Consider the following 206,498-nt stretch of genomic DNA (forward strand, 5'->3'; position numbering starts at 1 on the left):
AGGGCGGCGTCAGTTTCTACGAAGGACCTTGGCAACGGTCGCGACGTTATGGGCGAGGTGCAGCGGATTGATGGTGCCGACAATAGCACTGGCGACACCGGGATGCTCAAACAACAGTTCGAAGCTGGCCCGGACCGGGTCCACACCAGGGTTCAGGCAGACGTGACCGCTGGCCAAGGCTTTCTTCACCAGAATCGCCTTGCCATGCAAGGCTGCGTAGTCAATGACCGTCTTCTCGTTTCGTTCGTTCAGATTGTAGGTGACCATCGCGCAATCGCCTTGCTCCAGCGCTTGCAAACCGCCCTCGACGGTTTTGCCGGAAAAACCGAAGCCGCCGATCTTGCCCTCGCGCTTGAGCGCCGCCAGGGTCGGGTAGACCTCGCTGTCGTTGAGAATCGCCAGGTCATTGCCGTCGGAGTGCACCAGCACCATGTCGATGTAGTCCGTTTCCAGACGCTTGAGGCTGCGTTCCACCGAAAATCGAGTGTGGGCGGCACTGAAATCGTGGTGCGACTGGCCGTCACTGAATTCTTCGCCGACCTTGCTGACAATCACCCAATCCTGACGCTGGCCGCGCAACAACGGGCCCAGGCGTTCTTCACTGCGGCCATAGGCGGGCGCGGTGTCGATCAGGTTGATGCCCAGATCACGCGCCAGTTTGAGCAGCATCCGCGCTTCGTCGTCATCGGGAATCTGGAAACCGTTGGGGTATTTGACCCCCTGGTCGCGGCCGAGCTTGACGGTGCCCAGGCCCAGGGGTGAAACCCGCGGGCCGTTATTGCCCAGCGGGCGATGCAAGTCGTGCAGGGTCGGTTGGCTCATGGCAGCAGTTGCTCCCAGGCAGGGACGCCCATGGGCGGTTTCGGCAGGTCCGGCAATGGCGCCGGATGGCTGGGGGCGAGGCCATCACGTTGCAGTGTGGCGATCACCCGATCGGCAAAGTCCGGGGCCAGGGCCAGTTTGGTCGGCCAGCCCACCAGCAGGCGATCCTGCTCGGCGAGAAAGGCGTTGTCCGGGCGGGTCAGGCCCGATTGCAGCGGTTCGGCACGATCGACCCGCAGCGTGGCCCATTGTGCGGTGCTGAGGTCGACCCAGGGCAGCAATTGGCCAAGTTCTTTCTGGGCGGTAGCAATCTGTGCGGCGGGTTCGCGGGCCACGCCGTCGGCTTCGGCAATGTCGCCGCCCAGGTACCAGACCCATTGGCCATCGGCGGCCGGGTGGGTGGTCACGGTGATGCGCGGCTTCGGTCCGCCGCCCAGGCAGTGGGCGTACAGCGGCTTGAGGCTCGGTCCCTTGACCAGCACCATATGCAGCGGCCGACGCTGCATGGCCGGTTGATCCAGGCCTAGGGCCTTGAGCAGGTCGGCGGTGCCGGCCCCGGCGCTGAGGACGATACGTTGGGCGCGGATCTCGCGGCCATCAACCTTGAGGCCGATCAGTTCGTCGCCGTCGCGCAATGGCTCGATATCTTTGCCGGCCAGCAAACCATCGCCGGCCAGATCCGCCAGCCGTGCAAGCAGGCTGGGGACGTCCACCACCAGCTCGGCCAGACGATAGACCTTGCCCTTGAAGCGCTTGTCTTGCAGGGCTGGCGGCAGTTGCTCGCCCTTGACCTGATCGACCCGCCCACGCACGGCCTTGCTGGCGAAGAAGCTGGTGAGGTTGCCGGCCAGAGTGCCGGGAGACCAGAGGTAGTGAGCTTCGGACAGCAGGCGCACGCCGGACAGATCCAGTTCGCCCTCGCCGGCCAGGGCTTCGCGCCAGCGGCGCGGCATGTCGGCGATGGCTTCCGAGGCGCCGGTGAGAGCGCCGTGCAAGGCGTACTTGGCACCACCATGGATGATGCCCTGGGATTTGATGCTCTGCCCGCCGCCGAGGCTGGCGCTTTCCACCAACACAGTCGAAAAGCCCTGGCGGCGCAGGCGCGCATTCAGCCAGAGGCCGGCGACTCCGGCGCCGACAATCAGAACGTCGGTGGAAATAACGGATGGCATGCAGCGACCTCAGTGTTCAAGACGAGGGCGCAGTATACAGACTCGATGGGGATGGGATTTGTTGACGATCAACATCGGCAACCTGCAGGGAAAGCTTTTGTGGCGAGGGAGCTTGCTCCCGCTTGGGTGCGAAGCGCCCATAAAAATGGGGTTGCTGCGCAACCCAGCGGGAGCAAGCTCCCTCGCCACAAAGGTATTCCAATGAATGATCAGTGTGTTTTCAGTGCCCGGCAGTCTTGGAAAACAGCTGAATCACCACCACCCCCAGCACAATCAACGCCATCCCCAGCATCGCCGGCACGTCCAGCTTCTGCCCGTAGATGAACAGCGCCGCCACACTGACCATGACGATCCCCATCCCGGCCCAGACCGCATATGCCACGCCCACCGGGACGGTGCGCACCACCAGGGTCAGCATCCAGAATGCGATGCCGTAGCCGGCGATGACCAGCAACAGGGGCAAGGGTGTGCTCAAGCCTTTGATCGCTTTCATCGACACGGTGGCGATCACTTCGGCGCAGATGGCGATGGCCAGGTAGTAGTAAGCGTTCATAGGTGAAGATCCTCTTGAATGGTGCGTCACTCGATGTCGACATTTTAGAGGTGTGTCAGATGCGGTAAAGTCATTACCTATCGGTATGGGAGATAGGTTGCGTCATGAGTGTTCAGTGGAATCTGGATCAACTGCGGCTGTTTGTCGGGGTTGCCGAGAAACGTTCGTTTTCCGCCGTGGCGCGGGACCAGCGCAAGGCTCAATCGGCCATTAGCAGCGCGATTGCGTTGTTGGAAGCCGACCTGGGCGTGACGCTGTTCGAGCGCAGCAGTGGCCGTCAGCCCAAGCTCACTGAAGCCGGCGAGGCCTTGTTGGAAGAGGCGCGGGAAGTGCTGCGCCAGTGTGAGCGTCTCAATGGCCGGGCCCTGGCCCTGATGCGCGGTCAAGAGGCGTTGTTGCGCTTGGCTCAGGATGAGGCGATGCCTTATCAGCCGGTCATCGACAGCCTGGCGGCCCTGGCCGAGCGGTTCCCGACTCTCGAAGTGCAACTGGCCAGCGCCGCGCAAGGTGATGTGGCGCGCAAACTGGTGGAACGTCGCGCTGACCTTGGGTTGCTGTTTTATCACGACCAGATCCCCGAGGCGCTGGAGCGCCGGGTGCTGGGCAGCGTCGAGATGGTCACGGTCTGCGGCAGAGGCCATCCACTGGCGAACCATGGTTACGTGACCTGCCTGGAAATGGCCCGGCATCGGCAATTGCTCATGGCGACCCAGTCCAGTGTCTACCCTGGAAGTGAGCAGGCCAGCCCGCAGGTCTGGCGCGCCGACAGTTTCTACGTCTTGGCCGAATGGCTGAGGAGCGGCCTGGGCTGGGCGTGGCTGCCACGGCATGTGGTGCAGTACCCGGCGTACCTGGGGGATATGGTTGAGCTCAACAGCGAGTGGACCCCGCCGGCCCTGGTGGTGGAGCTGGTCTGGCGCCGCGACGAGCCTTTGGGCCCGGCCGCGCGCTGGCTGGCGGAACGTTTTGCCGTGCAGTTGCAGGCGATCGGCTGAAAAACCGATAAACTCCGCCGCCATGAACAGAACTCTCTATAGCGCATTGTTTTATCTGGGGCTGCCACTGGTAGCGATTCGGCTCTGGTTGCGGGCCCGCAAGGCGCCGGCCTACGCGCGGCGCATCGGCGAGCGTTTTTCCTGGGGCTTGCCGGTGATGGTGCCGGGAGGCATCTGGGTCCACGCGGTATCGGTGGGCGAGAGCATTGCCGCCGCGCCGATGATCCGTGCCTTGCTGCAACGTTATCCACAGTTGCCGATCACGATCACCTGCATGACGCCCACCGGTTCCGAGCGGATCCAGGCGTTGTTCGCCAACGAGCCACGCATCCGGCATTGCTATTTACCCTACGACTTGCCCTGCGCGGCCAACCGTTTCCTTGATCGAGTTCGCCCGGTGCTGGCGGTGATCATGGAAACCGAGTTGTGGCCCAACCACATTCATCAATGTGCCAAGCGCGGTATTCCTGTTGCCTTGGCCAATGCGCGACTGTCGCAGCGTTCTGCACGCGGTTATGCACGTTTGCCCAAACTCACCCGGCCGATGCTCGCCGAGATGAGCCTGTTCGCTGTGCAGACCGAAGCCGAGGCTGAGCGTTTTCTCCAGTTGGGTGCCCGGGCGCAAACCGTCGAGGTCACCGGTTCGATCAAGTTCGACCTGACCATCGATCCGCAATTGCTGGAAAACGCCAGCGCCTTGCGCCATGAGTGGCAAGCCACGGAACGCCCGGTGTGGATCGCTGCCAGTACCCATGAAGGTGAGGATGAGGTGGTGCTGGCCGCCCACCGTCGGTTGCTCGCCAGTTATCCCGATGCGTTGCTGATCCTGGTGCCGCGTCATCCCGAGCGTTTCGATTCAGTGCATCAATTGTGTGAAAGCGAAGGTTTCGCCACGGTCCGGCGTTCCAGCGCAAAGCCCGTCACTGCCCAGACGTCGGTGCTGCTGGGCGATACCATGGGCGAACTGTTGTTTCTCTATGCGCTGGCCGACAGCGCTTTTGTCGGCGGCAGTCTGGTACCCAACGGCGGCCATAACCTGCTGGAGCCGGCGGCACTGGCCAAGCCGGTGCTCAGCGGGCCGCATCTGTTCAATTTCCTTGAAATCGCCGCGCAACTGCGGGCTGCCGGGGCGCTGGCGGAAGTCGAAGACGCCGAAAGCCTGGCCCTGGCGGTACAACGCCTGTTCGAACTGCCCCGCGATGCCCAGCGCATGGCCGAGGCGGGCTTGAAGGTGATGCGCACCAATCAGGGCGCGTTGCAGCGGTTGCTGGAGGGGTTGGGGCGGTTGCTCGCTGGGCGGTGATCGCTGGCCTGGCCCGTAGGAGCTGCCGAAGGCTGCGATCTTTTGATCTTTCGCTTGAGATTCAAGTGTCTGGGAAAAGATCGCAGCCTCGTTGCACTCGACAGCTCCTACTGCGCCGGCCGCGAGCGCAGTTGCTCCGCCGCTGCCTGCGCCAAGTCCGGCGGCAGGAAGTCCTTGTCCGGGTTGTAGTCGGGTTTGAGATAGCGTGACAGGTCCTGCAGATCCGACGGGCTCAAAGTACCCGCTGCCTGCTTGAGCCGCAGGTTGTCGAGGATGTAGTCGTAGCGGGCGTTGTTGTAGTTGCGCACCGAGGTGTACAGCTGACGCTGGGCATCGAGTACATCGACGATGTTGCGCGTGCCCACCTGGTAGCCGATCTCCGTGGCTTCCACTGCGCTCTGGTTGGAGATGATGGACTGGCGGCGGGCCTGGACCTGTTCTACATCGGTATTCACCGCCCGGTGCAGGTTGCGGGTGTTCTCCACCACCTGCCGGCGCAGGGCCTCGCGCTGCTGTTCGGTCTGGGTCAGTTGCGAATAGGATTCGCGCACCTGAGAGCTGGTCAGCCCGCCACTGTAGATCGGGATACTCAATTGCAAACCGATGGTGCGTTGCTCGGCATCGCCGCCGTAACGCTGACCGGTCGGGCTGGGGTTGGTAAAGCCGAGGCCGTCGTTGTCGCCTTTTTTGTACTGGGCGATGGCATCGAGGGTGGGCGCGTGGCCGGCCTTGCGTTGACGCAGGGTGTCTTCGGCGGCATCGACGGCGTAGTTGCTGGCCAACAGGTTGAGATTCTGTTTGGCCGCGGTGTCGACCCAGGCTTTGGCATCGTTCGGCGTCGGTGGCAGGATCGGCAACGTATGGACGATGCCCTGGAGCGAGTTGTACTGACGGTTGGTCAGGGTGATCAGAGCTTCGAAGGCGTCGTCGACCTGGCGCTGGGCGAGGATCCGGTTGGCCCGCGCGGTGTCGTAACTGGCCTGGGATTGCAGCACGTCGGTCTTGTCCGACAGGCCCACGTCGAAGCGCTCGTTGGACTGGTCGAGCTGACGCTTGAACGCCGCTTCCTCGGCCTTGGTCGAGGCCAGGTTGTCCTGGCTGCGCAGCACGTTGAAATAGCTCTCGGCGCTTTGCAGGATCATGTTCTGTTCAGTGGCCGAGAGTTGCAGCGACGCTTGTTCGTTGACCGACTTGGCCGCCTGGAACTGAAACCAGCGATCGGCACGGAAAATCGGCTGGGACAGCGTGGCCTGGTAGACCGTGCCACTACGGGTGGCGGTCATGGCGGGCTCGTCGAGCTCGGTGCGGGTGTTGTTCAGGTCGGCACCGGCCGACAGGTTGGGCAGCAACCCGGCACGCGCCTGGGGCACCACTTCTTTCTGGGCACCATACTGGGCACGGGCGGCGGCCAGGTCGGCGTTGTTGTCCACCGCCTCCTGATACACGCTCACCAGATCGGTTTTGGTGGTCACGGGGGCTTCGGCAGCCCAGGCCATTCCATTGGACGCACAAGACACGGCAAGGGCCAGTGAGAGTTTGCGCAACATGAGGCGATCCCTATTTCACGGATGAGTGCGCACAAGAGGCGCGGCGTAGCGAGTGTAGTTGCGCAGGCCCATGGCAACAATCCTGTATATGCGCCATTCATCACGCCTTTTGCCGTCGCGATGGCGTTCTGTCGTGGTTGTGTCTAGACTGGCCGGGTTCTTGTCGGGGTGCCTTGCTATGAGGCTGAGATCGAATAATTTCGGATCCCGTTGAACCTGATCAGGTTAGCGCCTGCGTAGGGAACAAGATTTCTCGTCACCCGGCGAGTCCTCTTGTGCTTCGTCCGGGATGTTGTTCGACAATCGACTTTCGATCTCGAGCATCATCAAGCATCGAGCACAGCATCCGCACAGTCGTGCAAGGGTGCGTCCATTCGTTACAGGTTCGCTCCGACAAAAATCCACTGCCTGGATGTGTGTCTGGAGAGCCCGTGATGACGACAAAATCAAAAAACGCGACCAACCTCAGTGATTCGGCCAAGGTCGATGAGCAATCGGTTCAGCCCTTTACCCGCTCGCAAAAAATCTATGTCCAGGGCAGCCGCCCGGATATTCGCGTGCCCATGCGCGAAATCAGCCTCGACGTGACCCCCACCGATTTTGGCGGTGAAATCAACGCGCCGGTGGTGGTGTACGACACCTCGGGTCCTTACACCGACCCGAACGTGATCATCGACGTGCGTAAAGGCCTGGCCGATGTGCGTTCTTCGTGGATCGAGAGCCGTGGCGACACCGAGCGCCTGGCGGGCCTGAGCTCCAACTTCGGCCAGGAACGCCTGGCCGATCCCGAACTGACCAAACTGCGCTTCGCCCACGTGAACAACCCGCGTCGTGCCAAGCCGGGCGCCAACGTCAGCCAGATGCACTACGCGCGCAAAGGCATCATTACCGCCGAGATGGAATACGTCGCCATCCGCGAAAACATGAAGCTGGAAGTGGCCCGCGCCGCCGGCTTGCTCGACCAGCAACACGCCGGCCACAGCTTCGGCGCCAGCGTGCCGAAAGTCATCACGCCAGAGTTCGTGCGTGATGAAATCGCCCGGGGTCGCGCGATCATTCCGGCCAACATCAACCACACCGAACTGGAACCGATGATCATCGGCCGTAACTTCCTGGTGAAGATCAACGGCAACATTGGTAACAGTGCGCTGGGTTCTTCCATCGAAGAAGAAGTGGCGAAGCTGACCTGGGGCATCCGCTGGGGTTCGGACACGGTCATGGACCTGTCCACCGGCAAGCACATCCACGAAACCCGCGAGTGGATCATCCGCAACTCGCCGGTGCCGATTGGCACCGTGCCGATCTACCAGGCCCTGGAAAAAGTCGGCGGCGCGGCCGAGGACCTGACCTGGGAGCTGTTCCGCGACACGCTGATCGAACAGGCCGAGCAGGGCGTCGACTACTTCACCATCCATGCCGGCGTGCTGCTGCGCTACGTGCCGCTGACCGCCAAGCGCGTCACCGGCATCGTCAGCCGTGGCGGTTCGATCATGGCCAAGTGGTGCCTGGCGCACCACAAAGAAAACTTCCTCTACACCCACTTCGAAGACATCTGCGAAATCATGAAGGCCTACGACGTCAGCTTCTCGCTGGGCGATGGCCTGCGTCCGGGCTCGATTGCCGACGCCAACGACGAAGCGCAGTTCGGTGAGCTGGAAACCCTCGGCGAGCTGACCAAGATCGCCTGGAAGCATGACGTGCAGTGCATGATCGAAGGCCCGGGCCATGTGCCGATGCAGCTGATCAAAGAGAACATGGACAAGCAGCTGGAGTGCTGCGACGAGGCGCCGTTCTACACCCTCGGCCCGCTGACCACCGACATCGCCCCGGGCTACGACCACATCACCTCCGGCATCGGTGCGGCGATGATCGGTTGGTTCGGTTGCGCCATGCTCTGCTACGTAACCCCGAAGGAACACTTGGGGCTGCCGAACAAGGATGACGTCAAGACCGGGATCATCACCTACAAGATCGCCGCCCACGCGGCCGACCTTGCCAAGGGTCACCCAGGCGCGCAAATTCGCGACAACGCCTTGAGCAAGGCGCGTTTCGAGTTCCGCTGGGAAGACCAGTTCAACCTCGGCCTGGACCCGGACACCGCCCGCTCGTACCACGACGAAACCCTGCCGAAAGACTCGGCCAAGGTCGCGCATTTCTGTTCGATGTGCGGGCCGAAGTTCTGCTCGATGAAAATCACCCAGGAAGTGCGCGAGTACGCGGCCAACCAGCGCATTGAAGCGGTGGATGTCGATGTCGCCCAGGGTTTGGCGGAACAGGCCGAGCGGTTCAAGCAGGAAGGTAGTCAGCTTTACAAGAAAGTGTGATCTGAGCTGAGGGCGGTGGTGTTTTCACCGCCGTCATCGCGAGCAGGCTCGCTCCCACAATGGATCTCGGTCGTTCACAAATCTTGTGTTCACCGCAAGTCCCTTGTGGGAGCGAGCCTGCTCGCGAAAGCGGTCTATAGAACGACAAATATCCCTCTGAGATAACAACCCTTGAACATCCAACCCAGCACCTACTCCCCCGACACCGCCGTGCCCCTGGACAAGCGTGTCTTCGGCGCCCGCGATCTGTTTTCCCTGTGGTTCTCCCTCGGCATCGGTTTGATGGTCTTGCAGGTCGGCGCCTTGCTAGCGCCGGGTCTGGGCCTGAGTGGTTCGTTGCTGGCGATTTTTCTCGGCACGCTGGTGGGCGTCCTGCTACTGGCAGCCGTCGGCGTAATCGGCAGCGACACCGGCCTGTCGGCCATGGCCGCCCTCAAGCTCAGCCTCGGCGGCAAGGGCGCGAGCGTGCCGGCGGTGTTGAACCTGCTGCAATTGATCGGCTGGGGCTCGTTCGAAATCATCGTCATGCGTGACGCCGCCAGCCTGCTCGGCGCGCGGGCCTTCAGCGAGGGGAGCCTGGGGTCGAACCCGCTGCTGTGGACGTTGTTTTTCGGCGCCCTGGCAACCCTGCTGGCGGTGAGTGGGCCGCTGACGTTCGTGCGTAAGGTCCTGCGCAAGTGGGGCATCTGGCTGTTGCTGGCAGCATGCATCTGGCTGACCTGGAACCTGTTCGCCAAGGCTGATCTGGGTGCGTTGTGGGCGCGGGCGGGCGATGGTTCGATGCCGTTTGCCGTTGGGTTCGACATTGCGATCGCCATGCCTCTGTCGTGGTTGCCGCTGATTGCCGACTACTCGCGCTTCGGCAAGCGCGCAAAAAACGTCTTCGGCGGCACCGCGCTGGGGTTCTTCATCGGTAATTTCTGGCTGATGAGCCTGGGTGTGGCCTACACCCTGGCGTTCGCGCCGAGCGGTGAAGTGAACGCGCTGCTTCTGGCCCTGGCGGGCGCCGGGCTGGGGATCCCACTGCTGCTGATTTTGCTGGACGAGTCGGAAAATGCCTTTGCCGATATTCACTCGGCGGCGGTGTCCAGCGGCATGCTGACGGGGTTGAAAGTCGAGCACCTGGCCTTGGCGATTGGTGTGATCTGCACCTTGATCGCCTGCTTCGCACCGTTGGCGCAGTACCAGAACTTCCTGTTGCTGATCGGCTCGGTGTTCGCGCCGCTGTTCGGTGTGGTGCTGGTGGACCACTTCATCCTGCGCAAACGCAGCAGTCATGTGTTGTCGTCTGCGTTGCGCTGGCCGGCACTGTTGGCCTGGCTGGGCGGGGTGAGCACTTATCACCTGCTGGCCAACGTGTATCCGGACATCGGCGCGACCCTGCCGTCGCTGGTCCTGGCAGGGTTGCTGCAACTGATACTGGGTCGGGCGTTCAGCTACGGCCGGGGAACAGCTCGGGCTTGAGGATGCCATTGAGGCGTGGGTAAGCGATCTTCAGTTCGATGTGGCCCAAGGCGTAGGGCGCGATGGTGCTCACTTGGTACTTGAGGATCACCCCGCCGTAGGTCAGCGCCACGTTTGGGGTTTTCTGGAACGGCCACTGCTTCACGAACTCCGGTTCCTGATCCAGTTTGGTGCTGATCAGCCAGCTGTTGTGGGCGACCTGCGCGGCTTTCCAGAATGCCTCTTCCTGGCCCGGCAGCAGCATGTCCGACAGGGTCAATACCTTGTGCTGCTGGCGCGAATAGTTGATGAAACCGCGCCCCGGCGTGCCGTGGGCACCGCCGGTGTCCAGGTAGCTGGACAATTCGATGATCACCAGGCCGTCATGTTGCTCGCGTACTTTGGCCTGCAAATAGCTGCTGTTGCGCGGCGCGGCGCTGCGCAAAAACTGCTCGCGGTAGGCGGCCAGCGTTGGCGCCACTGGGGCGTCCGGCGTGGTGCGGGTCATTTGCAGCAGGCGTTTCTCGATAATGCCGTCCAGGGCTGGCTCGGCGGGAAAACGCAGGGTGTCAATGTTGACCAGAGGACAGTCAGCGCTGGCGCAGCCGGGTTGCAATTGTTCCGAGGCATCACGGGTGGTTTCCAGCGGAGCGCGGTAGTTGGGTTGGAACAGGCTTTGGCAAGCGCCCAGGGTCAGGGCAATAGCGGCCACGCAAAGGGTTTTGAAAAGCGACATGGGCGTCCTTCATGAAACAGGGAAAGGCGAAAAGTTACCCGCTTCGACTGTCGGCAGGGCAATCAGTTCGCCACTAAGCTCATTAGAGTGGCTTTGAGGGCAGCCGTCTATCCCGATGACTGCAAAGGGGCTGCATCAAACGGTACGGGCGCGTTAGGATGGCGCGAAGCCGAGGCAGGAGCCTCGCATCGATCCGCTGCAAACGAGGACAGTCATGACCGATTTCGCTAACGCCACACCGAGCGCCGTGGACATCGTCAAGCGTGAAAACTGCTTTCAGGGTTTCTACAAACTCGATCGCGTGCACCTGCGCCACGAGTTGTTTGCCGGTGGCATGAGCCGTGAAATCAGCCGTGAACTGTTCGTGCGTCATGACGCGGTGTGCGTGCTGCCCTACGATCCGCAACGCGATGAGGTGGTACTGATCGAGCAGTTTCGCGTCGGCGCCATTGGCAAGACCACCAATCCCTGGCTGGTGGAACTGGTCGCCGGACTGACCGACAAGGACGAGCAACCGGAAGAAGTTGCTCATCGCGAAGCGCAGGAGGAAGCTGGGCTTGTCTTCGCTGCGCTCTGGCCGATGACCAAGTATTTTCCATCGCCGGGCGGCAGCAATGAATTCGTGCATCTTTACCTGGGGCGTTGCGACAGTGCTGGGGCCGGTGGCCTGCATGGGCTTGTGGAAGAAGCCGAAGACATTCGTGTGAAGGTCTGGGCTTTTGAAGATGCCTTGCAAGCAGTGCGCGACGGGCAGATCTGCAACGCGGCCAGCATCATTGCCTTGCAATGGCTGGCCTTGAATCGCGATGAAGTGAGGGGGCTATGGTCTTAAGCAAGCTGCGCGACCGTTATCGCGTCGATCTGGTCGGGTTGCAGGCCGCCTGCGAGGCCAACTACGCCCGCTTGATGCGCTTGTTGCCGGACATGCGCAACGACCCCGCGCCCCGGCGCATCGCTGTGACCCATGGCGACCAGATGCTCGGCGTGCTGGCCCTCGAAGTGCTGCAAACCTGTCCCTACACCACCACACTCCAGGTGCGCCAGGAGCACAGCTTGCCCTGGCTGCCGGTGCCGCAGTTGGAAGTGCAGGTCTATCACGATGCGCGCATGGCCGAAGTCGTCAGCGCCGAACATGCGCGACGCTTTCGTGGCATCTATCCTTACCCCAATGCGTCAATGCACCAGCCGGATGAGAAGGCCCAGTTGAATCTGTTCCTGGGTGAATGGCTGAGTCATTGCCTGGCGCTGGGTCATGAGTTCGAAGTCGTTCGGTAGTGCGTGGTCTGTGAACCGATTCCGGTTCGTGGGTTTCCCCTTTCGATCTTCCCCAGCATAATTGCCGCTTCATCCAATGGCGTGGTCGCGCCTGGGAGAGAGCGATTTGCCGAGCGTATCCACCTTGACCACCGCCGATGCGGCGCTGCTGGTCCAACTGTCCGACAGTCACCTGTTTGCCGAGGCCGACGGCTCGCTGCTGGGCATGAACACTCGCGACAGCTTGCGGGCGGTGATTGACCTGGTCCTCAAGCAACAGCCGAAGATCGACCTGATGCTTGCCACGGGGGATTTGTCCCAGGACGGGACGCTGCAGTCCTATGAGGCGTTTCGGCAACTGAGTGCGCGTATCGACGCGCCGGCGCGGTGGATTCCCGGTAACCATGATGAGCCGCAGGTGATGCTTGAGGCGGCGGTCAAGAGTACGTTGCTCGATCCGGTGGTGGACATTGGCAATTGGCGGGTGACGATGCTCGATTCTGCCGTGCCGGGTTCGGTGCCGGGGTTTTTGGCTGAGGAGCAGTTGATTCTGTTGGCGAATGCCTTGAGCGAGGCGCCGGAGCGGCATCACCTTGTTTGTCTGCATCATCATCCGGTGTCGATTGGGTGTGCGTGGATGGAGCCTATTGGGTTGCGTAATCCGGAGGCGCTGTTTGCGGTGCTGGATCGGTTTCCTCAGGTGCGTGCTGTTCTGTGGGGGCATGTGCATCAGGAGGTTGACCGGGTGCGTGAGGGGGTTCGTTTGTTGGCTTCGCCTTCGACTTGTATTCAGTTTGAGCCGGGGAGTGAGGATTTTGCGGTCGGGGGGCAGGCGCCGGGGTATCGGTGGTTGCGGCTTTGGCCGGATGGGCGGTTGGAGACGGGGGTTGAGCGGTTGGTTGGGTTTGCTTTTACCCCCGACTATGGCTCCAACGGATATTGAGTTTTGATTGAGTACATATCCATTGCTGCGGTAACGGCGGCTTATGGTTCCGCCCTTACGGCGGGTCACTTTTGGAAGAGCGCCAAAAGTAACCAAAAGCGCTTTGCCCCACCACTCGGTGCCTCGCTAGGGCTCGGCATGCCCTCACTCCGGCATTGCTCCGTGGGCCGCCGCGAAGGGCCATCCATGGCCCAGCGCGGCTAACCCGGCATCCATGCCGGGTTGCCCACTGCGCAATGCCTGCGTTCGGCCAGCGTGGTTAACGGGGCGCCAAGATCAACGTCCGCCGCGAGGCGGCCTGATAGCCGGCCTGGCTCTTGCTGGTGTACACCCATCAGACTTGTTTGAGCAGGATCTGTGGGAGCAAAGCTTGCTCGCGAAGGCGGCGGTACATTCAGCATGGATGCAGGCAGACCCATCGCTATCGCGAGCAAGCTTCGCTCCCACAAGATTGGCGGTGGGCATGATCTTGTAAACGACCGAAACCCGTGTGGGAGCGAGCCTGCTCGCGATGGCGGCCTGACAGCCGGCCTGGTTCTTGCGGGGGGTGTACACCCATCAGACTTGTTTGAGTTGGACCTGTGGGAGCAAAGCTTGCTCGCGAGGCGGCCTGGTAGCCGGCCTGGCTCTCCCAGTTGTACTCCGGTCCAATTGTGGGAGCGGGCTTGCTCGCGAAGGCGGCGGTACATTCAGCATTGATGCAAGCAGACCCATCGCTATCGCGAGCAAGCTTCGCTCCCACAAGATTGGCGGTGGACATTGATCTTGTAAACGACCGAAACCCGTGTGGGAGCGAGCCTGCTCGCGATGGCGGCCTGACAGCCGACCAGGGTTGTGGGAATGGTCGGACACCCGTCCTGACGCAGCAGATTTTTCCGACGAGCTCTGGCGGTTGCCGGGTGGGAAGGGCTGTCGCTAACCTTTTTCCGTCGCTGCCAATTCAGCGGCCGGGCCTGGAAACCCGATGAGTAGAAGGCATATCAGCGAGTCGCGTGAGATACTGCGGCGCTTTGAGCGTTCAGTTCTGCGTTATGGCGGCTGTGCGCGGGAGACTTTCGAGTCTGCCGGGTATTCCTTCTACCTTGGTTTCCAGCCCGCGCACAGCTGCCACCCTCTCGCCTGGAAACGGGAGATGGCGGTTCCACTACGCAAAGAAGGATATGCATCATGTTCAAAGCCACACCCAATCCCCCCGAAACCGATTCCCAAAAGCACGATGAAGCCGCCAAGCGCGCCCTCGATTATTATCTCGACCCCAAGTCTCAAGCCAAAAAGAAACCACCCTCAAGCCAATTGTTCTCTGTCGCGGAGAGCGCAGACACCGAAACCCTCCTAGCCAACCTCAGCGAAACCCTAGCCTCCGCCAACGCCATGCTCGGCGACCTGACCTTCGATCTGGAAGGCTCGCGTCGGCATTTCGCCCTGGGAGTCCAGCAGATGATCGAACTCAGTGAATTGTTGGCGAACCGGGCGTTGGACATCGTCGATCCGCGCTAACGTCAAGCGTAAGCATTGTGTGGGAGGGAGCACCTGAGTGTGTCATTCAACATTGATGTCGGCTGACCCGACGCATTCGCGAGCAAGCCCGCTCCCACAGTTTGATAGAAGTACAACCGGGAGAGCCAGGTCCGCTATCAGGCCGCCTCGCGAGCAAGCTTTGCTCCCACAAGTCCTGCTCAAACAGGTCTGACGGGTGTACACCCCCCGCAAGAACCAGGCCGGCTGTCAGGCCGCCTCGCGGAGGACGTTGATCTCGGCGCCCCGTTAACCACGCTGGCCGAACGCAGGCATTGTGGAGTGGGCATCCCGGCATGGATGCCGGGATAGCCGCGCTGGGCCATGGATGGCCCTTCGCGGCGGGCCCACGGAGCAATGCCTTCGTTCGGGCACACCGAGCCTAGGCGAGGTGCCGAGTGGTGGGGCAGAAGCGCTTTGGTTACTTTCGCGCTTTTCGAAAGTGACCCGCCGTAAGGGCGGAACCATAAGTAGCCGTTACCGCAGCAACGGATATGTACCCGGTCAAAAAAAATCCTGGCCAGCTGTCAGACCGCCATCGCGAGCAGGCTCGCTCCCACAGATACCGTGATCGACTGATCACCGAAGGCGCCAAGAAGGTCAAATCCCCCAAACCCCCACAATCTCCCTGTAAACTCCGCCCTTTGCCCAACACCCAGGGAGTCGGCAATGTCGGGTTCGATCCTTTATATCCACGGCTTCAACAGCGCCCCAGCGTCGACCAAGGCCAGTCAGTTGATCGACGTAATGGCCCGCCTGGGCCTAAGCGACCGCCTCCAAGTCCCCGCCTTGCACCACCACCCGCGCCAGGCCATCGGTCAGCTGGAGCAGGCGATTGCACAACTAGGCCGCCCACTGCTGGTCGGCAGCTCGCTCGGCGGCTACTATGCGACTCACTTGGCCGAGCGCCACGGGCTCAAGGCCCTGCTGGTCAACCCTGCCGTCAGCCCGCATCGGATGTTCGACGGTTACCTGGGCACGCAGAAGAATTTGTACACCGACGAAACCTGGGAGTTGACCCACGACCACGTCACGGCCCTGGCCGAGCTGGAAGTGCCGGCACCCCAGGATCCGCAGCGGTATCAGGTATGGTTGCAAACCGGGGACGAAACGCTGGATTATCGCCACGCCCAGCAGTATTACCGCGCCTGTGCCTTGCGCATCCAGGCCGGCGGCGACCACAGTTTTCAAGGGTTTGCCCGACAGTTGCCGGCGCTGTTGAGTTTTGCCGGCATTGGCGCCGATTTGTACCAGGCGATCGACTTCACGTCGCTGTGAGCCATCGCCTCTTTTTCATTGAACACTGACGACGAGACCCCATGGCCACTCCCAGCGCTAGCTCTTATAACGCAGACGCCATCGAAGTCCTCTCGGGCCTCGACCCGGTGCGCAAGCGCCCCGGCATGTACACCGACACCAGTCGGCCGAACCACCTTGCCCAGGAAGTCATCGACAACAGCGTCGACGAAGCCTTGGCCGGGCACGCCCGTTCGGTGCAGGTCATCCTGCACGCCGACCATTCGCTGGAAGTCAGCGACGACGGCCGCGGTATGCCGGTGGATATTCACCCTGAAGAAGGCGTGTCGGGCGTCGAGTTGATCCTCACCAAGCTCCACGCGGGCGGCAAGTTTTCCAACAAGAACTACCAGTTCTCCGGCGGTTTGCACGGGGTGGGTATTTCCGTGGTCAACGCCCTGTCGACCCTGGTCCGCGTGCGGGTCAAGCGTGACGGCAACGAATACCAGATGACCTTCGCCGACGGCTACAAGGCCACCGAACTGGAAGTGGTCGGCACCGTCGGCAAGCGCAATACCGGGACCAGCGTGTATTTTGCCCCGGACCCCAAGTATTTCGATTCGCCGAAATTCTCCGTCACCCGCCTCAAGCATGTGCTCAAGGCCAAGGCCGTGTTGTGCCCTGGGCTGCTGGTCAGTTTCGAGGACAAGGCCACCGGCGAGAAAGTCGAGTGGCATTACGAAGACGGCCTGCGTTCTTACCTGGTGGACGCGGTCAACGGTTTCGAACGCCTGCCTGACGAGCCGTTCTGCGGCAGCCTGGCCGGTAACAAGGAAGCGGTGGACTGGGCGCTGTTGTGGCTGCCCGAAGGGGGCGAAAGCGTCCAGGAGAGCTACGTCAACCTGATCCCCACGGCCCAGGGCGGCACCCACGTCAACGGTTTGCGCCAGGGTTTGCTCGACGCCATGCGCGAGTTCTGCGAGTTCCGCAACCTGTTGCCTCGTGGCGTGAAGCTGGCGCCGGAAGACGTCTGGGAGCGCATCGCCTTCGTATTGTCGATGAAGATGCAGGAGCCGCAATTCTCCGGCCAGACCAAGGAGCGCCTGTCGTCCCGCGAAGCGGCGGCGTTTGTTTCCGGGGTGGTCAAGGACGCGTTCAGCCTGTGGCTCAATGCCAACCCGGAAACCGGCCTGGCCCTGGCGGAGTTGGCGATCAACAACGCCGGTCGTCGTCTCAAGGCCAGCAAGAAGGTCGAGCGCAAACGCATCACCCAGGGGCCGGCCTTGCCGGGCAAGCTCGCCGATTGCGCCGGGCAGGATCCGATGCGCTCCGAGCTGTTCCTGGTGGAAGGTGACTCCGCCGGCGGTTCGGCCAAGCAGGCGCGGGACAAAGAATTCCAGGCGATCCTGCCGTTGCGCGGCAAGATCCTCAACACCTGGGAAGTGGATGGCAGCGAAGTCCTGGCCAGCCAAGAAGTGCATAACATTGCCGTGGCCATCGGTGTCGATCCGGGCGCCGCGGACATGAGCCAACTGCGTTACGGCAAGATCTGCATCCTCGCCGACGCCGACTCCGACGGTCTGCACATCGCCACCTTGTTGTGCGCCTTGTTCGTCCAGCATTTCCGCCCGCTGGTGGACGCCGGTCACGTCTACGTGGCGATGCCGCCGCTGTACCGCATCGACCTGGGCAAAGAGATTTACTACGCCCTGGACGAGGCCGAACGCGATGGCATTCTTGATCGTTTGGTGGCCGAAAAGAAACGCGGCAAACCGCAAGTCACCCGATTCAAGGGTCTTGGCGAGATGAACCCGCCGCAACTGCGCGAAACCACCATGGATCCGAACACGCGCCGCCTGGTGCAGTTGACCCTGGATGATTTCGAAGCGACCTCGGAAATGATGGACATGTTGCTGGCGAAGAAGCGCGCTGGCGATCGCAAGTCCTGGCTCGAATCCAAAGGGGACCTGGCCGAGGTGCTGGCCTGATGCGCAACGGTTTCGCCCTGGCGTTGTTGCTGTGGGCGGGGGTGGTGGTCGCAGGTCCTGCACCGCAATTGAAGTTGCTGTCCGAGCATGCCGTCGAGGATTTGCGCGGCGGTAACTTGTCCGGGCTGGCCGTGTGCGGCGGCGAAATATGGACAGTGTCTGATCGCGATGATGATCGGATCTACCGCCTCAAGTCCTCTGATGCGCCGGTCTGGCAGGCAGAAGCCGTTGAAATCCAGGTGCCGCCGGTGCCCGACAGCGGTTTACCGTGGGGTTTGAGATCGCGGACCTGGGCGGCGTCGTACCTGCGCGGTGGCGAACTGGATTTCGAAGGCATCAGCTGTGACAGCGCTGGCAATCGCTATGTGGTCAGTGAATCCCATGCCGCGGTGTTGCAGGTGTCGCCGACGGGCACCGCGTCCTGGTTGAAAATCGCACCGGTGATGATCCGTCAGGCGCGGGCCAGTGGCATGTTGCTGCATTTCAATGCGTTGTTTGAAGGCCTGGCGGTAAATCCTGCCGGCGATCAGTTGTGGTTGGCGGCGGAGCGTGAACGCCGCGGCCTATTGCTGATCAAGCGCCAGCAAGCCGTGTGGGATTGTGATGGCAATTGCGTGCTGCTGAGCGAAGCGGGGAAAGAGATGCAGCCGGTGCAGTTCCCCAATGCCACGGCGGTATCGCGGGATTTCGCCGATCTGTCACTGTTCGACGGCAAGCTGTTTACCCTGGAGCGCAACGCTTATCAGATCTGCCGGCGTGACGCGCAAACCGCTCAAGTGGAGCGTTGCTGGTCGTTCGCCGCCGAAGCGCTGCAGGAAAACCGTCGTTATTCACAGGACTACGGCTTGGCCGAAGCGCTGGTGGTGGACGCCGAAGGCGCCTGGGTTGGCCTGGATAACAATGACGGCCCACGGGCCGACGGCGAACGGCGGCCGATCATCTGGCGCTTTGCCGCGCCGGCAGGTGGCTGGGGCGCCACGCCATGAGCCAGCAACCGCCGGGCAAGCGCGCCGGTCGGGTGTTGATGATACTGGCCTGGTGCGCGGCGCTGTTTCTGGCGACGCGGTTTTTTGCCCAGTGGGAGCAGCGTGCGCAGAATCCCAATACCGAGGTGTATTCGCAAAAGGGTGAAGGTTTTATCGAGGTGAAGCTGGTCAGCAATAAACAGGGGCATTTTGTCGCCAGCGGCCAGATCAACGGCCAACCGGTGGACTTCATGCTCGACACCGGCGCCACGGACGTGGCGATTCCGGAGGAGCTGGCCGCGCGCCTCAAGCTGGAAAAAGGTTTCGGTGTGACGTTGAGCACCGCCAACGGTTTGAGCGAGGGTTATCGCACCCGCATCGACCGTTTGCAATTGGGTGACATCGTGTTGCGCGATGTCCGTGCCCTGGTGGCGCCAGGCCTGGGCGGCACGCAAGTGCTGCTGGGCATGAGCGCCCTGAACAAACTTGAATTTACCCAGCGCGGCGGCACCATGCTGCTGCGCCAGACAACGAACTGATGAGGCCCGCATGAGCGACATTCTTGCAGACAGCTTAGACGGCGTAGAGCGCCGGTCGCTGGCTGACTTCACCGAAAATGCCTACCTCAATTACTCCATGTACGTGATCATGGACCGCGCCTTGCCGCACATCGGCGACGGCCTCAAGCCGGTTCAGCGGCGGATCATCTACGCCATGAGTGAGCTGGGGCTGGATGCTGATTCCAAACACAAGAAGTCGGCGCGTACCGTCGGTGACGTGCTCGGCAAGTTCCATCCCCATGGCGACTCGGCCTGCTATGAAGCCATGGTGCTGATGGCCCAGCCGTTCAGCTACCGCTACACCCTGGTGGACGGCCAGGGGAACTGGGGTGCGCCAGACGATCCCAAGTCTTTCGCCGCCATGCGTTACACCGAGGCGCGGCTGTCGCGTTATTCCGAAGTGCTGCTCAGCGAGTTGGGCCAGGGCACTGCAGACTGGGGGCCGAACTTCGACGGCACCCTCGATGAACCCTTGGTGTTGCCGGCACGTTTGCCGAACATCCTCCTCAATGGCACCACCGGTATCGCCGTGGGCATGGCCACTGACGTGCCGCCGCACAACCTGCGGGAAGTGGCAACCGCCTGCGTGCGCCTGCTGGACGAGCCGAAAGCGACGGTGGAGCAGCTCTGCGAGCATATCCAGGGCCCGGACTACCCGACCGAAGCGGAAATCATCACCCCGCGTGCCGACCTGCTGAAGATCTACGAAACCGGTCGCGGTTCGGTGCGCATGCGCGCGGTGTACCACATCGAAGATGGCGACATCATCGTCACCGCTCTACCTCACCAGGTTTCCGGGGCCAAGGTTCTGGAACAAATTGCTGCGATGATGCAGGCAAAACCGTCGAAAGCACCGCAAGTCGCCGACCTTCGCGACGAATCCGACCACGAGAACCCGTGCCGGATCGTGATCATCCCGGTCAACAACCGGGTCGATCACGACGCGCTGATGCAGCATCTGTTTGCCAGTACCGATCTTGAGTCCAGCTACCGGGTCAACATCAACATCATCGGTCTGGACGGCAAGCCACAGCTGAAAAACCTGCGGGCGCTGCTGGTGGAATGGCTGGAGTTTCGCGTCAAGACCGTGCGGCGGCGCCTGCAATTTCGCCTGGACAAGGTCGAGCGTCGCCTGCACCTGTTGGACGGTTTGCTGATTGCCTACCTCAACCTGGATGAAGTGATTCATATCATCCGCACCGAGGAGCACCCCAAGGCCAGCCTGATCGCGCGTTTTGAACTGACCGAAACCCAGGCCGACTACATTCTCGATACTCGCTTGCGGCAACTGGCGCGGTTGGAAGAGATGAAGCTGCGGGCCGAGCAGGATGAATTGCTCAAGGAGCAGGCCAAGCTGCAAGCGTTGCTGGGCAGCGAAGCCAGGCTCAAGAAGCTGGTGCGCACCGAACTGCTCAAGGATGCTGAAACCTACGGCGACGATCGTCGTTCGCCCATCGTCGAGCGCGCCGAAGCCAAGGCGCTGAGCGAACATGATCTGTTGCCGAACGAGAAAGTGACCGTCGTGCTGTCGGAAAAAGGCTGGGTACGCTCCGCCAAGGGTCATGATATTGACGCCGCAGGGCTTTCCTACAAGGCGGGAGACGGTTTCAAGGCACTGGCCGCCGGGCGTTCCAACCAGTTTGCGGTGTTCGTCGATTCCACCGGGCGCAGTTATTCGGTGCCGGCGCATACCCTGCCATCGGCTCGCGGCCAGGGCGAGCCGCTGACCGGTCGATTAACTCCACCACCGGGTGCAACTTTTGAATGCGTGCTGATGCCTGATGATGACGGGCTGTACGTTATTGCGTCGGACGCCGGCTACGGGTTTGTCGTCAAGGGTGAGGACCTGCAGGCCAAGAACAAGGCGGGCAAGGCGTTGTTGAGCCTGCCGAACAACGCCAAGGTCATCGCGCCGCGACCGGTAGCCGATCGCGAGAACAACTGGCTGGCTTCGGTGACGACTGAGGGTCGGTTGCTGGTCTTCAAAATCAGTGACTTGCCACAGCTGGGTAAAGGTAAGGGCAACAAGATCATCGGCATTTCCGGCGAACGGGTGGCCAGTCGTGAGGAATATGTCACGGATATTGCAGTGTTGCCGGAAGGCGCCACGCTTGTGCTACAGGCTGGAAAGCGTACGCTTTCGTTGAAGGCAGACGATCTTGAACACTACAAAGGTGAACGCGGTCGGCGGGGCAATAAGCTTCCGAGAGGGTTTCAGCGGGTCGATGCACTGCTCGTCGAAAACCTCAATTAAGCGTGCTAGAGCGCTCGGTCTGCGATTAAAAGCCGCAGATCGGCACTTTCGCGCTGGAGTCGGAGCGCATATTCACGGATGATAGGCCCTTTCAAGCGCCGGCGTGGCCGAGCGTTCTTCATATTGACCGAGTTTTTTTTCACTGTGGTAAGCCTTGTGGCTGCCACCTGGACGGGACGATGACTGCTCTGCGCCTTCCTATTTTGTGGCTCGCCGGCCTGCTTGGCCTGGCGGGCTGTAGCGTCAATCAGCCAGTGTCGCTGTATCAACTCGACAGCGGAAACCCGGCCCAGCCTGCACAAAGCGCAGGCATGGCGGTATTACTGGGCCCGGTATTGATTGCCGATTACCTGCAACGTGAAACCCTATTGCAACGCCAACCGGACGGCAGCCTGCAAGCCGCCACCGACGGTCGTTGGGCCGGCAGCCTGTCTTCGGACATTGATCAGCTGTTGCTGCGTCAGGTCGCCGGGCATCTGGACAGCCAGCGCGTGGTACTTGCGCCAGCCACCCAGGGCTTTACCCCGGATGTACAGGTGTTGTTGTCGATTACTCGGCTGGACTCGGGCGAATCGCAACCGGCGGTACTGGATGCCCAGTGGCGCCTGATCGATCGTCGCGGCAAGGTTCGCGAGAACCGTATCATTCATCTGCAGGAGCAACATGCCGGCGGTACCGCTGCGCAGGTTCAGGCTCAGGGTGTGTTGCTGCAACGTCTTGCCGAGCAACTGTCCGTGGCGCTCAAGCCTTTGGCCAACCAGCCTCCTATCGCAGATGTGCCTCGCAAATCGGCGCCTGCTGCCACCAAAAAGGTCGAGAAGGAAAAGGACAAGATTCCAATGGCCTTGCCGATCCGTACGGACATGGAAGTGTTCAGGTTCTGATGGTTGAACTGGATGCAAAACAAAGCCCGCATTGATGCGGGCTTTGTTGTTTCTGTGGACCCGTAGGAGCTGCCGAAGGCTGCGATCTTTTGATCTTGATCTGCCGGAGCACTAAATAAGATCAAGCGATCGCAACCTTCGGCAGCGCCTACAGGTCAAGCCTGACGCTCATGCATCCGCGCCAGTTGTCGCTCCAGCATTGAGGGATAAGGCTCCATCAGTCGCTCGACGCAGCATGCGCCTTCCGGGCTGGCGATAGGGCGGATACGGGCGCGCTGACGGATCAGGGCATCGTCGTTGATCTTGCGCTCCACCAGCAGCAGGTTGCGGCTGTGCTGCGACAGGGCCAGGGCGTCCTGAGCGGTTTCGGTCAGCAGCAGGTCGATCTGGCTCAGGCCGAACAGCCCGTCACCCAAGGTCAGGCCCAACTGCAATTGCAGGGTGATACCGCTGTCGGCGACTTCGATCTGCAACTGGTGTCCCAGGGCTCGGAGCAACTCACCGCAGCAAATGGCATTGGTGAGGTAGTCATCACCGCTGTCCTCGGTGTGGAACAGCATCAGCGTGCTGCCATCGTTCAGGGTGTGCAGTTGGCCCTGATACAGCGATGCGGCCTGGTCGAGGCAGTCGCGGTAACGCTCAAGCAGTTCCTTCAGGCGCGCCTGTGGCAGCCGGCGCAGTTGGTCCTGGGCGCCCAGTTGCACGGCCAGCACGGCACTGTGTTGGGGCAGGTCCGAGGCGACGGGTCTGGCGACCGATTGCGCCTCATCGGCGATTGAGTCGTCACGCAGGTCGGCGAAAGCATCGTCGTCTTCATCGTCCTCCACCGTGCGGACCACGCGGCGTGGTCCGGGCCTGGAGGCGGGGAGAGGTTGGCTTTCGTCGAAGTCCGGGTCCCGCAGGTTACGCACTTCGAAACCTGGTTCGGCTTCGTCGTCACTGTAGTCGATGTCTTCAGGCTCCGGCACGGGGGCCGGTTCCGGGGCGAAGCTGGCGTGCAGTTGCCGAGCCAGATCGCCAATTTCGTCCTGGCGCTGGGTCGCTGGGGTGTGCTCGTCGATATCCCGCAGCCAGACCCGCAGTTGCAGCAGTGGCGTAGAGATGTGGCGTCCCAGGCGCAGGCTCAAGGCCAGCGCCAGCGCCAGCAATATTGCGCTGAGGATGCCCATGCTTTGCAGGCTGATGGTCATCGGCTGCTGGAACTGGTCCATGTCCAGGCTGATGCGCAGTTGCCCGGCGGTCACGTCCTGGAAGGTGATCCTGCTCTGGTACATACCGCCGGATTCGCCCAGCAGACCCGGTTTGGGACGCTGGCCGGCTTCGGCGAGGATGCGGTTGTCCACGCTATAAATGGCGGCGTGGGCCACCAGTTTGTTTTTGGTGAGGTTGTTGAGCAGCACGTTGAGGCTAAGGATGTCGTTGGACACCAGTAGCTCGGTGGCGGACGTGGCGGTCTGCGTGGTCAGGCTCTCTCCCAGGGCGTCGGCCTGCTCGTGCATGGCCTGCTTGAACTGCAGGCCCATCACGCAGGCATAGATCACCAGGGCCAGGGCGACCAGGATCACGTTATGGCTGGCAATGCGCAATGCAATCGGCACGCGACGGTGGCGCAGTGCACGGAAGATCAGCAGAAAGAAATTGTCGGTTTTGACTGGCGTGGGCCGGTTCACTGAGCTCGGCTCTTTGTCCGTGAAATTGACGCGCAGTATAGCGACAGGCCCATGACCGGCAAAGCACCGACGGTGCCCGATGGTCACTGAAAGTGGGTAGAATGCGGTTTTTTTCCACCTGCGGGGGTGCGCCTTGCGCGAAATCGTCCTGATAAACATCACTGGCAGTGACCGTCCGGGTCTGACTGCGGCCATTACCGGCGTTCTGGCCCAGGGTGGTGTGAACATTCTCGACATTGGTCAGGCGGTGATCCACGACACACTGTCGTTCGGCATCCTGGTTGAAATCCCGGACGCCGAACAAAGCAAGTCGGTGCTCAAGGACATCCTGTTCACCGCCTACAAGCTCGACCAACAGGTGCGTTTCACCCCGGTGTCCGAAGCCGATTACCAGCATTGGGTCAATGGCCAGGGCAAGACGCGTCACATCGTGACCCTGTTGACCCGCAAGGTGACTGCCGAGCAATTGCAGCGCGTCAGTTCGATCACTGCCCAATACGGCCTGAACATCGACCACATCGACCGGTTGTCCGGGCGCATGCCGCTGGATACGCCGGATGACAAGGGCAAGGGCTGCATCGAATTCTCCGTGCGCGGCGAGCCGGCCGATCCCCAGGCGCTGCGTGCCGAGTTCCTCAGCGTGGCCCAGGAGTTGAACGTCGACATCGCGTTCCAGGAGGACTCGCTGTTCCGTCGCAACCGCCGCCTGGCGGTGTTTGACATGGATTCGACGCTGATTGAAGCCGAAGTCATCGACGAACTGGCCAAGGCCGCCGGTGTGGGCGACAAGGTGTCCGCCATCACTGAGCGAGCCATGGCCGGCGAGTTGGACTTTCGCGCCAGCTTCAAGGAACGCCTGGCCCTACTCAAGGGGCTGGACGTCAGCGTGCTTGACTCCATCGGCGCTTCCTTGCGCCTGACCGAAGGCGCCGAAACCCTGTTCGCCGAACTCAAGCGTCTGGGCTACAAGACCGCGATCCTGTCCGGCGGCTTCACTTACTTCGCCAAGCAACTGCAGGCCAAGCTCGGCATCGACTACGTGTTCGCCAATGAACTGGAAGTCGTGGATGGCAAGGTCACGGGCGTGGCCGTCGAACCGATCGTCGATGCCCAGCGCAAGGCGGATCTGTTGCGCGAACTGGCCGAGAAGGAAGGCCTGCGCCTGGAACAGACCATTGCTGTGGGCGACGGCGCCAACGACCTGCCCATGCTGGCGATCGCCGGTCTGGGCGTGGCGTTCCGGGCCAAGCCGCTGGTCAAACAGTCGGCCAGGCAGGCGATTTCCACCCTGGGGCTGGATGGCGTGTTGTACCTGCTGGGCTTCAGGGATCGCGACGGACAGCTTTAAGGCCGACGCTTACCTGTGTAGGAGCTGCCGAAGGCTGCGATCTCTTGATCTTGATCTTGATCTTGATCTTGATCTTGATCTTTCGCTGGAGGCTCAATGGGTCTTGGAAAGATCGCAGCCTCGCTTCGCTCGGCAGCTCCTACAGCGACTTCCACAACGAATCAAAATCCCCTTCATTGTCGTGGCCATCTGTGCTGGTCCCTGAATCCTCCTGTCGATAAGCAAACTGGTTGAAGCTGTGCGTGCTGGTCACCCGTCGGTCCAGGCTGGCGCGGCGTTCCTGGCCGTTGGTGTTGATCAGCACTTGCTGGCCTTCCTGGAAAGGTAGGCGGGGCGCGATCATGGTGGGTGGCAGCTCAATGGCGCTGATCTCAGGCAGCAACAGCCCTCGCAGGTAGTGACCATGCTCACCCTTTTCCCGTACCAGTTGCAGCCCGCAAGGCTGTGCATGGGGGGCGACCAGCTCGATGCCCATTTGCATGGCGCCATTGCGCACCTGCCTGATCCAGCGCACCACGGCGATGCTCCAGGCTTGATCGTTAGTGTCGCGAATGCCGACCATTTCCCCGGCCTGCAGTTGCTCAGGCACCTCCTTCGGCCAGCCGAGGCAATAACCGCCAGGGCTGTGGTTGATGATGGGCAGGTCGTAGGTCGCGAAGTGGTGCTGGTTGTCGGAGCTGGCGCCGTCGTCATCGGCCGGATTGACCGGATACTCGATTTCTTCATAAGGCAACAGATCACTGTCACCGGCCGCAGCTGCGTCGAAAGCCTGGCTCCAGGTGTCGTTGGTCTTGGTCGGTGTGGCCTCGAACCGGGCCTTGCGCGTTGCAGAATCCTTCAGGATTTCGCTGAAAGAGCGCTCGCCGCCGAGGTAATAGTGCAAAGCGCTCATGCCCACGCAGAGCGTCAGCGTGCCGTTGCCCTCTGTGCGCTGGAAGCTACGTTCGACCGCTTCGCCCCAGGCCGCTTGCAGGTGATGCAAGGTGTCGGCGTTCATTGCGCCAGGCACGGGCAAGGTGTGATCGTTGGGTTGTTCCAGATGAGTGGCAATGGCACGCACCAGCGGCTGCGGATCGAAACCCAGCAGGCTGGGCTGTTGCTCGGCCCTGAACTTGGAGCGATAGCGCGGCCCGATATCCAGTTGCGGTGCAACGGCGAACAGGCTCGTGGCGGTGACGGCCGGGTCCAGCGTGACCTTCTGACTCCAGGATTCGAGCACCTCGACGAGTCGCGCAATCTGGCCCTGGCGCAGTTGATTGCTGCGTGAGGTGCCCAGCAGCAGGGCGACCACGTAGGTTTGCTCGACATTCAACTGATGCACCTGGCTGGCCAGTTCATCGCTGACGCTGAGGTGTTGCAGCCGATGGTGGCAGGCGATTCGGTACAACTGATGCAAATCGAGCCACAGCCCTTCAGGTACGGGGCTATACAACTGGCTGATACGCAGCAGCGTGCCGTCCAGAGCATGCATCGCGCGTTGCAGTGCGGTGCTCAGCAGCCGGGCGCGGTCCTTGGAGTATTTCGGCGAGATGCGTGCGACGATCTGTTTGTAACCCATGGCCAACTGGGTTTGCAGGGCCTGGCAGAGGTTGACGATCTTGCGCGAGCGCTCATCCAGAACGATGGCCTGTTGCAAAAAATGCCGCTCCAGGTGTTTGCAGACGTAATACACCTCGGGCCGCAACAATTCGAGCAGCTGCAGGCGATTATCGCTGGGGGTGAGCAGTTGGTTGAGTTCGCCGATGGCCTGGTACAACAGGCGTGCGGTTTCGCCGATATTGGCCTTGGGGAGGTTGGCGATCCAGCGTTTGAGGTCGCGCGGCGTGGCGTCGCAGAACGACAGGCGCGACTGTGTCGGTGTCAAAACGCGCGAAAGCTGGAGAGGGCTGGTCTCATTCATGCCGTGGATGGGCTCCGGCGGGAAATGAAAGGGATGTTCCCAACTCTAGCAGTTGTTGCCGAAAGAAGTGTCCGATCAATGTTAGATAGCATGTGGGAGCGAGCCTGCTCGCGATACGTCAGGTCAGTCGATATCAAAGTGACTGAAAAAACGCCATCGCGAGCAGGCTCGCTCCCACAGTGAACAATGACTCAGGCTTTTGGCAGCGCCAACCCCTGGCCCATCTGCACTGGCGAGCCGGCCACCAGCTCTTGGGCCCATTTCACCTGGTCCGGACCGAACAGCACGATGGCGGTCGATCCCAGTTTGAAGCGGCCCAGCTCGGCGCCTTTCTCCAAGTGGATCGGCGCCCGGGCGGCTTCGTCGTAACGGAAGGTTTTCAGCTCACGCTTAGGTGGCGTCACCAGGCCGGCCCAGACGGTTTCGATGGACGCAACGATCATCGCGCCCACCAGTACCACGGCCATCGGCCCGCGCTCGGTGTCGAAAATGCACGCCACGCGCTCGTTACGGGCGAACAGCTCCGGAACGTTTTCGGCAGTGGTCTGGTTCACCGAGAAAATCCGTCCCGGGATGTAGACCATTTCCCGCAGGGTGCCGGCCAGTGGCATGTGCACGCGGTGATAGTCCTTGGGCGACAGGTAGATGGTGGCGAAATCGCCGCCCATGAACGGCGCTGCGTTGGCCGCATCGCCGCCCAGCAGTTCCAGCACGCTGAAGCTGTGGCCCTTGGCCTGGAATACCCGACCGTGCTCGATGGGGCCGAGTTGGCTGACGGCACCGTCGGCGGGGCTGAGGATCGCCCCCGGTGTTGGGTCCAGCGGGCGGGCGCCTTCTTTCAGCGCTCGGGTGAAGAACGCATTGAAGTGCTCGTAGGCCGTGAGGTCTTCCACCAGCGCCTGGGACATGTCCACCTGATAACGTTTGGCGAACCATTGGGTAAAGGCATTCTTGAACCAGCGCACGCGGCATTCGGCAATGCAGCCGGCCAGCCGAGACAGCAAGTGGTGGGGTAGCAGGTATTGGCTGAGGATGAACAAGCGGTTTTTCATTAACTGTCCTTAAGAACCTTCAGAGCTCGATGGGCGTATCAGGGTGGTTGCCCCATTCGCCCCAGGAGCCGGCATAGCCTTTGACACGCGGATAACCGAGCGCCTTGGCCACCAGATAGGTGAAGCCAGAGCGGTGGTGGGTCTGGCAATGGGTGATGATTTCTTTATCAGGCGTGATGCCCAACTGTTCGAGGATTTGCGGCATGTCGCTGCGGATGCGCAGGTTGCGTGCCTGATCCATGCCGGCGGTCCATTCGAAGTTGATCGCGCCGGGAATATGTCCGCCCCTGGCTGCGACGACTTTCTCGCCGGAATACTCCAGTGGGCCGCGTGCGTCCCAGATCGCCAGGTCAGCGGCACCGAGGCGGCTTTGCAGGTATTCGCGGGTGGCGGTGGGTTCTTCGTGCAGGGTCAGGCTCACCGGGCCTGTGGCGGGCGGTGGCACTTCAGTGGACACCGGCAGGCCTTCGTCCAGCCACGCCAGCAAGCCGCCGTCGAGGTAGTGGTAGTTCGAATGGCCGATCACATCCAGCAGCCAGATGAAGCGCCCGGCCCAGCCACCGCCTTCATCGTCATAGACGACGTAGACCGCATTCGGGTTGTGCCCCAGTTCGCCGAACAGCGCCTCGAGGTCGGCTTTTGCTGGCAGCAGACCCGGCGCCGGGGGCTGGCCGAGTTGGGTGCGCTTGGGGTCGACGAAGCATGCGCCAGGGATATGCCCGGTGCTGTAGCGGGCGGCACTGGTCAGGTCCACCAGAATCAGTTCGCGGGCGTCGAGGCGCGACAGCAAGTCGCTCGGCTCGATTACCAGCGGCAAGCCAGAGAAGTCAGGCATGTGATGTCTCCAGGGGCGCAAAGGGAAAAGATTGTATCAAGATCAGCGACCGCGGTTGGTAAAGCTGTGCAAGGCGCGTTCGATACACTGCACGGTTTTACCGAAGGCCTGCACCGTCACGTCCGAGAAGGGCCCGCCGCCCTGATCCACCGCCACCAGCATGATCACTCGGCCGTTGCAGGTCAGTGAGCGCAACAGCAGGTGTTCGCCGCGAAACAGGCTGTGCAGGCCCGGCGGCAGCAACGCCGAAAACTGAGCGTTGTTGTCCGGGTTCAGGCGAACCTGGGCTTGTTGGGCCTGCAATCGTTGCAACACTTTGCTTTGACTGATGGAAAAACTCATGGCCGCCGCTTCTTTGGGCAGGCCGGCGATCTGATGCACGCGCAGGCTGGTCTGGCTGCGGTCGGCCATCAGAATCATCACCCGCTGCATGCCGCATGCCACCAAGGCGTCCCGTGCCGAGGTGGTCAGGTGCATGGCGTTGCTGAACGGGCTCGGTTCCATCAGCAGTTCGGCACATTGTTTGCGCCACTGGGTCAGGTCTTCGGCGCTGGGCGGGGCGGCCGGCAGCAGCCCCGGGTGGACGCGTCGACTGCCCCAAGGCCAGATCAGTGCCACGGCCGGATGCCAGAGGTCCGGCATGGTGTTGTGGCGGGCGCTGTTGACGGCTTGCTGGTGCAATTGCTGCTGGACGTCATCCATGGACATCTGCAGATACAAACTAGTGAGATATTGCCAGCGGGTACTATGAGGTCCGTCCCACGCCTGTTGCGCTGAAAGGGCCAGGCCATTGGCCAGTAGCACCGTGTTGGCTGGCTGATTGAGCCAGCGCCGCAGGGTCGGGTCATCGTCCAGGCGATTTTGCTGGCGCAGCGGGTGTTCGCTATCCCGGGCGATGCGTAGCACTTTCACCAGCTCGCGGCGTTCGTTGAGCAGCAGGCGGTAGCCCTGCGCCACCCAGACCGGCAGGCGCCAGGTCTCCACCAGCGCCAGGCAGATTTTCAGCAGGCCGACGCCGAACAGCTCGCGCTCCACCTTGTTCGCTGACTGGCCTTTATGCACAACCCGCAGTTCCCACTCTTTCAGCAATCCTGGATGAGTCAGGGCCAGCGGCCAGAGTGGTGACAGAAACAACAGGCTGCCCCAGTGGATGTCTTGCCACAACCGCGCCAGGCGGCTGGCAAAAAAACCGTTGGCTTGTTGCGTGGCGTGCTGGCTGATCAATTGCAGTTGACGCAGGGCGATGGGTATTTGCTGCTCCGGCAAGGACGGCAGGCGGGCGAGCAATTCTTCGGTGCGCTTGAGGCCGAGGCGGTTGATGGCCACTTCGAGATTTTCTGCCGGTTCGGCAAAGTTGCCATGGGTGTGATGGTTGGCTTCACGGATGACGCTCAGCGCCAGGGCGGGGCTGTCCTGGATCAGCTCGGCAATGTCACGCAGTGAACGGCGGCTGTCGCCAATGGCTTTGCAGACCAGGTCATGACTGGCCTGGGGCACTGGCAGATGGACGCCCTCGAGCAGCTTTACCCAGCCTTCGAGCGTGGTCGGTCGTGGAGTTGGAACCTTCGTTTCGTTAGCCATGGCTGGACGCGATCATCATAGGGAGTATCTACGCCCGGAACGGGGCAAATTGGCTTTTCGCCTGAACTGGCTATAGTCTGGCGCAGTTTTGCCGATAAGTAGAAGAAGAGATTTTTCAGCTTCCGAATATGACCTTGAACCCGACTTAAATAAGTACTTTCTATCTATGGCTAAAATTATCGGCATCATTGTCGTGTTCGCGAGCGTTCTGGGCGGATACGTGCTCTCCCATGGCAAGATTGCCGCCCTGGTCCAGCCCTTTGAGGTCCTGATCATCGGCGGCGCGGCCCTTGGCGCATTCCTGCAGGCCAACCCTGGCTACATGACGATGCACGTGCTCAAGAAGTCCTTGAGCATGTTCGGCTCGCGTTTCAGCCACACTTTCTACCTTGAGGTGCTGGGGCTGATCTACGAGATCCTCAACAAGAGCCGCCGCGAAGGCATGATGGCGATCGAAGGGGATATCGAAGACGCAGCGTCCAGCCCGATCTTCGCCAAGTACCCCACGGTGCTCAAGGATGAGCGCATGACGGCGTTCGTCTGTGATTACCTGCGCATCATGTCGTCCGGCAACATGGCTCCCCATGAGCTCGAAGGCCTGTTCGACATGGAGCTGTACAGCCTCAAGGAAGACCTGGAGCACCCGTCTCACGCGGTCAACGGCATCGCCGACGGCATGCCGGGTTTCGGTATCGTCGCGGCGGTATTGGGCATCGTGGTGACCATGGCCTCCCTGGGCGAAGGCGACCAGGCATCTATCGGCCTGCACGTAGGTGCGGCACTGGTAGGTACCTTCTTCGGTATTCTCGCCGCGTATGGCTTCTTTGGCCCGTTGGCCCATTCCCTGGCCCACGACGCCAAGGAAGAACTCAATGTCTACGAAGCCATCAAGGCTTCGCTCGTGGCCTCGGCCTCGGGCATGCCGCCATCGCTGGCTGTGGAGTTCGGTCGCAAGGTCCTGTACCCGGCGCACCGTCCAAGCTTCGCCGAGTTAGAACAAGCGGTTCGCGGTCGCTAAGATGGAAAACAACCAGCCGATCATTATCAAGCGCGTCAAGCGCATAGCCGGCGGGCATCACGGGGGCGCCTGGAAAATCGCCTTCGCCGACTTCGCGACGGCGATGATGGCGTTCTTTCTGGTGCTGTGGCTGCTGTCCACCGCGACTCCAGAGCAGAAAATCGCCATCGCCGGTTACTTCAAGGACCCGGTGGGCTTTTCCGAAAGCGGCACGCCTTACATCATCGACCTGGGCGGCTCGCCGGTCCTGGCGCCGGAAAACACCCTCAACCCTGAAGTCGAATCCCAGCCTCAGCCCGACAAGGCGACGGTAGACGCCAATGACGCCGAAGGCATGGCCGAAGAGGTCGAGCGCGAGCGTCTGGAGTTGCTGCTGCAAGAGTTGCAGAACAAGGTCGAAGAGAACCCTGAACTGCAGAAGTTCAAGGACCAGATCCTGTTCGAAATCACGCCGAACGGCTTGCGCATCCAGATCATGGACGCCGAGAACCGTCCGATGTTCGACTCTGGCAGCGCGCGCCTGAAACCTTATTTCGAAGATATTCTGCTGGCCATGGCCGACACCATCAAAGCGGTGCCGAACAAGATCAGCATCAGTGGTCATACCGATGCCAAGCCCTTCATTGGCAAAGGCGATTTCGGTAACTGGGAGCTCTCCGCCAATCGCGCCAACGCGGCCCGTCGGGCCCTGGTGGCTGGCAGTTATCCGGATGAGCAGGTGGCGCGGGTGGTCGGTTATGCCTCCTCGGCGCTGTTCGACCGCAAAGACCCGTTCAACCCGGTCAACCGGCGGATCGATATCGTGGTGTTGACCAAGAAGGCCCAGAAAGCCATCGAAGGTTCGCAAACCGATGATCCTGCGCCAGACCCGGCTCAGGGCGCCGGTGCGCCGGGTGAAGTGCCGACCACGCCTGGCGCGGCGGCGGATCCGAACGCACTGCCGGCGGACCAGCAGCCTGTTCCCGCCCATGAGGTGCGCGAACGTCTGAATCTGTTCGATGATCTCGCGCCGAAACCGGCCGAGCCGCCTGCGCAGTGAGGCCTGCTTGCTTTTGTGGCGAGGGAGCTTGCTCCCGCTCGGCTGCGAAGCAGTCGTAAACCGGCGGGTGCGGTGTGTCTGATGCTCCGCATCTGACAGCTTTTGGGGCTGCTTCGCAGCCCAGCGGGAGCAAGCTCCCTCGCCACAATTGTGTCCGGCTTACCTTTCTTTCAGGTCAGTAACTGCTTTCCGGCAAGCTGGCGATGATCGAGCGATAGCTGTTCATCCGTTGCTGTTGCACACGACCGTCTTCCAGCGCCTTGAGCAGGGCGCAACCGGGTTCGCGGTCGTGCTTGCAGTCGCGGAAACGGCAGGTGCCGATCAGGTCGTTGAACTCGATGAACCCCGCTTCCACATCGGCTCGGCTGACGTGGCCCAGGCCAAACTCGCGGATGCCCGGCGAGTCGATCAACTCACCGCCGCCGGGGAAGTGGAACAACCGCGCAGTAGTGGTGGTGTGAGTGCCCTGGCCGGACAGCTCGGACAACGGGCCGACGCGCGTTTCGACTTCCGGCAGCAGGCTGTTGACCAGCGACGACTTGCCGACACCGGACTGGCCGACAAACACGCTGATGCGTCCGTCCAGTTGTTCCTGCAATTTCTCCATGCCATCGCCGTGGTGAGCCGAAACTTCCAGCACCGGGTAGCCCAATTGCCGATAGACCGAGAGCAATGCGTTCAGCGCCGGGGCGTTGTGTTCATCGATCAGGTCGAACTTGTTGAGCAGCAACAATGGGCGGATGCCGGCGTGTTCAGCCGCTACCAAATAGCGGTCGATCAGGTTGGCGTGGGGCTCAGGCAGCGGGGCGAAGACGATGACGATCATGTCGACGTTGGCCGCCACCGGCTTGAGCTGGCCTCGGCTGTCCGGACGACACAGTTCGGTGTGGCGGGGCAGTTGAGCCACGATCACACCGATGCCTTGGTTGCCGGCACGCCAGACCACCTGGTCGCCGGTCACCAGAGCGGGCAGGTTGGCGCGCAAGTGGCAGCGGAATACCTGGCCGGCCAATTCGCCTTCACGGGCCTCGACCTCGACCTGTACGCCGAAGTGCGCGATCACCAGACCGGTCTGTTCAGGGCCCAGATCGCCGCCCTCCAGCGCTTGTACCGCGCTGGATTCGCGTTTGGCGGCGCGGGCGGCGCGCTCGCCCTGGATTTTTTCGATGCGCCAGTTTTGACGACGATTGAGTTGGCGTTTGGCCATGGGTGTTCCGTATGAAGAATGCAGCGATTAGGTAAAACGGCCGCGAGTTTAGCACGCTCAAGGCCCTGCCTCGGGTTTGAACGAAAAGTCGCCGAGCGGCGATCAGGCAAGGCGAAAACAGGCGAGGAAGCGGAGTTGACCGGTTGTCAATGAGCATTCCGAGCCGGTTTTCAACGCAGCATGATCGTCGCGCAGGCACTTTTCGTTCAAAGCCTAAGCTAAACTGCGCAGCTACGCCGAGGAGCTCCCCCATGCAGAACCCGCAGAACCTGATCTGGATCGACCTGGAAATGACCGGTCTGAACCCGGACACCGACGTGATCATCGAAATGGCCACCATCGTCACCGACAGTGATCTCAACACCCTGGCCGAAGGCCCTGTGATCGCGATCCATCACAGTGACGAGATCTTGGCCGGTATGGACGAATGGAACACTCGCCAGCATGGCGGCTCAGGCCTGACCCAACGGGTGCGCGAGAGCAAAATCAGCATGGCTGAAGCCGAAGCCCAAACCATCGCCTTTCTCGAGCAGTGGGTGCCCAAGGGCAAGTCACCGATCTGTGGCAACAGCATCTGCCAGGATCGTCGCTTTCTCTATACCCACATGAAATCCCTGGAAAGCTACTTTCACTACCGCAACCTGGACGTCTCCACCCTCAAGGAACTGGCCGCCCGCTGGGCACCTGAGGTGCGTGACAGCTTCCAGAAGGGCGGCAGCCACCTGGCCCTGGACGACATCCGCGAGTCCATCGCCGAGCTGCAGCATTACCGCGAGCATTTCATCAAGTTCTAACAGGCACCCAGCGACTGGCGAGATTGCTTTTGTGGCGAGGGAGCTTGCTCCCGCTCGGCTGCGCAGCAGTCGCAGCCGGACAATTCGGTCTGCCTGAAGGACTGTTGGGGCCTGCTTCGCAGGCCAGCGGGAGCAAGCTCCCTCGCCACGGTGGTTTTGTTTAGAGCGGCGACAGGGTGTTTAGGTAGGGGGTGTTGCCTTGCCCTCTTTTGGTGCCTGCCCAAACTGGCTAGACTGCGCGCCTTCCTGTATGGACCGCCATCATGTTGCTGATGCTTTACCTGATCGCCATCACCGCCGAAGCCATGACCGGCGCCTTGTCTGCCGGGCGTCGTGGCATGGACTGGTTCGGCGTGGTGCTGATCGCCTGTGTCACCGCGTTGGGTGGCGGCTCGGTGCGCGATGTGCTGCTCGGTCATTACCCGCTCACTTGGGTCAAGCACCCGGAATACCTGGTGTTGACCACTGCTGCGGCGATGCTGACGGTGTTCCTGGCGCGCTGGATGCGTCATTTGCGCTCGCTGTTCCTGGTGCTCGACGCCGTAGGCCTGGTGGCGTTCACCCTGATCGGCTGCATGACCGCCCTGGAAATGGGCCATGGCATGTTGGTGGCTTCGGTCAGTGGCGTGATTACCGGCGTTTTCGGTGGCATCCTCCGGGACATTTTTTGCAACGATATCCCGCTGATCTTCCGTCGCGAGCTGTATGCCAGCGTCTCGTTTGCCGCAGCGTGGTGCTACATGCTCTGCGTCTATCTGCAGTTGCCGAGTGAACAGGCGATCCTCATCACCTTGTTCGGCGGTTTCCTGCTGCGGCTCCTGGCGATCCGCTTTCACTGGGAAATGCCGAAGTTCGTCTACAACGACGAGGTCTGACGCTCGGCGTGTTGGCGCAACGCCCACTCCACATGCTCGCGCACCAGTTCCGATGGGTAATCGCGCCGCGCTTCAAGCGCCTGCATGACCGGGATGGTTGAAGGCGCATTGCCCAGCCCCACTGCCAGGTTGCGCAACCAGCGTTCGTACCCGGCGCGGCGCAGGGGTGAGCCCTCGGTACTGCTGAGGAATTTTTCCTCGTCCCACATGAACAGTTCGGCCAACCCGGCGTTGTCCAGGTTGTGTCGCGGTTTGAAGTCGCTTTCTCCAGATGGTCGGGCGAAGCGGTTCCACGGGCAGACGATCTGACAGTCATCACACCCGAACACCCGATTACCAATCAACGGTCGCAGCTCTTCGGGGATGGCGCTTTTGAGTTCGATGGTGAGGTAGGAAATGCAGCGTCGGGCATCCAGGACGTAGGGGCCGACGAAGGCATTCGTAGGACAGATGTCCAGGCATGCGGTGCATTTCCCGCAGTGTTCGCTGGCGTGGGGCGGGTCAACCGGCAGCGGCAGGTCGACGAACAGCTCGCTCAGGAAGAAATAGCTGCCGGCCTTGCGGTTCAGTACCAGGGTATTTTTACCGATCCAGCCCAGCCCAGCCTGCTCGGCGATGGCTTTTTCCAGCACCGGTGCGCTGTCAACGAAGGCGCGATAACCGAAGGGACCAATGACCGCCTGAATTTTTTCTGCCAGTTGCTGCACGCGTTTACGGATCAATTTGTGGTAATCGCGGCCCAATGCATAGCGCGAGACGTAGGCCTTTTCCGGTTGGCCGAGCATCTGCGCCATTTGTGTGTCGCCCGCCAGGTAGTCCATGCGTAGGGAAACCACGCGCAATGTACCTGGCACCAGCTCCTCGGGGTGCGAGCGTTTGCTGCCGTGGGCCGCCATGTAATCCATCTCGCCGTGATAGCCCGCGTCGAGCCAGCGCTGTAGATGTTGCTCGTGCTTGGCCAGGTCCAGGCCGCTGATGCCGACCTGCTGGAAACCCAGCTCGCGACCCCAGTCCTTGATGGATTGGGCGAGGGCGGGGAGGTCTGTGGGGATGACGGGCATGAGGCGAGAGAAACCGGAGCTGAGATGCGTATAATTCTGCCAGACATCGGAGCCCGAAGACGCATGCCGCACACTAAAGATGATTTTCCCGACGCGCTGTACAGTGCCGCGCAGGTCCGCGACCTCGACGCACAACTGATCGCGGCAGGCACCACTGGCTTCGAATTGATGCAGCGTGCCGCCCGCGCCACCTGGCGCGCCATTGTCCGGCACTGGCCAGACGCCGGCGAGCTGACGGTGCTGGCCGGTCATGGCAACAACGCCGGCGACGGCTATCTAGTGGCGACCCTGGCCCGACGCGCCGGGTGGTCTGTGCGGGTGCTGACGGTGGGTGAGCCTCGGCGTTTGCTGGGGGATGCCGCCAATGCCCACGCCGAGGCGGTGGCGGTGGGTGTGCCGGTTGAGCCATGGTCGGACGAATCCGACTTGCGCGGTGTGCTGCTCGACGCCTTGCTCGGCACGGGATTGAGTGGCGAAGTCCGCGAGCCCTACGTCCGGGCAATCGACACCATCAATGTCAGTGGCCTGCCAGTGGCCGCGGTGGATATCCCTTCGGGGCTGTGTGCCGACACGGGGCGGGTGCTGGGAACGGCAGTGGTGGCCGACCTGACCGTAACCTTCATTGGTCTGAAGCTGGGCCTGTTTACTGGCGATGCGGCGGATCGGATCGGTGAACTGATATTCAATGATTTGCACGCCGATCCCGACATTGTCGAGGCGGCGCCGGCCACGGCGCGGCTTCTGCTGCCCGATAATCTGCCTGGCCTGGCGCCGCGCGCGCGCGCATCCCACAAAGGCAAGTTCGGTCATGTTCTGTTGATCGGCGGCGATCGAGGTTTTGGCGGGGCCATCCAGATGAGCGCCGAGAGTGCCCTGCGTTGTGGCGCGGGGATGGTATCCATGGCCACTCGCAACGAGCATGTGTCTGCGGCGCTGACACGTTTACCCGAAGTCATGGTGCAGGGCACCCACTCAGCCAACCAATTGATGGGGTTGCTTGAGCAGGCCAGTGTGTTGGTGGTGGGGCCGGGTCTCGGTCAGGCCGCGTGGGGACGTAGCTTGTTGTCGGCAGCGGCCAACGCATCGCTGCCCCAAGTGTGGGATGCCGATGCGCTGAACCTGCTGAGCAGTGGCGCGGTCAGTTTGCCCGAGCACTGTGTGATCACCCCTCATCCGGGCGAGGCGGCGCGGCTTCTGGGTATCTCCACGGCTCAGGTGCAGGCCGATCGTCCGGCGGCGGCCCACGCATTAAGCAAAAAATACGCGGCCACAGTGATTCTCAAAGGCGCTGGCAGCCTGATTGCCAGTGCGGACGGTCGCCTGTCGGTTTGCAGTCAGGGCCATCCGGCCATGGCCACGGCGGGCCTCGGCGATGTGCTGGCAGGGGTGGTTGGCGCATTGCTCGCCCAGGGCATGGATGGCTTCGACGCCGCCTGCCTGGCGGTGTGGTTGCATGCCAATGCCGGTGCGCAAGCCGGTCAGTCGGGCCGGGGGGTGGCGGCGACCGATCTAATCCCGGCCATTCGTCAGTTGTTGGAGGAGCATTCACCGTGTCTGAAGTAACCCTGTACGTGGCGGACGAACAAGCCATGACGCAATTGGGCGCGCGCATTGCGCGTACCACGGCAGGCCATGGTCTGATTTTTCTGGAGGGCGACCTCGGCGCGGGAAAAACCACCTTGTCCCGCGGCATTATTCGTGGCCTGGGACACGTCGGCGCAGTGAAAAGCCCTACGTTCACGTTGGTTGAACCCTACGAAATCGGCGACATTCGTGCCTTCCATTTTGACCTGTACCGACTGGTGGACCCTGAAGAGTTGGAGTTCCTCGGTATCCGCGATTATTTCGAAGATGACGCCTTGTGTCTGATCGAATGGCCCCAGAAGGGTGCAGGCTTTTTGCCAAAGCCTGACCTGACCATTACCATTGGCGCGCAGAACGGTGGGCGTTCGTTGATACTGACGCCGCAAGGCTCGCGTGGCGAGTCGTGGTGTGCCGCTTTGGCACTGGAAACTAATTGATGATGGGGTTTGGTATGCGCTTTCGCGCGGTGGTTACTGTCGTAGGACTGTTGCTTACGGCATTGGCCGTCGATGCTATGGCTGAGACAAAGGTCAGCAGCGTTCGTCTGTGGCGAGCGCCGGACAACACACGGCTGGTGTTCGACCTGACGGGACCGGTGCAGCACAGCGTATTCACCCTGACCGCTCCTGATCGCCTGGTGATTGACATCAATGGCGCATCCCTGGGGGCGCCGCTGACTGCCGCCACCGCCAACACGCCGATCACGGCCATTCGCTCGGCCCAGCGCACCCCGACTGATCTGCGGGTCGTCGTCGATCTGAAAAAGGCGGTGACCCCGAAAAGTTTCACCCTGGCGCCCAACGCCCAATACGGCAACCGACTGGTGGTGGACTTGTTCGACAACCCGGGCGATGCAGCGCCGCCGCCTGCGCCGCCGACCAAAGTCGCCACAGTGCCGGCGGTGCCGGTCACGCCCACTGAGCCTGCTCTCAAGCTTCCGCCGGCGCCATCCGGCAAGCGCGATATCATCGTTGTGATCGATGCCGGTCACGGTGGTGAGGACCCTGGTGCCTCTGGCTCGCGAGGACAGCGTGAAAAGGACGTGGTGTTGTCCATCGCCCGTGAGTTGCAGCGTCAGGTCAATGGTATGAAGGGCTTTCGCGCGGAACTGACCCGTACCGGAGACTATTTCATCCCCTTGCGTGGCCGTACCGAAATTGCCCGCAAGAAGGGCGCGGACCTGTTCGTCTCGATCCATGCCGACGCCGCCCCTTCAAAAGCCGCGTTCGGGGCCTCGGTGTTTGCCCTGTCCGACCGGGGGGCTACCTCCGAGACCGCCCGTTGGCTGGCTGACAGCGAAAACCGTTCCGACCTGATTGGCGGTGCCGGCAACGTCAGTCTCGATGACAAGGACCGCATGCTCGCCGGCGTACTGCTCGATTTGTCGATGACAGCCTCGCTGACGTCCAGCCTGAACGTCGGTCAAAAAGTCTTGAGCAACATTGGGCGTGTCACGCCGTTGCACAAGCGACGTGTCGAACAGGCGGGGTTCATGGTGCTCAAGTCGCCGGACATCCCGTCGATCCTGGTGGAAACCGGCTTCATCTCCAACGCCAACGAAGCTTCGAAGCTGACCTCCTCCAGTCACCAGCAGGCCCTGGCCCGTTCCATCAGCAGCGGCGTGAGGCAGTTCTTCCAGCAGAACCCGCCGCCGGGCACCTACATCGCCTGGCTGCGAGACTCCGGCAAGATCGCCCAGGGGCCGCGAGACCATCGGGTCAATCCTGGCGAAACCCTGGCAATGATCGCGGTGCGCTATCAGGTGTCGCCCGCTTCCTTGCGCAGCGCCAACAACCTTAAGAGCGACGAGCTCAAGATCGGCCAGACCCTGACCATTCCCGGCAATGAAGTGGTGGTCAAGCAATGAGCGATGAACTGGCCGGCAGCAATGCCCGCATCGAACTGCTCAGCCCCCGGCTGGCGAACCAGATCGCCGCCGGTGAGGTGGTCGAGCGTCCGGCGTCGGTCATCAAGGAGTTGCTGGAGAACAGCCTCGACTCCGGGGCCAAACGCATCGACGTGGATGTCGAGCAGGGTGGTGTCAAGCTATTGCGAGTGCGCGATGACGGGGGAGGCATTCCGGCCGACGACCTGCCGCTGGCCCTGGCGCGCCACGCCACCAGCAAGATCCGCGACCTGGAAGACCTCGAGCGGGTCATGAGCCTGGGGTTCCGTGGCGAGGCACTGGCCTCCATCAGTTCGGTGTCGCGCCTGACGCTCACCTCGCGTACCCGTGAAGCCGACCAGGCCTGGCAAGTCGAGACCGAGGGCCGGGACATGGCGTCCCGCGTCCAGCCCGCGGCCCATCCGGTGGGCACCTCGGTGGAAGTGCGCGACCTGTTCTTCAATACCCCGGCCCGGCGCAAGTTTCTCAAGGCCGAGAAGACCGAATTCGATCATTTGCAGGAAGTCATCAAGCGCCTGGCCCTGGCGCGTTTTGACGTGGCGTTCCATTTGCGCCACAACGGCAAGACCATCCTCAGCCTGCACGAGGCCCATGATGATGCGGCCCGGGCTCGACGCGTCGGCGCGGTGTGCGGTGCGGGTTTCCTGGAACAGGCGTTGCCCATCGAAGTGGAGCGCAATGGTCTGCACCTGTGGGGTTGGGTCGGGCTGCCGACTTTTTCTCGCAGCCAGGCGGACTTGCAGTACTTTTACGTGAACGGGCGGGCGGTGCGCGACAAACTGGTGGCCCACGCGGTGCGCCAGGCCTATCGCGACGTGTTGTTCAACGGTCGGCATCCGACTTTCGTGCTGTTTTTCGAAGTCGATCCCGCGGTGGTGGACGTCAACGTGCATCCCACCAAGCATGAAGTACGCTTCCGTGACGGGCGTATGGTGCACGATTTCCTTTACGGCACCTTGCACCGCGCCCTGGGTGATGTGCGTCCGGAGGATCAACTGGCGGCCCCGGCAGCGGTGGCTGGCATGGTTCGGCCGACGGGGTTGGAGGCCGGCGAGTTCGGTCCCCAGGGCGAAATGCGTCTGGCTGCCAATGCACTGTTGGAACAACCCCAGTCCCAGCCGAGCTACAACGCGGCGGGGACTGGCTCCGGCAGCGGCTATCAGTATCAATATACGCCACGCCCGCAATCGAACGTGCCGGCAGCCGAGGCCCAGGCGGCTTATCGCGAGTTTTTCAAACCCCTGCCTGAGACCGGTGCGGCGGCGTTGCCGGACGGCCAGGGTGATATTCCGCCACTGGGGTATGCCCTGGCGCAGCTCAAAGGCATCTATATCCTCGCGGAAAATGCCCAGGGCCTGGTCCTGGTGGACATGCATGCCGCCCATGAGCGGATCATGTACGAACGGCTGAAGATCGCCATGGCCAGCGAAGGCCTTAGCGGGCAACCGCTATTGGTGCCTGAATCCCTGGCGGTCAGTCAGCGTGAGGCTGACTGCGCCGAGGAGCATGTGAGCTGGTTCCAGCGCCTGGGCTTTGAGCTGCAGCGCCTGGGCCCGGAAACCCTGGCGATCCGGCAGATCCCGGCGTTGTTGAAACAGGCCGAAGCCAACCGACTGGTCAGCGACGTGCTGGCGGACCTGATGGAGTACGGCACCAGCGACCGGATCCAGGCGCACCTGAACGAACTGCTCGGCACCATGGCCTGCCACGGCGCAATCCGAGCCAACCGGCGTCTGGCCTTGCCGGAAATGAATGGCCTGCTGCGGGATATGGAAAACACCGAGCGCAGCGGCCAATGCAACCATGGCCGGCCGACCTGGACCCAACTGGGCCTGGACGACCTGGACAAACTGTTCCTGCGCGGTCGCTGATGAGCCAGTTGCCACCTGCGATCTTTCTGATGGGGCCGACCGCTGCCGGCAAGACCGACCTGGCCATTGAGTTGACCAAAGCGCTGCCTTGCGAGCTGATCAGCGTCGATTCGGCCTTGGTCTACCGCGGGATGGACATCGGCACGGCCAAGCCGTCAAAAGAGCTGCTGGCCGAGTTCCCGCACCGACTGATCGACATCCTGGATCCGGCCGAAGCTTACTCGGCAGCGGATTTTCGTCGCGATGCCCTTCAGGCCATGGCCGAAATCACCGCCAGAGGCAAGATTCCGCTGCTGGTGGGCGGCACGATGCTGTACTACAAGGCTCTGGTCGAGGGGCTGGCGGACATGCCGGCCGCCGATCCCAACGTGCGCGCGCAGATCGAAGAAGAGGCTGCACGCCTTGGCTGGCAAGCCCTGCATGAGCAACTGGCGGTCATCGACCCGGAGTCGGCGGCCCGCATTCACCCCAACGACCCGCAACGGCTCAGCCGGGCGCTGGAGGTCTATCGGGTCAGCGGGCAGAGCATGACGGCCCTGCGACAGCGACAATCTGCGCAAAGTACTGAAGCAGCCGCTTCGGGAATGCAACAATTGCCCTATACTGTCGCCAATCTGGCCATCGCTCCGGCGAACCGGCAAGTGCTGCATCGGCGAATTGAACAAAGATTCACATTAATGTTGGAACAGGGATTCATAGACGAGGTCGTAGCCCTGCGTGAGCGAAGTGACCTGCATGCCGGGTTGCCGTCTATACGTGCGGTGGGTTATCGACAGGTCTGGGACTATCTGGACGGCAAGCTGACGTCAGCCGAGATGCAGGAGCGTGGAATCATTGCCACGCGCCAATTGGCGAAACGCCAGTTCACCTGGCTGCGGAGCTGGACTGACTTGCATTGGCTTGACAGTCTTGATTGCGACAATCTGCCGCGCGCCTTGAAATACCTTGGGACCATCTCCATATTGAGCTGAGTCCTTGCAATTGCCGTCTATCCTTGGGGGTGTGACGGCCCAAGCCATCTGATTCCGATTTTAATTATTGATCCTTAAAGGAGTGCGGCACATGTCAAAAGGGCATTCGCTACAAGACCCTTACTTGAACACTTTACGTAAAGAGAAAGTTGGGGTGTCCATCTATCTGGTCAACGGGATCAAACTGCAAGGCCATATCGAGTCTTTCGACCAGTTCGTCATCCTTTTGAAAAACACCGTCAGCCAGATGGTCTACAAGCACGCGATCTCGACAGTCGTGCCTGTGCGTGCGATTCGTCTGCCTAGCGCAACCGAATCCGAAGCCGGTGACGCTGAACCGGGTAACGCTTGATAGGAGTCTCCTTTGTTCTTTGAGCGCCACGGTGGGGGTGAGCGGGCCATTCTCGTTCACTTGGATGGACAAGACCCTGAGGCGCGCGAAGATCCGCAGGAGTTTCAGGAATTGGCACTTTCGGCCGGCGCCGAGACCGTCGCGTTTTTTAACGTGCCGCGTCATCGGCCAACCGCCAAATACCTGATAGGTAGCGGCAAGGTCGAGGAATTGCGCGACCTGGTCAAAACCGAGCAGGTCGACCTGGTGATTTTCAATCACATCCTCACGCCCAGTCAGGAGCGTAACCTCGAGCGTGTGTTCGAGTGCCGCGTGATCGACCGGACGGGGTTGATTCTCGATATCTTCGCCCAGCGCGCCCGTACCCATGAAGGCAAGCTCCAGGTCGAACTGGCCCAGCTTGAGCACATGAGTACGCGACTGGTTCGTGGCTGGACCCACCTTGAGCGGCAGAAGGGTGGTATCGGTCTGCGCGGTCCGGGTGAGACCCAGCTGGAAACCGACCGGCGCCTGCTGCGGGTTCGCCTGCGCCAGATCAAGGGGCGTCTGGAAAAGGTCCGCAGCCAGCGCGAGCAATCCCGGCGTGGCCGCAAGCGTGCTGATATCCCGACGGTTTCATTGGTGGGTTATACCAACGCCGGCAAATCGACGCTGTTCAATAACGTGACCCAGTCCGATGTCTACGCCGCCGACCAGCTGTTCGCCACGCTCGATCCGACCCTGCGCCGGCTCGACTTGGACGACCTCGGGCCGATCGTACTGGCCGATACCGTGGGCTTCATTCGGCACCTGCCGCATAAGCTGGTCGAGGCTTTCCGGGCTACGCTCGAAGAGTCGAGCAACTCCGACCTGCTGCTGCACGTGATCGATGCCGCCGAGCCGGACCGGATGCTGCAGATCGAGCAGGTCATGGTGGTGCTGGGCGAGATCGGAGCCCAGGACTTGCCGATCCTCGAGGTATACAACAAACTCGATTTGCTCGAAGGCGTGGAGCCGCAGATCCAGCGCGATGCCGATGGCAAGCCGCAGCGGGTCTGGTTATCGGCCCGCGACGGCTCCGGCCTCGACCTGCTCAAGCAGGCCGTGGCGGAGCTGCTGGGCAACGACCTGTTTGTTGGCACGCTGAAGTTGCCGCAACGTTTCGCCCGGCTGCGGGCCCAGTTCTTTGAGCTCGGAGCGGTGCAGAAAGAAGAACACGACGAAGAAGGCATCTGCCTGCTGGCGGTTCGCCTGCCTCGGACGGAGCTCAATCGACTGGTCAGTCGCGAAGGGCTGCAGCCGATGGAATTCATCGAGCAACACACTTTGCAATAAAAGCCTGAGAAAGCTGTGTCAGGCATTCTGTAGCATTGGTCGGCGCGCCGTGGGTGCGTCTTTGCTTTATCAGATGGAGAGCGCTATGGCTTGGAATGAGCCGGGTGGCAACTCGAATAATCAGGATCCCTGGGGTGGAAAACGTCGTAACAACGGCGACCGCAAGGGGCCGCCGGATCTCGACGAGGCCTTCCGAAAGCTGCAGGAAAGCCTGAACGGTTTGTTCGGTGGTGGTAAGAAACGCGGTGACGATGGTGGTGGCCGTTCGGGCAAGGGTGGCGGTTATGGCCTGCTCGGCATTGGTCTCGTCGTGCTCGCGGCTGTCTGGCTGTACAGCGCGGTTTATGTCGTGGACGAGCAGGAGCAGGCCGTGGTGCTGCGCTTCGGCAAGTACTACGAGACTGTCGGTCCGGGTCTGAACATCTATTTCCCGCCAATCGACAAGAAGTTCATGGAGAACGTCACGCGTGAGCGTGCCTACACCAAGCAGGGCCAGATGCTGACCGAAGACGAGAACATCGTCGAAGTGCCGCTGACCGTGCAATACAAGATCTCCAATCTGCAAGACTTCGTACTGAACGTCGACCAGCCGGAAATCAGCCTGCAGCACGCCACTGAAAGTGCCTTGCGTCATGTGGTGGGCTCTACCGCCATGGACCAGGTGCTGACTGAAGGTCGTGAGTTGATGGCCAGCGAAATCAAGGAGCGCCTGCAAAGGTTCCTCGATACCTATCGCACCGGTATCACCGTTACCCAGGTCAACGTTCAGAGCGCAGCGGCACCGCGTGAAGTCCAGGAAGCCTTCGATGACGTGATCCGTGCCCGTGAAGACGAGCAGCGTTCGCGCAACCAGGCCGAGACCTATGCCAACGGTGTCGTGCCGGAAGCCCGTGGTCAGGCCCAGCGCATCATTGAAGACGCCAACGGCTACCGCGACGAAGTGGTCTCCCGCGCCAAGGGTGAGGCGGACCGCTTCACCAAACTGGTGGCCGAGTATCGCAAGGCGCCTGAAGTCACCCGCGAGCGTCTGTATCTGGACACCATGCAGGAAGTCTTCAGCAACACCAGCAAGGTCCTCGTGACCGGCAACAAGAACGGCCAGAGCAATCTGCTGTACTTGCCGCTGGACAAGATGGTCGAGAGCGGTCGCAGCACCAGTACGCCGTCGACCGGCGCGGCAGCCGTCAGCAATGAAGGCAATGCCCGCGCGGTGGAACTGCAGCAACAGCAAGCACGTACCAGGGAGAGTCGCTGATGAGCAATAAATCGCTGATCGCCCTTATTGTCGGTGTCGTCGTGGCGATCGCTGCCTGGAACTGCTTCTACATCGTGGCTCAGACCGAGCGCGCGGTGTTGCTGCAATTCGGTCGCGTGGTCCAGGCTGATGTCCAGCCAGGGCTGCATGTGAAAGTGCCGTACGTCAACAAGGTGCGCAAGTTCGATGGCCGCCTGATGACGCTGGATGCACCGACGCAGCGTTTCCTGACGCTGGAAAAGAAAGCCGTGATGGTGGACGCCTATGCCAAGTGGCGCGTGAAAGATGCCGAGCGCTTCTACACCGCGACATCAGGCCTCAAGCAGATCGCCGACGAGCGTCTGTCTCGTCGCCTGGAATCGGGTCTGCGTGACCAGTTCGGTAAGCGTACGCTGCATGAAGTCGTGTCCGGTGAGCGTGATGCGCTCATGGCTGACATCACCCGTTCGCTGAATACGATGGCAGAAAAAGAGCTGGGTATCGAAGTCGTCGATGTCCGGGTCAAGGCCATCGACCTGCCGAAGGAAGTCAATCGCAGTGTGTTCGAGCGGATGAGCACCGAGCGCGAGCGTGAAGCCCGCGAGCACCGCGCCAAAGGTAACGAGCTGGCCGAAGGCATCCGTGCTGACGCTGATCGCCAGCGTCGCGTACTGCTGGCTGAAGCCTATCGTGAGTCGGAAGAGGTCCGTGGTGATGGTGATGCCCAGGCCGCTGCGATCTACTCCAAGGCCTACGGTCAGGATCAGGAGTTCTACGGGTTCTACCGTAGCCTGCGCGCTTATCGTGAAAGCTTTGCGAACAAATCCGACGTCATGGTCCTGGACCCAAGCAGTGACTTTTTCCGCTACCTGGAAAAATCCAAGCCTTGATGCGACGTTGACCTGAAGCACTCCGCCCGGCGGCTAAAGCGTCGGGCGGGGTGATCCTTTGGGAAAACGTGTGTATGATGCGGCAGCCGGGAAATTCCCGGCTTTTTTGCGTCTGCACGTTCGATTGCGGTTTTTGGTGCAGGCGTCGGGTTGAACGACTCGACAGGTTTTTCGAGGAAAGTGCTTGGCGAGGCCGATTAAAGGCCATTCGTCACGTTGCTCATGCGCGGGGTTTGCGCATGGGGCGGGCATTTTCTGCTTCACTCAAGGCTTGCCCGAGGGCTGGCCGCCCGGACCATAGGGGAATGGCGTAATGGCAACGGTAGACCGCTGGCTGCTGCCAGATGGCATCGAAGAAGTACTGCCACCGGAAGCTGCGCGTATTGAAGTAGCGCGTCGGCAGGTGTTGGATCTGTTCCAGAGCTGGGGTTACGAATTCGTCGTTACCCCGCATATCGAGTACCTGGAATCCCTGCTGACCGGCGCGGGCCAGGACCTGGATCTGCGCACCTTCAAGGTTATCGACCCGCAGTCGGGTCGGCAGATGGGCTTTCGTGCCGACATCACGCCGCAAGTGGCTCGTATCGACGCCCACACCCTGCGTCGTGAAGGTCCGAGCCGTCTGTGCTATGCCGGCAGTGTGCTGCACGCCCAGCCGCGCGCCTTGTCATCTTCGCGCAGCCCTATCCAGCTGGGTGCCGAGTTGTATGGCGACGCCAGCCCCAGCAGCGACGTGGAAGTCATCAGCTTGATGTTGGCCATGTTGCAACTGGCCGACGTACCGGATGTCCACATGGACCTGGGCCACGTTGGCATCTATCGTGGCCTGGCGCGTGCGGCCGGTTTGTCCGGCGAAGTGGAGCAGCAGTTGTTCGATGCCTTGCAGCGCAAGGCCATCGATGAAGTGATCAGTCTGACCGAAGGCCTGCCGGCCGATTTGTCCGGCATGTTGCGGGCGCTGGTAGACCTCTGCGGAGGTCGCGAAGTGCTGGCCGCTGCCCGCGAGCGGCTGGCCCATGCGCCGGCACCTGTGCTCGCGGCACTGGACGATTTGCTGGCGATTGCCGAGCGGCTGTCGGTGCGTTTCCCCGAGCTGCCGCTGTATTTCGACCTGGGTGAACTGCGCGGTTATCACTACCACACCGGTGTGGTGTTCGCGGTGTTCGTGCCGGGAGTTGGCCAGTCCATCGCTCAGGGCGGTCGATACGATGATATTGGCGCCGACTTCGGTCGTGCCCGTCCGGCGACCGGCTTCTCTACCGATTTGAAAACCCTGGTGACCCTGGGGCGTGCTGAAGTCGAGCTACCGTCTGGCGGTATCTGGATGCCTGACAGTACGGATGCAGCACTCTGGCAGATGGTCTGCCAGTTGCGCAGTGAGGGTCAGCGTGTCGTCCAGGCCTTGCCTGGGCAGCCTTTGGCCGCCGCCCGTGAAGCGGACTGCGACCGGCAATTGATTCAGCAGAACGGGCTTTGGCAAGTATTGCCGCTGGCTTCTTGAGTTTTCCTGCCGGCCGCGGCCGGCACCAAGTTTGCGCGAATGAGGACAAGTGTTATGGGTAAGAATGTCGTAGTCCTGGGCACCCAGTGGGGTGATGAGGGCAAAGGCAAGATCGTTGATCTGCTGACCGAACATGCTGCCGCCGTAGTGCGCTACCAGGGTGGCCACAACGCAGGTCACACCTTGGTGATCGACGGTGAGAAAACCGTACTGCACCTGATTCCGTCGGGCGTGCTGCGCGAAGGCGTGCAGTGCCTGATCGGCAACGGGGTGGTGGTTGCCCCCGACGCCTTGTTGCGGGAAATCATCAAGCTGGAAGAGAAGGGCGTACCGGTGCGCGAGCGCCTGCGTATCAGCCCGTCTTGCCCGCTGATCCTGTCCTATCACGTTGCGCTGGACCAGGCCCGCGAAAAGGCCCGTGGCGAGCTGAAGATCGGCACCACCGGTCGCGGCATCGGTCCGGCCTACGAAGACAAGGTGGCCCGTCGCGGCCTGCGCATCGGTGACCTGTTTCACCGTGAGCGCTTCGCCGCCAAGCTGGGCGAGTTGCTGGACTACCACAACTTCGTTCTGGTCAATTACTACAAAGAGCCGGCCATCGACTTCCAGAAAACCCTGGATGAGTGCATGGAGTACGCTGAGCTGCTCAAGCCGATGATGCTCGACGTCACTGCCGAGCTGCACGAGCTGCGTCGCGCGGGCAAGGACATCATGTTCGAAGGCGCCCAAGGCTCGCTGCTGGACATCGACCACGGTACCTATCCGTACGTCACCAGTTCCAACACCACTGCCGGCGGTATCGCCACCGGTTCGGGTTTTGGACCGATGTACCTGGACTACATCCTGGGTATCACCAAGGCCTACACCACTCGCGTTGGTTCGGGTCCGTTCCCGACCGAGCTGTTCGATGACGTCGGTGCGTTCCTGGCCAAGCGCGGCCATGAGTTCGGCGCCACCACTGGCCGTGCCCGTCGTTGTGGCTGGTTCGATGCCGTCATCCTGCGTCGCGCCATCGACGTCAACAGTATCTCGGGCCTGTGCCTGACCAAGCTGGACGTACTGGACGGCCTGGAAACCATCAACATCTGCGTGGGCTACAAGAATCAGGACGGCGCGGTCATCGACGCACCGACTGACGCTGACAGCTACATCGGCCTGGAGCCGGTATACGAGCAGATGCCAGGCTGGACCGAGTCGACCGTGGGCGCCAAGACCCTGGAAGAGCTGCCAGTGGCGGCTCGCAACTACATCAAGCGCGTCGAAGAGTTGGTCGGTGCGCCGATCGACATTATTTCGACGGGGCCGGATCGCAACGAAACCATCGTTCTGCGTCACCCGTTTGCCTGATAAGTCGTTGATGTAAAAAGCAAAGGACCCTCATCGGGTCCTTTGTCGTTTCTGACTGCCAGACGGCACGACACTTGCTACACACCATGAATAATAAGCGCTTCTTGTGAAGTGCCATCAAATTAATGGCGTTAGTAGAGGGATTCCCTGTGTCGGCCGTTCTCTCATTGTTACAAAGCCGCCTGTTGCGGCCGGTGTTCGTTACCCTCGGTGTCGCCCTTTTGGTGCAGGTGCTGGTCGCTGTCGCGCTGACGCGAAGCACGGTCACGGCGCTGGAGGCTGATCTGGAGGCTCGGCTCGGCGGCGACAGTCAGAAGTTGTCTGGTGAGCTGGAGCAGGCCGGGCGTGAAGTGACGTCGAGCCTGGACAGCTTGTCGACCAGCACTCGTCAGCGCCTCACCGCCGGTTTGTCTGCGCGGCTGAAGGATGAACAGGCACAGTTGCGGGCGACGCTGGAAAAATCGCTCAAGGATTCTGCCAATGATATGGCGCAACTCCTGGCTTCGGTCGCGCCCCGCGCCATGTGGGACAGCGACGTGCCGGCCCTCTCCGAGTTTGCCCGTCGGGCCCAGCGCAATCCCAACGTACTCTTCGTCATTTATGACGACGCCACCGGCCAGCACCTGACTCGTTACCTGAATCGGGAGAACCCGATCAACAAGGCTTTGCTAGAGAAAGGCCAGGGCGATCGGGCGCTGGACAAGGTGTTGGACGCGGCCAAGAACGACCCTTCGGTGTATTACCTTGAGGCCTCGATCAACCCCAACGGCGTAGAGATCGGCAAGGTGTTGATGGGCGTTTCCACGGCCTCCGTTGAGGCTGACTTGAAGGCGTTGGACCAGCGCTTCTCGGCCTTGATTGCCAGTGGTGACCAGTTGGTGGGCGATAGCCTCAAGGGGGCCGCAGCTGACAGTGCCACGGCAATGCGTGGGCGTCTGGAGTCGGCCCAGTCCACCGCGACGCAAATGCAGGCCAACACCGCCACCACCGTACAGGACGCTGCGGGCACTTTGCGCTGGCGGATCGGCCTGGGGCTGGCGCTGGTGGGGTTTGGCGTGCTGGTGCTGCTGGCTGTGGTGTTGGGGCGGCGAGTGGTCAATCGTTTGAAGTTGTTGATTGCCGCGATGAACGATCTGGCGGCGGGTGAGGGCGACCTGACCAAGCGCGTGCAAATCAGCAGCAAGGACGAAATCGGCGAGATGGCCTCGGCGGTCAATCGTTTTGTGGATAAGTTGCAGCCCATCGTGCGGGAGGCGGGTGATGTGGCCCAGCGCACCGGTGTGGAGATCGGCGCAATGACCTTGCGTAATTCCGGCGCCGATGCGGCGGCCGGAATGCAGCGTGATGAAGTGGCCGAGAGCTTGCGAGCGTTGTCGCAAATGGCTGACGAAGCGCAATCGGAAAGCCAGGCGATGCAGGCTGCCTTGCAGCAGGTGGTGGAGATTCGCAAGGCCACCGACGAAAACACCCGTACATCGGCCAAGGTCGGTGGTTTGATTGAGGCGCTGGCCGGGCAGGTCGACACCGGGGCGAAAGTCATCGAGCGGCTGGCTCAACAGAGCGAGCAGATCGAAGTGGTGCTCACGGTCATTCACGGCATTGCCGAGCAAACCAACCTGCTGGCCTTGAACGCGGCCATCGAAGCGGCGCGGGCCGGGGAAACCGGGCGCGGGTTCGCAGTGGTTGCCGACGAGGTGCGGGCGCTAGCAAGCAAGACGCAGAGTTCGACCGGCGACATCCAGGCTCATATCGTCGCGCTGCAGCAGGGCGCTCGCGAGGCGGTGGCCGCCATCGGCCAGGCTGGGCGTCAGGCCAGCGAGGGGTTGTTAGTGTTGCGTGACAGCGCGCGCTTACAGCAGTCGGTACAGGCCTCTGTAGAGCAGGTGCATGCGGCCATCGGTCTGGCCACGCAGGCAGCGGCTCACCAGGCGCAAGGTGCGCAGGCGGTGCGTGGGCGGGTGGAAACCATTCATGCCCAGGCCGAGAAAGCGGCTCAGGCTGTGGTCGAGACCACGGCCAGTGGCAAAGTGCTCGACAGTCTGGCGGCGCAATTGAAGGCGAGCCTGGGGCAGTTCAGGGCTTGATAGGGTAACTGGTCTGCCTTATCGCGAGCAGGCTCGCTCCCACAGTGGGTTTCGAGGTGTTCACAGCATTTGTGTTCATTGCGATCCATTGTGGGAGCGAGCCTGCTCGCGATAGCGGTTCCAAGGCTCCAGCCATAAATCCAAGTGCCCAGAAACGCAAAAACCCGCTTTCGCGGGTTTAAGTGAGTTCAAGGCCGTAACCTTGAAGCTTGAATTGGTGCCCAGAAGAAGACTCGAACTTCCACGACCTTGCGGTCACCAGCACCTGAAGCTGGCGTGTCTACCAATTTCACCATCTGGGCAGCATCTTCAGCGTTGCCGCTGTCGATGTGGCGCACTATACGGAGCGAGTTTTGATCTGTAAACCCCTGTTTTTGTTTTAGTAATTACCAGTCAGATTCCCGGGGCCGAAAATGCAAAAACCCGCTTTCGCGGGTTTTTGGGGAGCTGGCAGATCGTTGATCTGTCGCTCGAAATTGGTGCCCAGAAGAAGACTCGAACTTCCACGACCTTGCGGTCACCAGCACCTGAAGCTGGCGTGTCTACCAATTTCACCATCTGGGCAGTATCGGCAGCGCGTGTGCGTCGTCGATGGCGCGCACTATACGGAGCGTGTTTTTAACTGTAAACCCCTCCCGAGAAAAAAACCGGTAAATTTCACGAGCGGTGCATTTCCGGGCTTCAAAAGGGGTCAAAAGACTTCAGAAAAAGGCATCAGGCGCTTGAAATTTCCCGTTTCATTACGCCTATGCCAAACTAACCCGCATATAGACAAGGTGAAAACTCTCTAATGGCCGATTGGCAGTCCCTCGATCCCGAGGCCGCTCGTGAAGCGGAAAAATACGAAAACCCTATTCCTAGCCGCGAACTGATCCTGGCGCATCTCGCCGATCGGGGTTCGCCTGCTAGCCGCGAGCAACTGGTCGAAGAGTTCGGTCTGACCACCGAAGACCAGCTCGAAGCCCTGCGCCGCCGTCTGCGCGCCATGGAGCGCGATGCGCAGTTGATCTATACCCGGCGTGGCACCTATGCGCCCGTGGACAAGCTGGACCTGATCCTGGGCCGCATCGCCGGTCACCGTGACGGTTTCGGCTTCCTGATCCCGGACGACGGCAGCGACGATCTGTTCATGAGCCCGGCGCAGATGCGTCTGGTGTTCGACGGTGACCGGGCCCTGGCCCGGGTTTCCGGCCTGGACCGCCGCGGCCGCCGTGAAGGCGTGATCGTTGAAGTGGTGTCCCGTGCCCACGAAAGCATTGTCGGCCGTTACTTTGAAGAAGGCGGCATCGGTTTTGTCGTCGCCGATAACCCGAAGATCCAGCAGGAAGTGCTGGTCACCCCGGGCCGCAATGCCAACGCCAAGGTCGGTCAGTTCGTCGAGGTGAAAATCACCCACTGGCCAACCCCGCGCTTCCAGCCCCAGGGCGATGTGGTGGAAGTGGTCGGTAACTACATGGCGCCGGGCATGGAAATCGATGTTGCCTTGCGCACCTACGACATTCCCCATGTCTGGCCCGAAGCGGTCCTCAAAGAAGCCGCCAAGCTCAAGCCTGAAGTCGAAGAGAAAGACAAAGAGAAACGCATCGACCTGCGCCACTTGCCGTTTGTCACCATCGACGGCGAAGACGCACGGGATTTCGACGATGCGGTCTTCTGCGAAGCCCGGCCGGGCAAGTTGCGCCTGTTCTCCGGCGGCTGGAAGTTGTACGTGGCAATTGCCGACGTTTCCAGCTACGTGAAACTCGGCTCGGCGCTGGACGCCGAAGCCCAGGTGCGCGGCAACTCGGTGTACTTCCCCGAGCGCGTCGTACCGATGCTGCCAGAGCAACTGTCCAACGGCTTGTGCTCGCTCAATCCTCACGTTGACCGCCTGGCCATGGTTTGCGAGATGACCATCTCCAAATCCGGCGAGATGACCGATTATTGCTTTTACGAGGCGGTGATCCATTCTCACGCCCGCCTGACCTACAACAAGGTCAGCGCGATGCTGGAAACCCCGAAACTTGCCGAGTCGCGCAAGCTTCGTGGCGAATACACCGATGTCGTGCCGCATCTCAAAGAGCTGTACTCGCTCTACAAAGTGCTGCTGGCCGCCCGTCACGTGCGTGGCGCGATCGATTTCGAAACCCAGGAAACCCGGATCATCTTCGGCTCCGAGCGCAAGATCGCCGAGATTCGTCCGACGGTGCGCAACGATGCCCACAAGCTGATCGAGGAATGCATGCTGGCCGCCAACGTGGCCACTGCTGAATTCCTGAAGAAGCACGAGATTCCTGCGCTGTACCGGGTCCACGATGGCCCGCCGCCGGAACGCCTGGAAAAACTGCGCGCCTTCCTCGGTGAGCTCGGCCTGTCCTTGCACAAAGGCAAGGATGGTCCGTCGCCCAAGGATTACCAGGCCCTGCTGGCCGGTATCAAGGATCGCCCGGATTTCCATCTGATCCAGACCGTGATGCTGCGTTCGTTGAGCCAGGCGGTATACAGCGCCGATAACCAAGGTCACTTCGGCCTGAATTACGAAGCCTACACCCACTTCACGTCGCCGATCCGTCGCTACCCTGACTTGCTCACGCATCGGGCGATCCGCAGCGTGATCCACTCGAAGATGAACACCCCGCACGTCAAGCGTGCCGGTGCGATGACCATTCCCAAGGCGCGCATCTATCCGTACGACGAGGCGGCCCTGGAGCAACTCGGCGAGCAATGCTCGATGAGCGAGCGCCGTGCCGATGAAGCGACTCGCGACGTAGTGAACTGGCTCAAGTGCGAGTTCATGAAAGATCGCGTGGGTGAGTCGTTCCCGGGCGTGATCACAGCCGTGACCGGTTTTGGCCTGTTCGTCGAGCTGACCGACATCTACGTCGAAGGCCTGGTGCACGTCACCGCGCTGCCGGGTGATTACTACCACTTCGACCCGGTGCATCACCGCTTGGCGGGTGAGCGTACCGGTCGCAGCTTCCGTCTTGGCGATACGGTCGAAGTGCGGGTCATGCGCGTTGATCTCGACGAGCGCAAGATCGACTTCGAGATGGCGGAAAAAACCATCAGCGCGCCGATTGGTCGCAAGAAGCGCGGCACTGAAACTTCTGCGCCTGCGGCCAAGACCGCCGCCGAGCCTGCTGCGGCCAAATCCGGGCGTCGTGGCCCGGCCAAGGAAAAGGCCGTTGAAGCCTATCGCCCGAGCGATGCGGCGGCGAAAAACGCCGAGCTGCGCAAAAGTCGTGAGATGAAACAGGCGTTGCTGGCCGAAGCCAAGAGCGGCGGTAAAGCGCCGTCTGGGGGAAAGACCGGACGGTCGGCGCCGGACAAGGCGACCGGCAAGCCGAGCAAACACCGTAAAGGCCCGCCGAAAGCGGGCTCGGCCCCAGCCAAGAGCGGCGGGGCGCGTAAACCCAAGGCCAAGTCATGAGTCAGTTGGAAAAAATCTACGGCGTGCATGCCGTGGAAGCATTGCTGCGTCACCATCCCAAGCGAGTCAAGCAGATCTGGTTGGCGGAAGGCCGCAGTGATCCGCGGGTCCAGACCCTGATCGAGCTGGCTGGCGAGAATCGCGTAGCGGTCGGCCAGGCCGAACGGCGGGAAATGGACGCCTGGGTTGAAGGTGTGCACCAGGGGGTGGTGGCCGAGGTCAGCCCGAGCCAGGTCTGGGGCGAGGCGATGCTCGACGAGTTGCTCGATCGCACCGAAGGCGCACCTCTGCTGCTGGTGCTGGACGGCGTGACCGATCCTCACAACCTTGGCGCTTGCCTGCGTTCGGCCGATGCGGCCGGTGCATTGGCGGTGATCGTGCCTAAAGACAAGTCGGCGACGTTGACGCCGGTGGTGCGTAAAGTCGCCTGCGGCGCGGCGGAAGTGATCCCGCTGGTAGCCGTGACCAACCTGGCGCGTACCCTGGAAAAACTCCAGCAGCGCGGTCTGTGGGTGGTCGGCACGGCGGGCGAGGCCGAGGTCAGCATTTATGACCAGGACCTGACGGGCCCGACCATTCTGATCATGGGTGCTGAAGGCAAGGGCATGCGCCGCCTGACCCGCGAGCACTGCGACTACCTGGTCAAGCTGCCGATGGCCGGCAGTGTCAGCAGCCTCAACGTTTCGGTCGCGACCGGCGTGTGCCTGTTCGAGGCCCAGCGCCAGCGTGGCGTGAAAGCAGCCGCCAAAAAGCCCTGACATACCCTTGTAGGAGCTGACGAGTGCAACGAGGCTGCGATCTTTCCAAGCTATTTGAGTCTTGAGCGAAAGAAAGAGCAAAAGATCGCAGCCTTCGGCAGCTCCTACGCTGTTCAGCTTCGTAAGAGCGGTGGTTGTTCAAATAATCACCAATCACCTTGCGCCGCCCTCGGCCCTTCTCTACAATTGCGCCCCTTGCTGTGATGGCAGGCACTTATGTGTCTAGCGTCCACAAGTCCATAAGTGTCATTCACTCCTTGTCTGACCGTTTTTGAGCGGCAGGCTACAACCCGTAAGGAGCATTCATGCGTCATTACGAAATCATCTTTTTGGTCCACCCGGATCAAAGCGAGCAAGTCGGCGGCATGGTTGAGCGTTACACCAAGCTGATCGAAGAAGACGGCGGCAAAATCCACCGTCTGGAAGATTGGGGCCGTCGTCAACTGGCCTATGCAATCAACAATGTTCACAAGGCTCACTACGTGATGCTGAACGTTGAATGCACCGGCAAGGCCCTGGCCGAGCTGGAAGACAACTTCCGCTACAACGATGCAGTGATCCGTAACCTGGTCATCCGTCGCGAAGAAGCCGTCACCGGCCAATCCGAGATGCTCAAGGCTGAAGAAAACCGCAGTGAGCGCCGTGAGCGTCGCGACCGTCCTGAGCACTCTGACAGCGCCGATGGCGATGACAGCGATAGCGACAGCGACAACAGCGATAACGCTGACGAGTAATCCACGGACCTTTTAAGGAGCCAATCACATGGCACGTTTCTTCCGTCGTCGTAAATTCTGCCGCTTCACCGCTGAAGACGTGAAAGAGATCGATTACAAAGATCTCAACACTCTGAAAGCCTACGTATCCGAGACCGGCAAAATCGTTCCAAGCCGTATCACCGGTACCAAAGCTCGTTATCAGCGTCAGCTGGCCACCGCTATCAAGCGCGCCCGCTTCCTGGCCCTGCTGGCCTACACCGACAGCCACGGCCGCTGAGACCGGGCAGTCGACACGTAGCAAAGGATTGAATGCATGCGCGCCTTAGCTGAGTTCATCATGCGCGGTCGTATGCAGGCCACTCTGGTAGTGGCTGGATGCGCGGCATTGCCGTTGTTGTATTGGTTGGGTGCTGCCGCGGTGAGTCTTGTACTCCTGCGGCGCGGATTGAAGGACGCCCTTGGCGTACTTGCTCTGGGACTGCTGCCGGCTTTGCTCTGGTGGCTGTATTCCGCTGACCCGCGGGCACTGATGGTGCTGCTGGGGTCTTCGGCGCTGGCGTTGGTGTTGCGCGCTAGCGAATCCTGGAACCGCGTGCTGCTGGTCAGCATAGCGATGGGAGTGGTGTTTTCAGTGGTGCTCGGGGTGGCTTTCGCGCCCCAGATCGAGATGCTGTCGCAGGCTTTGATAAAAATCCTGCCCGAGGCCCTCGGTGATCTCTACCAGCAGATGTCGGTAGAGGAGCAAGCGCGTTTTGCGTCCCTGATCGCACCGGTCCTGACCGGCCTGATTGCGGCCTTGTTACAAATCGTCAGTGTGCTGAGCCTGATTATCGGGCGCTACTGGCAGGCGTTGTTGTACAACCCGGGTGGTTTTGGTCGCGAATTTCGCGCCATCCGTTTCCCGCTTGGGCTGGCGATGTTGCTGCTGGCGGGCATGCTTCTGGGACCGAACTTCGGTCCGCAGATGGCCATGCTCACGCCGTTGTGCAGTGTACCGCTGGTATTTGCTGCTCTGGCCCTGATTCACGGGCTGGTGGCGCAAAAGCGACTGGCCAGGTTCTGGCTGGTGGGGTTGTACGTCACGTTGTTGCTGTTCATGCAGCTGATCTATCCGTTGCTGGTGGTCCTGGCCATCGTCGACAGCCTGATTGATTTTCGCGGTCGTATGGCGCCGAAAGACGCCGACAACGCGAACGGTGAAGGTTAAAAGTTAGAGGATTTTCACATGCAACTGATCCTTCTGGAAAAAGTCACCAACCTGGGCAACCTGGGTGACAAAGTAAACGTTAAGGCCGGTTACGGTCGTAACTACCTGCTGCCTTACGGCAAAGCCACCGCTGCGACCGCTGCCAACCTGGCCGCGTTCGAAGAGCGTCGCGCTGAGCTGGAAAAAGCCGCAGCAGACCGTAAGACCTCGGCTGAAAGCCGTGCTGCCCAACTGGCCGAGCTGGAAGTGACCATCACTGCCACCGCTGGCGACGAAGGCAAGCTGTTCGGTTCGATCGGTACTCACGACATCGCTGACGCACTGACCGCCTCTGGTGTTGAAGTGTCGAAGAGCGAAGTTCGTCTGCCGAACGGCACCATCCGCAACGTAGGCGAATTCGACGTAGCCGTGCACCTGCACGCCGAAGTTGAAGCCACCGTACGCGTTGTCGTGGTAGCAGCTTAAGCAATACCTGTCGGCTGGCACCCTCGGGTACTAGTCGGTAACATCGGGCACGATCCTGTTTACAGGTCGTGCCCTTTGTCTTTCTGCAATTGCTGATTTTCAAAACCCCCTGCGTTTCCAAAAGAATCAAGTGGCCATGAACGAAATCACCGCTCCCGAGCAATACGATCTGCAAACCGCTGCCCTGAAGGTGCCTCCGCACTCCATCGAGGCCGAACAGGCGGTGCTCGGTGGTCTGATGCTGGACAACAACGCCTGGGAACGCGTGCTCGATCAAGTATCCGACGGCGATTTCTACCGACATGACCACCGCCTGATTTTCCGTGCCATTGCACGATTGGCCGATCAGAACATGCCGATCGACGTGGTGACCCTCGCCGAGCAATTGGACAAGGAAGGTCAGACTTCTCAGGTAGGCGGTCTCGGTTACCTGGGTGAGCTGGCAAAAAACACGCCGTCTGTCGCCAACATCAAGGCCTATGCCCAGATCGTGCGTGAACGGGCGACTTTGCGCCAATTGATCGGTATCAGCACCGAAATCGCTGACAGCGCCTTCAACCCGGAAGGCCGAACCGCTGCCGAGATCCTCGACGAAGCGGAACGGCAAATCTTCCAGATCGCCGAGGCTCGGCCAAAAACCGGCGGCCCGGTCAGCGTCAACGACTTGCTGACCAAGGCCATCGACCGCATCGACACCTTGTTCAACACCGATAACGCCATCACCGGTCTGTCCACCGGCTACACCGACCTTGATGAGAAGACCAGCGGCCTGCAGCCATCGGACCTGATCATCGTCGCCGGCCGTCCGTCCATGGGTAAGACCACCTTTGCGATGAACCTGGTGGAAAACGCCGTATTGCGCAGTGACAAGGCCGTTCTGGTGTACTCCCTGGAGATGCCAGGTGAATCGCTGATCATGCGTATGCTCTCCTCTCTGGGGCGTATCGACCAGACCAAGGTCCGTTCCGGCCAACTGGAAGATGATGACTGGCCGCGCCTGACTTCGGCGGTCAACCTGCTCAACGACCGCAAGCTGTTCATCGACGATACTGCCGGTATCAGCCCCTCGGAAATGCGCGCCCGAACCCGCCGTCTGGTGCGTGAGCACGGTGATATCGCGCTGATCATGATCGACTACCTGCAACTGATGCAGATCCCGGGATCCAGCGGCGACAACCGGACCAACGAGATTTCCGAAATCTCCCGTTCCCTCAAGGCCCTGGCCAAGGAATTCAACTGCCCGGTGGTGGCGCTCTCCCAGTTGAACCGTTCCCTGGAACAGCGCCCCAACAAACGCCCGGTGAACTCCGACTTGCGTGAATCCGGAGCGATCGAGCAGGACGCCGACGTGATCATGTTCGTCTACCGTGACGAGGTGTATCACCCAGAGACGGAACACAAGGGCATCGCCGAAATCATCATTGGTAAGCAGCGGAACGGCCCGATCGGCTTTATCCGCCTGGCCTTTATCGGCAAGTACACACGCTTCGAAAATCTGGCGCCGGGTAGCTACAATTTTGATGACGATGAATAGCCCGTTCGACTATGTCCTGTAGGAGCTGGCGAGTGCAGCGAGACTGCGATCTTTCCACTGCCAGTTGAGTCGAAAGCGAAAGATCAAAAGATCGCAGGCTTCGCCAGCTCCTACAGAACTCGCTTTCTCTGCACGGGCTGTAATGACCAATTTCCGACTATAACCGTCGGAATTGGTCAAATTTTGTGCTATATTTCGCGCCCGCGATTTTTCATCTTCTATACCGGTCATCGACATGCAAGCAGCCAAGCCGTTATTTGACTATCCCAAGTACTGGGCCGAATGTTTCGGCCCGGCGCCGTTCCTGCCCATGAGCAGGGAGGAGATGGATCAGCTCGGCTGGGATTCGTGCGACATCATCATCGTGACCGGTGATGCCTACGTCGATCACCCTTCGTTCGGCATGGCGATCATCGGTCGGCTGCTGGAAGCCCAAGGCTTTCGTGTCGGGATCATTGCCCAGCCGAACTGGCAGTCCAAAGACGACTTCATGAAGCTCGGCGAGCCGAACCTGTTTTTTGGCGTCGCGGCCGGCAACATGGACTCGATGATCAACCGCTACACCGCCGACAAGAAAATCCGTTCCGATGACGCTTACACCCCGGGTGGCATGGCGGGCAAGCGGCCGGACCGCGCGAGCCTGGTCTACAGCCAGCGCTGCAAGGAAGCCTACAAGCATGTGCCGATCGTGCTCGGCGGTATCGAAGCGTCCCTGCGCCGCATCGCCCATTACGATTACTGGCAGGACCGGGTGCGCAACTCGATCCTGATCGATGCCTGCGCCGACATCCTGCTCTACGGCAACGCCGAGCGGGCGATTGTCGAGGTCGCCCAGCGTCTGTCTTACGGCCATAAGATCGAAGACATTACCGACGTGCGCGGCACGGCCTTCATCCGCCGCGACACCCCGCAAGGCTGGTACGAAGTCGATTCCACGCGCATTGACCGTCCGGGCAAGATCGACAAGATCATCAACCCGTACGTGAACACCCAGGACACCCAGGCCTGCGCCATCGAGCAAGAGAAGGGGCCGGTTGAGGACCCGAGCGAAGCCAAGGTCGTACAGATCCTGGCAAGCCCGCGCATGACCCGCGACAAGACAGTGATTCGTCTGCCGTCGGTGGAAAAGGTTCGTGGCGACGCGGTGCTCTATGCTCACGCCAACCGCGTGCTGCACTTGGAAACCAACCCGGGCAACGCCCGTGCGCTGGTGCAGAAGCATGGTGAAGTCGATGTCTGGTTCAATCCGCCGCCCATTCCGATGACCACCGAGGAAATGGACTACGTGTTTGGCATGCCTTACGCCCGTGTACCACACCCGGCGTATGGCAAGGAAAAGATCCCGGCCTACGAGATGATCCGTTTCTCGGTGAACATCATGCGTGGCTGCTTTGGCGGCTGCACCTTCTGCTCGATCACCGAGCACGAAGGCCGGATCATTCAGAACCGCTCTGAAGAATCGATCATTCGCGAGATTGAAGAGATCCGCGACAAGGTCCCGGGCTTCACCGGCGTCATTTCCGACCTCGGTGGCCCGACCGCGAACATGTACCGCATTGCCTGCAAGAGCCCGGAAATCGAATCCGCGTGCCGCAAGCCGTCCTGTGTGTTCCCTGGCATCTGCCCGAACCTGAATACCGACCATTCTTCGCTGATCCAGTTGTACCGCAGCGCCCGGGCCTTGCCTGGGGTGAAGAAGATCCTGATTGCCTCCGGCCTGCGTTACGACCTGGCGGTCGAGTCGCCGGAATACGTCAAGGAACTGGTAACCCACCACGTGGGTGGTTACCTGAAGATCGCCCCGGAACATACCGAGGAAGGTCCGCTCAACCAGATGATGAAACCGGGCATCGGCAGCTATGACAAATTCAAGCGGATGTTCGAGAAGTACACCAAGGAAGCCGGCAAAGAGCAGTACCTGATTCCGTACTTCATCGCCGCCCACCCGGGCACCACCGACGAAGACATGATGAACCTGGCGCTGTGGCTCAAGGGCAACGGTTTCCGGGCCGACCAGGTGCAGGCGTTCTATCCGTCGCCGATGGCCACCGCCACGGCCATGTACCATTCGGGCAAGAACCCGCTGCGCAAGGTCACCTACAAGAGCGATGCGGTGACCATCGTCAAGAGCGAGGAGCAGCGCCGCCTGCACAAGGCCTTCCTGCGTTATCACGACCCCAAGGGCTGGCCGATGCTGCGCGAAGCGCTGACCCGCATGGGCCGCGCCGACCTGATCGGGCCGGGAAAGAACCAGTTGATCCCGTTGCACCAGCCGGCCACCGACAGCTACCAGAGCGCCCGGCGCAAAAACTCGACGCCGGCTGGCAGCCACAAGGTGGGCAAGGAAACGACCAAGATCCTGACTCAGCACACCGGCCTGCCACCGCGCGCCAGCGACGGCGGCAACCCATGGGACAAGCGCGAGCAAGCCAAGGCTGCGGCATTCGCCCGCAACCAGCAGGCCGCCAAGGAACGCAAGGACGCCGCCAAGGGCAAAGGGCCCAAGCCTGCACGCAAGCCTGTCGTGCCGCGCTAATCGTCGTGCAACATCGCAAAACGCCAGCTTAGATGCTGGCGTTTTGCTTTCTAGCGGCGGTGCTACTCGTTTGCTATCGTGGCGCCCGCCAATGCCCGTCAGTTTCGTGCAATAAAGCCAAACACCGCTCTTGTGGCGAGGGAGCAAGCTCCCGCTCGGCGGCGTCTGTAGGAGCTGCCGAAGGCTGCGATCTGTTGATCTTCACTGGATGAAGCTCAATTGCCAGGGGAGAGATCGCAGCCTCGTTGCACTCTACAGCTCCTACAGGCGTCGTCCAGCGGGAGCAAGCTCCCTCGCCACAGGTGTCAGTATTGGCCCTGGGAGAGCCCGGCTTGCCCGCACTCACGGCCACACAGGCAATAAAGTTCTCACCCTCGGATTTTCAAGGACGATTCATATGAGCACCCCGTTACCGGGTATCGGCATGGACTACAGCCCCTCCCAGTTCATGGCCCGCCAACGCATCGAAAGCCAGATCAACCTGCCGCGCCTGTTTGCGGCCATCGACGCCGATCCCAGTATCGTCGGCGCGGGCGTGGTGTACATCGATGCCGAATTCAACGTGGTGACCCTGCGCGAGTTCAAGCCGATTTGCAGTATCAAGCCCAAGCGGATCATCTTGCGCGAGGCGCAGAAGTACATTGCGCCGGTTCAGTTTGCCCAGCAGGTGCAGGACAACCCTCGTGAATCGCGATTGGTAGCTGAGGCGGTGAATACCGGATTGGCCTGCGCTGCTGCATTTATCAGCTGGACCGTTGTTCTAAGCGGTACCGTGCTGATTCCGTTCAGTGCCGGAGCCAGTACAGTGGTGTCTGCAATTGCTTACACCGCAGCGGCAGCAAGTACCGTCCAGTGTGTTGGTAGTGGTTACCGGGCTCGCAATGAAATAGTCGACCCAGCCATGAATGACTACCTTGATGGCGAAGCTTGGTATCAGAGCGTAATGATTGGATTGGACGCAGCCTCACTGCTGGGTGTAGGGGCTAGTGCACTCACAACCGTCAGATTGGTCACTGTAGCAAAAGCAACTACAGGAAAAAGCTTGCGTGATGTTTTGAAAGGCTTAAATCGCCAGGAGCGAGCAAAACTGACCCAAGAACTGCTAAGTATCAAACACCCGGAAATGTCTCGCAGGATGATTAAGCTGAAGCAATTAGCCGGGGGGCTTCCCAAACGTTACACGCCGACTCAGCTTCGGCATGGCACCGTTACTCAGATACAGGACTCCTTAGGCGCTGCATTGGGCTTCACCGGCAGTGCCTTATCCGGCAATGTAAAAACTATTGCAGTTGGTCTTTATGAGGAGATGGAGCGGTGAAGCAGAACCAGACTATTCGTAGTTTTCTGGCGCGTTACCTCATTGTTTTCATGGGGGTGATTTTTGCAGGCTGCTTCGCTGCCTCGGCAACGGTATCGTTAGCGATGAGCACTTATTTCAGATCTATCCCAGTGGATCTCAGGGCGACTACCGGGTGGGCGACGACCGTTGTCATCGCCATGGTCATCGTGCACAGCAACTATTTGATCGTTCGAGGACGACCTTGGTGCGCATGGGTCATGGTCGCCGTATTTGCTGCTTGCTTGCTAACCGTTTTGCCGACTTTCCAATATGAGCCGCACAAGTTTATTTACGCCGAGGGGCTGTTCTGGCCCTTGTTTGGTGTGTTGCTGCTCAATAGCAAGCGTCACCGCGAAATGCGTGCTCGACTTCTGGAAATTCGCCACGAACGTCAGCGGATCAAGCGTGAGACCAAGCGGCAAAGCCGATCAAATTGATGCGCGGGGTTTCAGTGATGGATCGAAGACATTCATTGAAGGCGTTCCTTACTCATTATTTCCCGACCTTCATCTGCGCCTTTTTTCTAGCCTGTTTCGCGGTTTCCGCTTCAATTTCATTAGTCTCCAGTACTTACTTTCGAGGCGATCCTGAACGGGCCAAATATTCTTTTCTGGTTGCGCTGATCCTCTCTCTGCTCTTGGCGTTGAGTCATTTCGTCATGATCAGGGGGCGGTCATGGGGTGTTCGTGCCATCGTTGTGTTCTATCTGGCGTGTCTCTTCACTGTCCTCCCCACCTACGGCTACAAGCCGCATCCCGTCGCCTATGTGACTGGGTTGTTGTTTCCATTGCTCGGGCTGCTACTGCTCAACAGCAAACGTCACCGCGAAATGCGCAGCAAGCTGGTAGAAGTCCGCCGCCAACGCGAACGCTTCATCCAGGCCGCCAAGGCCTCCCGCTCACGGCGTTGAGTCGATTCGCTACCACCGCTGCTACATTTATGTGCTTACCTTTGCACCCGAATGCGAGCATCGCGCGCTTTTAGTGCTCTACTGCCGTGAGTAGACGAAGAAAGTGTCGGGCCTGCCTGCATGGCATAAGTCTTGCGCCGCTTTCGATAACGCCCAGGCTTGCAGGAGGTACGTCGTGTCGATTCACGTCGCATTGCACCATGTCACGCATTACCGGTACGACCGCGCTGTCGAGCTCGGTCCGCAGATCGTTCGCCTGCGCCCGGCGGCCCACAGCCGCACGCGGATTCTTTCTTATGCGCTGAAGGTCGCGCCCGATCAGCATTTCATCAACTGGCAGCAGGATCCCCAGGGCAATTACCTGGCGCGGTTGGTGTTTCCCGAGAAAACCCAGGAGCTGCGCATTGAAGTCGATCTGCTGGCGGAAATGGCGGTGTTCAATCCGTTCGACTTTTTCCTGGAACCCTACGCGGAAAAAATCCCGTTCACCTATGCCGCCGACGAGCGCAAGGAGTTGGCGCCTTACCTTGAAACCCTGCCGTTGACGCCGAGATTCCAGGCCTATCTGGACGGCATCGACCGCACGCCGTTGCCGGCGGTGGATTTCCTGGTGGCGCTCAACCAGCGCCTGAGCGAAGACATCAACTACCTGATCCGTATGGAGCCGGGCGTCCAGACCCCGGAGCACACCCTGGAGCATGCGTCCGGTTCCTGCCGCGACTCGGCCTGGTTGCTGGTGCAGTTGTTGCGCAACCTCGGCCTGGCCGCGCGGTTCGTTTCCGGCTACCTGATCCAGTTGACCGCCGATGTGAAAAGCCTCGACGGTCCGTCCGGCACCGAGGTGGATTTCACCGACTTGCATGCCTGGTGCGAGGTCTACCTGCCCGGTGCCGGCTGGATCGGCCTGGATGCGACGTCCGGGTTGTTCGCTGGTGAAGGGCATATCCCGTTGGCCTGTAGTCCCGATCCGTCCTCGGCGGCGCCCATCAGTGGCTTGGTGGAACCGTGCGAGTGCGAATTCAGCCACGAAATGTCCGTCGAGCGGATCTGGGAAGCGCCACGGGTCACAAAGCCCTACACCGAAGAGCAGTGGCTGGCGATTCAGGCGTTGGGCCGGAAAATTGATGCCGACCTGCTGGAAGGCGATGTTCGCCTGACCATGGGGGGCGAACCGACCTTTGTCTCGATCGATGACCCGGACGGCGCCGAATGGAACACCGCGGCGCTGGGGCCGGACAAACGTCGCCTCTCCGCCGAGCTGTTCCAGCGCATGCGCAAGCATTATGCGCCCCAGGGGCTTGTGCATTTTGGCCAGGGCAAGTGGTACCCCGGTGAGCAGTTGCCGCGCTGGTCGCTCAACTGCTATTGGCGGCGTGACGGGGTGCCGATCTGGCACAACAGCGCGTTGATCGCCGACGAGCAGCAGGACTACGGCGCTGACGGCGAAATGGCCGGGCGCTTTCTGACCAGCGTTGCCGAGCGTTTGAAAATTCCTGCGCGATTCGTGTTCCCAGCCTACGAGGACAATTTCTATTACCTCTGGCGCGAAGGTGCATTGCCATCGAACGTCACGGCCCAGGACCCACGCCTGGAAGATGCTTTGGAGCGGGAACGGTTGCGCAAGGTCTTCAGTCAGGGCCTGGACAAAGTGATCGGGCAGGTCCTGCCGCTGGCGCGTACCGCCAAGGGCGATCAATGGCAAAGCGGTCGATGGTACCTGCGCGATAGTCACTGCCGGTTGGTACCGGGGGATTCGCCCCTGGGTTATCGCCTGCCATTGGCTTCCCAGCCATGGGTGACGGCGGCCGAATACCCTTTCATTCATCCCACCGACCCGAACCAGGACCTGGCGGCGCTGCCCGACGCCGAACACCTGGCCCGTCACGGTGAGCCTGCAACCGAGCAGGATCGTGCCCCACAGATTGACGAATCCGCCGACTGGCTGACCCGCACGGCGTTTTGTGCCGAGGCTCGCGAGGGGCGCTTGTACCTGTTCATGCCGCCCCTGGAGCGGGTCGAGGATTATCTGGAGCTGGTCAGCGCCATCGAGGCGACAGCCGAGGAGCTGCATTGCCCGGTACTGTTGGAAGGCTATGAGCCACCGAGCGACCCGCGCCTGAGTAACTTTCGCATCACCCCCGATCCGGGCGTTATCGAGGTGAACGTGCAGCCGTCCGCGACCTGGGATGAACTGGTGGAGCGCACCGAGTTTCTTTACGAAGAGGCGCGACAGACCCGGCTGACCACCGAGAAATTCATGATCGACGGTCGGCACACCGGCACCGGTGGTGGTAACCATTTCGTACTGGGGGGCGCGACTCCGGCGGACTCCCCCTTTCTACGGCGTCCTGACCTGCTGCGCAGTCTCATTAGCTACTGGCATAACCACCCGTCGTTGTCCTACCTGTTTTCCGGCTTGTTCATCGGGCCGACGTCCCAGGCCCCGCGGGTGGACGAAGCGCGCAACGATGCGTTGTATGAGCTGGAAATTGCTTTCGCACAAATGCCGCAGGCTGGCGAAGAGTGTCCGCCCTGGCTGGTTGATCGATTGTTGCGCAACCTGTTGATCGACGTGACCGGCAACACCCATCGTGCCGAATTTTGCATCGACAAACTCTATTCGCCGGACGGCGCCACCGGGCGTCTTGGTCTGTTGGAGCTGCGGGCTTTTGAAATGCCGCCCCACGCCCGTATGAGCCTGGCCCAGCAGCTATTGCTGCGGGCGCTGGTGGCGCGGTTCTGGCGTGAGCCCTATGCGCCCGCGAAACTGGCGCGCTGGGGGACTGAGTTGCATGACCGCTTCCTGTTGCCGCATTTTATCGAACAGGATTTTGCCGACGTCATCAATGAATTGAACGCCGCCGGTTACCCGCTGCGGGCCGAGTGGTTCGCAGCGCACCTGGAGTTTCGTTTTCCCAAGGTGGGCGATTACGCGGTCAGCGGCATCGAACTGCAATTGCGCCAGGCCCTTGAACCCTGGCATGTGCTGGGGGAGGAGGGCGCGGTGGGTGGCACCGTGCGGTATGTGGACTCTTCTCTTGAACGTTTGCAGGTCAAGCTCAGCGGCCTGGCGCCGCAACGCTATCTGCTGACCTGCAACGGTATACCGGTGCCGCTTCAAGCCACCGGGCGGGTCGGCGAATTTGTCGCCGGGGTGCGTTTTCGCGCCTGGCAACCGGCCAACTGCCTGCAACCGACCATCCCGGTCCACGCGCCGCTGGTCTTCGATCTGCTCGACACCTGGACGCAACGTTCAGTGGGTGGCTGCCAGTACCATGTGGCCCATCCAGGCGGACGCAACTACGACAGCCTGCCGGTGAATGCCAACGAGGCTGAAAGTCGGCGAATGGCGCGTTTTTTCCGTCTCGGGCACACACCTGGGAAACTTCCGATACCCAACCTGGCAGTGGATGACGAGTTTCCCCTCACGCTCGATCTGCGACGTTTTCCAGGGGCTTTAATGTAGGCGCTGTCGAGTTCAACGAGGCTGCGATCTTTCCCCCAGACACTTGAGTCCCAAGCGAAAGATCAAAAGATCGCAACCTCCGGCAGCTCCTACAGGGCACCCCCAGCGCCTTGTCACAATCTTCCACCTATCCGGGCGTCATGCGCTTGCGCTAGTCTCACGTTTCATTGCTGTCTGCCGAGCTTTCCATGCCTGACCTGCTTGACCGTTACCCGCTGACGACGGGCACCTATCACGAACTGTTGGACGACAGCGGCGCGGTGCGCGAGCACTGGCGCCGCCTGCTCGACCATTTGCAGCGCAGTACGCCGGCCCAACTGCTCCAGCGTCAGGCACTGTTGGCCCGGCAGATCCAGGAAAACGGTGTCACTTACAACGTCTATGCGGACCCGAAGGGCGCCGACCGGCCGTGGGAGCTGGACCTGCTGCCCCATGTGATCGATGCGCAGGAGTGGAAGCAACTGTCGGCGGGCATCGCCCAGCGTGCACGTCTGCTCAATGCGGTGCTGGCCGACCTGTACGGGCCGCAGCGGCTGATCAGTGAGGGGCTGCTGCCGGCGGAACTGGTGTTCGGGCACAACAATTTTCTCTGGCCGTGTCAGGGCATCACGCCGCCGGACGGCATTTTCCTGCACCTGTATGCCGTAGACCTGGCCCGTGCGCCCGACGGTCGCTGGTGGGTCACGGCGGATCGGACCCAGGCGCCGTCGGGGGCCGGGTATGCGCTGGAAAATCGCATGATCGTCTCCCGGGCCTTTCCCGACTTGTATCGTGACCTGAAGGTCAAGCACCTGGCCGGTTTCTTCCGCACCTTGCAGCAGACCCTTGCGCGTCAGGCCCCCAGTGATGGCGAGTCGCCGCTGGTGGTGCTGTTGACGCCCGGGCGGTTCAACGAAAGCTATTTCGAACACCTTTACCTGGCGCGCCAGCTGGGCTATCCGCTGGTGGAAGGCAGCGACCTGACCGTGCGCGACGCCACGGTTTACCTCAAGACCCTGAGCGGGCTACGACGGGTCCACGCCATCATGCGCCGGCTCGACGATGATTTCTGCGACCCGCTGGAGCTGCGCACCGATTCGGCCCTGGGTGTACCGGGATTGTTGGAGGCGGTGCGCCAGGGCCGGGTGCTGGTGGCCAATGCCTTGGGCAGCGGCGTGCTGGAATCACCGGGCCTGTTGGGCTTTTTGCCCAAGATCAGCCAGTTTCTGTTCGGTGAGGAACTGATACTGCCGTCCATCGCCACCTGGTGGTGCGGTGAGCCGCCGGTCCTGGCCCAGGCCTTGGAAAAACTGCCGCATTTGCTGATCAAACCGGCGTTTCCTTCCCAAAGCTTCAGCCCGGTATTGGGGCGCGACCTGAACGAACAACAGCGTGCACTTCTGGCCGCGCGCATGCAGGCGCGTCCCTACGCCTATGTCGCCCAGGAACTGGCGCAGCTGTCCCAGGCACCGGTCTGGCAGGCCGAAGACGGTCAGCTTCAGCCGCGGGCCATCGGCATGCGCGTGTATGCCGTTTCCGGAGAGGATGACTATCGGGTGCTGCCGGGCGGCCTGACCCGCGTGGCGGCCGAGGCCGACGCCGAAGTGGTATCGATGCAGCGAGGCGGCGCCAGCAAGGACACTTGGGTCCTGGGAGAACAGGCGCCCAGTGGCGAACAATGGAAGGCCCAGCGAACCGTGGGCGTCCACGATCTGGTTCGACGTGATCCCTACCTGCCGTCCCGCGTCGTGGAAAATCTGTTCTGGTTCGGTCGCTACTGCGAGCGCTGTGACGACAGCGCGCGGCTGCTGCGGATCATGCTGGCGCGCTATGTCGATGGCGACGACCCGCAAGCGCTGCAGTCGGCGGTGTCCCTGGGGGAAAGCCTGATGCTGTTGCCAGAGGAGGGTGAGCTGCCCGAGCGACTGCTGGCGGCGTTGTTGGGGGACGATTGGTCGTTCAGCCTGCGTTCCAACCTGCAGCGATTGCAGTGGGCGGCCTCTCAGGTTCGCGGCAAGCTGTCCCGGGAGAACTGGCAGGCACTGGTGGAGTTGCAGCGCGAAGCCATGGAACTGGAAACCGCGGAGCCGGATTTCGGTGAGTTGCTGGATTTTCTCAACCGTTTGGTGATGTCCCTGGCGGCGTTGTCCGGGTTCGCTTTGGACGACATGACCCGCGACGAGGGCTGGCGTTTCCTGATGATCGGTCGTCGCCTGGAGCGCCTGCAATTTCTCAGCAGCAGCCTGGCGGCGTTCCTGCGCGGTGATGCGGTGTTCGACCAGGCCGGACTGGACTGGCTGCTGGAGCTGGGCAACAGCAGCATCACCTATCGTTCGCGTTACCTGGCGGTGGCTCAGTTGATCCCGGTGCTTGACCTGCTGTTGCTGGACGAACAAAACCCTCACGCGGTGCTCTTCCAGTTGAAACTGGTGGCCCGTACCCTCAAGCGCTTGAACGATGACTTTGGCGCGCCGAGGGAAACCGCCTTGCCAGAGCTGGTCGCTCGCCTGTCATGCTTTGACCTGCGTTGCCTGGAGAGTCCGCTGTTCGGCGAAGCCAGCCTGCGCGCAGCCCTCGATGGCTTGGCCGATCTGTTGCAGGAAGTGGCCGATGTCAGCGGCCAGGTGTCCGATCGCCTGGCCTTGCGTCATTTCGCTCACGTCGATGACGTCAGCCAGCGCACGGTGTCCGTCTGATGAGCGCTCGTTACCAGATTTTCCACGACACCCACTACCATTACGACAGCCCGGTTTCCCTGGCCCAGCAGCTTGCTCATCTGTGGCCGCGCCCCTGTGAGTGGCAGCGTTGCACCGAGCAGCAGTTGTTGATCAGCCCGGAGCCGACGACCCGCCGCGATGAGCTGGATGTGTTCGGCAACCCACTGACCCGCCTGGCGTTCGAACGGCCCCATGACGAGTTGCTGGTCAACGCGCGTCTGAGCGTGGAAGTGTTGGCGCGTCCTGTGCTGGACTTCAGTTTGTCCCCCGCCTGGGAGTCAACCTGTCATGCGTTGACCTACAGCGGCCGGCCACTGGCTGCTCCCTTACTGGATGCCTGCCGCTATCGTTTCGAGTCACCCTATGTGCACCTCAAGCGCAGCTTCGTCGAGTTTTCCGAAAGCTGTTTCGCGCCGGGGCGCCCATTGATGCTCGGCGTGCGGGCGCTGATGGAAAAGATATTCGAAGAGTTCACCTTCGATGCCGAAGCCACCCAGGTGGCAACGCCGCTGGTGGAGGTGCTGGAGCGGCGGCGGGGTGTTTGCCAGGACTTTGCCCACCTGATGCTGGCCTGCGTGCGCTCCCGCGGGTTGGCGGCGCGTTATGTCAGCGGCTACCTGTTGACTCAACCACCGCCGGGTCAGCCACGGTTGATCGGTGCCGATGCCTCGCACGCCTGGATCTCGGTGTTTTGCCCAGTGCTGGGCTGGGTGGACTTCGACCCGACCAACAATGTGCAGCCGGCGCTGGAACACATCACGCTGGCCTGGGGCCGGGATTTTTCCGATGTGTCGCCGTTGCGAGGAGTGATTCTGGGCGGCGGGGATCATGACCCCGAAGTGCGGGTGACGGTGATGCCGCTTGAATCGTAAACAGATCCCGGTGTGCGAACGGACTGGGCTGTGAGGGCCGGCAGCGAGGCTGCCGACCCTGGACACAGAACCGGGGGGCCGGATCAGATCATCGGGCCCTGAGGGTATCAGGCGTCGGGCGTCTGATCTTTCGGTGCATCAACATCAACGTCTGCTGACACGTCGCCTTCGGTATCCGGGGTCAGTGCTGCTGCTTCTTCTTCAGCGGTAGCTTTCTTGCGCTGAAGCTTTTCCTCTTTCTTCTGCTCCTTGGCCAAGTCTCTCTGACGTTTGGCGAAGGAATAATTGGGTTTGGCCATGGGCGATCCTCTGGGGTCGAAGGTGAGGTTGAGCGGCGCGTATTCTGCCCTGTATCGGGGTCGAGCCGTTAGCTGGGTTTTTGTTCGGCCCACTTTGGCTGCACCGACGGTTGCCATTCATCCAGCGCATCGAGCAGGTGGTGGGGTGATTCGCTCACTTGCAGCATGTCACGGTGGGGCTCACGGACGAAGCCTTCGCCGACGATATGATCAAGAAAACCGGTGAGTTTGCTGTAGAAACCGTTCACTTCCAGCAGCCCCAGCGGTTTGCCGTGATAGCCGAGCTGGCCCCAGGTCCAGACTTCGAACAACTCCTCCAGCGTGCCAAGGCCGCCAGGCAGGGCGATGAAAGCATCGCTGAGCTGAGCCATGCGCGCCTTGCGCGCGTGCATGCCGTCCACGATTTCCAGGCGGGTGAGGCCGCTGTGGCCGATTTCCTTGTCTTTGAGGCTCTGCGGGATGATGCCGATCACTTCGCCGCCGGCCGCCAGGGCTGCATCGGCGACGATGCCCATCAGGCCGACCGCGCCGCCGCCATAGACCAGGGTCAGCTTTCGTTCCGCCAACGCGCGCCCCAAGGCCTGCGCCGCTTCACGATAGGCGGGGTGGCTACCGGTGCTGGCGCCGCAAAATACACAAACAGACGCTAAAGACATGCCTTACTCCGTGGTCAGTAACGGGACCAGAGTAAAGCCTGGCTTTGGTTGCGCAAAGCAAATTAAACCTCGCGCTGGGGTTTTTCGTAGGTGCCACTGGCACCGCAGGCGTAGGCGGCAAGCAGGCTGCACAGCAGGCTGTTGAGGTTCATGATGCGGTACTCCAGAGAGGTGATGGAGCCGATCATAGGGGCGCCTCATACCTTTGGCTGGTTGATTATGCTCATCAGGCTGATAGCCTTAAGTTGTATACAATCTTTGACTCAGGTCATAGGAACTTGTCTGAAATTCAGGCAGTCTTCCCCATTGACGGAATTTTTCTAACCATGCCTTGGAGATTCACCATGTTTGCCAAACTTGCTGCAGTATCCCTGTTGACGCTGGCCAGCAGCCAGCTGATGGCAGCCGAGTGCAAGACTACCATCGACTCGACCGACCAGATGTCCTTCAGCACCAAGGCCATCGAGATCGACAAGAGCTGCAAGACTTTCACTGTTGAACTGACCCACTCGGGCAACTTGCCGAAGAACGTCATGGGCCATAACTGGGTCCTGAGCAAAGAGGTTGACATGCCGGCCATTGCTTCCGATGGCCTGAAAGCGGGCATCGACAAGGATTACCTGAAAGAAGGTGATACCCGCATCATCGCCCACACCAAACTCATTGGGGCCAAGGAAACTGACTCGGTGACGTTCGATGTGTCGAAACTGAGCGGCGATGAGAAATACGGTTTCTTCTGCTCGTTCCCGGGCCACATCTCGATGATGAAAGGCACCGTTACCCTGAAGTAAACCTTCAAGCATAAAAAAGCGCCCCATCGCAGGGCGCTTTTTTTATGCCAAATAACCCCTGTGGGAGCGGGCTTGCTCGCGAAGGCGGTGGTTCAGGCAACCTCAATGTTGACCGTGCCGACGTCTTCGCGAGCAAGCCCGCTCCCACAAAGGAATGGCGACCATAGCGGCGATCAAGGGGCGTACGGCATCACCCGCTTGTGCTCGGTCTTGCGATAGGTCTCGCAAATGATTCGAGCCGCTTCTTCGCGCACCGGCAGCCCATGCAGGAATGCATCGATCTCGCCATAGGTCACGCCGTGGGCGGCTTCGTCGGGCTTGCCGGGCGACAGGTCTTCGAGGTCGGCAGTGGGGACTTTTTCCACCAGCGATTCTGGCGCGCCGAAGTCTCGGGCGATGGCCCGAACCTGGTTTTTCACCAGGCCGCTCAACGGGGCCAGGTCACAGGCGCCGTCACCGAACTTGGTGAAAAAACCCATCACGGCTTCGGCCGCATGGTCGGTGCCGATCACCAGGCCTTGCTCGGCACCGGCGATGGTGTACTGCGCCACCATGCGCATCCGCGCCTTGGTATTGCCCAGCACGAAATCCCGGGAGCCCGGCCCTTTGCCTTCGAACGCCAGCACTTCCTTGGCCAGTGCCTTGACTGCCGGACCGATGTTGACGGTATGGCGCTCGTCCGGCTCGATGAAGTCCACGCAGGCCTGGGCTTCATGTTCGTCGAACTGGGTTTCGTACGGCAGGCGCACGGCAATGAACTTGTAGGCGGCGTTGCCGGTTTTCTCCCGCAGTTCGCGCGCTGCACGTTGGGCCAGCAGGCCGGCGGTCAGCGAATCGACCCCGCCGCTGATGCCCAGTACGAGGGTCTTGAGTCCGGAGTTGACCAGACAATCCTGGATAAAGCCCACCCGACGAGCGACTTCGGCCTTGAGGGCGGCGTCATCGGCGAACGGTGGCTGAACCTTGAGCTGTTCAGCAATCTCACGCTGTACGGCTTGCATGAATTCACTCCTTGCTTGGTGTGTCAAAGGGCGGCAGGTACTTGGAAAACGTGTCGCATGTACGCGACGAAATTCGGGTCTTTGCAGTGGGTCTTGCCGGGCTCGTCTGAAATCTTGGCCACGGGTTGCCCGTCACAGCTGATCATTTTAAGCACGATGCTCATCGGCTCCACACCCGGGATGTCACATGTCAGGTTGGTGCCGATACCGAAGCTGACATTAATGCGACCACGCAATGCCCGAAAAATCTCCAGGCATTTGGGCAGCGTCAGGCTATCGGAGAACACCAGTGTCTTGCTCATCGGGTCGATACCGAGCTTGTGGTAGTGAGCAATGGCTTTTTCAGCCCAGATGACCGGGTCCCCGGAGTCATGGCGCAAGCCGTCGAACAGCTTGGCGAAGAACAGATCGAAGTCCTTGAGGAAAGCGTCCATGGTGATGCAATCGGTCAGTGCGATTCCCAGCAGGCCCCGGTACTCACGCACCCAGCAATCGAGGGCAGCGATCTGACTGTCGATCAGCCGCGGGCCCAGTTGCTGATGGGCCATGATCCATTCGTGGGCCATGGTGCCCAGGGGTTTCATGTCCAGCTCCCGGGACAGGTGCACATTGCTGGTGCCGACGAAACGCCCGGGGAAATCGTGCTTGAGCACGTTGACCACTTCTTCCTGAACGCGGTAGGAGAACCGCCGACGGGTGCCGAAGTCCGCGACTTGCAGTTCGGATAATTCGTCGGCGCTGGCGTTGGCGGTCAGCCAGTCGAACTTGCGATACAGCTGTTCGCGCGCCTGTTCCAGAACGATCTCGCGGTAGCGATAGCGATTGCGCACTTCGCTGACAATGGCCAGCAGCGGCACTTCGAACAGAATCACATGCAACCATGGCCCACGCAGGCGGATAAACAGCTCGCCGTTCTCGATGCCGGTGTGTACATAGCGCAGATTGAAACGGAACAGGCCTAGAAAGCGCAGGAAATCGGGTTTGAGGAAGCTGATGCGCTCCAGGAAGCCCAACTGGTCGACGCTCAGGCTCAGCTCGGCCAAGCGTTCGATCTGAAAGCGGATCTCCGCCAGATACGGGCGCAGGTCTTCGCTGTTGCGGCAGCGAAATTCCCATTCGACTTCGACGTTGGGGTAGTTGTGCAGCACCGCCTGCATCATCGTCAGCTTGTAGAAGTCGGTGTCGAGCAGGTTCTGCACGATGCGATCGGCAAACACACTCTCGCTCATGGCGGGAATCTCCAGACAGGCCGCTGCGGCGGGCAGCGGGGTGCAGCGGTTGGTGGTGAAGGGGCTAGTGGCGCATAACCCTGGGGAGTATTGCCAGCGATTTTTCGTCACTGTTTCTTTGTGGCAAAAGATTTATCTGTGGCGAGGGGATTTATCCCCGCTGGACTGCGCAGCAGGCCCCAGAATAATGGGGCGCGACGCGCCCAGCGGGGATAAATCCCCTCGCCACAGGGTTCGCGCAGGTCGCAGTCTCTACGCTGTATCAGGGGTCTGGGTCTGCTCCAGCATCCACTCCACAAATAGCCGCACCTTGGGCACTTCCGCCGAATGCTCAGGATAGGCCAGGTAATAGGCATCGGTACTGGGCATCGCATAGTGCCAGGGGATCACCAGCTTGCCGTCAGCCAGTTCTTCTTCCACCAGAAAGCGCGGCAGCAGGGCGACGCCGCAGCCAACCTGGGCGGCCCGGATGCACATGTAGAAAGTTTCGAAGCGCGGCCCGTGGTAGCTGTGTTCGGTGTGATAACCCTGGCTGGCGAACCAATCGTGCCAAGCCTGGGGGCGTGAGGCGTTTTGCAGCAGCACCAGATCGGCCAGTTGCGTTGGGTCGCTGAAGGGCTGGGCCGGCAGATTGCCAGGCGCGCAGACCGGCACCAGTTCTTCGCCGAACAGTTTCAGGGATTCGGCGCCGGGCCGTGAGCCCTGGCCGAAATAGAACGCCAGGTCGCTGCGCCCCTGGAGCAAGTCGTCGGACTCCTGCTCGCTGCACAGGTCCAGATGAATTTTCGGGTGCCGCAGGCGCCAGCCTTTGAGCCGTGGGACCAGCCAGCGAGCTCCGAAGGTTGGCGGCGTGGAAACCCGTAGGACTTCGGTATCGCCGCCGTAGGAGCGCAAGTAGTGGGTCGACATCTCCACCTGCGTAAGGATTTTTCGTACCTCCCCCAGGTACAAATCCCCGGCCGGTGTCAGCTGCAAGCGTCGACGTACGCGGCGAAACAGCAAATGCTGTAGCAGTTCTTCCAACTGTGCGACCTGTTTGCTGACCGCGCTCTGCGTCAGGTTCAGCTCTTCGGCGGCGCGAGTGAAGCTCAGGTGGCGGGTCACCGCTTCGAAGCACTGTAGCGCCGTGATCGACGGCAGATAGCGTTTATTGATCATGATGAGGCCTTATTTCTTGTGGCTCTGCTTATCCGGTCATGGCCAGCATGAATAAACGGAATGATATCTCGCTTAAAGGTCGTTTGTTGGCAAGTCTCGGGCCAGCTACAACTACAGGTCTGATCAGCCGTGATCGTCCGGCTGCCAATTCTTTGTCTTTTGTTTGAGGAATTAACCATGGTTGCTGCATTGCTTGATCGCCTGGGTGTTGAACCGGCCTTGTACCAGAGCGGCACACAACCGGTGCATTCGCCCATCGACGGCAGTCGCATCGGCGCCGTGAACTGGGAAGGCGCCGCAGAGGTCGAGCAGCAAGTCAGTCGCGCCGAGCATGCGTTCGACGTGTGGCGCCAGGTGCCGGCCCCCCGTCGTGGTGAGCTGGTGCGTCAGTTCGGTGACTTGCTGCGCGAATACAAAGCCGACCTCGGCGAGCTGGTGTCGTGGGAAGCCGGCAAGATCACCCAGGAAGGTTTGGGTGAAGTGCAAGAGATGATCGACATCTGCGACTTCGCGGTCGGTCTGTCCCGTCAGCTGTACGGCCTGACCATCGCCTCAGAGCGTCCGGGCCACCACATGCGTGAATCCTGGCACCCGCTGGGCGTGGTCGGCGTGATCAGCGCTTTCAACTTCCCGGTGGCGGTCTGGGCCTGGAACACCACGCTGGCCCTGGTGTGCGGTAACGCGGTGATCTGGAAACCCTCGGAAAAGACCCCGCTCACCGCTCTGGCCTGCCAGGCGTTGTTCGAGCGTGTCTTGAAGAACTTCAGCGATGCGCCACCGTACCTCAGTCAAGTGATCATTGGCGGTCGCGATGCCGGTGAAGCGCTGGTGGACGATCCGCGCGTGGCGTTGATCAGCGCCACCGGCAGCACCCGCATGGGCCGTGAAGTGGCGCCGAAAGTTGCCGCGCGCTTTGCCCGCAGCATCCTCGAACTGGGTGGTAACAATGCGATGATCCTGGCCCCCAGCGCCGATCTGGACATGGCCGTGCGCGCCATCCTGTTCAGCGCTGTCGGCACCGCCGGCCAACGTTGCACGACGCTGCGCCGCCTGATTGCCCATGAGTCGGTGAAAGAAGAGATTGTCACCCGGCTCAAGGCCGCGTATTCGAAAGTGCGCATCGGCCATCCGCTGGAAGGCAACCTGGTCGGGCCGCTGATCGACAAGCAGAGCTTTGAAGGCATGCAGGATGCGTTGGAGCAGGCGTTGAGCGAAGGCGGTAAGGTGTTTGGTGGTAAGCGCCAATTGGAAGACCAGTTCCCGAATGCCTATTACGTATCGCCGGCCATCGTCGAGATGCCGGAGCAGAGCGATGTGGTGCGCCACGAAACCTTCGCGCCGATCCTTTATGTGGTCGGCTACAAGGATTTTGCCCAGGCCCTGGAACTCAATAACGCCGTGCCTCAAGGCCTGTCGTCCTGCATCTTCACTACGGACGTGCGTGAAGCCGAACAATTCATGTCGGCGGTGGGCAGCGACTGCGGCATCGCCAACGTCAACATCGGCCCGAGCGGCGCGGAAATCGGCGGTGCGTTCGGCGGCGAGAAAGAGACCGGCGGCGGACGTGAGTCAGGCTCCGATGCATGGCGCGGCTACATGCGTCGCCAGACCAACACCGTGAACTACTCGCTGGAGTTGCCGTTGGCGCAGGGGATTACTTTCGACTGAGAAACCGGATCTTCGACCTATGAAGATCCCCTGTGGGAGCGGGCTTGCTCGCGAAAGCGGACGGTCATTCAACATCAATGTCGACTGGTCTGCCGTCTTCGCGAGCAAGCCCGCTCCCACCATTGAACTGTGCAGTGGTTGGGTTTCATTTCCGGAGTCTGGCAATGCCGTTACGCGAAGAATGTCTGTGGGAAAAACTCACGCCACAAAGACCTGAGAATGCTGCGCTAACCGGCGAAATCACGGTGGATGTCTGCGTGATTGGCGCAGGTTTTACCGGTTTGTCGGCGGCAGTGCATTTACTCGAACAAGGCAAGCGCGTCGCCGTGCTGGAGGCTCATCGGGCCGGGCATGGTGGCTCGGGGCGCAATGTCGGGTTGGTCAACGCCGGCTTGTGGATCCCGCCGGACGAGATAGAAGCCGGCTTCGGCGAAGCAGTGGGCAGTCAGCTCAATCGCATGCTCGGGGCGGCACCGGCGCTGGTGTTCAGCCTCGTCGACAAATACAACATCGATTGCCAGCTGCGGCGCGAAGGCACCCTGCACATGGCCCACAACGCCAGGGGCGAAGCGGACCTGCGCAGCCGTGAGGAACAATGGAAGCGTCGTGGTGCCCCGGTGGAGTTGCTCACCGGCCAGGCGTGTGCCCAGGCCACGGGCACCTCGAAAATCGCGGCGGCATTGCTCGACCGGCGGGCCGGCACGCTCAATCCGATGGCCTACACCAGTGGGCTGGCCAAGGCCGCCTCTGATCTTGGCGGCCAGTTGTTTGATCATTCCCCCGTGACCCGCCTGGAACGCCAGGGCCAGCGCTGGTCGGTGCAGACTGCCCAGGGTTCGGTACTGGCCGAGCAAGTGGTGATCGCGTCCAATGCCTACACCGAGGGTGACTGGACCGAGCTGCGGCGCAGTTTCTTTCCCGGTTATTACTATCAGGTTGCCTCCGCTCCGCTGACCGACGAAGCGGCGCAGCGCATTCTGCCGGGCGGCCAGGGCTCGTGGGACACCCGCCAGGTATTGAGCAGCATTCGTCGGGACAAGGACGGGCGTCTCTTGCTGGGCAGCCTGGGTAATGGCAATCGCAAGCCCACCTGGTTCCTCAAGGCGTGGGCCGACCGAGTGCAACAGCACTACTTCCCTTATCTCAAACCGGTGGAATGGGAATGCACCTGGACCGGGTGTATCGCCTTCACCCCCGATCACCTGATGCGCCTGTTCGAGCCGGCCCCCGGTCTGGTGGCCGTGACGGGTTACAACGGCCGCGGCGTGACGACTGGCACAGTAGTGGGCAAAGCCTTTGCCGACTATCTGTGTCATGGCAACGCCAGCGCGTTGCCGATTCCCTTCGCCGCCATGCGGCCCCTGGCCGGGACAGGCTTGCGCAGTTGCTTGTATGAAGCGGGTTTTTCGCTGTATCACGCCGGCCAGTGCCTGCGGATTGTGATCTGAATGTTGAAAAATGTTGCCGCAGCGCTCGTTTTCCACCACAACGTCTAGCCTGTTATGGTGCGGGTTGTAGCAGTTGTGCACCGCCAGTGTGCAGTTCGGTGACGCGGGTTGTTACAGCTGGGTTGCACGTCGTTTCGTGTGATGGTTGCAATGATGGCTCAGGGAGGGTTGTACCCATTTGTTTCTATGGTTGTACCTTGTGCGATTTAGACGGTTGCACGCCCAATAAAAAAGGGCTCGAAACAGTCGAAATAACAATAAAGCAGCGACTTTTTTCAGAATAAAAAACCGATGGCACGGCGCTTGCTCTGAGCTTTTCAGTGAAGTCGCAGTGCCAACTAAAAAAAACCTTGGAGCACCACCTCATGTCCCAGACGTTTTACAAGAAAGGCTTTCTGGCCCTCGCAGTGGCAGCTGCGCTGGGTGTTTCTGCGTTTGCTCAGGCCGACGTCAAGATCGGCGTAGCGGGTCCGATGACCGGTGCCAACGCGGCATTTGGCGAGCAGTACATGAAAGGCGCACAAGCGGCGGCAGACGAGATCAATGCCAAGGGTGGCATAAACGGCGAGAAAATCGTTCTGGTACAGGGCGATGACGCCTGCGAACCGAAGCAGGCCGTGGCCGTGGCCAACCGCTTTGTCGACCAGGACAAGGTTCTCGGCGTGGTCGGTCACTTCTGCTCCTCGTCCACCATCCCGGCGTCCGAGGTTTATGGTGATGCCGGTATCATCGCCATCACCCCAGGCTCCACCAACCCCGCTGTTACCGAGCGCGGCCTGAGCGCGATGTTCCGTATGTGCGGTCGTGACGACCAGCAGGGCATCGTCGCCGGCGACTACATCGTTGACGTGCTCAAGGGCAAGAAAGTGGTGGTCCTGCACGACAAGGACACCTACGGCCAGGGCCTGGCGGATGCGACCAAGGCGCAGTTGGTCAAGCGTGGCGTAGAGCCGGTACTGTACGAAGGCCTGACCCGTGGCGAGAAAGACTTCGCTGCCGTGGTCACCAAGATCCGTGCGGCCGGTGCCGACGTGGTCTATTTCGGCGGTCTGCACCCGGAAGCTGGCCCACTGGTTCGCCAGTTGCGTGAGCAAGGCCTCAAGGACGTGAAATTCATGTCCGACGACGGCATCGTCACCGACGAACTGGTCACCACCGCCGGCGGCGCGCAATTTGTCGACGGCGTATACATGACCTTCGGCGCCGACCCACGTCTGCTGCCGGACAGCAAGGCCGTGGTAGACGCGTTCCGTGCCAAGGGTACCGAACCGGAAGGCTACACCCTGTACGCCTACGCCTCGGTCCAGGCCCTGGCTGCCGGTTTCAACGGTGCCAAGAAAAATGACGGCGAAGCCGCGGCCGAATGGCTCAAGGCCAATCCGGTCCAGACCGTGATGGGTAAGAAAGAGTGGGATTCCAAGGGTGACCTGAAAGTCTCCGACTACGTGGTCTATCAGTGGGACGATAAAGGTAAATACCATCAGTTGGAAAAACAGAAGTGACATGAACGGTTGAATCACCCGGCGCCCTCAGGTGCCGGGCGATTTACCCGTGTTCATGCAGTACCTGTCTTTTCTCCCGAGAGCTGCGCGCACATCGTGCAGCGTCGGCGGCTGAACCCCGGTCCGTCGCAGCGGTGTGCGTGCAGCCTCTCAAATGCGTGAGATTGCGTTATGGATGGTATTTTCCTGCAGCAACTGATCAATGGCCTGACCCTCGGGTCGGTCTATGGTCTGATCGCCATCGGCTACACAATGGTCTACGGCATCATCGGCATGATCAACTTCGCCCACGGCGAGGTTTACATGATCTCTGCGTACCTCGCGGCGATCAGTCTGGCTCTGCTGGCCTGGTTCGGTATCGAATCCTTCCCTCTCATGATTCTCGGTACGCTGGTGTTCACCGTGGTGGTGACCGGCGTCTACGGTTGGGTGATCGAGCGGGTCGCCTATAAGCCCCTGCGCAACTCCACTCGCCTGGCGCCGCTGATCAGCGCCATCGGTATCTCGCTGATCCTGCAGAACTATGCCCAGATCAGCCAGGGCGCTCGCCAACAGGGCGTGCCCACGTTGCTCGAAGGCGCCATGCGCGTGGACATCGGCAGCGGTTTCGTCCAGCTCACCTACACCAAGATTTTCATCTTGATCGCCGCATTCACCGGGATGGCCTTGCTGGCCTACATCATCAAGTACACCAAGCTCGGCCGCATGTGCCGCGCCACCCAGCAAGACCGCAAGATGGCCTCCATCCTCGGGATCAATACTGACCGGGTGATTTCCTATGTGTTCGTCATCGGTGCGGCCATGGCGGCCCTGGCCGGTGTGCTGATCACCATGAATTACGGCACCTTTGACTTCTATGCCGGCTTCATCATCGGCATCAAGGCGTTCACCGCGGCGGTACTCGGCGGCATTGGCTCCCTGCCTGGAGCGATGCTGGGCGGGATCATACTCGGGATCTCCGAGTCGCTGTTCGCCGGTCTGATCAACTCTGACTACAAAGACGTGTTCAGTTTCTCCCTGCTGGTGCTGATTCTGATTTTCCGTCCCCAAGGCCTGTTGGGTCGCCCACACGTGGCGAAGGTATAAGTATGTCTGCTGCCAATAAACCGATTGAAATCAAAAAAAGCGTCATCGACGCGATCCTGGCCGGCCTGATCTCGCTGATCGTGTTCGGGCCGATTGTCGGCGTGGTGCTCGACGGCTACAGCTTCAACCTGCAGCCGGCCCGGGTGGGCTGGCTGGTGGCGATCGTAATGGCCGGGCGCTTTGCCTTGAGCCTGTTTCTGCAAACCCCCAAGGGTCTGAAGATTCTCCAGGGGTTCGAAAGTACGAGCTCCGGCGTGCATGTGCTGCCCCCGGACTACAAGTCGCGCCTGCGCTGGATCATCCCGTTGCTGATCGTGATTGCCATCGTGTTCCCGTTTTTCGCCAACAAATATGTGCTCACGGTGGTCATCCTCGGGCTGATTTATGTATTGCTGGGCCTGGGCCTGAACATCGTGGTCGGCCTGGCCGGGCTGCTCGACCTGGGCTACGTGGCGTTCTATGCCATCGGCGCTTATGGCCTGGCGCTGGGTTACCAATACCTGGGGCTGGGGTTCTGGACGGTACTGCCGCTGGCGGCGATCGCGGCGGCGATGGCCGGGTGCATATTAGGATTCCCCGTGTTGCGAATGCACGGTGACTACCTGGCCATCGTGACCTTGGGTTTTGGCGAGATCATCCGGTTGGTACTCAACAATTGGCTGTCGTTTACCGGCGGGCCGAACGGCATGCCGGTGCCGTCACCGACTTTCTTTGGCCTGGAGTTCGGCCGGCGAGCGAAGGAGGGCGGGGTGCCGTTCCACGAGTTCTTCGGCCTGGCCTACAACCCCAACGTCAAATTCCTGTTCATCTACATCGTGCTGTTCATCACCGTGCTGCTGGTGCTTTACGTCAAGCATCGCCTGACTCGCATGCCGGTCGGTCGCGCCTGGGAAGCCCTGCGCGAGGATGAAATCGCCTGTCGCTCCATGGGTTTGAACCACGTGCTGGTCAAGCTCTCGGCGTTCACCATTGGTGCTTCCACAGCGGGCCTGGCAGGTGTGTTCTTCGCCAGTTACCAAGGTTTCGTGAACCCCTCGTCGTTCACGTTCTTCGAGTCGGCGCTGATTTTGGCGATCGTGGTGCTCGGCGGTATGGGCTCGACGGTGGGCGTGGTCATCGCCGCGTTTGTCCTCACCGTGGCACCGGAGTTGCTGCGCAGCTTCTCGGAATACCGGGTGCTGCTGTTCGGCGTGCTGATGGTGTTGATGATGATCTGGCGCCCTCGCGGCCTGATTCGCATCAGTCGTACCGGGGTGACGCCGCGTAAGGGAGTAGCACCATGAGCGAAGTCGTATTGTCCGTCGAAAACCTGATGATGCAATTCGGTGGGATCAAGGCCCTCAGCGACGTCAGCCTGCAAGTCAAACGCAACTCGATCTTCGCCCTGATCGGCCCCAACGGTGCGGGCAAGACCACGGTGTTCAACTGCCTGACCGGGTTCTACAAGGCCACGGGGGGCAAAATCGAGCTCAACGTGCGCGGCGAACGGACCGATGTCATCAAGCTGTTGGGCGAGCCGTTTCGTCCCACCGACTTCGTGTCCCCCAAATCCTTCGCCAGCCGGGTGTTCTACAAGATGTTCGGCGGCACCCACCTGGTGAACCGCGCAGGCCTGGCGCGGACTTTCCAGAACATTCGTTTGTTCAAGGAAATGTCCGTGCTGGAGAACCTGTTGGTGGCCCAGCACATGTGGGTCAATCGCAGTCTGGTGGCAGGCGTGCTCAACACCAAGGGCTACCGCCAGGCAGAAAGCGATGCCCTGGACCACGCTTTCTACTGGCTGGAAGTGGTGGACCTGGTGGATTGCGCCAACCGGCTGGCGGGCGAACTTTCCTACGGCCAGCAACGGCGCCTGGAAATTGCCCGCGCCATGTGCACCCGCCCGCAGATCATCTGCCTCGACGAACCGGCCGCCGGCCTCAACCCTCAGGAAACCGAAGCGCTGAGCGCGATGATCCGGCTGCTGCGCGACGAGCACGATCTGACCGTGGTGCTGATCGAACACGACATGGGCATGGTAATGAGCATTTCCGACCACATCGTGGTGCTGGACCACGGCAACGTGATCGCCGAGGGCGGTCCCGAGGCAATTCGCAACGATCCGAAGGTGATCGCGGCCTACCTGGGTGCCGATGAAGAGGAGCTGGTATGAGTGGACCTATCCTCGAACTCAAGGAGCTGGACGTATTCTACGGGCCGATCCAGGCCCTGAAAAAAGTCTCGATACACATTGGGGAAGGTGAAACCGTCAGCCTGATTGGCTCCAACGGTGCCGGCAAGTCCACGTTGCTGATGTCGATTTTTGGCCAGCCGCGAGCGGCAAGTGGGCAGATTATCTATCAGGGCGTGGACATCACGCACAAGTCGTCCCACTACATTGCCTCCAACGGCATCGCCCAATCGCCGGAAGGACGGCGGGTATTCCCTGACATGACCGTTGAGGAAAACCTGTTGATGGGCACCATTCCCATCGGTGACAAGTACGCCAGCGAAGACATGCAGCGCATGTTCGAGCTGTTCCCGCGGCTCAAGGAGCGGCGCAACCAGCGGGCCATGACCATGTCCGGCGGCGAGCAGCAGATGCTCGCCATCGCTCGGGCGCTGATGAGCCGGCCCAAGTTGTTGCTGCTCGATGAACCCAGCCTGGGGCTGGCGCCGATCGTGGTGAAACAGATCTTCGCCACCTTGCGGGAACTGGCGTCCACCGGCATGACGATCTTTCTGGTGGAGCAGAACGCCAACCACGCCCTCAGGCTGTCGGACCGGGCCTATGTGATGGTCAACGGTGAAATCCGCCTGACCGGCACCGGCAAGGAACTGCTGGTCAACGAAGAGGTGCGCAACGCGTATCTGGGCGGACATTGACACCGGCCAGCACTAAAAAAACCGGCGAGTGATCGCCGGTTTTTTTATCCCTTGAATCCACCGCGGATCCCTTGTGGGAGCGAGCCTGCTCGCGATGGCGGTCTGTCAGTGCCATGGATACTGACTGGCTCACCGCTATCGCGAGCAGGCTCGCTCCCACAGGGTTTTGCGCTGGCCTGAAGAATTGTGGACAACAATCCTGAGCCCCTGCGAAACCGCGACATAAAGTCGCCGCAAACAGTTGTTTTGTCACGGTTTTGACTTGTCCCCGTTTGCTGTGGAACCGGCTGTGGGTAACGTGGGAGTAGCTGGCTGAAAGCCTCTGAATACGGGGCTTTCAGGCTGATGGTTGTTTTTTGATCAGGCGTTTTTGCCCAAGCACAAGCGTGGGTTGTCAACACTTTTATGAGTCACGCAAAAGGCTTGAAAATCTGTGCGAAAGCCTGTGGATAAGTCTGTGATTAAACTCTGGAAAGACCGCGCTGAGGGCCGAGTTTACTGGCTTGAAGCCATCGTTGTTTTTACCGTCGGCTTATAGCAGATAAGTCGATCTGCACAACCTGCATTCCAGGGTCAAGGGAAAAAATTTTCCAAACCCCTCGCAAAGCCTTATGCACAGCGGCTTGTAGGATTTGTACTTGCCCCCGATTGCTGTGGACCCGCCTGTGGATAAGGTGCGCGCAACCGCCTGTGGCCCTTGTTTCATAAGGCCTGGCGCCGGTTGGTTGTTTTATGAGCAATGCTCGAATGAAACCTCGCTTCCAGAAGTCTTGCCCATGCTGTGCCAGGCCGGGCATGCTGGGGGCCGATTTCCATTCATTGGCTGTTTTGAGCCCCAAGGAGAACACGATGTCCAACACCCTGTTTATTACCGGCGCAACGTCCGGTTTCGGTGAAGCCTGTGCCCGTCGCTTTGCCGAAGCAGGCTGGAAACTGGTGCTGACCGGTCGTCGTGAAGAACGCCTCACCGCCCTGTGCACCGAGTTGTCGAAGCAGACTGAAGTCCATGGTCTGGTGCTTGACGTGCGGGACCGCACAGCCATGGAGGAGGCGATTGCCAACCTGCCGCCGTCCTTCGCCAAGTTGCGGGGCTTGATCAACAATGCCGGCCTGGCGCTGGGCGTTGATCCTGCGCCCAAGTGCGACCTCGATGACTGGGACACGATGGTCGATACCAACGTGAAAGGTTTGATCTACAGCACTCGCCTGCTGTTGCCGCGGCTGATCGCTCATGGCCGTGGTGCCGGGATCGTCAACCTGGGGTCCATCGCCGGTAACTATCCGTACCCTGGCAGCCACGTGTACGGGGCGAGCAAGGCGTTCGTCAAACAGTTCTCCCTGAATCTGCGTTGCGATCTGCAAGGTACAGGCGTGCGGGTGAGCAACATCGAGCCGGGTCTGTGCGAGAGCGAGTTTTCTCTGGTGCGCTTTGCCGGTGATCAGGAACGCTACAACGCGACCTATGCCGGGGCCGAGCCGATCCAGCCGCAGGACATCGCCGACACCATTTTCTGGGTGCTCAACACGCCGGCCCACATCAACATCAACAGCCTGGAGTTGATGCCGGTGAGCCAGACGTGGGCCGGGTTTGCCATTGAGCGCAACATGGCTTAACGGTTGACGTTATTTGAATTGGAAATGTGGTCATCTGTGGCGAGGATGCTTGCACCCGTTGGGTCTGTAGGAGCTGTCGAGCGAAGCGAGGCTGCGATTTTGCCAAGATCAAAAGATCGCAGCCTTCGGCAGCTCCTACAGCGCAGTCGAGCGGGGGGCGAGCATTTTCGCCACAGGTGCGTCAGGCCAGATAATCGGCCAGCCCGCGATAGCAGGTCAGCAGGTGATACGGCGTGGTCGATGGCATGTCCTGGCGGCTGACAGTGCCGTCGGCGTCCAGGCATTCGTTCCAGCCTTTGGCATGCAGGAAGTGCTGCTGCAACGCCTGTAGTTGATGCAGCAATGCGCCCTGATTGCCGGGGCGTAATGTCAGTGCCCGCAAATATTCCGCCTGAGCCCAGATGCGCTGGGTGGCGTCCCGCGGTACCTGTGGTCCCAGGCTCAGCATGGCGCACACCGCACCGGACTGCGGGCTCACGCCTTGCTGTTCGGTACGGCTGAAGCTGCTCTCAAGGGCTGTGTGCAACTTGCCGCCGCGCAACAGGGACGATGAGGCCAGCAAGTAATACCACTCGAACTGATGGCCTGGCTCAAACCAGTTATCCACAGCCTTGACCGGCTTTTCCATCATGACGCGCTGCTGCGGGTCGATGAAGTGCTTGAACATGGCATCGCACAGGGCCAGCAATGCCTGGCGCACGTTGACGTCGTCGCGAACCGAGAGGGTGGCGAGGAAGGCTTCGGCCAGATGCATCAGCGGGTTTTGCAGCGGGCCGGATTCGCGGGTCGACCAATCGCGTCCCAGGCTGGCCTCGTAAAGGCCGTCTCCGGTCGCAAAGCGCCGGGCGATGACTTCCAGGGCCGCGTTGAGCACCGACTCCACCAGCGGCTCGCGAACCTTGCTCCAGTAATGGGCGCAGGCAAACAGGATGAAAGCGTGGGTGTAGAGGTCTTTGCCGGTGTCCAGCGGTGCGCCTTGGGGGTCAATGCTGTAGAACCAGCCGCCATGTTCGCCATCATGGAAGTGCCGCTGCAGCGAGCGGAACAGTGCGCCGGCCCGTTCTTCGGCCTGCGGCACTTCGCCGATCAGGCTGGCAAACACATACAACTGCCGAGCACAGGCCATGGCCCGGTAGCGCTGGGGCGCGAGAGGCTTGTGCCGGGTATTGAGGGATTCATAGGGCAGCGCCAGCTCGGCATTCCATCCCGGGCCTTGCCACATCGGCACGATCACCTCGTGAAAGTGCTGACGTACCGTGGCGAACAGGGCGGTCAGTTCAGGCGCAGGAGCAGGGCGGGAAGCATCGGGCATTGGTGGGCGTCGTCACGGCTGGAGGGTGATTGCGCGACATGGTAGCAGAGTGGCAAGTTCGAGAGATGGGGAGCTGCCAAGCCGACTTCGCGAGCAAGCCCGCTCCCACAGTTGATCGGTGTACACCGAACTTGTGTGGGAGCGGGCTTGCTCGCGAAGGGACCCTTGAAGGCGCCGATAAAATCAACCCGCCAACAACCACACCCCAGCCGCCGCCGAACCCGCTCCGGCCAGACGCACCAGGGGCGCGGCCGCTCGTGGCAAAACGCGCACCAGCGCAAAACCTGCGCCATGCAACACCGCCGTGGCCGCGACAAAACCGGCCGCATAAGCCCAAGGACTTGTCATGTCCGGCAGTTCCAGACCATGGGCCACGCCATGGAACAGCGCGAACACCGCCGTCGCGCCCATCGCCAGGCTCAGCGGCGGGCGTACCGCCAGTGCCACCGCCAGGCCCAGGGCCAGCACTGAGGCGGCGATTCCGCTTTCCAGTGCAGGCAGGCCCAGGCCTTCAAAGCCCAGCAAACCGCCGATCAGCATGCTGGCGACGAAGGTGCACGGCAGCGCCCAGCGCGCTGCGCCTTGTTGTTGGGCGGCCCACAAGCCGACCGCCAACATCGCCAGTAGATGATCGAGCCCGCCGATGGGGTGACCGAGGCCGGCCATCAGGCCGTTATCGCCGTGGCCGGGGTGGGCAAAGGCCAAGGCCGGAGTCAGCAACAGGGCGAGGGCGCCAAGCAGGCGTTTGTATGTCATGGATAAGCTTCCTTGTTGAGCGTGTGAACCGTTGAAGTTGAAAAGTCAGGCGGCGGTCAGCAGGCCCTGGCGTTCGATGAAGGCGATGATCTGCTCCAGGCCCTGGCCGGTTTTCTGGTTGCTGAACACGAACGGCTTGCCGTTGCGCATCCGTCGGGTATCGCTGTCCATCATTTCCAGGGACGCACCCACCAGCGGCGCCAGGTCGATCTTGTTGATCACCAACAAGTCGGATTTACAGATGCCCGGCCCGCCTTTGCGTGGCAGCTTGTCGCCGGCCGAGACATCGATCACATAAATGGTCAGGTCCGACAGCTCCGGGCTGAAGGTCGCCGAAAGGTTGTCGCCACCCGATTCCACCAAAATCAGATCCAGCCCCGGAAACCGTCGGTTCAATTGATCCACGGCCTCAAGGTTGATCGAGGCGTCTTCGCGAATCGCCGTGTGCGGGCAACCGCCGGTTTCCACGCCGATGATCCGCTCCGGCGCCAGGGCTTGGTTGCGCACCAGGAAGTCGGCATCTTCGCGGGTATAGATGTCGTTGGTGACCACCGCCAGGTTGTAGCGCTCCCGCAAGGCCAGGCACAGGGCCAGGGTCAGGGCGGTTTTGCCGGAGCCTACCGGGCCGCCGATACCGACGCGCAGAGGTTGTGTATTCATGAGGGTCTCCTAGGAACGGAACAGGCGGCTGTACTGGCGCTCATGGGCCATGCACGCCAGGGACAGGCCAAACGTGGCGCTGCCGTAATGGTCGGGATCAATGTTCGAGGCGTTGTGTTGGGCCTCTTGCAGCAGCGGCAGCAGTTCGCTGGTCAGGCGCTGGGCGGCTTGCTGGCCCAGGGGCAGGGTCTTCATCAGGACGGCCAACTGGTTTTCCAGCCAGCTCCATAACCAGGCGGCAAGAGCGTCCCGGGGGCTTATGTTCCAGGCGCGGGCCGCCAGGGCCCAGCCCAGGGCCAGGTGCGGTTCGGTACGTTGTTCAAGGAAACTCCGTGCCGCGGCATCGAGTTCCGGCAAGCCGACCAGCAACTGCTGCAACGAGTAACCCATCTGCCGACTTTCCTGATGCAGCTCGCGGGTTTCCCGACTGGCGCGGTGTTCCTCGCAGTGTTGCAGCAAGGCGTGCCAGTCGTCGGCTGCGGCGGCGGTGCAATGGGCCAGCAGCAAAGGAGCCTCGAAGCGCGCCAGGTTCAACAGCAACTGATCACTGATCCAGCGACGGGCGTCGTCGCAGGTTTTGACCTGGCCGTTATCCACCGCCATCTCCAACCCTTGGGAATAGCTGTAGCCGCCGATCGGCAATTGCGGGCTGGCCAGACGCAGCAGCGCCCATGCCGGATTCATGTGCGTACGCCGAACTGATGCAGGCGTGGTGCGTAGTTGAAATCTTCGTCGCCATGTCGGGAATGATGATGACCACCGCCATACGCGCCGTGTTCCGGCTGGAACGCGGCCTCGATGGTTTCGGCGCGTGCACCCAATTGTTCGAGCATCGCCTTGAGCACGTAATCGTCCAGCAGACGCAGCCAGCCATCGCCCACTTGCAGGGCGACATGGCGATTGCCCAGGTGATAGGCCGCGCGGGTCAGCTCGAATGCATTGGCGCAGGTGACATGCAGCAATTGTTCGGGGCGGGCGCAGACGCGCACGATGCGTCCGTCTTCAGCTTGCAGGCATTCGCCATCGTAGAGCGGCGGCTGGCCTCGCTCCAAAAACAAACCCACGTCTTCACCCTCGGCACTGAAACAGCGCAGGCGGCTTTTGCTGCGGGCATCGAAGGTCAGGTGCAGCTCGGCGTCCCAGCGGGGTTGAGTGTCGATTCTGCGATGAATCACCAGCATCGGAAGGCTTCCAGCAATGAACGGTGCTGTGTTTAGAGCAAGGGGCTTGCCAATCGAAGGGGATGTAGGAAATAGCTGGGATGGCGTTTCAGGATGGGGCGGATTGCGTGCCGTTATGGTGCGCTTTTCGATGTTGCGCACCATTTTGCAGCTTGCACGAAACACTGTGGGAGCGAGCCTGCTCGCGATATCAGTGCATCAGTAAAACCAACGCTGACTGACCCACCGCTATCGCGAGCAGGCTCGCTCCCACAAAGGAAACATCTCGGCGGCTACTCGGTACTGCCCAGCCCTTGCCAATGCTTGAGCCCGATGAAGATAAAGCGCAATTGCTGGGTGATTTTCACTTGCGGGGTGAGGTGCTCGGGCAAGGCTTCGGCGGGCGGGTCGATGATGTCCGGCAGGGTGGCGAACACGCTTTTGACGATCAGGTCGGCCATTACACTCAAGGCAGGCAGGTCCAAGTGCTGCAATTTGGGCATCAGTGCCAGGTCGGCGGCCAAGTCCGAGCTGATGCCTTCACGCAGACAGGCGATGGCCTTGCGCACGGGCAGGGAGCCGCCGTACTGCTCACGGGCCAAAAACAGGAATTGCGAGCGGTTGGCTTGCACCACGTCGAGAAAAATACGCACCGAGGCATCAATGATGCCGCCCATGACGAATTCGTTGTGACGTACCAGCCGGATCGTTTCGCGGAAGGTCTGGCCGACTTCGCTGACCAGTGCCAGGCCCAGGTGGTCCATGTCGTCGAAATGCCGGTAGAACCCGGTGGGGACGATGCCGGCGGTCCTGGCGACTTCGCGCAGGCTCAGGCTGCCGAACCCTCGGCCGCACTCCATCAAATGACGGGCGGCATCCATCAAGGCATTTCGGGTCTGTTGTTTCTGTTCGGCGCGGGGCAGCATCGCAGGGCTGACTTCTGATTCACGGAAGCGACGCACTCTAGCAAATCGGCTTTGCCGACGTCGAACGGTAGAGGGGGATCAAGCGGGGAAACGAGGGTCTCGGAAAATCAAAAGCCCGATTGCAGGAATCGGGCTTTTTCGCAGGCCACCATGGGCTCAGCTCAATGCGCTGTTGCGTTCGTTCACGCGGTCACCACCGCCTTCGGCAACGGCTTCGCCTTGTGGAGTGCGCTCGTAACCGCCTTCAACCAGACCTTTTTCTTCAAGGCGACGACGGCCATTTTCAGCGACTTCCTGGCCTTGACGGGTGCGTTCGTAGCCACCTTCGGCGACTTCCTGGCCCTGACGGGTGCGTTCGTAGCCACCTTCGGCAACTTCCTGACCCTGACGGGTACGTTCGTAGCCACCTTCGGCAACTTCCTGACCCTGACGGGTACGTTCGTAGCCGCCTTCAGCCAGTTCCTGACCTTGACGGGTCTGATCGAAGCCATCTTCAGCAACGGTCTGGCTATAGACCGAACGGCTGTCCTTGACCTGTGGCGTGGCTTGTTCGGAGGCTGGCAGTGCGAAAGCGGTGGAAGCCAGCATTGAAAGGGTAAGGCTCATCAGCAATTGGCGTTTCATGATCAGTGCTCCTTGGAAGGGCGATAAAGTGGGTACGGAGCCAATGCTACTCTCGATAAGTCGATATAAAAGTTCATAAAGACAATGGTAATAATCAACGGAATTGATTGTTCTGTGGAAAGGCTCTAGAACGGGCCTTTGCGCGGTGTGGTTTTGCACTGCAGTGGGTATTTTATACCCATTCATGCCACGCAAAAGTGCGGGGGCGGTAACAGGTAGTTGGCGGTTTGGTCAGGATTTTTTCAATTTTTTGTACCGCCCGTCGCCCAAAGTGTTAAACCAGTTGGCCGTATTGCCAGTCCTACTCTTCATAACGAGCCGATTACAGGTTCGTGTTTCCAAGGCGTCGCCGTCCGGACGCAGATTTGTCATCAGGAGCCTTGTGCATGACGCGCACCTCAAAAATCTTCGCCTGGACCCTCGCCAGTCTTGTTGTCCTGCTGGCCGTATTGGTGCTGGTCATCGCGTTCTTCGATTGGAACCGGATAAAGCCGCCGCTCAACGCGAAGGTTTCCGAAGAGTTGCATCGCCCGTTCGCCATCAATGGCAACCTGGCGGTGGTTTGGCAACGTGAGCCGCGGGAGGGCGGCTGGCGGGCCTGGGTGCCGTGGCCTCATGTGGTGGCTGAAGACTTGAGCCTGGGCAACCCGGACTGGTCGAAAACTGCGCAAATGGTCACGCTCAAGCGCGTCGAATTACGCATTTCGCCCCTGGCCTTGCTGGCCCGGCGAGTGGCAATCCCCCGCATCGACCTGACGGAGCCCGATGCCAACCTGCAACGCCTGGCTGATGGCCGTGCCAACTGGACGTTCGAGTTCGATCCGAAAGACCCGGATGCCGAGCCGTCCAGCTGGACCGTGGACATTGGCACCATCGGCTTTGACAAAGGCCATGTGACCCTTGATGACCAGACGCTGAAAACCCGCCTGGACCTGTTGATCGACCCGTTGGGCAAACCCATCCCGTTCAGCGATATCGTCGGTGACAATGCCGCGAAAAAAGCCCGTGACGCAGGCGCGGCTCCCCAGGATTATGCGTTTGCCTTCAAGGTCAACGGCCAGTATCACGGACAGAGCCTCGCAGGCTCCGGCAAGGTCGGCGGCCTATTGGCCCTACAGGATGCGTCGCAACCTTTTCCGTTGCAGGCCCAGGCGAAGGTCGGCGATACCCGTGTCGAACTGGCCGGTACGCTGACTGACCCGATGAATCTGGGCGCGCTGGACCTGCGCTTGAAACTGGCCGGTAACAGCCTGGCCAATCTTTACCCGCTGACCGGCGTGACCCTGCCGGATTCGCCGCCCTATTCCACCGATGGCCGCCTGATCGCCAAGCTCCACGAACCGGGCGGGGCACTGTTTCGTTATGAGGCCTTCAACGGCAAGATTGGCGATAGCGATATCCACGGTGACCTGGCTTACGTGGCCAGTCAGCCGCGGCCCAAACTCAGTGGTGCGCTGGTGTCCAATCAGCTGTTGTTCAGCGACCTGGCGCCGCTGATCGGTGCTGACTCCAACGCGCAACAAAAGGCCCGCGGCGGGGCGAGCAAACAGCCGTCCGACAAAGTCCTGCCCGTGGAAGAGTTTCGTACCGAGCGCTGGGGCGTGATGGATGCCGACGTGGAGTTCACCGGCAAACGGATCGTCCACAGCGAACAGTTACCCTTCACCGACCTGTACACGCACCTGGTGCTCAACGATGGCCAACTCAGCCTCGAGCCCCTGCGCTTCGGTGTGGCCGGTGGCCGGCTTGATGCGCAGATCCGCCTCAACGGCCGCACCCGGCCCCTTGAAGGAAAGGCCAGGCTGACGGCGCGGGGTTTCAAGCTCAAAGAGTTGTTCCCCGGTTTCGCGCCGATGAAAACCAGCTTCGGTGAACTGAACGGCGATGCCGATATCTCCGGCCGTGGCAATTCGGTGGCGGCGTTGCTGGGCACCGCCAATGGCACGCTGAAAATGCTCATCAACGACGGCGCCATCAGTCGGGAGTTGATGGAGCTGGCGGGGCTGAACGTCGGCAACTATGTGGTGGGAAAAATCTTTGGCGACGAGGAAGTGAAGATCAACTGCGCGGCGGCGGACTTCGACATCAAGACCGGCCTGGCGACGACTCGCCTGTTCGTGTTCGACACTGCAAACGCGATCATTTACGTCGATGGCACGGCGAACATGGCCAGCGAACAACTGGACCTGACCATTACGCCGGAGTCCAAGGGCTGGCGCTTGATTTCCCTGCGCTCGCCCTTGTATGTGCGTGGCACCTTCGCCAAGCCCGCGGCGGGCGTCAAGGCTGTGCCATTGATGCTGCGTGGCGCCGGGATGGTGGCGCTGGGCGTCATTGCCGCGCCGGCGGCCGGGTTGTTGGCCCTGGTTGCGCCCAGCGGTGGCGAGCCGAACCAGTGCGCGCCGTTGCTGGAACAGATGAAAGCCGGCAAGGCGCCAGCGACGGTCAAGCCCACCCGGTAGCCAGATTAGCCTGCTCGCGCTAAGTCTGGACGAGGCGATCCTCGAATAGTTTTACTGAATTTTTCAGTGCGTGACCGGACAACCGAGCCTCTTCTTCCAGCCACTGGAAGAATGCCCGTACCGGTGGATGGCGTTCACGGCCTGGAACACACAAGGCACTGTAGCCAGCGCCGTTGACCTGAATCTGCGGTCGATAAGCCACCAACAGGCCACTGGCGACGCTTTCGGAAGCGAGGATGTTGCTCGCCAGTACCAGTCCTTGCCCGGCTATCGCCGCTTGCAGGGCGTAATGCTCCTCGTCGTACTCGCGCACGCACGGTTGCCGGGCCAGCCAGGTTTCGCCGGCCTGAGCGCACCAGGCTTCCCAGCCATGGGCGTACAGTTTGGCGTTATGCCAGCGCACGCTGATCAGCGTGGGCGGCCTCTGCGCGGCCAGGGCCACTTGTTCCGGCGAGCCGTACACGCCGAAGTGTTCATCGAAAAGGCACAGGCCGTACAGGTTCGGGTAGCTGTCCAGGCTGTAGCGCACCACCAGGTCGACGCTGGCGTCCTGATGCAGATCGACCACTTCGCAGTGGGTGTCCAGGCGCACGTTGATATTCGGATGACGCGCATAAAACCGGCCCAGGCGCGGCACCAGCCACAGGCTGGCAAACGCTGCGGTGGTGGAAAGGGTCAGGTGGGTATTGGTGCGTTGTGGGCGCAGGGTGTCGACGCTTTGCGCCACTTCCAGCAGGGCCCCGTGCAGGCTGTTGAACAAGCGTTGGCCGCCGTCGGTGAGCCGCACCTGGCGCGGCTGACGTTCGAACAGCTGCACACCCAGCCAAGTTTCCAAGGCGCGAATCTGATGGGAAACTGCTGTGGGTGTCACCGACAGCTCCGCCGCCGCAGCCTTGAAGCTGAGCAGCCGTGCGGCAGACTCAAAGGCGCGCAATGCGTTGAGGGGCAGCGTGGCAAACATCACAGATCTCCTGAATGGCCATGGATGAAATTATCTCATCTAGCTTGATAAGCGCTCATTTGTCCGCCCGTAGCGTTGGACGTCAAGCTGGAAGCGAAAAGAGTCGATTGATTCTAGTCGCAAACCCAGGAGATTCAGATGAGCAAAATTCTTGTTGTGCATGGCAGCCCTCGGGGCGAGCGCTCTCACTCCCGACGTCTGGCCGAAAGCTTTGTCTCGGCCTGGCAGGCGGTTCATCCGCATTCCCAGCCGACCCGTCGCGAAGTGGGGCGCACCGTGATTCCTCCGGTCAATGAAGCATTCATCGCGGCGGCGTTCTACCCCGAACCGCAAGCCCGCCCGTTGACCATGCAGGCGGACCTGGCACTCAGTGATGCATTGGTGACGGAGTTGCAGGCCCATGATCGGTTGGTCATCTCCGCACCCATGCACAACTTCAGCGTGCCTAGCGGAGTAAAAGCCTGGATCGACCAGATCGTGCGGATCGGGCTGACGTTCAACCACAGCCTGGATAACGGCGTGTCGCAGTACGAGCCGCTGGTACTGGGCAAGAAAGCGCTGATCGTGACCAGTCGTGGCGACTTCGGTTTCGGGCCCGGCGGTCAGCTTGAAGGGATGAACCACGCCGACACGCTGTTGCGCACCGTGCTGGGCTTTATCGGTATCACCGATGTGACGGTGGTTGCCGCCGAAGGCGAGGAGTCGGCTGAGCGCAGTTTCGCCCAGTCTTGCGCCGAGGCCGAGCAACGCTTGCTGGGGTTGGCGCAGACGTTCTGATGGCGCGGGTGTCATAGACGGGTCATCATCGATACCGATGCTGACCACCTATTGATCAAGGATGTCGCCATGTCACAACAGTGCGCCACTCGTTACCCGCTGGTGCTGGTCCCCGGAATGCTCGGGTTCATTCGTCTGGTGCTGTATCCGTATTGGTACGGGATCGTCTCGGCGTTGCGCCGGGGTGGGGCAGTGGTGATTGCTGTGCAGGTGTCACCGCTGCACTCATCCGAGGTGCGCGGCGAGCAGTTGCTCGCGCGGATCGAGGAGATCCTGAAGCAAACCGGTGCGCAGAAGGTCAACCTGATCGGCCACAGCCAGGGCGCCTTGACGGCACGTTACGCGGCGGCCAAGCGCCCGGACCTGGTGGCATCGGTCACCTCGGTGGCCGGCACCAACCATGGTTCCGAGCTGGCTGATTACCTGCAGACTCACTACCCGGCTGACAGCGTCAAGGGGCGCTTGCTCAGTGCCTTGCTGCGGTTGATCGGCGCCCTGATGAGCCTGCTGGAAACCGGTTATCGCGGGCCCAGGTTGCCGGTGGATATCCAGGCGTCCCACGGTTCTCTCACTACCGCGGGCGTGGCCCTGTTCAACCAGCACTATCCGCAGGGCCTGCCAGAAACGTGGGGTGGGAGTGGACCCGAAGAGGTCAATGGTGTGCGTTATTACTCCTGGTCCGGGACCTTGCAACCAGGCAAGACCGACAAGGGACTTAACCTCTTGGACGGTACCAACCGTACCTGCCGGCTCTTCGCTCGCACCTTCGTGCGCGAGGCCGGGCAATGCGACGGCATGGTCGGGCGCTACAGCTCGCACCTGGGCACGGTGATCGGCGATGACTATCCGCTGGATCACTTCGACATCGTCAATCAGTCGCTGGGGCTGGTGGGCAAGGGCGCCGAGCCGGTTCGTTTGTTCGTCGAGCATGCGCAGCGATTGAAGGCGGCGGGGGTGTAGAACGTCAGGATGACCGCGTTATCGTTCTTCGCGAGCAAGCCCGCTCCCACATTTGAACCGCATTCTTTCTGAAGGAACTCGGTCATCCGTGGGAGCGGGCTTGCTCGCGAAGACGGTCAATCCGGCACAAAAAATCACGCAGATGAAGGTGTGACAGGCTTTGTCTACACTGCATTTCATCGCCGTACCCCTCGTGCGGCAGTCAGGAGAAAACATCATGAAGATGCTGCGTGTTCCTTTGTTGCTGCTCGGGTTGCTGCTGTCTTCCCAGGGCTTTGCCGCCACGGCCCAACAGAACAAGATGACCACCTGCAATGCCGACGCCAGCGCCAAGGCCCTCAAGGGTGACGAGCGCAAAGCCTTCATGAGCAACTGCCTCAAGGCCACCCCGGCGACGCCGCAGGAGCGTATGAAAACCTGTAACGCCGACGCCACCACTCAGGCCCTGAAAGGCGATGCCCGCAAGGCATTCATGAGCGATTGCCTGAAGAAGAAATAAGGACTAAAAGATCGCAGCCTCGTTGCACTTGGCAGCTCCTACAGGGGGAACACGGTCTCTGTAGGAGCTGCCGGAGGCTGCGATCTTCTCGCTTCGCCAGCAGAACGCTGGCAGACTGCCGATCCTTTACGCCGTTTTGTTCTGAGGCTGTATGCCAACGTTTTCTCAGCGTCATGTCTTGTTGGTGATCAGTTGGGTGATCATTTTTGGTGGGTTGTTGCTGGTGCTGCCACTGCGCCTGTTGCCGAGCCTTTTGGCCGGTTTACTGGTGTTCGAGCTGGTCAACATGCTCACCCCGCAACTGCAACGGCTGATCGAGGGCCGGCGGGCCCGCTGGTTGGCGGTGGCGCTGCTGGGCACGCTGGTGGTCAGTGTGCTGACGCTGATTTTCGCCGGGGCCTTCAGTTTCCTGCTCCATGAGGCGGAAAACCCGGGGTCGTCCCTGGACATGTTCATGGCGGTGGTCGACCGCGCCCGGGGGCAGTTGCCGCCGTTCATCGACGCCTACCTGCCGGCCAGCGCGGCCGAGTTCCGGGTGGCCATTGGCGACTGGATGACCAAGCACCTGAGCGACTTGCAGCTGGTGGGCAAGGATGCGGCCCACATGTTCGTGACGTTGTTGATCGGCATGGTCCTGGGGGCCATCGTCGCCCTGCAGCGCATCCCCGACCTGACCAAGCGCAAGCCCCTGGCTGCGGCGCTGTTCGACCGTCTGAACCTGTTGGTCAAGGCGTTCCGCAACATTGTGTTCGCCCAGATCAAGATTTCCCTGCTCAACACCTTCTTTACCGGGATCTTCCTGGCGGTGGTGCTGCCGCTGTTCGGCATCCACCTGCCGCTGACCAAGACCCTGATCGTCATGACGTTCCTGTTGGGGCTGCTGCCGGTCATTGGCAACCTGATGTCCAACACCCTGATCACCATCGTCGCCTTGTCGCTGTCGATCTGGGTGGCAATGGCCGCGCTGGGCTACCTGATCGTCATCCACAAGCTCGAATACTTCCTCAATGCCCGCATCGTCGGTGGGCAGATCAGCGCCAAGTCCTGGGAATTGCTCATGGCGATGCTGGTGTTCGAAGCCGCGTTCGGCCTGCCGGGCGTGGTGGCGGGGCCGATCTACTATGCGTATCTCAAGAGTGAGTTGAAGCAGGTGGGGATGGTTTGATCCAGGAAATGTGTTGGCTGATCTGACGCCTTCGCGAGCAAGCCCGCTCCCACATTTGAACCGCATTCTTTCTGAAGGAACTCGGTCAACTGTGGGAGCGGGCTTGCTCGCGAAGGCCGCGCCTCGGTCTTGAATCAGACCTGAGTGCCGTAGCGCTTCATCGCCTCGATCGCCAATCCGCTGCCGATGCTGCCGAAGATGTTGCCTTCCACATGCCGGGCCAGGGGGAGCATGGCCGAGACGCTGTTGCGCAGCGCCGGGATGCCGCTGGAGCCGCCGGTAAAGAACACCGTGTCCACCTGATCGACGCGTACGTTGGCATCGCCCAGCAATTGCGTGACGCTGCCGCGCACCCGCTCCAGCAGGCCGTCGATGGCCGATTCAAACAACTCCCGGCTCAGGTCCACGCTCAGGCCCGCCTCGATCCGGTCCAGGGCCACATGGCGCTGGTCGGTGTGGGTCAGCTGGATCTTGGTTTCTTCCACTTCCATCGCCAGCCAGTGCCCGGCGCGCTGGTCGATCAGCTTGAACAACCGGTCGATGCCCCCGGTGTCTTCGATGTCGTAACGCATGCTGGCCAGGGCCAGGGTGGATTTTTGTGAGTACACGCCGTTGATGGTGTGCCAGGTTGCCAGGTTCATGTGGTGGCTGGTGGGCATGTAGGCGCCGCTTTTCATGCGGCTGCCGTAGCCGAACAGCGGCATCAGGCCGGCCAGCGAGAGCTGCTTGTCGAAATCGGTCCCGCCGATGTGCACGCCGCCGGTGGCGAGGATATCCGCGTGGCGGTTGTCGTGGGTGCGGCGTTCGGGCGACAGGCGCACCAGCGAGAAGTCCGACGTACCACCGCCGATGTCGACGATCAGCACCAGCTCCTCTTTCTCGATGGTCGATTCATAATCGAAGGCCGCCGCGATGGGCTCATACTGGAACGAGACTTCCTTGAAACCGATGGCGCGGGCCACGTCCACCAGGGTGTTTTCCGCTTCCTGATCGGCCATTTCATCGTCGTCGACGAAAAACACCGGGCGACCCAGTACCACTTCTTCGAATTCCCGACCGGCGGTGGCCTCGGCGCGCTTCTTCAACTGGCCGATGAATAGCCCCAGCAGGTCTTTGAAGGGCATGGCCGTGCCCAGCACGCTGGTGTCGTGCTTGATCAGCTTGGAGCCCAGCAGGCTCTTGAGCGAGCGCATCAGCCGACCTTCGTAGCCTTCCAGGTACTCGTGCAGGGCCAGGCGGCCATACACCGGGCGGCGTTCCTCGAGATTGAAAAAGACCACCGAGGGCAGGGTGATCTTGTCGTCCTCCAGCGCAATCAGCGTTTCCATGCCGGGGCGCAGCCAGCCGACAGTGGAGTTGGACGTGCCGAAGTCGATGCCGCAGGCACGGGCCGGAGATGCGTTTTTCATGTCTTTCGGGTTCCAGTTGAAAAAACGGCCGCGCAGTGTATGTCAGTGCGGCCCGGATTCGAAGGCCGGTTATCTGCTAATTCGCAATCACTGGCCTTGAAAGACGCTCTTATACCCCCAAACTTGCTGGCATGAGCCTGGTAGCCACAGGGCGGGTACAAGAACCGCCACCGGCTGCCGATAAACTTCTGAAGCGCCGCCCGGTCACAAACCTTGAGATCGGTCAAACCCCAGGACTTGTATCACGAGCATGCTGCGGGTGGCGGCGCGATATCGATAACGGATGGTGATCCTTCGATGGACTTCAAAGACTATTACAAGATTCTGGGTGTGGAGCCGACGGCCGATGACGCCACGATCAAGGCTGCTTATCGCAAACTGGCCCGCAAATATCACCCGGATGTGAGTAAGGAAAAGGATGCCGAGACCAAGTTCAAGGACGTCTCCGAAGCCTATGAAGCGCTGAAAAGCGCCGACAAACGCGCCGAGTACGATGACCTGCGTCGCTATGGCCAGCACGGCCAGCCTTTCCAGGGGCCGCCGGGCTGGCAGAGCCGTGGTGGGTTTGGCGGCCAGGACACAGGGGATTTCTCGGACTTCTTCAGTTCGATTTTCGGTAATCGCGGGCCGGGTTTCGGTGGCGGACAGTCAGGCCGCAGCACTGGTCGTCGAGGGCAAGACGTGGAAATGGAATTACCGATTTTCCTGGAAGAAACGCTGTCGAACGAGTCGAAAAAAGTCAGCTTCCAGGTGCCGCAGTACAACGCCGCCGGCCAGCATGTGAGCAACACCAGCAAAAGCCTGAACGTGAAGATTCCGCTGGGGGTGACCGACGGCGAACGCATCCGCCTCAAGGGCCAGGGGGCGCCGGGTGTCGGCGGTGGTGCCAATGGTGATTTGTACCTGACCATTCGCTTCGCGCCGCACCCCAAGTTCGACGTCGAAGGCCAGGATCTGATCATCACCTTGCCCCTGGCACCGTGGGAATTGGCGCTGGGCACTGAAGTGGCGGTGCCGACCCTCACCGGCAAGATCAACCTCAAGGTTCCGGCCGGCAGCCAGAACGGCCAGCGCATGCGCGCCAAAGGCCACGGTTTGCGTAACAAAGCGGGCGAGCGCGGCTACCTGTTCGTGCAGCTCAAGGCGGTGATGCCCAAGAGCAGCGACGAGGCGGTCAAGGCGTTGTGGGCGGAGCTGGCGAAGAAGGCCGCGTTCGATCCGCGGGAGAATTTCTGACAGCGGCCGGTCCCTGTTGGTAGGAGCTGACGAGTGGAACGAGGCTGCGATCTTTTGATCTTCCGCTCTAGACTCAATGGGGAATGGAAAGATCGCAGCCTCGTTTCACTCGTCAGCTCCTACACAGTTAAAGCATTGGGAGAAGCAGACTATGAACAACCCGATCATTGAACTGAACCTGCTGGAATTCTGTGAGGCCGCTGCATTGGCGGACGTCCATGTGATTGAAATCGTCGAGCACGGCATTCTCGAACCCCATGGCGCAGCACCGGCAGATTGGCGTTTCACCGATTACGAACTGGTCCTGGCCCGCCGTGCGGCCAAGCTTCGACGCGAGCTGGAGCTGGAATGGGAAGGCGTCGCCCTGGCACTGGACCTGCTGGAAGAAGTACAGCAACTGCGCAACGAAAACCGCATGCTCAAGCAGCGGTTGGGGCGGTTGGTGGAGTGATGCGAGGCAACAGCCTACGCCATAGGTGAGGCGGGCACCCGTGGCGAGGGAGCTTGCTCCCGCTCGGTTGCGCAGCGACCGCCAAAAAGCGAGGGCCGCTACGCAGCCCAGCGGGAGCAAGCTCCCTCGCCACGGGGCCTGCGTTCGGTCAGTATCAACCAACCATCAAAACAGAAAATACCGCTGCGCCATCGGCAGCACATCAGCCGGCTCACACCACAACAACACCCCATCGGCCTTGACCTGGTAGGTCTGCGGATCGACATCGATGCTCGGTAGGTAATCGTTGTGGATCAAGTCGGTTTTCTGCACCTCTCGGCAACCTTTGACCACGGCAATTCTCTTCTTTAATCCAAGCTGTTCGGGCAGCCCCGCCTCGGCGGCGGCCTGACTGATAAAGGTCAGGCTGGTGGCGTGCCGCGAGCCGCCGTAGCTGGCGAACATCGGTCGGTAGTGCACCGGTTGCGGTGTCGGGATCGAGGCGTTGGCGTCGCCCATCAGGCTTGCCGCAATCGCCCCGCCCTTGAGGATCAGGGTCGGCTTGACGCCGAAAAATGCCGGGCGCCACAGCACCAGGTCAGCCCACTTGCCCACTTCGATGGAGCCCACTTCATGGCTGATGCCATGGGTAATCGCCGGGTTGATGGTGTACTTGGCGATGTAGCGCTTGATGCGGAAATTGTCGTTGCCTTCGCCGTCGCCGGGCAGGGCGCCGCGTTGTTTTTTCATCTTGTCGGCGGTCTGCCAGGTGCGCGTGATGACTTCGCCGACGCGGCCCATGGCCTGGCTGTCGGAACTGATCATCGAGAACGCGCCCAGGTCGTGGAGGATGTCTTCGGCGGCGATGGTTTCACGACGGATACGGCTTTCAGCGAAGGCCACGTCTTCGGCGATGCTCGGGTCCAGGTGATGGCAGACCATCAGCATGTCCAGGTGTTCGTCGATGGTATTGCGGGTGAACGGCCGGGTCGGGTTGGTGGAGCTGGGCAACACATTGGCAAAGCCGCAGGCCTTGATGATGTCCGGCGCATGCCCGCCACCGGCGCCTTCGGTGTGATAGGTGTGGATGGTACGGCCCTTGAACGCGGCCAGGGTGGTTTCCACGAAACCGGATTCGTTGAGGGTGTCGGTGTGGATCGCCACCTGCACGTCGTACGCGTCGGCCACGCTCAGGCAATTGTCGATGGCCGCCGGGGTGGTGCCCCAGTCTTCGTGCAGCTTCAGGCCGATGGCCCCGGCCTTGACTTGCTCGATCAACGGCTCCGGCAAGCTGGCGTTGCCCTTGCCGGTGAAGCCGATGTTCATCGGGAACGCGTCGGCGGCCTGGAGCATGCGCGCCAGGTGCCACGGGCCGGAGGTGCAGGTGGTGGCATTGGTCCCGGTGGCTGGGCCCGTACCGCCGCCGATCATGGTGGTCACACCGCTCATCAAGGCTTCTTCGATCTGCTGCGGGCAGATGAAGTGAATGTGAGTATCGATACCTCCGGCCGTGAGGATCATGCCTTCACCGGCGATCACTTCGGTGCTGGCGCCGATGGCGATGGTGACATCGGGCTGGATGTCCGGGTTACCGGCTTTGCCGATGGCCGCGATGCGCCCGTCCTTGAGACCGACATCGGCCTTGACGATGCCCCAGTGATCGATGATCAGCGCATTGGTGATCAAGGTGTCCACGACCTCGGCGGCCAGCAGCTGGCTCTGGCCCATGCCGTCGCGAATCACCTTGCCGCCGCCGAATTTCACTTCTTCGCCATAGGTGGTGAAGTCTTTTTCCACTTCGATCCACAGTTCGGTGTCGGCCAGGCGGACCTTGTCGCCGACGGTGGGGCCGAACATGTCGGCGTAGGCTTGGCGGGAGATTTTCATGTGTTCGCCTTGGGATTCAATTGGATGTTGGACCGTTCGCATTACTCGCTATCGCAGCCTTCGGCAGCTCCTACAGGCGTACGCATTCCCCTGTAGGAGCCGCCGAAGGCTGCGATCTTTTAATCTTTAATCCAGTTCGCCCATCACCCGCCCGGCAAACCCGAACACCCGCCGATGGCCGGCCAGGTCAACCAGCTCGACTTCCCGACTCTGGCCCGGCTCGAAACGAACGGCGGTGCCGGCCGGGATGTTCAGGCGCATGCCACGGCTGGCGGCACGGTCGAAGGCCAGGGCGTCGTTGGTTTCGAAAAAGTGATAGTGCGAGCCGACCTGGATCGGCCGGTCGCCGCTGTTGGCGACGTTCAGGGTGAGGGTGCGGCGACCGACGTTGAGTTCGATGTCGCCGGGCTGGACCTGGTATTGGCCTGGAATCATTGCGGTTGCCCCAAAGTCTTGTAGTAAATGGCGGTCGGGGTGTAGGTCCCGTCCGGGCTCTGGCAGTAGTCGGGCAGTTCTCCGACGCGGGTGTAGCCCATGGCGCGATAGAATGCCTCGGCCTCGGAACCGGCCTGCGTGTCGAGGTACAACAGGCCGCGCTTGTGCTGGCGGGCGCCCAGTTCCAGGGCGCTCATCAATTGCTGGCCGAGACCCCGACGGCGGGCCTCGCCGCGCACCAGCAGCTTTTGCACTTCGGCACGGTTGAGGCCGTTGGGTTTCTGGCACAGGGCAAGTTGGACGCTGGCCTGCACCTGTTCATCCTTGACCACCACCCACAGCAGTAAGTGGCCCTGGTTGAGACTGGCCTGGACCTCGTCGAAATAGGCGCGGGCCTGGACCGCGTCGAGGTCGGCCATGAAGCCTACGCTGGCGCCATAGCCCACGGCATCGAGCAGCAGATCGATCAGGCCCTGGCGATAGTGCGCAAAGCTTTCAGCGGGGACTCGACGCAACTGGGCGGGGTTCATCGGTTATCACTCCTTGTCGACGGCAGGCGGTAGCGCCCCTGGGTTGAGGATCAACTGCATGAAAGTCAAATCCAGCCAGCGGCCGAATTTGGTGCCCACCTGAGGCATCTGCCCGGTGGTGATGAAACCGGCCCGCTCATGCAGGCGAATCGAGGCCGCGTTGGCGCTTTCAATGGCCGCGACCATGACGTGTTTGCCGCATGCCCTGGCGCGCTCGATCAGGGCCGTCATCAACAGTGAGCCCAGGCCGTTGCCGCATTGGTCGTTACGTACGTACACCGAATGCTCCACGGTGTGCCGGAAACCGTCGAAGGGTCGCCAGTCGCCGAACGAGGCATAGCCGAGCACGTTATCTTCGTCATCGACCACCACCAACACCGGATAGCCTTGCGATTGTCGGGCGCTGAACCAAGCCTGGCGATTGCCCAGGTCCACGGTCTGTTCGTTCCAGATCGCCGTGGTGCGTAGCACCGCGTCGTTGTAGATGTCACGGATCGCGGGCAAGTCGGCGTGCCGGGCGTCACGAATGTCATAGGTCATGGCGCAACCTCACGCGATCGGCTGGTGGACGGTGACCAGTTTGGTGCCGTCGGGAAACGTCGCCTCGACCTGGATCTCCGGAATCATTTCCGGGATGCCCTCCATCACCTGTTCACGGGTCAGCAGCGTGGTGCCGTAATGCATCAGCTCGGCCACGGTCTGGCCGTCGCGGGCGCCTTCGAGCAGGGCGGCGGAGATATAGGCCATCGCCTCCGGGTAGTTGAGCTTCAAACCGCGAGCCAACCGCCGCTCGGCGACGAGACCGGCGGTGAAAATCAGCAGCTTGTCTTTTTCGCGTGGGGTCAGGTCCATGTGCAATCCATAAGGGCGGATAAATAATTCGGGCTAGACACCGTTCCCCTGTGGGAGCGAGCCTGCTCGCGATAGCGCTGGGTCAGTCAACATCTATATTGGTTGTTCGATTGCTATCGCGAGCAGGCTCGCTCCCACAGGAAAGCCAATTCAGGTGCTCCAGATTCTGGGTGGTACGGCCTCTCTTCCAAGCAATGCAGGCCTGAGCAAACGCCACAATTCAATCAACCAACCCCGCGCCAGCAGCGCCTCGCTCGCCAGGCACCGGGCCACGACCAGGCCGGGCAACTGGGTCAGATCACCGCGTACGTCATGGTCCAGGGATCGACACCGTTCCAGCAACTCGCTGTCAATCTCGCCAGTCACCAGCAGCGAGGCAAACACCGGATCGCCGCCCAGTCCAATGGGCGAGTCGAGCAATCCGTCACCGCCCACAATGCGCTGGCGTTCATGCCAGAGCAACTGCCCGTCGCGGCGAATGTCCAGCCGTGACTGGAAGTGTCCCAGGTCAAATCGCTCACCGCTGGCCGGTCGACCGAGGGCCACCATGTCCCAGTAGAACAAGCGCCCGTCACCCTGCAGGTCGATGCGGGTGCTGAGTTCGGCCTGGGCGGCGCTGAAGACGATGGTTTCCTGGGGCAACCATTCCAGGGTCGCCCCTGCGGCCACGCTCAGGTTCAGTTGCTGATATGCCGGGCTGGCGGCGCGATACCATTTGGCCGCGCCGGGACTGGTCAACTGCGCCCACGCAGCGGGGCCGACGTGGGCGGCGATGTCCAGCCGATCACCGCCGGCAATTCCGCCGGGCGGGTGGACGATGATGTGCTGGCACACTTCGGGGCCTTCGGCGTACAGGTGTTTTTGCACCCGCAGCGGACCTTTGTGGCGGCGCTGTACCGGGCGCGTGCAGTCACCGAACCGGGCGTAACCCAGTTCCAGCTCGGCATGCCAGCTGGGGGTGAACAGGGCCGAAGGGGCCAGTGAGGAGACAGGTAGGTTCATGATTTCTGATTATCGTTAGAGCGCTACAGACTAGATCGTAACCAGCCCGCGTACACCCTCGGCTTCCATATTTTCTCCGCGCCCCTGCTGCACGATCTCGCCCCGGGACATCACCAGGTATTGATCGGCCAACTCGGCGGCGAAGTCGTAGAACTGCTCCACCAGCAAAATCGCCATGTCGCCCCGGGCCGCCAGTTTCTTGATGACCACGCCGATCTCCTTGATCACCGATGGTTGAATGCCTTCGGTGGGCTCGTCGAGAATCAGCAGGCGCGGACGGCTGGCCAGGGCCCGGCCAATGGCAAGTTGCTGTTGCTGGCCACCGGACAGGTCACCGCCACGGCGTTGTTTCATTTGCAGCAGCACCGGGAACAATTCGTAAATGAACGCCGGCACTTCCTTGGCCTCGGCAGCGGAAAAGCGCGACAGGCCCATCAGCAGGTTCTCTTCCACCGTCAGCCGCCCGAAAACTTCCCGGCCCTGGGGCACGTAGGCAATGCCGGCGTGCACCCGTTGGTGCGGCTTGAAGGTGGTGATGGGCTTGCCTTCCCAATTCACCGCGCCTTCCTTGGCTGGCAACAGGCCCATCAGGCATTTGAGCAGGGTGGTCTTGCCCACGCCGTTGCGGCCCAGCAGGCACGTCACCTCGCCAACCTTCACGTCGAACGACAGGCCGCGCAGGATGTGGCTACCGCCGTAGTATTGGTGCAGCTTATCGACTTGCAGCATGTCTTAAGTCCCTCTCAAGTCCCCTGTGGGCGCAATAGCTTTCTGTGGGAGCAAAGCTTGCTCGCGACAGCAGCACCTCGGTCCATCAGAAGGACCGGGTTATCGGTCATCGCGAGCAAGCTTTGCTCCCACGGGCCCGCTCCCACAGGGGGAATGTATTTGCAGGCTACCGACCGAGATACACCTCGATCACCCGCTCATTGTCCTGCACCTGCGCCAGCGACCCTTCGGCCAGCACGCTGCCCTGGTGCAACACCGTGACGTGGTCGGCAATCGCGCCGACGAAGCCCATGTCGTGCTCCACCACCATCAGCGAGTGCTTGCCTGCCAGGGATTTGAACAGCTCGGCGGTGAACTCGGTTTCGGCGTCGGTCATGCCCGCCACCGGTTCGTCGAGTAGCAAGAGCTGCGGGTCCTGCACCAGCAACATGCCGATCTCCAGAAACTGTTTCTGCCCGTGGGACAGCAGGCCGGCGGCGCGATTGACCGACGTCGTCAGGCGAATGGTCTCCAGCACTTCGCTGATGCGGTCGTTCTGCTCGCCGGTCAGTTTCGCCCGCAGGCTGGCCCATACCGACTTGTCGGTTTTGAGCGCCAATTCGAGGTTCTCGAATACGCTCAGAGCTTCGAACACCGTGGGTTTCTGGAACTTGCGGCCGATGCCGGCCTGGGCGATCTGCACTTCGCTCATGCTCGTCAGGTCCAGGGTTTCACCGAACCAGGCCTTGCCATGGCTGGGCCGGGTCTTGCCGGTGATCACGTCCATCAAGGTGGTCTTGCCCGCGCCGTTGGGACCGATGATACAGCGCAGTTCACCGACGCCGATGTACAGGTTCAGAGCGTTCAGGGCCTTGAAACCGTCGAAGCTGACGCTGATGTCTTCCAGGGTCAGGATGGTGCCGTGGCGGGTGTTCAGGCCAGTGCCTGCGGCGTGGCCGAGGCCGATGGCATCGCGGCTGCTGCCTTGGTCCCGATTGGCATCGATAGGAGGGTCGAGGATGGGTTCGAGCATGAAATCGGCCGTCGGTGTGATTCTCATTGTTCGCCTCTCTTCTTCAGCAAGCCGATCACGCCTTTAGGCAGATACAGCGTCACGATGATGAACAGCGCGCCAAGGAAGAACAGCCAATACTCGGGAAACGCCACGGTGAACCAGCTCTTCATGCCGTTGACCACGCCGGCGCCCAGCAGCGGCCCGATCAGCGTGCCGCGTCCACCGAGGGCGACCCACACGGCGGCTTCGATGGAGTTGGTCGGCGACATCTCGCTGGGGTTGATGATGCCTACCTGTGGCACATACAGCGCCCCAGCCAGGCCGCACAGCACTGCGCTCAACACCCAGACGAACAGCTTGAAGCCACGGGGGTCGTAGCCGCAGAACATCAGGCGGTTTTCCGCGTCGCGCAGGGCGGTCAGCACTCGGCCGAACTTGCTGCGGGCCAGGCGCCAGCCAATGAACAGGCTCGCCACCAAGAGCAGTACCGTGGCCAGGAACAGCACCGCCCGGGTGCCCGGTTCGGTGATGCCAAAGCCCAGGATCGAGCGGAAATTGGTGAAGCCATTGTTGCCGCCGAACCCGGTTTCATTGCGGAAAAACAGCAGCATCCCGGCAAACGTCAGGGCCTGGGTCATGATCGAGAAATACACGCCCTTGATCCGCGAGCGGAAGGCGAAGAAGCCGAACACCAGCGCCAGCAAACCTGGCGCCAGCACCACCAGGCACATGGCCCAGAGGAAGCTGTCGGTGCCGCTCCAGTACCAAGGCAGTTCGGTCCACGACAAAAAGGTCATGAACGCCGGCAAGCCGTCACCGGCGGCCTGGCGCATCAGGTACATGCCCATGGCATAGCCGCCCAGCGCGAAGAACAGGCCATGGCCGAGGGACAACAGGCCGGCGTAACCCCAGACCAAGTCCAGCGCCAGGGCAACGATGGCGTAGCAGAGAATCTTGCCCACCAGGGTCAGGGTGTAAGCCGAAACGTGCAGCGGGTTATCCACCGCCAACAGCGACAGCAGCGGCAGGCTCAGCAGCACTGCCAGGATCAGCGCGCCGACGGCGACGGTGACTTTGGGGCCGGCCTTTTGCGCGGCGGTGAGCATCAGGGGCTGGTTCATCAGTCGATTACCCGTCCTTTGAGCGCGAAGAGGCCTTGCGGACGCTTCTGGATGAACAGAATGATCAGCGCGAGGATCAGGATCTTGCCGAGCACGGCGCCGATCTGCGGTTCAAGAATCTTGTTGGCGATGCCCAGCCCGAACGCGGCGAACACACTGCCGGCCAACTGACCGACGCCACCTAGCACCACCACCAGGAACGAGTCGATGATGTAGCTCTGGCCCAGGTCCGGGCCGACGTTACCGATCTGGCTCAGGGCCACGCCACCGAGCCCGGCGATGCCCGAGCCGAGGCCGAACGCGAGCATGTCCACGCGGCCGGTGGGCACGCCGCAGCAGGCGGCCATGTTGCGGTTCTGGGTCACGGCACGCACGTTCAGGCCCAGGCGGGTCTTGTTCAGCAGCAACCAGGTCAGCACCACCACGAACAGCGCGAAAGCGATGATCACGATGCGGTTGTAGGGCAGCACGAGATTCGGCAGTACCTGGATGCCGCCGGACAGCCAGGCCGGGTTGGCGACTTCGACGTTCTGCGCGCCGAACATCAGGCGCACCAGTTGGATCAGCATCAGGCTGATGCCCCAAGTGGCGAGCAGGGTCTCCAGGGGGCGCCCATAGAGGTGACGGATCACCGTGCGCTCCAGGGCCATGCCGATGGCGGCGGTGATGAAAAACGCCACCGGCAGTGCGATCAGGGGGTAGAACTCGATGGCGTTTGGAGCGAAGCGCTGGAACAGCATCTGCACCACGTACGTGGAGTAGGCGCCGAGCATCAGCATCTCACCGTGGGCCATGTTGATCACCCCCAGCAAACCGAACGTGATCGCCAGGCCGAGCGCAGCCAGCAGCAGGATCGAGCCCAGGGACATGCCGCTGAAGGCCTGGCCCAGCAGTTCGCCGACCAACAGCTTGCGCTTGACCTGGCCGAGGCTGGTTTCGGCGGCGGTGCGCACCGTGGCGTCAGTTTCAACGCCGGGTTCGAGCAGGCCTTCGAGGCGGGTGCGGGCCAACGGATCGCCGGTTTCCCCCAGCAGCCGCACGGCAGCCAGACGAACCGACGGGTTGGGGTCCACCAGTTGCAGGTTCGCCAACGCCAGGCTCAGGGCAGCATGCACGTCTTCGTCCTGCTCGCCGGCCAACTGCCTGTCGAGAAATGCCAGTTGGGCCGGGCGGGCGCTTTTTTGCAGTTGCTGGGCGGCGCTCAAGCGCACGCTGGCGTCAGCGGCCAATAGTTGATGGCTGGCCAGGGCGGTTTCAATCAACCCTCGCAAGCGGTTGTTCAGACGCAGAGTCTTGGGCTGGCCGTCGACGGTCAACTGGCCTCGTTGCAAGGCGTTGATCAGTTCGACACGCTCAGGTTCCGGTTGCGCGGCCCAGGCTTCCAGCAGCTTGGCTTGCTGGGGAGGCTTGGCGGCGACGAAATCTTCGGCATCACCGGCGTGGGCCTCCAGTGGCAATAGCAGCACCAGGGCGAGGATGAGGCGATAGAGGGCGGTGGGCATATGCTTGGCCTTGCGCGAACTTCTTTCTATGTGGGAGCGAGCCTGCTCGCGATAACGGAGAGTCAGTCACATCATTTCTAGCTGAACCACCGCTATCGCGAGCAGGCTCGCTCCCACAAGGTTGTGTATCGGTCCTGGGATCAAGGACCGACACCCATGGGCTCAGTTGCTCTTCACCGCATAGTCAGGCTTCTTGTCGTTGCCTTCGATGAACGGGCTCCACGGCTGGGCGCGGATCGGGCCTTCGGTCTGCCAGACCACGTTGAACTGGCCGTCGTCCTGGATCTCGCCGATCATCACCGGCTTGTGCAGGTGGTGGTTGGTCTTGTCCATGGTCAGGGTGTAGCCCGACGGTGCGTCGAACGTCTGGCCGGCCAGGGCTTCGCGGACTTTGTCGACGTCGGTGGACTTGGCTTTTTCAACCGCTTGGGCCCACATATGGATGCCGACGTAGGTGGCTTCCATCGGGTCGTTGGTCACGGCTTTATCGGCGCCTGGCAGATTCTTGGCTTTGGCGTAGGCCTTCCAGGAGTCGACGAATTTCTTGTTCGCCGGGTTATCCACGGACTCGAAGTAGTTCCACGCCGCCAGGTTGCCCACCAGCGGTTTGGTGTCGATACCGCGCAGTTCCTCTTCGCCCACCGAGAACGCCACCACCGGTACGTCGGTGGCTTTCAGGCCCTGGTTCGCCAGTTCTTTGTAGAACGGCACATTGGAGTCGCCGTTGACCGTGGAGATGACCGCGGTCTTGCCACCGGCCGAGAATTTTTTGATGTTGGCCACGATGGTCTGGTAGTCGCTGTGGCCGAACGGGGTGTAGACCTCTTCGATGTCCTTGTCTGCCACACCTTTGGAATGCAGGAACGAACGCAGGATCTTGTTGGTGGTGCGCGGGTAGACGTAGTCGGTGCCCAGCAGGAAGTAGCGCTTGGCACTGCCGCCTTCTTCGCTCATCAGGTATTCCACCGCCGGAATCGCCTGCTGGTTCGGCGCCGCGCCGGTGTAGAACACGTTCGGCGACATCTCTTCGCCTTCGTATTGCACCGGGTAGAACAGCAGGCCGTTGAGCTCTTCGAACACCGGCAACACGGATTTGCGCGACACCGATGTCCAGCAGCCGAACACCACCGCGACCTTGTCCTGGGTCAGCAACTGGCGGCCTTTTTCCGCGAACAGCGGCCAGTTCGATGCCGGGTCCACGACCACCGCTTCGAGCTGCTTGCCGTTGACCCCACCCTTGGCGTTGATCTCGTCGATGGTCATCAGCGCCATGTCCTTGAGGGACGTCTCGGAGATCGCCATGGTGCCGGACAATGAATGCAGGATGCCGACCTTGATGGTTTCGGCGGCCTGGACGGTCCAGGCCATGCCCATCGCGGCAATGCTTGCCGAGAGTGTGAAAGCCTTGATCAAGCTACGACGCTTCATTGTGCGATCTCCGTGCAATTATGAGTTTTTTTCGATGGCAGATGCGGACGCTGAAGGGGCTTTTGCAAGGGGTGTGCCCGGTTGGAGAAAGGCTTGGGAATGCGGGGTTGGGGCGGCGGAGTAAAAGTGCAGACGCACCATCAATGAACGCAGCAAGGGTGCTGGTGCGATCAGATGCGCCACATTGGGGCGAAGGGATTGCAGTCCCCCTGTGGGAGCGAGCCTGCTCGCGATGGCGGCATGTCAGTCACATCTCTACTGGCTGATCCACTGCCATCGCGAGCAGGCTCGCTCCCACAGGGTATTTTGTAGGTCAGGGACACGGGGAAGGGCTTAGCGACGGCGCATCAACCCGATGAAAAACAGGCCGCCAATGGCCGCCGTGGCGACGCCAATGGGCAAGTCTTCCGGGGCGATCAGGGTTCGGGCCGCCACATCCACCCACACCAGGAACAGGCTGCCCAGCAGCACGCAGGCCGGCAGCAGCCGACGGTGCTCGGCGCCCACCAGGCGCCTGGCGATGTGCGGCACCATCAGCCCGACAAAACCGATCGAGCCGCTGATGGACACCAGCACGCCGGTCATCAGCGAGGCGATCAGGAAAATCCACAACCTCACCTTCGCCGCGTTCAGGCCCAGGGTCACGGCGGTCTGTTCGCCCGCCATCAGTGCATTGAGCGGTCGAGCCATGCCCAGCAGCAATCCCAGCCCCAGCAACACACTGGCCGCCGGCACCGCCAGCAATTCCCAGCGCGCCAGGCCCAGGCCGCCGAGCATCCAGAACATCACTGCGGAACTGGCGCGATGGTCACCCAAAAACAGCAAGAGGTTGGCCGCCGCCATCATCACGAATGACACCGCCACGCCGCACAGCAACAGGCGATCGCTTTCCAGACGGCCTTGGCGGCTGGCGATGGCCAGTACCAGCAGCATGCTCAACAACGCGCCGATAAATGCGGCCAGCGGCAGGGTCAGCAGGCCGATGATCTCACCGACATGCAGCACCACAATGACTGCACCCAGGGTCGCGCCGGACGTGACGCCCAGCAGGTGCGGGTCGGCCAGGGGGTTGCGCGTCACCGCTTGCAGGACCGCACCGATCAGCGCCAGCCCCGCGCCCACCAGGGCACCGAGCAGCAGGCGCGGTACGCGGATCAGCCAAACGATATGTTCCTGGCCGGGCGACCAGTACACGTCACCCACACCGAAAGCCTTGTTCAGCAGGATGTCCCAGACCACAGCCACCGGCACCCGCGCCGGCCCGAACCCCAGGGACACCACGCACGACACCAGCATCAGTGCACCGAGGCACACCAGCAGCGCGCCATAGCGACGATTGCTCATGGGCGGTGAAAACCCTTTGCCAGGGTTTGTACCGCCAATACGTTATCGATGCCCGGCGTGGCCTGGACGTAGGGGATCACGATGAAGCGCCGGTGCTTGATCGCATCCACCGATTGCAGGGCCGGGTTGTTCAGCAAAAACTGCTGCTTCTGCTCGGCGCTGACTTCGCCGTAATCGACAATCACGATCACTTCGGGATTGCGCTCGACCACGTTCTCCCAGCTCACCCGGGTCCAACTGGTCTCAACGTCATCGAGAATGTTGCGTCCACCCGCGGCATCGATCAGCGCTTGAGGCATGCCGAGACGTCCGGAGGTCATGGCGCGGTCTTCGCCGCTGTCATACAGGAACACCCGGGGCTGGTCGGGCGGTAAATGCTCGCGCACTTCGGCCACTTGGGCCTGCATTGAGGCGATCAAGGCATTGGCGCGGTCCTGTACGTCGAAAATCTTCCCCAGGTTGCGCAGGTCGTTGTAGGTGTCTTCCAGGGTGGCCGGCGGGCGTTTCATCACGAACGCGCAGGATTCGGTCAGCTCGTACACGTTGATGCCCAGCGGTTGCAGGGTTTGCGGCGTCAAGTCGCCGCCCACCCGCATGCCGTAGTCCCAGCCGGCGAAGAAGAAGTCCACGTTGGCATTGAGCAGGGTTTCCACCGACGGGTATTTGGCGGCCAGCTCCGGCAAGCCATCGAGGATTTTCTCCATGTCGGGCGTCACTGACTTCCAGCCACTGATGCCGCTGTAGCCCACCATGCGCGGCTTGAGCCCGAGGGCGAGCATCATCTGGGTCATGTTGATGTCATGGCTGACGGCGTGTTTCGGGGCCTGGTTGAAGGTGACCTCGCGGTTGCAACTGTGGATCGTCAGCGGGTAGCGGCTGGCCTCGGCCAAAGCATGTGCACTGCCGAGCAGCAGCGGCAGAAGCAGCAGGGAACGCAAGATCATGGTTGGGTTATCCAGGTGATTCGGGGGTGGGCGGCCAAGGGATGTTCGTCAATCAGCGCCTGCACGCCAAATACGTCGCGCAATAGCGTGACCGTCAGCACTTCCTTGGGTGTGCCGCTGGCGACGATGTGTCCGTGGTCGATGACGTAGAGCCGATCGCAGAACGCGGCGGCCAGGTTCAGGTCGTGGATGCTGGCGAGGGTGCCGATTCCCAGGCGTTTGATCAGTTGCAGCAGTTGGAGTTGATAACGCGGATCGAGGTGATTGGTCGGCTCATCGAGGATCAGCAGCTGCGGCTGCTGCGCCAGGGCGCGGGCCAGGATCACCCGCTGCTTTTCCCCGCCCGAGAGTGTGGCGAAAGCATGGTCGCCGAAGCCTTGCAGCCCTACCGATTCGAGTGACTGGCTGACCAGGCGCAGGTCCTGCTGATTGTCGCCATCGAACAGGCCTTTGTGCGGCGTGCGGCCCATCGCGACCACTTCCTGGACCGTCAGGCCGAAGGCGTCGGGAAACTCTTGCAGTACCACGGCGATGCGTTGGGCGCACCAACGCGAGGACTGTTTCCAAACGTTGTGATGGTCGAGTTTCACCTCGCCCGCCTCCGGCTGACTGAACCGATAGGCGCAGCGCAACAGACTGGTCTTGCCGCTGCCATTGGGCCCGATCAACCCGACAAACTCCCCGGCACCCACCTGCAACGTGGCGTCACGCAGCTGGAACTGGTGATGGCAGTGGCCATGGCCCAGGGGTGTCCAGGCGAGGTGGGAGAGGGTTAGTGCGGTCATGCAGCTACTCAAATGATTGGATCGAAACACAGTTCCCTTGTGGGAGCGAGCCTGCTCGCGATAGCGGTGGATCAGCCTGCAGAGAGGTGGCTGACAGACCGCAATCGCGAGCAGGCTCGCTCCCACAGGGAACTGCTACACCTTGGAAGCGGGCGCGATTGTAGAGGTTTCGCGCCGCCTGTCGTTAACGCGCTGTCTTCAGCTTGAAGATGAAAGCCCCTCAGGCTGGCGATTGAAACGGGTGACGAGCCGATCCAGCAACCACACCACCAGCAGCGAAGCCCCCACCAGCGGAAAAACCGCTGCCAGGGCCAGCATGATGAATACCCCGGTCTTCCAGGTCGGCAAGTCGTGACGCAGCGCGGGTACGCCGAACCTGCCCTGGGGCCGACGCTTCCACCAGATCACCACGCCGCTGACGGCGCTGAGCAGGATCATCAGGCAAATCAGCAGCACGATGATCTGGTTCAACGGGCCGAACATCTTGCCTTCGTGTAGCATCACGCCGGTTTCGGTGGCGCGGGCGACGATGCCGTAATGTTCCCAACGCACATCCGCCAGGACCTTGCCGCTGTATTGGTCCACGTGCAGGGTCGCGTCGTTGCGCGGGTCATCGGCGAATACCGCGATGGTGAATACGCCCGTGGCGGTGGTCGGCAGGGTGATGCTGTAACCAGGTTCCACTTTGCGACCGGTGGCGATGTCCTGCACCGCTTGCAGGCTGACGTTCGGCGCGGCGGGGCCTTCATGGGCGCCGCCGTGGGCCATGTGTTCGGCATGGTCGCCGGACATCGGCATCGGGGTATTTTCCACGGCCCAGGGTACGGTCTGGCGGTGCGCATTGTTGAGGCTGCCGGCCGCGACGTCGGACTTGGGCATGTCGTTCCACATCGCCGCCGGGAAACGGTTCCACAGGTCGGCGTATTGCTTGCCCCAGAAGCCGGTCCAGGTCATGCCGCTGAGCAGCATCACCAGCAGAAAGGCCGCGCCCCAGAAGCCGACGACCCCATGCAGGTCGCGCCAGAACACGCGACCGCGAGCGCCCCAGCGTGGCCACAGCACCCCGGCCGACGATTGCCCGCGAGGCCACCACAGGTACAGGCCCGACACCACCAGGACCACGCCCCAGCCAGCGGCCATTTCCACCAGTCGGTCACCCACGGTGCCGATCATCAACTCACCGTGGATGGCCCGGGCGATGGCTTGCAGGTTGTCCTTGGCGTCCTGCTCACCGAGGACATCGCCATGGTACGGGTCGATGAACACGTTCAGTTCGCGGCCCTTGTCGATCACCACGAACTGCGCGCTGCGCTCGGCATTGATCGGTGGCAGGTACTGTTTGACCTGGCCTTCAGGGTAGGCGTGGCGGACCTGTTTGAGCAGGTCGTCCGCCGCCAGGGTGTGATGCCCGGCGGGTACGTTCAGCAGGCTGCCGTACATCAGTGGGTCGAGTTGCGGCTTGAACAGGTAAATGATGCCGGTCAGGGCCAGCATCACCATGAATGGCGCCACGAACAGCCCGGCATAAAAATGCCAGCGCCAGGCCAGGTTGTAGAAGTTGGGTTTCGGTTGGCTCATCAGAAAGCGCTCCGCAGGGCAAATGTGATCGTTATGTTTTTGCGGTTGCTGCGCAACCGATTGCGGGCAAGCCTGGCTCCCAGAGCCATGCAATCCTGTGGGAGCAAGGCTTGCCCGCGATGCTTTTAGAAACTCATATCCACCTTGGTCCAGAGCGTGCGCCCCGGTTCGTTGATGGCTTGCGGGTCACTCGCCGGGTAGCCGAACCCGGCGTTGCCGGCCAGGTTCAGGTGTTCGGCGTAGGCTTTGCCAAACAGGTTGTCGACGCCGCTGCTGACCTTCCAGTGTTTATTGATGCGGTAGGCGCCGTTGAGGGAGAACACCCCGAACCCGGAGCTCTTGCCGTAGTCCTTGCCCACCACGTTGCCCTTGTTCTCGTCGACACGGTTTTGCGCGGCCACCACGCGCCACAGGGCACCAGCGCTCCAGCGGTCTTCGCTGTAGGTCAGGCCCAGGCGGGCATCGAGCGGCGGCATCTGCGCCAGGGCGCTGCCATCGCTGCTGTTTTTGCCCCAGGCGTAGGCCAGGCTGGCATCGGCTTTCCAGCGCTCGGTCAGCTTGTAGGCCGCGCCCAGCTCGCCGCCCATGATCCGTGCATCAATGTTCTCGGCCCGGGAGGTGGTGCCCATCATGCCGGGGGTGTAATCGAACAGGATGTAGTCGCGCACCTGCCCGACGTACCCCGATGCCCAGGCTTCGAGGGTGTCGGTCTTGTACTGCAGGCCGAAGTCGAGTTGGGTGGTTTTCTCCGGCTTGATCGAGTCGAAGGCGTTCACGGACCCGGCAGGGCCGGTTTTCGGTGAAAACAGCTCCCAGTAATCCGGGAAGCGTTGCGTGTGACCAACACCTGCATACAGGGTGGTCGGGCTATCCGCCAAGTCATGCTCGTAACGTACAAAGCCGCTGGGTAAGGTGTCGGCGCGGGTTTCGTCCGCTGTGGGATTGGGTTGTGCCGACATGCCGGAGCCGATGCTTTGCCGGTAATCCTTGGCCGAGGCACGGTCGAGACGGGCGCCGCTGACCAGCCTGTCGCGGTCGGCGGCGTACCAGGTCAATTCACCGAACACGCCGTAATTGTGAAAGTCGGCGTCCTTGGTGCGCGGCCGTTCCTTGTAGGTGTCGATGCCCATGCTACTGCGTTGGCGATGCTCGTTGGTCTGGGCATCCAGGCCGCTGATCAATTGCACATCGGCCCAGCGCCAGGTGGCCTTGATGCGTGCGCCGAGGGTGCGGCGGTCGACGTTGGACGCCATGGGGCCGGCCATCATCCCGGTGCCGGACGGCGTGCGCAGCGTGTAGTTGTCCATCACATGGTCGGCGTAGTTGTAGTAGACCTGCGCCTCGATCGTATCCAGCACATCGCCAATGTTCGATCGCTCGAAACGCAAGCCCAGGCTTTCACGCTTGAACTGCGAGCCATCCATGCCACGCCCGGCGTAGCGTGCTTCACCGTCGCCCTTGCCGGCGGTCAGTTCCAGCAGGGTATCGGCATCCGGCGTCCAGCCCAGCGCCACGTCGCCGTTCCACTTGTCATAGCGCGACGGCACCGTGTCATTGTTGCCGTCACGGTAATCGTCCGAATGAGCGGTGTTGCCGATCACTCGCACGTAACCCAACGGCCCGCCGGCCGCCGCATCCACGACCTTGTCGAAGCGCCCGTTGGAACCGGCCAATACGCTGGCGTTAACCCGGGTGCCCAGTTCACCGAACTGCTCCGGCTCGCGCTCGAACAGGACGGTCCCGGCCGATGCGCCCGGGCCCCAGAGCACGGTTTGCGGGCCCTTGATCACGGTGAGTTTGTCGTAGGTTTCCGGCGAAATATAGGACGTCGGCGCGTCCATCCGACCTGGGCAGGCGCCCAGCAGCATGCTGCCGTTGGTGAGGATGTTCAGCCGCGAGCCGAACATGCCCCGCAGTACCGGGTCGCCATTGGTGCCGCCGTTGCGCACCAGGGCGAAACCGGGAATGGTCTTCAGATAATCGCCGCCGTCGCTGGCCGGTACCGGTTGGCGCGGATCCTTGGGGTTGGTGACCACGGTCAGGGGCGAGCTGGGGGCGATGGCGGTAATGACCGTCGGGCTCAGCTCTTCGATCTTAGCTTCGTGCTTAGCTTCGTGGTGAGCATGCTCGTCGGCCAGCGCACAGGGCGCGAGTAGCAGGCCGCACAGTGCGGTGGCGGTGTAGCGAAAACGAACCCGTGGCTCGTTCGGGGGGCAGCGAACCTGGGCTGCGCCCAATGCGATGCCGGCAGAAAACCTGGACATGATGATTCCATCGAACAGACGTAAACGACACGGTCGGGCAACCTGAGGGCTGTCTTTGCGACCGAGTGAGATTAAGTGTCGGGTCTATGCGAGGAGGGGCGGTGCGCGGGTGCGGGCACCGGGGAAGAATGACGTCCGGGCATGGCCCAGGCGTGGCGAGGGGCTGGTGTAGGTGTGGGGTGGCGGTGTATCGAAGGCGGCGAAGCCATGCCCCCCCGTCAGCGCAGGGCAATTGAACAGCAGGCTGCAATAACCACACTTTTCCCACAGTACGTGATGCTCGCTCTGGGGCGGGCAATGTTCGGCTGTGGGTGCTTCATGCTCGGCGTGAACGCCCGCCGACATGTCCATTTCCATTTCCATGTTCATGGTCATGGACGAAGACATGCGCTGATCCATCGGCATCGACTGAGAAATCAGTGGACCGATAAAGATCATCAGCATGGCGAACAGGCTGATCCAGCTGCCGCGTGTCAGGCTCATCAGCTGACGGCGGGGCATGACCGACCTGGCGCGGGGAGTTCGCATCGGCAGAAGTTATCAGTGGGCGTGCATTTGGGTTTTGCTGCTGTCGGGGGCTTTTTTCTGCACCGCGACATCGACCGTCACATCCCCGGCTTTTTCGAAATGCAGGGTCAGAGGGAAGCGTTTGCCGTCGCTGAGCAGGCTGCGATCTTCCAGCTCCAGCAGCATCACGTGATAGGCCATGGGTGCGAAGGTGACGCTCGCGCCAGGAGCGATCTCCACGGCAGCTACTTGTTGCATTTTCATCAGGTCGTCTTGCTTTACATGCTCATGGAGCTCGGCTTTGCCGGCAATCGGCGTGTCGACACTGAGCAGTCGGTCGGCGGTGGTGCCGTTGTTGTGAATCACGAAATACGCGGCCACGGTCGGCGCATTGGGCGGCAATTCCTGGGACCACGGATGGGCGATTTCAAGCTCGCCCGCTTTGTACTGGTGAGCTTGGGCGAAGCCTGCGGGAAGCAGCAGGGCGGCCAGCAGGATAAGTCTGTTCAGCATGGGTCATTCTCCGGAACGATTCAGGGCGCAGGGTCATGCGGGAAGAATCAGGCCAGAGGTGAGGCGCGGGGATTGAGGCTCGGCCATTGCTGGCGCGGTGTGGGGCTGTCGAGCAGTGGATGGGCAGGGCCGCGATGGGCCGGCTGAGCATCCAGATACAATTGCGGAGCGTGGGCGGCGAGCGCCACCAGGGGCGGCGACCCCGCACAGCACCAGCAATGCTGCATCGTCGAGTGATCGTCGTTCTGCGGGGTGCTCTGCTCGAACTTGCCCAGGGAAATCGCCACCAGTTTCGTGCCGCTGGAAGAGCAGAAACTGCCCCACAGCAATTGCTCGGCTGGCGACTGGGCCTGTGCCATCGCGCCACCGCTGCCGGAAAGCGGCATGGCAAGCATGTTGAACAGCACTGCAAAGCAGGCGATCCAGGCAAATGCAAGCCGTTGTCGGGACATGGGGCAATCCGCTCGGTTGGACGATCAGGTGGCGGTATTTAGCCTGATCGGGGTTGATAAGTAAAAAGAGTGCGTGCGGTGTAGGGTCGCAGGGCTGGTATTAACAGTAGCAACAGTTTTGTAAGTGGATGCTTTTGTGTCGAGGGCGCTTGCTCCCGCTCGGTTGTAGGAGCTGCCGAAGGCTCGGGCGTTCGGACGATCTTTTGATCTTTTGATCTTTCGCTTGAGACTCAAGCGTTTGGGGAAAGATCGCAGCCTCGTTGCACTCGACAGCTCCTACGGCCCAGCGGGAGCAAGCGCCCTCACCACGGAGATCGTTCCCAATCTACGTTATATCTTTTGCGCGAGCGATATCGTTAAGGGCTGCTCGAGTCAGAACGCCATCACCCGTGTCTTCTTCGAGGCAAGCATCCAAGTAAGCCATCATTTCTGCATGCGTTTTGAGATAGCTAGCAGCGTCGAAACGCGTAAAAGCTTCATCTCGTAGAATCCGGGCGAACTCAGGATCACGATTGGCACGCTTCGCAATTGTATGTTTATAGCTTCGTGTAAGGGCCATTTCGTTACCTAAAATCTAAGGGTATTGCGTAATTTTTTTGTGGCGAGGGGATAAAACCCCTCGCCACAGGAGTGGGCTTGGCCTATTGATTTTGCCAAACCCCAAACCCTGTCGCTTATCTCGGGTCGACCACATCCAACGCCCGATTTGCCAGCAATTGGCCCAGCTCAATCATCTGCTGGACCCCTTGCGCGATATGTCGTCGCGAGCCCTCCAGATCGAATGCCAGGTCGCTGACCATGGCATTGGCCGAGGCCAGGGTTTCGCTGAGGTTGGCGAGCAGGCATTCGGCGTTGATGTTAGGTGCGATGACGAAAATGGTATCTAGCCTGTCGGATGGTTCTTTTTCGGCTGACGGCTTGAGGTAATAGTCCAAGGCGCGGGTAGCAGCGTCGTCGAGTTTTTTGGCGTTGGTCAACTGACAACGGGATGTGTGGTCGTCTGGGGTTGGGGGATTCGGTGTGTTCTTGAACATTGCTGGAAACTCCATGTTATGGAGCCGCAACCGTTTCGCGACTAAACGAAGGGCGGCGGCTGTGCGCAGGTTAGTCGACCGGGGAGTCCAGCATTACCGGCGCGCCCGAAGGCGCCCTGCGCACAACCACCATCAAGTGCAGGATGGATACCTGACTGGACGGAGCTCATGAACCTGCTGAAAACCAAGGGCGACTAAACCCGATCACTGATGGGCAGTGACGGGAATCAAGTTACCGATGGCCTCCAAGGCGCACAAGCCGGCGGATTCTGGCCCAGTTGTAGGCAGCGGCGCAAGGTGACGTAGCTTGCTGGCGTAGTTCCGACAGGACAGGCTTGTAGGACGGTGCAGGTTTCTGTCAGACCAAATGCCGAAGCCCCTGCAACACCTCATCCACCGTCCCAAACTCCCGATCCACCCCCGCCAACACCGGTCGCCGCAAAACCAACACCGGCACCCCCCGCTCCCGCGCCACTTCCAGCTTCGGCTCGGTGGCCGTGCTGCCGCTGTTCTTGCTGACCAGCACATCGATCTGCCGTCGCTCGAACAGTTCGCGCTCAGCGTCAATATGAAACGGCCCACGGGCACCAATGACTTCGCAGCGCTCATTACCGGGGTAAACATCCAGGACGCGCAGGGTCCAGAATTGCTCGGGCGGGATTTCGTGCAGGTGTTGCAGCGGCTCGCGGCCCAGGGTGAAGAGGGGGCGGTGGAACGGTTGCAGGGCCTGGATCAGTTCGGCCCAGTTGGCCACTTCGCGCCAGTCATCCCCGACCTGGGGTTGCCATGCCGGACGGCGCAGGGCCCAGCAGGGGATGCCGCAAGCGCGGGCGGCGTGGGCGGCGTTGTGGCTGATTTGCGCGGCGTAGGGGTGAGTCGCATCCAGCAGCAGGTCGATGCCTTGATCATGAATGAATTGCGTCAGCCCTTCGGCGCCGCCGTAGCCGCCGACGCGCACCTGACAGGTCAGGTCGGTGGGAACGCGGCCGATACCCGCCAGGCTGTAGATGTGTGTTGGGCCCAGGGTGCGGGCGATGGCCAGGGCTTCGGTGACGCCGCCCAGCAGCAGGATGCGTTTCATTTGAGAGCTCCGGCGTGACCGACCACTGCACCCTGGCGGTCGATGGCGAAGACTTCGACCTGGACCTGAGCCGGTACGATGCTACGGGCGAAGGCCAGGGCGTGTGCGCAAACTGTGTCGCCGAGCGCGATGCCGACGGCGCTGGCCATCGCCAGGGCTTGCTGGCTGGTGTTGGCCTCGCGAATGCCTTGCTGCAAGGTTTCATCGGCGCCGATGGCCGCAGCCCATTCGGCCAATTGTGGCAGGTCGATGCTCGAGTGACGGCTGTGCAGGTCCATGTGGCCCGCAGCGAGTTTGCTGATCTTGCCAAAGCCACCGCAAAGGCTGAGCTTCTCCACGGGCACCTTTCGCACATGCTTGAGCACCGCGCCGACGAAATCGCCCATTTCGATCAGGGCGATTTCCGGCAGGTTGTAGACCCGGCGCATGGTGTCTTCGCTGGCGTTGCCGGTGCAGGCCGCGATGTGCAGGTAACCGTTGGTTTTTGCCACGTCGATGCCTTGGTGGATCGAGGCAATGTAGGCCGCGCAAGAGAACGGTCGGACGATGCCGCTGGTGCCTAGAATCGATAGCCCGCCGAGAATCCCTAGCCGTGGATTCATGGTCTTCAGCGCCAGCGCCTCGCCTCCCTCCACGTTGACTGTGACCTCGAAGCCGCCGGCATAACCGACTTCCTCGGCCAGCCGTCCCAAGTGGTCGCTGATCATTTTGCGCGGCACCGGGTTGATCGCCGGCTCACCGACGGCCAGCACCAGTCCCGGCCGTGTCACCGTGCCCACGCCGCGTCCGGCAACGAAACGAACGCCTGGCCCGTCCGTCAGCCGCACCTGGGAGAACAGCAACGCGCCGTGGGTCACATCCGGGTCATCGCCGGCATCCTTGATCGTCCCGGCTTCGGCGCCCTGCTCGGTCAGCCGGCAGAACTCCAGGCGCATCTGCACCTGCTTGCCTTTGGGCAGCACGATATCGACGGCATCGGCCTGGATGCCACAAAGCAGCAACCGCGCCGCCGCCAGACTGGTGGCGGTGGCGCAGCTTCCGGTGGTCAGGCCACTGCGCAGGGGCGCGGGTTGTTCGGCGGTTTCGTCACGCATCGAAAGGTTTCGTCAGGTCCAGCAAGGTGATCGGCAATGCCTGGCGCCAGGTGTCGAAATCGCCCAATGGCTGGGCCTGGGCAATGTGGATACGGGTCAGTTCGCCGCCATGCAGCTCGCGCCAGTTCATCAGCGTCATCTCGCTCTGCAGCGTCACCGCATTGGCCACCAGCCGTCCGCCAGGCTTGAGCTGGGCCCAGCAAGCGTCGAGCACGCCCTCGCGGGTTACGCCGCCGCCGATAAATACCGCGTCCGGCGGCTCCAGTCCTTCCAGAGCCTGCGGTGCCCGCCCGCGGATCAGTTGCAGGCCGGGCACGCCAAGGGCGTCACGGTTACGTTCGATCAACCCTTGGCGGCCTTCGTCGGCCTCGATGGCCAGGGCTCGGCAACTGGGGTGGGCGCGCATCCATTCGATACCGATGGAGCCGCTGCCCGCCCCCACATCCCAGAGCAGTTCTCCGGGCATCGGGGCCAGGCGGGCGAGGGTAATGGCGCGCACGTCGCGTTTGGTTAGCTGGCCATCATGCTCAAACGCGGCGTCCGGCAAACCGGCCAAGCGCGACAGGCGCAACGCCGAGGGTTCGGCCCGGCATTCGACGGCGATCAGGTTCAGGTCCGCGACGCAGGGATCGGACCACTGTGCCGCACAGCTTTCGATCCGCCGTTCGGCCGCGCCGCCCAGGTGTTCGAGCACGGTCATGGGGCTGGGGCCGAAGCCGCGCTCGCGAAGCAGCGCCGCCACGGCAGCAGGACTGTGACGGTCGTTGCTCAGCAGCAACAGCCGGACGCCTGTGGATAAATGCGCGGTGAGTGCCGCCAGGGGCCGCGCCACCAGCGACAGGGTGACCACCTCCTGTAAGGGCCAACCCATGCGGGCCGCCGCCAGCGAACAGGACGAGGGTGCCGGGACGACCAGCATTTCATCGCCCCGCACCTGTTTGGCGAGGCTGGCGCCCACGCCATAGAACATCGGATCGCCGCTGGCCAGCACGCACACCGGCTCGCCGCGCCGTGCCAGCAGCGGTTCGAGGGAAAATGGACGGGGCCACAGCTCCCGTTCACCGCGGATGCACAGCGGCAAGAGCGCCAGTTGGCGTTCGCTGCCCAGAATGCGCGACGCCCGCAGCAAAGCGTGGCGGGCCGTTCGGCCCAGGCCCTTGAAGCCGTCTTCACCGATGCCCACTACGGTCAGCCAGGGGGTCATCTCTGTTCCTCGAATGGATAGGGTTGATCGGCGGGCTTGTTGCGCGCGCGAACCGGGCCGCCATCATACCGTGCGTCTTCGGTTATGGCGTGGGCCGTTGCGAGCCTGCCGGCGTGCGGCGCCGATTCAGACAGACCGCTATCGCGAGCAGGCTCGCTCCCACAGTTTTGGGGGAGGCACTAGGTCTGTGTTTGCCACAGGTCCCGCAGAGTCTGTGGCCGTCACAAATCCCCTGTGGGAGCGAGCCTGCTCGCGATGCGCCGGCACATTCAACCCCACCTTCTCACGCAGGCAGCCGATTCATCGGTAGACGTATTTGAGGATATAGGCATACAGGTCGTTGTAGACCGACTCGGGTACGTGTTCAGCATGGGCCTGGGTCTTGAGCAGTGTCAGGTGGCACTCCTTCACCATTTCTTCGCGATCGCCAATGAGGTGGAGGCGGTTGTTGGTGATGATCTCGAAGGCATTTGCATAAACCACCTTCGGTCCCGCGATAAGCAAAGTCCCGTCCGGATCGAGGGTATAGGTGTTTTGAATGCGCAGGATCCGTTCCTTCAAGGGGCCGAACCCGCGCTCGTACAAGAATATCTGCGAGCCGCTGACTGCTTTGGCGGCCGTCTCGATAGCCAGCAGGGTCGGCTGGGCATTGCCCAGGCTGGCATTGAGCGCCGATAGCGTGACGAACCTTTCCAGCTCCTGTTTCTCCAGGCTTCTGAGGGCTCTTTTGATACTCGATAGATGAGTGAACTCTTTCTTGCAGGCGATGATGTGGGTTTCGAGCTGATAGCCCGCTGCCGTGGCCATCGGCGGGAAGGCCGCAAAATCGCTGCCGTCGAATGCGCATTCCATGATGATGTTGTATTTGTTCCTGAACGCCTCTGCGAAGATTTTCGAGCAAACCTCTCGAACAAAGGCCTCGGTATGCTCATAAGCATGCAGCACACCGCGTTGGATCATCTGGGCGTAGTGAGGGTGTTTTTCCCGGTATTCGGGCAAGTACAGGCGAACATAGTTGTCGTAGCGCCCGGAGGGCAGGAGGCTTTTTTCCAGCAGATAGGTTTTTCCCGATCCCTGCGATCCGGCGACGATCAGCATTTTGGGGACGGACTCGGCCGTGATGCCATTGAACAGCGTGTCGGTGATTTCGGTGAACGCGGTCGTGACCTGTTCCGGGGTGTAGGCGTAGTTCGATGCGTGTGGCATATCCTGATGTCCTTATCAAAGATTCCCATGAAGTGAAGTGAGTGGTTGCCCTTTTCAATAAAGCGGGGTTTTGCGGCGTGTTCAAATGAGCGTGTGTTCCAAGATATGTATCTGTTTTTTAAGGTAAAAATACCTACAGGGAAGGCGCCGGCAACTTACGTCAGCGTGCCCGGCACAGAACCCCATTGGCGGGCTTGTTCGCGAAGGCCTTGGCACATTCAACATCACCCTTTCAGGTGGACCGCTATCGCGAACAAGTTCGATCCCTCCGTTTTTGTGGCCGTGATCGCCTCCCTGGCACAGCACGATGCCCGTAATCCGACCAGCAAGCTTTTCATGCCCCCCGGCAAAGCAGGCATAATGGCGGGCCTTCGCCGTTGCGGCGTGCCTTATCTACCGGTTTGCCCTTGAACGAACGTCCATCATCCAGCGTCATACGCCCCTCGGGTTGTCCGGGGTTGCTGCGTGTCGTCCAGGCGCTGGACGGTGGGATCTGCCGGATCAAGCTCGACGGTGGTTCCATTCAGGCCGATCAGGCCGACGCCGTGGCGTGGGCGGCCGAGCGGTTCGCCGGTGGCGTGATCGAGGCGACCAACCGCGCCAACTTGCAAATCCGTGGGATTGGGCCCCGGCACGATGCGTTGATCGAGCCCTTGCTGAACGCCGGACTGGGCCCCCGCAAACTGGCCGGCGATGACGTGCGCAACCTGATGCTCAGCCCCACGGCCGGGATCGACCGGCAGATGCTGCTCGATACCCGTCCGTTGGCCGCGCGGATTCTTTTCACCCTGCAAACCCATGAACGCTTCCATGAGCTGTCGGCCAAGTTCGCCGTGCAATTGGACGGCGGGGAAGGGTTGGCGATGCTTGAACATCACCATGACCTGTGGCTCTCGGCGCTGGTTTGCAACGGCGAGCCGTGGCTGGCCTTCGGGCTGGCCGGCACCCCGCTGGATAAGCCGGACGGCGCTGTGCGCCTGGCCCAGGCACATGATTTGGTGGTGGCGGTGCTGGAGTTATTTCTCGACCTGGCCCGCTCCGACCAGACGCGCATGCGTCACTTGCTGGCCGAAATCCCGAGGGATGAGTGCCTCGTCCCGTTGGCCCGCCGCGTGGCGTTGCAGCCCTGCGCGGATTGGCGGCGGGACCAGTCCATCGACGGATTGCACATCGGCATCCATTCCCAGCACGACGACCGGGTCTACGTTGGCGCGGCGGCACCTCTGGGCCGGCTTGACGCCGTCATGCTGCGCGCAGTGGCGCAACTGGCGCGGGACAAGGGCGACGCCAGTTTGCGTTTCACCCCCTGGCAAAGCCTGTTGCTGCCCAACGTGCGCCGCGAGGAAGCGGACGACGTGCTGGCGCGGCTCGAAGGGTTGGGGTTGTTGTGTGCAGTCGATCAACCCTTGGCGCAACTCATCGCTTGCACCGGCTCCAGTGGCTGCGGCAAAGCCTTGGCCGACACCAAGGCCGATGCTCGTCAATTGGCCGAGCTGCTGCAACGTCAGGGCCGCGCCCTGAAGATCCATCTGTCGGGCTGTCCGCGTTCCTGCGCAGCGGCCCATGTCGCGCCCGCCACCTTGCTGGCGGTCGCCCCCGGTCGTTACGACCTGTATTTTCGCGATGCGACGCAGCCGGGTTTCGGCGCGTTGCAGGCGCACGATCTAACTATTGAAGCGCTCGGCCACTGGTTCGACGCTCGCCCCCGGAGCCCCCTTGATGCTTGATTACATCCGCGACGGTCAGGAGATCTATCGCAACTCCTTCGCGATCATTCGCGCCGAAGCCAACCTGGCGCGCATTCCGGCCGACCTGGAAAAACTCGCGGTGCGGGTGATTCACGCCTGCGGCATGGTCGAGGCTGTCGATGGGCTGCAGTTTTCCGAGGGCGCCGGCACGGCGGGACGCCAGGCGCTGGCCGCCGGTGCGCCGATCCTGTGCGATGCACGGATGGTTTCCGAGGGCGTGACCCGGGCTCGCCTGCCCGCGAACAATCCGGTGATCTGTACCCTGCGCGACGAGAGCGTGCCGGCGTTGGCCCTTGAGTTGGGCAACACCCGCTCGGCCGCCGCCCTGGAGCTTTGGCGTCCGCACCTGGAAGGCAGCGTCGTGGTGATCGGCAATGCGCCGACCGCCCTGTTCTACCTGTTGGAAATGCTCGATGCCGGCGCGCCGAAACCGGCACTGATTCTCGGCTTTCCGGTAGGTTTCGTCGGTGCCGCTGAGTCCAAGGCGATGCTGGCGGCCAACAGCCGTGGCGTGCCGTTCGTGATCATGCAAGGCCGGCTCGGCGGCAGCGCCATGGCCGCCGCCGCCGTCAACGCCCTCGCTACGGAGATTGAATGATGCAGCAGCCTGGACGTCTGATTGGCCTCGGCGTTGGCCCCGGTGACCCGGAACTGATTACGGTCAAGGCCCTGCGCCTGCTGCGCGAATCGCCGGTGGTGGCGTACTTCGTCGCCAAGGGCAAGAAGGGCAACGCCTTCGGCATCATCGAGGCGCATCTGCAGGAGGCACAAACGTTGTTGCCACTGGTCTATCCGGTGACCACCGAAGCGTTGCCGGCACCGCTGTCCTATGAACAGGTCATCGCCGACTTCTACGACACCGCTGCCCAACAGTTGGCCGTGCATCTGGATGCCGGTCGCGACGTGGCGGTGATCTGCGAGGGCGATCCGTTCTTCTACGGCTCCTACATGTACTTGCACGATCGCCTGGCCGAGCGCTATGACGCCGAAGTGATTCCTGGCGTGTGCTCGATGCTCGGGGGCGCCTCGGTGCTGGGTGCGCCGCTGGTCTATCGCAACCAGAGTCTGTCGGTGCTCTCCGGCGTATTGCCCTTTGAGGAACTCAAGCGCCGCCTGGCCGATGCCGATGCGGCGGTCATCATGAAGCTGGGACGCAATTTCCCCAAGGTCCGTCAGGTACTCCAGGAACTGGGCCTGGACGGCCGAGCGTTGTATGTCGAGCGGGCAACCATGGCCAACCAGAAGATCGTGCCGCTGGATGAAGTCGAGCCCATGTCCTCGCCGTACTTCTCGCTGATCATCGTGCCGGGCGAACGGTGGCAAGGTTGATGACGTCCAAGGCGCCGGCCATCGTCATTCTCGGCCTCGGCAGCCTCGCAACGGCCCGGCGGATCCAGCAGCGCTACCCTGATGCCTTGATCCACGGCCTGGCCGGACGGGTTGAGGGTGCGGACAGCCAATACCACGAGTTCGGCGCGACGCTGCGCGAGCTCTACCAACAGGACAGGCCGATCATTGCCCTGTGCGCGGCCGGCATCGTTATCCGCACGCTGGCGCCGCTGCTGCTGGAAAAAGGCGTCGAACCGCCAGTGCTGGCAGTGGCCGAGGATGGCAGCGCCGTGGTGCCGCTGCTTGGCGGGTTGGGCGGGGTCAATGTCATGGCCCGTGAGATCGCGGCAGCGTTGCAAGTCGCTCCAGCAATCACCACCAGCGGCGAATTGCGTTTCGGCACCTGCCTGCTCAATCCGCCGAGCGGTTACCGTCTTGACGACCTGGAGCAGGGCAAACGCTTTGTGTCGGATCTGCTGGCCGGTGAGTCGGTGCGTATTGAGGGGGCTGCGCCATGGCTGGATCAGGCGCAACTGCCCCAGGATGAACAGGCGCGTCTGGCCATTCGTGTTGACTGCGCAGCGGCTGCGCCCGCACCGGATGAATTGCGGATTTATCCGCGCACTGTGGTGGTGGCGGTGCCCGCGGGTGCGCCGGTGTCCATTGACGAAGTTTTGCGTGAAGCCGGTCTGGCGGTGCAATCGCTGGCGTGTCTGTTGGCGGCGGACAGCGACATGGCGCGTCCGGATCTACAGGCAGCCGCATCGGCATTGAACGTGCCGCTACGGTTCGCAGGGGCCAGTGCTGACGTTGCCCAAGGGTTGAGCGATGCCCTTGAGCAACCGGCAGCGGTGCGCAGGGTGGGCGATTGTGCGATCGCCGTAGCCGAGCAGCCCCTCGACCCCCAACAGATCGGCCGTCCGCGCGGGCGTCTTGCCGTGATCGGCCTTGGCCCGGGCGCTGCCGATCTGATGGTGCCGGCCGTGCGCGCCGAACTCGACCGAGCCACCGATGTGCTGGGCTACGAAACCTACGTACGCATGGCCGGTCCCTTTCGGCCCGATCAGGTGCAGCACTGCACCGATAACCGCGAGGAAATGCAGCGTGCCCGGCATGCCTTCGAGCTGGCGGCCCAGGGGCGCTCCGTGGTGGTGGTGTCGTCCGGCGATCCAGGCGTTTTCGCCATGGCCGCCGCGGTGCTCGAAGCGCTGCACGAATCGAAGGATGCCCACTGGCACAACGTCGACTTGCAAATTCTCCCTGGCGTCTCGGCCTCCCTGGCCACCGCCGCCCAGGCCGGTGCGCCGCTGGGTCATGATTTTTGCGTGATGTCGCTGTCGGACAATCTCAAGCCATGGTCGATCATCGAGAAACGCCTGGATCTGGCGGCTGAAGCAGACCTGGCCCTGGCGTTCTACAACCCGATCTCCCGTTCCCGACCGTGGCAGCTGGGGCGAGCGCTGGAAATCGTCGCGCAACATCGCACGCCGCACACGCCGGTGGTATTGGGGCGTGACATCGGGCGTCCGGGCCAGACCCTGCGGGTCACGACTCTGGGGCAGTTGACCCCGGACCAGGTGGACATGCGGACCATGGTGCTGGTGGGGTCTTCCACCACTTGCGTGTTCCCTCGCGCTGAAGGTGGCGACTGGGTCTATACCCCGCGCTGGTATGGCAGCAAACCTCTTTGATTCGCCTCGGCAGCCCGTTCGGGCTGCCATTATCCAGTGAGTTGCTCACTTACTGCCGGTTATAAAAATCGATGGAAAACCAAGTTGCCGTTGAACTTCTTGTTACAGGGCGCTTGTGTTTTTATTTGGAAATTTATTCAGTTTGAATGACGTCCGGTGATGCGTTAGTTTTGCGTCACCTTATCGGACATGTTGCGTTCTTAACGTTAACTATCCAAGTGCCTGGAGGCACTTATGGACTGCTGTTGCCTGAAATCGGCCCCAGCATATTTATATGCAATAAATGGAATTATTGGTGATGAGTGAGAGCGGAATAAGATCGGCGCAAGGTTACGTCGATTTCATGGGTTTGTTGAAACTGAAGGATCTTGAGCAAGCATTGATGCCGCATAAAGGCACTGATCAATACGAGGCGGTGCTGCGCTATTATTTTGGCTGTATCGCCTCGCTGGATTCGCCATCGATGTTGGAGCCGCTGGGGCTGCTCAAGCAGGCATTGAGGGCGTTTCTGGGCACTGGGCGTCAACGACGCACGGCGGAGCTGGAACCGTCCGGTGCAGCTGAGGCTGTGGACCTGGCGCACATCTACACGACCGTCGAAAGTTTTGAAACACGTCTGCACAACAGCGTCGAGCAGTTAAGAACAGTGGCGCTCGAAGTTCCTAAAAAGTTGCATTTCGTCTGGCTGGGAGGCGGTATTGGCGCGATTCAGCGCGACTACATCAATGTCTGGAAACAAGTGATGGCCGAGGAAGGCTATCAACTTAGTCTCTGGTATGACAGCGATGCGTTGTTGGCTTATGAAGCCAATCGGATCATTGTCGAAGCCGCCAAGGCCGATGCCATGCTCCAGGGTGCAATGGATATTACCGATGCATTTGAATTGGGTGATCGCTACGAAGAGCGAGTGATTGTCCTGAAGCAGCAGATGTTCGCTCATATCAAGGAAGTGGTGGAAAACGGCGGTAGTGGCGATGACGCGAGGATCGATCTGCTGGTCCGAGCCTATGGCCAGGACAAGGCTCGGCTGACTGCCCTGAAGGCGGCCAACCTGCTCAGCCTTTCGGCCTTGGCCGAAGGGAGCCTGACATTGCGTGATCTTGCCCAGGGCGAGGCTCCCTTGCAGTTGCAAGATATCTACGAGCGGGAGATCAGCCTGCGTTGCAACCTGGCTTCAGGCTCCGATGTGGTACGCGTCGAAGCACTGTTCAACGAAGGCGGCCTCTACGCCGACGTCGATAACCTGCCGCCCTTGCTGGATAAACTGGGAAGCGTGGACATCCGCGAGTTCCAGACGGACGCACGCCTGGGCGTGCTGCAGCTGCTGCTCGATCGCAATCCTGAGTGGATGCCCGGTCGTCAGGCTTTGCGTGGTAAATACACGAACTATCAAGACCAGATCCCATTGGAAAGCCGTGAGGCGCTCGAGCGTTTCGCTGACAGCAAGCCTGAGCTCAAGCAGGTGTTTGGCATACCGGCAGAGCGTCTCGCCCGGCCGTATGAATTGCGCGCTGTCGCCGAGCAGCATTCGATGAGCAACGCGTTCCTGATGGCTCATCCAGGGGCCGCGATGCTCAAGACCGTCATCGATCGTTTCAGGCTCAACTATGAGATCGTCGATGCCACCGCGCGCTTGGCCGATGAGCAAAACGTTGCCCTCACCGACATCCACGCCATGGAAGATCTTGCTGCGCAAGCTGCGACAGCGGTGTTCGGCAACTTGCGTGAGCTGTCCCCGGAAGAGGAAATGGCGGTCTCTTTTCTGGCTCAGGCAGCCGCCACTTACTACAGCGACGGCATCCGCCCCCAGAGCGAAGTGACCATCTACCTGACCGGGCCTGGTGCCATGCGCGCCGCCATGCTGGATTATCAGCGGGCGAACTTCACGCCTCGAAGCGCTGAAAACTGGCGAGCGGAGATCGCCATTCCCGCCGTCGCTACGGTGAACCGGGCCACCGAGGAAGAACTGGATCATTCCTGGAAAGAGAACGAAAAAGACGGCGTGCAATGGCTCGGCAATGAGAAAAAAAACTGGCAACAGGGCCGCTTCCAGGCACGTTACGCCGGTGAGCTGGCGGAACTGCTCAAATACCGCACGCTTCAGTTCGATGAAGGCTGGCCGGTGTTGGAAGGGCGTCACGTGCTGTCGACCGATGTGCTGCAGCATTTGGCCGATCAGTTGGGTGAGCCTTTCATGGCGATGATGGGGAGCAGCCACACCGGTGTGGTGGCCTTCGACCAGCCGATACCGCTGAGTTTCGACGCGCGCCAGGCGATCCGCGCCCAAAGTTCCAGTCTGCTGCCGCCTGCGTCGTTGGGCGATTCGCAGACGCAGCGGCTTTCTGTCGCTGAGCTGCTGGGCCAACTTGCCGATGGCCATCTCGACGTGGCGCAGTTGAGCCCCCTGCAACGTCTGCTGCTGGGGACTTTGATCGGCGCAAAGTCCCTGGATAATCGCAACTTCGATGCACTTCGCCCGCAATTGGACAACCTGGCCAACAACCTTGGCGAACGGGGGACCGTGGGCAGCTACGCCATGATCGAGCAGGCGTTATACCGACAGCACGCGCCAGCATTCCTGGCCGGATTGGCCGACCCGGTCGAGTATTCGCTCCTGCATGCGGACACTGCCCTGGGCCTGAAGAAAGACGCCTTGGAGCGGCCGCTGACGTTGCGCCAATGGGGCCGGCAAGTGGCTCGGATCCAGCGGTTGGCGCAGATTGAGTACCGTACCCGGGTCACCGAGCGTGTCGGTGTCGTGCTGGATGGTTTCGAGGCCGACGTGACCAAGCCTGTGCCGCAGGATCTGCTGCTTCAGGGCGAAGGAGACAGGGTGGGCGGACGTTGCTATCCATTGACCCTGGCCATGGCGGCTGCGTTGTCGGCGGGGAAGGCAGCGGTCAACACCCTGCGCGAGCGGTTCTACCTGGGGGCCATCGAGCCCGAGGCAAGCGATTGCGTGACCTTTTTGCAAGGGGTGGAAGCGTTGCGCGATGTGCAGACCGGCGACGTCGGCAGTGCGCTGGCGCGCTCGGACCTGAAACAGGTCGTGGAGATTCTGCAAGCCAGGACGACCACCAGCACGTTGATGCTCAGCTCCGACAACCACGCCATGCTGGTGGCAAGGACCGTCGAGGGCGAGCGCAGTACCTATCACTTCTACGATCCGAATTTCGGCGTATTCGAGTTCGAGCACGCCACGCGGTTCAGGCAGGCGCTGGAGCGCTTCTTCCTCGATCAGGGGATGGCCGGTTATTACGCGGCGTACGGCGAGGCGACGCATCCGACCTTCGATCTGCTTGAGCTGGACGGTGAGCGAGTAGCGGAAATCGAGCTGCCGGGTGCGATCAAGGTCTCGGATCTGCTGCAACCCGCAGCCTTGCCAGGACAGGCGCAACGTCCTGTGCGACAGCGGCTGGCCTCTGCCCGTGGGCAATCGCTGATGAGCAATTCCCGGCTTGGCAGTTGCCTGATGGCGCTCGATGGCCATTGGTGGGGGCAACAGATCGCGCACGTGACCACCGGCCTTCAGCAGCAGGATCAGTTGGCGCCGCGGTTTGTGCCGTTGTTCGAGACCCTGGAGATCACCCCGGACGGCTCGTACCGGGTGAGCCTGATCGATCCTGAAGATCCCGAGCACCTGGTGCGGGTAACCTCAGATGACCATCGACTCCTGCGTATCAAAAGCTACCTGTCGGAACGCTTCCTGGCCCTTGCCAACAAGCCCTCCGTGCCCAGCGATCCTGTCGAGGTGGGAAGTGTTCACACCCTGAATGCCGGCTTCGCCATCCAGGCGCTGATGATGGCGTTGACCGCGCATGAAGGGGCTGATCGGCCCCTGTCTCTGGCCGTGCGGCTGCACGCCTATGTCAATTACGCGCAATTGGTGCATGGCGTCGTGTCCGATGTGGCGGGTCTGGTCGGGCTGGTCCGACAGGCCCTGGCAGAAGAGAAACTCATCGCCCGCACCGTCGCTCCGGTGGTCAAGGCGGCCGTAGGGTCTGGCTTGAGCGAAGCGACCGGCGGCCTCCTGCAACTGGCGAATGTCGGGTTCGACATCTACCAATTGGTGACCGCGACCAACGAAGTCGCACGCGCCCAGTTCGGCACTCAATTGGCGTTCGACTCGGCCGGGCTGGTGTTGTCGGCCGGAGCGCTCGCAGCAGGCGCCACCACCGCCGGCGCTTTTCTTGGCGGGGCCGGGGTGATCCTGGGTGGGTTGGCGGTGGGGGTGGCGGCGCTGGCCCAAGGGTTTGCGACCATTGCCGAGCAAGCCAAACAGGTCGGGCTGTTCTTCGACGAGATGACTAAGGCGCATCTGCAGCCCTATCGGTTTGACGCGCATGGCAAGGCCTGGCTCCCGCACTCGTCATTGATTGTCCGGACACTGGACCTGGCTCGCGGCCAACTTCAGCTGGACAGTCCCAGGCTGTATCCGTTGCGGGATCATTTCGGCGTGCCGACGTTCGATCTCGACTATGACCGGTCGATCGATATTCGCCGCGAATTGCGCCTGCCCGGTCGGGTCATGTTCACACCCCCCGCCGGCCAGGCCATCGTACTGCCCGGCACGCCGCAAGCCTGCTATCGCTATGAGTACAAGGCGCTGCCATTCGCCAGCTTGCGCCATGACGCCGGGTTCGACACCGCACGGCGCCTGGAGAAGAGAAAGGCCGATGGCGGGTGGCTGTTCCTGTTTTCGTTCTACTCGTTCCCCAGCGACTACATTCTGAATCGCCTGGTCCCGGACTACCGGCCAACGGTCATCGATGTGCTGCTCGACGACCACGAGCGTTCACTGGTGGTGCCTGCCGTTCCCACGGACTGGCAAGGGAAGATTGCCTATCAGATCCGCAGCGCCGGCAAACGCTGTGTGGTGACGCTCAATCCCGGTGTGAGCCTCACCCTGGAGTCGTTGAGCCTGCACGAGGCCAGTTGGGTGCTGGACGCTCCGTGGGCCACCGAGGGCGATATCCGGCTCGAGCGCAGCAGCAGGATGTTCGTGGGCGATATCCAGGTGAACTTCACGGGGCCCCGCCGCCACCAAATATTGCTGCGCCTCAGCGAGAACCAGGTATTCCAGGTCGAGATGACGGAGCTCAAGCTGAGCCTCATCGAGCAGGACGTGCCGCCAGGCATGGAACGGCAGACCTTGCAGACGCACCTCAAGGCCCTGGCCCGGGAGCACCGTCTGGTGATGCCCTACACGCCTGTCCACCACTATCTGGTTCCGTTCGAAAAGCCGGACGAGCCTCGTTACATCACCGCTTGGTATGACACCCGGGAAGATCGTTTCCTGTATATCCGCAACGACGTACCGGGTGCCGAAGACGCGATCCTGGGGACCGTGGCGGGCGGCTGCGCCTACTTTTTCGAACCAGAGAACGTGATTGTCTGGCAAGTCGATGCGGTCACCGGGCTGCTGAGCCACCGTTATTGGTTATGGCCGGCGAAAGGCAAGCAGACGACCATCAAAAGTATCGAGGCGGACCCTCAGGGAGTGGTGCATGTGGTGCAGGAAGTCACCCGCGAGGATCAGACCACCGAGGTGCTGGTCTATGTCATCCATGATGGGCAGTTGCTGCTGAGTTCTGTGACCCGGGATCTCGATCCGACGCTGGAGTCAGTCTTCAGCGCCAGCGAAACGCTGGCCGACTGGTCGCAGGTGTTGGGCGCGGGCTATCCCTTTACCCCGTACGTCGGTGATCGTACCTATGCCACCGTCAACTGGCAGCCGGCCCCCTTTGTTTCGGTCTGCTGGAAGATCGAGGAGACGTTGCGAGACATGGCCTGGATTCGCCGCAGCGACCAATTGATCATCCGTCCCTCGCCGAGACGCAATCATTACCGGGGATGGCCGGACTCGATCAAGAATCTCACCGATCTGACGCTGCTCACACCGGCGCAGGGGAGCAATGTGTTTGTCATCTACGACAAGACCAAGCAGGAGCTGTGCCGCAGGCAGCGCACCCTGGTGGAGGGAAAAGGGCAGTGGTCCAACCGGTGGCTACGCTCCGAGAAACTGGACAATATCATCGCCGTCGAGGACGGCTATCTGGCTCTGATGTCCGATGGCCTGTTCTACAACCTGACGGACCAGGGACGCCAGGAACTGGGCGGTGTGACTGAACATTGGTTCAAGGACCGCGTGCATTGGTGGTCGGAATTGGAACCGTTAGCCCGACGCTATCCGGGCAAGCCCCTCGCTCTGATCGGCCTGGCCAACTTCACCGGGGACGCGAAGCTGGGGGCCTGGTACATCGACAACAGATTGCTGTTGATCGACCCGGGGCACGGTAAGGAAGTGCGCCTGCTGAGCGCAACGCCGGACGGCGAGGCAGCCTGGTTATTCGATGCTTCAAGTGGGGAGGTCTATCGCCAGGCGTTTATCGATCCGCAACGCCTGGAGCCGGCCTTTGGCGAAGGTTCCCAACTGTTGCAGGCTGACGCGCTGCCCGTCCCACAGCGCGTATGGGCGCCTTGGCAATTCGCCGAACTGACGGTTGAAGGGGCGGGTTTGCGCGGCGTGACATTCGAAGGCGTGGTGGTCTCGTTGCGAGACCCGGAGCCGGCGTTCATCACCGGTGTCACGCTTGAGTGGGTCATCGCTCAGGGTGGGCGTGAGCGTGAGGGGCTTAAGCGATTGCTGGAGTATCCCTTCCATGGCCCGCTGTTGTCGGTGGAGGATCCGGATAACCTGAAATGGTTCGTCACCCAGAGCAAACGCCTGATCCGGGTACCACGGGCCGCGGTTCCCGAGTCTTTCGAAGTGCTTGGGACGCAGAAACAAACCAATCTGCTGATTCATGAAGGTGACAATGGAAAACTGCTCACCTATCCGGACATAGGGCATGCGGGGCCCCTCAGTTATGTACAGCGCAATGGCGAAGTCATGGTCATGGAGGGACAGACGAAGATCGAGGACCTCCTGCCGCTGATGCCCGACGGTGTCACGACCCTGGTCCTGCGCATGGGGCAAGGTACGGAGAGTTATCGATTGTCGAAGGCGGCTTGGTTGAGGCTCGAATCGGTCATTGTCCATTGTCGGCATTCCCTGGACAACGCAGCAACAGAGCCGGGCAAGTTGATCTGGGAACTGGATGAGCCGGAAAAGTTGCTGCTCAGTCTTGTCGACGAACACTTGGTCATCATCGACCCGGACAGTGGGCACAGCGTGATATTTCGTGAGGCGTATGCCGCGGATATCGGCCTGCGGGGCGACGTCCTGCTCAGTTTCGAAAAACATCGGCGTTACGCTGTTTCGACGCTGATTCAGCGAATGGACGCTCGGCACAGTACCCAGGGCAGTGTAGCGCTGAAAGAGCTGCTGAGCGTCCCGGCCGTTGTGGAAAACAGCTTGGCGGATTAATGCAGGTTTAAATACCGATTTAAATCAGTCTATCGTTCGTGGGGCGATTCTCCGCACATTGAGGCTGCTGGTGTGGCTAGGGCACCAGGTAGCCTCTGACCCCGGTAAAGATGATCTGCGCGGCCAGCGCGCAGACGAACAACCCCATCAGGCGACTGACGATCTGTAAGCCCTGGTCACCGAGAATCCGCTCGATGCGGCTGGACAGGTAAAGCACCACGCCAACGGTGAAACTGGCCAGGGCGATGCTGATGATGGCCATGAGTTTGTCGTCCCAGTGCGGCTGGCTCACGCCCATCACCAGCAAGGCGCCAATGGTGCCGGGGCCGACCGTCAACGGAATGGTCAGCGGGACGATGGTCACGTCCTGCTGAACATTATCTGTCTGTACGGCTGATTTGCCTTGAGCCATGCCCAGCGCCGAAATGAATAGCACGCTGCCGGCGCCGATGCGGAATGCATCCACGGTGATGCCGAACACGCTGAAAATCACCCGTCCGAACAAATACAGCAATACGCTGGACACCAGCGTCGCGATCGCGACTTTCCAGGCCAGGCGCCGTTGTTCCTTGCGCGAGTAGCCGCGAGTCAGGCCGATAAAACACGACAGCACGAAGAAGGGGCTGTAGAGCACCAGCATCTTCAGATAAACGCTGAACAACACATGAAGCATGGTCGAGGCTCAAGGCGGAGAAAGACGTCGGGGAGTCTATCAGGCGTTTTGGTGTCTGTCGGCTCAGGACGTCTGTGCTGTGCGATTCTGCTGGTCGCGCTGGGCCACCCAGTGTTCGATCAGCTCGCGCAGTTGCGACAGTTCCACCGGTTTGGCCATATGGCCGTCCATCCCGGCCTGACGGGCGCGCTCCTTGTGCTCGGCCAGGATGTGCGCGGTGAGCGCGACCACGGGCGTGCGGGTTCGCTGGTTACCCATTTCCCAGGCGCGTAGCTGTTGCGTGGCGGAAAAGCCGTCGAGGATCGGCATTTCGCAGTCCATCAAGACCAGGTCGTAGCGCTGCTCCTTCATGGCCTTGAGGGCTTCCTCGCCGTTGCTGGCGGTATCGGGTTGCAGGTTGAGCTTGCCAAGCATGCCACGGATGACCTTGGTGGAAATGCTGTTGTCTTCGGCCACCAGGATGCGGAAGTCGCTGGGTACTTTTACCGGAACGACAGGGCCTGCGCCCGTCGGTATGCTCGGTGCCTGGCCTTTGTTGCGCTGGTTGAGTTCGTCCGCCAGGGTGGTCTTGAGGGTATAGCCGGCCACCGGTTTGGCGAGGATGCGCTTGACCCCGCTGTTGCGTGCCACGACCTTGCTCGGCGCGTTGCTGATACCGGTGAGCATGATCAACAGGATGTCGTGATTCAGGCTCGGGTCTTCCTTGATCTTGGCCGCCAGTTGCATGCCGGTCATGCCGGGCATGTTCTGGTCCAGCAGCACCACGTCGAAGTAGTCCCGCAGGTGCGCCTTGGTGCGCAGCAGCGCCAGGGCTTCCTTGCCCGAGGGTACGGCGCTGACGTTCAGGCCCCAGGCGCTGCATTGCTGTACGAGCACTTTGCGGCAGGTGTCATTGTCGTCGACGATCAACACTCGCGCCCCTTGCAGCGGACCATCGAGGTCGGAGGTCGGATGCTCGAGGCGATCCGGGTCCAGGGGCAAGGTCAGCCACAAGGTACTGCCTTGGTTGCTGCCGCTTTTGATGCCGAACTCGCCGTGCATCAGCATGATCAATTGCCGGGCGATGACCAGGCCCAGGTTGCCGCCCAGGCGGGTGGCCGAGAGGAAGTTCTTGCTGTGCAATTCGGCATGCATCAGCGTGTCGCGCTCTTCGGCGTCCATGGGCGTTCCGCTGTCCTGCACCGCGATGCGCAGGCGCGGCTGATTGCTGCGCTCGTCCAGCGCCACGACAATCAACACTTCGCCTTCGTCGGTTTTTTTCAGGGCGTTTTCCAGCAGGCTCAACAGCGCCTGGCGCAACCGTGTCGGGTCACCGCTGATCACTCGCGGCACCTGGGGCTGGATAAAGCTGATCAATTCGACATTCTGCTGTTCGGCTTTGGCGCGGAAGATGCTCAGGCAGTCTTCGATCAGCGCGTTGAGGTCGAACTGCACGTCGTCCAGTTCGATCTGCCCGGACTCCAGCCGGGAAATGTCGAGGATCTCGTTGATCAGGGTCAGCAGTTCGTTGCCGGCGCTGTGGATCGTCTGCACGTAATCGCGCTGCTTGACCGACAGCGGTGTGCCCAGCAGCAGCTCGGTCATGCCCAGTACGCCGTTCATCGGCGTACGGATCTCGTGGCTGATCTTGGCCAGGAACTCGGCCTTGGCATTGATCTCGGCATTGCTTGCCGCCAGGTCGCGGCTGATGCTGAAACGGCTCTCGTTGATTGAGCGCTGGCGCTCGCCCAGGGCAACACTCATCAGCAGGCCGCTGACGCAGATGAACCCCAGCAGGGTGATGATCAGGCCCTGGGGAGCGACTTCCGTCAGCCCTTGCAGGGCTGGAAGGATGATCAGCGTGCCCAGGTTGAAAACCACCATGGCGGCGACAAACAGCCGTGCCGGGCGATAGCCCTTTTGCCAGTGCCAGGCGCTGACGAACAGCATGCTCAGGCCGGCCAGCGCAACCAGGGCATAGGTCATGATATTGAGTGGCAGTGTGTTCACGAACAACAGCAACAGGCTGCACAGCGTGATGAACACGATGTCTCCCAGCAGCAGCCGGTTCAACGGGTGCGGGCCCAGGGGCGCGAAGAAGCGGTAGGCGAACATCAGGCCGCAGGGCGCGGTCAGCAGCAGGGCCAGATAGGCCCCCGGCGTCTGAATGGCCGGCCAGTCGGGCAGCCAGGCGCCTGCCAGGTTCAACAGCAGCACCAGGCTGAGCATCAACAACCCTTCGCAGGCCGCCAGCCACAGGCAACTGCGTGAGCGGGTATAGGCGTAGCGGGTCAGGTTGTGCAGGATCAGCATCGCGATGCAGCCGAACAGCAACCCGTAGATCAGCGTCTGGTTCTGATTGGCCGCCGCCTGTATCGCCGGTTCCAGTGTGACATAGGGCCGCAGTTCGTGCCGGGACGCCAGGCGCAGGTAGACGTCCAGCTGTTTGTCGCTGCGCGGCAGGGCCAGCAGGTAATCGCTGCTGGGCAGGGGGTGTTCAATACGTGGCAGGGCATCGCCGCCGACCTGTTGGTCCACCAGGGTATCGCCGTCCAGCACATAGAGGTTCAGGCGAGACAGGTCGGGTGCAAAGATACGCAGTATTTGTTCATGTGGGTCGGGGGCCAGCCGGAAACGCAACCACAATGCCCCGCCCGGCTCGGCGGCCCTCAGGCGGTCCAGGTCGATGGGGCTGAATTGATTGGTGTAGCGGGCAGAACGGATGTCGCTCAGCTTCAGGTCGCCCTGTTCGTCGAGCAATACCGCCCAACCACTGCCTGGCGCGGCCTGAGCCGGGAGCGTGCAGAGCAGTGTCAGCAGGGTGACGGTTAAACCTATGGCAATCCTGAGCCAGCGCACGGCGAAATCCCTTCGTAGGTTGATGCCAGATTATAACTATGCGCGGCGCCGGAGCAGACAGGCAAGGGCCATGGGCGCTTGCCGGTCTGAATGGCCGGGTTATTCCAGATTTTCGCCACGCTCGCGGGCAATGGCGCGGTAGCCAATGTCCTTGCGGTAGAAACAGCCTTCCCAGTCGATCTCGGCGGCAAGCTTGTAGGCCTGCTGCTGAGCCGCGTCGACACTGGACCCCATGGCGGTGGCGCAAAGCACGCGACCGCCGGCGGTGACCACCTGGCCATCCTTCAGCGCGGTCCCCGCATGGAAAACCTTGCCTTCCAGCCCGGCTGCAGCCTCCAGGCCTTGTATTGCTTTACCTTTAGCGTAGTCGCCCGGGTAACCCCCGGCTGCCAGTACCACACCGACGCTTGGACGCGGATCCCACTGGGCTTCGACCTTATCCAGTGCCTGGGCCAGGGCGGCTTCGACCAGCAGCACCAGGCTCGATTGCAGGCGCAGCATCACCGGCTGGGTCTCAGGATCGCCGAAACGGCAGTTGAATTCGATGACTTTTGGGTTACCAGCCTTGTCGATCATCAGGCCGGCATACAGGAAGCCGGTGTAGACGTTGCCTTCCTCGGCCATGCCGCGCACGGTCGGCCAGATGACCTGGTCCATGACCCGCTGATGGACCTGGGCGGTGACCACCGGGGCAGGGGAGTAAGCACCCATGCCGCCGGTGTTCGGGCCGCTGTCGCCATCGCCAACACGTTTGTGGTCCTGGCTGGTGGCCATTGGCAGGACGTTCTTGCCATCGACCATGACGATGAAGCTGGCTTCTTCGCCGTCGAGGAACTCTTCGATCACCACCCGGGAACCGGCGTCCCCGAAGGCATTGCCGGCCAGCATATCGCGCACGGCGTCTTCGGCTTCGGCCAGGGTCATGGCCACGATCACGCCTTTACCGGCGGCCAGACCGTCGGCCTTGATCACGATCGGCGCGCCTTTTTCGCGCAGGTAAGCCAGGGCCGGATCGATCTCGGTGAAGTTCTGGTAGTCGGCGGTCGGAATCTTGTGACGTGCCAGGAAATCCTTGGTGAACGCTTTCGAGCCTTCCAGCTGCGCGGCGCCGGACGTCGGGCCGAAGCAGTCCAGGCCACGGGAGCGGAACAGATCGACCACACCGGCAACCAGCGGCACTTCCGGGCCGACGATGGTCAGCGAGACGTTCTTCTCGGCGAAGTCGGCCAGTTGTTCCAGGGCCAGCACGTCGATGGCGACGTTTTCGCATTTGGCTTCGATGGCGGTACCGGCATTGCCCGGTGCCACGAAAACCTTCTGCACACGCGGATCCTGAGCTACTTTCCAGGCCAGGGCGTGTTCACGGCCACCGCTGCCAATGATCAAAACATTCATTTCAAAAACCTCGAAAACTGTGGGGGCGCTGCAATCCCCTGCAGGAGCTGACGAGTGAAACGAGGCTGCGATCTTTTGATCTGGCTGTGATGCGAAATCAAAGATCGCAGCCTCGTTTCACTCGTCAGCTCCTACAAGGGGAGCGGTGTATCAGTGACGGAAGTGGCGCATGCCGGTGAACACCATGGCGATGCCGGCCTCATCAGCGGCGGCAATCACTTCATTGTCACGCATCGAACCACCCGGCTGGATCACCGCAGTGATGCCGACCTTGGCCGCGTTATCGATGCCGTCGCGGAACGGGAAGAACGCATCGGAGGCCATGACCGCGCCCTGTACCTGCAAACCGGCGTGTTCAGCCTTGATCGCGGCGATGCGGGCCGAGTTCACGCGGCTCATCTGGCCGGCGCCGACGCCGATGGTCTGGCGGTTCTTGGCGTAGACAATGGCGTTGGACTTGACGTACTTGGCCACTTTCCAGGCGAAGATCAAATCGTTGATTTCCTGTTCGCTTGGGGCGCGCTGGGTCACCACTTTCAAATCTTCGCTGCCGATCATGCCGATGTCGCGACTTTGTACCAGCAGGCCGCCGTTGACACGCTTGTAGTCCCAGGCCGGCGCGCGGTCGGCCGACCATTGACCGCAGGCCAGCAGGCGCACGTTGGCCTTGGCGGCGACGATGGCACGGGCTTCTTCGCTGACCGAAGGGGCGATGATCACTTCGACGAACTGACGCTCGACGATGGCCTTGGCGGTTTCGGCGTCCAGTTCACGGTTGAAGGCGATGATGCCGCCGAATGCCGATTCGGTGTCGGTGGCGTAGGCCAGTTCGTAGGCCTGGCGGATGCCGCCCTCGGCGTCGGGGCTCACGGCCACGCCGCACGGGTTGGCATGCTTGACGATCACGCAGGCAGGCTTGACGAAGCTCTTGACGCATTCCAGCGCCGCATCGGTGTCGGCCACGTTGTTGAAAGACAGTTCCTTGCCTTGCAGCTGGGTGGCGGTGGCGATACCGACTTCGGCAGGTTTGGCTTCCACATAGAACGCCGCGCTCTGATGCGGGTTCTCGCCGTAGCGCATTTCCTGGGCCTTGACGAACTGGGTGTTGAAGGTGCGTGGGAATTCGCTGCGGCCTTCGGTCGACAGGGTTTCAGCGGCCTGGTTCACGGTGCCCATGTAGTTGGCGATCATGCCGTCGTAGGCGGCGGTGTGTTCGAAGGCCTTGAGCATCAGGTCGAAACGCTGGGCGTAGGTCAGGCCACCGGCCTTGAGGTTTTCCAGCACGCTGGCGTAGTCACTGGCGTTGACCACGATGGCCACGTCTTTGTGGTTCTTGGCCGCCGAGCGGACCATGGTCGGGCCGCCGATGTCGATGTTTTCAATGGCGGTCGGCAGGTCGCAACCTGGCTTGTTGATGGTGGCTTCGAACGGGTAGAGGTTGACGGCCACCAGGTCGATCGGCTTGATGCCGTGCTCGTTCATGATGGCGTCGTCGATGCCGCGACGACCCAGGATCCCGCCGTGGATCTTCGGGTGCAGGGTCTTGACCCGACCGTCCATCATTTCCGCAAAACCGGTGTAGTCCGCGACTTCCACTGCGGCGACGCCGTTGTCCTGCAGCAGCTTGAAGGTCCCGCCGGTGGAGAGGATCTCGACGCCCAGCTGTTGCAGTTCGCGGGCGAATTCGAGGATCCCGGTCTTGTCGGAGACGCTGATCAAGGCGCGGCGGATCGGCAGGCGGGTGGTCTGGTCGGTCATTTCAATTTCCATCAAAAGCAAGGGAAGTCAGCAAAAAAGGCGACCGTTTTTTACGCGGGCGCCTTTCTGGTTTGATTGAATGCTTACAGCAGATCGTACTGCTTGAGTTTCTTGCGCAGGGTGCCGCGGTTCAGGCCCAGCAGCTCACTGGCCTTGGTCTGGTTGCCCTTGACGTAGTTCATCACGCTCTCGAGCAGAGGTGCCTCGACTTCCGAAAGCACCAGGTTGTACACATCCGTGACGGCAGCGCCCTCAAGGTGGGCGAAATAATTGTGCAGCGCCTTCTCGACACTCCCGCGAAGGGTCTGACCTTCTTCGCTGGGCGTATTGAGGTGCTGTTTCAAATTTACGTTGTCGCTCACGGGTGTTATTCCACTCACTAAAGTCTCGGTCATCATCGTCATGCGGCCACCCCTTCGTCCCCTGTCAGGCTCTTGTAACGCTCAGCGAAGAACGCCTGAACGTCGGCGCATTGTGCTTGCGTACCATCCAAACGATTGAAACGGGCGCGAAACTCCCTGGCGCCCGGCAGGGTTGCGAGATACCAGCCCACATGCTTGCGAGCGATGCGTACACCCATGACTTCTCCGTAGAAGGCATGCAGCGCGGCCAGATGCTCTAGCAGAATACGTTCCACCTCGGACAGTTGCGGCGCAGCGAGCTTTTCGCCGGTGCGCAGGAAGTGTTCGATTTCACGAAAAATCCATGGCCGCCCCTGGGCAGCCCGGCCGATCAACAACCCGTCGGCACCCGTCGCGTCCAGCACGTACCGGGCCTTTTCGGGCGAGTCGATATCGCCGTTGGCAAAGACCGGAATCGACACCGCCTGCTTGATCGCGGCGATGGTGTCGTACTCGGCCTCGCCGGTGTACAGGTCGGCACGGGTGCGGCCATGCACCGCCAGCGCCGTGATGCCTGCCTGTTCGGCGATCTTCGCCACCGTCAGGCCGTTCTTGTTCTCCCGGTCCCACCCGGTGCGGATCTTCAGGGTCACCGGCACATCGACTGCGGCGACGACCGCCTGCAGGATCTCGGTGACCAGCGCTTCATCCTTCAGCAGTGCCGAGCCTGCAGCCTTGTTGCAGACCTTCTTCGCCGGACAGCCCATGTTGATGTCGATGATCTGTGCGCCCAGCTCGACATTGGCCCGGGCCGCCTGCGCCAGCATCTGGGCATCGCCACCAGCGATCTGCACCGAGCGGGGCTCGGGATCGCCTTCGTGGATCATGCGCAGACGCGATTTGCGGGTGTTCCACAAACTCATGTCGCTGCTGACCATTTCCGAAACTACCAGCCCGGCGCCCAGTCGCTTGCACAGCTGACGAAAGGGCTGGTCGGTGACGCCCGCCATTGGGGCGAGAACCAGGCCGTTCTGTAATGTATATGGGCCGATGCGTACCGCCGACATAGGACTTCCCTGAAGTGGGGCCGGATCATGAGACTTCGAAAAAGGGTTGGCATGATACCCGCTCTCGATGACTGGATAAAGGTCGAATTGGATAAAATCTGAACAGCTATTTTGTTATCGCCAGCGGTTTGGTTCGGGTGCGCTGAGTCAGAAAGCTGCCGCCAATCGCCCGGCCCGGGTGTGTATCACTCTGGTGAATGAAAGCTCAGGCTGTAGTTCACCGCTTTCGGTCCCGGGTCCAGGATATCCAGGGCAATATGAATGGGCGTCTGCGGCGGCATTTCTCCCAGGCCTTCGACATCGCCGCCCAGATATTCACCGGGCTTGAAACGGCGACTGGCGATCAAATGCCCGTTGAGGTCGGCGAAACGCAGCTCCAGCAGCGGGAAAGGCTGGGAGAACGGCGCACGGTTGTAGATGATTGCGTCCACCACCAGGGCGCCGCTGAACTCCGGATGGCTGCGCACCACCAGGTTACTGCTTTTGATTTTGGCGATGTCGACCTTGGATGGCACGTCGCAGCCGATGGTCGGGCAAATCTGCAGGAACCACGGGCGATACTGATCCTGACGGGCCAGTTCTTCGAAGTGGTAGGCGATGTACTGGCCGGCCAGGGCCGCGGCGGCAAACAGTATCAACAGGCCCCATAGCAAGCGCCGGCCCCAGGGCGAGCGACGCTTGCGCCAGTCCAGTTGCAGCGGATCGTCATCCAGATCCTGAAGGGCCTCGGCGCGTATTCCGGGTTCATGGCGCTCGCGTGCCTTGCGCGTCGGCACCGCCTGCAGAGGTGCTTCGTCGTGATCATCGTGATCATCGCTGGCAGACAAGCTCTCAAAGTGTTCGTGGGGCTCGTCGTCCGGCTCCAGGCGTAGCGGGGTGACCGGTTCGTCGTCCGGTTCCAGTGGTTCCAGCGCCAGGGACAAGGACGGTTCGGTGCGCGGAGGCCGGGCCGGTTCATGGGGCGCGAAAGGTTCGACCGGGGGCTGGAGGGTCGTTTCGTCGCGCTCGCTGGTGGATTCGCTGTACAGGCTGTCGGACCAGGGTTCCTGGTCGTTCGAGAGCGGGTCGCGTTGCGCGCTCAGGTTGTCTTCACGACGTCGGCCGAAGGTATCCGGCGCACGCTTGTCACGCCGTTCCAGTCGAGCCAGTTCCTTGTCCAGATCATCGAGGTCCAGCTCGGCGGCGGTCCATTGCTTCTGGCTGATCGCACGGGGCGGGGATTCGGCAGCGGGCGTCTTGATTGGCGGTGCCAGGGGCGTGACGGTTTCCTTGGCAGCATGCTGTTCGAGCAATTGCCGTGCGGCATTGAACACTTGCAGGCACGAGCCACAGCGAACCACCCCGCGGGCCACGCTCAATTGAGTGTGGCTGACGCGAAAACTGGTGTGGCAATGCGGGCACTGGGTGACGAAGCTGTCAGTCATGCGGCGATCCGGTTGATACAGGCGCCCATTCTAGCGCCGACGACCGGTGATGCGCACCCAGCCATCGCGACTGGCGATGGGGTCCAGATCAAAGTCTGCGGCATAGGCCGCAGCGACTTCTTCACCCTGTTCGGCCAGGATGCCCGACAGCGCCAAGCGTCCGCCCGGCTTGACCAGGCTCGACAACTGCGGCGCCAGGGACACCAGCGGACCGGCCAGGATGTTGGCCACCAGTACGTCGGCCTGAACCTGTGGCAAGTCTTGCGGCAAGTACAGGGGGAACAGCTCTGGGGCAATGTTGTTGCGCCCGGCGTTGTCGCGGGAGGCTTCCAGGGCCTGGACGTCGATGTCGGTGCCGACCGCTTCCTTGGCGCCCAACAGCAGCGCGGCAATGGCCAGGATCCCCGAGCCGCAGCCGAAGTCGAGCACGTTGCAGTCTTTGAGGTCCTGGCCGTCGAGCCATTCCAGGCACAGCGCGGTGGTCGGGTGCGTGCCAGTGCCGAACGCCAGCCCTGGGTCCAGCAGCAGGTTCACCGCATCCGGCTGCGGCGCGGCATGCCAGCTCGGCACGATCCACAGGCGCTGACCGAAGCGCATCGGCTGGAAGTTATCCATCCAGCTGCGTTCCCAATCCTGGTCTTCGATCACTTCGCTGTGATGCTCGGGCAACGGGCTGCCGGTGAGCAGCTCCAGATGTGCCAGCACGCTGGTCGGCTCGGTGCCACCTTCGAAAAGGGCCAGCAGGTGAGTGTGGGACCACAACGGCGTGGTATTGAGTTCCGGCTCGAAGATCGGCTGGTCTTCGGCGTCCATGAAAGTTACCGATACGGCGCCGACTTCAAGAAACGCGTCTTCGTAGGTTTCGGCTTGTTCCGGGCTGATAGCCAGACGTACTTGCAGCCAAGGCATGGCGGGCACCTTTGGAAAAATCTACTGGGGGCAGCGCAGGGCTGCAAAGGCGCGCAGTGTACGCCAGGTCGCCGTCAAAGTGGATAAGCGAGTCTTGCGCCGCCCTGCTGGTGTTTCGATATATATATGTATGACATGCGGGCGCTGGCGGGCGGATAAGGTGCGGGTCCACACAACAGGGAGGAATGTGATGGACAACACTGCCGAGCGGCAAGGCAACACGAGCGGCGCGGGGCCGGTATCTTCCCCGCAGGCGGAAACTGCACAAGTCATTCTGGAGAGGCTGGCTCGTTGGCAGGCTGCTATCGACCAGCGATTACACGCCCAGATGACCTTGCTGGAGGTGCTGGAAGAGTATGTCTTGGTCGAACTGCGCAACCACTATTACCACGGCAACATAGACCCGCATTTCATTGGCACCCTGCTCGACACGGTGCTGCAACGCATGATCGATCAGAAACCGCTGGTTAGCGATGAAGAACAGGAGGCGCCCTACCGCTGGCCGGACGGGGCTGACCTGGGTTTTCCGACTGAGCGCCAGGCGATTATTGTCCAGGCGGTGGAGGGGGGCGCCTCGGGTTTTATTCATCACTACAAGGACTATCTGCGACGCCATTGGCGAATGGCGGAGCGCGACGCCTCGCTTGAAGCGCTGCTCAAGCATAAGCTCGATGAGCACATGGCTGCAGTCGAGCTGCTTTTCCAGCCTGGTTCCTTGGAGGGCCTGGAGGTCGATGAGCTTAGAGCGAAAATCGAAGCGCTCCAGCACCGCTGGCGGCAGATGAGTCAATTGACCGCATTGGCGACGATGCAGGAGCGTCAAAGCCTTGAGGCCATCGCGCGTTTGCAATTGTCTGATTGGTTGCGAGGGCTAAGCGAAGCTGATCATAAAAAGCTGAGGGCTTTTCAGGACCAGACCTCCCAGGCCCAGGCACTGCTGGATGGACTGCTCGATGGCCTGGGTTCGCGGCAGGCTTTTGCCCGGCATCTGGTCAAGGATTATGTCAGGCGTGAGCGGGACATGGACGTCGAGCCGGACCGCATTCGAGTGCAACTGCAGTGGCGAAGTGTGATGGGGCAGCCGGTGCAGACCCGTAGCCTGAGCGAGTTGCTGGCGGCCGGCCCCATAAGGCCGGACACCGTGGCGGTGTTTCTGGTGGAAAACGGCGCCATGCTGCGTAACCAGCCGCTTTCGCCAGCATTCATTAGTCAATTGCTGGCGGATGTTGATGCCCCGGCCGGGTACTTGCAGGCACTGGTCGACCTGTATGGCCGAGGGGATCTGAAAGACGCCATGTTCGATTGGTTCTCGGCACGATTGCAGCAAAGTGCGTTCATAGCCCGCTGCGCGGGTCATTTGAAGGTGACCCACCATGAAGCTCTCAAGGCTCTGTGGGAGGGCGAAGCTTCGGAGCAGTCCGCCAGCGTTCTGCGGGTTAGCTGTCTGGTGCTTCCAAACACGTTGAAGTGTGCCGATTTGCTCTTGTTCTATCGCGAGGACCTGCAAGGCGACCTGCTGTTGTACGCCCCCGACAAACCGGATGGCCAGGAGTGGATCGAATTGCCCTCGCTTTGGGCCGTGAGCGTGGAGATAGGCGCCTGGACCCGCAGCGAAGCCGGTCGCGAGTACCTGCTGCAGCTGATCTCTGCGGGAGATCGGGGCGTGGCCCGGGAATACTTTGCCCGTGTGGCAGACAAGCCGATGACATGGGATACAAGCCGGGATCCCAGAGGTGCGGTGGCTGGCTTCAAGGCTTGCCTTGAAGACATCGTTGCAATGGGCCTGAACAACAACCTGGCACAGGTGGCATTGGACGAATCGCCTCGCTGGTACTCCGCCCTGCCGATAGAGGCGCGGCGAACCATCAGCAGCTTGAGCCAGGAACTTCTGGTCCATCAGCAGGTGTTCAATAAACAGCTGGAGGGCTACGAAGTCTTCGTGGATTTCGCCAAGCGTGTCGTCACGCAAGCGATTGCTCCTTACATGCGCAGCAAGGGCGTGCAGGCGCCGGTCGATCCCGAAACGGTGCTCATCGACTACAACCCAGGGTTGGCGGACGGCAAGACGAAGGTCGCCAGCCTGCTGGAGCTCGTTATCCATGGGTATGACGATAACTCGGGTATCGACAATCCCAGAAAAGGTGTGCGCTCCTCGGTGGGGCAGGACCTGGGGCAGGTCCGCAGTGCGGAGCTTGCGTCCTATATCCGGCGGGCATACGTGGGCGAGCAGTATGTACGGGAGGTCCGTGCCAGGTTCCTCGATGCCAGTGCCCCTGAATACACCGCACGGCGCAATGCCTACCGCAGCCTGTTGCTGACCCGGATGGACCGTGACCTGCGTGTCGCAACGGGCAAATCCCAGTTGAGCGCGAATGAGTTTTGGTGGCTTACCCGCCAAGTCACCCTACTGGGTGAGTCGGTGCCAGTGTCCGGTCCGGTGTATTCGGGGACCGTCGTGCAGCGCGAAGGGGTGATCAGGTTTTCCGTCGGCGGCCATATCGTGATGGGCGTCTACGTCTTCGCCTACTTCGATCCGAAGGGCGCCTATTGGCTGTACACGCCGGACGCCCCGGACGGTGTCACGTTTCGCCGATACCAGGACTTTTCCGGGGCGGTCGCCACGCGCCTGCATGACTATGTGCTGCAGCGGGTCGCGCTCGGCGCCCGCACGGCCGTCAGGCGTTCGTTGGCGGCGCTGGCGGCGACGAGCATTGGCGTCGACACATTGCGCGAGTTCAATCGAGTGAACGATATCCAGGCGGAGTTCGATGCCTACATCGAGCGCGCGCTCAGCGATGTGGAAGACGTCACCAAAAGTCGCGCCGAGGTGATCAGGCAGCAGATCATCAAGGGGCTGCTGTTTGCATCGGCTCCCGTGTGCCTGGTTTACCCGCCCTTCGCCTTACTGCTGGATGTCGCCTTTATTGCCGTCAGCGTCAAACAGGCCGCCGAGGCGCATGGGCAGGGCGATACGGATCGTGCGCTGGGCCACTGGCTGATGGCCTCCTGGGGCCTATTGTTCGCTGCCTTGGGGGGCGGGACCGTTGCTCCGCTACTGGGGCGGGCGGCCAGAAGCCTGAAGCTTGTCGTGAAGCCCATGTCACTGTCCGAGCAGCGCTTGGCAAGCATGGCGCCGCTGATTGCCAAAGAGCCCGGGCCGGTGATCCAGCCCATACGTTTCAAGCCGAAACAGGCGGTCGGCAAAGCGCCTGAGCATCTGGAGCTGGTAACCGGGGAGAGCATCTTCCAAGGCACCTATCGCAGCCCGCCCAGCGCATCGCAGCCACACACTACTTATTACATCCGCAGTAAAGGCAAGTACTACCAAGTGAAGGAAGACCCTTACTTCGGCGGTTTGTGCCTGGTGGATGCCAGTCGTCCCGGCGCCTTGTACAACCTGCCCATCCGCAGGGTGGGGAAGGGCAAGTGGGTACACAACGAGGTCGGGTTGAAAGGGGGCAATGATCAGATGCTTGTCCTGGGACGAGTGAATGATCTGCGAGAGGCGTTTCCCGGTCATGTCTTTCCGGATGTATCAAGGGGCGCGTTGCAGGGCGAGGCCGTGGTGGCAAGGTTCAGCGAGGCCGCGGCAGATAACTATCTGTTCTCCCTGAACGCGCAGACGTGCGTGATCGCGTCGTTGTATAACCCGACCACCAAGGCAGGGGCCGTTATCCATTTCGATCACAATATCCGCGCGCTGATCGAGCGCAGTCTGCGGGACGTGATGCGACGCCTGGGCGCAAACGCGAAGGATATTCGTACGACCCTGGTGGGTGGCGACTGGCTGACGGGGGCTGACATTGGCGGACGGGTCAGGTCGGCGATGCGGCGCCAGGGGCTGCGACCCACCTGGGATCATTGGTCGTATTCGTCCTGCTTCGGCAATATCTATGGTGTTTCACTGGATCTGCGCAGTGGTGTCTCGACGGTATTCAAGACATCGGCCAGTCAAGTCGAACGCTACTACATACCGGTGCTGGCGAGGGCGAAGAAGGGTTCTGATCCGGTGTCGGTGCGGGCTCGTGGGTTCATGACGCGCGTGCGCAGCGAACCGCTGGTAGCCAATGCCAGTGGTGCCGTTCTCACCCCGCAGGGTCGGCCAGCGACTGCGGCACAGATCGAAGCCCACGCGTTCCCTACGGTGGCGCTGAGCTGATCCATTTGGCCGTTATCCTTAAAGAGCAGGCAAAAAAAGACCCCGGCCAATGGACCGGGGTCTTTTTACATCACTTGAAACATCAGTGCTGGTTGCCCAGCTTGTGTTCCAGGTAATGGATGTTGACGCCACCTTTGCAGAAGCCTTCGTCGCGGACCAGGTCGCGGTGCAGCGGGATGTTGGTTTTGATCCCGTCTACCACGATTTCGTCCAGCGCATTGCGCATGCGCGCCATGGCCTCGTCACGGGTTGCGCCGTAGGTGATCAGCTTGCCGATCAACGAGTCATAGTTCGGCGGAACCGCATAACCGCTGTACAGGTGCGAGTCGACGCGAACGCCATTGCCACCCGGTGCATGGAAATGCTTGACCGTACCTGGGCTTGGCATGAAGGTTTTCGGGTCTTCGGCGTTGATCCGGCATTCCAACGAGTGGCCGCGGATCACCACGTCATCCTGGGTGAACGACAGTTTGTTGCCGGCGGCGATGCTGAGCATCTCCTTGACGATGTCGATACCGGTGACCATTTCCGAAACCGGGTGCTCCACCTGAACACGGGTGTTCATTTCGATGAAGTAGAAACGACCGTTCTCGTAGAGGAACTCGAAGGTGCCGGCGCCGCGGTAGCCGATGTCGATGCAAGCCTTGACGCAACGTGCCAGGACTTCCTCGCGCGCTTTCTCGTCGATGCCCGGAGCCGGCGCCTCTTCGAGAACCTTCTGGTGACGACGCTGCAGCGAGCAGTCGCGGTCGCCCAGATGGATGGCCTGGCCCTGGCCGTCGGACAGCACCTGGACTTCGACGTGACGCGGGTTGGTCAGGAATTTTTCCAGGTAGACCATCGGGTTGCCGAACGCCGCGCCCGCTTCGGAGCGGGTCAGTTTCGCCGAGGAAATCAGGTCTTCTTCCTTGTGTACCACGCGCATGCCGCGACCACCGCCGCCACCGGCGGCCTTGATGATCACCGGATAACCGACTTCGCGACCAATGCGCAGAGCGGTTTCTTCGTCTTCAGGCAGCGGGCCGTCGGAACCCGGAACGGTAGGTACACCGGCGGCGATCATGGCGTGCTTGGCCGACACCTTGTCGCCCATCAGGCGGATGGTGTCGGCTTTCGGACCAATGAAGGCAAAACCGGAGTTTTCGACCTGTTCGGCGAAGTCGGCGTTTTCCGCCAGGAAACCGTAGCCAGGGTGAATGGCGGTGGCGCCGGTCACTTCAGCGGCGGCGATGATCGCCGGGATGTGCAGGTAAGAGTGCGCAGCCGACGCCGGACCAATGCAGACGGATTCGTCCGCCAGGCCCAGGTGCATCAGTTCCTTGTCGGCCTTGGAGTAAACGGCGACGGTCTTGATGCCCATCTCTTTGCAGGCACGCAGAATCCGCAGGGCAATTTCACCGCGGTTGGCGATCAGGACTTTTTCCAACTTCGCAGGTTTCAACATCGAAAGCTCTCCGCGGTTCAAACGATGGTGAACAGCGGTTGGTCGTACTCAACCGGCTGGCCGTCTTCAACGAGGATGGATTCGATCACACCGCTGGTTTCAGCTTCGATGTGGTTCATCATCTTCATGGCTTCGACGATGCACAGCGTGTCGCCTTTCTTCACGGTCTGGCCGACTTCAACGAAGGACGGCGAGGACGGGGAAGACTTGCGATAGAACGTGCCTACCATTGGCGAACGGGCAACGGTGCCGTTGAGCGTTGGCGCGGCAGGTGCTGCTGGAGCGGCGGCGGCAACTGGCGCTGCTGCCGGAGCAGGCGCGGCGGCTGGAGCCTGCATCGGTGCCGGTGCGTAGAACTGCTGGGCCGGGGTCTTGCTGTGACGGCTGATGCGTACGGACTCTTCGCCTTCCTTGATCTCGAGCTCGTCGATGCCGGACTCTTCCAGCAATTCGATCAGTTTCTTAACTTTACGGATATCCATGAATCATCAACTCCCAAGGGTCGGTCAGGGGCGCTTAACGCTTGTTGTTCAAGCTGTTGCCTGTTTTTCAAGCTGTTCCAGGGCGGCCTCCAGGGCCAGTCGGTAACCGCTGGCGCCAAGGCCGCAGATCACTCCCACCGCTACATCGGAGAAGTAGGAGTGATGGCGGAAAGGTTCGCGTTTGTGCACGTTGGACAAATGCACTTCGATGAATGGGATGCTCACTGCCAGCAGCGCGTCACGTAATGCGACACTTGTGTGCGTAAAAGCAGCGGGATTGATCAAAATGAAGTCCACGCCTTCGCCACGCGCGGCATGGATGCGGTCGATCAATTCATATTCGGCGTTGCTTTGCAGGTAGAGCAGATGATGGCCGGCATTGCGGGCCCGCTGTTCCAGGTCCTGGTTGATCTGGGCCAGGGTCACGGCCCCGTAGACGCCCGGTTCGCGGGTGCCCAGCAGGTTCAGGTTGGGTCCGTGCAGGACCAATAGGGTCGCCATCTGCTGTTCCTTGTTATCTGTGAGCAGGTGTCAGAACCCGGCGACTATGCCGCAAAGCCTTTATGACTGTCCAGTTCTCTGCAATAGCCAGCACGATGACCGATGTTTGCGCGAAATTTGTGACCATGCTCCTTGATCCGGTCACCGCACTTGAGGAGCCCGCGCTAAACCCTGTGGGAGCTTGTGGGAGCAAGGCTTGCCCGCGATGGCATCGCCTCGGTCTATCAGCTACACTGAGGTGTTTGCATCGCGGGCAAGCCTTGCTCCCACTAGTTCGCTCCCACAGGGGGCTGGGGGCTTAAACCCGGAACGCCTGCACGGCAGTGTGCAACCGTCCCCCGAGCACCAGTAGATTGTCGCCCTGTTCCCGCCCTTGGCCGATGCGCAGCAGGTTGTCCCCGCCCAATTGGTGAATCCGCTCGCTATGGTCGCGGATTTCGCTGACGGCGCCGCTTTGTTGGGCGGTGACGTCGGCGATGCGCACTGCGGTTTCGGAAATGGTCTGGATGGCCCCGACGATTTTATCCAGCGCGCCGTCGGCCGCTTGTGCCTGGTTGGCGGTGGCTTCGGCGTGTTCGACCTGAGCGCGCATGCCGTCCACCGACTGGCGCGCGGCCAGTTGCAAGCGGGCGATCAGTGTCTGGATCTCGGCAGTGGCGCCTGCCGTGCGTTGGGCCAGGGAGCGGACTTCTTCGGCCACCACCGCGAAGCCCCGGCCCATTTCCCCGGCGCGAGCGGCTTCGATGGCGGCGTTGAGGGCCAGCAGGTTGGTTTGATCGGCAATCGAGCGAATCACCGTCAGCACGCCGCCGATGGTGGCCGACTCCTCGGCCAGTTGTTCGATCATTTGTGCGTTGCCTTGCACCTCGCCCACCAGCGCATGCAGGCCGGTGAGGCTCAGGCCGATGACCTTCTGGCCCTGTTCCACGGCATGCCCTGCGCTGCGACTGGCGTTGGCGGCCTGGCTGGCGTCACCCGCCACCTGTTGAATGGTCGCTTCCAGCTCGCTGAGGGAGTCACGGATCAGCGCCGTGTCACCGGCCTGGTGCTCGGCGCCGCTGTGCAGTTCGCCGCTCAGTTCAGCCAGTGCCCGGCTGCTGCCGGCGACCTGCTCGGCGTTCAGGCGAATGGTGCCCACCAGGTCCACCAGATACGCCCGCAAGCGATTGAGCGAGGCCTGAATGTCCTGTAACTCGCGGTTGCTGGCGCCCACATGAATGTCGCGGCTGAAATCCCCTTCGGCCCAAGTCGACAGGGCGGGTGCCAGATTCGTCAAGGTCCGGGCCAGGCGCCGCTGCATGGTGTCGATGAGCAGTGCGATCAGCAGGATCAGGCCGATCATCAACCCCTGAATCAGCCGGACTTCGCCCTGGATCTGGCCATGTTGGGCGCGAACCGCCGATTCCATGGCATCGATCGCCTGTTGCACATCGGCGATTTTCAAGTGCGTGGCGCTGCTCAGTTCCGTGCGCTTCTGGATCAGTGCGCGCGTGCGCCCCAGTTCGGCTGGGTAGCGACCGAGCAGGCTGTTGAGTTCGCGCTTGAGGGCGATGCCGGCGTCTTCGGCGATGGCCTTTTCCTGCGTCTCCAGGCCCATCAGCGCGGCAAAATCATCGCCGCCGGATTGACTGCTGTCCGTCACGCCCAACAGCGGCAGGTTGTCGAGGCTTTCGGCCTGCACGCGGATGTTCGCCAACTCCCGTTCAACATCGGCGGCCAGTTCACTGCGTCCGCTGCTGACCAGCTTGTCCCGGGCGAGGGACAAGCGGCCCAGGTACTGGGATGCGGCGAACAAAGGGGGCAGGTAAGCCGGGGCCCCATTGGCGTATTGGGCGAGTTGGTCCAGGCTGGCGCTCAGTTCTCGTTCGGCCTGCAGCAGCAAGGCTTGGGGATCGCCGGCCAGTTTACCCGCCGCCAGCAGATCGGTCCTGCTGAAGTCATCGAGGCTCGACAGGCTCGGGCGTAGGGTCTGGCCCAGTTCAGGCGGGAATTGATCCAGTTCTGTTTGCAGGCTTTCAAGGGACGCCGTGGCTGCGCTAAGCCGCAAGGCGTCGCCGCTGGCCAGGTAATCCTCAATGTTGCGCGCCACCTCGCCCTGGAACTGCCGCGACAGGCTCAGGTAGCGCTCCATCAACAGATAGGGGCGCTCCAGGGCGATCTGCGACCACCAGAGGGTGCAAGCCAGGCCAAGGCACACGGCAACTAAAAGAAGGGTATTGAGATTGGTCAGCAGCTTCAGGCGCATCAAGGGTCTACCAAGGGCAGAATCGTAAGTGCTTGAAGTTATTGCGTTTGGGTTACAGGTTTATGACTGAATCGGTGGATTCCGATGAAAAGGTGGCACTTTGCTTTGATTGTCGTGCGCTTTGTACCCGATTGCGCCCTGCGTGCTTGGCGCGGTACAGCGCTTCGTCCGCTTGGCTGGCCATCATCAGGCTGTCGGACTCTTCGCTCATCTGCACCACGCCCGCGCTGAAGGTGCACCACAGATCCTGGGGTTGCGCCGGGTAGTGAATTTCGGCAAAACGCTGGCGGATTTCATCCAGTACCTTGTAGGCCGCATCGATATCCGTGTCTGGCATGACGATGGCGAATTCTTCACCGCCGTAGCGGCCGATGAAGTCGGTCTTGCGCAACCGCTGCTTGAGAAACAGCGCCAGGCTCTTGATCACCCGGTCGCCCATGGGGTGGCCGTGGCTGTCGTTGACCCGCTTGAAATGGTCGATGTCCAGCATGGCAAAGCTCAACGGCTTGTCCTCGCGGCGAGCGCGGAAGCAGCAGTCTTCGAGCAGTTGCAGGATGTGGGTGTGGTTGTAGAGACCGGTGAGGCTGTCGCGGACCATCCGCGCCTTGAGGTTACGCGCCCGGGCCGCGCGGTTGCGCACGGTGGTGATCAGGTGCCGGGGTTTGATCGGTTTGGTCAGGAAGTCGTCGCCGCCTTCACTCATGGCGTCGAGTTGTTTGTCCAGGTCGTCTTCGGCGGACAGGTAAATGATCGGCACGCTGACATAGCGGTCATTGTGGCGGATCACCTTCGCCAGCTCCGTGCCGGTGCAGGCGGGCATGTACATGTCGAGGATGATCAGATCAGGCTGGAAATCCGCCAGCTCGGCCATGGCCTGGATCGGTTCGATCAATGTGCGGGTGACGATACCGGCACTGTTGAGCAGGCGCTCGGTGTGCAAGGCCTGGGCACGGGAGTCATCAATGATCAGCACTTTGTAGGGTTCATACTGGGCAACACAGGTCAGCACTTCGATCTTTTCCAGCAGGCTCGAGGCTTCCAGAGTGCCGGTGAGAAACTCCTGCCCGCCGGCGCGCACCGCCGCCAGGCGTGTCGGCGTGTCGGTTTCCAGCAGGCTGAAGAACAATAGCGGTAATGGCTGCTCCAGACCTTCCTGGGCTTCGGCGGCCAGTTTCAGGCCGATGCCGGGGCCGCTGAAGTCCACGTCCATGACTATCGCGGCCGGCAGGCGCTCGACCATCGAGGCCCGGAACGCCGCCACGCTGTCGAGGGCCTGGGCGCTCAGACCAAAGAACTCCAACTGCTTGGCCAGCCGCTCGGCGCGGTCATGGTCCTGGAGCATCACGTAGATGGGTTTGCGCAGTGGCGGCAGGAAGGTCTGTTCGAGCTGATCGCCATGGCGCAGGCCGGTGCGGGACAGGCGCTGCATCAGTCGATTGATTTCAGTGATCAGGTGGCTGCTCAGCCGTCCACGATTGGCTTCCACCGCTTGCAGCGATTGACTGATGCCCTGGGCAAGCTGGCAATGCTCCGGTTGCTCGAAGCGCTCGGCAAAGCGCAGCAGGCGCAGGTTGGCTTCGCTGAGCTCCGACAGGTCGACGCCTGACCATTCACTGCGTTGCAGGCGCTGCCAAATCTCCAGGATCTGGCGAGCCTGGTGAATTACCCGCTGGGCAAAGTGGTGCTTGAGGCGCTCACGGCTGGGGTCTTCTGGCTCGGTCATATCCTGACTACTAGTTAGGGTGCATGCTGAGATCGACTGGTGGCTCTATGCTAGCACCTCTTTTCATTGGCATGAGTGTCATACGTCAATATTCTGTCTTGAGAGGGCATTCAGTTTATGACCGGTCAGTCTCGTAGGCTGGTGGCAGCGCTTCCTTTATAGTGGCCGTTCGATTGCCCTGTCGTGGTCGGCATGATTTGCGCCGCATTATCGCGTTTCAAATCAGGCACGATGGCGTAGGGTTGTGGTCGAACCGTGAACTCAAGTGATTGAAGGGACATCGCCATGCTGGACTGGAAAAACCGCGCGGGCAGCGCGCCTGAACGTGCCGCCGAGCCGAAATCGGCCACCCGCAGCTACCTGGGTGGGCTTTTTTTCAGCCGGGCGCTGGCCACGCTGATCGGCCTGTACCTGCTGGTGACCATTGCCGTCGGCTGGTACTGGAGCCAGGAGCCCGACCTGTTTCCCGTGCAGCAAAACGCCCAGGCGGCCGCCGAGAAGAATGGCCGGCAAATGGTGCTCGGCTACACCACCGTCGAGACCCTCAAGACCGTGGCCGAGACTCTGTTGACCAAGCCAGGCGGCTATATTTCCAACGACCGTTTCCCGCCGGGCCTGTGGATGGACAACATGCCGAGCTGGGAGTATGGCGTGCTGGTGCAGGTTCGCGACCTGAGCCGCGCACTGCGCAAGGACTTCGCCCGATCCCAGTCCCAGTCCGCTGAGGACGCCGACCTGGCCAAGGCTGAACCGCGTTTCAACTTCGATAACCGCAGCTGGGTGCTGCCTTCCAGCGAGTCGGAATATCAGGAAGGTATCGCTCTGCTGAGCCGCTATCAGGCGCGCCTGTCTGACCCGAACCAGAAAAGCGCGCTGTTCTATGCTCGCGCCGATAACCTGAACAACTGGCTGGGCGATGTCGGCACTCGTTTGGGTTCGCTGTCCCAGCGCTTGTCGGCCAGCGTGGGTCGGGTCAAGCTCAACACCTCACTGAAAACCGAAGTCCCGGCGCCGGGCCAGGTACCGCAAGTGGACGAGGAGGTGGTCGAAACCCCGTGGATGCAGATCGACAACGTGTTCTACGAAGCTCGCGGCCAGGCCTGGGCGCTGTCGCATTTGCTGCGCGCCATCGAAGTGGATTTCGCCGATGTGCTGGCCAAGAAAAACGCCACGGTCAGCGTACGGCAGATCATTCGTGAACTCGAAGCCTCCCAGGAGCCGGTCTGGAGCCCGATGATCCTCAATGGTAGCGGCTTCGGTGTATTGGCGAACCACTCGCTGGTGATGGCCAACTACATTTCCCGCGCCAACGCGGCGGTGATCGACTTGCGGCAATTGCTGAACCAGGGCTGAGAGATGGAAGAAAGCCCGCGGGAGGTCGCTCATCGAGTGGCCTCGGATGCCGAGCTTATCGCTTGGGTCGATAAAGACGACAACCTGCTGGGCAGCCTGGTGCGTTCGGACCTGCGTGAGCGCGGTCTGATCGGGCGCGGCTCCTACATCATGCTGTTCAATTCGGCCGGTGAGTTGTGCGTTCATCGGCGGACCCTGAGCAAGGCGATCTATCCGGGCTTCTGGGACGTGGCGGCCGGCGGGATGGTGCAGGCCAACGAGACCTACGCCGAGTCGGCGGCTCGAGAGCTGGCGGAGGAGTTGGGCGTGAGCGGTGTCGAACTGACGGCCCATGACCATTTTTATTTCGAAGACAGCGGCAGTCGCCTGTGGTGCTCGGCGTTCTCGGCCGTGTGGGACGGGCCGCTGATCCTGCAACCTGAAGAGGTGCTCGAGGCGCGTTTCCTGCCGGTCGACCAGGTGCTCGATGAAATCCAGCACAAGCCTTACTGCCCGGACTCTCTGGCGGCACTTGAGCGCTATTTGCGAGCCCATGGCGAGGATGTCGCAAAGAAGCGCTAAATTGGCGCCGATTGGCCCTTAGCAAGTCGGCTTTTTGCCGTTACACTGCGCGACTTTTCAAGCTGAATCGCTGTCTGCGATCCAGTAGCGCTGCCCCTGCCTGAGTGGGGCTTCGCGGTCGGGGCACTTACTTTTGCCCGGCCAGTCTTTGTCCTCCCAAGAGGATTGCCGGTGGCCAAAAAAGCCGCATCCTTCGCCGCCTTGGGCGGCCTGGTATTTTCTACCGACGCCGGTCGTCATTGCCCTGATTGCCGCCAGCCGGTGGATGCCTGCATCTGCAAACAGAGCACCATTGCTGCCGGTGACGGTATCGCTCGCGTGCGCCGTGAAAGCAAAGGCCGTGGCGGCAAGACGGTGACCACGATCACTGGCGTGCCGTTGGCCGAGGACGCGCTCAAGGAACTGGCCACTACGTTGAAGAAACGCTGTGGCACCGGTGGTGCTTTGAAAGACGGCATCATCGAGATCCAGGGCGATCACGTCGAGCTGCTGCTGGCGGAACTGACCAGACACGGCTTCAAGGCGAAAAAGTCCGGCGGCTAGCAGCCTCTGTGAAAACCACCCTCGGTTTGATTCGAACCCCTTCTACAAAGCACGGTTCGAAGTCGTCCCACATGGTTTTCACAGAGCCTGTTCTGAACGGGTTTCTAAACTCAGCGCTGGGAGCAGGGTCTACCTTGCTTACAGGCAAATCGTCATTTCCATTCTCTAGACTGCTCCAGCCTCCTACCGGATGGTGCATTTTGACTTCTTTATAGGGGACTTCGATGTCCGTACGACGCACACGCAAAGACGATGGCAGCCAATGGACAGTTGCGGACAGCCGCAGTGTTTACGGGATCCGCCATTGGGGGGCCGGGTATTTCGCGATCAATGACGCCGGTCGCGTCGAAGTCCGTCCGAACGGTCCAGGCAGTTCACCCATCGACCTGTTCGAGCAAGTCGACCAGTTGCGCCAGAGCGGCCTGTCGCTGCCCTTGCTGGTGCGCTTCCCCGACATCCTGCAAGACCGCGTGCGCCAGCTCACCGGTGCGTTCGACAGCAACATCGCGCGCCTGGAATACCAGAGCCAATACACCGCGCTCTATCCGATCAAGGTCAACCAGCAGGAAGCGGTGATCGAAAACATCATCGCCACCCAGAACGTTTCCATCGGTCTTGAGGCCGGCTCCAAGCCCGAGCTGCTGGCGGTGCTGGCCCTGGCGCCCAAGGGCGGGACTATCGTCTGCAACGGTTACAAGGACCGTGAATTCATTCGCCTGGCGCTGATGGGCCAGAAATTGGGCCATAACGTCTTCATCGTGATCGAGAAAGAATCCGAAGTCGGCCTGGTGATCGAAGAAGCCGCGTCGCTCAAGGTCAAACCACAGGTCGGCCTGCGGGTGCGCCTGTCGTCCCTGGCGTCGAGCAAGTGGGCCGACACCGGTGGCGAAAAGTCCAAGTTCGGTTTGTCTGCCGCGCAACTGTTGTCGGTGGTCGAGCGCTTCCGCGCCGCTGGCCTGGATCAGGGCATCCGCCTGCTGCACTTCCATATGGGTTCGCAGATCGCCAACCTGGCGGACTACCAGCATGGCTTCAAGGAAGCGATCCGCTACTACGGTGAGCTGCGCAACCTCGGCCTGCCGGTGGATCACATCGATGTCGGCGGTGGCCTGGGCGTGGACTACGACGGTACGCACTCGCGCAACGCCAGTTCGATCAACTACGACATGGACGATTACGCCGGTGTCGTGGTCGGCATGCTCAAGGAGTTCTGCGATGCCCAGAGCCTGCCGCATCCGCACATCTTCTCGGAAAGTGGTCGCTCCCTGACTGCCCACCACGCGATGCTGGTGGTGCAGGTGACCGATGTCGAGAAACACCACGACGACGTGCCGGTGATCGAAAACAAGGAAAGCCTGCCGGAGACCGTGCAATGGCTGGTTGACCTGCTGGGCCCGACCGATATCGAAATGGTCACCGAAACCTACTGGCGCGCCACCCACTACATGAGTGACGTGGCCGCCCAGTACGCCGACGGCAAGCTGACCCTGGCCGAAAAAGCCCTGGCCGAGCAGTGCTACTTCGCCGTGTGCCGTCGCCTGCATAACTCGTTGAAGGCCCGCCAGCGTTCCCATCGCCAAGTGCTAGATGAGCTCAACGACAAGCTCGCCGACAAGTACATCTGCAACTTCTCGGTGTTCCAGAGCCTGCCGGACACCTGGGCCATCGGGCAGGTGCTGCCGATCCTGCCGCTGCATCGCCTCGATGAAGAACCGTTGCGCCGCGCCGTGCTGCAAGACCTGACCTGCGACTCCGACGGCAAGATCAAGCAGTACGTCGACGAGCAGAGCATCGAAACCAGCCTGCCGGTGCATTCCCTCAATCCGGGCGAAGATTACCTGTTGGGCATCTTCCTGGTGGGTGCCTACCAGGAAATCCTTGGCGACATGCACAACCTGTTCGGTGACACCGATTCGGTGAACATCTACCAGAATGCCGACGGCAGCGTGTACCACGCCGGTATCGAAACCCACGACACCATCGAAGACATGCTGCGCTACGTGCACCTGTCGCCGGAGGAGTTGATGACCCACTACCGCGATAAGTGCGCCAGCGCCCGTATCAGTGCCGCCGAGCGCACCCAGTTCCTGGATGCCCTGCGCCTGGGGCTGACGCGGTCGTCCTACCTGTCTTCCTGATGGGGGCCTGAACGCCCTCCGGGACTGTCAGAAAATACACCGTGTGCTGCGGGTTTTTTCGGATAGTCCCGGAGGGCGTTTTTATTTGTGCCGCTGTTATTTCCGCACACGGGTGCATTTAGCCGGTGGTGTCCTCATTTCGTGTAGTCCCTTTCCTAACTTGTATTTGGGCTCTCTACTCGGCCATGGCTCTCAGCGAGAATCCTCAGCCGCCCCTCCTGTAGAGAAACGCCGATGTCCGATCCAGCCAGCGAGCCGTCATTTCGTCTGGAGATAGCCGGTCTGCCCGAGTCCTTTGTTGTCGTGGCCTTCACGGGCAGCGAAGCCATCAGCGAACCCTTTGTCTTTGATGTGGAGCTGTTGATCGGCGATACGCCCCTGGACCTTGCCGGGTTGCTCTACCGCAGCGTCTGGTTGAGTTTTGGCGCTGGGGGGCGGGGCATCCATGGGCAGATTCACGAACTTGTCCAGCATCGTCAGGGCGCTGGTTGCCGGGTACGCATCGGGCCGAAGCTGGCGTGCCTGGCGCAACGATTCAGCCAACGGGTGTTCAGTGCCCGTTCTGTTCCGCAAATCATCCGCCAGGTGCTCAAGGCCCACGGCATTGCCGGACGCCAGGTGTACCTGGCTTTGAGTGGTGATTATCCGCTGCGCGATTTCTGTACCCAATACCGAGAGTCAGATCTGCAGTTTCTCCAGCGCGTATGCGCCGAGGCGGGCATTTACTTCCATTTCGAGCAGGCTCGGGATGGGCATTGCCTGGTTTTTGCTGACAGCACGGGCGATTCCCTACCCGATGGCGAGACGCTTTACAGGCTCGAGGGAACGGCTCCGGCGGTGCGCAACTGGCGTGTCCAAAGCGATGTTTCGGGGGAGCAGGTAGCCCTGGGCCGCAGCGATTTGATGGGGTTGCATTGCGGCCGGACGCTGTCGCTGGCAGGGCATCCTGTCGAAGTCTGGAACCAGCTCTGGCTGTTGACGAAAGTCGAGCATCGCGCGCAGGCCGGCGTATATGGCAACCATTTTCGCGCCATTCCTGCGGGATGGCCGTTCGTGGCGACCGGCGTCGCGGCAAAACCTCGCATGCCGAGTCGGCAGCGCGGCTGGGTGGTCACGGTCGATGAGCCGCAGATGCAGGTGGCGGGGCGAGTGGCGGTGCAGTTCGACTGGGTCTATCAGGGGGAGGGCGCCAGTCCCAGTCATTGCTGGCTGCCGTTGGCCCCTGAGCTGGCCGCTTGGGGGCACGCCATTGGCAAGGGCACCGAGGTGCTGGTGAGTTTTATCGAGGGCGACCCGGATCGTCCATTGATCAGCGCATTGCTCGACGCGCCGGCATCTCGGGAAGAAGGGGATGAGTCGCTTCTGAGTGAAACCTCCCGACCAGTCCATGAGGCGTCTGGCATCGACCCGCTTCTGTTGGCGGCGATCCAGAGCGCCGAGCCGTTGGTGCTGTTGTGTCTGTTGCCCGGAGGCGGCAGCTTCAACCCCTGTAGCCAGCCGTTGTGTACCTGCCGCATGCTCACGCAGCTCGGCGCGGGCGCTGCTCCATGAGTGCTGCCGCCATGTCTGAATCAGCGCCGCAATGGCTGCTGCTCGACGTACCAGGTGCGCCGGACGCCGCGCAGCGTTTGCAGGAGCAGTTCGCAGAGATCCGGCGCTTTGCCTTGTTCGAAGGCACCGAATTGCACGAGCTGAGGGAGCATGGTCCGTTGCTGGTGGATCTGCAGCAATCGCCGGCACTGGCCAGCCTGTGTCACCTGGATGCCGGCTCCTGGCCAGGGCTGTTGTTGGTCAGCCGAGCGTCAGATGCGCAATTACTGGCGCATCTGCGGCGCATGTTGACGGTGACGTTGGGCCTGCATCACAAGGCCTTGCTGAACTATTACAACCCGCACACGGCCAGCTATTTCTTCGACGGTTGCGATCCTCTGGAACTCAGTTGCTGGCTGGGGCCGATCAGCCTGGTGCGCTGGTTCGGCGGGACCTGGGGCGACAGGACCCTCGGCAGCCAGGGCTGGCAGCAACTCTCCAATCCGGGGCTGGCAGTACCGGCACTGGAAAACGAACACAGTCTCAGCCACTGGCAGCAGAGTCAGTTGCAGCGATGTCTGTTGGAACGCCACGTCTGGCAGTGGTCTTGCTCTACCGGGCGGGATTTCCGTCTGCTCTGGGATGACCTGCAGCAAGGGCTGACGCTGGGGTTTACCGAACGACCGGTACTCGACGACTGGTTATGGCTGCGCCTGCAATACCCCGATGCCCGACCCGTGCCGGGGCTCAAAGGCGGTTCGCAGCGCGAACGCCTGGATCACCTGCGGCGGCTATGGCAGGACAATCAAGGTTGAAAAGGTTAATGGGCGCCTGCACCGAACCAGCTATCGCGCTGTTGCATGCGCCACGCGAAAGCACCCAGGGTCAGGCTGCGCAAGGCCATGAACAGCAGGAAAGTCATCCACAGCCCGTGGTTGCCGAGCGTTTGCAGTACCCAGGCAAACGGCAACACCAGCAACAGGGTCAACAGCATGCCGTTGCGCATTTCCCTGGCACGCGTGGCGCCGATGAACAGGCCATCGAGCAAATAACTCCAGACCGCAATCAACGGCAGCGCCGCCAGGTACGGCAGGTAGCGGTAAGCGGTGTCGCGCACGTCGGGGATGTTGGTCTGCATATCGATGAACAAGTGGCCGGCGAGCAGAAACAGTAAGGCAAACCCCACGCTGGCAATCAATGACCATCCGCAGGCCACTACCAGAGAGCGGCGCAGGGCCAGACGGTCGCGGGCGCCGATGGCGTGACCGCACAGCGCTTCGACGGCATGGGCCAGACCGTCCAGGGCGTGGGCTGTCAGCAGCAGACCATTGAGCAGCAGCGCGTTGGCTGCCACGGTCGCATCCCCCAGGCGCGCGCCTTGCACCGTGATCAGGAAGAACACGGCTTGCAGCGCCAGGCTGCGAATGAAAATGTCCCGGTTCACCGCCAGCAACGGACGCCAGCTTTGCCACACCCCCAGGGCCGTCCAGGCGATCTGCCCCGGCCAGGCCCGCAGCGTGTTGCGCGCCAGGATCAGGCCGACCAGGGCGCCGGTCCACTCGGCAATCACCGACGCCCGGGCCGAACCGGTCACACCCCAGTCCAGGCCGATCACAAACCACAGGTTCAGGGCGATGTTCACCAGGTTGGTCACCAACAGAATCGCCAACGGCGCCCGGGCATTCTGAGCGCCGAGAAACCAGCCCACCAGCGCATAACTGGCCAACGCCGCTGGCAAGCCAAACAGTCGGGTGTGGAAAAAATCCCGGGTCAACTGCTCAAGCTCGGCGGATGGCTGCATGAAATGCAACGCCACGCCACTCAACGGCACGCCGACCACAGCCAGCACCAGCGCCAACCCTATCGCCAGCAGCAGACCTTGCAGCAGCACCTGGCGCAACGCCGCTCCATCCCCGCGCCCGGCGGCCTGGGCGGCGAACCCGGTGGAGCCCATGCGCAAGAAACCCATGGCCCAGGCCAGCACCGTATACAAGCTCGCCCCGACCGCCACCGCGCCTAACTGATGAGCATGGGGCAAGTGGCCGATGACGGTGCTGTCCACCAGCGCCACCAGCGGCACGGAAATGTTCGAGAGAATCATCGGCGCGGCCAGCGCCCATACCCGGCGGTGGGTAAGACGGTCGCGCCAGTCGGTGATCAGGTTGGACATGCGAGCTCCTTGACGGAGCGCGATTGTAGCGGGTTATTGCAGCATTCCCACGCAGAAAGGGGGGCACGCTTATCAGCAGAAAACCAGGGGATCGCTGAGTGCAATGCCATGATCATCCTGCTCTTGTGGCGAGGGAGCTTGCTCCCGCTCGGCGGCGAAGCCGTCGTAAAACCGGCTGACGCTGTCTGTCTGGAAACCGCGTCAGGCCAATTTGGGACTGCTGCGCAGTCCAGCGGGAGCAAGCTCCCTCGCCACAGAGTGCCGCGTCTGGCGCGGGCTCTATGATGGGAACGATCTTAGTGCTAGTGAATGATCCAGCTCAACAGCCACAACCCCAGCACCAACCAGATAATCCCCATGACGATCGACGCCCGCATAAAGGCGCGAATCGCCGAGTACAGCAGCATCAGCCCGAGTATCAGCGCAAGGATGCTGATGATCGAGGCGTCCATGCCCAGTGTGCGCGACAGTCCATCGACAAAGTTGCCGCCGGCATTGGCCAGGGTGTTGAACAGGCCGCTGAGCAGGTCGACGATAAACCGGATCACCGAACCGAGCGCCTGGCCGAGCCATTCGAAAAAGCTTTCTACCTGCATGTGTACGTCCTGATGAGAGAGATCGGAATCGAGCCTTGGGCTTCTGGTTGTAAGAGCGGCGCAAGGCCAAGATCGTTCGATTATGGGGCAAAACGCCGCTTCGTACCGAGACGCTTGCCTTCCCTCGTCATCCCCCCGAAGCTATGCGCATTCAGGAGACCCCGATGAACCTTGTTGAACTGACCGAACGCCTGCATGCCATTCGTGACCGTAACGATTGGCGGCAATTTCACAGCCCGAAAAACCTCGCCATGGCTGCCAGTGTGGAAATGGCCGAACTGGTGGAGATTTTCCAGTGGTTGACCGAGGACCAGTCGCGCCAGTTGCCGGCGGACAAACTGGCCCACGCCGGGCAGGAAGTCGGTGACATCGTGTTGTACCTGTTGCTGCTGTGCAGCGAACTGGGGTTGGATATGGAGGCCGTGGTGCGCAGCAAACTGGCTGACAGCGAGCGGCGGTTCGGCCAATGAGCGACCGTCATTTCGATCAGCTCGCCACGCGTTTTGCCGAAAAAATCTACGGTGGGGCCAAAGGTGCGATCCGTCTGGCGGTGCTGCAGGCCGATCTGCTTGAAGCCTTGCCTGAGCGTCCGTTGCGTGTGTTGGACATAGGCGCCGGCTTGGGCCACATGTCGTTGTGGCTGGCCGAACGCGGCCATCAGGTGACCCTGGCCGAGCCAGCCGAGCCCATGCTCGAAGGTGCCCGTCAGCGGTTCGCCGATGCCGGTCAGAGCGCAACGTTCATGCAGGCGCCGTGGCAGGCGCTGCCCGACCAGCTCACTGAGCCTTACGACCTGGTGCTGTGTCACGCGGTGCTGGAATGGCTGGCCGAACCCCATGCGATCCTGCCGGTGCTGCATCAACTCACGGCCCCGGGCGGCTGGTTGTCCCTGGCGTTCTACAACCGCGACGCACTGGTTTATCGCAACCTGCTCAAGGGGCATTTTCGCAAGTTGCGCAAAAATGACATGGCCGGTGAAAAACAGAGCCTGACCCCGCAACAACCCCTTGATCCGCGGGAACTGGCGGCGCAACTTGAAGGCTTGTGGCAGGTCGAAACTCAAAGTGGCGTGCGGGTTTTCCATGACTACATGCCGGTGGAGTTCCAGGGCCGCGTGGAGCTGGCGCAGTTGCTGGAGATGGAGCTGGCTCACCGCCGCCATCCGGCGTTTGCCGGGTTGGGGCGTTACCTGCACTGGGTCTGCCGTCCCCTCTGATCTGAAAGAGCAATCGGAGCGCGAAATGAAAGGTCGTTCAGGGTTGTTGGTGTTGTGCCTGGGACTGGCTGCCTGCCAAGGCAGCAACCCGTATGTCGCCACGTCTAACCCGCTGCCTCCGGCGCCGCCGCAGGCCGCCACGGTGTTTGACCGCAGCGCTTACCCCGCGCCACCCCGTGACTACGGACGCTATCGCAGTTGGGCCTGGCTCAACGGGCGACTGCCACCGGGCACCGCTTGGGCGGACTCGGCCCAGGTGGCTGAAGCGGTGAGCAACGCGCTGGATCAACGCGGCCTGCGTCCATTGCATGACAACCGCCCGGCCGACCTGTTCGTCAGTGCCGACCTGCGCCTGGAAACGCGCGTGCGTCAGGTTCGGGACGACTATGATTCCGGTTACTACGGCGGCTACAACCGTTATGACCGTTACGGCCCCGGCTATGGCATGTATCACTCGGTGCCGGTGGTGCGCACTTATCGGGAGCAGGTCGTGGTGGTACGAGTGGACCTGTTCGATGCCCGTAATGGTCAGCCGGTGTGGAGCTCCAGCGCCGAGACCAGCCAGCGCGGCAGTCAGAGCGCGCGCACCGATGCCATTCGCGAAGCGGTGGAAAAAGCCCTGTCGGCTTATCCTCCAAGTTGATTACGCAACGGAGAAAAACCATGTGTCGCCGTCTCGCTCTACTGGCTTTTACCCTGTTGCTCAGTGCCTGTGCGGGTAACCCGGTCAATCACGACTTTGACACCAGCCGGGATTTCTCCGCGTATCGCAGTTGGAGCTGGAAAGAGCCGGCGCTGCAATATCGCCCCGATGATCCGCGCATCAAGAGCGACCTGACCGAACAGCGGATCCGTCAGGCGGTTGCCGATCAGCTCGACCAGCGCGGTCTGCGCCCGGCCCAGGCGGGCGGGCGTGGGGATGTGATGGTCCAGGCTTACCTGATCGTCGAGGATCGCCAGCAACAGATCACGACCAACTACGGCGGAGGTTGGGGCAGCCCGTGGAATGGCTATTGGGGCGGGCCGATGTACAACGAAACCCGCAACGTCAGCTACAAGGTCGCCACGGTGCAGATCGATCTGCTCGATGGCAAGGACGGCAAGCTGGTATGGCGGGGCAGTGATGAACGAATGCTCAGCAACTCACCCAATCCTACGGATCGCAGCACCGCAGTGCGTGAGACGGTTGCGCGGATCCTGGCGAACTATCCGCCGCGGTAGGTGGATTCAGCATCGAGGCAAGCTGACCCACCGCTATCGCGAGCAGGCTCGCTCTCACAAGGGATTTGTGCCGGACGCAGGGCTCATGAACACCCAAGGTGGGAGCGAGCCTGCTCGCGATGGCGGCATCACATTCAACAAAGATGCCGGTCCTTAGCCTGCCGGTCGCCAGCTCCCCACCATATGCTCCAACTCCCCCGAACCGATCAATCGTAAGTCCCCGCTGGACCCCGCCGCACTCGCCAGCAGTGTCACTTCGCTGGGCAGGCGCACCGGTTTCTTGAAGGTGACATCAATCTCGACGTTGGCATCGGGCAAGTGTTCGTCCAGCGCCGCCAGGGTCCTGGCCTTGTTCCACAGGCCGTGGGCGATGGCGGTGGGGAAGCCGAACAGCCGGGCGCTGAGGCCGCTCAGGTGGATCGGGTTGTAATCACCGGACACCTTGGCGTATTGCCGGCCAATGTCAGCCGGCGCGGTCCAGTGCGCCACTTCAGTCAGCGCCTGGAACTCTTGCAGCGGCTCTTCCACCAACGCGCCGTCAAGCTGGACGCTCTTGCAGAGCATCTGGCTCTCGGCCTCCCACAGCGGCCCCAATTGATCATCAATGCGAGTCACCAGGTCGAACACCACGCCCTTGGGGTGAGCTTGCAGGTTTTGCACGTTGACGCGGGCCTGTACTTGGCTGACCCCGCCCATGGGCCGCAGTACGCGGATGCGATTGCTCAAGTGGATCAGCCCCAGCAACGGGAACGGGAAGTCCCGGGCGGTGAGCAACTGCATCTGCAGGGCAAACGCCAGTACGTGGGGGTAGGTCGGCGGCAGCAGTCCATTTTCGGCAAAACCGCAGACCTTGCGATAAGCCGCCAGGCGTTGCGGATCGACCTGTATCACTTGGCGCAATCCGTCCTGGGGCAAGGTTTTTCCAGTGACCTTGCGCCGTGTCGCGGCTTTCACGTACAGCTCGGACATACCGGGTGCGGCGTTTACTTCATGCCATTGGATCGTCATGGTCATGCTCCCAAGAGGCTTTGCCCGCACACCCGTAGCGTCTGGCCGGTAACGGCGCCCGTACCCGGCTGGGCGAGCCAGGCCACGGCTTCGGCGACGTCTTGTGGCAGGCCGCCCTGGCCCAGGGAACTCATGCGCCGCCCCGCTTCGCGCAGGGCAAAAGGGATGTCGGCGGTCATGCGGGTTTCAATGAAACCCGGGGCCACGGCATTGATACTGATCCCCCGAGGCTGCAGGACCGGCGCCCAGGCCTGGGCCAGGCCGATCAACCCGGCCTTGCTCGCCGCGTAATTGGTCTGGCCGCGATTGCCGGCGATGCCGCTGATGGACGCCAGCAGAATCACTCGGCCATGGTCCCGCAGAGTGCCACTGTCGAGCAGGGCCTTGGTCAGCACCTGCGGGGCGTTGAGGTTGACCGCCAGCACCGCGTCCCAGAATTCCGGGGTCATGTTGGCGAGCGTCTTGTCCCGGGTGATGCCCGCGTTGTGCACCACGATGTCGACGCCGTCGGGCAGGTGTTCAGTCAACTGCGTAGCGGCATCTTCAGCACAGATGTCCAGCGTCACGCTGCGCCCGCTAAGGCGCGCAGCCAGGGCTTCGAGATCGGCCTTGGCCTGCGGAACGTCCAGCAGGATCACGTCGGCGCCATCGCGGGACAGGGTTTCGGCAATGGAGGCGCCGATCCCGCGGGCCGCGCCGGTGACCAGAGCCTTGAGGCCTGTGAGCGGGCGGGTCCAATCCTGGACCTGAGTGTCGCAAGCGTTGAGACGAATGACCTGCCCGGAAACGTAGGCGCTCTTGGGCGACAGGAAAAACCGCAGCGCACCTTCCAGTTGGGCCTCGGCGCCGTCACCCACATACAGCAATTGCAGCGTCCCGCCATGACGCAACTCTTTGGCCAGGGAACGGCTGAAGCCCTCCAAGGCCCGCTGCGTGCTGGCAGCAAACGGATCGGCGAGACTCTCCGGGGCGCGGCCTAGGATGACGACATGGGCGCTGTGGTCGAGGTTCTTCATCAGGGGTTGGAAGAACTCACGCAGTTGCTTGAGCTGGTCGGCCTGCGCCAGATGACTGGCGTCGTACACCACCGCCTTGATTTTCGGACCGTGACCGGGGATCCATTCGGTGGCCAGTGTCGGTTCGCCCCCGTAGATGAAGATCGCGTCGGTCAGGCGCTTGGCAAATGCGCCGATCTGTTCGGTCAACGGTCCGCCGCCCAACAGCAACGCCCCTTCGATCGGCCGCAGCCGCCCGGCCTGCCAGCGCTCCAGGCGGGCCGGCGATGGCAGGCCCAGCGCACCGACCAGACGCAGGCCCAGGGGCGAATTGGCGAAGTCGATATAACGGTCTGACATGGAACACACTCCGGCTGATGAGGTTCAAAGTGTGGACCATGATTGGCAATCAGTCGTTCGATCGGCCAGATAAAGCCTAAGCTTGTGCGGGAGCCGGGTTCCCGCAGGCCCATTGGCGCATCCGGACATACACAGGGAGTTCTTCATGACACAGCTACGCCGCGTCGCGATCATTGGTGGTAACCGCATCCCCTTCGCCCGCTCCAACGGGGCCTATGCCACCGCCAGCAACCAGGCGATGCTGACTGCCGCGCTCGAGGGGCTGATCGAGCGCTACAACCTGCATGGCCTGCACATCGGTGAGGTGGCCGCCGGTGCGGTGCTCAAGCTTTCCCGGGATCTGAACCTGACTCGCGAATGCGTGCTCGGCTCGCGGCTGTCACCCACCACCCCGGCCTACGACCTGCAACAGGCTTGCGGCACGGGGTTGGAAACTGTGCTGTTGACGGCCAACAAGATCGCCCTCGGGCAGATCGACAGTGCCATTGCCGGCGGCGTAGACACCACCTCGGATGCGCCGATTGGCGTCAACGAAGGGCTGCGCCGGATCCTGCTGCAAGCCAATCGCGCCAAAACCACCGCTGAGAAAATCAAGACCTTCCTGCAACTGCGTCCCCAGCACCTCGTTCCCGAACTGCCGCGCAATGGCGAGCCACGAACCGGCCTGTCCATGGGGCAGCACTGCGAACTGATGGCCCAGACCTGGCAGATTCCCAGGGAGGAGCAGGACCAACTGGCCCTGGAAAGTCATCAGAAAATGGCCGCGTCCTACGCCGAAGGCTGGCAGAACGACTTGATGACGTCCTTTCTCGGCCTGACACGGGACAACAACCTGCGCCCGGACCTGACCCTGGAAAAACTCACCGCCCTCAAGCCGGCCTTCGAAAAAAGCGCCAAGGGCACAATGACGGCGGGCAATTCCACGCCATTGACCGATGGTGCCTCACTGGTGTTGTTGGGCAGCGAAGAGTGGGCCAAGTCCCGGGGGTTGCCGATCCTGGCATATGTGCGCGACGGCGAAACGGCAGCGGTGGATTTCGTCAACGGAGCAGAAGGGTTGCTGATGGCACCGGTCTACGCCGTGCCTCGGTTACTGGCGCGCAACGGCCTGACGTTGCAGGACTTTGACTACTACGAGATCCACGAAGCATTTGCCGCCCAGGTGTTATGCACGCTCAAAGCCTGGGAAGACCCGGATTATTGCAAGACGCGCCTGGGCCTCGACGCTCCGTTGGGCAGCATAGACCGCAGTCGGCTGAACGTGAAGGGCAGCTCCCTGGCCGCCGGGCACCCATTTGCCGCCACGGGTGGACGAATCGTCGCCAACCTCGCCAAGTTGCTGGACGTGGCGGGGCGGGGCCGCGGTCTGATTTCCATCTGCGCGGCCGGTGGCCAGGGTGTAACGGCAATCATCGAGCGTTGAGGGTCGCCTCGCGTTGTTGATGGATCAGTTCCCGCTGGCGGTTGGCGTAACGTTCGGCCAGGATCGAACAGACGATCAGTTGCAACGGGTGATAAATCATGATCGGCAACAGGATCAGCCCCAGGCCGGGGTTGTTGCCGAAAATCAATGCGGCCATCGGCACCCCGGCCGCCAGGGATTTCTTGCTGGCGCAGAACACCGCAGCAATCTCATCGGCGTTGCTGAACCGCAGGGCCCGGGCGGTGCGGGTGGTCATCCACAAAATGATTGCCAGCAACACGGCACTGCCAAGCAATGCACTGAGCAGTACAGCGTTGCCTTGTTGTTGCCAGATCCCGGACACCATCGAATTGCAGAACGCCGCGTAGACCAGCAGCAGGATCACCAGTTTGTCGATGATGCTGGTGTAGCGTTTGTACCGTGCGAAAAAACCGCCCAGCCAGCGCCGCAGTAACTGTCCGAGCACCAGTGGCAGCAGCAACATCAGGCAAAGGTCGAGCAAAGTCGCACCCAGGTCGATGCCCCCGGCGCCGCTGCCGACCACGAAACTGACCAGCAGTGGCGTCAGGAAAATCCCCAGCACGCTGGACAGGCTCGCGTTGAGAATCGCCGCCGGTACGTTGCCGCCGGCGCTGCCGGTCAGGGCCACCGAGGACGAAATGGTCGAAGGCAGGACACACAGGTAAAAGAACCCCAGCATCAGCAGTGACGGTACATGGCGGCCCAGAAGCAAATCACTGACCAGCCAGATCAGGGGAAACACACCGAAGGTAAAAACCTGCACCATCAAGTGCAGCCGGATGTTTTTCAGACCGTGGCGGATCTGCTCGCCGGACAGGTTTATCCCGTGCAGGAAGAACACGACAAAGATGCCGATATTGACCACCCACTCGGCATGCATGGCGCCACCCGTGGCGCCAAAGCTGGGAAACAGATACGCCAGCAACGTGGCAAGCAGCATGCCGCACAGGAACCAGTCGGTTACCAAGCGTTTGAGGTGTCTGAAAATGTGCATACGGCACCGCAAGTTGTAAGAAAGGTCGACTTAGCCTAACGTCGGCACTTGCAGCCGTCTTGCGACATAAGGCCAATCCATGCCGACTAACGGACACCAACAACTCGAAAGACGCATTCCCGACCTGACGGAATTGCCCAGGCCGCTTTATGCCCGTGTCGAAAGCTTGAGCGCCGGTTCGTGGACCCAGGCCCATCGTCATGATTGGGTGCAGTTTTCCTACGCCATCAGTGGCGTGCTGGGTGTGCACACCGCTGAAGGCAGTTTTTTCGCCCCGCCACAATGGGCCATCTGGATTCCTGCCGACCTGGAGCATCATGTGGTGACCTCCACCCGGGCGGAAATGCGCAGCCTTTATGTCCATCGCGACGCCTGCCCGTGGGCCGATGAGCGCTGCCGGGTGCTGGAGGTCACGCCGCTGGCTCGGGAGCTGATCAAGGCTTTTTGTCAGCTGCCGGCCGATTACGCTCAGGGCGATACCCAGCAAGCGCGACTGGTGCAAGTGTTGCTGGACCAGTTGGCAACGCTGCCGGAGGTGGGTTTTTCCCTGCCGCTGCCCCGCCATGTGCGTCTGCTGGCGTTGTGCAATGAATTGATCGAACAGCCCGACCAGAACGTGACGTTGCAAGTGTGGGCCGAGCGCCTGGGCACCTCGGAAAAAACCCTGATGCGTCTGTTCCAGCGCGAAACCGGCCTGAGCTTTCGCGCCTGGCGCCAGCGCACTCGGTTGTTGTCGTCCCTGGGGTCGTTGGAAAAAGGCGATAGCGTGACCGGCGCGGCGTTGTCCTGTGGCTACGATTCCACGTCCGCTTTCATAGTGGCGTTCAAGGGGATGTTTGGATTGACCCCGGGGGAGTTGTTTAAACATTGAATCAGGTGCACTGGGCGTGGCTGTCAGTTCTTGTCGCAAATGCCTTTGCATTCAATTGCCAACGCTATCCGCTGTCTCGGCTATGATTCGGCTCGGTCGATTTAATCCGGCACATTGTGTGCATCGAAGGGTTCATAAGTCGGCAACCCCTCCCCGTGGAGGGAGGATTGCCGTATAACGACTGTCATTCGCGTGTTCGGTAATAAAGGACCCACAATAAAAGCTGATGAAGACTCCAAAACGCATTGAACCCCTGATCGAGGACGGTCTGGTCGACGAGGTGCTGCGCCCACTCATGAGTGGTAAAGAAGCAGCTGTTTATGTGGTGCGCTGCGGCAACGAGTTACGTTGCGCCAAAGTCTACAAGGAGGCGAACAAGCGAAGTTTTCGTCAGGCGGCCGAATACCAGGAAGGCCGCAAGGTGCGTAACAGCCGCCAGGCCCGTGCCATGGCCAAGGGCTCCAAGTTCGGGCGCAAGGAAACCGAAGACGCCTGGCAGAATGCCGAAGTGGCGGCGCTGTTCCGGTTGGCCGGCGCGGGCGTGCGAGTGCCCAAGCCGTACGACTTCCTCGAAGGTGTGCTGCTGATGGAGCTGGTGGCCGACGAGTACGGCGATGCGGCACCGCGTCTGAACGATGTGGTACTGGAGCCGGATCAGGCCCGTGAGTATCACGCGTTCCTGATCTCCCAGATCGTGTTGATGCTGTGTACCGGTCTGGTGCACGGTGACCTGTCGGAGTTCAACGTGCTGCTGACGCCGACGGGCCCGGTGATCATCGATCTGCCGCAGGCGGTGGACGCCGCTGGCAACAATCACGCCTTCAGCATGCTGGAGCGGGATGTGGGCAACATGGCGTCCTACTTCGGCCGGTTTGCCCCGGAGCTCAAGCGCACCCGGTACGCCAAGGAAATGTGGGCGTTGTATGAAGCCGGCACCTTGCACCCGGCCAGCGTGCTGACCGGCGAGTTCGACGAGCCGGAAGAGCTGGCGGATGTCGGCGGGATCATGCGTGAAATCGAGGCTGCCCGCCTGGACGAGGAACGCCGCCAGGCTGTCCGCGCCGCTGACGACGCTCCCCCCGGCAAAACCGAAGAACCGCCTCCGCCCTGGATGCAGTGACCGCTTGACCAGAAACCCGGCTCAGGCCGGGTTTTTTGTGGCTGCCCAAAAAATCCCACACTGTTTTTGTGAGGCCTCAAAATCTGCGCCCGCCACCAACTCCCTGTGGGAGCGAGCCTGCTCGCGAAAGCGGTGGGTCAGCTTGCATGGATGTTGGACGTGCCGCCGTCATCGCCAGCAGGCTCGCTCCCACATTGGTTCTTGGGTGTGCATGGATCCTGCGTCTGCCACCAACTCCCTGTGGGAGCGGGCTTGCTCGCGAAAGCGGTGGGTCAGCTTGCATGGGTGTTGGATGTGCCGCCGTCATCGCGAGCAGGCTCGCTCTCACCTTCGCTCAAGCATGCACTGCCTTCTCGCAACACCCCGACGCCAGTTCCTTGAGAATCGGGCAGTCAGGGCGATGGTCGCCGTGGCAGTGTTCCACCAGGTCCTGGAGGGTGTCGCGCAGTTCGGCCAGTTCGCGGATTTTCTGGTTCAGTTCGTCGATGTGTTGCCGGGCCAGGGCCTTGACGTCGGCGCTGGCTCGTTGGCGGTCCTGCCAGAGGGTCAGCAATTTGCCGACCTCCTCCAATGAAAACCCAAGGTCCCGGGAGCGCTTGATAAAGGCCAGGGTGTGCAGGTCATCGGCGCCGTAGATCCGGTAACCGCTGTCGGTGCGATGAGCCGCCTTGAGCAGGCCAATGGATTCGTAGTACCGGATCATCTTCGCACTCAGGCCGCTCTGGCGGGCGGCTTGGCCGATGTTCATGGCTTGTCCTCCAGGTGTTTGGGTGTCCAGAGTTTCAACAGTAACGCATTGCTCACTACGCTGACGCTCGACAACGCCATGGCCGCGCCGGCCAGCACCGGGTTGAGGAAGCCGAACGCCGCCAGGGGAATACCGATCAAGTTGTAGACGAATGCCCAGAACAGGTTCTGACGGATCTTGGCGTAGGTCTTGCGGCTGATGTCCAGCGCCGCCGGCACCAGCCGAGGATCGCCGCGCATGAGGGTAATACCGGCGGCGTGCATCGCCACATCGGTGCCGCCACCCATGGCAATGCCAATGTCCGCAGCAGCGAGGGCCGGGGCGTCGTTGATGCCGTCGCCTACCATGGCCACCACCGAATTTTTCTTCAACTGCTGGACGATGGCGGACTTGTCGGCCGGCAGTACTTCGGCATGAACATTGGTGATGCCCAATGCCTCGGCCACTACCCGGGCACTGCCGCGATTGTCGCCGGTCAGCAGATGGCTGCCGATGTGGCGTTCATTCAGGGCTTGTACCGCCGCCAGTGCGCCGGACTTGAGTGTATCCCCGAAGGCGAACAGGCCCAGCACCCGTGGCGTTGCGTTTTGTTCGATCAGCCAGGAGAGGGTTCGGCCCTCGGTCTCCCAGGCCTGGGCCGACTCGCTCAGCGAACCGGGGGCCAGGCCCAGTTCGTCCAGCAAACGTCGGTTACCGAGGGCCAGGCGCTGCCCGTCCAGGCTGCCGGCAATACCGCGTCCGGTCAGCGACTGGCTGTCGTTGATGTCCGGGACCTTCAGGCCGCGCTCCGCACACGCATCCAGCACCGCCTTGGCGAGGGGGTGTTCGCTGCCGCGTTGCAGTGCGCCGGCCATTTGCAGCAGCCTGTCTTCGTCACCGTCCAGGGCGCTCAAATGGGCGATGCGCGGTGTGCCGGAAGTCAAGGTGCCGGTCTTGTCGAACACCACGGTGTCGACGTCATGGGCGCGCTCCAGGGCCTCGGCATCCTTGATCAGGATTCCGTGGCGGGCGGCGACACCGGTGCCGGCCATGATTGCCGTGGGTGTCGCCAGTCCGAGGGCGCACGGGCAGGCGATCACCAGTACGGCAACGGCGTTGATCAGCGCCGTTTCCAGTGGTGCGCCGTACAACCACCAGCCGATCAACGTCGCCAAGGCCAATACCAGCACGACCGGCACGAAGACCTGGCTGACTTTATCCACCAGTTTTTGAATGGGGGCCTTGGCCGCCTGGGCGTCCTCCACCAGGCGGATGATGCGCGCCAGGACGGTTTCCGCGCCCAGGGCCAGGGTGCGCACCAGCAGGCGACCTTCGCCGTTGATGGCACCCCCCGTCACCTTGTCGCCGGGCTGTTTAGGCACCGGCAGGCTTTCGCCACTGATCAAGGCCTCGTCGGCGTGACTCTGACCTTCCAGCACTTCACCGTCCACCGGGAAGCGCTCGCCGGGCTTGACCAGCACTTGATCATTCAAGCGCAGGGCGCTGATGGCGACGTCCCGCTCCTGACCATCAATGACCTGAATCGCCCGCTCCGGCCGCAAGGCTTCGAGGGCACGGATGGCACTGGCGGTCTGGCGCTTGGCGCGGCTTTCCAGGTATTTGCCCAGCAACACCAGAGCAATCACTACGGCCGAGGCTTCGAAATACAGGTGCGGCATGCTGCCGGGGCGGGCGATGGCCCATTCATAAATGCTCAAGCCATAACCCGCACTGGTGCCCAGGGCCACCAGCAGATCCATGTTCCCGGCCCCGGCACGCACGGCCTTGTAGGCCGCGATATAGAACCGCGCCCCGAAAATGAACTGCACCGGCGTCGCCAAAGCGAATTGAACCCAGGCCGGCAGCATCCAATGCACGCCGAACGGTTGCAAAAGCATTGGCAGCACTAACGGTACGGACAGCAAAATTGCCAGTATCAGGGCCAGGCGCTCGCGATTCAGGTGATTGCTTTGTGCGTCATGGGGTTGCTCGGCCTGCCAGACGCTGGCGTCATAACCGGCGCCCTTGACCGCATCGATCAGGGTTTGCGGATCGACCCGGCCGAGCAAGTCGAGGTGGGCGCGTTCGGTGGCGAGGTTGACGCTGACACGGTTCACTCCGGCGACTTTGCTCAGGGCGCGCTCGACCCGGCCGACGCATGAGGCACAGGTCATTCCCTCGATGGACAGTTCCAGGGTCTGCACCGGGACGCTGTAGCCGGCCTGTTCGACGGCCTGCATCAAGGCGGGCAGGCTGCCCTCGGGCGCCTGGATCCGCGCCTGTTCGGTCGCCAGGTTCACGCTGACGGCGCTGGCCCCTGTGACGTTGCTCAAGGCGCGCTCGACCCGCCCGGCGCAGCTGGCACAGGTCATCCCGGCAATCGGCAGATCGAAAAGGGTGGATTCAGGCATCGGAAAGGCTCCCTGTAGTGAATGACTACAGGATCAACCTTGCCACGCCGGGAAGGTCAAGCGCTAATCCAAAAGCTTGTACACACACCTTGTGGGAGCGAGCAAGCCCGCTCCCGCTTTTTATCTAAGGGGTCAGTAACCCAGCTCAGCCGGCTTGAGATACATCCCTTCCTGGGTCATGGCAATGCGGAACTTCAGTATGTCGCCCGCCTTGAGCGTGACATCCTGCGACCCCGGCGCGAGCATGCCTGGGCTACAGCCCTGCGTCTGGCCCGGCAGCAGTTTCAAGCGCAAGGAGAATTTTCCGGGTGGCAGGTTGAAGGAGGTGCTCTGTTCCTGGAACAAACGCCCCGAGAGCTGATCGCCGATATAGATGCCGATTTCGCAGGAAGTCGGCACTTCCAGGCGCTCGCGGGAAATGATCAGCACGCCGTAGTCTTCACCGACGGCCGACGCCTGAGGGCTCACCGCTGACAAACCGAGCATGCAAAACAGGCTGAACGCTGACCAGCGCATGGCTGAACCTCCGGTGTGAAATCCTTGATGTGTGCAGCTTGGCCGAGCTTGACGCCGATTGCCAGCCCGGCAGTTTTCGTCAGAACTTGACCTTTCCATGATGGCAAGCTTGAAACTGCCGGCAACCTCAATCCCAAGGAGTTATCTCATGCAAACATTCAATGTTCAGGGAATGTCCTGCGGTCACTGCGTCAAGGCGATCACCCAGGCTGTGCAGGCCAAGGACCCGGCGGCGGATGTACAGATCGATCTGAGCGCCAGGACTGTTCAGGTCCAGAGTTCTTTGTCGGTCGATGCCGTGGTCCAAGCCATTAAAGAGGAGGGATACGAGGCCCGTCTCGCCTGAGATATTTAATAGTTAGCGACCTATCGGAATGTTCAAGAGCGCCCGGCAGGGCTAGACTGTCGGGCTGCTGACTGACGCCTGAACCTGGACGCCTGATGAACTTCCGTACCATTTTGATTCTTGGCGCCTTGAGCGCATTCGGTCCCTTGGCGATCGATTTCTATCTGCCGGCTTTCCCGGCCATGGCGACTGCCTTCGGCACCGACGAAAATCACATCCAACTGACCCTGGCGGCTTATTTCCTCGGATTGTCCATCGGGCAACTGGCCTATGGGCCGGTGGCGGATCGCTTCGGACGGCGGGTTCCGTTGCTGACGGGCGTCGGTCTGTTCACCCTTGCATCTCTGGCCTGTGCCTACGCGCCGAGTCTGGAATGGCTGATCGGTGCCCGTTTCGTCCAGGCCCTGGGCGGATGCGCCGGCATGGTGATTTCCCGGGCGGTGGTCAGCGACAAATGCGACGCGGTGGGCTCGGCCAAGGTGTTCTCCCAACTGATGCTGGTGATGGGGCTGGCGCCAATCCTCGCGCCGATGCTTGGCGGGCTGTTGGTGAACCTGCATGGCTGGCAATCGATCTTCATCGCTTTGACGGTGTTCAGCGCACTGGCGGCGACGGCCGTGGCAGTGTGGCTGCCGGAAAGTCTGCCGGCCCATGTGCCGCGTCAACCATTGTCTGGGGCGTTGCGCCAATATGGTCGACTGTTGAGCGACTCGGTCTTCCTGGGTCACGCCTTGACGGGAGGCATCGCTATCGCCGGAATGTTTGCCTACATTGCCGGTTCGCCTTTCGTCTTCATCAAGCTCTACGGGGTACCGGCCGAACACTTCGGCTGGTTGTTCGGGACCAACGCGGCGGGTTTTATCCTGGTAGCGCAGGTCAACGCCCGATTGTTGTCCAAGCGTGGGCCGGCATTCCTGCTGTCGCGCGCGGTGTGGGTCTATCTCGCCGCCGGGTTGTGTTTGTTGGCGGTCAGTTCCTTGCACACTGAGCGGTTGTGGCCGTTATTGATTCCGCTGTTCATCTGCATTTCCAGCCTGGGTTGCATCCTGCCCAATGCCTCGGCTTGCGCCATGAGTGGGCAGGGTGCTCGTGCCGGTAGCGCCTCGGCGATGCTGGGATGCCTGCAGTTTTCCGTGGCTGCCGGTGCCGCCGCATTGGTGGCGGCGCTGCACGATGGCACTGCCGTGCCGATGGCGATGGTCATCAGCCTTTGCGGGTTATTGGTGGTAGGTGCAGCGATGCTGACCCGCCGCTTGCAACAGGCCCGGACACTGGCACAAGCCAGTGGCCAGGACTGATTCAGCCGGCCGCTCGCTGCTGCTGTTCGGGGTAGCGGTGAGGTGCGTGAATACGCGCTTGCAGGGTGGTGGCGAAAGCCTGGGCCTCGGCCTCGGTGCGGAAGGTCACGACGTGTTGGTCAAGGCGCACTTGCCACTGGGATTTTGCCACTTCTTTTATCAGGATCTTCATTGCTGACCTCCTCACGTAAAAGATTGCGCTGCAAAGGCCTCGAGTGTAGACCTGAATGCGATCGCAATTGTGACAACGGTCAATTCTCAGACTGACGGTGCAGGTTTTTTTGTGGGAGCAAAGCTTGTTCGCGATACGCGACGACTTGGCCTGACGGGGAGCCGCACTACCTCCATCGCGAGCAAGCTTTGCCTCCACAAAAACCGCCCCCTTATCGGTGGTTAGAAACCTTCAAGCACAATCTTGCCTTTGGCTTTTCCGCTTTCCAGCAGGGCATGGGCCCGGCGCAGGTTCTCGGCGTTGATGGTGCCAAAGTGCTCGCCCACGGTGGTCTGCAACGTGCCAGCGTCGATTAGCGCGGCGACGCGGTTGAGCAGGTTATGCTGTTCAATCATGTCCGCCGTTTCGAACAGCGAGCGGGTGTACATGAACTCCCAATGCAACGACAGGCTCTTGCGCTTGAGCTTGGTCACATCCAGCACCTTGGGATCATCGATCAGCGCCAGTTTGCCCTGGGGCGCCAGAGCCTCCACCAATTGATCCAGATGCAGGTCGGTGTGGGTCAGGCTGGCGACATGGGTCACCTGAGGCTGGCCTGCCTGCTTTAATGCATCGCTCAGCGGATGGCTGTGGTCAACGACCAGATCGGCACCCAGGCCTCTTACCCAGTCCTGTGTCTGCGGCCGGGAAGCGCTGCCGATCACTTTCAGTGCGGTGAGCTGGCTGGCCAGTTGCGTCAGTATCGAACCGACACCTCCCGCAGCGCCGACGATCAACAGGCTTTGGCCCTGATCGTCCTGGCCTTCCTGGATTTGCAGGCGCTCGAACAGCAACTCCCACGCGGTAATGGCCGTCAGCGGCAGGGCTGCGGCTTCGGCGAAACCGAGCGTCTTGGGCATCTGGCCGACGATACGTTCATCCACCACATGCAATTCGCTGTTGCCGCCGGCTCGGGCAATGGAGCCGGCGTAGAACACTTTGTCGCCCGCCTTGAACAGCGTGACTTCATTGCCCACCGCCTTGACCACGCCGGCCACGTCCCAACCCAGCACTTTGGCTGCGCCGTCTTCAGGCTGGACGTTCTGGCGAATTTTCGTGTCGACCGGGTTGACCGAAATGGCTTTGACTTCCACCAACAAGTCCCGAGGGCCGGCGGTGGGTTCCGGCAGTTCAATGTCTTGCAGCGATTGCGGGTCGGTGATCGGTAACGAATGGTAGTAGGCGATGGCTTTCATAGGGCGGCTCCTTGAAGTGAGTTCGATGAAGCCAATGGTTAGCTATTTATCACCGAGATAAAACCGGCTAAAAGAACAGGCTCTTTCAATGTTTTTTTGATAATGAGGCCGTCATGCTTCGATTCGACGACTTGCAGTTGTTCGTCCGGGCCGCAGACCTGGGCAGCCTTTCTGCCGCCGCCAGGGTCATGGACCTGTCGGCGGCGGTGGCCAGCGCCGCATTGAAGCGCATAGAACAACACCTGGGCGCCCGGCTGTTGGCGCGTTCTACCCGCAGTTTGCGCCTGACGGCCGAGGGTGAAGGCTTCCTTGAGTATGCCCGCGCGGCGCTGAGCAGCCTCGACGAAGGACGCAGGTTATTGACCAGTGGCCAGGATCAGGTCAGCGGGGTGTTGCAGTTGTCCGCCCCCTCGGACTTGGGACGCAACTTGCTGCTGCCCTGGCTGGACGCGTTCCAGGAGGAGCATCCGGGGCTGACCGTGCGACTGCTGCTGGGTGATCGCATCGCTGATCTGTTCAAGCAGCCGGTGGACGTCGCGTTGCGTTATGGCGAGCCGGAAGATTCGAGCCTGGTAGCCCTGCCGATCGCACCGGATAACCGCCGGGTGCTGTGTGCATCGCCCGCTTACCTGGCTCGGCATGGCGAACCTGTTCAGTTGGAGCAACTGGCCCAGCACAATTGCCTGTTGTACATGCTCGGCACGCGGGTTCATGACCGTTGGCGTTTTCATGACGGCAAGCGGGAAATGAGCCTGACTGTCAGCGGTGACCGCTTCAGCGACGATGCCGATGTGGTGCGTCGCTGGGCGGTGGCAGGCGCGGGGATCGCTTACAAGTCCTGGCTGGACGTTTCAACCGATGTGTTGGCCGGACGTTTGAAAATCCTTCTGCCGCATCTGCAATGCGAGCGCGCGCCGCTCAATCTGCTGTGTGCTCACCGAGCGCAACTGAGCAAACCCATCAACCTGCTGCGGGAAATGCTCAAGCTGCGTTGTGGCCGGTTGACGGCACAATTTGCCCTCTCGACGGGGGACGACCATTAGTCGCATGTAAATAGAGAATTTTCCCTCACGAACAATCGCCTCCAAAGGTTTCCGGAGGACAGGAAACCTCGATCCGCACGCTTATACTAGCGGCCGCCTGAAGCGGCGCGCGATTTGCGGCGGTCGAGCCGCTTTGGGCGGCCCCATTTGCCGGTCACTAGCGCCAGAGCAGTAGACGAATGATTCAACAGGGAGTGAATACATGGAACATGCACCTTGCATCAGCCAGATCGCCACGCTGCTGGCCGACCCAAAACGCAGCGCAATGATGTGGGCCTTGATGGACGGCACGGCGCGGCAGGCTGAAGAGCTGGCGTTGCTGGCCGGGCTGTCGCCGTCTTCGGCCAGCGCTCATCTGGGCCGTCTGTCCGCCGGTGGCCTGTTGAAAGTCGAAGCCCGTGGCCGCAAACGGTTTTTCCGCCTGGCGGCACCCGAGATCGGTGCTGCCGTCGAAGCGCTGGCCAGCGCGACCCTGGCCAGTACGCCGCGGCAGCTTCCGGAAGTCTTCAAGCGCGGGGTCATGCCGGGCAAGGCCCCGTCGGCTCCCGCTTCGTTGATGCGGGCCAGGCTTTGCGAGGACCATCTGGGCGGCACCCTGGCGGCAGACCTGTATCAGCGCCTGCTGGATGCCGGATGGATCGAGCAGGGCGACCAGCGGGTGATCGTGACTCACAAAGGTGCCAATGAGCTGGCCGGGCACGGCCTGTTCATCCAGGCGCTGGCCCACCGCAACGCCCGCACCGCTTGTGCCTGCCCGGACTGGAGCGAGCGACGTCCGCACCTGGGGGGCGCCTTGGGGGCGGCGTTGCTGCAACTGTTCATGCAGTCCGGTTGGCTGAGCTTGCCCAACGACTCCAGGGCCTTGCAGGTAACGGTGCTTGGCCAGCAGGAAATCCATCGGTTCGCCACGCAGGACACCGTGGAAATGGCGTTCTAGGGCTGCCGACAGGTCGTATTCAGCAATAGCCTCCAGCAAGGTTCGCGCACACTCGAACCTGGGATTTTTTTGGATTGGGGGAAACAGCATGGATACTCACGGCTACAGCGCGGCGGAACGTCTGGAGCGCCTGCCCATCAGCGGCTACCACCGAATTATTTTCATCATTATTGCCTTGGCGTTTTTCTTCGACTCCATGGACCTGGCCATGATGACGTTCCTCCTGGGCTCGATCAAAGCCGAGTTTGGCTTAAGCACCGCCCAGGCAGGTTTGCTCGCCAGCTCCAGTTTCTTTGGCATGGTACTGGGAGCATCGCTGTCGGGCATGCTGGCCGATCGGTTCGGGCGCAAGCCGGTGTTCCAGTGGAGCATCGTGTTGTGGGGCGTCGCCAGTTATTTGTGCTCGACCGCCCAGAGCGTCGATTCACTGATGCTGTTCCGCATCCTGCTGGGTATCGGCATGGGCATGGAGTTTCCGATCGCTCAGTCGATGCTCTCGGAGCTGATCCCGGCCACACGCCGAGGCCGTTATATCGCGTTGATGGACGGCTTCTGGCCGTTGGGTTTCGTGGCGGCGGGCGTGCTGTCGTATTTTCTATTGCCGGTGATCGGCTGGCGCGACATCTTCCTGGTGTTGGCGGTGCCGGCGGTGTTTGTCCTGGTTATTCGCTTCTTCATTCCCGAGTCGCCGCGCTGGCTGGAACAGGCCGGCCGGGGGGACGAGGCGGATGACGTGCTCAGGCGAATCGAAGACAAGGTCCGAGCCTCGTTGGGGCGAGGAGAACTGCCTGAGCCGATTCGTCTGCCGAGGGGCGAGAGCACGCCGGGCAATTTCTTTTCGGCCCTGGCGCAGATCTGGTCACCGCTGTATCGCCAGCGCACGATGATGATCTGGAGCGTCTGGTTCTTCGCCTTGCTCGGTTTTTATGGCCTGACGTCCTGGCTCAGTGCGTTGTTGCAGCAGTCGGGGTTCGCGGTGACCCAGTCGGTGTACTACACCGTGCTGATTTCCTTGGGCGGGATTCCCGGTTTCCTCATGGCGGCGTGGCTGGTGGAGCGCTGGGGACGTAAACCGATGTGCGTGGTCACGTTGCTGGGTGGTGGGGTGATGGCGTTTCTTTATGGTCAGAGCGCGGTGTTTGGCGGCAACGTGGGCCTGCTGATCGGCACCGGGCTTCTGATGCAGTTTTTCCTGTTCGGTATGTGGGCGGTGCTCTACACCTACACGCCGGAGCTGTACCCCACCTCGGCACGGGCCACGGGTTCGGGTTTTGCCTCGGCTGTCGGCCGCATTGGTTCGCTGCTCGGGCCCCTGGTCACCGGGTTGGTGTTTCCCATTACCGGACAGGGCGGTGTGTTCGCCCTGGGCGCACTGTGCTTCGCCGTGGCGGCGGGGGTGGTCTGGGTGTTTGGCGTGGAGACGCGGGGCAAGACATTGGAGGAGTTGAGCGAGGGTACGGTGGCCGGTTAACCCCCCCATGTGGGAGCGAGCCTGCTCGCGATAGCGGTAAGTCAGCCGACATCGATGTTGAATGTCATGCCGCGATCGCGAGCAGGCTCGCTCCCACAAGGGGCATCAGTCTTAGGGTTTTACCAGCCGCGCATCCAGGCTGTTCTGCGCCAGGCGCGTGGCCTGGTCCTGGGTCATCCCCAGGTGGGTGTGCAGCGCGTGGAAGTTTTCGGTGACGTAGCCGCCGAAGTACGCCGGGTCATCGGAGTTGACCGTCACCTTCACACCGCGCTCGAGCATGTCGAGGATGTTGTGTTGCGACATGTCGTCGAACACGCACAGCTTGGTGTTGGACAACGGGCAGACCGTCAGCGGGATCTGTTCGTCGATGATCCGTTGCATCAGTCGTTCATCTTCAATGGCCCGCACGCCGTGGTCGATGCGCTGGATCTTCAACAGGTCCAGGGCTTGCCAGATGTACTCGGGCGGGCCTTCTTCACCGGCGTGGGCAACGGTCAGGAAGCCCTCGTTGCGCGCACGGTCGAATACCCGCTGGAACTTGCTCGGCGGATGGCCCATTTCCGAACTGTCCAGACCCACGGCCACGAACGCATCGCGGAACGGCAGCGCCTGGTCGAGGGTTTTCTCGGCCTGTTCTTCGCTCAGGTGGCGCAGGAAACTCAGGATCAGGCCGCTGGTGATGCCCAGTTGCTGTTCACCGTCCTTGAGGGCCGCGGCGATGCCATTGAGCACCACTTCGAACGGGACGCCACGGTCGGTGTGGGTCTGCGGGTCGAAGAACGGTTCGGTGTGAATCACGTTCTGCGCCTTGCAGCGCAACAGGTAGGCCCAGGTCAGGTCGTAGAAATCCTGGGAGGTGCGCAACACGTCGGCACCCTGGTAATACAGGTCGAGGAATTCCTGCAGATTGTTGAAGGCATAGGCCTTGCGCAGGGTGTCCACGTCGCTCCACGGCAAGGCAATCTTGTTGCGTTCGGCCAGGGCGAACAGCAGCTCGGGCTCCAGCGAGCCTTCCAGATGCAGGTGCAGTTCAGCCTTGGGCAAGGCGTTCAGCCAGTCGTACATGTTCTTTTCTCATCAGCGAATCGATGGCAGGCATTCTACAGGGGCTGGCCGCAATGTCTGGTAAAACCTGACCGGCTGATCCACTACACCGCCTGTTGTTCCCGCCGGTAAGCATAGGTGTCAGCGAAGCGTGACAGCAGGAATTCGGCGCAGGTGGTGGTCGGGTACTTCGGTGGGTGGCCCTCATCCTGACAACCGGGCAGGCATTGGATCAGCGTGTCGGGGTGCGGCTCGGCAAAGAACGGCATCGAATAGCGGTCTACCCCCAGCGGGCTGATCACCCGATGGGGGGTGGACAGGTAACGGTCGTTGCTCCAGCGCGCCATCATGTCGCCGAGGTTGACCACGAACGTCCCGTCGATGGGCGGCGCGTCGATCCATTGGCCATTGACGTTGCGCACTTGCAGGCCACCGGCGGCGTCCTGGTAGAGCAGGGTGATGCAGCCGTAATCGGTATGGGCACCGGCACCTTGCTGCTCGGCAGAGCTGGCGGTGTGACGCGGCGGATAGTGAATCAGGCGCAGCACGCTTACAGGCTCGGTGAAGCGCGTGTCGAAGAAGTCTCGCTCGATGCCCAAGGCCAGGGTCATGGCGCGCAGCAGGGTTTGGGCAAGGGCCTGCATGTCGCGGTAATGCTGCTCCATCAGGGGGTCCCAGCCCGCGAGGTCCGGGTGTCGGTTAGGCCCCCGCAGAGGCTTATGCGCCAGCACGTCGGGATGATCGGCCGGCAAGTGCAGGCCCATGTCGAAGGTTTCTTTCAGGTCGCTGGGTTTGGCCGGGTCCAGTTGTTCGGTGGCGACGGCGCCGTAGCCGCGATGATGGCGGGTCTGGGTGATGTCGATCTTGAGTTTTTCTGCTACCGGCAGCCTGAAGAAGCGTTGGGCATGGTCCAGGACTTCGGTAATGCGCGCCGGGCTGATGGGGTGACCCTTGATGTAGAAAAAGCCCCACTGGCGGCAGGCCTGGTCGATCTGGTTGGCGACCGATTGCCAAGCGCTGGGGGCATCGCCGTAGAGCGGGCTGATGTCGATGATGGGAAGGCTGTTCATGCGGCTTTCCTGATTGTGTGGGGGCCGATGTGGGAGCGAGCCTGCTCGCGATAGCGATTTGTCTGTCGACATCAACGTTGAATGTCAGTCCGCTATCGCGAGCAGGCTCGCTCCCACAGGGTTTTGTGTTGACTCGTCAGTTATTTGGGAATCTCAGCCTTCATGCCTTCGACGTAATAATTCATCGACGCCAGTTCCGCATTGGTAGCGCTCACGCCCGCCGGGATTTTCTCGACGCCGGCCTGGTCCTTGATCGGCCCGGTGAACGGATGGAAAGCACCGCTCTCGATGTCGGCGATGATCTGCTCGGCTTCGCTTTTGACCGCCGCTGGCACCAGGTCGCTGATCGGCAGCTTCACCGTGCCTTCCTTCAGGCCGCCCCAGTAGTCCTGGGATTTCCAGCTATGGTCGAGCACGCTTTGGGTTGCCTGGATGTAGTGCGGGCCCCAGTCGTTGACAATCGAGGTCAGCACCGCCTTGGGACCGAAGTGGGCCATGTCCGAAGCGTAGCCGACGGCGTAGACGCCGCGCCGCTCGGCGGCCTGGATCGGCGCCGGGCTGTCGGTGTGCTGGAACACCACGTCCACGCCCTGATCGATCAAGGCGTTGGCGGCATCGGCTTCCTTGCCCGGATCGAACCAGGAGTTGACCCACACCACTTTGATTTCGGTGCCGGGGTTGTACTTGTTCAGGGCCAGTTGGATAGCGTTGATATCGCGGATCACTTCTGGAATCGGGAAGGAGGCGACGTAGCCGATTTTTTTGCTTTTGGTCATCTTGGCCGCGATGAAGCCGCCGACGTAGCGACCCTCATAGGTGCGTGCCAGATAAGTGCCCAGGTTCTTGTCCTGCTTGTAGCCGGTGGCGTGTTCGAAGGTCACCTTGGGGAATTGCTTGGCGACTTTCAGTGTCGGGTTCATGTAGCCGAAGGACGTGGTGAAGATCAGGTCGTATTTGTCCTTGGCCATGTTGCGGATCACCCGCTCGGCGTCGGCGCCTTCGGGCACGTTTTCCACGTAGTTGGTGGTGATTCGGTCGCCGAGTTTCGCCACCAGTTCCTTGCGTCCCTGTTCATGCTGGTAGGTCCAGCCGTGGTCACCGATGGGGCCGATATAGACGAAACCGACCTTCAGCGGGTCGGCGGCGCTGGCATTCAGGCCGGCGCTCAGACCGACAGTTGCAGCGACGGCGCAAAGCAACATCTTCAAGGGACGCTTGTGCATGAACTCGAACTCCATTTTGTTGTGAGGTTGGCTGAACAGCGCTAATGCAAAATGCTGACCAACAAGACAACAAATCGACGCATTCCCCTTGTGGCGAGGGAGCTTGCTCCCGCTGGGCTGCGCAGCGGCCCTGATGTTGCGATTGCTGCGCAACCACGCGGGAGCAAGCTCCCTCGCCACAGTGGGATCGACCGGGCGATAACGGTGCGTCCGGCCAATCAATCGCCATCCACTGGTGCATCACTTGGCGCGAACGTTCGCCGCCTCTCACAGTCAGTAGCTTCATCACCTGCCCATGGTTAAACGTCCGTAATGTTCACTCTGATCAAGCAAGAAACACTGTTGCTGCTGGCCTTGCTCGCCGCCTGTGTTGCCTACCCGCTGGAGCACTGGCTGTTGGGCAGCGGGCAGGTCGTGGCGTTGCTCGGCGGGTTGGTGCTGATCGGCTTTATCGTCGTGGCGTCCATGCGTGTGGCCCATCATGCCGAGCTGTTGGCAGAGAAGGTCGGCGATCCCTACGGCACGATGATCCTGACGTTGTCGGCGGTGCTGGTAGAAGTGGTGATCCTGGCGATCATGATGAGCAACGAAGCCTCGCCGACGCTGGTGCGCGACACCATTTATTCAGCGGTGATGCTCGACATCAATGGCATTCTTGGCCTTGCCGCGCTGATGGGTGGAATCAAGCATGGCGAGCAGGCTTACAACGATGATTCGGCGCGCACCTACAGCGTGATGATTCTCACCGCCATGGGCGTGTCGATGGTGGTGCCGGAGTTCATTCCCCAAGAGAGCTGGAAGCTCTATTCGGCATTCACCATCGGCGCGATGATCGTGCTGTACACCCTGTTCCTGCGCATGCAGGTAGGGCCGCACAGTTACTTTTTCAGCTACAGCTACCCGGAAAAACGCCGGCGCAAAGAACCGGTGGAAAACCAGCCGAAACCCATCAGCCTGACGTTCTCCATCGCGGCGCTGGTGTTTGGCGTCGTGGTGATCGGCGCGTTGGCCGAAGTCATGTCCAAAGCCATCGACCTGGGGCTGGAAGGTTCCGGGGCGCCGCCGGTGGTGACGGCGATTCTGGTGGCCGCCATTTCCGCGGCACCGGAAATCCTTACCGCCTTGCGTGCGGCGCTGGCAAACCGCATGCAGTCGGTGGTGAATATCGCCTTGGGGGCTTCGCTGTCCACCGTGATCCTCACGGTGCCGGTGATGGAAGCGATGGCGCTCTACACCGGCCAGCCGTTCCAGATGGCAATGACCCCGGTGCAGACGGTGATGATCTTCATCACCTTGATCGTCTGCGCCATCAACCTCAACGATGGGGAAACCAATGCCATTGAAGGCATGACCCATTTTGTGTTGTTCGCGACGTTTATCATGCTGTCGTTGCTCGGACTTTAAGCCCAGCACAGTGCCAATTGTGGGAGCGAGCCTGCTCGCGATAGCGGTCTATCCATCAACATCAATGCTGGATATGAAGCCGTCATCGCGAGCAGGCTCGCTCCCACATTGGTTTGGGGTGGATCAGGCGCCGGCGATCAACTCCCGCGCTGCCTGGCTGTGATCAGCAATCAACCCCTTCAGGTCCAACCCCTCGATCTGCCCGTCGATGACCCGCCACTGCCCTGCGACCATCACCCGGTCCGCCCGGTCCGCGCCGCACAGCAGCAGGGCCGAGACCGGATCGTGACTGCCGGAGAAGCGCAGTTCGTCGAGCTTGAACAACGCCAGGTCAGCCTGCTTGCCCACCGCCAGCTCGCCGATATCGCTGCGCCCCAGCAGTTGTGCCGAGCCGCGCGTCGCCCAGCCCAACACGCGTTGCGGGGTGATCGCCTGCGCGCCATAACGCAGGCGCTGGATGTACAACGCCTGACGGGTTTCCAGGATCATGTTCGACGCATCGTTGGACGCCGAGCCGTCCACACCCAGGCCCAGCGGTGCGCCGGCGGCGCTGAGTTCCAGGGTCGGGCAGATGCCCGAGGCCAGGCGCATGTTGGAGCTCGGGCAATGGCAGATGCCGGTGCCGGCGGCGCCGAGACGGGTGATTTCCTCAGGATTGAAATGAATGCCGTGGGCCAGCCAGGTGCGCGGGCCGAGCCAGCCGACGCTGTCCAGGTAGTCCACGGTGCGCAGGCCGAAGCGTTGCAGGCAGAAGTCCTCTTCGTCGAGGGTTTCGGCCAGGTGAGTGTGCAGGCGTACGTCGAGTTTCTCTGCCAGCTCGGCGCTGGCGCGCATGATTTCGGGCGTGACTGAAAACGGTGAACAAGGCGCCAGGGCAATCTGGATTTGCGCACCGTCGCCGCGCTCATGGTATTGGCTGATCAACCGTTGGCTGTCCTCGAGGATCACTTGACCTTGCTGCACAGTCTGCTGCGGCGGCAAGCCTCCGTCGGCCTCGCCCAGGCTCATGGATCCGCGGGTCAGCATCGCGCGCATGCCCAGCTCACGGACACTTTGCACCTGCACATCGATGGCATTTTCCAGGCCCTCGGGAAACAGATAGTGGTGATCGGCCGCAGTGGTGCAGCCTGAAAGCAACAATTCGGCCAGCGCCACTTTGCTCGCCAGGGCGAGCTTTTCCGGCGTCAACCGCGCCCATACCGGGTAGAGGGTTTTCAGCCACGGGAACAGGGGCTGGTTCACCACCGGCGCCCAGGCGCGAGTCAGGGTCTGGTAGAAATGATGATGGGTGTTGATCAGCCCCGGCAGGATCACATGTTCGCCTGCGTCGAAGACCGTGTCACAGGGCTGGGTGGGTTGTTGGCCGGCGCTCAGCAATTCGACGATCACGCCGTTTTGCAGGACAAGACCGCCACGGGCATCGAGGTTGTTGGCCGTGAAGATGGCGAGGGGATTTTTTAACCAGGTACGGGTCGCAGGCATGGTAGCCGGCTCCTCTGAAAGTGGGTTCAGGTTAGCCAGCTCAGTGATGCCCTGTCTGCTGATCCAGGGTCGCCCGTTGGGTAGGGCGAGGTGCTGAGTTTACTCAGGTTGCCTGGCACATTTCCAGAGTTCGCTGAGGCTCAAATGTGGGAGCGAGCCTGCTCGCGATAGCGGTGTGTCAGTCGACATCATGGTGAATGTTAGACCGCAATCGCGAGCAGGCTTGCTCCCACAGGGGGAAGGCTTGGGTTACCAGGGAATCGTCTCGCCCTTGTAGTTGACGAAATGATGCCCACCCTTGCCGGCAAAGGCATTGACCTGATCAATCAGGCCTCGGGTGCTGGTCTGGACATCAATGTCCGCCCCTTCGCCACCCATGTCGGTCTTGACCCAGCCCGGGTGCAGCGACAGAACCGTCAATGTCTGTTCGCCCAGTTGGCTGACGAAGCTGTTGGTCATGGAGTTGAGCGCCGCCTTGCTGGCCTTGTACAGCGCTAGTTCCGGGGCGTCAGGCATGGTCACGCTGCCCAGCACCGAGCTCATGAACGCCAGCACGCCGCTGCCGTCGCGGATCTGGCCGACGAAGCGCTGGGCCAGGTTGATCGGCGCCACGGCATTGGTGAAGAACAACTGGCCGACTTCCGCCAGCGTCGCGCCGCCCGGGCTCTGGTTGTCCGGGCCTTTGACACCGGCATTGACGAACAACAGGTCGAAGGTTTCGCCCTTGAGCTGCTGGCTCAGGGCGATGACGGCTTGCTGGTCGTCCATGTCGAGCTTTTCGATCCGCACCGGCCCAAGCGCCTTCAACGCCTCGGCGTTCTGCGGGTTGCGCACGGTGGCGGTCACGCTCCAGCCATCGCTCAGCAGCGTCTTCACCAGACCGAGGCCCAGGCCCCGGGAGGCGCCAATGATCAATGCGTTTTTTGCCGAATTCATGAGGAGCATCCTTGATGAAAAAAGGTCACGGATTTAATGGACAACGTTGCCCGAGCCGTTGTTTCAGCTCATGACGCAACGCGTCGAGTTCGGTCATGCGGGTTTCGATCAGGTTCAGTTTGTCTTGCAGCAATTGCGTCACGGCGCGGTCCGGGTCCGGTGTGTGCCACAGGGCGGCGACGCTGTTACCGATCTCGCCGAGGGTAAAACCCAGGCGCTGGGCGGTCTTGATGTAGAGCACCAGTTGCACCATGTCGGCGGGGTAGTGGCGATAGCCATTGGCGCTGCGCTGCGCCGCGATCAGGCCACGCTGCTCGTAGAAGCGCAGCGTGTCACGACTGACGGCACAGGCTTGGGCGAGTTCACCAATGCGCATGGTGGGTCTCCGGAGGGCTTGACCTTGGAGCATACCCCAGGCTTTAGCCTCTTTGCTTCCCAATTATCTGGAGCAAGGTGTATGTGGACTTTGATGCAATATCGCCGGGTGGTGCGCGGCAGCGCCTGGTACGACCTTATTGTGTCGGCCGTGTTGGCCACGCCGTGGAGCTTTGCGGCGTTGCATGGTGTGTTGATGAGTATGACTCAGCTATTTGACCTGCCTGGAGAACTGCCGCCGTTTGCGCCGGCGCATGTGCTGATGGCAAATCTGCTGGGCTCGATTGTTTGCGTGTGGTCGGTTCTGCGGATTCGGGATCCGCAGCCGCTGTATGGGCGTTATGACGCGGCGGGGCGGTTTTTGTTTGCGGCCTGGATGCTGTATGCATTGCTTCATGGGGCCAATGCGGTGTTGTGGGTTTTCCTGTTTCTGGAGGTGGTGTGGGGTGTCATGCAGGCACTGCCCATCCGTGGCGAGGGAGCTTGCTCCCGCTGGAGGGCGCAGCACTCCTCATAGGAAGGCGCCTGCTGCGCAGTCGAGCGGGAGCAAGCTCCCTCGCCACAGGTGCCCTCAATGCCCCGCCTGCCAAGGCTGCCCCAGCGACACCGGCGCATACAACCGCGTGCGTACGGCATCCCGGGACAGCAACACCAGCACCACGATGGTCGCGGCATACGGCAGCATCGCCAGCAAGCTCGATGGAATCGCCAGCCCCAAGCCCTGGGCCACCAGGTGCAGGATGCTGGCGAGGCCGAACAGGTAGGCGCCCAGCAGCAGGCGCCACACTCGCCAACTGGCGAACACCACCAGCGCCAGGGCGATCCAGCCGCGCCCGGCGCTCATGTTTTCGGCCCACATCGGCGTGTAGGCCAGCGACAGATAGGCACCCGCCAGCCCGGCCATGGCGCCGCCGAACAGCACCGCCAGGGTCCGCACCCGCAACACCGGCAGGCCCATGGCACTGGCGGCATCGGGATTTTCCCCCACCGCCTGGATGATCAGCCCGACGCGACTTTTCACAATCACCCAGGCCACCAGGGCGAACAGTGCAAAAGACAGGTACACCAGCAGATCCTGGGCAAACAGCATCCGCCCGATCAACGGGATGTCACTCAAGTAGGGAATCGCCAGCGGTTCGAACCCCGCCAGCGGCTTGCCGACCCAGGCCGCCCCGACAAAACTCGACAGCCCCACGCCGAAAATCGTCAACGCCAATCCGGTGGCCACCTGATTGGCGTTGAACACCAGCGCTACCAACGCGAACAGCGCCGACAACAGCATCCCGGCGGCCATCGCCAGCAGCACGCCAAGCCACAGGTTGCCGCTGTTGAACGCGACGATAAAACCGATCACCGCGCCGAACAGCATCATGCCTTCCTGGCCCAGGTTTAAAACACCACTTTTCTCGCAGATCAATTCCCCCAGGGCCACCAGCAGCAACGGTGTGCCGCAACGGATCATGGCGTAGAAAATATTGCTCAACAGGTCGATATCCATCACAGCGCTCCTGCCTGTACGGCGGTGGTCCGGGTGCGCCGGGCCCAGCGCAGGTTAAGGCGCGGCCGATACAGGATCAGTACGTCGCAGGCCAACAGGAAAAACAGCATCATGCCCTGGAACAGTTGGGTGATCGCCTGGGGAAGGTTCAGCGACATCTGCGCGTTTTCGCCGCCGATGTACAACAAGGCCATCAACAGGCTGGCGAACAGAATGCCGATGGGATTCAGGCGCCCCAGGAACGCCACGGTAATCGCCGCATAGCCGTAGCCCGGCGACACCTGCGGCACCAGTTGGCCGATTGGCCCGGTCACTTCGCAGACACCGGCGAGCCCGGCCAGTGCGCCGCTGATCAACAGCGCCAGCCACACCAGCGGCTTCTGGCGAAAACCGGCGAAACCGGCGGCCCTAGCGTCCAGGCCCAACACTTTGATCTGAAACCCGACAAAACTTTTCTGCAGCAACACCCAGACCGCCACCAGTGCCAGCAGGGCGAAATACAACCCGGCATGAAGCCGCCCGTCCTCCACCAGCAATGGCAGGCGACTGGCATCGCCGAACATGGCCGACTCCGGAAAGTTGAACCCGGCGGGGTCTTTCAGCGGCCCGTGAACGCAGAACAGCAGCAGGTTAAGCGCGATGTAATTGAGCATGATGCTGGTGAGGATTTCATTGGCATTGAAGCGTGTGCGTAGCCACGCCGTGAGCCCGGCCCAGGCGGCACCGGCGAGAGTGCCGGTCAGCAGAATCAGCACCAATGCCCAACGGCTTTGCATGTCGATGATGTTCACCGCGACAGCGCTGCCGGCCAGGGCGCCCAATAACAATTGTCCCTCGGCGCCAATGTTCCAGATTCGTGCCTGGTAGGCCACCGCCAGGCCGAGGGCACAGAGCAGGATCGGCAAGGCTTTGACCAGCCATTCGGACACGCCGTATAGATCGCTGATCGGTGCGATCAACAAGGTGTACAAGGTTTGCAACGGATCATGCCCCAGGACGGCGAACAGCAGCGAGCCACAGCCCAAGGTCAATACGGCGGCCAGCAGCGGCGAGCACCAGAGCATCAGGCGCGATTGTTGGCCGCGGGGTTCAAGAGACAGCAGCATAAAAACTCCGTTAGACCGTCGCAGGATCAGGGGATGGAGGGGCGTCGAACTGGCCGGCCATCCAGCCGCCGACGTCGCTTAGCCGGGTTTGGACAGTGGGCCTCAAGGCGGACAAGCGCCCGCCACACAAAGCGCCGAGGCGGTCGCTGATCTGGAACAGTTCGTCGAGGTCTTCGGAGATCACCAGGATGGCAGCACCCGCATCGCGCAAGGCAATCAGTGCCCTGTGGATGGTCGCCGCCGCGCCGACGTCTACGCCCCAAGTCGGATGCGCCGCCACCAGCAGCCTGGGCTGTTGAAGGATTTCCCGCCCGAGGATGAATTTTTGCAGGTTGCCCCCCGAGAGGCTGCGCGCCGGGGTTCTGGTGTCGGGCGTCTTCACCCCAAAACGACGGATAATCTCCTCGGCCAGGTGCTCGACCTTGCGCCGTTGAATCAGGCCGCAACTGATCAGTCCTTGTTGGAAGGCGCTGAGCAGAGTGTTATCCGCCAGGCTCAATTGCGGCACGGCGCCATGGCCCAGGCGTTCGGCTGGAACAAATGCCAGCCCGAGGCGGCGTCGGGCATCGGGACGCAGATGTGCCACAGGTTGCCCGTCGAACCGGATCGTCTCGCCTTTGTGGCGGGGCAGTTGCGTTTCACCGCTGAGTAATGCCAACCACTCGTCCTGTCCATTACCCGCCACTCCGGCGATACCGACGATTTCGCCGCTGCGTACCTCAAGGTCTATATCCCGCAATGAGCAGCCGAACGGGTCCGGGTTCGGCCATGACAGTTTGTGGATCTCAAGGAACGCTTTGTCTGCGCTGACCTTGGGATAGTCCGCGATCAGGCCGGCCGCCTCGCCGACCATCAACTGCGCCAATTCGCGGTCCGAGCACTGCGCTGGTGTGCAATGCCCTGACACCCGTCCGCCGCGCAGCACTGTCGCGCTGTGGCACAACGCGCGGACCTCGCCCAACTTGTGGCTGATGAACAAAATGCTGCAGCCCTCGCTCGCCAGGCGCCGCAGGGTCACGAACAGTTCGTCGGCTTCCTGGGGCGTCAGCACCGAGGTGGGTTCATCGAGAATCAGCAGACGGATGTCCTGCATCAAGCAGCGAATGATCTCCACCCGTTGGCGCTCGCCAATCGACAGGCTGTGGACCAGCCGCTGCGGCTCCAGGGCCATGCCGTAGCGTCGGGAAACTTCGCGGATTCGCGGTTCCAGTTGCGCCGGTGTACCGGCTGCCGCGCCCATGGCCAGGGCGATGTTCTGCGCCACGGTAAGGGTTTCAAACAGCGAGAAATGCTGGAACACCATACCGATGCCCAGGCTGCGGGCCTGGGCCGGGTTGCGCAGGTCGACCCGTTGGCCTTGCCAGATCACCTCGCCCGAATCGGCTTGGGTAACGCCGTAGATAATCTTCATCAGGGTGCTTTTGCCAGCGCCGTTTTCGCCGAGCAGCGCGTGGATCTCGCCGGGTTGGATACTCAGGTCGATGGCGTCATTGGCCAGGCAACCAGGGTAGCGTTTGCTGATCTTGCGCAATTGCAGGCGCGGGATGGAATCGGGGTCGGACATGACAGGCTCGGGTCGGGGGACATGAATGCCTGTGGATAAAGCAATTTCCTGGCCAGTAGGTCAGGAAATGTCAGCGAGCCCCGCGCTTCGCCTATAGCTTGGTGTACCCGCCAGCACCTTCGCTGTGGATAGAGCACCGCAATGGGGCGAGCAGGTGATGGAGGCGCTGTTTGTGCCCCGAAACGGGTGGTTAAAAAATGATCAGGCGGCTGCGAGCCATGCCTTTCATGGGGCGGCGTCAGCCATGAACGGGTTATCCACAGGATGTTCCACAGTTATTGTGCGCAAGCCTGAAGGTCAGGCATAACCAGCGCCCGGCTTTCTTCTAAAGGTGATAAAACGCCGCAAGCATTTGTTTTTCTAACGAATTCGTACCAAAAGCAGTGCTTTGATCAAAAAACGAACAGCGGTCGCAAAGCCGCATGACAGAAGGGTTACAGCGGGATGTGCTCAGGTTATCCACAGTCGGGTGCACAGTGGATGTGGGCAAGTCGGACGAGGGGCGTTGCCCCGAAAAGTCGCAGTACCCTTCGCTTTCAACGTGCCAGCAGAATCCGTCCACGGCTCAGGTCGGCCAATTGCTTCTGCAATGTTTCGATCTGCGCTTCACCCACGGCCACCTGCAAGTCCACACCATTGGCTGTAAAGCTTTCTGTGTTCACCAGCCCGCCGCACTCGGCGACCCGCAGCTTCACCAGGGCCAGTTCCGCGAAACCGCAGGTGCAGCGCAGCGCCACGCGGCTGATCAATTCAACCTTCTCGGCGTTTTGCAGGCATTTGTTCGCGCCCCCGCCATAGGCCCGGGCCAACCCTCCTGTGCCCAACTGGATTCCGCCGTACCAACGGATCACCAGCACCACGACCTGATCGCAAGCCTGGGCTTCGATGGCCGCCAGGATTGGCCGCCCGGCGGTGCCACCCGGTTCGCCGTCGTCGTTGCTGCGGTATTGGTCGCCGAGTTTCCAGGCCCAGCAGTTGTGTGTGGCGTTCAGATCGCTGTGCTGTTCTATGAAGGCCACGGCATCGGCGGGGCTGGTGATAGGGGCGGCGAGGGTAATGAAGCGGCTTTTGCGAATCTCTTCGCGGTATTCACAAAAGCCGGTGAGGGTAAAAGGCATGAGAATCTTAAAAGGTTGGTTTCAGGCCGCAGCCCTTGAGAATGATGCGGATCAGGTTGTCACCGGCATCGATCATGTCCTGCTTGGTCAGCTTGCTGCGACCGGTCACGCGGCAGATCTGGGTGGCGAAGTCGGCGTAATGCTGAGTACTTCCCCACAACAGAAAGATCAGGTGCACGGGGTCGATCGGGTCCATCTTGCCGGCATCGATCCAGGCCTGGAACACCGCCGCGCGGCCGTTGAACCAGGTGCGATAATCCTGGTTGAAATATTCAGTCAGACATTCACCACCGCTGATCACTTCCATGGCGAAAAGCCGGGACGCTTGCGGGTGACGGCGGGAAAACTCCATTTTGGCGCGAATGTAGCGGGTCAGGGCTTCGCCCGGATCATCTTCGGCGGTGAGGGTATTAAAGGTGCTGTCCCACAACTCGATGATGTTGCTCAGCACCGCCACGTACAACCCAAGCTTGTTGGTGAAGTAATAATGCAGGTTCGCCTTGGGCAGCCCGGCCTTCAAGGCAATGGCATTCATGCTGGTGCCTTTGAACCCATGACGGGCGAATTCATCTTCGGCGGCCTTGAGGATGGTCTCTTCGTTTTTTTGACGAATGCGGCTGGTGGGCTTGCCACCGTGGGCAGGGACTTCGAAGGTCATGGGCGGTTCCGGGCTGGGTCTGTGGGGCAAGCAAATGCGTTGATAGCGCACCGGCAGCGATCCGACAAGTGCCTCTGCTATATAAAGCCTGACTAAACACCTGTGGGAGCGGGCTTGCTCGCGAAAGCGGACAGTCATTCAACATTGATGCTGACAGAGACATCGCCTTCGCGAGCAAGCCCGCTCCCACAAAGAGATCAGGCGTTAGCGAGTTGCCGCCAGGCTCTGGAGAAAACTCTCCAGCACCAGATGAGGCCGACGCCCCTTGCGCGTGACTGACGCCAGGCTCAAATCATAGAAACGGGCCGTGGGCTTGAGGGCGCGCAACCGTCCCTGCTGGACCCACAGGTTGGCGTAATGATCCGGCAGGTAACCGATGTAGCGCCCGGTAAGAATCAGGAACGCCATGCCTTCGCGGTCCGATGCACTGGCAGTGCAATTGAGTGCCTGGTAGTGGGCCTGGATCTCGGCGGGCAAGCGGAAAGTCGGTGCGATGGCATCCTGGCTGTTGAGGCGAGCGTCGTCCAGTTGTTGGTCATCCACATAAAACAACGGATGCCCGACCGCGCAATACAACAGCGAGCGTTCGCTGTAGAGCGGTTGATACTCCAGCCCGGAAAGAGCGCTGGCCTGGGGCACCACTCCGACATGCAATCGACCGTCGAGTACACCTTGTTCGACCTCGTTGGGGGCGATCATGCGAATCTGTATCTGCACATCAGGTCCGCGTTCCTTCAATTGGGCCAGGGCATGGGTGATGCGCATATGGGGCAGGGTGACGAGATTGTCGGTCAGACCGATGATCAACTCACCGCGCAAGTGCTGATGCAGGCCGTTGACTTCGGTGCGAAAACTTTCCAGCGCACTTAACAGTTGCAATGCCGACTGATACACCTCGCGGCCTTCCTCCGTCAGGGAAAAGCCCGCCCGCCCGCGCTGACACAGCCGTAGGCCAAGGCGCTGTTCAAGGTCGCTCATCTGTTGGCTGATGGCGGAGCGGCCGATTCCAAGCACCGTCTCCGCTGCGGAGAATCCACCGCACTCCACCACGCTGCGAAAAATGCGCAACAGACGGATATCAAAGTCGCTGACCTGGGCCAGCGGATCGGGACGACGCGCGCTCATAGTTTAGTGATCCGCTGACTGAAGGTTAGAAAAGTTGGATTTCATCGACTTTATCGCCGTGGCAAGTTAGCTGCAAGAACGCCTTTCGATCCTTGTCGCTTCTCTCCTGCGAGGTTTTGTCGATGAACATGCCCGAACATGCTGCCGGTTCCCTGGCCAGCCAGCTCAAGCTTGATGCCCACTGGATGCCTTACACCGCCAACCGCAACTTCCAGCGCGATCCGCGTCTGATCGTCGCCGCCGAAGGCAGTTGGCTGGTGGATGACAAAGGGCGCAAGGTGTACGACTCGCTATCGGGCCTGTGGACGTGCGGCGCCGGGCATACCCGCAAGGAAATCCAGGAAGCGGTCGCCAAACAGTTGGGCACCCTCGACTACTCGCCAGGCTTCCAGTACGGCCATCCGCTGTCGTTCCAGTTGGCGGAAAAAATCACCAGCCTGACACCGGGCAACCTCAACCATGTGTTCTTCACCGACTCCGGCTCCGAGTGCGCCGATACCGCGGTGAAGATGGTCCGCGCCTACTGGCGTCTCAAGGGCCAGGGGACCAAGACCAAGATGATCGGCCGTGCGCGTGGTTACCACGGCGTGAACATCGCCGGCACCAGCCTTGGCGGCGTCAGCGGTAACCGCAAGTTGTTCGGCCAGGCGATGATGGACGTCGATCACTTGCCCCACACTTTACTGGCGAGCAATGCCTATTCCCGTGGCATGCCGAAAGAGGGCGGTATCGCCTTGGCCGATGAGCTGTTGAAGCTGATCGAGCTGCACGATGCCTCCAATATCGCCGCGGTGTTCGTCGAACCAATGGCCGGTTCCGCTGGCGTGCTGGTGCCGCCGGAGGGTTATCTCAAGCGCCTGCGGGAAATCTGCGACCAGCACAGCATTCTGTTGGTGTTCGACGAGGTCATCACTGGGTTCGGCCGTACCGGTTCGATGTTCGGTGCCGATAGTTTCGGCGTGACCCCGGATCTCATGTGCATTGCCAAACAGGTCACCAATGGCGCGATCCCCATGGGCGCGGTGATCGCCAGCTCCGAGATCTACCAGACGTTCATGAACCAGCCGACGCCGGAGTACGCCGTGGAATTTCCCCATGGCTACACCTATTCGGCGCACCCGGTGGCGTGCGCGGCGGGCCTGGCGGCGCTGGATCTGCTGCAAAAGGAAAACCTGGTGCAGAGCGTCGCCGAGGTGGCTCCGCATTTCGAGAATGCTTTGCATGGCCTGAAGGGCGCGAAGAACATCATCGACATCCGCAACTATGGCCTGGCCGGGGCAATCCAGATTGCACCCCGCGATGGCGACGCGATCGTACGCCCGTTCGAGGCCGGCATGGCGTTGTGGAAAAAGGGGTTCTACGTGCGTTTCGGCGGTGACACCCTGCAATTCGGGCCAACGTTCAACAGCAAGCCACAGGATCTGGATCGCTTGTTCGATGCGGTCGGTGAAGTGCTGAACAAACTCGACTGACGCGTCCTTCTATACAGCTTTCAATACGGGCGTCCGGCAGCGGGCGCTTGTGGATAACATTCTGGAGTCCCCATGAGCCTCATTGCGCATTTGATCAATGGCGAACTGTTGAGCGACAGCGCTCGTACCGCCGACGTGTTCAACCCCTCGACCGGCCAGGCGATTCATAAGGTGCCACTGGCTGATCGTGCGACGATCCAGCAGGCTATCGACGCCGCCAAGGCGGCTTTCCCTGCCTGGCGCAACACACCGGCGGCCAAGCGAGCGCAGGTCATGTTCCGGTTCAAGCAGTTGTTGGAGCAGAACGAGTCGCGCATCGCCCAGTTGATCAGTGAAGAGCACGGCAAGACGCTGGAAGATGCGGCTGGAGAGCTTAAGCGCGGCATCGAGAACGTCGAATTCGCCTGTGCGGCACCGGAGATTCTGAAGGGCGAATACAGCCGCAATGTAGGACCGAACATCGACGCGTGGTCAGACTTCCAGCCCTTGGGCGTGGTGGCGGGCATCACGCCATTCAACTTCCCGGCGATGGTGCCGCTGTGGATGTACCCGTTGGCAATCGTTTGTGGCAACTGCTTCATCCTCAAGCCGTCCGAGCGTGACCCGAGTTCGACGTTGCTGATCGCCCAATTGCTTCTGGAAGCCGGGTTGCCCAAAGGCGTGTTGAGCGTGGTGCATGGCGACAAAGCCGCAGTGGATGCGCTGATCGAAGCGCCGGAGGTGAAGGCGCTGAGTTTTGTCGGCTCCACTCCGATTGCCGAATACATCTATGCCGAAGGTACTCGGCGCGGCAAACGCGTCCAGGCACTGGGTGGTGCTAAGAACCACGCGGTATTGATGCCGGATGCAGATCTGGATAACGCCGTCAGTGCGTTGATGGGGGCGGCCTACGGTTCGTGTGGCGAACGCTGCATGGCGATCTCGGTGGCGGTGTGTGTCGGCGATCAGGTGGCGGATGCGCTGGTGGCCAAGCTGGTGCCGCAGATCCAGTCGCTGAAAATCGGCGCGGGTACGTCGTGCGGACTGGACATGGGGCCATTGGTAACCGGTCAGCATCGCGACAAGGTCAGCGGTTATATAGAAGATGGCGTATCGGCGGGTGCGTCGCTGGTTGTCGATGGTCGCGGTTTGAGCGTAGCCGGGCATGAGGAGGGGTTCTTCCTGGGCGGCTGCCTGTTTGATCGCGTGACGCCTGAGATGCGCATCTATAAAGAAGAGATTTTTGGGCCGGTGCTGTGCATCGTCCGGGTCAACAGCCTGGAAGAGGCGATGCAACTGATCAACGATCACGAGTATGGCAACGGCACATGCATCTTTACCCGTGATGGTGAGGCGGCGCGGTTGTTCTGCGATGAAATTGAAGTCGGCATGGTAGGAGTCAACGTACCGTTGCCGGTGCCCGTTGCCTACCACAGCTTTGGTGGGTGGAAGCGTTCGTTGTTCGGCGACCTGCATGCCTACGGCCCGGACGGGGTACGTTTCTATACTCGTCGCAAGGCCATTACTCAGCGCTGGCCGCAGCGTGCCAGCCACGAGGCGTCACAGTTCGCCTTCCCGAGCTTGTAAGCAATAGATGAAGAGGCCGGTGTCTTTGGACGCCGGCCTCTGTGTTTGTGGGGGCTTTTGACTGTTGTGACAGAAATATGAAAATAGGTGTTGACGGCAAATTCTGGACGTCTATAATTCGCCCCACTTCCGGCGCAGTCGAAACGGAAAACTCCTTGAGTTTCAATGAGTTAAGTAGGTTTTGGCGGTGCAGGGCTTCAGGTCATCGAAGCTCGGGAAGCAGTTGGTGGGGCGGTTTTCCTGGCTCCGTTAACGATTCGATCTTCTCGGTCGAAAGCGGTCAAAAAGAGGTGTTGACAGCAGCGAGTAACGCTGTAGAATTCGCCTCCCGCTAACGAGAGATCGGAAGCGCAAGTGGTTGAAGTTGTTGATGTTTCTTAAGCGAAACTTTAAAAACTTCTTAAAATAACCGCTTGACAGATACACCGGGCGCTGTAGAATGCGCGCCTCGGTTGAGACGAAAGGCTCAACCCACCGCTCTTTAACAACTGAATCAAGCAATTCGTGTG

Annotated in this window: 175 protein-coding genes, 2 tRNA genes, 1 pseudogene and 1 riboswitch; of the genes and pseudogenes, 89 read left to right on the forward strand and 89 right to left on the reverse strand. The window is 61.4% G+C overall.

Features of this window, described 5'->3' with window-relative positions:
• Positions 1 to 9 precede the first annotated feature (9 nt).
• The 3 genes from BMY45_RS06075 to BMY45_RS06085 form a co-directional block, all read right to left on the reverse strand.
• A complete protein-coding gene (locus BMY45_RS06075; protein ID WP_092395690.1) occupies positions 10 to 822 on the reverse strand; it encodes an aldo/keto reductase in 813 nt (270 codons plus the stop codon).
• On the reverse strand, positions 819 to 1,994 hold the full coding sequence (locus BMY45_RS06080; RefSeq protein ID WP_092395692.1) for an NAD(P)/FAD-dependent oxidoreductase: 1,176 nt from the start codon (positions 1,992 to 1,994) through the stop codon (positions 819 to 821). The genes BMY45_RS06075 and BMY45_RS06080 overlap by 4 nt, the downstream gene beginning before the upstream one ends.
• Positions 1,995 to 2,214: 220 nt before the next feature.
• A complete protein-coding gene (locus tag BMY45_RS06085) occupies positions 2,215 to 2,547 on the reverse strand; it encodes a DMT family transporter (RefSeq protein ID WP_047225891.1) in 333 nt (110 codons plus the stop codon).
• 104 nt (positions 2,548 to 2,651) lie between these two features.
• On the opposite strand from BMY45_RS06085, the gene BMY45_RS06090 reads away from it, so the two are divergent.
• Together BMY45_RS06090 and waaA are read left to right on the forward strand one after the other, a co-directional pair.
• A complete protein-coding gene (locus BMY45_RS06090; protein WP_092395694.1) occupies positions 2,652 to 3,542 on the forward strand; it encodes a LysR family transcriptional regulator in 891 nt (296 codons plus the stop codon).
• 22 nt (positions 3,543 to 3,564) lie between these two features.
• Complete coding sequence (gene waaA, locus BMY45_RS06095) at positions 3,565 to 4,845, forward strand: lipid IV(A) 3-deoxy-D-manno-octulosonic acid transferase (RefSeq protein ID WP_092395696.1); 1,281 nt, start codon at positions 3,565 to 3,567, stop codon at positions 4,843 to 4,845.
• Between the two features lie 107 nt (positions 4,846 to 4,952).
• Here the strand turns inward: waaA and BMY45_RS06100 are convergent, their stop codons facing one another.
• Positions 4,953 to 6,392, reverse strand: coding sequence for a TolC family outer membrane protein (locus BMY45_RS06100; RefSeq protein ID WP_092395698.1), 1,440 nt, complete (start codon positions 6,390 to 6,392; stop codon positions 4,953 to 4,955).
• A 154-nt stretch (positions 6,393 to 6,546) separates the two neighbouring features.
• Positions 6,547 to 6,652: riboswitch (TPP riboswitch) on the forward strand.
• A 174-nt stretch (positions 6,653 to 6,826) separates the two neighbouring features.
• Between BMY45_RS06100 and thiC the strand changes: the two genes are divergently transcribed.
• Complete coding sequence (gene thiC, locus BMY45_RS06105) at positions 6,827 to 8,716, forward strand: phosphomethylpyrimidine synthase ThiC (RefSeq protein ID WP_092395700.1); 1,890 nt, start codon at positions 6,827 to 6,829, stop codon at positions 8,714 to 8,716.
• Positions 8,717 to 8,887: 171 nt separating this feature from the next.
• Positions 8,888 to 10,180 (forward strand): putative hydroxymethylpyrimidine transporter CytX, encoded by a 1,293-nt coding sequence (gene cytX / locus BMY45_RS06110; protein WP_092395702.1) that lies wholly within the window; start codon positions 8,888 to 8,890, stop codon positions 10,178 to 10,180.
• Here cytX and BMY45_RS06115 read toward each other — a convergent pair.
• Positions 10,149 to 10,895 (reverse strand): DUF3298 domain-containing protein, encoded by a 747-nt coding sequence (locus BMY45_RS06115; protein ID WP_092395704.1) that lies wholly within the window; start codon positions 10,893 to 10,895, stop codon positions 10,149 to 10,151. The genes cytX and BMY45_RS06115 overlap by 32 nt on opposite strands.
• A 214-nt stretch (positions 10,896 to 11,109) precedes the next feature.
• Between BMY45_RS06115 and BMY45_RS06120 the strand changes: the two genes are divergently transcribed.
• The 10 genes from BMY45_RS06120 (at position 11,110) to BMY45_RS06175 (ending at position 22,494) form a co-directional block, all read left to right on the forward strand.
• Positions 11,110 to 11,727: an NUDIX domain-containing protein gene (locus BMY45_RS06120; RefSeq protein ID WP_092395705.1), complete on the forward strand. Its 618-nt coding sequence runs from the start codon at positions 11,110 to 11,112 to the stop codon at positions 11,725 to 11,727.
• The gene (locus tag BMY45_RS06125) at positions 11,718 to 12,170 is read left to right on the forward strand and encodes a DUF1249 domain-containing protein (protein ID WP_024781420.1); all 453 of its coding nucleotides are present in this window, start codon (positions 11,718 to 11,720) and stop codon (positions 12,168 to 12,170) included. Before BMY45_RS06120 ends, BMY45_RS06125 begins: the two co-directional genes overlap by 10 nt.
• A 106-nt stretch (positions 12,171 to 12,276) precedes the next feature.
• The gene (gene cpdA / locus BMY45_RS06130; protein WP_092395706.1) at positions 12,277 to 13,092 is read left to right on the forward strand and encodes a 3',5'-cyclic-AMP phosphodiesterase; all 816 of its coding nucleotides are present in this window, start codon (positions 12,277 to 12,279) and stop codon (positions 13,090 to 13,092) included.
• A 1,167-nt stretch (positions 13,093 to 14,259) separates the two neighbouring features.
• Positions 14,260 to 14,589 (forward strand): DUF6124 family protein, encoded by a 330-nt coding sequence (locus BMY45_RS06140; protein WP_092395708.1) that lies wholly within the window; start codon positions 14,260 to 14,262, stop codon positions 14,587 to 14,589.
• A 687-nt stretch (positions 14,590 to 15,276) separates the two neighbouring features.
• Positions 15,277 to 15,885 (forward strand): YqiA/YcfP family alpha/beta fold hydrolase, encoded by a 609-nt coding sequence (locus BMY45_RS06150; protein WP_092395710.1) that lies wholly within the window; start codon positions 15,277 to 15,279, stop codon positions 15,883 to 15,885.
• A 41-nt stretch (positions 15,886 to 15,926) separates the two neighbouring features.
• The gene (gene parE, locus BMY45_RS06155) at positions 15,927 to 17,831 is read left to right on the forward strand and encodes a DNA topoisomerase IV subunit B (RefSeq protein WP_047227288.1); all 1,905 of its coding nucleotides are present in this window, start codon (positions 15,927 to 15,929) and stop codon (positions 17,829 to 17,831) included.
• Positions 17,831 to 18,817, forward strand: coding sequence for an esterase-like activity of phytase family protein (locus BMY45_RS06160; RefSeq protein WP_092395712.1), 987 nt, complete (start codon positions 17,831 to 17,833; stop codon positions 18,815 to 18,817). Before parE ends, BMY45_RS06160 begins: the two co-directional genes overlap by 1 nt.
• Positions 18,814 to 19,335, forward strand: a complete 522-nt coding sequence (locus tag BMY45_RS06165; protein WP_092395714.1) for a retropepsin-like aspartic protease family protein — start codon at positions 18,814 to 18,816, stop codon at positions 19,333 to 19,335. Before BMY45_RS06160 ends, BMY45_RS06165 begins: the two co-directional genes overlap by 4 nt.
• Positions 19,336 to 19,345: 10 nt before the next feature.
• Complete coding sequence (gene parC / locus BMY45_RS06170; RefSeq protein ID WP_092395716.1) at positions 19,346 to 21,610, forward strand: DNA topoisomerase IV subunit A; 2,265 nt, start codon at positions 19,346 to 19,348, stop codon at positions 21,608 to 21,610.
• 179 nt (positions 21,611 to 21,789) lie between these two features.
• On the forward strand, positions 21,790 to 22,494 hold the full coding sequence (locus tag BMY45_RS06175) for a PqiC family protein (protein WP_092395718.1): 705 nt from the start codon (positions 21,790 to 21,792) through the stop codon (positions 22,492 to 22,494).
• A 155-nt stretch (positions 22,495 to 22,649) separates the two neighbouring features.
• Here the strand turns inward: BMY45_RS06175 and BMY45_RS06180 are convergent, their stop codons facing one another.
• On the reverse strand, positions 22,650 to 24,164 hold the full coding sequence (locus tag BMY45_RS06180) for an AhpA/YtjB family protein (protein WP_092395720.1): 1,515 nt from the start codon (positions 24,162 to 24,164) through the stop codon (positions 22,650 to 22,652).
• Positions 24,165 to 24,297: 133 nt separating this feature from the next.
• On the opposite strand from BMY45_RS06180, the gene serB reads away from it, so the two are divergent.
• Positions 24,298 to 25,512 (forward strand): phosphoserine phosphatase SerB, encoded by a 1,215-nt coding sequence (gene serB, locus BMY45_RS06185; RefSeq protein WP_092395722.1) that lies wholly within the window; start codon positions 24,298 to 24,300, stop codon positions 25,510 to 25,512.
• A gap of 139 nt (positions 25,513 to 25,651) precedes the next feature.
• On the opposite strand, the gene BMY45_RS06190 is transcribed toward serB, so the two are convergent.
• From BMY45_RS06190 to BMY45_RS06205, 4 genes are all read right to left on the reverse strand, one after another.
• On the reverse strand, positions 25,652 to 27,412 hold the full coding sequence (locus BMY45_RS06190; RefSeq protein WP_092395724.1) for a molecular chaperone: 1,761 nt from the start codon (positions 27,410 to 27,412) through the stop codon (positions 25,652 to 25,654).
• A gap of 191 nt (positions 27,413 to 27,603) precedes the next feature.
• Positions 27,604 to 28,464, reverse strand: coding sequence for an archaetidylserine decarboxylase (asd, locus tag BMY45_RS06195; protein ID WP_092395726.1), 861 nt, complete (start codon positions 28,462 to 28,464; stop codon positions 27,604 to 27,606).
• Between the two features lie 19 nt (positions 28,465 to 28,483).
• Positions 28,484 to 29,299, reverse strand: coding sequence for a rhodanese-like domain-containing protein (locus tag BMY45_RS06200; protein WP_092395728.1), 816 nt, complete (start codon positions 29,297 to 29,299; stop codon positions 28,484 to 28,486).
• 42 nt (positions 29,300 to 29,341) lie between these two features.
• Positions 29,342 to 30,880 carry an HDOD domain-containing protein gene (locus BMY45_RS06205; protein WP_092395730.1) on the reverse strand — a complete coding sequence of 513 codons (1,539 nt, stop codon included), beginning with the start codon at positions 30,878 to 30,880 and terminating at the stop codon, positions 29,342 to 29,344.
• A gap of 166 nt (positions 30,881 to 31,046) precedes the next feature.
• Between BMY45_RS06205 and motA the strand changes: the two genes are divergently transcribed.
• Both motA and motB read left to right on the forward strand, forming a co-directional pair.
• Positions 31,047 to 31,898 carry a flagellar motor stator protein MotA gene (gene motA, locus BMY45_RS06210; protein ID WP_047227299.1) on the forward strand — a complete coding sequence of 284 codons (852 nt, stop codon included), beginning with the start codon at positions 31,047 to 31,049 and terminating at the stop codon, positions 31,896 to 31,898.
• A 1-nt stretch (position 31,899) separates the two neighbouring features.
• The gene (gene motB, locus BMY45_RS06215) at positions 31,900 to 32,937 is read left to right on the forward strand and encodes a flagellar motor protein MotB (RefSeq protein ID WP_092395732.1); all 1,038 of its coding nucleotides are present in this window, start codon (positions 31,900 to 31,902) and stop codon (positions 32,935 to 32,937) included.
• Positions 32,938 to 33,112: 175 nt separating this feature from the next.
• Here motB and rsgA read toward each other — a convergent pair whose 3' ends face one another.
• Positions 33,113 to 34,144, reverse strand: a complete 1,032-nt coding sequence (gene rsgA, locus BMY45_RS06220; RefSeq protein WP_092395734.1) for a small ribosomal subunit biogenesis GTPase RsgA — start codon at positions 34,142 to 34,144, stop codon at positions 33,113 to 33,115.
• 251 nt (positions 34,145 to 34,395) lie between these two features.
• On the opposite strand from rsgA, the gene orn reads away from it, so the two are divergent.
• Positions 34,396 to 34,938, forward strand: coding sequence for an oligoribonuclease (gene orn, locus BMY45_RS06225; protein WP_092395736.1), 543 nt, complete (start codon positions 34,396 to 34,398; stop codon positions 34,936 to 34,938).
• 260 nt (positions 34,939 to 35,198) lie between these two features.
• The gene (locus tag BMY45_RS06230; RefSeq protein ID WP_177193311.1) at positions 35,199 to 35,813 is read left to right on the forward strand and encodes a trimeric intracellular cation channel family protein; all 615 of its coding nucleotides are present in this window, start codon (positions 35,199 to 35,201) and stop codon (positions 35,811 to 35,813) included.
• On the opposite strand, the gene queG is transcribed toward BMY45_RS06230, so the two are convergent.
• Positions 35,795 to 36,874 (reverse strand): tRNA epoxyqueuosine(34) reductase QueG, encoded by a 1,080-nt coding sequence (queG, locus tag BMY45_RS06235; RefSeq protein ID WP_092395740.1) that lies wholly within the window; start codon positions 36,872 to 36,874, stop codon positions 35,795 to 35,797. The genes BMY45_RS06230 and queG overlap by 19 nt on opposite strands.
• A 63-nt stretch (positions 36,875 to 36,937) precedes the next feature.
• Between queG and BMY45_RS06240 the strand changes: the two genes are divergently transcribed.
• The 12 genes from BMY45_RS06240 (at position 36,938) to BMY45_RS06295 (ending at position 51,928) form a co-directional block, all read left to right on the forward strand.
• Entirely contained in the window at positions 36,938 to 38,437 is a 1,500-nt protein-coding gene (locus tag BMY45_RS06240) for an NAD(P)H-hydrate dehydratase (protein ID WP_092395742.1), read from the forward strand.
• Positions 38,425 to 38,895 carry a tRNA (adenosine(37)-N6)-threonylcarbamoyltransferase complex ATPase subunit type 1 TsaE gene (tsaE, locus tag BMY45_RS06245; protein WP_047227306.1) on the forward strand — a complete coding sequence of 157 codons (471 nt, stop codon included), beginning with the start codon at positions 38,425 to 38,427 and terminating at the stop codon, positions 38,893 to 38,895. Before BMY45_RS06240 ends, tsaE begins: the two co-directional genes overlap by 13 nt.
• Entirely contained in the window at positions 38,895 to 40,325 is a 1,431-nt protein-coding gene (locus BMY45_RS06250; protein ID WP_092395744.1) for an N-acetylmuramoyl-L-alanine amidase, read from the forward strand. The genes tsaE and BMY45_RS06250 overlap by 1 nt, the downstream gene beginning before the upstream one ends.
• On the forward strand, positions 40,322 to 42,235 hold the full coding sequence (mutL, locus tag BMY45_RS06255) for a DNA mismatch repair endonuclease MutL (protein ID WP_092395746.1): 1,914 nt from the start codon (positions 40,322 to 40,324) through the stop codon (positions 42,233 to 42,235). Before BMY45_RS06250 ends, mutL begins: the two co-directional genes overlap by 4 nt.
• Positions 42,235 to 43,206, forward strand: coding sequence for a tRNA (adenosine(37)-N6)-dimethylallyltransferase MiaA (miaA, locus tag BMY45_RS06260; protein ID WP_092395748.1), 972 nt, complete (start codon positions 42,235 to 42,237; stop codon positions 43,204 to 43,206). The genes mutL and miaA overlap by 1 nt, the downstream gene beginning before the upstream one ends.
• Before the next feature lie 91 nt (positions 43,207 to 43,297).
• Positions 43,298 to 43,558: an RNA chaperone Hfq gene (gene hfq, locus BMY45_RS06265; RefSeq protein ID WP_047227310.1), complete on the forward strand. Its 261-nt coding sequence runs from the start codon at positions 43,298 to 43,300 to the stop codon at positions 43,556 to 43,558.
• Positions 43,559 to 43,570: 12 nt separating this feature from the next.
• Entirely contained in the window at positions 43,571 to 44,872 is a 1,302-nt protein-coding gene (gene hflX, locus BMY45_RS06270) for a ribosome rescue GTPase HflX (RefSeq protein WP_092395750.1), read from the forward strand.
• A gap of 85 nt (positions 44,873 to 44,957) precedes the next feature.
• Positions 44,958 to 46,127 (forward strand): FtsH protease activity modulator HflK, encoded by a 1,170-nt coding sequence (gene hflK / locus BMY45_RS06275; protein ID WP_092395752.1) that lies wholly within the window; start codon positions 44,958 to 44,960, stop codon positions 46,125 to 46,127.
• Positions 46,127 to 46,996, forward strand: a complete 870-nt coding sequence (gene hflC / locus BMY45_RS06280) for a protease modulator HflC (RefSeq protein WP_092395754.1) — start codon at positions 46,127 to 46,129, stop codon at positions 46,994 to 46,996. Before hflK ends, hflC begins: the two co-directional genes overlap by 1 nt.
• A 313-nt stretch (positions 46,997 to 47,309) precedes the next feature.
• Positions 47,310 to 48,497, forward strand: a complete 1,188-nt coding sequence (locus tag BMY45_RS06285; RefSeq protein ID WP_092395756.1) for an ATP phosphoribosyltransferase regulatory subunit — start codon at positions 47,310 to 47,312, stop codon at positions 48,495 to 48,497.
• Between the two features lie 54 nt (positions 48,498 to 48,551).
• On the forward strand, positions 48,552 to 49,844 hold the full coding sequence (locus tag BMY45_RS06290; protein WP_003186407.1) for an adenylosuccinate synthase: 1,293 nt from the start codon (positions 48,552 to 48,554) through the stop codon (positions 49,842 to 49,844).
• A gap of 149 nt (positions 49,845 to 49,993) precedes the next feature.
• Complete coding sequence (locus BMY45_RS06295; protein WP_092395758.1) at positions 49,994 to 51,928, forward strand: methyl-accepting chemotaxis protein; 1,935 nt, start codon at positions 49,994 to 49,996, stop codon at positions 51,926 to 51,928.
• A gap of 215 nt (positions 51,929 to 52,143) precedes the next feature.
• Here the strand turns inward: BMY45_RS06295 and BMY45_RS06300 are convergent.
• Positions 52,144 to 52,230 (reverse strand) — tRNA-Leu (locus BMY45_RS06300).
• 175 nt (positions 52,231 to 52,405) lie between these two features.
• Positions 52,406 to 52,492 (reverse strand) — tRNA-Leu (locus tag BMY45_RS06305).
• Positions 52,493 to 52,718: 226 nt separating this feature from the next.
• Here BMY45_RS06305 and rnr point away from each other — a divergent pair.
• The 14 genes from rnr to BMY45_RS06375 all read left to right on the forward strand — a co-directional run bounded on the left by rnr (position 52,719) and on the right by BMY45_RS06375 (position 71,836).
• A complete protein-coding gene (gene rnr / locus BMY45_RS06310) occupies positions 52,719 to 55,337 on the forward strand; it encodes a ribonuclease R (RefSeq protein WP_092395760.1) in 2,619 nt (872 codons plus the stop codon).
• Positions 55,334 to 56,095, forward strand: a complete 762-nt coding sequence (gene rlmB, locus BMY45_RS06315; protein ID WP_092395762.1) for a 23S rRNA (guanosine(2251)-2'-O)-methyltransferase RlmB — start codon at positions 55,334 to 55,336, stop codon at positions 56,093 to 56,095. The genes rnr and rlmB overlap by 4 nt, the downstream gene beginning before the upstream one ends.
• Positions 56,096 to 56,400: 305 nt before the next feature.
• Positions 56,401 to 56,829 carry a 30S ribosomal protein S6 gene (gene rpsF, locus BMY45_RS06320; protein ID WP_003186395.1) on the forward strand — a complete coding sequence of 143 codons (429 nt, stop codon included), beginning with the start codon at positions 56,401 to 56,403 and terminating at the stop codon, positions 56,827 to 56,829.
• Positions 56,830 to 56,857: 28 nt separating this feature from the next.
• Entirely contained in the window at positions 56,858 to 57,088 is a 231-nt protein-coding gene (rpsR, locus tag BMY45_RS06325) for a 30S ribosomal protein S18 (protein ID WP_002551829.1), read from the forward strand.
• Positions 57,089 to 57,124: 36 nt separating this feature from the next.
• The gene (locus BMY45_RS06330; protein WP_047227318.1) at positions 57,125 to 58,018 is read left to right on the forward strand and encodes a YybS family protein; all 894 of its coding nucleotides are present in this window, start codon (positions 57,125 to 57,127) and stop codon (positions 58,016 to 58,018) included.
• Positions 58,019 to 58,036: 18 nt separating this feature from the next.
• Positions 58,037 to 58,483 (forward strand): 50S ribosomal protein L9, encoded by a 447-nt coding sequence (gene rplI, locus BMY45_RS06335; RefSeq protein ID WP_047227319.1) that lies wholly within the window; start codon positions 58,037 to 58,039, stop codon positions 58,481 to 58,483.
• Between the two features lie 136 nt (positions 58,484 to 58,619).
• A complete protein-coding gene (gene dnaB / locus BMY45_RS06340; RefSeq protein ID WP_027911801.1) occupies positions 58,620 to 60,017 on the forward strand; it encodes a replicative DNA helicase in 1,398 nt (465 codons plus the stop codon).
• A gap of 235 nt (positions 60,018 to 60,252) precedes the next feature.
• Positions 60,253 to 62,553, forward strand: a complete 2,301-nt coding sequence (locus BMY45_RS06345) for a YgiQ family radical SAM protein (RefSeq protein WP_092395764.1) — start codon at positions 60,253 to 60,255, stop codon at positions 62,551 to 62,553.
• 397 nt (positions 62,554 to 62,950) lie between these two features.
• Positions 62,951 to 63,871, forward strand: coding sequence for an Ssp4 family T6SS effector (locus BMY45_RS06350; RefSeq protein ID WP_092395766.1), 921 nt, complete (start codon positions 62,951 to 62,953; stop codon positions 63,869 to 63,871).
• On the forward strand, positions 63,868 to 64,329 hold the full coding sequence (locus BMY45_RS06355; RefSeq protein ID WP_092395768.1) for a hypothetical protein: 462 nt from the start codon (positions 63,868 to 63,870) through the stop codon (positions 64,327 to 64,329). The genes BMY45_RS06350 and BMY45_RS06355 overlap by 4 nt, the downstream gene beginning before the upstream one ends.
• Before the next feature lie 35 nt (positions 64,330 to 64,364).
• Positions 64,365 to 64,802 carry a hypothetical protein gene (locus BMY45_RS06360; RefSeq protein WP_256573625.1) on the forward strand — a complete coding sequence of 146 codons (438 nt, stop codon included), beginning with the start codon at positions 64,365 to 64,367 and terminating at the stop codon, positions 64,800 to 64,802.
• A 175-nt stretch (positions 64,803 to 64,977) separates the two neighbouring features.
• On the forward strand, positions 64,978 to 68,268 hold the full coding sequence (locus BMY45_RS06365) for a transglutaminase family protein (protein ID WP_092395770.1): 3,291 nt from the start codon (positions 64,978 to 64,980) through the stop codon (positions 68,266 to 68,268).
• A gap of 188 nt (positions 68,269 to 68,456) precedes the next feature.
• Positions 68,457 to 70,943 (forward strand): circularly permuted type 2 ATP-grasp protein, encoded by a 2,487-nt coding sequence (locus BMY45_RS06370; protein WP_092395772.1) that lies wholly within the window; start codon positions 68,457 to 68,459, stop codon positions 70,941 to 70,943.
• A complete protein-coding gene (locus BMY45_RS06375) occupies positions 70,943 to 71,836 on the forward strand; it encodes a transglutaminase family protein (protein WP_092395774.1) in 894 nt (297 codons plus the stop codon). Before BMY45_RS06370 ends, BMY45_RS06375 begins: the two co-directional genes overlap by 1 nt.
• Positions 71,837 to 71,943: 107 nt before the next feature.
• Here the strand turns inward: BMY45_RS06375 and BMY45_RS06380 are convergent, their stop codons facing one another.
• From BMY45_RS06380 to BMY45_RS28325, 3 genes are all read right to left on the reverse strand, one after another.
• Positions 71,944 to 72,135 carry a hypothetical protein gene (locus tag BMY45_RS06380; protein ID WP_092395776.1) on the reverse strand — a complete coding sequence of 64 codons (192 nt, stop codon included), beginning with the start codon at positions 72,133 to 72,135 and terminating at the stop codon, positions 71,944 to 71,946.
• 68 nt (positions 72,136 to 72,203) lie between these two features.
• Positions 72,204 to 72,791 carry an LOG family protein gene (locus BMY45_RS06385; RefSeq protein ID WP_092395778.1) on the reverse strand — a complete coding sequence of 196 codons (588 nt, stop codon included), beginning with the start codon at positions 72,789 to 72,791 and terminating at the stop codon, positions 72,204 to 72,206.
• A 62-nt stretch (positions 72,792 to 72,853) separates the two neighbouring features.
• Entirely contained in the window at positions 72,854 to 72,979 is a 126-nt protein-coding gene (locus tag BMY45_RS28325) for a hypothetical protein (protein WP_256244068.1), read from the reverse strand.
• Between the two features lie 156 nt (positions 72,980 to 73,135).
• Between BMY45_RS28325 and azu the strand changes: the two genes are divergently transcribed.
• Positions 73,136 to 73,582: an azurin gene (gene azu, locus BMY45_RS06390; RefSeq protein WP_092395780.1), complete on the forward strand. Its 447-nt coding sequence runs from the start codon at positions 73,136 to 73,138 to the stop codon at positions 73,580 to 73,582.
• A 173-nt stretch (positions 73,583 to 73,755) separates the two neighbouring features.
• Here azu and nadE read toward each other — a convergent pair whose 3' ends face one another.
• The 3 genes from nadE to BMY45_RS06405 all read right to left on the reverse strand — a co-directional run bounded on the left by nadE (position 73,756) and on the right by BMY45_RS06405 (position 76,970).
• Positions 73,756 to 74,583 (reverse strand): ammonia-dependent NAD(+) synthetase, encoded by an 828-nt coding sequence (gene nadE / locus BMY45_RS06395; RefSeq protein WP_047227330.1) that lies wholly within the window; start codon positions 74,581 to 74,583, stop codon positions 73,756 to 73,758.
• 23 nt (positions 74,584 to 74,606) lie between these two features.
• Complete coding sequence (pncB, locus tag BMY45_RS06400) at positions 74,607 to 75,812, reverse strand: nicotinate phosphoribosyltransferase (protein WP_047227331.1); 1,206 nt, start codon at positions 75,810 to 75,812, stop codon at positions 74,607 to 74,609.
• A 252-nt stretch (positions 75,813 to 76,064) separates the two neighbouring features.
• Positions 76,065 to 76,970 carry a LysR family transcriptional regulator gene (locus BMY45_RS06405; RefSeq protein ID WP_092395782.1) on the reverse strand — a complete coding sequence of 302 codons (906 nt, stop codon included), beginning with the start codon at positions 76,968 to 76,970 and terminating at the stop codon, positions 76,065 to 76,067.
• 177 nt (positions 76,971 to 77,147) lie between these two features.
• Between BMY45_RS06405 and BMY45_RS06410 the strand changes: the two genes are divergently transcribed.
• The 8 genes from BMY45_RS06410 to BMY45_RS06450 all read left to right on the forward strand — a co-directional run bounded on the left by BMY45_RS06410 (position 77,148) and on the right by BMY45_RS06450 (position 87,153).
• Positions 77,148 to 78,638: an L-piperidine-6-carboxylate dehydrogenase gene (locus BMY45_RS06410; RefSeq protein WP_092395784.1), complete on the forward strand. Its 1,491-nt coding sequence runs from the start codon at positions 77,148 to 77,150 to the stop codon at positions 78,636 to 78,638.
• A 164-nt stretch (positions 78,639 to 78,802) separates the two neighbouring features.
• The gene (locus tag BMY45_RS06415; protein ID WP_092395786.1) at positions 78,803 to 80,086 is read left to right on the forward strand and encodes an L-pipecolate oxidase; all 1,284 of its coding nucleotides are present in this window, start codon (positions 78,803 to 78,805) and stop codon (positions 80,084 to 80,086) included.
• A 365-nt stretch (positions 80,087 to 80,451) separates the two neighbouring features.
• On the forward strand, positions 80,452 to 81,588 hold the full coding sequence (locus BMY45_RS06420) for a branched-chain amino acid ABC transporter substrate-binding protein (RefSeq protein WP_092395788.1): 1,137 nt from the start codon (positions 80,452 to 80,454) through the stop codon (positions 81,586 to 81,588).
• Between the two features lie 171 nt (positions 81,589 to 81,759).
• Positions 81,760 to 82,674 (forward strand): ABC transporter permease subunit, encoded by a 915-nt coding sequence (locus BMY45_RS06425; protein ID WP_092395790.1) that lies wholly within the window; start codon positions 81,760 to 81,762, stop codon positions 82,672 to 82,674.
• A 2-nt stretch (positions 82,675 to 82,676) separates the two neighbouring features.
• Positions 82,677 to 83,957, forward strand: a complete 1,281-nt coding sequence (gene livM, locus BMY45_RS06430; protein WP_092395792.1) for a high-affinity branched-chain amino acid ABC transporter permease LivM — start codon at positions 82,677 to 82,679, stop codon at positions 83,955 to 83,957.
• A complete protein-coding gene (locus tag BMY45_RS06435; protein ID WP_092395794.1) occupies positions 83,954 to 84,826 on the forward strand; it encodes an ABC transporter ATP-binding protein in 873 nt (290 codons plus the stop codon). Before livM ends, BMY45_RS06435 begins: the two co-directional genes overlap by 4 nt.
• Positions 84,823 to 85,539 carry an ABC transporter ATP-binding protein gene (locus tag BMY45_RS06440; RefSeq protein WP_092395796.1) on the forward strand — a complete coding sequence of 239 codons (717 nt, stop codon included), beginning with the start codon at positions 84,823 to 84,825 and terminating at the stop codon, positions 85,537 to 85,539. The genes BMY45_RS06435 and BMY45_RS06440 overlap by 4 nt, the downstream gene beginning before the upstream one ends.
• Positions 85,540 to 86,388: 849 nt before the next feature.
• The gene (locus BMY45_RS06450; protein ID WP_092395798.1) at positions 86,389 to 87,153 is read left to right on the forward strand and encodes an SDR family oxidoreductase; all 765 of its coding nucleotides are present in this window, start codon (positions 86,389 to 86,391) and stop codon (positions 87,151 to 87,153) included.
• A 181-nt stretch (positions 87,154 to 87,334) separates the two neighbouring features.
• Here BMY45_RS06450 and BMY45_RS06455 read toward each other — a convergent pair whose 3' ends face one another.
• The 7 genes from BMY45_RS06455 to BMY45_RS06485 all read right to left on the reverse strand — a co-directional run bounded on the left by BMY45_RS06455 (position 87,335) and on the right by BMY45_RS06485 (position 92,591).
• Positions 87,335 to 88,465, reverse strand: coding sequence for an AGE family epimerase/isomerase (locus BMY45_RS06455; RefSeq protein WP_092395800.1), 1,131 nt, complete (start codon positions 88,463 to 88,465; stop codon positions 87,335 to 87,337).
• Between the two features lie 183 nt (positions 88,466 to 88,648).
• Positions 88,649 to 89,221, reverse strand: coding sequence for a HupE/UreJ family protein (locus BMY45_RS06460; protein ID WP_092395802.1), 573 nt, complete (start codon positions 89,219 to 89,221; stop codon positions 88,649 to 88,651).
• A 45-nt stretch (positions 89,222 to 89,266) separates the two neighbouring features.
• Entirely contained in the window at positions 89,267 to 89,881 is a 615-nt protein-coding gene (ureG, locus tag BMY45_RS06465; protein ID WP_092395804.1) for an urease accessory protein UreG, read from the reverse strand.
• A gap of 9 nt (positions 89,882 to 89,890) precedes the next feature.
• Positions 89,891 to 90,565, reverse strand: a complete 675-nt coding sequence (locus BMY45_RS06470) for an urease accessory protein UreF (RefSeq protein WP_092395806.1) — start codon at positions 90,563 to 90,565, stop codon at positions 89,891 to 89,893.
• Positions 90,562 to 91,062, reverse strand: a complete 501-nt coding sequence (gene ureE / locus BMY45_RS06475) for an urease accessory protein UreE (protein ID WP_092395808.1) — start codon at positions 91,060 to 91,062, stop codon at positions 90,562 to 90,564. The genes BMY45_RS06470 and ureE overlap by 4 nt, the downstream gene beginning before the upstream one ends.
• A 272-nt stretch (positions 91,063 to 91,334) precedes the next feature.
• The gene (locus BMY45_RS06480) at positions 91,335 to 91,967 is read right to left on the reverse strand and encodes a TetR family transcriptional regulator (protein ID WP_092395810.1); all 633 of its coding nucleotides are present in this window, start codon (positions 91,965 to 91,967) and stop codon (positions 91,335 to 91,337) included.
• A 156-nt stretch (positions 91,968 to 92,123) separates the two neighbouring features.
• The gene (locus BMY45_RS06485) at positions 92,124 to 92,591 is read right to left on the reverse strand and encodes a hypothetical protein (protein WP_092395812.1); all 468 of its coding nucleotides are present in this window, start codon (positions 92,589 to 92,591) and stop codon (positions 92,124 to 92,126) included.
• 386 nt (positions 92,592 to 92,977) lie between these two features.
• On the opposite strand from BMY45_RS06485, the gene BMY45_RS06490 reads away from it, so the two are divergent.
• Complete coding sequence (locus tag BMY45_RS06490) at positions 92,978 to 95,053, forward strand: AsmA family protein (RefSeq protein WP_092395814.1); 2,076 nt, start codon at positions 92,978 to 92,980, stop codon at positions 95,051 to 95,053.
• 19 nt (positions 95,054 to 95,072) lie between these two features.
• On the opposite strand, the gene BMY45_RS06495 is transcribed toward BMY45_RS06490, so the two are convergent.
• Positions 95,073 to 96,014 (reverse strand): LysR substrate-binding domain-containing protein, encoded by a 942-nt coding sequence (locus tag BMY45_RS06495; RefSeq protein WP_092395816.1) that lies wholly within the window; start codon positions 96,012 to 96,014, stop codon positions 95,073 to 95,075.
• A 138-nt stretch (positions 96,015 to 96,152) separates the two neighbouring features.
• On the opposite strand from BMY45_RS06495, the gene BMY45_RS06500 reads away from it, so the two are divergent.
• The 4 genes from BMY45_RS06500 to BMY45_RS06515 all read left to right on the forward strand — a co-directional run bounded on the left by BMY45_RS06500 (position 96,153) and on the right by BMY45_RS06515 (position 99,415).
• The gene (locus BMY45_RS06500) at positions 96,153 to 96,791 is read left to right on the forward strand and encodes an FMN-dependent NADH-azoreductase (protein ID WP_092395818.1); all 639 of its coding nucleotides are present in this window, start codon (positions 96,153 to 96,155) and stop codon (positions 96,789 to 96,791) included.
• 69 nt (positions 96,792 to 96,860) lie between these two features.
• Positions 96,861 to 97,751, forward strand: coding sequence for an esterase/lipase family protein (locus BMY45_RS06505; RefSeq protein WP_092395820.1), 891 nt, complete (start codon positions 96,861 to 96,863; stop codon positions 97,749 to 97,751).
• A 217-nt stretch (positions 97,752 to 97,968) separates the two neighbouring features.
• The gene (locus BMY45_RS06510; RefSeq protein ID WP_092395822.1) at positions 97,969 to 98,250 is read left to right on the forward strand and encodes a PsiF family protein; all 282 of its coding nucleotides are present in this window, start codon (positions 97,969 to 97,971) and stop codon (positions 98,248 to 98,250) included.
• A gap of 151 nt (positions 98,251 to 98,401) precedes the next feature.
• Positions 98,402 to 99,415: an AI-2E family transporter gene (locus BMY45_RS06515; RefSeq protein ID WP_092395824.1), complete on the forward strand. Its 1,014-nt coding sequence runs from the start codon at positions 98,402 to 98,404 to the stop codon at positions 99,413 to 99,415.
• 134 nt (positions 99,416 to 99,549) lie between these two features.
• Here the strand turns inward: BMY45_RS06515 and BMY45_RS06520 are convergent, their stop codons facing one another.
• Positions 99,550 to 100,824: an Hsp70 family protein gene (locus BMY45_RS06520; protein WP_092395826.1), complete on the reverse strand. Its 1,275-nt coding sequence runs from the start codon at positions 100,822 to 100,824 to the stop codon at positions 99,550 to 99,552.
• Between the two features lie 297 nt (positions 100,825 to 101,121).
• On the opposite strand from BMY45_RS06520, the gene BMY45_RS06525 reads away from it, so the two are divergent.
• Together BMY45_RS06525 and BMY45_RS06530 are read left to right on the forward strand one after the other, a co-directional pair.
• Positions 101,122 to 102,060, forward strand: a complete 939-nt coding sequence (locus BMY45_RS06525; protein ID WP_092395828.1) for a DnaJ C-terminal domain-containing protein — start codon at positions 101,122 to 101,124, stop codon at positions 102,058 to 102,060.
• 151 nt (positions 102,061 to 102,211) lie between these two features.
• Positions 102,212 to 102,511, forward strand: a complete 300-nt coding sequence (locus BMY45_RS06530; protein WP_092395830.1) for a chaperone modulator CbpM — start codon at positions 102,212 to 102,214, stop codon at positions 102,509 to 102,511.
• A 165-nt stretch (positions 102,512 to 102,676) separates the two neighbouring features.
• On the opposite strand, the gene ureC is transcribed toward BMY45_RS06530, so the two are convergent.
• From ureC to BMY45_RS06660, 25 genes and pseudogenes are all read right to left on the reverse strand, one after another.
• The gene (gene ureC, locus BMY45_RS06535; RefSeq protein ID WP_092395832.1) at positions 102,677 to 104,377 is read right to left on the reverse strand and encodes an urease subunit alpha; all 1,701 of its coding nucleotides are present in this window, start codon (positions 104,375 to 104,377) and stop codon (positions 102,677 to 102,679) included.
• 126 nt (positions 104,378 to 104,503) lie between these two features.
• Positions 104,504 to 104,812, reverse strand: coding sequence for an urease subunit beta (locus tag BMY45_RS06540; RefSeq protein ID WP_092395834.1), 309 nt, complete (start codon positions 104,810 to 104,812; stop codon positions 104,504 to 104,506).
• The gene (locus BMY45_RS06545; RefSeq protein ID WP_092395836.1) at positions 104,809 to 105,342 is read right to left on the reverse strand and encodes a GNAT family N-acetyltransferase; all 534 of its coding nucleotides are present in this window, start codon (positions 105,340 to 105,342) and stop codon (positions 104,809 to 104,811) included. The genes BMY45_RS06540 and BMY45_RS06545 overlap by 4 nt, the downstream gene beginning before the upstream one ends.
• A 6-nt stretch (positions 105,343 to 105,348) precedes the next feature.
• Entirely contained in the window at positions 105,349 to 105,882 is a 534-nt protein-coding gene (locus BMY45_RS06550) for a GNAT family N-acetyltransferase (protein ID WP_092395838.1), read from the reverse strand.
• Between the two features lie 9 nt (positions 105,883 to 105,891).
• Positions 105,892 to 106,194 carry an urease subunit gamma gene (gene ureA, locus BMY45_RS06555; protein ID WP_047227360.1) on the reverse strand — a complete coding sequence of 101 codons (303 nt, stop codon included), beginning with the start codon at positions 106,192 to 106,194 and terminating at the stop codon, positions 105,892 to 105,894.
• Between the two features lie 150 nt (positions 106,195 to 106,344).
• A complete protein-coding gene (locus BMY45_RS06560) occupies positions 106,345 to 107,196 on the reverse strand; it encodes an urease accessory protein UreD (RefSeq protein ID WP_092395840.1) in 852 nt (283 codons plus the stop codon).
• 30 nt (positions 107,197 to 107,226) lie between these two features.
• The gene (gene urtE, locus BMY45_RS06565; protein WP_092395842.1) at positions 107,227 to 107,925 is read right to left on the reverse strand and encodes an urea ABC transporter ATP-binding subunit UrtE; all 699 of its coding nucleotides are present in this window, start codon (positions 107,923 to 107,925) and stop codon (positions 107,227 to 107,229) included.
• A gap of 166 nt (positions 107,926 to 108,091) precedes the next feature.
• Positions 108,092 to 108,964, reverse strand: a complete 873-nt coding sequence (gene urtD / locus BMY45_RS06570; protein WP_092395844.1) for an urea ABC transporter ATP-binding protein UrtD — start codon at positions 108,962 to 108,964, stop codon at positions 108,092 to 108,094.
• Positions 108,961 to 110,040 (reverse strand): urea ABC transporter permease subunit UrtC, encoded by a 1,080-nt coding sequence (urtC, locus tag BMY45_RS06575; protein ID WP_092395846.1) that lies wholly within the window; start codon positions 110,038 to 110,040, stop codon positions 108,961 to 108,963. Before urtC ends, urtD begins: the two co-directional genes overlap by 4 nt.
• Complete coding sequence (gene urtB, locus BMY45_RS06580) at positions 110,040 to 111,542, reverse strand: urea ABC transporter permease subunit UrtB (protein ID WP_092395848.1); 1,503 nt, start codon at positions 111,540 to 111,542, stop codon at positions 110,040 to 110,042. Before urtB ends, urtC begins: the two co-directional genes overlap by 1 nt.
• Positions 111,543 to 111,704: 162 nt before the next feature.
• Positions 111,705 to 112,970, reverse strand: coding sequence for an urea ABC transporter substrate-binding protein (gene urtA / locus BMY45_RS06585; protein ID WP_092395850.1), 1,266 nt, complete (start codon positions 112,968 to 112,970; stop codon positions 111,705 to 111,707).
• 333 nt (positions 112,971 to 113,303) lie between these two features.
• The gene (locus BMY45_RS06590) at positions 113,304 to 114,314 is read right to left on the reverse strand and encodes a FecCD family ABC transporter permease (RefSeq protein WP_092395852.1); all 1,011 of its coding nucleotides are present in this window, start codon (positions 114,312 to 114,314) and stop codon (positions 113,304 to 113,306) included.
• Positions 114,311 to 115,258 carry an ABC transporter substrate-binding protein gene (locus tag BMY45_RS06595; RefSeq protein ID WP_092395854.1) on the reverse strand — a complete coding sequence of 316 codons (948 nt, stop codon included), beginning with the start codon at positions 115,256 to 115,258 and terminating at the stop codon, positions 114,311 to 114,313. The genes BMY45_RS06590 and BMY45_RS06595 overlap by 4 nt, the downstream gene beginning before the upstream one ends.
• Positions 115,255 to 116,043, reverse strand: coding sequence for an ABC transporter ATP-binding protein (locus BMY45_RS06600; RefSeq protein ID WP_092395856.1), 789 nt, complete (start codon positions 116,041 to 116,043; stop codon positions 115,255 to 115,257). The genes BMY45_RS06595 and BMY45_RS06600 overlap by 4 nt, the downstream gene beginning before the upstream one ends.
• Positions 116,044 to 116,241: 198 nt before the next feature.
• Complete coding sequence (locus BMY45_RS06605) at positions 116,242 to 117,621, reverse strand: PepSY-associated TM helix domain-containing protein (RefSeq protein ID WP_092395858.1); 1,380 nt, start codon at positions 117,619 to 117,621, stop codon at positions 116,242 to 116,244.
• Positions 117,622 to 117,746: 125 nt separating this feature from the next.
• Positions 117,747 to 119,885, reverse strand: a complete 2,139-nt coding sequence (locus tag BMY45_RS06610) for a TonB-dependent copper receptor (RefSeq protein WP_092395860.1) — start codon at positions 119,883 to 119,885, stop codon at positions 117,747 to 117,749.
• A gap of 84 nt (positions 119,886 to 119,969) precedes the next feature.
• Positions 119,970 to 120,413 (reverse strand): DUF2946 domain-containing protein, encoded by a 444-nt coding sequence (locus BMY45_RS06615; RefSeq protein ID WP_371913914.1) that lies wholly within the window; start codon positions 120,411 to 120,413, stop codon positions 119,970 to 119,972.
• Between the two features lie 12 nt (positions 120,414 to 120,425).
• Positions 120,426 to 120,905 carry a copper chaperone PCu(A)C gene (locus tag BMY45_RS06620; RefSeq protein WP_092395862.1) on the reverse strand — a complete coding sequence of 160 codons (480 nt, stop codon included), beginning with the start codon at positions 120,903 to 120,905 and terminating at the stop codon, positions 120,426 to 120,428.
• 47 nt (positions 120,906 to 120,952) lie between these two features.
• Positions 120,953 to 121,357, reverse strand: a complete 405-nt coding sequence (locus BMY45_RS06625) for a DUF2946 domain-containing protein (protein ID WP_092395864.1) — start codon at positions 121,355 to 121,357, stop codon at positions 120,953 to 120,955.
• Between the two features lie 328 nt (positions 121,358 to 121,685).
• Positions 121,686 to 121,916, reverse strand: a pseudogene (locus BMY45_RS28330) (DNA-binding protein); the annotation flags it as partial.
• A 115-nt stretch (positions 121,917 to 122,031) separates the two neighbouring features.
• A complete protein-coding gene (locus BMY45_RS06640) occupies positions 122,032 to 122,391 on the reverse strand; it encodes a DUF6124 family protein (protein ID WP_092395866.1) in 360 nt (119 codons plus the stop codon).
• Positions 122,392 to 122,749: 358 nt separating this feature from the next.
• Positions 122,750 to 123,472: a cobalt-precorrin-6A reductase gene (locus BMY45_RS06645; RefSeq protein ID WP_092395868.1), complete on the reverse strand. Its 723-nt coding sequence runs from the start codon at positions 123,470 to 123,472 to the stop codon at positions 122,750 to 122,752.
• The gene (locus BMY45_RS06650) at positions 123,469 to 124,566 is read right to left on the reverse strand and encodes a cobalt-precorrin-5B (C(1))-methyltransferase (protein WP_092395870.1); all 1,098 of its coding nucleotides are present in this window, start codon (positions 124,564 to 124,566) and stop codon (positions 123,469 to 123,471) included. Before BMY45_RS06650 ends, BMY45_RS06645 begins: the two co-directional genes overlap by 4 nt.
• Positions 124,559 to 125,770: a precorrin-6y C5,15-methyltransferase (decarboxylating) subunit CbiE gene (gene cbiE, locus BMY45_RS06655; protein WP_092395872.1), complete on the reverse strand. Its 1,212-nt coding sequence runs from the start codon at positions 125,768 to 125,770 to the stop codon at positions 124,559 to 124,561. The genes BMY45_RS06650 and cbiE overlap by 8 nt, the downstream gene beginning before the upstream one ends.
• A 300-nt stretch (positions 125,771 to 126,070) precedes the next feature.
• Positions 126,071 to 126,976: a zeta toxin family protein gene (locus tag BMY45_RS06660; protein WP_092395874.1), complete on the reverse strand. Its 906-nt coding sequence runs from the start codon at positions 126,974 to 126,976 to the stop codon at positions 126,071 to 126,073.
• 407 nt (positions 126,977 to 127,383) lie between these two features.
• Here BMY45_RS06660 and cobG point away from each other — a divergent pair, with 407 nt between their 5' ends.
• The 5 genes from cobG (at position 127,384) to BMY45_RS06685 (ending at position 139,113) form a co-directional block, all read left to right on the forward strand.
• A complete protein-coding gene (gene cobG / locus BMY45_RS06665; RefSeq protein WP_256573626.1) occupies positions 127,384 to 128,703 on the forward strand; it encodes a precorrin-3B synthase in 1,320 nt (439 codons plus the stop codon).
• Positions 128,696 to 129,322: a precorrin-8X methylmutase gene (locus BMY45_RS06670; protein ID WP_047227378.1), complete on the forward strand. Its 627-nt coding sequence runs from the start codon at positions 128,696 to 128,698 to the stop codon at positions 129,320 to 129,322. Before cobG ends, BMY45_RS06670 begins: the two co-directional genes overlap by 8 nt.
• Positions 129,319 to 130,053, forward strand: coding sequence for a precorrin-2 C(20)-methyltransferase (locus BMY45_RS06675; protein WP_092395878.1), 735 nt, complete (start codon positions 129,319 to 129,321; stop codon positions 130,051 to 130,053). Before BMY45_RS06670 ends, BMY45_RS06675 begins: the two co-directional genes overlap by 4 nt.
• The gene (cobJ, locus tag BMY45_RS06680) at positions 130,053 to 131,744 is read left to right on the forward strand and encodes a precorrin-3B C(17)-methyltransferase (RefSeq protein WP_092395879.1); all 1,692 of its coding nucleotides are present in this window, start codon (positions 130,053 to 130,055) and stop codon (positions 131,742 to 131,744) included. Before BMY45_RS06675 ends, cobJ begins: the two co-directional genes overlap by 1 nt.
• Positions 131,745 to 132,042: 298 nt before the next feature.
• Entirely contained in the window at positions 132,043 to 139,113 is a 7,071-nt protein-coding gene (locus tag BMY45_RS06685) for a TcdA/TcdB pore-forming domain-containing protein (protein ID WP_092395881.1), read from the forward strand.
• A 76-nt stretch (positions 139,114 to 139,189) separates the two neighbouring features.
• Here the strand turns inward: BMY45_RS06685 and BMY45_RS06690 are convergent, their stop codons facing one another.
• From BMY45_RS06690 to prmA, 8 genes are all read right to left on the reverse strand, one after another.
• A complete protein-coding gene (locus BMY45_RS06690; RefSeq protein WP_047227382.1) occupies positions 139,190 to 139,786 on the reverse strand; it encodes a MarC family protein in 597 nt (198 codons plus the stop codon).
• Positions 139,787 to 139,849: 63 nt separating this feature from the next.
• Entirely contained in the window at positions 139,850 to 142,624 is a 2,775-nt protein-coding gene (locus tag BMY45_RS06695) for a hybrid sensor histidine kinase/response regulator (RefSeq protein WP_092395883.1), read from the reverse strand.
• A 99-nt stretch (positions 142,625 to 142,723) separates the two neighbouring features.
• Positions 142,724 to 144,019: a phosphoribosylamine--glycine ligase gene (purD, locus tag BMY45_RS06700; RefSeq protein WP_092395885.1), complete on the reverse strand. Its 1,296-nt coding sequence runs from the start codon at positions 144,017 to 144,019 to the stop codon at positions 142,724 to 142,726.
• Between the two features lie 150 nt (positions 144,020 to 144,169).
• Positions 144,170 to 145,777 (reverse strand): bifunctional phosphoribosylaminoimidazolecarboxamide formyltransferase/IMP cyclohydrolase, encoded by a 1,608-nt coding sequence (gene purH, locus BMY45_RS06705; protein ID WP_092395887.1) that lies wholly within the window; start codon positions 145,775 to 145,777, stop codon positions 144,170 to 144,172.
• A gap of 83 nt (positions 145,778 to 145,860) precedes the next feature.
• Positions 145,861 to 146,181, reverse strand: coding sequence for a DNA-binding transcriptional regulator Fis (gene fis / locus BMY45_RS06710; RefSeq protein ID WP_025211617.1), 321 nt, complete (start codon positions 146,179 to 146,181; stop codon positions 145,861 to 145,863).
• Positions 146,178 to 147,185 (reverse strand): tRNA dihydrouridine synthase DusB, encoded by a 1,008-nt coding sequence (gene dusB, locus BMY45_RS06715; protein WP_092395889.1) that lies wholly within the window; start codon positions 147,183 to 147,185, stop codon positions 146,178 to 146,180. The genes fis and dusB overlap by 4 nt, the downstream gene beginning before the upstream one ends.
• A 185-nt stretch (positions 147,186 to 147,370) precedes the next feature.
• Positions 147,371 to 148,609 (reverse strand): DUF3426 domain-containing protein, encoded by a 1,239-nt coding sequence (locus BMY45_RS06720; protein WP_092395891.1) that lies wholly within the window; start codon positions 148,607 to 148,609, stop codon positions 147,371 to 147,373.
• Positions 148,610 to 148,639: 30 nt separating this feature from the next.
• On the reverse strand, positions 148,640 to 149,518 hold the full coding sequence (prmA, locus tag BMY45_RS06725; RefSeq protein WP_092395893.1) for a 50S ribosomal protein L11 methyltransferase: 879 nt from the start codon (positions 149,516 to 149,518) through the stop codon (positions 148,640 to 148,642).
• 190 nt (positions 149,519 to 149,708) lie between these two features.
• Here prmA and BMY45_RS06730 point away from each other — a divergent pair, with 190 nt between their 5' ends.
• Positions 149,709 to 153,677 carry a type III effector 1 gene (locus tag BMY45_RS06730; protein ID WP_092395895.1) on the forward strand — a complete coding sequence of 1,323 codons (3,969 nt, stop codon included), beginning with the start codon at positions 149,709 to 149,711 and terminating at the stop codon, positions 153,675 to 153,677.
• An 82-nt stretch (positions 153,678 to 153,759) separates the two neighbouring features.
• Here BMY45_RS06730 and accC read toward each other — a convergent pair whose 3' ends face one another.
• The 5 genes from accC to BMY45_RS06755 form a co-directional block, all read right to left on the reverse strand.
• Positions 153,760 to 155,121: an acetyl-CoA carboxylase biotin carboxylase subunit gene (gene accC, locus BMY45_RS06735; protein ID WP_092395897.1), complete on the reverse strand. Its 1,362-nt coding sequence runs from the start codon at positions 155,119 to 155,121 to the stop codon at positions 153,760 to 153,762.
• A gap of 17 nt (positions 155,122 to 155,138) precedes the next feature.
• On the reverse strand, positions 155,139 to 155,603 hold the full coding sequence (accB, locus tag BMY45_RS06740; protein WP_053118072.1) for an acetyl-CoA carboxylase biotin carboxyl carrier protein: 465 nt from the start codon (positions 155,601 to 155,603) through the stop codon (positions 155,139 to 155,141).
• 48 nt (positions 155,604 to 155,651) lie between these two features.
• Positions 155,652 to 156,104 (reverse strand): type II 3-dehydroquinate dehydratase, encoded by a 453-nt coding sequence (gene aroQ / locus BMY45_RS06745; protein ID WP_018605716.1) that lies wholly within the window; start codon positions 156,102 to 156,104, stop codon positions 155,652 to 155,654.
• A 298-nt stretch (positions 156,105 to 156,402) separates the two neighbouring features.
• Positions 156,403 to 158,349 (reverse strand): methyl-accepting chemotaxis protein, encoded by a 1,947-nt coding sequence (locus tag BMY45_RS06750; RefSeq protein ID WP_092395899.1) that lies wholly within the window; start codon positions 158,347 to 158,349, stop codon positions 156,403 to 156,405.
• A gap of 52 nt (positions 158,350 to 158,401) precedes the next feature.
• Complete coding sequence (locus tag BMY45_RS06755; protein ID WP_092395901.1) at positions 158,402 to 160,072, reverse strand: GGDEF domain-containing response regulator; 1,671 nt, start codon at positions 160,070 to 160,072, stop codon at positions 158,402 to 158,404.
• Positions 160,073 to 160,357: 285 nt separating this feature from the next.
• On the opposite strand from BMY45_RS06755, the gene BMY45_RS06760 reads away from it, so the two are divergent.
• The 6 genes from BMY45_RS06760 (at position 160,358) to BMY45_RS06785 (ending at position 167,012) form a co-directional block, all read left to right on the forward strand.
• Complete coding sequence (locus tag BMY45_RS06760; RefSeq protein WP_092395903.1) at positions 160,358 to 161,425, forward strand: DUF2333 family protein; 1,068 nt, start codon at positions 160,358 to 160,360, stop codon at positions 161,423 to 161,425.
• A 3-nt stretch (positions 161,426 to 161,428) separates the two neighbouring features.
• Positions 161,429 to 161,986: an NUDIX hydrolase gene (locus tag BMY45_RS06765; protein WP_092395905.1), complete on the forward strand. Its 558-nt coding sequence runs from the start codon at positions 161,429 to 161,431 to the stop codon at positions 161,984 to 161,986.
• 171 nt (positions 161,987 to 162,157) lie between these two features.
• On the forward strand, positions 162,158 to 162,529 hold the full coding sequence (locus BMY45_RS06770) for a translation initiation factor Sui1 (RefSeq protein ID WP_092395907.1): 372 nt from the start codon (positions 162,158 to 162,160) through the stop codon (positions 162,527 to 162,529).
• Between the two features lie 224 nt (positions 162,530 to 162,753).
• The gene (gene speA, locus BMY45_RS06775; protein WP_047227397.1) at positions 162,754 to 164,667 is read left to right on the forward strand and encodes an arginine decarboxylase; all 1,914 of its coding nucleotides are present in this window, start codon (positions 162,754 to 162,756) and stop codon (positions 164,665 to 164,667) included.
• A gap of 234 nt (positions 164,668 to 164,901) precedes the next feature.
• Positions 164,902 to 166,218, forward strand: a complete 1,317-nt coding sequence (locus BMY45_RS06780; RefSeq protein ID WP_092395909.1) for a contractile injection system protein, VgrG/Pvc8 family — start codon at positions 164,902 to 164,904, stop codon at positions 166,216 to 166,218.
• Positions 166,215 to 167,012 carry a DUF4123 domain-containing protein gene (locus tag BMY45_RS06785; protein WP_092395911.1) on the forward strand — a complete coding sequence of 266 codons (798 nt, stop codon included), beginning with the start codon at positions 166,215 to 166,217 and terminating at the stop codon, positions 167,010 to 167,012. Before BMY45_RS06780 ends, BMY45_RS06785 begins: the two co-directional genes overlap by 4 nt.
• A gap of 5 nt (positions 167,013 to 167,017) precedes the next feature.
• Here the strand turns inward: BMY45_RS06785 and BMY45_RS06790 are convergent, their stop codons facing one another.
• On the reverse strand, positions 167,018 to 168,367 hold the full coding sequence (locus BMY45_RS06790; protein WP_092395913.1) for an MATE family efflux transporter: 1,350 nt from the start codon (positions 168,365 to 168,367) through the stop codon (positions 167,018 to 167,020).
• Positions 168,368 to 168,669: 302 nt separating this feature from the next.
• Positions 168,670 to 168,963: a hypothetical protein gene (locus BMY45_RS06795; protein ID WP_025211633.1), complete on the reverse strand. Its 294-nt coding sequence runs from the start codon at positions 168,961 to 168,963 to the stop codon at positions 168,670 to 168,672.
• A gap of 164 nt (positions 168,964 to 169,127) precedes the next feature.
• On the opposite strand from BMY45_RS06795, the gene BMY45_RS06800 reads away from it, so the two are divergent.
• The 4 genes from BMY45_RS06800 to BMY45_RS06815 are packed head-to-tail and all read left to right on the forward strand — an operon-like array spanning position 169,128 to position 171,400.
• A complete protein-coding gene (locus BMY45_RS06800) occupies positions 169,128 to 169,433 on the forward strand; it encodes a MazG-like family protein (protein WP_092395915.1) in 306 nt (101 codons plus the stop codon).
• Positions 169,430 to 170,179, forward strand: coding sequence for a methyltransferase (locus tag BMY45_RS06805; protein WP_092395917.1), 750 nt, complete (start codon positions 169,430 to 169,432; stop codon positions 170,177 to 170,179). The genes BMY45_RS06800 and BMY45_RS06805 overlap by 4 nt, the downstream gene beginning before the upstream one ends.
• A 25-nt stretch (positions 170,180 to 170,204) precedes the next feature.
• Positions 170,205 to 170,822, forward strand: a complete 618-nt coding sequence (locus tag BMY45_RS06810) for a DUF4136 domain-containing protein (protein ID WP_092395919.1) — start codon at positions 170,205 to 170,207, stop codon at positions 170,820 to 170,822.
• Positions 170,823 to 170,842: 20 nt separating this feature from the next.
• Positions 170,843 to 171,400 carry a DUF4136 domain-containing protein gene (locus BMY45_RS06815; RefSeq protein ID WP_092395921.1) on the forward strand — a complete coding sequence of 186 codons (558 nt, stop codon included), beginning with the start codon at positions 170,843 to 170,845 and terminating at the stop codon, positions 171,398 to 171,400.
• Positions 171,401 to 171,553: 153 nt separating this feature from the next.
• Here the strand turns inward: BMY45_RS06815 and BMY45_RS06820 are convergent, their stop codons facing one another.
• Both BMY45_RS06820 and BMY45_RS06825 read right to left on the reverse strand, forming a co-directional pair.
• Positions 171,554 to 172,408, reverse strand: a complete 855-nt coding sequence (locus BMY45_RS06820; protein ID WP_092395923.1) for a MaoC family dehydratase — start codon at positions 172,406 to 172,408, stop codon at positions 171,554 to 171,556.
• 2 nt (positions 172,409 to 172,410) lie between these two features.
• Entirely contained in the window at positions 172,411 to 173,763 is a 1,353-nt protein-coding gene (locus BMY45_RS06825) for a 3-oxoacyl-ACP reductase (protein WP_092395925.1), read from the reverse strand.
• Positions 173,764 to 173,908: 145 nt separating this feature from the next.
• On the opposite strand from BMY45_RS06825, the gene BMY45_RS06830 reads away from it, so the two are divergent.
• Positions 173,909 to 175,186 (forward strand): acetyl-CoA C-acetyltransferase, encoded by a 1,278-nt coding sequence (locus BMY45_RS06830; RefSeq protein WP_092395927.1) that lies wholly within the window; start codon positions 173,909 to 173,911, stop codon positions 175,184 to 175,186.
• Here the strand turns inward: BMY45_RS06830 and BMY45_RS06835 are convergent.
• Positions 175,173 to 176,201 (reverse strand): bile acid:sodium symporter family protein, encoded by a 1,029-nt coding sequence (locus BMY45_RS06835; protein ID WP_092395929.1) that lies wholly within the window; start codon positions 176,199 to 176,201, stop codon positions 175,173 to 175,175. The two genes, BMY45_RS06830 and BMY45_RS06835, sit on opposite strands and share 14 nt — an antisense overlap.
• A gap of 79 nt (positions 176,202 to 176,280) precedes the next feature.
• Between BMY45_RS06835 and BMY45_RS06840 the strand changes: the two genes are divergently transcribed.
• Complete coding sequence (locus BMY45_RS06840; protein ID WP_092395931.1) at positions 176,281 to 177,072, forward strand: AraC family transcriptional regulator; 792 nt, start codon at positions 176,281 to 176,283, stop codon at positions 177,070 to 177,072.
• Positions 177,073 to 177,298: 226 nt separating this feature from the next.
• Positions 177,299 to 178,192, forward strand: coding sequence for a PA4780 family RIO1-like protein kinase (locus tag BMY45_RS06845; protein WP_047227411.1), 894 nt, complete (start codon positions 177,299 to 177,301; stop codon positions 178,190 to 178,192).
• Positions 178,193 to 178,526: 334 nt separating this feature from the next.
• On the opposite strand, the gene cueR is transcribed toward BMY45_RS06845, so the two are convergent.
• The 3 genes from cueR to BMY45_RS06865 form a co-directional block, all read right to left on the reverse strand.
• Positions 178,527 to 178,940 (reverse strand): Cu(I)-responsive transcriptional regulator, encoded by a 414-nt coding sequence (cueR, locus tag BMY45_RS06855; RefSeq protein ID WP_092395935.1) that lies wholly within the window; start codon positions 178,938 to 178,940, stop codon positions 178,527 to 178,529.
• Entirely contained in the window at positions 178,937 to 181,330 is a 2,394-nt protein-coding gene (locus BMY45_RS06860) for a heavy metal translocating P-type ATPase (RefSeq protein ID WP_092395937.1), read from the reverse strand. Before BMY45_RS06860 ends, cueR begins: the two co-directional genes overlap by 4 nt.
• A 132-nt stretch (positions 181,331 to 181,462) precedes the next feature.
• The gene (locus BMY45_RS06865; protein WP_092395939.1) at positions 181,463 to 181,846 is read right to left on the reverse strand and encodes a hypothetical protein; all 384 of its coding nucleotides are present in this window, start codon (positions 181,844 to 181,846) and stop codon (positions 181,463 to 181,465) included.
• Between the two features lie 148 nt (positions 181,847 to 181,994).
• Between BMY45_RS06865 and BMY45_RS06870 the strand changes: the two genes are divergently transcribed.
• The gene (locus BMY45_RS06870) at positions 181,995 to 182,192 is read left to right on the forward strand and encodes a heavy-metal-associated domain-containing protein (RefSeq protein WP_092395942.1); all 198 of its coding nucleotides are present in this window, start codon (positions 181,995 to 181,997) and stop codon (positions 182,190 to 182,192) included.
• A 95-nt stretch (positions 182,193 to 182,287) separates the two neighbouring features.
• Positions 182,288 to 183,490, forward strand: a complete 1,203-nt coding sequence (locus tag BMY45_RS06875; RefSeq protein ID WP_092395944.1) for a multidrug effflux MFS transporter — start codon at positions 182,288 to 182,290, stop codon at positions 183,488 to 183,490.
• A gap of 1 nt (position 183,491) precedes the next feature.
• On the opposite strand, the gene BMY45_RS28120 is transcribed toward BMY45_RS06875, so the two are convergent.
• Positions 183,492 to 183,662 carry a hypothetical protein gene (locus BMY45_RS28120; RefSeq protein ID WP_171061426.1) on the reverse strand — a complete coding sequence of 57 codons (171 nt, stop codon included), beginning with the start codon at positions 183,660 to 183,662 and terminating at the stop codon, positions 183,492 to 183,494.
• Positions 183,663 to 183,883: 221 nt separating this feature from the next.
• Positions 183,884 to 184,897 (reverse strand): zinc-binding alcohol dehydrogenase family protein, encoded by a 1,014-nt coding sequence (locus tag BMY45_RS06880; protein ID WP_092395946.1) that lies wholly within the window; start codon positions 184,895 to 184,897, stop codon positions 183,884 to 183,886.
• Between the two features lie 113 nt (positions 184,898 to 185,010).
• Here BMY45_RS06880 and BMY45_RS06885 point away from each other — a divergent pair, with 113 nt between their 5' ends.
• The 3 genes from BMY45_RS06885 to BMY45_RS06895 all read left to right on the forward strand — a co-directional run bounded on the left by BMY45_RS06885 (position 185,011) and on the right by BMY45_RS06895 (position 188,348).
• Complete coding sequence (locus BMY45_RS06885; RefSeq protein WP_092395948.1) at positions 185,011 to 185,940, forward strand: LysR family transcriptional regulator; 930 nt, start codon at positions 185,011 to 185,013, stop codon at positions 185,938 to 185,940.
• 202 nt (positions 185,941 to 186,142) lie between these two features.
• Entirely contained in the window at positions 186,143 to 186,877 is a 735-nt protein-coding gene (locus BMY45_RS06890; protein WP_047227419.1) for an ArsR/SmtB family transcription factor, read from the forward strand.
• 88 nt (positions 186,878 to 186,965) lie between these two features.
• A complete protein-coding gene (locus BMY45_RS06895) occupies positions 186,966 to 188,348 on the forward strand; it encodes an MFS transporter (RefSeq protein WP_092395950.1) in 1,383 nt (460 codons plus the stop codon).
• A gap of 111 nt (positions 188,349 to 188,459) precedes the next feature.
• Here BMY45_RS06895 and BMY45_RS06900 read toward each other — a convergent pair whose 3' ends face one another.
• The 3 genes from BMY45_RS06900 to BMY45_RS06915 form a co-directional block, all read right to left on the reverse strand.
• Positions 188,460 to 189,413, reverse strand: coding sequence for an adenosine deaminase (locus BMY45_RS06900; protein ID WP_076386484.1), 954 nt, complete (start codon positions 189,411 to 189,413; stop codon positions 188,460 to 188,462).
• A gap of 83 nt (positions 189,414 to 189,496) precedes the next feature.
• Positions 189,497 to 190,462: a 2-oxoglutarate and iron-dependent oxygenase domain-containing protein gene (locus BMY45_RS06905; RefSeq protein ID WP_092395952.1), complete on the reverse strand. Its 966-nt coding sequence runs from the start codon at positions 190,460 to 190,462 to the stop codon at positions 189,497 to 189,499.
• Positions 190,463 to 190,602: 140 nt separating this feature from the next.
• A complete protein-coding gene (locus BMY45_RS06915; protein WP_092395956.1) occupies positions 190,603 to 191,685 on the reverse strand; it encodes a BMP family ABC transporter substrate-binding protein in 1,083 nt (360 codons plus the stop codon).
• A 312-nt stretch (positions 191,686 to 191,997) separates the two neighbouring features.
• Here BMY45_RS06915 and BMY45_RS06920 point away from each other — a divergent pair, with 312 nt between their 5' ends.
• Positions 191,998 to 193,089, forward strand: a complete 1,092-nt coding sequence (locus BMY45_RS06920; protein ID WP_092395958.1) for a calcium:cation antiporter — start codon at positions 191,998 to 192,000, stop codon at positions 193,087 to 193,089.
• Positions 193,090 to 193,212: 123 nt separating this feature from the next.
• Here BMY45_RS06920 and BMY45_RS06925 read toward each other — a convergent pair whose 3' ends face one another.
• From BMY45_RS06925 to BMY45_RS06935, 3 genes are all read right to left on the reverse strand, one after another.
• Positions 193,213 to 194,571, reverse strand: coding sequence for an 8-oxoguanine deaminase (locus BMY45_RS06925; protein ID WP_092395960.1), 1,359 nt, complete (start codon positions 194,569 to 194,571; stop codon positions 193,213 to 193,215).
• Between the two features lie 249 nt (positions 194,572 to 194,820).
• Positions 194,821 to 195,507, reverse strand: coding sequence for an SDR family oxidoreductase (locus tag BMY45_RS06930; protein WP_092395962.1), 687 nt, complete (start codon positions 195,505 to 195,507; stop codon positions 194,821 to 194,823).
• A gap of 25 nt (positions 195,508 to 195,532) precedes the next feature.
• The gene (locus BMY45_RS06935) at positions 195,533 to 195,883 is read right to left on the reverse strand and encodes a MerR family transcriptional regulator (RefSeq protein WP_092395964.1); all 351 of its coding nucleotides are present in this window, start codon (positions 195,881 to 195,883) and stop codon (positions 195,533 to 195,535) included.
• A gap of 81 nt (positions 195,884 to 195,964) precedes the next feature.
• Here BMY45_RS06935 and BMY45_RS06940 point away from each other — a divergent pair, with 81 nt between their 5' ends.
• Positions 195,965 to 196,399 (forward strand): hypothetical protein, encoded by a 435-nt coding sequence (locus tag BMY45_RS06940; RefSeq protein WP_092395966.1) that lies wholly within the window; start codon positions 195,965 to 195,967, stop codon positions 196,397 to 196,399.
• A gap of 54 nt (positions 196,400 to 196,453) precedes the next feature.
• Here the strand turns inward: BMY45_RS06940 and BMY45_RS06945 are convergent, their stop codons facing one another.
• From BMY45_RS06945 to BMY45_RS06970, 6 genes are all read right to left on the reverse strand, one after another.
• Entirely contained in the window at positions 196,454 to 197,380 is a 927-nt protein-coding gene (locus BMY45_RS06945; RefSeq protein WP_092395968.1) for an ABC transporter permease, read from the reverse strand.
• Positions 197,380 to 198,486 (reverse strand): ABC transporter permease, encoded by a 1,107-nt coding sequence (locus BMY45_RS06950; RefSeq protein ID WP_092395970.1) that lies wholly within the window; start codon positions 198,484 to 198,486, stop codon positions 197,380 to 197,382. Before BMY45_RS06950 ends, BMY45_RS06945 begins: the two co-directional genes overlap by 1 nt.
• A 10-nt stretch (positions 198,487 to 198,496) precedes the next feature.
• The gene (locus BMY45_RS06955; RefSeq protein WP_092395972.1) at positions 198,497 to 200,050 is read right to left on the reverse strand and encodes an ABC transporter ATP-binding protein; all 1,554 of its coding nucleotides are present in this window, start codon (positions 200,048 to 200,050) and stop codon (positions 198,497 to 198,499) included.
• Positions 200,051 to 200,586: 536 nt separating this feature from the next.
• Positions 200,587 to 201,168 (reverse strand): IMPACT family protein, encoded by a 582-nt coding sequence (locus BMY45_RS06960; RefSeq protein ID WP_076386466.1) that lies wholly within the window; start codon positions 201,166 to 201,168, stop codon positions 200,587 to 200,589.
• A 7-nt stretch (positions 201,169 to 201,175) separates the two neighbouring features.
• Positions 201,176 to 201,826, reverse strand: coding sequence for a TetR/AcrR family transcriptional regulator (locus BMY45_RS06965; RefSeq protein WP_092395974.1), 651 nt, complete (start codon positions 201,824 to 201,826; stop codon positions 201,176 to 201,178).
• A gap of 204 nt (positions 201,827 to 202,030) precedes the next feature.
• Positions 202,031 to 202,951: a LysR family transcriptional regulator gene (locus BMY45_RS06970; RefSeq protein ID WP_092395976.1), complete on the reverse strand. Its 921-nt coding sequence runs from the start codon at positions 202,949 to 202,951 to the stop codon at positions 202,031 to 202,033.
• A gap of 122 nt (positions 202,952 to 203,073) precedes the next feature.
• On the opposite strand from BMY45_RS06970, the gene BMY45_RS06975 reads away from it, so the two are divergent.
• Both BMY45_RS06975 and BMY45_RS06980 read left to right on the forward strand, forming a co-directional pair.
• Complete coding sequence (locus BMY45_RS06975; RefSeq protein WP_092395978.1) at positions 203,074 to 204,423, forward strand: omega-aminotransferase AptA; 1,350 nt, start codon at positions 203,074 to 203,076, stop codon at positions 204,421 to 204,423.
• Between the two features lie 72 nt (positions 204,424 to 204,495).
• Positions 204,496 to 205,989: a CoA-acylating methylmalonate-semialdehyde dehydrogenase gene (locus BMY45_RS06980; RefSeq protein ID WP_092395980.1), complete on the forward strand. Its 1,494-nt coding sequence runs from the start codon at positions 204,496 to 204,498 to the stop codon at positions 205,987 to 205,989.
• Positions 205,990 to 206,498 lie beyond the last annotated feature (509 nt).

The sequence above is a fragment of the Pseudomonas sp. NFACC39-1 genome (assembly GCF_900110355.1).
GTDB lineage: Bacteria > Pseudomonadota > Gammaproteobacteria > Pseudomonadales > Pseudomonadaceae > Aquipseudomonas > Aquipseudomonas tehranensis.

Bases quoted from the DNA above. Each gene is read 5' to 3' on its own strand.
- BMY45_RS06205 (WP_092395730.1), bottom strand. From the start codon at position 30,880: ATGGCTAACGAAACGAAGGTTCCAACTCCACGACCGACCACGCTCGAA.
- BMY45_RS06190 (WP_092395724.1), bottom strand. From the start codon at position 27,412: ATGAATGAGACCAGCCCTCTCCAGCTTTCGCGCGTTTTGACACCGACA.
- BMY45_RS06385 (WP_092395778.1), bottom strand. From the start codon at position 72,791: ATGTCTTTAGCGTCTGTTTGTGTATTTTGCGGCGCCAGCACCGGTAGC.
- dnaB (WP_027911801.1), top strand. From the start codon at position 58,620: ATGAACGAAATCACCGCTCCCGAGCAATACGATCTGCAAACCGCTGCC.
- rnr (WP_092395760.1), top strand. From the start codon at position 52,719: ATGGCCGATTGGCAGTCCCTCGATCCCGAGGCCGCTCGTGAAGCGGAA.
- BMY45_RS06530 (WP_092395830.1), top strand. From the start codon at position 102,212: ATGAACAACCCGATCATTGAACTGAACCTGCTGGAATTCTGTGAGGCC.
- rpsF (WP_003186395.1), top strand. From the start codon at position 56,401: ATGCGTCATTACGAAATCATCTTTTTGGTCCACCCGGATCAAAGCGAG.
- BMY45_RS06650 (WP_092395870.1), bottom strand. From the start codon at position 124,566: ATGCGTGACGAAACCGCCGAACAACCCGCGCCCCTGCGCAGTGGCCTG.
- prmA (WP_092395893.1), bottom strand. From the start codon at position 149,518: ATGCCTTGGCTGCAAGTACGTCTGGCTATCAGCCCGGAACAAGCCGAA.
- BMY45_RS06980 (WP_092395980.1), top strand. From the start codon at position 204,496: ATGAGCCTCATTGCGCATTTGATCAATGGCGAACTGTTGAGCGACAGC.
- BMY45_RS06615 (WP_371913914.1), bottom strand. From the start codon at position 120,413: ATGCGAACTCCCCGCGCCAGGTCGGTCATGCCCCGCCGTCAGCTGATG.
- BMY45_RS06750 (WP_092395899.1), bottom strand. From the start codon at position 158,349: ATGCGCCTGAAGCTGCTGACCAATCTCAATACCCTTCTTTTAGTTGCC.
- speA (WP_047227397.1), top strand. From the start codon at position 162,754: ATGTCCGTACGACGCACACGCAAAGACGATGGCAGCCAATGGACAGTT.
- BMY45_RS06815 (WP_092395921.1), top strand. From the start codon at position 170,843: ATGTGTCGCCGTCTCGCTCTACTGGCTTTTACCCTGTTGCTCAGTGCC.
- BMY45_RS06485 (WP_092395812.1), bottom strand. From the start codon at position 92,591: ATGAAACGCCAATTGCTGATGAGCCTTACCCTTTCAATGCTGGCTTCC.
- cobJ (WP_092395879.1), top strand. From the start codon at position 130,053: ATGACGTCCAAGGCGCCGGCCATCGTCATTCTCGGCCTCGGCAGCCTC.
- BMY45_RS06690 (WP_047227382.1), bottom strand. From the start codon at position 139,786: ATGCTTCATGTGTTGTTCAGCGTTTATCTGAAGATGCTGGTGCTCTAC.
- waaA (WP_092395696.1), top strand. From the start codon at position 3,565: ATGAACAGAACTCTCTATAGCGCATTGTTTTATCTGGGGCTGCCACTG.
- BMY45_RS06970 (WP_092395976.1), bottom strand. From the start codon at position 202,951: ATGAGCGCGCGTCGTCCCGATCCGCTGGCCCAGGTCAGCGACTTTGAT.
- rlmB (WP_092395762.1), top strand. From the start codon at position 55,334: ATGAGTCAGTTGGAAAAAATCTACGGCGTGCATGCCGTGGAAGCATTG.
- BMY45_RS06480 (WP_092395810.1), bottom strand. From the start codon at position 91,967: ATGCTGCCCCGCGCCGAACAGAAACAACAGACCCGAAATGCCTTGATG.
- BMY45_RS06675 (WP_092395878.1), top strand. From the start codon at position 129,319: ATGATGCAGCAGCCTGGACGTCTGATTGGCCTCGGCGTTGGCCCCGGT.
- BMY45_RS06435 (WP_092395794.1), top strand. From the start codon at position 83,954: ATGAGCGAAGTCGTATTGTCCGTCGAAAACCTGATGATGCAATTCGGT.
- BMY45_RS06670 (WP_047227378.1), top strand. From the start codon at position 128,696: ATGCTTGATTACATCCGCGACGGTCAGGAGATCTATCGCAACTCCTTC.
- BMY45_RS06175 (WP_092395718.1), top strand. From the start codon at position 21,790: ATGACTGCTCTGCGCCTTCCTATTTTGTGGCTCGCCGGCCTGCTTGGC.
- miaA (WP_092395748.1), top strand. From the start codon at position 42,235: ATGAGCCAGTTGCCACCTGCGATCTTTCTGATGGGGCCGACCGCTGCC.
- motA (WP_047227299.1), top strand. From the start codon at position 31,047: ATGGCTAAAATTATCGGCATCATTGTCGTGTTCGCGAGCGTTCTGGGC.
- ureC (WP_092395832.1), bottom strand. From the start codon at position 104,377: ATGAAAATCTCCCGCCAAGCCTACGCCGACATGTTCGGCCCCACCGTC.
- motB (WP_092395732.1), top strand. From the start codon at position 31,900: ATGGAAAACAACCAGCCGATCATTATCAAGCGCGTCAAGCGCATAGCC.
- BMY45_RS06940 (WP_092395966.1), top strand. From the start codon at position 195,965: ATGTGGACTTTGATGCAATATCGCCGGGTGGTGCGCGGCAGCGCCTGG.
- BMY45_RS06835 (WP_092395929.1), bottom strand. From the start codon at position 176,201: ATGCACATTTTCAGACACCTCAAACGCTTGGTAACCGACTGGTTCCTG.
- BMY45_RS06790 (WP_092395913.1), bottom strand. From the start codon at position 168,367: ATGTCCAACCTGATCACCGACTGGCGCGACCGTCTTACCCACCGCCGG.
- BMY45_RS06780 (WP_092395909.1), top strand. From the start codon at position 164,902: ATGTCCGATCCAGCCAGCGAGCCGTCATTTCGTCTGGAGATAGCCGGT.
- BMY45_RS06080 (WP_092395692.1), bottom strand. From the start codon at position 1,994: ATGCCATCCGTTATTTCCACCGACGTTCTGATTGTCGGCGCCGGAGTC.
- BMY45_RS06440 (WP_092395796.1), top strand. From the start codon at position 84,823: ATGAGTGGACCTATCCTCGAACTCAAGGAGCTGGACGTATTCTACGGG.
- BMY45_RS06870 (WP_092395942.1), top strand. From the start codon at position 181,995: ATGCAAACATTCAATGTTCAGGGAATGTCCTGCGGTCACTGCGTCAAG.
- ureE (WP_092395808.1), bottom strand. From the start codon at position 91,062: ATGCTGGTGATTCATCGCAGAATCGACACTCAACCCCGCTGGGACGCC.
- rplI (WP_047227319.1), top strand. From the start codon at position 58,037: ATGCAACTGATCCTTCTGGAAAAAGTCACCAACCTGGGCAACCTGGGT.
- BMY45_RS06515 (WP_092395824.1), top strand. From the start codon at position 98,402: ATGCCAACGTTTTCTCAGCGTCATGTCTTGTTGGTGATCAGTTGGGTG.
- BMY45_RS06075 (WP_092395690.1), bottom strand. From the start codon at position 822: ATGAGCCAACCGACCCTGCACGACTTGCATCGCCCGCTGGGCAATAAC.
- BMY45_RS06955 (WP_092395972.1), bottom strand. From the start codon at position 200,050: ATGTCCGACCCCGATTCCATCCCGCGCCTGCAATTGCGCAAGATCAGC.
- BMY45_RS06125 (WP_024781420.1), top strand. From the start codon at position 11,718: ATGGTCTTAAGCAAGCTGCGCGACCGTTATCGCGTCGATCTGGTCGGG.
- BMY45_RS06500 (WP_092395818.1), top strand. From the start codon at position 96,153: ATGAGCAAAATTCTTGTTGTGCATGGCAGCCCTCGGGGCGAGCGCTCT.
- BMY45_RS06800 (WP_092395915.1), top strand. From the start codon at position 169,128: ATGAACCTTGTTGAACTGACCGAACGCCTGCATGCCATTCGTGACCGT.
- BMY45_RS06405 (WP_092395782.1), bottom strand. From the start codon at position 76,970: ATGATCAATAAACGCTATCTGCCGTCGATCACGGCGCTACAGTGCTTC.
- BMY45_RS06595 (WP_092395854.1), bottom strand. From the start codon at position 115,258: ATGATCTTGCGTTCCCTGCTGCTTCTGCCGCTGCTGCTCGGCAGTGCA.
- urtD (WP_092395844.1), bottom strand. From the start codon at position 108,964: ATGAGAATCACACCGACGGCCGATTTCATGCTCGAACCCATCCTCGAC.
- BMY45_RS06540 (WP_092395834.1), bottom strand. From the start codon at position 104,812: ATGATTCCAGGCCAATACCAGGTCCAGCCCGGCGACATCGAACTCAAC.
- BMY45_RS06810 (WP_092395919.1), top strand. From the start codon at position 170,205: ATGAAAGGTCGTTCAGGGTTGTTGGTGTTGTGCCTGGGACTGGCTGCC.
- BMY45_RS06860 (WP_092395937.1), bottom strand. From the start codon at position 181,330: ATGCCTGAATCCACCCTTTTCGATCTGCCGATTGCCGGGATGACCTGT.
- BMY45_RS06895 (WP_092395950.1), top strand. From the start codon at position 186,966: ATGGATACTCACGGCTACAGCGCGGCGGAACGTCTGGAGCGCCTGCCC.
- BMY45_RS06560 (WP_092395840.1), bottom strand. From the start codon at position 107,196: ATGAACCTACCTGTCTCCTCACTGGCCCCTTCGGCCCTGTTCACCCCC.
- BMY45_RS06100 (WP_092395698.1), bottom strand. From the start codon at position 6,392: ATGTTGCGCAAACTCTCACTGGCCCTTGCCGTGTCTTGTGCGTCCAAT.
- BMY45_RS06290 (WP_003186407.1), top strand. From the start codon at position 48,552: ATGGGTAAGAATGTCGTAGTCCTGGGCACCCAGTGGGGTGATGAGGGC.
- BMY45_RS06950 (WP_092395970.1), bottom strand. From the start codon at position 198,486: ATGCTGCTGTCTCTTGAACCCCGCGGCCAACAATCGCGCCTGATGCTC.
- hfq (WP_047227310.1), top strand. From the start codon at position 43,298: ATGTCAAAAGGGCATTCGCTACAAGACCCTTACTTGAACACTTTACGT.
- livM (WP_092395792.1), top strand. From the start codon at position 82,677: ATGTCTGCTGCCAATAAACCGATTGAAATCAAAAAAAGCGTCATCGAC.
- asd (WP_092395726.1), bottom strand. From the start codon at position 28,464: ATGAAAAACCGCTTGTTCATCCTCAGCCAATACCTGCTACCCCACCAC.
- ureA (WP_047227360.1), bottom strand. From the start codon at position 106,194: ATGGACCTGACCCCACGCGAAAAAGACAAGCTGCTGATTTTCACCGCC.
- BMY45_RS06345 (WP_092395764.1), top strand. From the start codon at position 60,253: ATGCAAGCAGCCAAGCCGTTATTTGACTATCCCAAGTACTGGGCCGAA.
- cbiE (WP_092395872.1), bottom strand. From the start codon at position 125,770: ATGACCCCCTGGCTGACCGTAGTGGGCATCGGTGAAGACGGCTTCAAG.
- BMY45_RS06120 (WP_092395705.1), top strand. From the start codon at position 11,110: ATGACCGATTTCGCTAACGCCACACCGAGCGCCGTGGACATCGTCAAG.
- BMY45_RS06840 (WP_092395931.1), top strand. From the start codon at position 176,281: ATGCCGACTAACGGACACCAACAACTCGAAAGACGCATTCCCGACCTG.
- BMY45_RS06590 (WP_092395852.1), bottom strand. From the start codon at position 114,314: ATGAGCAATCGTCGCTATGGCGCGCTGCTGGTGTGCCTCGGTGCACTG.
- BMY45_RS06975 (WP_092395978.1), top strand. From the start codon at position 203,074: ATGAACATGCCCGAACATGCTGCCGGTTCCCTGGCCAGCCAGCTCAAG.
- BMY45_RS06450 (WP_092395798.1), top strand. From the start codon at position 86,389: ATGTCCAACACCCTGTTTATTACCGGCGCAACGTCCGGTTTCGGTGAA.
- queG (WP_092395740.1), bottom strand. From the start codon at position 36,874: ATGCCCGTCATCCCCACAGACCTCCCCGCCCTCGCCCAATCCATCAAG.
- BMY45_RS06350 (WP_092395766.1), top strand. From the start codon at position 62,951: ATGAGCACCCCGTTACCGGGTATCGGCATGGACTACAGCCCCTCCCAG.
- BMY45_RS06505 (WP_092395820.1), top strand. From the start codon at position 96,861: ATGTCACAACAGTGCGCCACTCGTTACCCGCTGGTGCTGGTCCCCGGA.
- BMY45_RS06845 (WP_047227411.1), top strand. From the start codon at position 177,299: ATGAAGACTCCAAAACGCATTGAACCCCTGATCGAGGACGGTCTGGTC.
- BMY45_RS06240 (WP_092395742.1), top strand. From the start codon at position 36,938: ATGCCGCACACTAAAGATGATTTTCCCGACGCGCTGTACAGTGCCGCG.
- BMY45_RS06645 (WP_092395868.1), bottom strand. From the start codon at position 123,472: ATGAAACGCATCCTGCTGCTGGGCGGCGTCACCGAAGCCCTGGCCATC.
- BMY45_RS06330 (WP_047227318.1), top strand. From the start codon at position 57,125: ATGCGCGCCTTAGCTGAGTTCATCATGCGCGGTCGTATGCAGGCCACT.
- BMY45_RS06785 (WP_092395911.1), top strand. From the start codon at position 166,215: ATGAGTGCTGCCGCCATGTCTGAATCAGCGCCGCAATGGCTGCTGCTC.
- BMY45_RS06945 (WP_092395968.1), bottom strand. From the start codon at position 197,380: ATGGATATCGACCTGTTGAGCAATATTTTCTACGCCATGATCCGTTGC.
- BMY45_RS28325 (WP_256244068.1), bottom strand. From the start codon at position 72,979: ATGATCGGCTCCATCACCTCTCTGGAGTACCGCATCATGAACCTCAAC.
- BMY45_RS06140 (WP_092395708.1), top strand. From the start codon at position 14,260: ATGTTCAAAGCCACACCCAATCCCCCCGAAACCGATTCCCAAAAGCAC.
- urtB (WP_092395848.1), bottom strand. From the start codon at position 111,542: ATGCCCACCGCCCTCTATCGCCTCATCCTCGCCCTGGTGCTGCTATTG.
- BMY45_RS06765 (WP_092395905.1), top strand. From the start codon at position 161,429: ATGGAAGAAAGCCCGCGGGAGGTCGCTCATCGAGTGGCCTCGGATGCC.
- BMY45_RS06115 (WP_092395704.1), bottom strand. From the start codon at position 10,895: ATGTCGCTTTTCAAAACCCTTTGCGTGGCCGCTATTGCCCTGACCCTG.
- BMY45_RS06510 (WP_092395822.1), top strand. From the start codon at position 97,969: ATGAAGATGCTGCGTGTTCCTTTGTTGCTGCTCGGGTTGCTGCTGTCT.
- hflC (WP_092395754.1), top strand. From the start codon at position 46,127: ATGAGCAATAAATCGCTGATCGCCCTTATTGTCGGTGTCGTCGTGGCG.
- BMY45_RS06455 (WP_092395800.1), bottom strand. From the start codon at position 88,465: ATGCCCGATGCTTCCCGCCCTGCTCCTGCGCCTGAACTGACCGCCCTG.
- BMY45_RS06925 (WP_092395960.1), bottom strand. From the start codon at position 194,571: ATGCCTGCGACCCGTACCTGGTTAAAAAATCCCCTCGCCATCTTCACG.
- BMY45_RS06250 (WP_092395744.1), top strand. From the start codon at position 38,895: ATGATGGGGTTTGGTATGCGCTTTCGCGCGGTGGTTACTGTCGTAGGA.
- BMY45_RS06415 (WP_092395786.1), top strand. From the start codon at position 78,803: ATGCCGTTACGCGAAGAATGTCTGTGGGAAAAACTCACGCCACAAAGA.
- nadE (WP_047227330.1), bottom strand. From the start codon at position 74,583: ATGCAAGCCGTACAGCGTGAGATTGCTGAACAGCTCAAGGTTCAGCCA.
- BMY45_RS06920 (WP_092395958.1), top strand. From the start codon at position 191,998: ATGTTCACTCTGATCAAGCAAGAAACACTGTTGCTGCTGGCCTTGCTC.
- thiC (WP_092395700.1), top strand. From the start codon at position 6,827: ATGACGACAAAATCAAAAAACGCGACCAACCTCAGTGATTCGGCCAAG.
- BMY45_RS06610 (WP_092395860.1), bottom strand. From the start codon at position 119,885: ATGTCCAGGTTTTCTGCCGGCATCGCATTGGGCGCAGCCCAGGTTCGC.
- BMY45_RS06620 (WP_092395862.1), bottom strand. From the start codon at position 120,905: ATGCTGAACAGACTTATCCTGCTGGCCGCCCTGCTGCTTCCCGCAGGC.
- BMY45_RS06380 (WP_092395776.1), bottom strand. From the start codon at position 72,135: ATGGCCAAACCCAATTATTCCTTCGCCAAACGTCAGAGAGACTTGGCC.
- BMY45_RS06165 (WP_092395714.1), top strand. From the start codon at position 18,814: ATGAGCCAGCAACCGCCGGGCAAGCGCGCCGGTCGGGTGTTGATGATA.
- BMY45_RS06200 (WP_092395728.1), bottom strand. From the start codon at position 29,299: ATGCCTGACTTCTCTGGCTTGCCGCTGGTAATCGAGCCGAGCGACTTG.
- purD (WP_092395885.1), bottom strand. From the start codon at position 144,019: ATGAATGTTTTGATCATTGGCAGCGGTGGCCGTGAACACGCCCTGGCC.
- BMY45_RS06370 (WP_092395772.1), top strand. From the start codon at position 68,457: ATGCCTGACCTGCTTGACCGTTACCCGCTGACGACGGGCACCTATCAC.
- BMY45_RS06915 (WP_092395956.1), bottom strand. From the start codon at position 191,685: ATGCACAAGCGTCCCTTGAAGATGTTGCTTTGCGCCGTCGCTGCAACT.
- BMY45_RS06720 (WP_092395891.1), bottom strand. From the start codon at position 148,609: ATGACTGACAGCTTCGTCACCCAGTGCCCGCATTGCCACACCAGTTTT.
- BMY45_RS06960 (WP_076386466.1), bottom strand. From the start codon at position 201,168: ATGCCTTTTACCCTCACCGGCTTTTGTGAATACCGCGAAGAGATTCGC.
- BMY45_RS06930 (WP_092395962.1), bottom strand. From the start codon at position 195,507: ATGAATTCGGCAAAAAACGCATTGATCATTGGCGCCTCCCGGGGCCTG.
- BMY45_RS06420 (WP_092395788.1), top strand. From the start codon at position 80,452: ATGTCCCAGACGTTTTACAAGAAAGGCTTTCTGGCCCTCGCAGTGGCA.
- BMY45_RS06090 (WP_092395694.1), top strand. From the start codon at position 2,652: ATGAGTGTTCAGTGGAATCTGGATCAACTGCGGCTGTTTGTCGGGGTT.
- BMY45_RS06375 (WP_092395774.1), top strand. From the start codon at position 70,943: ATGAGCGCTCGTTACCAGATTTTCCACGACACCCACTACCATTACGAC.
- BMY45_RS06755 (WP_092395901.1), bottom strand. From the start codon at position 160,072: ATGACCGAGCCAGAAGACCCCAGCCGTGAGCGCCTCAAGCACCACTTT.
- BMY45_RS06830 (WP_092395927.1), top strand. From the start codon at position 173,909: ATGACACAGCTACGCCGCGTCGCGATCATTGGTGGTAACCGCATCCCC.
- BMY45_RS06470 (WP_092395806.1), bottom strand. From the start codon at position 90,565: ATGAATCCGGCATGGGCGCTGCTGCGTCTGGCCAGCCCGCAATTGCCG.
- BMY45_RS06660 (WP_092395874.1), bottom strand. From the start codon at position 126,976: ATGCCACACGCATCGAACTACGCCTACACCCCGGAACAGGTCACGACC.
- BMY45_RS06285 (WP_092395756.1), top strand. From the start codon at position 47,310: ATGGCAACGGTAGACCGCTGGCTGCTGCCAGATGGCATCGAAGAAGTA.
- BMY45_RS06625 (WP_092395864.1), bottom strand. From the start codon at position 121,357: ATGTCCCGACAACGGCTTGCATTTGCCTGGATCGCCTGCTTTGCAGTG.
- BMY45_RS06160 (WP_092395712.1), top strand. From the start codon at position 17,831: ATGCGCAACGGTTTCGCCCTGGCGTTGTTGCTGTGGGCGGGGGTGGTG.
- BMY45_RS06495 (WP_092395816.1), bottom strand. From the start codon at position 96,014: ATGTTTGCCACGCTGCCCCTCAACGCATTGCGCGCCTTTGAGTCTGCC.
- pncB (WP_047227331.1), bottom strand. From the start codon at position 75,812: ATGAGCGAGAGTGTGTTTGCCGATCGCATCGTGCAGAACCTGCTCGAC.
- BMY45_RS06545 (WP_092395836.1), bottom strand. From the start codon at position 105,342: ATGAACCCCGCCCAGTTGCGTCGAGTCCCCGCTGAAAGCTTTGCGCAC.
- urtA (WP_092395850.1), bottom strand. From the start codon at position 112,970: ATGAAGCGTCGTAGCTTGATCAAGGCTTTCACACTCTCGGCAAGCATT.
- BMY45_RS06900 (WP_076386484.1), bottom strand. From the start codon at position 189,413: ATGTACGACTGGCTGAACGCCTTGCCCAAGGCTGAACTGCACCTGCAT.
- urtC (WP_092395846.1), bottom strand. From the start codon at position 110,040: ATGAACCAGCCCCTGATGCTCACCGCCGCGCAAAAGGCCGGCCCCAAA.
- BMY45_RS06935 (WP_092395964.1), bottom strand. From the start codon at position 195,883: ATGCGCATTGGTGAACTCGCCCAAGCCTGTGCCGTCAGTCGTGACACG.
- BMY45_RS28120 (WP_171061426.1), bottom strand. From the start codon at position 183,662: ATGAAGATCCTGATAAAAGAAGTGGCAAAATCCCAGTGGCAAGTGCGC.
- BMY45_RS06425 (WP_092395790.1), top strand. From the start codon at position 81,760: ATGGATGGTATTTTCCTGCAGCAACTGATCAATGGCCTGACCCTCGGG.
- parE (WP_047227288.1), top strand. From the start codon at position 15,927: ATGGCCACTCCCAGCGCTAGCTCTTATAACGCAGACGCCATCGAAGTC.
- BMY45_RS06965 (WP_092395974.1), bottom strand. From the start codon at position 201,826: ATGACCTTCGAAGTCCCTGCCCACGGTGGCAAGCCCACCAGCCGCATT.
- purH (WP_092395887.1), bottom strand. From the start codon at position 145,777: ATGACCGACCAGACCACCCGCCTGCCGATCCGCCGCGCCTTGATCAGC.
- BMY45_RS06885 (WP_092395948.1), top strand. From the start codon at position 185,011: ATGCTTCGATTCGACGACTTGCAGTTGTTCGTCCGGGCCGCAGACCTG.
- BMY45_RS06600 (WP_092395856.1), bottom strand. From the start codon at position 116,043: ATGACCGCACTAACCCTCTCCCACCTCGCCTGGACACCCCTGGGCCAT.
- BMY45_RS06760 (WP_092395903.1), top strand. From the start codon at position 160,358: ATGCTGGACTGGAAAAACCGCGCGGGCAGCGCGCCTGAACGTGCCGCC.
- BMY45_RS06905 (WP_092395952.1), bottom strand. From the start codon at position 190,462: ATGAACAGCCTTCCCATCATCGACATCAGCCCGCTCTACGGCGATGCC.
- BMY45_RS06865 (WP_092395939.1), bottom strand. From the start codon at position 181,846: ATGCGCTGGTCAGCGTTCAGCCTGTTTTGCATGCTCGGTTTGTCAGCG.
- BMY45_RS06640 (WP_092395866.1), bottom strand. From the start codon at position 122,391: ATGTTCAAGAACACACCGAATCCCCCAACCCCAGACGACCACACATCC.
- cueR (WP_092395935.1), bottom strand. From the start codon at position 178,940: ATGAACATCGGCCAAGCCGCCCGCCAGAGCGGCCTGAGTGCGAAGATG.
- fis (WP_025211617.1), bottom strand. From the start codon at position 146,181: ATGACGATGATGACCGAGACTTTAGTGAGTGGAATAACACCCGTGAGC.
- parC (WP_092395716.1), top strand. From the start codon at position 19,346: ATGAGCGACATTCTTGCAGACAGCTTAGACGGCGTAGAGCGCCGGTCG.
- BMY45_RS06085 (WP_047225891.1), bottom strand. From the start codon at position 2,547: ATGAACGCTTACTACTACCTGGCCATCGCCATCTGCGCCGAAGTGATC.
- dusB (WP_092395889.1), bottom strand. From the start codon at position 147,185: ATGTCGGCGGTACGCATCGGCCCATATACATTACAGAACGGCCTGGTT.
- BMY45_RS06550 (WP_092395838.1), bottom strand. From the start codon at position 105,882: ATGACCTATGACATTCGTGACGCCCGGCACGCCGACTTGCCCGCGATC.
- BMY45_RS06605 (WP_092395858.1), bottom strand. From the start codon at position 117,621: ATGAGCCAACCGAAACCCAACTTCTACAACCTGGCCTGGCGCTGGCAT.
- BMY45_RS06820 (WP_092395923.1), bottom strand. From the start codon at position 172,408: ATGACGATCCAATGGCATGAAGTAAACGCCGCACCCGGTATGTCCGAG.
- BMY45_RS06150 (WP_092395710.1), top strand. From the start codon at position 15,277: ATGTCGGGTTCGATCCTTTATATCCACGGCTTCAACAGCGCCCCAGCG.
- BMY45_RS06525 (WP_092395828.1), top strand. From the start codon at position 101,122: ATGGACTTCAAAGACTATTACAAGATTCTGGGTGTGGAGCCGACGGCC.
- orn (WP_092395736.1), top strand. From the start codon at position 34,396: ATGCAGAACCCGCAGAACCTGATCTGGATCGACCTGGAAATGACCGGT.
- azu (WP_092395780.1), top strand. From the start codon at position 73,136: ATGTTTGCCAAACTTGCTGCAGTATCCCTGTTGACGCTGGCCAGCAGC.
- BMY45_RS06520 (WP_092395826.1), bottom strand. From the start codon at position 100,824: ATGAAAAACGCATCTCCGGCCCGTGCCTGCGGCATCGACTTCGGCACG.
- BMY45_RS06795 (WP_025211633.1), bottom strand. From the start codon at position 168,963: ATGCAGGTAGAAAGCTTTTTCGAATGGCTCGGCCAGGCGCTCGGTTCG.
- accB (WP_053118072.1), bottom strand. From the start codon at position 155,603: ATGGATATCCGTAAAGTTAAGAAACTGATCGAATTGCTGGAAGAGTCC.
- hflK (WP_092395752.1), top strand. From the start codon at position 44,958: ATGGCTTGGAATGAGCCGGGTGGCAACTCGAATAATCAGGATCCCTGG.
- rpsR (WP_002551829.1), top strand. From the start codon at position 56,858: ATGGCACGTTTCTTCCGTCGTCGTAAATTCTGCCGCTTCACCGCTGAA.
- BMY45_RS06490 (WP_092395814.1), top strand. From the start codon at position 92,978: ATGACGCGCACCTCAAAAATCTTCGCCTGGACCCTCGCCAGTCTTGTT.
- BMY45_RS06890 (WP_047227419.1), top strand. From the start codon at position 186,143: ATGGAACATGCACCTTGCATCAGCCAGATCGCCACGCTGCTGGCCGAC.
- rsgA (WP_092395734.1), bottom strand. From the start codon at position 34,144: ATGGCCAAACGCCAACTCAATCGTCGTCAAAACTGGCGCATCGAAAAA.
- BMY45_RS06875 (WP_092395944.1), top strand. From the start codon at position 182,288: ATGAACTTCCGTACCATTTTGATTCTTGGCGCCTTGAGCGCATTCGGT.
- aroQ (WP_018605716.1), bottom strand. From the start codon at position 156,104: ATGGCGACCCTATTGGTCCTGCACGGACCCAACCTGAACCTGCTGGGC.
- BMY45_RS06685 (WP_092395881.1), top strand. From the start codon at position 132,043: ATGAGTGAGAGCGGAATAAGATCGGCGCAAGGTTACGTCGATTTCATG.
- BMY45_RS06460 (WP_092395802.1), bottom strand. From the start codon at position 89,221: ATGACATACAAACGCCTGCTTGGCGCCCTCGCCCTGTTGCTGACTCCG.
- BMY45_RS06410 (WP_092395784.1), top strand. From the start codon at position 77,148: ATGGTTGCTGCATTGCTTGATCGCCTGGGTGTTGAACCGGCCTTGTAC.
- BMY45_RS06880 (WP_092395946.1), bottom strand. From the start codon at position 184,897: ATGAAAGCCATCGCCTACTACCATTCGTTACCGATCACCGACCCGCAA.
- BMY45_RS06730 (WP_092395895.1), top strand. From the start codon at position 149,709: ATGGACAACACTGCCGAGCGGCAAGGCAACACGAGCGGCGCGGGGCCG.
- BMY45_RS06825 (WP_092395925.1), bottom strand. From the start codon at position 173,763: ATGTCAGACCGTTATATCGACTTCGCCAATTCGCCCCTGGGCCTGCGT.
- BMY45_RS06805 (WP_092395917.1), top strand. From the start codon at position 169,430: ATGAGCGACCGTCATTTCGATCAGCTCGCCACGCGTTTTGCCGAAAAA.
- accC (WP_092395897.1), bottom strand. From the start codon at position 155,121: ATGTTGAAACCTGCGAAGTTGGAAAAAGTCCTGATCGCCAACCGCGGT.
- mutL (WP_092395746.1), top strand. From the start codon at position 40,322: ATGAGCGATGAACTGGCCGGCAGCAATGCCCGCATCGAACTGCTCAGC.
- urtE (WP_092395842.1), bottom strand. From the start codon at position 107,925: ATGCTGCAAGTCGATAAGCTGCACCAATACTACGGCGGTAGCCACATC.
- ureG (WP_092395804.1), bottom strand. From the start codon at position 89,881: ATGAATACACAACCTCTGCGCGTCGGTATCGGCGGCCCGGTAGGCTCC.